Source organism: Sphingosinicellaceae bacterium (genome assembly GCA_019285715.1).
Classification (GTDB): Bacteria; Pseudomonadota; Alphaproteobacteria; order Sphingomonadales; family Sphingomonadaceae; genus Glacieibacterium.
The window spans coordinates 1059782-1290467 of record CP079108.1; the positions used below are offsets into that span (position 1 = coordinate 1059782).

General features: G+C 65.6%; 194 protein-coding genes and 3 pseudogenes (2 of these 197 cut by a window edge). 80 read left to right on the plus strand and 117 right to left on the minus strand.

Going from position 1 to position 230686, the window contains the following annotated elements:
* The 14 genes from KX816_04980 to KX816_05045 form a co-directional block, all read right to left on the minus strand.
* Window positions 1–176 carry the 5' portion of a DUF2188 domain-containing protein gene (locus tag KX816_04980; GenBank protein QXQ07383.1) on the minus strand. It extends 61 nt beyond the left edge of the window, so the window shows 176 of its 237 coding nt (coding positions 1–176); the start codon lies at window positions 174–176; its stop codon lies off the left edge, out of view.
* A gap of 13 nt (window positions 177–189) precedes the next feature.
* Window positions 190–699: a peptide-methionine (S)-S-oxide reductase MsrA gene (gene msrA, locus KX816_04985; protein QXQ07384.1), complete on the minus strand. Its 510-nt coding sequence runs from the start codon at window positions 697–699 to the stop codon at window positions 190–192.
* On the minus strand, window positions 696–1145 hold the full coding sequence (gene msrB / locus KX816_04990; GenBank protein QXQ07385.1) for a peptide-methionine (R)-S-oxide reductase MsrB: 450 nt from the start codon (window positions 1143–1145) through the stop codon (window positions 696–698). Before msrB ends, msrA begins: the two co-directional genes overlap by 4 nt.
* Before the next feature lie 40 nt (window positions 1146–1185).
* On the minus strand, window positions 1186–1425 hold the full coding sequence (locus KX816_04995) for a DUF2188 domain-containing protein (GenBank protein ID QXQ07386.1): 240 nt from the start codon (window positions 1423–1425) through the stop codon (window positions 1186–1188).
* A gap of 9 nt (window positions 1426–1434) precedes the next feature.
* Window positions 1435–2103, minus strand: a complete 669-nt coding sequence (locus KX816_05000) for a hypothetical protein (protein QXQ07387.1) — start codon at window positions 2101–2103, stop codon at window positions 1435–1437.
* A gap of 241 nt (window positions 2104–2344) precedes the next feature.
* Complete coding sequence (locus KX816_05005; GenBank protein QXQ07388.1) at window positions 2345–3322, minus strand: NADP-dependent phosphogluconate dehydrogenase; 978 nt, start codon at window positions 3320–3322, stop codon at window positions 2345–2347.
* A gap of 225 nt (window positions 3323–3547) precedes the next feature.
* Window positions 3548–4849, minus strand: a complete 1302-nt coding sequence (locus KX816_05010; GenBank protein QXQ07389.1) for a family 1 glycosylhydrolase — start codon at window positions 4847–4849, stop codon at window positions 3548–3550.
* 176 nt (window positions 4850–5025) lie between these two features.
* Window positions 5026–6681: a cation:proton antiporter gene (locus KX816_05015; GenBank protein ID QXQ07390.1), complete on the minus strand. Its 1656-nt coding sequence runs from the start codon at window positions 6679–6681 to the stop codon at window positions 5026–5028.
* Between the two features lie 140 nt (window positions 6682–6821).
* A complete protein-coding gene (locus KX816_05020; GenBank protein ID QXQ07391.1) occupies window positions 6822–7346 on the minus strand; it encodes a YkgB family protein in 525 nt (174 codons plus the stop codon).
* Window positions 7347–7688: 342 nt separating this feature from the next.
* The gene (locus tag KX816_05025; GenBank protein ID QXQ07392.1) at window positions 7689–7964 is read right to left on the minus strand and encodes a hypothetical protein; all 276 of its coding nucleotides are present in this window, start codon (window positions 7962–7964) and stop codon (window positions 7689–7691) included.
* Window positions 7961–8716, minus strand: a complete 756-nt coding sequence (locus KX816_05030; GenBank protein ID QXQ07393.1) for a ferredoxin reductase — start codon at window positions 8714–8716, stop codon at window positions 7961–7963. The genes KX816_05025 and KX816_05030 overlap by 4 nt, the downstream gene beginning before the upstream one ends.
* A complete protein-coding gene (locus KX816_05035; protein QXQ07394.1) occupies window positions 8713–9330 on the minus strand; it encodes a sulfite oxidase-like oxidoreductase in 618 nt (205 codons plus the stop codon). The genes KX816_05030 and KX816_05035 overlap by 4 nt, the downstream gene beginning before the upstream one ends.
* 169 nt (window positions 9331–9499) lie before the next feature.
* On the minus strand, window positions 9500–10393 hold the full coding sequence (locus KX816_05040; GenBank protein QXQ07395.1) for an AraC family transcriptional regulator: 894 nt from the start codon (window positions 10391–10393) through the stop codon (window positions 9500–9502).
* A 10-nt stretch (window positions 10394–10403) separates the two neighbouring features.
* Window positions 10404–11441 (minus strand): sensor histidine kinase, encoded by a 1038-nt coding sequence (locus KX816_05045; GenBank protein QXQ07396.1) that lies wholly within the window; start codon window positions 11439–11441, stop codon window positions 10404–10406.
* Window positions 11442–11834: 393 nt separating this feature from the next.
* Here KX816_05045 and KX816_05050 point away from each other — a divergent pair, with 393 nt between their 5' ends.
* Window positions 11835–12167: a hypothetical protein gene (locus KX816_05050; protein QXQ07397.1), complete on the plus strand. Its 333-nt coding sequence runs from the start codon at window positions 11835–11837 to the stop codon at window positions 12165–12167.
* Between the two features lie 180 nt (window positions 12168–12347).
* Here KX816_05050 and KX816_05055 read toward each other — a convergent pair whose 3' ends face one another.
* The 7 genes from KX816_05055 to KX816_05085 form a co-directional block, all read right to left on the minus strand.
* Window positions 12348–13346, minus strand: a complete 999-nt coding sequence (locus KX816_05055) for a carbon-nitrogen hydrolase family protein (GenBank protein ID QXQ07398.1) — start codon at window positions 13344–13346, stop codon at window positions 12348–12350.
* A gap of 120 nt (window positions 13347–13466) precedes the next feature.
* A complete protein-coding gene (locus tag KX816_05060) occupies window positions 13467–14357 on the minus strand; it encodes an AraC family transcriptional regulator (GenBank protein QXQ07399.1) in 891 nt (296 codons plus the stop codon).
* Between the two features lie 29 nt (window positions 14358–14386).
* Window positions 14387–16042 carry a GMC family oxidoreductase N-terminal domain-containing protein gene (locus KX816_05065; protein QXQ07400.1) on the minus strand — a complete coding sequence of 552 codons (1656 nt, stop codon included), beginning with the start codon at window positions 16040–16042 and terminating at the stop codon, window positions 14387–14389.
* Window positions 16039–16695 (minus strand): NAD(P)H-dependent oxidoreductase, encoded by a 657-nt coding sequence (locus tag KX816_05070; GenBank protein QXQ07401.1) that lies wholly within the window; start codon window positions 16693–16695, stop codon window positions 16039–16041. Before KX816_05070 ends, KX816_05065 begins: the two co-directional genes overlap by 4 nt.
* 239 nt (window positions 16696–16934) lie before the next feature.
* On the minus strand, window positions 16935–17903 hold the full coding sequence (locus tag KX816_05075; GenBank protein QXQ07402.1) for a magnesium and cobalt transport protein CorA: 969 nt from the start codon (window positions 17901–17903) through the stop codon (window positions 16935–16937).
* Window positions 17904–17982: 79 nt separating this feature from the next.
* Window positions 17983–18375, minus strand: coding sequence for a RidA family protein (locus KX816_05080; protein QXQ07403.1), 393 nt, complete (start codon window positions 18373–18375; stop codon window positions 17983–17985).
* A 242-nt stretch (window positions 18376–18617) separates the two neighbouring features.
* Window positions 18618–19193: a TetR/AcrR family transcriptional regulator gene (locus tag KX816_05085; protein ID QXQ07404.1), complete on the minus strand. Its 576-nt coding sequence runs from the start codon at window positions 19191–19193 to the stop codon at window positions 18618–18620.
* A gap of 113 nt (window positions 19194–19306) precedes the next feature.
* Here KX816_05085 and KX816_05090 point away from each other — a divergent pair, with 113 nt between their 5' ends.
* From KX816_05090 to KX816_05100, 3 genes are all read left to right on the plus strand, one after another.
* Window positions 19307–19678: a VOC family protein gene (locus KX816_05090; GenBank protein ID QXQ08411.1), complete on the plus strand. Its 372-nt coding sequence runs from the start codon at window positions 19307–19309 to the stop codon at window positions 19676–19678.
* Window positions 19679–20810: 1132 nt separating this feature from the next.
* A complete protein-coding gene (locus KX816_05095) occupies window positions 20811–21404 on the plus strand; it encodes a PEPxxWA-CTERM sorting domain-containing protein (protein QXQ07405.1) in 594 nt (197 codons plus the stop codon).
* A 99-nt stretch (window positions 21405–21503) separates the two neighbouring features.
* Window positions 21504–22184, plus strand: a complete 681-nt coding sequence (locus KX816_05100; protein ID QXQ07406.1) for an ATP-binding cassette domain-containing protein — start codon at window positions 21504–21506, stop codon at window positions 22182–22184.
* A gap of 762 nt (window positions 22185–22946) precedes the next feature.
* On the opposite strand, the gene KX816_05105 is transcribed toward KX816_05100, so the two are convergent.
* From KX816_05105 to KX816_05195, 19 genes and pseudogenes are all read right to left on the minus strand, one after another.
* Window positions 22947–23342, minus strand: coding sequence for a hypothetical protein (locus tag KX816_05105; GenBank protein ID QXQ07407.1), 396 nt, complete (start codon window positions 23340–23342; stop codon window positions 22947–22949).
* A gap of 458 nt (window positions 23343–23800) precedes the next feature.
* Window positions 23801–24554 (minus strand): annotated as a pseudogene (locus tag KX816_05110) (IS5 family transposase).
* A 436-nt stretch (window positions 24555–24990) separates the two neighbouring features.
* A complete protein-coding gene (locus KX816_05115; GenBank protein QXQ07408.1) occupies window positions 24991–26634 on the minus strand; it encodes an NAD-dependent malic enzyme in 1644 nt (547 codons plus the stop codon).
* 4 nt (window positions 26635–26638) lie between these two features.
* Window positions 26639–27424, minus strand: coding sequence for a succinate dehydrogenase iron-sulfur subunit (locus KX816_05120; protein ID QXQ07409.1), 786 nt, complete (start codon window positions 27422–27424; stop codon window positions 26639–26641).
* 35 nt (window positions 27425–27459) lie between these two features.
* Window positions 27460–29253: a succinate dehydrogenase flavoprotein subunit gene (gene sdhA, locus KX816_05125; GenBank protein QXQ07410.1), complete on the minus strand. Its 1794-nt coding sequence runs from the start codon at window positions 29251–29253 to the stop codon at window positions 27460–27462.
* Window positions 29250–29639 (minus strand): succinate dehydrogenase, hydrophobic membrane anchor protein, encoded by a 390-nt coding sequence (gene sdhD, locus KX816_05130; GenBank protein ID QXQ07411.1) that lies wholly within the window; start codon window positions 29637–29639, stop codon window positions 29250–29252. Before sdhD ends, sdhA begins: the two co-directional genes overlap by 4 nt.
* A 41-nt stretch (window positions 29640–29680) precedes the next feature.
* Complete coding sequence (gene sdhC, locus KX816_05135; protein QXQ07412.1) at window positions 29681–30061, minus strand: succinate dehydrogenase, cytochrome b556 subunit; 381 nt, start codon at window positions 30059–30061, stop codon at window positions 29681–29683.
* A gap of 29 nt (window positions 30062–30090) precedes the next feature.
* The gene (locus tag KX816_05140; GenBank protein QXQ08412.1) at window positions 30091–30402 is read right to left on the minus strand and encodes a multidrug efflux SMR transporter; all 312 of its coding nucleotides are present in this window, start codon (window positions 30400–30402) and stop codon (window positions 30091–30093) included.
* A 201-nt stretch (window positions 30403–30603) separates the two neighbouring features.
* On the minus strand, window positions 30604–31551 hold the full coding sequence (locus KX816_05145; protein QXQ07413.1) for a GTP-binding protein: 948 nt from the start codon (window positions 31549–31551) through the stop codon (window positions 30604–30606).
* A gap of 23 nt (window positions 31552–31574) precedes the next feature.
* A complete protein-coding gene (locus KX816_05150; GenBank protein QXQ07414.1) occupies window positions 31575–31847 on the minus strand; it encodes a hypothetical protein in 273 nt (90 codons plus the stop codon).
* A gap of 58 nt (window positions 31848–31905) precedes the next feature.
* Entirely contained in the window at window positions 31906–32787 is an 882-nt protein-coding gene (locus KX816_05155; protein QXQ07415.1) for a polysaccharide deacetylase, read from the minus strand.
* Window positions 32784–34298, minus strand: a complete 1515-nt coding sequence (locus KX816_05160) for an amidase (GenBank protein ID QXQ07416.1) — start codon at window positions 34296–34298, stop codon at window positions 32784–32786. The genes KX816_05155 and KX816_05160 overlap by 4 nt, the downstream gene beginning before the upstream one ends.
* The gene (locus KX816_05165; GenBank protein ID QXQ07417.1) at window positions 34295–34471 is read right to left on the minus strand and encodes a hypothetical protein; all 177 of its coding nucleotides are present in this window, start codon (window positions 34469–34471) and stop codon (window positions 34295–34297) included. Before KX816_05165 ends, KX816_05160 begins: the two co-directional genes overlap by 4 nt.
* Window positions 34472–34873: 402 nt before the next feature.
* The gene (locus KX816_05170) at window positions 34874–35764 is read right to left on the minus strand and encodes an alpha/beta hydrolase (GenBank protein QXQ07418.1); all 891 of its coding nucleotides are present in this window, start codon (window positions 35762–35764) and stop codon (window positions 34874–34876) included.
* A 34-nt stretch (window positions 35765–35798) separates the two neighbouring features.
* Entirely contained in the window at window positions 35799–36581 is a 783-nt protein-coding gene (locus KX816_05175; GenBank protein QXQ07419.1) for an SDR family oxidoreductase, read from the minus strand.
* A gap of 75 nt (window positions 36582–36656) precedes the next feature.
* On the minus strand, window positions 36657–37115 hold the full coding sequence (locus tag KX816_05180; protein QXQ07420.1) for an ester cyclase: 459 nt from the start codon (window positions 37113–37115) through the stop codon (window positions 36657–36659).
* A 98-nt stretch (window positions 37116–37213) separates the two neighbouring features.
* The gene (locus KX816_05185; protein ID QXQ07421.1) at window positions 37214–38113 is read right to left on the minus strand and encodes a Crp/Fnr family transcriptional regulator; all 900 of its coding nucleotides are present in this window, start codon (window positions 38111–38113) and stop codon (window positions 37214–37216) included.
* On the minus strand, window positions 38106–38636 hold the full coding sequence (locus tag KX816_05190; protein ID QXQ07422.1) for a DUF417 family protein: 531 nt from the start codon (window positions 38634–38636) through the stop codon (window positions 38106–38108). Before KX816_05190 ends, KX816_05185 begins: the two co-directional genes overlap by 8 nt.
* 212 nt (window positions 38637–38848) lie before the next feature.
* Window positions 38849–39382: a DUF417 family protein gene (locus tag KX816_05195; GenBank protein ID QXQ07423.1), complete on the minus strand. Its 534-nt coding sequence runs from the start codon at window positions 39380–39382 to the stop codon at window positions 38849–38851.
* An 841-nt stretch (window positions 39383–40223) separates the two neighbouring features.
* Between KX816_05195 and KX816_05200 the strand changes: the two genes are divergently transcribed.
* From KX816_05200 to KX816_05210, 3 genes are all read left to right on the plus strand, one after another.
* A complete protein-coding gene (locus KX816_05200; protein QXQ07424.1) occupies window positions 40224–40700 on the plus strand; it encodes a VOC family protein in 477 nt (158 codons plus the stop codon).
* 105 nt (window positions 40701–40805) lie between these two features.
* Window positions 40806–42278 (plus strand): APC family permease, encoded by a 1473-nt coding sequence (locus KX816_05205; protein ID QXQ07425.1) that lies wholly within the window; start codon window positions 40806–40808, stop codon window positions 42276–42278.
* 272 nt (window positions 42279–42550) lie between these two features.
* Entirely contained in the window at window positions 42551–43540 is a 990-nt protein-coding gene (locus KX816_05210) for a Gfo/Idh/MocA family oxidoreductase (GenBank protein QXQ07426.1), read from the plus strand.
* A 453-nt stretch (window positions 43541–43993) separates the two neighbouring features.
* Here KX816_05210 and KX816_05215 read toward each other — a convergent pair whose 3' ends face one another.
* Window positions 43994–45988: a hypothetical protein gene (locus KX816_05215; protein ID QXQ07427.1), complete on the minus strand. Its 1995-nt coding sequence runs from the start codon at window positions 45986–45988 to the stop codon at window positions 43994–43996.
* 360 nt (window positions 45989–46348) lie between these two features.
* On the opposite strand from KX816_05215, the gene KX816_05220 reads away from it, so the two are divergent.
* Together KX816_05220 and KX816_05225 are read left to right on the plus strand one after the other, a co-directional pair.
* Window positions 46349–46951 carry a hypothetical protein gene (locus KX816_05220; protein QXQ07428.1) on the plus strand — a complete coding sequence of 201 codons (603 nt, stop codon included), beginning with the start codon at window positions 46349–46351 and terminating at the stop codon, window positions 46949–46951.
* A 672-nt stretch (window positions 46952–47623) separates the two neighbouring features.
* Window positions 47624–48004, plus strand: a complete 381-nt coding sequence (locus KX816_05225) for a hypothetical protein (protein QXQ07429.1) — start codon at window positions 47624–47626, stop codon at window positions 48002–48004.
* 401 nt (window positions 48005–48405) lie between these two features.
* Here KX816_05225 and KX816_05230 read toward each other — a convergent pair whose 3' ends face one another.
* Together KX816_05230 and KX816_05235 are read right to left on the minus strand one after the other, a co-directional pair.
* Entirely contained in the window at window positions 48406–48828 is a 423-nt protein-coding gene (locus KX816_05230) for a hypothetical protein (GenBank protein ID QXQ07430.1), read from the minus strand.
* 69 nt (window positions 48829–48897) lie between these two features.
* The gene (locus KX816_05235) at window positions 48898–49623 is read right to left on the minus strand and encodes a hypothetical protein (protein QXQ07431.1); all 726 of its coding nucleotides are present in this window, start codon (window positions 49621–49623) and stop codon (window positions 48898–48900) included.
* 126 nt (window positions 49624–49749) lie between these two features.
* Here KX816_05235 and KX816_05240 point away from each other — a divergent pair, with 126 nt between their 5' ends.
* The 3 genes from KX816_05240 to KX816_05250 all read left to right on the plus strand — a co-directional run bounded on the left by KX816_05240 (window position 49750) and on the right by KX816_05250 (window position 53187).
* Window positions 49750–50010, plus strand: coding sequence for a helix-turn-helix domain-containing protein (locus KX816_05240; GenBank protein QXQ07432.1), 261 nt, complete (start codon window positions 49750–49752; stop codon window positions 50008–50010).
* Between the two features lie 639 nt (window positions 50011–50649).
* Window positions 50650–51297, plus strand: a complete 648-nt coding sequence (locus KX816_05245) for a hypothetical protein (protein ID QXQ07433.1) — start codon at window positions 50650–50652, stop codon at window positions 51295–51297.
* Window positions 51298–51807: 510 nt separating this feature from the next.
* Window positions 51808–53187, plus strand: coding sequence for a hypothetical protein (locus KX816_05250; protein QXQ07434.1), 1380 nt, complete (start codon window positions 51808–51810; stop codon window positions 53185–53187).
* A 4-nt stretch (window positions 53188–53191) separates the two neighbouring features.
* Here the strand turns inward: KX816_05250 and KX816_05255 are convergent, their stop codons facing one another.
* Both KX816_05255 and KX816_05260 read right to left on the minus strand, forming a co-directional pair.
* A complete protein-coding gene (locus KX816_05255) occupies window positions 53192–53890 on the minus strand; it encodes a hypothetical protein (protein QXQ07435.1) in 699 nt (232 codons plus the stop codon).
* A complete protein-coding gene (locus tag KX816_05260) occupies window positions 53881–55719 on the minus strand; it encodes an adenylosuccinate synthetase (protein ID QXQ07436.1) in 1839 nt (612 codons plus the stop codon). The genes KX816_05255 and KX816_05260 overlap by 10 nt, the downstream gene beginning before the upstream one ends.
* 53 nt (window positions 55720–55772) lie before the next feature.
* Between KX816_05260 and KX816_05265 the strand changes: the two genes are divergently transcribed.
* The 6 genes and pseudogenes from KX816_05265 to KX816_05290 all read left to right on the plus strand — a co-directional run bounded on the left by KX816_05265 (window position 55773) and on the right by KX816_05290 (window position 60625).
* Window positions 55773–56327 (plus strand): helix-turn-helix transcriptional regulator, encoded by a 555-nt coding sequence (locus tag KX816_05265; GenBank protein QXQ07437.1) that lies wholly within the window; start codon window positions 55773–55775, stop codon window positions 56325–56327.
* Between the two features lie 67 nt (window positions 56328–56394).
* On the plus strand, window positions 56395–56724 hold the full coding sequence (locus tag KX816_05270; GenBank protein ID QXQ07438.1) for a hypothetical protein: 330 nt from the start codon (window positions 56395–56397) through the stop codon (window positions 56722–56724).
* A gap of 139 nt (window positions 56725–56863) precedes the next feature.
* Window positions 56864–57223, plus strand: a complete 360-nt coding sequence (locus KX816_05275) for a hypothetical protein (GenBank protein ID QXQ07439.1) — start codon at window positions 56864–56866, stop codon at window positions 57221–57223.
* Between the two features lie 158 nt (window positions 57224–57381).
* Entirely contained in the window at window positions 57382–57777 is a 396-nt protein-coding gene (locus tag KX816_05280; GenBank protein ID QXQ07440.1) for a JAB domain-containing protein, read from the plus strand.
* Window positions 57778–58333: 556 nt separating this feature from the next.
* Window positions 58334–59929 carry a patatin-like phospholipase family protein gene (locus KX816_05285; protein ID QXQ07441.1) on the plus strand — a complete coding sequence of 532 codons (1596 nt, stop codon included), beginning with the start codon at window positions 58334–58336 and terminating at the stop codon, window positions 59927–59929.
* A 420-nt stretch (window positions 59930–60349) separates the two neighbouring features.
* Window positions 60350–60625: pseudogene (locus KX816_05290) on the plus strand (ImmA/IrrE family metallo-endopeptidase).
* A 148-nt stretch (window positions 60626–60773) separates the two neighbouring features.
* On the opposite strand, the gene KX816_05295 reads toward KX816_05290, so the two are convergent.
* From KX816_05295 to KX816_05330, 8 genes are all read right to left on the minus strand, one after another.
* Window positions 60774–61463: a glutathione S-transferase N-terminal domain-containing protein gene (locus KX816_05295; protein QXQ07442.1), complete on the minus strand. Its 690-nt coding sequence runs from the start codon at window positions 61461–61463 to the stop codon at window positions 60774–60776.
* Window positions 61464–61510: 47 nt separating this feature from the next.
* A complete protein-coding gene (locus tag KX816_05300; protein ID QXQ07443.1) occupies window positions 61511–62239 on the minus strand; it encodes a cytochrome c biogenesis CcdA family protein in 729 nt (242 codons plus the stop codon).
* Between the two features lie 9 nt (window positions 62240–62248).
* Window positions 62249–62662 (minus strand): thioredoxin family protein, encoded by a 414-nt coding sequence (locus KX816_05305; GenBank protein ID QXQ07444.1) that lies wholly within the window; start codon window positions 62660–62662, stop codon window positions 62249–62251.
* A gap of 762 nt (window positions 62663–63424) precedes the next feature.
* Window positions 63425–63841, minus strand: coding sequence for a hypothetical protein (locus KX816_05310; GenBank protein ID QXQ07445.1), 417 nt, complete (start codon window positions 63839–63841; stop codon window positions 63425–63427).
* Between the two features lie 146 nt (window positions 63842–63987).
* Window positions 63988–64569 (minus strand): hypothetical protein, encoded by a 582-nt coding sequence (locus tag KX816_05315; GenBank protein QXQ07446.1) that lies wholly within the window; start codon window positions 64567–64569, stop codon window positions 63988–63990.
* 209 nt (window positions 64570–64778) lie between these two features.
* The gene (locus KX816_05320) at window positions 64779–65300 is read right to left on the minus strand and encodes an IS1595 family transposase (GenBank protein ID QXQ07447.1); all 522 of its coding nucleotides are present in this window, start codon (window positions 65298–65300) and stop codon (window positions 64779–64781) included.
* A 219-nt stretch (window positions 65301–65519) separates the two neighbouring features.
* Window positions 65520–66854 (minus strand): hypothetical protein, encoded by a 1335-nt coding sequence (locus KX816_05325; GenBank protein ID QXQ07448.1) that lies wholly within the window; start codon window positions 66852–66854, stop codon window positions 65520–65522.
* Window positions 66841–67638, minus strand: a complete 798-nt coding sequence (locus KX816_05330; protein QXQ07449.1) for a hypothetical protein — start codon at window positions 67636–67638, stop codon at window positions 66841–66843. Before KX816_05330 ends, KX816_05325 begins: the two co-directional genes overlap by 14 nt.
* 147 nt (window positions 67639–67785) lie before the next feature.
* Here KX816_05330 and KX816_05335 point away from each other — a divergent pair, with 147 nt between their 5' ends.
* Window positions 67786–68178, plus strand: coding sequence for a hypothetical protein (locus KX816_05335; GenBank protein ID QXQ07450.1), 393 nt, complete (start codon window positions 67786–67788; stop codon window positions 68176–68178).
* Between the two features lie 528 nt (window positions 68179–68706).
* On the opposite strand, the gene KX816_05340 is transcribed toward KX816_05335, so the two are convergent.
* The 5 genes from KX816_05340 to KX816_05360 form a co-directional block, all read right to left on the minus strand.
* Window positions 68707–70272 (minus strand): IS66 family transposase, encoded by a 1566-nt coding sequence (locus tag KX816_05340; GenBank protein QXQ07451.1) that lies wholly within the window; start codon window positions 70270–70272, stop codon window positions 68707–68709.
* An 82-nt stretch (window positions 70273–70354) separates the two neighbouring features.
* Complete coding sequence (gene tnpB, locus KX816_05345; protein ID QXQ07452.1) at window positions 70355–70702, minus strand: IS66 family insertion sequence element accessory protein TnpB; 348 nt, start codon at window positions 70700–70702, stop codon at window positions 70355–70357.
* Window positions 70699–71139, minus strand: coding sequence for a transposase (locus tag KX816_05350; protein ID QXQ07453.1), 441 nt, complete (start codon window positions 71137–71139; stop codon window positions 70699–70701). Before KX816_05350 ends, tnpB begins: the two co-directional genes overlap by 4 nt.
* 47 nt (window positions 71140–71186) lie before the next feature.
* A complete protein-coding gene (locus tag KX816_05355) occupies window positions 71187–71351 on the minus strand; it encodes a hypothetical protein (protein ID QXQ07454.1) in 165 nt (54 codons plus the stop codon).
* A gap of 496 nt (window positions 71352–71847) precedes the next feature.
* Window positions 71848–72000, minus strand: coding sequence for a hypothetical protein (locus KX816_05360; GenBank protein QXQ07455.1), 153 nt, complete (start codon window positions 71998–72000; stop codon window positions 71848–71850).
* An 880-nt stretch (window positions 72001–72880) separates the two neighbouring features.
* Between KX816_05360 and KX816_05365 the strand changes: the two genes are divergently transcribed.
* Window positions 72881–74803: a beta-lactamase family protein gene (locus KX816_05365; protein QXQ07456.1), complete on the plus strand. Its 1923-nt coding sequence runs from the start codon at window positions 72881–72883 to the stop codon at window positions 74801–74803.
* Between the two features lie 326 nt (window positions 74804–75129).
* Window positions 75130–77013, plus strand: a complete 1884-nt coding sequence (locus KX816_05370) for a PAS domain S-box protein (GenBank protein ID QXQ07457.1) — start codon at window positions 75130–75132, stop codon at window positions 77011–77013.
* A gap of 493 nt (window positions 77014–77506) precedes the next feature.
* Here KX816_05370 and KX816_05375 read toward each other — a convergent pair whose 3' ends face one another.
* The 5 genes from KX816_05375 to KX816_05395 all read right to left on the minus strand — a co-directional run bounded on the left by KX816_05375 (window position 77507) and on the right by KX816_05395 (window position 84910).
* Complete coding sequence (locus tag KX816_05375; protein QXQ07458.1) at window positions 77507–77929, minus strand: c-type cytochrome; 423 nt, start codon at window positions 77927–77929, stop codon at window positions 77507–77509.
* Window positions 77930–77974: 45 nt separating this feature from the next.
* The gene (locus KX816_05380; GenBank protein QXQ07459.1) at window positions 77975–79705 is read right to left on the minus strand and encodes a PQQ-dependent dehydrogenase, methanol/ethanol family; all 1731 of its coding nucleotides are present in this window, start codon (window positions 79703–79705) and stop codon (window positions 77975–77977) included.
* Between the two features lie 102 nt (window positions 79706–79807).
* On the minus strand, window positions 79808–81391 hold the full coding sequence (locus tag KX816_05385) for a long-chain-fatty-acid--CoA ligase (protein ID QXQ07460.1): 1584 nt from the start codon (window positions 81389–81391) through the stop codon (window positions 79808–79810).
* Between the two features lie 81 nt (window positions 81392–81472).
* The gene (locus KX816_05390) at window positions 81473–83977 is read right to left on the minus strand and encodes a TonB-dependent receptor (GenBank protein ID QXQ07461.1); all 2505 of its coding nucleotides are present in this window, start codon (window positions 83975–83977) and stop codon (window positions 81473–81475) included.
* Between the two features lie 102 nt (window positions 83978–84079).
* Entirely contained in the window at window positions 84080–84910 is an 831-nt protein-coding gene (locus tag KX816_05395) for an alpha/beta hydrolase (protein QXQ07462.1), read from the minus strand.
* A gap of 408 nt (window positions 84911–85318) precedes the next feature.
* Here KX816_05395 and KX816_05400 point away from each other — a divergent pair, with 408 nt between their 5' ends.
* Window positions 85319–86362 (plus strand): AraC family transcriptional regulator, encoded by a 1044-nt coding sequence (locus KX816_05400; GenBank protein ID QXQ07463.1) that lies wholly within the window; start codon window positions 85319–85321, stop codon window positions 86360–86362.
* On the opposite strand, the gene KX816_05405 is transcribed toward KX816_05400, so the two are convergent.
* Complete coding sequence (locus KX816_05405; protein ID QXQ08413.1) at window positions 86359–87855, minus strand: NAD(P)/FAD-dependent oxidoreductase; 1497 nt, start codon at window positions 87853–87855, stop codon at window positions 86359–86361. The two genes, KX816_05400 and KX816_05405, sit on opposite strands and share 4 nt — an antisense overlap.
* Before the next feature lie 975 nt (window positions 87856–88830).
* On the opposite strand from KX816_05405, the gene KX816_05410 reads away from it, so the two are divergent.
* A complete protein-coding gene (locus KX816_05410; GenBank protein ID QXQ07464.1) occupies window positions 88831–89634 on the plus strand; it encodes an enoyl-CoA hydratase/isomerase family protein in 804 nt (267 codons plus the stop codon).
* A gap of 363 nt (window positions 89635–89997) precedes the next feature.
* Here KX816_05410 and KX816_05415 read toward each other — a convergent pair whose 3' ends face one another.
* Window positions 89998–91680 (minus strand): aspartyl protease family protein, encoded by a 1683-nt coding sequence (locus tag KX816_05415; protein QXQ07465.1) that lies wholly within the window; start codon window positions 91678–91680, stop codon window positions 89998–90000.
* Window positions 91681–91977: 297 nt separating this feature from the next.
* Between KX816_05415 and KX816_05420 the strand changes: the two genes are divergently transcribed.
* A complete protein-coding gene (locus tag KX816_05420; GenBank protein ID QXQ07466.1) occupies window positions 91978–92199 on the plus strand; it encodes a hypothetical protein in 222 nt (73 codons plus the stop codon).
* A gap of 145 nt (window positions 92200–92344) precedes the next feature.
* Here KX816_05420 and KX816_05425 read toward each other — a convergent pair whose 3' ends face one another.
* Window positions 92345–93340 (minus strand): AraC family transcriptional regulator, encoded by a 996-nt coding sequence (locus KX816_05425; protein ID QXQ07467.1) that lies wholly within the window; start codon window positions 93338–93340, stop codon window positions 92345–92347.
* On the opposite strand from KX816_05425, the gene KX816_05430 reads away from it, so the two are divergent.
* On the plus strand, window positions 93330–94103 hold the full coding sequence (locus tag KX816_05430) for an SDR family oxidoreductase (GenBank protein ID QXQ07468.1): 774 nt from the start codon (window positions 93330–93332) through the stop codon (window positions 94101–94103). The genes KX816_05425 and KX816_05430 overlap by 11 nt on opposite strands.
* Window positions 94104–94162: 59 nt before the next feature.
* On the opposite strand, the gene KX816_05435 is transcribed toward KX816_05430, so the two are convergent.
* Window positions 94163–94501: a hypothetical protein gene (locus KX816_05435; protein ID QXQ07469.1), complete on the minus strand. Its 339-nt coding sequence runs from the start codon at window positions 94499–94501 to the stop codon at window positions 94163–94165.
* A gap of 180 nt (window positions 94502–94681) precedes the next feature.
* Window positions 94682–95629, minus strand: a complete 948-nt coding sequence (locus KX816_05440; GenBank protein ID QXQ08414.1) for an esterase family protein — start codon at window positions 95627–95629, stop codon at window positions 94682–94684.
* Window positions 95630–95779: 150 nt separating this feature from the next.
* Here KX816_05440 and KX816_05445 point away from each other — a divergent pair, with 150 nt between their 5' ends.
* The 6 genes from KX816_05445 to KX816_05470 all read left to right on the plus strand — a co-directional run bounded on the left by KX816_05445 (window position 95780) and on the right by KX816_05470 (window position 103072).
* On the plus strand, window positions 95780–96013 hold the full coding sequence (locus KX816_05445; protein QXQ07470.1) for a hypothetical protein: 234 nt from the start codon (window positions 95780–95782) through the stop codon (window positions 96011–96013).
* A 352-nt stretch (window positions 96014–96365) separates the two neighbouring features.
* Entirely contained in the window at window positions 96366–97307 is a 942-nt protein-coding gene (locus tag KX816_05450; GenBank protein ID QXQ07471.1) for a hydroxymethylglutaryl-CoA lyase, read from the plus strand.
* A 10-nt stretch (window positions 97308–97317) separates the two neighbouring features.
* Window positions 97318–99366, plus strand: coding sequence for a hydantoinase/oxoprolinase family protein (locus tag KX816_05455; GenBank protein ID QXQ07472.1), 2049 nt, complete (start codon window positions 97318–97320; stop codon window positions 99364–99366).
* A gap of 10 nt (window positions 99367–99376) precedes the next feature.
* Window positions 99377–101254 (plus strand): hydantoinase B/oxoprolinase family protein, encoded by a 1878-nt coding sequence (locus KX816_05460; protein ID QXQ07473.1) that lies wholly within the window; start codon window positions 99377–99379, stop codon window positions 101252–101254.
* A gap of 4 nt (window positions 101255–101258) precedes the next feature.
* Window positions 101259–102455, plus strand: a complete 1197-nt coding sequence (locus KX816_05465) for a CoA transferase (GenBank protein ID QXQ07474.1) — start codon at window positions 101259–101261, stop codon at window positions 102453–102455.
* Window positions 102452–103072 carry an isochorismatase family protein gene (locus tag KX816_05470; protein QXQ07475.1) on the plus strand — a complete coding sequence of 207 codons (621 nt, stop codon included), beginning with the start codon at window positions 102452–102454 and terminating at the stop codon, window positions 103070–103072. The genes KX816_05465 and KX816_05470 overlap by 4 nt, the downstream gene beginning before the upstream one ends.
* Window positions 103073–103181: 109 nt before the next feature.
* Here KX816_05470 and KX816_05475 read toward each other — a convergent pair whose 3' ends face one another.
* Window positions 103182–103841 carry a GntR family transcriptional regulator gene (locus KX816_05475; GenBank protein QXQ07476.1) on the minus strand — a complete coding sequence of 220 codons (660 nt, stop codon included), beginning with the start codon at window positions 103839–103841 and terminating at the stop codon, window positions 103182–103184.
* A 250-nt stretch (window positions 103842–104091) separates the two neighbouring features.
* On the opposite strand from KX816_05475, the gene KX816_05480 reads away from it, so the two are divergent.
* The 4 genes from KX816_05480 (at window position 104092) to KX816_05495 (ending at window position 109558) form a co-directional block, all read left to right on the plus strand.
* Complete coding sequence (locus KX816_05480) at window positions 104092–105297, plus strand: cytochrome P450 (GenBank protein QXQ07477.1); 1206 nt, start codon at window positions 104092–104094, stop codon at window positions 105295–105297.
* Window positions 105298–105303: 6 nt separating this feature from the next.
* A complete protein-coding gene (locus KX816_05485) occupies window positions 105304–106020 on the plus strand; it encodes a TetR/AcrR family transcriptional regulator (protein QXQ07478.1) in 717 nt (238 codons plus the stop codon).
* Between the two features lie 166 nt (window positions 106021–106186).
* Window positions 106187–108631, plus strand: coding sequence for a TonB-dependent receptor (locus KX816_05490; GenBank protein QXQ07479.1), 2445 nt, complete (start codon window positions 106187–106189; stop codon window positions 108629–108631).
* Window positions 108632–108685: 54 nt separating this feature from the next.
* A complete protein-coding gene (locus KX816_05495) occupies window positions 108686–109558 on the plus strand; it encodes an SDR family oxidoreductase (protein ID QXQ07480.1) in 873 nt (290 codons plus the stop codon).
* 40 nt (window positions 109559–109598) lie between these two features.
* Here KX816_05495 and KX816_05500 read toward each other — a convergent pair whose 3' ends face one another.
* Together KX816_05500 and KX816_05505 are read right to left on the minus strand one after the other, a co-directional pair.
* Complete coding sequence (locus KX816_05500; GenBank protein QXQ07481.1) at window positions 109599–111998, minus strand: serine/threonine protein kinase; 2400 nt, start codon at window positions 111996–111998, stop codon at window positions 109599–109601.
* A gap of 3 nt (window positions 111999–112001) precedes the next feature.
* Window positions 112002–112571, minus strand: coding sequence for a sigma-70 family RNA polymerase sigma factor (locus KX816_05505; protein ID QXQ07482.1), 570 nt, complete (start codon window positions 112569–112571; stop codon window positions 112002–112004).
* Between the two features lie 202 nt (window positions 112572–112773).
* On the opposite strand from KX816_05505, the gene KX816_05510 reads away from it, so the two are divergent.
* From KX816_05510 to KX816_05520, 3 genes are read left to right on the plus strand one after another with little or no spacing between them, the layout of a single operon-like run.
* Window positions 112774–117561: a choice-of-anchor D domain-containing protein gene (locus tag KX816_05510; protein QXQ07483.1), complete on the plus strand. Its 4788-nt coding sequence runs from the start codon at window positions 112774–112776 to the stop codon at window positions 117559–117561.
* Entirely contained in the window at window positions 117558–117956 is a 399-nt protein-coding gene (locus tag KX816_05515) for a hypothetical protein (protein QXQ07484.1), read from the plus strand. The genes KX816_05510 and KX816_05515 overlap by 4 nt, the downstream gene beginning before the upstream one ends.
* A gap of 10 nt (window positions 117957–117966) precedes the next feature.
* Entirely contained in the window at window positions 117967–118239 is a 273-nt protein-coding gene (locus tag KX816_05520; GenBank protein ID QXQ07485.1) for a hypothetical protein, read from the plus strand.
* Between the two features lie 12 nt (window positions 118240–118251).
* Here KX816_05520 and KX816_05525 read toward each other — a convergent pair whose 3' ends face one another.
* From KX816_05525 to KX816_05570, 10 genes are all read right to left on the minus strand, one after another.
* On the minus strand, window positions 118252–120606 hold the full coding sequence (locus KX816_05525) for a hypothetical protein (protein QXQ07486.1): 2355 nt from the start codon (window positions 120604–120606) through the stop codon (window positions 118252–118254).
* A gap of 29 nt (window positions 120607–120635) precedes the next feature.
* The gene (locus KX816_05530) at window positions 120636–123884 is read right to left on the minus strand and encodes a CusA/CzcA family heavy metal efflux RND transporter (GenBank protein QXQ07487.1); all 3249 of its coding nucleotides are present in this window, start codon (window positions 123882–123884) and stop codon (window positions 120636–120638) included.
* Window positions 123881–125029 carry an efflux RND transporter periplasmic adaptor subunit gene (locus KX816_05535; GenBank protein ID QXQ07488.1) on the minus strand — a complete coding sequence of 383 codons (1149 nt, stop codon included), beginning with the start codon at window positions 125027–125029 and terminating at the stop codon, window positions 123881–123883. The genes KX816_05530 and KX816_05535 overlap by 4 nt, the downstream gene beginning before the upstream one ends.
* A 3-nt stretch (window positions 125030–125032) precedes the next feature.
* Complete coding sequence (locus KX816_05540) at window positions 125033–126283, minus strand: TolC family protein (GenBank protein QXQ07489.1); 1251 nt, start codon at window positions 126281–126283, stop codon at window positions 125033–125035.
* 61 nt (window positions 126284–126344) lie between these two features.
* Window positions 126345–126677 carry a hypothetical protein gene (locus KX816_05545; protein QXQ07490.1) on the minus strand — a complete coding sequence of 111 codons (333 nt, stop codon included), beginning with the start codon at window positions 126675–126677 and terminating at the stop codon, window positions 126345–126347.
* 124 nt (window positions 126678–126801) lie between these two features.
* On the minus strand, window positions 126802–128148 hold the full coding sequence (locus tag KX816_05550; protein QXQ08415.1) for an amino acid permease: 1347 nt from the start codon (window positions 128146–128148) through the stop codon (window positions 126802–126804).
* 138 nt (window positions 128149–128286) lie between these two features.
* Window positions 128287–130632, minus strand: a complete 2346-nt coding sequence (locus tag KX816_05555) for a TonB-dependent receptor (GenBank protein ID QXQ07491.1) — start codon at window positions 130630–130632, stop codon at window positions 128287–128289.
* Window positions 130633–130761: 129 nt separating this feature from the next.
* Window positions 130762–132045: a cysteine desulfurase-like protein gene (locus KX816_05560; protein ID QXQ07492.1), complete on the minus strand. Its 1284-nt coding sequence runs from the start codon at window positions 132043–132045 to the stop codon at window positions 130762–130764.
* A 118-nt stretch (window positions 132046–132163) separates the two neighbouring features.
* On the minus strand, window positions 132164–133144 hold the full coding sequence (locus tag KX816_05565; GenBank protein QXQ07493.1) for an MBL fold metallo-hydrolase: 981 nt from the start codon (window positions 133142–133144) through the stop codon (window positions 132164–132166).
* A 115-nt stretch (window positions 133145–133259) separates the two neighbouring features.
* Entirely contained in the window at window positions 133260–133724 is a 465-nt protein-coding gene (locus tag KX816_05570; protein ID QXQ07494.1) for an Lrp/AsnC family transcriptional regulator, read from the minus strand.
* Window positions 133725–133847: 123 nt separating this feature from the next.
* Between KX816_05570 and KX816_05575 the strand changes: the two genes are divergently transcribed.
* The 11 genes and pseudogenes from KX816_05575 (at window position 133848) to KX816_05625 (ending at window position 146532) form a co-directional block, all read left to right on the plus strand.
* Window positions 133848–134195 (plus strand): hypothetical protein, encoded by a 348-nt coding sequence (locus tag KX816_05575; protein QXQ07495.1) that lies wholly within the window; start codon window positions 133848–133850, stop codon window positions 134193–134195.
* Window positions 134196–134437: 242 nt separating this feature from the next.
* Window positions 134438–135445 (plus strand): annotated as a pseudogene (locus KX816_05580) (DUF1611 domain-containing protein).
* Window positions 135442–136575, plus strand: coding sequence for a hypothetical protein (locus KX816_05585; GenBank protein ID QXQ07496.1), 1134 nt, complete (start codon window positions 135442–135444; stop codon window positions 136573–136575). The pseudogene KX816_05580 and the gene KX816_05585 overlap by 4 nt, the downstream one beginning before the upstream one ends.
* Window positions 136576–136736: 161 nt before the next feature.
* Entirely contained in the window at window positions 136737–138191 is a 1455-nt protein-coding gene (locus tag KX816_05590; protein QXQ07497.1) for an amidase, read from the plus strand.
* Window positions 138192–138501: 310 nt separating this feature from the next.
* The gene (locus KX816_05595; protein ID QXQ07498.1) at window positions 138502–139422 is read left to right on the plus strand and encodes a hypothetical protein; all 921 of its coding nucleotides are present in this window, start codon (window positions 138502–138504) and stop codon (window positions 139420–139422) included.
* 80 nt (window positions 139423–139502) lie between these two features.
* The gene (locus tag KX816_05600; GenBank protein ID QXQ07499.1) at window positions 139503–141107 is read left to right on the plus strand and encodes an AMP-binding protein; all 1605 of its coding nucleotides are present in this window, start codon (window positions 139503–139505) and stop codon (window positions 141105–141107) included.
* Window positions 141107–142081 (plus strand): alpha/beta fold hydrolase, encoded by a 975-nt coding sequence (locus tag KX816_05605; GenBank protein QXQ07500.1) that lies wholly within the window; start codon window positions 141107–141109, stop codon window positions 142079–142081. Before KX816_05600 ends, KX816_05605 begins: the two co-directional genes overlap by 1 nt.
* A 152-nt stretch (window positions 142082–142233) precedes the next feature.
* Window positions 142234–142998 carry a gluconate 2-dehydrogenase subunit 3 family protein gene (locus KX816_05610; GenBank protein ID QXQ07501.1) on the plus strand — a complete coding sequence of 255 codons (765 nt, stop codon included), beginning with the start codon at window positions 142234–142236 and terminating at the stop codon, window positions 142996–142998.
* A 5-nt stretch (window positions 142999–143003) separates the two neighbouring features.
* Window positions 143004–144770: a GMC family oxidoreductase gene (locus KX816_05615; GenBank protein ID QXQ07502.1), complete on the plus strand. Its 1767-nt coding sequence runs from the start codon at window positions 143004–143006 to the stop codon at window positions 144768–144770.
* A 3-nt stretch (window positions 144771–144773) separates the two neighbouring features.
* Entirely contained in the window at window positions 144774–146138 is a 1365-nt protein-coding gene (locus KX816_05620) for a c-type cytochrome (GenBank protein QXQ07503.1), read from the plus strand.
* A 4-nt stretch (window positions 146139–146142) separates the two neighbouring features.
* Window positions 146143–146532, plus strand: coding sequence for a cupin domain-containing protein (locus KX816_05625; protein QXQ07504.1), 390 nt, complete (start codon window positions 146143–146145; stop codon window positions 146530–146532).
* A gap of 4 nt (window positions 146533–146536) precedes the next feature.
* Here KX816_05625 and cyoD read toward each other — a convergent pair whose 3' ends face one another.
* The 5 genes from cyoD to KX816_05650 all read right to left on the minus strand — a co-directional run bounded on the left by cyoD (window position 146537) and on the right by KX816_05650 (window position 150966).
* Window positions 146537–146935, minus strand: coding sequence for a cytochrome o ubiquinol oxidase subunit IV (gene cyoD, locus KX816_05630; GenBank protein ID QXQ07505.1), 399 nt, complete (start codon window positions 146933–146935; stop codon window positions 146537–146539).
* Window positions 146932–147588 (minus strand): cytochrome o ubiquinol oxidase subunit III, encoded by a 657-nt coding sequence (gene cyoC / locus KX816_05635; GenBank protein QXQ07506.1) that lies wholly within the window; start codon window positions 147586–147588, stop codon window positions 146932–146934. The genes cyoD and cyoC overlap by 4 nt, the downstream gene beginning before the upstream one ends.
* Complete coding sequence (cyoB, locus tag KX816_05640) at window positions 147588–149585, minus strand: cytochrome o ubiquinol oxidase subunit I (GenBank protein QXQ07507.1); 1998 nt, start codon at window positions 149583–149585, stop codon at window positions 147588–147590. Before cyoB ends, cyoC begins: the two co-directional genes overlap by 1 nt.
* Complete coding sequence (gene cyoA / locus KX816_05645; protein QXQ08416.1) at window positions 149582–150454, minus strand: ubiquinol oxidase subunit II; 873 nt, start codon at window positions 150452–150454, stop codon at window positions 149582–149584. Before cyoA ends, cyoB begins: the two co-directional genes overlap by 4 nt.
* Before the next feature lie 92 nt (window positions 150455–150546).
* Window positions 150547–150966, minus strand: coding sequence for an ATP-binding protein (locus tag KX816_05650; GenBank protein ID QXQ07508.1), 420 nt, complete (start codon window positions 150964–150966; stop codon window positions 150547–150549).
* A gap of 85 nt (window positions 150967–151051) precedes the next feature.
* Between KX816_05650 and KX816_05655 the strand changes: the two genes are divergently transcribed.
* The gene (locus KX816_05655; protein ID QXQ08417.1) at window positions 151052–151450 is read left to right on the plus strand and encodes a FecR domain-containing protein; all 399 of its coding nucleotides are present in this window, start codon (window positions 151052–151054) and stop codon (window positions 151448–151450) included.
* Window positions 151447–152040 carry an OmpA family protein gene (locus KX816_05660; protein QXQ07509.1) on the plus strand — a complete coding sequence of 198 codons (594 nt, stop codon included), beginning with the start codon at window positions 151447–151449 and terminating at the stop codon, window positions 152038–152040. Before KX816_05655 ends, KX816_05660 begins: the two co-directional genes overlap by 4 nt.
* A gap of 118 nt (window positions 152041–152158) precedes the next feature.
* Here the strand turns inward: KX816_05660 and KX816_05665 are convergent, their stop codons facing one another.
* Genes KX816_05665 through KX816_05675 form a run of 3 tightly spaced genes read right to left on the minus strand, consistent with a single transcriptional unit; the run spans window position 152159 to window position 155554 of the window.
* Window positions 152159–154216 (minus strand): CHASE2 domain-containing protein, encoded by a 2058-nt coding sequence (locus KX816_05665; protein QXQ07510.1) that lies wholly within the window; start codon window positions 154214–154216, stop codon window positions 152159–152161.
* A 25-nt stretch (window positions 154217–154241) separates the two neighbouring features.
* The gene (locus KX816_05670; GenBank protein QXQ07511.1) at window positions 154242–155204 is read right to left on the minus strand and encodes an MBL fold metallo-hydrolase; all 963 of its coding nucleotides are present in this window, start codon (window positions 155202–155204) and stop codon (window positions 154242–154244) included.
* Window positions 155205–155215: 11 nt separating this feature from the next.
* Complete coding sequence (locus tag KX816_05675) at window positions 155216–155554, minus strand: STAS domain-containing protein (protein ID QXQ07512.1); 339 nt, start codon at window positions 155552–155554, stop codon at window positions 155216–155218.
* 90 nt (window positions 155555–155644) lie between these two features.
* Here KX816_05675 and KX816_05680 point away from each other — a divergent pair, with 90 nt between their 5' ends.
* Window positions 155645–157300, plus strand: coding sequence for a hypothetical protein (locus KX816_05680; protein ID QXQ07513.1), 1656 nt, complete (start codon window positions 155645–155647; stop codon window positions 157298–157300).
* A gap of 169 nt (window positions 157301–157469) precedes the next feature.
* A complete protein-coding gene (locus KX816_05685; protein ID QXQ08418.1) occupies window positions 157470–158960 on the plus strand; it encodes a Ppx/GppA family phosphatase in 1491 nt (496 codons plus the stop codon).
* 9 nt (window positions 158961–158969) lie between these two features.
* Here KX816_05685 and rnd read toward each other — a convergent pair whose 3' ends face one another.
* Window positions 158970–160133, minus strand: coding sequence for a ribonuclease D (gene rnd, locus KX816_05690; GenBank protein QXQ07514.1), 1164 nt, complete (start codon window positions 160131–160133; stop codon window positions 158970–158972).
* Between the two features lie 109 nt (window positions 160134–160242).
* On the minus strand, window positions 160243–161064 hold the full coding sequence (locus KX816_05695) for an alpha/beta hydrolase (protein ID QXQ07515.1): 822 nt from the start codon (window positions 161062–161064) through the stop codon (window positions 160243–160245).
* 168 nt (window positions 161065–161232) lie between these two features.
* Between KX816_05695 and aspS the strand changes: the two genes are divergently transcribed.
* A complete protein-coding gene (aspS, locus tag KX816_05700; protein QXQ07516.1) occupies window positions 161233–163017 on the plus strand; it encodes an aspartate--tRNA ligase in 1785 nt (594 codons plus the stop codon).
* A complete protein-coding gene (locus KX816_05705) occupies window positions 163017–163808 on the plus strand; it encodes a polyphosphate kinase (protein QXQ07517.1) in 792 nt (263 codons plus the stop codon). The genes aspS and KX816_05705 overlap by 1 nt, the downstream gene beginning before the upstream one ends.
* 22 nt (window positions 163809–163830) lie before the next feature.
* On the opposite strand, the gene KX816_05710 is transcribed toward KX816_05705, so the two are convergent.
* The 3 genes from KX816_05710 to KX816_05720 all read right to left on the minus strand — a co-directional run bounded on the left by KX816_05710 (window position 163831) and on the right by KX816_05720 (window position 167612).
* Window positions 163831–164955 carry a hypothetical protein gene (locus tag KX816_05710; GenBank protein QXQ07518.1) on the minus strand — a complete coding sequence of 375 codons (1125 nt, stop codon included), beginning with the start codon at window positions 164953–164955 and terminating at the stop codon, window positions 163831–163833.
* A gap of 267 nt (window positions 164956–165222) precedes the next feature.
* Window positions 165223–165519, minus strand: a complete 297-nt coding sequence (locus KX816_05715; protein QXQ07519.1) for a hypothetical protein — start codon at window positions 165517–165519, stop codon at window positions 165223–165225.
* 59 nt (window positions 165520–165578) lie between these two features.
* Window positions 165579–167612: a lytic transglycosylase domain-containing protein gene (locus tag KX816_05720; GenBank protein ID QXQ07520.1), complete on the minus strand. Its 2034-nt coding sequence runs from the start codon at window positions 167610–167612 to the stop codon at window positions 165579–165581.
* Between the two features lie 111 nt (window positions 167613–167723).
* Here KX816_05720 and dapA point away from each other — a divergent pair, with 111 nt between their 5' ends.
* The 7 genes from dapA (at window position 167724) to KX816_05755 (ending at window position 175980) form a co-directional block, all read left to right on the plus strand.
* Entirely contained in the window at window positions 167724–168596 is an 873-nt protein-coding gene (gene dapA, locus KX816_05725) for a 4-hydroxy-tetrahydrodipicolinate synthase (GenBank protein QXQ07521.1), read from the plus strand.
* Window positions 168596–169078 carry an SsrA-binding protein SmpB gene (gene smpB, locus KX816_05730; protein QXQ07522.1) on the plus strand — a complete coding sequence of 161 codons (483 nt, stop codon included), beginning with the start codon at window positions 168596–168598 and terminating at the stop codon, window positions 169076–169078. The genes dapA and smpB overlap by 1 nt, the downstream gene beginning before the upstream one ends.
* Window positions 169079–169257: 179 nt before the next feature.
* Entirely contained in the window at window positions 169258–170763 is a 1506-nt protein-coding gene (locus KX816_05735; GenBank protein ID QXQ07523.1) for a response regulator, read from the plus strand.
* A 193-nt stretch (window positions 170764–170956) separates the two neighbouring features.
* Window positions 170957–171316: a response regulator gene (locus KX816_05740; GenBank protein ID QXQ07524.1), complete on the plus strand. Its 360-nt coding sequence runs from the start codon at window positions 170957–170959 to the stop codon at window positions 171314–171316.
* 108 nt (window positions 171317–171424) lie between these two features.
* The gene (recA, locus tag KX816_05745; protein ID QXQ07525.1) at window positions 171425–172531 is read left to right on the plus strand and encodes a recombinase RecA; all 1107 of its coding nucleotides are present in this window, start codon (window positions 171425–171427) and stop codon (window positions 172529–172531) included.
* A 105-nt stretch (window positions 172532–172636) separates the two neighbouring features.
* On the plus strand, window positions 172637–175315 hold the full coding sequence (gene alaS, locus KX816_05750; GenBank protein ID QXQ07526.1) for an alanine--tRNA ligase: 2679 nt from the start codon (window positions 172637–172639) through the stop codon (window positions 175313–175315).
* A gap of 29 nt (window positions 175316–175344) precedes the next feature.
* Complete coding sequence (locus KX816_05755; protein ID QXQ07527.1) at window positions 175345–175980, plus strand: N-acetyltransferase; 636 nt, start codon at window positions 175345–175347, stop codon at window positions 175978–175980.
* On the opposite strand, the gene KX816_05760 is transcribed toward KX816_05755, so the two are convergent.
* The 4 genes from KX816_05760 to KX816_05775 form a co-directional block, all read right to left on the minus strand.
* A complete protein-coding gene (locus KX816_05760; protein ID QXQ07528.1) occupies window positions 175953–177740 on the minus strand; it encodes a cation:proton antiporter in 1788 nt (595 codons plus the stop codon). The two genes, KX816_05755 and KX816_05760, sit on opposite strands and share 28 nt — an antisense overlap.
* A gap of 178 nt (window positions 177741–177918) precedes the next feature.
* A complete protein-coding gene (locus KX816_05765) occupies window positions 177919–179721 on the minus strand; it encodes a DUF885 family protein (protein QXQ07529.1) in 1803 nt (600 codons plus the stop codon).
* A gap of 143 nt (window positions 179722–179864) precedes the next feature.
* Window positions 179865–181079 (minus strand): NADP-dependent isocitrate dehydrogenase, encoded by a 1215-nt coding sequence (locus KX816_05770; GenBank protein QXQ07530.1) that lies wholly within the window; start codon window positions 181077–181079, stop codon window positions 179865–179867.
* Between the two features lie 27 nt (window positions 181080–181106).
* Window positions 181107–181688 carry a TIGR00730 family Rossman fold protein gene (locus tag KX816_05775; protein QXQ07531.1) on the minus strand — a complete coding sequence of 194 codons (582 nt, stop codon included), beginning with the start codon at window positions 181686–181688 and terminating at the stop codon, window positions 181107–181109.
* Window positions 181689–181787: 99 nt separating this feature from the next.
* Here KX816_05775 and KX816_05780 point away from each other — a divergent pair, with 99 nt between their 5' ends.
* The 4 genes from KX816_05780 (at window position 181788) to KX816_05795 (ending at window position 186485) form a co-directional block, all read left to right on the plus strand.
* The gene (locus KX816_05780) at window positions 181788–182750 is read left to right on the plus strand and encodes a bifunctional helix-turn-helix transcriptional regulator/GNAT family N-acetyltransferase (GenBank protein ID QXQ07532.1); all 963 of its coding nucleotides are present in this window, start codon (window positions 181788–181790) and stop codon (window positions 182748–182750) included.
* Between the two features lie 43 nt (window positions 182751–182793).
* Complete coding sequence (locus tag KX816_05785) at window positions 182794–183561, plus strand: phosphatidylserine decarboxylase (protein QXQ07533.1); 768 nt, start codon at window positions 182794–182796, stop codon at window positions 183559–183561.
* A gap of 34 nt (window positions 183562–183595) precedes the next feature.
* Complete coding sequence (locus tag KX816_05790) at window positions 183596–184408, plus strand: phosphatidylcholine/phosphatidylserine synthase (GenBank protein QXQ07534.1); 813 nt, start codon at window positions 183596–183598, stop codon at window positions 184406–184408.
* A gap of 463 nt (window positions 184409–184871) precedes the next feature.
* Window positions 184872–186485, plus strand: coding sequence for a long-chain-fatty-acid--CoA ligase (locus KX816_05795; protein ID QXQ08419.1), 1614 nt, complete (start codon window positions 184872–184874; stop codon window positions 186483–186485).
* Between the two features lie 36 nt (window positions 186486–186521).
* Here KX816_05795 and KX816_05800 read toward each other — a convergent pair whose 3' ends face one another.
* Complete coding sequence (locus tag KX816_05800; protein QXQ07535.1) at window positions 186522–187184, minus strand: choice-of-anchor C family protein; 663 nt, start codon at window positions 187182–187184, stop codon at window positions 186522–186524.
* A gap of 124 nt (window positions 187185–187308) precedes the next feature.
* The gene (locus tag KX816_05805; protein ID QXQ07536.1) at window positions 187309–188382 is read right to left on the minus strand and encodes a PA0069 family radical SAM protein; all 1074 of its coding nucleotides are present in this window, start codon (window positions 188380–188382) and stop codon (window positions 187309–187311) included.
* A gap of 128 nt (window positions 188383–188510) precedes the next feature.
* Here KX816_05805 and KX816_05810 point away from each other — a divergent pair, with 128 nt between their 5' ends.
* Complete coding sequence (locus tag KX816_05810; protein ID QXQ07537.1) at window positions 188511–188753, plus strand: hypothetical protein; 243 nt, start codon at window positions 188511–188513, stop codon at window positions 188751–188753.
* Between the two features lie 123 nt (window positions 188754–188876).
* Here the strand turns inward: KX816_05810 and KX816_05815 are convergent, their stop codons facing one another.
* From KX816_05815 to KX816_05830, 4 genes are all read right to left on the minus strand, one after another.
* On the minus strand, window positions 188877–189494 hold the full coding sequence (locus KX816_05815) for an RcnB family protein (protein QXQ07538.1): 618 nt from the start codon (window positions 189492–189494) through the stop codon (window positions 188877–188879).
* A 73-nt stretch (window positions 189495–189567) separates the two neighbouring features.
* On the minus strand, window positions 189568–190095 hold the full coding sequence (moaB, locus tag KX816_05820) for a molybdenum cofactor biosynthesis protein B (protein QXQ07539.1): 528 nt from the start codon (window positions 190093–190095) through the stop codon (window positions 189568–189570).
* A complete protein-coding gene (locus KX816_05825; GenBank protein QXQ07540.1) occupies window positions 190085–192001 on the minus strand; it encodes a lytic transglycosylase domain-containing protein in 1917 nt (638 codons plus the stop codon). Before KX816_05825 ends, moaB begins: the two co-directional genes overlap by 11 nt.
* A complete protein-coding gene (locus KX816_05830) occupies window positions 191994–192755 on the minus strand; it encodes a uracil-DNA glycosylase (GenBank protein QXQ07541.1) in 762 nt (253 codons plus the stop codon). The genes KX816_05825 and KX816_05830 overlap by 8 nt, the downstream gene beginning before the upstream one ends.
* 97 nt (window positions 192756–192852) lie before the next feature.
* Between KX816_05830 and KX816_05835 the strand changes: the two genes are divergently transcribed.
* The 5 genes from KX816_05835 to KX816_05855 all read left to right on the plus strand — a co-directional run bounded on the left by KX816_05835 (window position 192853) and on the right by KX816_05855 (window position 198587).
* Window positions 192853–194502 (plus strand): electron transfer flavoprotein-ubiquinone oxidoreductase, encoded by a 1650-nt coding sequence (locus KX816_05835; GenBank protein QXQ07542.1) that lies wholly within the window; start codon window positions 192853–192855, stop codon window positions 194500–194502.
* 234 nt (window positions 194503–194736) lie between these two features.
* Complete coding sequence (locus KX816_05840; protein QXQ07543.1) at window positions 194737–196470, plus strand: tetratricopeptide repeat protein; 1734 nt, start codon at window positions 194737–194739, stop codon at window positions 196468–196470.
* Window positions 196440–197279: a 4-(cytidine 5'-diphospho)-2-C-methyl-D-erythritol kinase gene (locus KX816_05845; protein ID QXQ07544.1), complete on the plus strand. Its 840-nt coding sequence runs from the start codon at window positions 196440–196442 to the stop codon at window positions 197277–197279. The genes KX816_05840 and KX816_05845 overlap by 31 nt, the downstream gene beginning before the upstream one ends.
* Before the next feature lie 162 nt (window positions 197280–197441).
* Window positions 197442–197738, plus strand: a complete 297-nt coding sequence (locus KX816_05850; GenBank protein ID QXQ07545.1) for a hypothetical protein — start codon at window positions 197442–197444, stop codon at window positions 197736–197738.
* Between the two features lie 180 nt (window positions 197739–197918).
* On the plus strand, window positions 197919–198587 hold the full coding sequence (locus KX816_05855; GenBank protein ID QXQ08420.1) for an N-formylglutamate amidohydrolase: 669 nt from the start codon (window positions 197919–197921) through the stop codon (window positions 198585–198587).
* Between the two features lie 376 nt (window positions 198588–198963).
* Here KX816_05855 and glmM read toward each other — a convergent pair whose 3' ends face one another.
* The gene (gene glmM, locus KX816_05860; GenBank protein QXQ07546.1) at window positions 198964–200313 is read right to left on the minus strand and encodes a phosphoglucosamine mutase; all 1350 of its coding nucleotides are present in this window, start codon (window positions 200311–200313) and stop codon (window positions 198964–198966) included.
* Between the two features lie 46 nt (window positions 200314–200359).
* On the opposite strand from glmM, the gene KX816_05865 reads away from it, so the two are divergent.
* Entirely contained in the window at window positions 200360–201358 is a 999-nt protein-coding gene (locus tag KX816_05865) for an aldo/keto reductase (protein ID QXQ07547.1), read from the plus strand.
* On the opposite strand, the gene KX816_05870 is transcribed toward KX816_05865, so the two are convergent.
* The 3 genes from KX816_05870 to KX816_05880 all read right to left on the minus strand — a co-directional run bounded on the left by KX816_05870 (window position 201355) and on the right by KX816_05880 (window position 207949).
* Complete coding sequence (locus KX816_05870; protein ID QXQ08421.1) at window positions 201355–203829, minus strand: TonB-dependent receptor; 2475 nt, start codon at window positions 203827–203829, stop codon at window positions 201355–201357. The two genes, KX816_05865 and KX816_05870, sit on opposite strands and share 4 nt — an antisense overlap.
* 607 nt (window positions 203830–204436) lie before the next feature.
* A complete protein-coding gene (gene mdoH / locus KX816_05875; GenBank protein ID QXQ07548.1) occupies window positions 204437–206377 on the minus strand; it encodes a glucans biosynthesis glucosyltransferase MdoH in 1941 nt (646 codons plus the stop codon).
* A 27-nt stretch (window positions 206378–206404) separates the two neighbouring features.
* On the minus strand, window positions 206405–207949 hold the full coding sequence (locus KX816_05880) for a glucan biosynthesis protein (GenBank protein ID QXQ07549.1): 1545 nt from the start codon (window positions 207947–207949) through the stop codon (window positions 206405–206407).
* Between the two features lie 343 nt (window positions 207950–208292).
* On the opposite strand from KX816_05880, the gene otsB reads away from it, so the two are divergent.
* The 3 genes from otsB to KX816_05895 are packed head-to-tail and all read left to right on the plus strand — an operon-like array spanning window position 208293 to window position 212280.
* The gene (gene otsB, locus KX816_05885) at window positions 208293–209075 is read left to right on the plus strand and encodes a trehalose-phosphatase (protein QXQ07550.1); all 783 of its coding nucleotides are present in this window, start codon (window positions 208293–208295) and stop codon (window positions 209073–209075) included.
* Window positions 209072–210868 carry a glycoside hydrolase family 15 protein gene (locus tag KX816_05890; protein QXQ07551.1) on the plus strand — a complete coding sequence of 599 codons (1797 nt, stop codon included), beginning with the start codon at window positions 209072–209074 and terminating at the stop codon, window positions 210866–210868. Before otsB ends, KX816_05890 begins: the two co-directional genes overlap by 4 nt.
* A complete protein-coding gene (locus tag KX816_05895; protein QXQ07552.1) occupies window positions 210865–212280 on the plus strand; it encodes a trehalose-6-phosphate synthase in 1416 nt (471 codons plus the stop codon). The genes KX816_05890 and KX816_05895 overlap by 4 nt, the downstream gene beginning before the upstream one ends.
* Before the next feature lie 180 nt (window positions 212281–212460).
* Here KX816_05895 and KX816_05900 read toward each other — a convergent pair whose 3' ends face one another.
* Complete coding sequence (locus KX816_05900; GenBank protein QXQ08422.1) at window positions 212461–214878, minus strand: DUF5110 domain-containing protein; 2418 nt, start codon at window positions 214876–214878, stop codon at window positions 212461–212463.
* A 667-nt stretch (window positions 214879–215545) separates the two neighbouring features.
* On the opposite strand from KX816_05900, the gene KX816_05905 reads away from it, so the two are divergent.
* Window positions 215546–218146, plus strand: coding sequence for an AMP-binding protein (locus tag KX816_05905; protein ID QXQ07553.1), 2601 nt, complete (start codon window positions 215546–215548; stop codon window positions 218144–218146).
* A gap of 10 nt (window positions 218147–218156) precedes the next feature.
* On the opposite strand, the gene KX816_05910 is transcribed toward KX816_05905, so the two are convergent.
* The 5 genes from KX816_05910 to KX816_05930 all read right to left on the minus strand — a co-directional run bounded on the left by KX816_05910 (window position 218157) and on the right by KX816_05930 (window position 224196).
* Window positions 218157–218963: an SDR family NAD(P)-dependent oxidoreductase gene (locus tag KX816_05910; protein QXQ07554.1), complete on the minus strand. Its 807-nt coding sequence runs from the start codon at window positions 218961–218963 to the stop codon at window positions 218157–218159.
* Window positions 218960–219625: an NnrU family protein gene (locus KX816_05915; protein QXQ07555.1), complete on the minus strand. Its 666-nt coding sequence runs from the start codon at window positions 219623–219625 to the stop codon at window positions 218960–218962. The genes KX816_05910 and KX816_05915 overlap by 4 nt, the downstream gene beginning before the upstream one ends.
* A 76-nt stretch (window positions 219626–219701) precedes the next feature.
* Complete coding sequence (locus KX816_05920) at window positions 219702–220997, minus strand: amidohydrolase family protein (protein ID QXQ07556.1); 1296 nt, start codon at window positions 220995–220997, stop codon at window positions 219702–219704.
* Entirely contained in the window at window positions 220994–222418 is a 1425-nt protein-coding gene (locus KX816_05925) for an amidohydrolase (protein QXQ07557.1), read from the minus strand. The genes KX816_05920 and KX816_05925 overlap by 4 nt, the downstream gene beginning before the upstream one ends.
* Window positions 222418–224196 carry a peptide MFS transporter gene (locus KX816_05930; GenBank protein ID QXQ07558.1) on the minus strand — a complete coding sequence of 593 codons (1779 nt, stop codon included), beginning with the start codon at window positions 224194–224196 and terminating at the stop codon, window positions 222418–222420. The genes KX816_05925 and KX816_05930 overlap by 1 nt, the downstream gene beginning before the upstream one ends.
* Before the next feature lie 100 nt (window positions 224197–224296).
* On the opposite strand from KX816_05930, the gene KX816_05935 reads away from it, so the two are divergent.
* Complete coding sequence (locus tag KX816_05935) at window positions 224297–224875, plus strand: nitroreductase (GenBank protein ID QXQ07559.1); 579 nt, start codon at window positions 224297–224299, stop codon at window positions 224873–224875.
* Window positions 224876–224906: 31 nt separating this feature from the next.
* Window positions 224907–225260, plus strand: coding sequence for a GntR family transcriptional regulator (locus tag KX816_05940; protein QXQ07560.1), 354 nt, complete (start codon window positions 224907–224909; stop codon window positions 225258–225260).
* 9 nt (window positions 225261–225269) lie between these two features.
* On the opposite strand, the gene KX816_05945 is transcribed toward KX816_05940, so the two are convergent.
* Both KX816_05945 and KX816_05950 read right to left on the minus strand, forming a co-directional pair.
* Window positions 225270–226646 carry an N-acetylmuramoyl-L-alanine amidase gene (locus KX816_05945; protein ID QXQ07561.1) on the minus strand — a complete coding sequence of 459 codons (1377 nt, stop codon included), beginning with the start codon at window positions 226644–226646 and terminating at the stop codon, window positions 225270–225272.
* A 59-nt stretch (window positions 226647–226705) separates the two neighbouring features.
* Window positions 226706–227296, minus strand: a complete 591-nt coding sequence (locus tag KX816_05950) for a DUF3011 domain-containing protein (GenBank protein QXQ07562.1) — start codon at window positions 227294–227296, stop codon at window positions 226706–226708.
* A gap of 478 nt (window positions 227297–227774) precedes the next feature.
* Between KX816_05950 and KX816_05955 the strand changes: the two genes are divergently transcribed.
* Window positions 227775–230288, plus strand: a complete 2514-nt coding sequence (locus KX816_05955) for a ribonuclease E/G (protein QXQ07563.1) — start codon at window positions 227775–227777, stop codon at window positions 230286–230288.
* Between the two features lie 133 nt (window positions 230289–230421).
* Here KX816_05955 and ruvB read toward each other — a convergent pair whose 3' ends face one another.
* On the minus strand, window positions 230422–230686 hold the 3' end of the coding sequence (ruvB, locus tag KX816_05960) for a Holliday junction branch migration DNA helicase RuvB (GenBank protein ID QXQ07564.1). The gene runs 767 nt beyond the window's last position; the window shows 265 of its 1032 coding nt (coding positions 768–1032); the start codon falls outside the window, past its right edge — the gene reads right to left on this strand; the stop codon is at window positions 230422–230424.

The following is a 230686-nucleotide window of genomic DNA, read 5'->3' on the forward strand; positions in this document are numbered from 1 at the left end:
CCGTCCATCTTCCGTATCCGGACTGACCCTCCGCCGGGGCCGACCGCGACCCGGAGGTCCTTTAGGGCTTCGTCCTTGGTGGCGAACGTACGCTTCGCCCTGTCCGACCCCTCCATCTCGAGCCGCCACTTCTCGGTCTTGGCATCCTTGTGAAGCGTGTACTTGTCCATCGCCATCACATGTCCCCTCTCAGGCCTCGACCGTTCGGCGCGGTAGCACCCAGCCGGGCCGGACGAAATGGCAGGTATAGCCGTGCGGCCTACGCTCCAGGTAATCCTGATGTTCGGGTTCGGCCTCCCAGAAGTCGCCCGCCTTGCTCACCTCGGTCACGACGGTGTCCGGCCAGAGGCCCGAGGCGTCGACGTCCGCGATCGTGCTCTCGGCGATCTCGCGCTGCTCGTCGCTGGTGTAGAAGATCGCAGATCGATAGCTGGAGCCAATGTCGCCACCCTGCCGGTCCTTCGTCGAAGGATCGTGAATCTGGAAGAAGAGCTCCAGCAAGGTTCGATACGAGGTCTTCGTAGGGTCGAAGACGATCTCGATCGCCTCGGCATGGTTGCCGTGGTTTCGATAGGTGGCATTAGGGACCTCGCCCCCGGTGTAGCCGACCCGTGTCGACACCACGCCGGGCTGGCGCCGTATCAGGTCCTGCATGCCCCAGAAGCAGCCGCCGGCGAGCAGTGCGCGTTCTTCCGTCATGACATGATCTCCACCTGATCGACGTAGGCGCCGTAGCCTTCGGCTTCCATGTCGTCGCGATGGACGAAGCGAAGTGAGGCCGAGTTGATGCAGTAGCGGAGACCGCCTGCGTCTTGCGGGCCGTCGGGGAAGACGTGCCCGAGATGGCTGTCACCGTAGGTCGAGCGCACTTCGGTGCGCATCATGCCGTGCGAGTCGTCGCGCAGTTCGTTGACGTGCGCAGGCTCGATCGGCTTGGTGAAGCTGGGCCAGCCACATCCGGAATCGTATTTGTCGGATGACGCGAACAACGGCTCCCCCGACACGATGTCGACGTAGATGCCGGGTTCCTTGTTGTCGAGGTACGCGCCCTCTCCCGGGCGCTCGGTGCCGCTCTCCTGCGTCACGCGACGCTGTTCAGGCGTCAAGGCCGCGAGTGCTTCGTCGGTTCTGCGATATTCGGGCATGCTGCACTTCCTTCCTCACTTGGTCCGGGATTAAGAGGCTCTATCCCTCCACATCGATATCGGGACGGTCATCTCCATTGGCGCGTTCGGCGACCCAGGTTCCATCCGCATTCTGGAACTCGATGTACGCGACCTCACCGGGCACTCCCTGCTCCCGGCATGCCATCGCCGCGGCCTTGCGAGCCTCGTTGTGGGTCGCGAACGTCTCCGCGAAGGTGTCGCCCTGCTTGTAGGTCCAGCCGCCGTCATGTTCGACGACGCGATAGGTGATGTGGCTCATTGCAATCCTTCAGGGCATTGTGGCTTTGAAGCGCTCGAGCGCGGCGAAATGGGCAGCCTCGACCCTCAGATGGATCCAGCCCGCGACCGCGAACGCGATGACGCCCGCGATGGTGGCGAACAGCAGGCCGGCGTGCAGTGAGCGCGCCACCGCCAAGCTGACGAGAACCGCGATCACGGCGCTGCTCACCCCGCCGACCATGCTCGCCGCGGTGAAGAGCATCTGGAATTTCGACCCGCCGGCAGTGAACAGGTCGTGGTTGGCGTGCGCATCCCCAACGGGATGATCGAACCACCGGTCCAGGCCCGGCGACACGTCGGCGTAGAAGGCCCAGATACGCGCCTCATTGTAGCTGAGGCGCAGGTCCTGCACCCCTGTCTGCACCACCCGGTTGAACGTGACGATGCCGAGCGGCACGAGGCACGACAGCAGCACGAACGCGAAGACGTAGAAGCCCGTGCCCATCTGCGTCGCGGTGCTGATGAAGCCGAGCGCGACCAGTGTCATCGACACCGAAGTGAGGTACATGCCGGAACGGCCGACCGCTTCGGTCACCGTGGTTGCGCGCGCACCTGTGATCACGAAGTGCATCGTCGTCATGATATGCACCTGGCGATCGATGTCGGACACCGGTTCGCCGGCCGAGACGTCTACTGGTCCTGCGAGAACATTCTTCATGATCCGTCCGCCGTTGGCCGCAACCTAACCGTACCGGGCTGGCGACGATAGTCGCGGCAACGGTAAAACGGAGTCGTTCGAGGGTTCGCTGCGCCCACAAGCAGGCCTATAACGCCCGAATTGATCCAGCATTGCGCAAGACGCGGCTGCCGTTGGCTGATCATCATCGCCAGGCTACGGGGTTGCACAGTCAGCGCTTCGGGGGACGAGGGCTGGGCGGCGGTCGCGCGGTTCCGCCCTTTCAAGGCTCGAGCGTCCAGTGGCCGCTGAGGCCGAACAGCGTGGCGGATAGGACCTTGTCGCCGAACGTGGCGTCGACCCGGCTGCGGTACCGTGCGAACAGGGCGGCGGACAGTACGTGCGCGGGAACGGTCTCCTCCATGGCCGCCTCGATCGTGCGGTGGCCTTCGCCGGGGTCGCTGACCCGACCGTTGAACCTGTTCAGATCACCTTGCTCCGCCAGCGCCGAAGCGGTCAGGTCGAGCAGCCGGGACGACGTCGCGCTCGCGCGCCTCCACATCTCGGCGATGTCGGCGAGGTCGAACTGGAACCGCGACTCGTCCGGCAGTTTCGCGGATCCGCGGCCTTGGAGGATGTCGAAACCTTCGGCGTATGCCTGCATGAGCCCGATCCCGACCGCGTCGTGGACCATCTTGACGAAACGGCCGGCACCGGTCGGACCGGCGTGGACGTAGCCCCGCTCCGCGCGGTCGTCGGAGCCGAGCCGACTTCGCGTGGGGGCGATGTCTCCCGCGCCGGGCGCCAGCGCGTCGAAGATCGGGTCGAGCAACTTGACGGACGCCGCGTCGCCCCCGATCGCCATGCAATAGCCGCGTCGGCTGCCGGAATGCCCGTCCATGATTCCGACGTCTAAAAGGTGGATTCCCCGCGCGCTGCAGGACGCCGCCCTCCGGATGTCGTCCTTGTAGAAGGTGTCGCTCCCGTCGACCACGACGTCGCCCGGGGAACCGAGCTCGACCAGGTCGGCGATCGCGACTTCGGTCGGCTCGCCGGGTGCTAGCATGATCCAGAGTATGCGGGGCGGTTCGAGCCACGCCAGCAGTTCGTCAAGTGACCCGGCCGCAGCGGCACCCTCGACGGCGACCGCGTCGCCCGCTTGCGCGCCTGGATCGAAGACCACGACCTCGTGCCCAGCCTCGATCAGGCGGCCGGTGACGTAGACCGCCAGCCGACCCTGACCGATCATCGCGAGACGCATCGTGCTTCCTTCGGTTGAGTGACAGAAACCTCGGTGCCGACGCCTTCACACGACGTTCGCCGGCGAGCAGCCGCGCTTCGCGCCCGGTAACGCACTCGGGTTCCATCACCGCTCATGAGTAGTGGAAGGGCGGCCCGACCGCGCTCGCGGCGACCACGTCGGTCACCGCGAGTGACCGGCCCCGTCGCCGACTCCCTACCGGCGGCGCTAGCGGCACGCGCCGTTCTAGGTGCCTGCTTCGCTGCCATCGAGCCAAGTCCCATATTCGAGCGCCTCCGCACGGCGCCGCCTTGCATGCGGCTCGTCGTACTCCTGCGGCCAGATCGTCGGAACGACCAGGCACATGCTCTGGGTCGGCAGGACGGTGCACCATTGCGACATCAGGTGCTTGTAGGCCTTGCCGACCGGTCGGATGTTGCGGTTCAGGTCGAACAGCCCGACGGGATTGACGTTGCCGTTGGTCTCGCGGAGCGCCGAATCCCAGTCGACCTGGTCTGTCAGCGAATACCATGTGAAGCCGAGGATCGGGACGCCGTCGTTCCGCACCCGCAGGACGTTCGCCCATTGCTTCCACAGCCAGTCCACCGCGCCTTCGCCGTCGGCGCCGTCGTTGAAGTTGGTTTCGGTGTGCATGACCGGCAGGCGATAGCGCTCGTAGTACTGCTTGGTTATCGCGTCGTAGCCGATCACCTCGCCCGATGCTCGGCTGTCGCCATCCATCATGACCCGGTGTTCATTGGTCCAGTAATAGTCGTTACCCATGATGCAGTGCGGTTTCAGTCGCTGGTTCATGAAAAAGTCGTACTCGTCCCGGCTCATGCCGTTGTCGGCGAGGTATTGGTACATTCCAGAATCGACACGAGTTCCGTAATTCAGATCGAGGCTCAGGAAGCGCATCGAGTTCAGCATCTCGGCCTTATCGATGGCGCTCGGACCCTCGGCATGAAAGTACTCGGAAGATTCGGACTGGATGAAGATCGCGTCCGGACGGACCTTCAAGATGGCACGCATCGCCAGAACGTTCGCCCGCACCAGATTCTTCAGGGCCGTCACGAAGGTTTGGTCCGTGACACCCTCCTCGTTCCACCAGCCGTACTTGGCGGAGAAGAGCGCGCAGATGAACATCTCGTTCACCGGCGTGTAGAACTGGATGAAGGGGTAGCGCGCCGCGAAGTCGGCTGCGTACCTTGCGAACAGCCTGGGGAAGTCGCTGTTCTGGAAATTACCCAGCCAATCGGGGAGACCGAAGTGGCACAGGTCGACGATCGCGACGATGTTGTTGCGGTATATCTCGGCAAAGGCGAGATCGGCGAACTCCCAGTCGTAGTGACCGTCGCCGAGCCATGTACGATGAAGAGGTGGTCCGTAGCGCAGGTAGCTAATGCACATCTCCCGCACGAGATCGATGTCCGTCTTCCAGTGCCGGTAGTGGCCGCAGCTCTCGAGTTCGTCGATACGGGTGCGTCCCCCATTGATGGTCGGATTGGAGTTCTCGATGCCCGTCGCGAACATGAAGGTCTTCGGCATGGTGGACGTCTCCTACTGGGGCGGATTCGACCGGAGCTGATCAGGTCAACGTCGTGAGCACGTGATGTGTTCGTTGTCACAACTCGTGAAGTTACGGGGCCACCCGAGCCGGGAGCAGCTCCCTGGAGGCGGATCGGACGGCGGTACGATCGTGCGGACCGTTCGGGCGGATGACCTCACGCTGCTTCGGCCCTGGCAGGGCGCGGCCCCAGCGAGCGCGCCACCTCGTCGACGAGCCAGCGTGTGATCCTGGCCGGTTCGACTCCGAGCTGGCGCAGCACAAGCTCCGCGACGTCGAGGCCGGCCGGCACGCTCCGGTCGATCACCGTCAACATGCCGATCGAGCTGAACCTCTGCGCCTCGACTTCGTCATGGACGATGACGATGCGGGTCAGGGCAGGGTAGAGATCCAGCATGGACGACGACAACTCGTGCGACACCTCGAACGAAGGCGTCGTCAGGACGCTGATGCGGCGACCGTGCAGCGCAATCGGACCCCAGATCCGCGGATCGGCGAAATCGCCGAACCCGACCTTGTAGCCGTCCGCGACCGCCCGACGCAGACGCCGCTCGTCACGCTCGATCGCCGCGTAGCCGATGCCGAAGGCTTGCAGAGCGTCGGCCAGCGTCCGCCCGGCGCTGCCCATGCCCGCTATGAACACCGGCTCGATCTCCGCGTGGGGCACAAGCTCGGGGTCGGCCGGCACCGGTCGTCGTAGACGCATGCGACCGGCGAGGTTGCGTCCGACTTCGGCGAGCGTCGGCGTCACGGCCAGGCTGATAGCCACCGAGGCGATCAGCACCGCGCTCGCGCGTTCGCCGACCAGTTGCCGGATCGGCGATAGGCTCAGGATGACGAACGCGAATTCGGATCCCTGGGCGAGGAGGAAGCTCAGCTGGGTCGAGCCGGGAGCCGACCACCGGAAGGAGAAGCTCGCGACGGCGTTCGCTGCGATCTTCGCAGCGATGAGGACTGCCGTCACGCCGAGCAAGGCCGGCCAGACCCGCAGCAATGCGGCGACGTCGATCGACAACCCGACGGCGATGAAGAAGAAGCTCAGGAACAGGCCTCTGAAGGGCTTGATCTCCGATTGCACGACCGCACGGTAGGGGGTCTCGGCGATGATCATCCCGCCGAGAAATGCGCCCAGGGTCAACGAAAGGCCGACGGAGCCGGTCGCCCAGCCGGCGGCAAGCGCGACGAGCAGCGCTATGCCCGTGAACACCTCTTCGTTCCGGCTCCGTGCGATCATCGCGAAGGCCGGCCTGACCACGAACCGGCCAAGCAGCAGCGCCACTCCGAAGGCCGCGGCCGCCTTGGCCAGGGCGACAATTAGGGCGGGAAGCAGGGGCGTATGCGTTTCGAGAGCACCGGCGACGATCAACAGGAAGATCGCTGCGACGTCCTGGAAGATCAGGATCGCGGTTGCGGTCAGGCCAACAGGGCAGTTCTGCTGATGCCGCTCGGCAATCAGGCGCGCGACCACCGCCGTCGAGGAGAGCGCAAGCGTAGCGCCGATGATCAGTGCGGCCGCAAGCGGAAACCCCGCGAGCAAGGCCAATCCGCAGAACACCACCGTTCCAGCGAGCACCTGCACCGGACCAAGTCCGAAGATGTCGGAAGCGTGAGACCGGATGTGCGTAAACGAGAAGTCGAGCCCGATGTCGAACAGCAGGAACACGACGCCGAGCGCCGCGAGGATCGCGATCGTTCCGCCGTCCAGTACCATGTTTAGGCCGGCCAAACGCAGCCCCAGCCCGAGCATCAGGTATCCAACGATCGGACTCAGGCCCATCGCGCGGGACCCCAGTGCCGCGGTGATCCCGAGCATGAGCAGCAGGATGACCGGGACTAGCGCGGCCAGGAGTTGAACGTCGCCCATGCGATGTCCTTGCCGGGGTTATGGTGACGGTAGCGCCACTGATGTCCCTGGTGCCTTTGGTCGCTCAGCATCCAAGATCGACGACATGCCTAGGTCCGTCGGCGCCGACGCATCTCTCTGAGCGACGTGCCCAGATGCCACCAGCAAGCAGAGAGCAGAACGACATCCTTGAGCAGGAATGCTCCCGGAAGCGCCGAAAGCGCGGGCGTACCCTCATAGCCGGACTGGATAACGCCCGGCGTCGTGAACATGCATGACAACGTCAGGAGGAACGACCAGACGCCCATGGCACTGCCGACCACGGACAAGCGGGGATCTAGGAGCCGGCCTGCGATCAGCAGCCCGGTCGCGATCTCGAAGACGCCGAGGAAGATCGCGCCCCCCGCCACCCCGAAGAGCGCATAGAGCCACGAGATCAGGGGATTGTTCGAGATCAACCCGACTAGGCCCTGCTGCTCGAAGCTGAAGAACTTCAAGCCGCCGAACCACAGGAAGACGATGGCCAGGGCCATCGTGATGGCCCAACCTCCGGATCGCTCGACGTCGGGGCCACCGCCGAGGGTCCGATCGTGTGGACCGGTCTCGTCGGGACGGGATGCGTCCATGCTCGCCATCAATCGTTTCCCTCAGGACGTTTCCGCCGTCTGTGGGAGCCTAACAGAGACGGCGAGAGGCGGTGCGCTTCCGGGACAGCGCAACACACGTCACCGCGTTTTGCAGCAGCAAAGCCATGGATTCGCAGGAAAAGCCGTGCCCGCGGTTCCATATCGCAGCACAGGCGAGTCAGGGACCGGAGGCCGCCTCTCGCCCGTTCGTCCGGAGGCAGGATCACGCCGAATGCCTGCGGAGCAAACGTCCGTGCCGCTTGGCCCGGAACGGGGGCCGGTCCGCGCCCTTCGACGCGTGCGAGACCTGCCACAGGCAAAGCTCCCGCAAACTGAAAAGCGGGGGCGCGACTAGTCCAGGGCGAGGCGTACGGACATGCGGACGGAGCCCCGCAGGTCGAGGTGGATCGTCGGTCCCGTATCCAGCACGCGGAGGTTTACCGTCCCGCAGGTCGGGCAACGGAGCACGAGACCGGTGTCCCTCCCGTACAACGCGAGCGTCGCAATCGCCCCCTCCCGACCGCACCCCCCGCACACGACGACCGCGCCGCTGACGTCCGAGGTGAACAACCTGCTCAGCGGGCCGGCGGCAGCGTTCCCATCCAGCGGGTGTACTTCGTCAGTCATCCGACAGCTCCCGTAGGTCCGAAACGCTCGGTTCGTATCCTCTCCCCGGGATACCCGAGAGCCACGAGGTCGGCCGCGACCTGCTCGACGAACGGGGTCGGACCGCAGACGAACGCGAGCGGCTCGTCGGTCGGGGGAAAGCCGACGCGCTCGAGCATCGCCCGGTCGATCCGTCCGAGCGCACCGCTCCAGACCGTCGGCCGCTCGCGTGTCAACGTGTAGAGGATTCCGGGTCCCCCGGTGGCGGTCGCCATCCGGTCGAGCTCATCACGGTAGATGATGCTTGCCTCGTCACGAGACGAATAGAGCAAGCGGGCAGCCGGCGGATCCGGTGCCTGGGCTCGTGCACGCAGTATCGACATCAAAGGGGCGACGCCCGAGCCTCCGGCGATCAGAAGCAGCGGATTCCCGGCCTCCGGGTTCCAGACGAAGTATGCACCGATGGGACCACGGAGCTCCAGATCGTCCGAAATCCGGACCTCGTCCAGCAGAAAGGGCGACACCTCCCCGTCGGCGACGCGCTCGACGGTGATGGCGACTGCGGTGCCGTCGTTCGCGGAAGCGATCGAGTAGCTGCGTTGGGCCTGGTATCCGTCCGCAGCCGTCAACCGCAGATCCACATGCTGACCCGCTCGGTGCCCCGGCCAGCCGGGGACGTCGAGGACGAGCGTCGCGACCTGCGACGTCTCGGGACGCCTCGCGATCACGGTCGCGGTCCGCCAGCGCAAGGGCAAGGGCGCAGCGCTGGTCATGTGTCGCCTGTGTAGCGCTGCTCGCGCCAGGGGTCGCCGTAGATGTGATATCCCAGCGACTCCCAGAAGCCCGGATGGTCACCGTCGCGGAAACGGAGGCTGCGGACCCACTTGGCGCTCTTCCAGAAGTACAGGTGGGGAACCAGCAGGCGCGCCGGGCCGCCGTGGGCCGGCGTCAGGGGTTCGCCGCCGAAATGCGTCGCGACCATGGCCTTTCCATCGATAAGGTCCGCCACGGGCAGGTTCGTCGTGTATCCGCCGTCGCATTCGGCCGTGGCGAACATGCCCGGCGGGTTCGTCAGACCGGCCGCCTTGAGGAGGTCGTCCACGGTCACGCCGCGCCAGTGCGTGTCCAGCTTCGTCCATTTCGTGACGCAATGGATGTCCGCGGTCATCTCGGACTGCGGCAGGGCCTCGAAGTCGGCCCAGCTCAACACGGTTAGATCGCGCTCCGCGTCGCGCAGCGACAGCGACCAGCGCTCCAAGGGCGTTCGCGGCGTCGGGCCTGCGGTCAGCACGGGAAAATCCGAGACCAGATGCTGGCCGGGCGGGATGCGTCCCGAAGAGCGACCCGCCGGCCGACCTCGTCCTGAAAAGCCGCGAGTGATGACCATCAAGCAGTTCCCGAACCAATCCGACGACAAGGCATCAACGGTCCTCGCGGGCGGAAGGACCAGATAGCGAGCCCTTAGACGACATCCCATCGAGCTATGCGCAAGATGGCGCAGACGACGGCAGGATCGGGCCCATTCTCAGGTCGACACCAGGCTGACCAGACCCTGATCAGCGTTGCCTGAACTTGAGCGGCGAGGTTCCGGTGATGAGCTTGAACATCCTCGAGAACTGGGCCGCACTGTTGAAGCCGCATTCGCGGGCGACATCCCCCATGGACCCGTCGCCGGTAGACAGGAGATGCTTCGCCCGCTGGGTCCGTCGGATCAGCAGGTACCTGTACGGCGGCATTCCCGTGGCCGTCGCGAAGGCGCGGCTGAAATGGAAGGGGCTCGCTCCGGCGGCCGCCGCCAGATCCGTCAAGGCGACATCCTCGGCAAGGTTGGCCTCCATGAAGTCCAGCACCCGGCGCAGACGGTACGGCGCAATCGAATGCCGTTGTCTAAGCGGCGCCGACGGCGCGTTGGCATACGATCTGAGCAGGCGCAGTTGAAGCGAGTGCAGCAGGGTGTCGACGTAGAGGCGCGATGCCGAGGTCGTCCCTGCGATCTCCTCCAGCAACTCGAGAAACAGCGTCTGGAGGAGCGGGTCGCGGAAGCCGAGCCGATCCTCGAGGCACAACGCAGCATTGTCGCGGTCCAGCTCCTCCAAGCAGACGCGGTTAAGCAGGCTCGGCGCCAGGTAGATGTGCGCGAACTCGATCGGACCCTCGGTGTGCCAGTCGAAAGCCGCACCGGCTGGCACAATGGACAGTGCGCCTGTGTCCGTCTCGACCGATCTCGCACCGCCCTCTCCGCGACGAATGATTCGTTTGGGACCGCCAAGATGTATTGTCAGGTAATGCTGATCCAGCGCCGGCTGAACGATGTCGGAATCGACGTCGCACCACCAGCGGATCAGCGTCCTCGTCGATCCGCTCCCCTTGCTGCTCACCAGCGGCGGCGCGGAAATCCCGTCCCAGGATAAAGGGGAAACTGGATAGGGCAGGGCGCCTGGGCCAGTCATCAAGCTGGCCTCACACGGATCTCAGCAACGGTCTGGCCTTCATGCGATCGGAACTCGATACCGAGACCCTGGTTCCCGGATTCGCGTCGGCCCGTTCGATCCGAGCCGAGAGCCGATGTGCGATCGCGCTCACGATGCTGGTGCCCAGGCCGGCATGACGGAGCAGGGGGTCGGTGGGGATCCCGACGCCGTCGTCGACGACGGAGAGCGACCAGTCCTCGTCACGGCCCTCGTAGGTGACGTTGATCGTACCACCGCGGCCATCCGGGAAAGCGTGTCTCAACGCGTTGATGACTAGTTCGGTCACCACCAGCCCAATGCTCATCGAGAAATCGGCCGTGGCCATGCTGTCGTCGACCTTCACTTGAAGTTCCAGGTCCTGGTCGCCGTTCATCATCGAGGCGCGGAGGCTCTCGCAAAGCTCGGTCAGGTAGGCGCCCATCTCTACGTCGCTGTCCGTCACGGAAGAGAGATGGCGCTGGATCGCGGCTACGGACATGACGCGGTGGTGAGCGTCGTAGAGGTGGGTCCTCGTCTCCTCGGAATGGATCCGACCTGCGCTCTGCATCAGGACGCTGGCGATGATCTGCAGGCTGTTGGCGATACGGTGCTGCAGTTCTTTGAGGAGCACCGTCTTCTCATGCAGGACCTGTTCTCTGATCTTTTCGGCCAGACGCGCATCGGTGACGTCCGCGATCGTCAAGAGCAGTCGCGTGTTGTCGGGATCGCCGTAGTCCAACCTTTCCGCCCCGAGCACCAGGCGTCGGGAGCCTCGACCACGCTGGATGTGGTCGATCTCGTGCTTCCCCACCGGCGGATGACCGGAGATCGTGGCGCTGAGCAGCGAGCGGAGTCCGGGAACTTCCCATGCACCATCCTGTATTTCGTAGAGCGAGAGACCAGACCCGCACACGGGGTCCGTCTCGTAAATCTGGCTGAAGGACCGGCTCGCGGCGACGACGGTGCAGTCGCCGTCTAACAGGACGAGCGGCACTTCTGACGCGGCAATGATCGCCATGAGCAGACTGTTGACCGCTGAGGCGGCCATGACTTGTTCCGGCATCCGCGAAGACCTCGCTTCCAGCGACTCTAACGACAGGGTGTCTGCAGTCGATCACCGCGCATCCCTCACTTTACGTGATCGACTGCCGCCGACTCATCTCGTCTACCATGGAACCTCGACGTGGCTTACCTCCAACTGTGCGGTTACGCTCGAATCACGGCGAGCATCCAGCGAAAACTAGCTTATTGCTGCGATTTTAATGCGCTTCTTGCGCCGTAGTGCTCTTCCAGAAGCACACTTGGCAAAACGTCCGTAATACTTGGACTTCCGGTGATATTAGGATCCGAGGGTTCGATCCCGGCGATATGCTGGTCGCGAGCCTTCGAGCCGGCCCGCCGCGATCCCGCGACGTGGCCTCCGAAGCGGCGGCGTTTTGCAATGAATGTCACCGTTGATGTGTCGTCGCAGGAGAGCGATCACCGTGCCGGCGCCACGACCCACAAGGAGCACAGCGAAATGCGAAAGACCCTCCTGACCCTCTCCCTTCTCCTGATCACGGCGGCCGCGCCGGCGGTCGCCCAGGATGCAATGGCGAAGCATGACGCAATGCAGGCGGACACATCGAAGATGTCCGCAGCTGACACGCGCAAGATGAAGGCGTGCAACGCGATGTCCCACGACAAGATGATGAAGAACGCCGGCTGCAAGAAGCTCGCGGCCGCCCATCCCGACATGATGAAGCACGACGATGCGATGAAGTCGGCTCATTGAGCCTGCCGGCGTGAACGAGGTGCAGTGGCGTCTCGCCGTGGCCACGTCGTTCGGCAGAAGCCGCCTAGCCGGCGCCTACGTTCGTAGGCGCCGGCTTCACGGTTGGCCGGCCGCTTTCCTGGCGGGTCAGTCGCCGCTCTTTGGTCTCAGGCGCCAGCTCCGGCCAGGTAATGGCCGGATCTAGTCCTTGAAGACTACGGTCGACTGACGCGTGCGGTCGACGGTCAGCCGCGTCACGTCCGGACGGCTGTAGTGGCCCGCGGCATCGAAATTCTGCCGCTCGCGACGTACATTCGCATGGTCGAGCTCCGCGATGATCAACACCTCCCGGCCGATCTGGGGCGGAACGACGAACCGACCGTCCGGACCGGCGATTGCCGACCCGCCGTTGGCGAATGACCTCCGCCCGGACCTCCTCATCGCGTCCCCGGCGACGAAACCCCTGGGGATGTGCTCGGGCGCCATCACCGACGACGCTGAGACGACGTAGCTCCGATTTTCGCGAGCCATGAAGCGCGTGATGTCGGTCGTGTTGTGGTCGCCGCCGGGCCAAACCGCGACGTGGAGATCCTCACCTTGCGCGTAGAGGGCGGCGCGGGGGAGCGGCATCCAGTTCTCGTAGCAATTGAGACCGCCGACCCGGAACGGAGGCAGTGGGTGAGTCCGCAGGCCGTGACCGTCTCCCGCAGCCCAGACCAGGCGTTCCTCGTAGGTGGGCTGCAGCTTGCGATGTGCGCTCGCGATGTTCCCCTCGGGGTCGATGTACACAAGCGTGCAGTAGAGGCTGTGACCCCCGCGGTCGGGCGCGGCTTCGACGATACCTAGATAGATCGCCATGCCCGCCGTACGTGCGACGTCCTGCACGGAACCGAGATCACCGCGCTCGATGACTACGCCTTGCTCGAGATACCGGGAGAACAGATCCTTCTGGTGCGGATCGTCGAAGCGGGCACCATCGCTATGCTCAAGCCAGAACGGATAACCCGGAATCAGAGCCTCCCCGAAGCAGACCAGCTCGCAGCCTGCCGCGGCCGCATGGCGTGCCGCCTCGGCGGTCTTGGTGAGCGTCGCCGCCCGGTCGAACCAGACCGGCGCAATCTGCGCAATCCCGACGCACAGCCTGTCCTCAGGAGCCGTCGCGTCGGAGAGCGGATAACGAACTACGTCCATCTGGATCACGAAGTCCTCTTCAACGGGGACGGCACCCCGATAGTGCAGCATACACGTCCGAGGCGGTCCCCTCGCAAGCCACGAAACCAGGTGGCAACTGTGGCGCCATCCTCCAGAGTGGGATCGTCACTAGCATTGCCTGAACCGTGTCGGCGTCATGCCTGTCACCTGCTTGAACATGCGGGCGAACTGACCGGAGGTCCTGAACCCGCAGAGGGCCGCGACGGCGGCGACATTCAGCTTCCCGTCGACGAGCGCCCTCTTGGCAACGGCGACCCGTCGTGAGGTCAAGTACGCGTAAGGCGTAGTCCCGGTGGCATTCTTGAAGGCCCGCGTGAAGTGGAAGGCGCTGACTCCCGCGATCTCGGCCAGTTCCGTGACGCCGACGTCGGTCGCGAGGTTGGCTTCGATGTAGTCGATCACCCGCCGGGTCCGTTCGGGAGCGAGCGCCAGCCGCCTTGGACACGCACTAGGGCCGGCATTGGCGAATAGTCGCACCAGACGCAGCACCAGTGCGTTGAACAACGTGTCCAGAAACAGCTTTGAGCCGCCATGCATGGAGCCGAGCTCGTCGAGCATTGTCGTGAACAGCGCCTCGGCGAGCGGATCGAGGACGCCGAGCGGATCCTGCAGCGAATGCCCGCGGAGGTCCTTGTCGAGCACCTCGTCGGAAACCTGGTGCAAAATTGCCGGCGAAAAGTAGAGTTCCGCGTAGTCGACCGGGCCTGTGGTCGACCAGTCGTAGGCGGCGCCCCACGGCGTGATCGAAAATGCGCCAGGACGGACGTCGGCCTCAGCGACGCCGCCTTCACCGCGGCGAACGATGCGCCGTGCATTGCCGAGGTGCAGCGTCAAGCAGTGCTGGTCGAGCGGCGGATAGCTTTCCGGCTCGACCTCGCGCCAAAGCCGCACGGTGCCGCGAGACCATCCGGTCTGGTCGCTGCTCAGCACCGGCGGGGCAGACAGCCGGGTCGCCCAATCGTCGGGTGAGATGCAATCCAGGGGGTCGACCGAAGGCATTCGTCACTCCGAGGAAGGAACGGGACCGCTCAGGAAGCGATCTCGGCAAGCATCATGTCCGTACCCTTGTGCGCCAGCGCCATCACCGCGGCGTTCGTGTTGCCACTGACGATGTTGGGCATAATGGAGGCGTCGATCACGCGGAGCCCCCGCACCCCGCGAACCCTCAGCGATGCATCGACGACGGCGCCGTCGTCGCGACCCATCCGGCAGGTTCCGACAGGATGCAACATGCAGGACATGTTCTCCCGTGCGTAAGCCGTCAGATCGGCGTCGCTCTGGACTGCTGCGCCAGGCAGCAGTTCGGGCTTGAGCACAGCCTTGAGCGCCGGCGCGTTCAGCACCTCACGTGCGTAGCGTAGTCCGAGCAGCATCGTACGCATGTCATCGGGATGCGCCAGGTAGTTCGGATCGATCAGCGCCATCGATCTGGGATCGGCATCCTTAAGCGTGAGCCGCCCACGGCTCTTCGGCTGGAGCACCACGTTCTCCAGCGTGAGCCCCGGCTCGGGATCGAGCTGACCGAGTGCTCGCCGCGCGATGACGGGTGCGTGGAAGCATTGCACCGTCGGCTCCTGATCGGGAAACTCGGGGTTGAAATGGGCGACCGTCTCGATGCCGTTGCTCGAAGCAGGGCCGCTCTTCGTGCCGATGTACCTGAGCCCGGCCTTGAACGCTCCGAACAGCGAGCTGTCCTTAAGGTAGCCCATCTCCGTGTGCGACTGCGCGATGACGGGCACCTCGGGGTGGTCGTGGAGATTGTCGCCGACCCCTTCCGAGCGAACCGCCAAGGGAATGCCGTGCCTGGCAAGCTCGGCTTCGGGCCCGATGCCCGAAAGCATCAGGAGGCGCGGTGTGCTGAGCGCACCGGCGCTGAGCACGATCTCGGCCGCGTACACGCGTTCGACGACGCCGGAGTGCATCAGTTCGACTCCGACCGCCCGGTCGCCCTCGACGATCACCCGGGTCACCAGCGCATCCGTCCGGACCGTGAGGTTTGGTCGAGTCTCGGCGGGATGCAGGTAGGCGTGCGCGGAACTGCACCGCTCGGCGTTCGCCATGTTGAGCTGGCACGGCCCGACGCCGCTCTGGCGCCCGCCGTTGTAGTCGGGATTGTAGGGCAGCCCGACCTGCTGGAAGGCCTTGAGCACGGCCCGGTTGATCGGCGCGATCGCCAACGGTTGCGATACCGTGACCGGCCCGTCGGAACCGTGCGTTGGCCCCGCAAACACCTCGTTTCCCTCCATCGCCCGAAAATGCGGCAGCATGTCCGCGAACGACCACGCGTCCCCGTCGCCGGCCGCGACCTGCCAGGCGTCGTAGTCGCGCGGCTGGCCGATCACCCAGACCATGGCGTTAATCGAGCCGCTTCCGCCGAGACCACGTCCCTGGACCAATGGGATCCGGCGACCACCCAGATGCTGCTGGGGAACGGTTTCGTACGGATACATGAACTGTCCATATTCGAGCAGCTTGGAGAAGCCTGCCGGAATGCTGATCAGAGGCGACCAGTCCCGTCCGCCATCCTCGAGCACGAGGACCCGCGCTTCGGTCTCGGCCGCGAGCCTACCGGCGACTATGCACCCCGCGGAGCCGGCACCGACGACGATGACGTCGTACGCGACCGAGCGTGCGTCCATTTCAGCTTCCATCGACTTCTCCTCTGATCTGAGCGGCAGCGTCATGCGGTCTCAAGATGGCCGGCGACGGTCGCCACCAGGGCCGGGATCGCGGCCATGGCCGTGGCGACCGAAGCGGCATGCCTTGCGTCCCCGAACTCCTGGTACTCGACACCGACATGGTAGATGTCCCGCACGCCGAGGTAGCCGCGCACGGTGGCGATGTGCGTATCGAGATGGTTCATCGCTGCACGGGGACCGCCAGGCTCGAAGCCGAACTCGCCGGTGGAGGTGAGCAGGACCAACGTCTTCCCGGAAAGCATAGCCTCGAGAGGGTAGTCGCCTCGCTCAAGGTCGAACGAGAAGGTCCGGCCGACGCGCACCACTAGGTCGACCCAGGCCTTCAGCCGCGCCGGCATGCCGTAGTTGAACATTGGCGTACCCAGCACGACGACATCGGCGGCCTCCAGTTCGTCGATCAGCTCGTCCGACTCTGCGAGTATGTCCCTCATCTCGGTCGTGCGGGAAGCCGGGTCCGTGAAGGCCGCAGCGATCCACGACTGATCGACGTATTGCGGTGGGGAGATGGAAAGATCGCGCCGGAGGACGCTGGTGTGAGGCGAGCTGGTCAACCAGGCGTCTAGGAAGGCCTTGCTCAGCCGCCGGGAAATCGAACGCTCGCCTCGTACGCTGGCGTCGATGTGGAGCAGGACCGTCATCGTTCGCAATCCTCCGTTTCGAGAAGCACCGGCCCGGCGCGTTCGCGAAGCGATCGGCGGCCCCGTGGACGAATGAGAAAGGTATAGACCGGGGCTTCCGGCGATGTCCCTGCGACCCGGCACGTCAGCCCGCTAAAGCGCAAGATGAGCCGAATGCCGCAGGTTCGGCTGGCATGCCACGGACGGGTAAGCGTGTCCGCCGTGGTCGAGACGGGCCGCGGCCGCCGCTCGAGCGGCGATCATAGCCACATCGCGCGCTTGAAACGGACGTACAAGAAAAGGCATGCGGCTAGCATGCCTGCCAGGACCACGAAGTAGGCGTACCGCATCCGCAGCTCCGGCATGTACTCGAAATTCATGCCGTAGATGCCCGCGACCGCCGTGGGGACGGCCAGTATCGCGGCCCATGCCGCGAGCTGTCGGGTGATCGACCCGGTCCGCTTCTGCTCCAGCAAGGCGCTGATCTCGAATACGGACGTGAGAACCTCGCGGAGACCCTCTACCGTCGCGGTGATGTGGCGAACGTGGTCGGAAACGTCGCGGAAGTACGGCCGGACGGTCGCGTCGAGACAAGGGAGATCGAGACCCGCGAGCTTGCCCGTCACTTCGCCCATCGCCCGAAGCACTCGGGTGAGCCGGGTCAGGTCGTGGCGCAGATCGAATATCCAGCGTACGTCATTGCGGTCCAGCGAGCTGTTGAGCGTCCGCTGCTCCATCGCGATGACCTCCTCCTCCAAGTCCGCGACCAAGGGAAGGTAGCTGGCGACGACGGTGTCCAGGATGGCATGAAGGACGTGGTCGACGCCGTGGACGAGGAGCGAGGGTGCCGCTTCCAGCTGCTCGCGAAGCGTGCCTTGACTCTTCAGCGCTCCGAGCCGGACCGTTATGACGTGGCTCCCTCCGACGAAGACCGCCGTCTCGCCGTAGACGATGCTGTCACAGGTTCGGTCCGCCGTGCAGGCGATCACGAATAGCTGGTCCGCATAGATGTCCAGCTTCGGCGACTGGTTGGATTTCAGCGCGTCGGCGACCGCGAGCGCGTGCAGGCCGTAGTGATCCGCGAGCGCGTTCATCTCGTCCGGCGTGGGGTCGGCCACGTCGATCCAGACGAAGGCCGAGCGGTCATCGGGACAGTCGAACTTCTCGCCCGGGTCCATCTGACGCCTTCGAGCGCCTTGGCTGTAGACGAAGGCGGATGCGATCGGCATGGAACCCTTCGTCCGTGAAAGCGGCGCTTACAGTTGGAACATCCGCCGTGTGACGACGGCGGGGCGCGGCGCTCGATCGCTAGGAGGGCCGACCGGATCGTGACACGGCGATCGCCTCGATCTCGAACAGGGCTTCCTGGCGGTACAAGGCCTTCACTCCGACGAGGCTGTCCGCAGGATATGGTTCCGAGAAGAACCTGCGTCGCAGGTCAATGACCGCCTGGAAGTTGCTCATGTCCGTGACGAAGATCGTCACCTTGAGGACGTCAGCGAGGCTGGAGCCCGCGGCCTTCAGCGCGCGTTCCAAGTTGGCGAATGCCTGTTCCCCTTGACGAACGAAACCGCCTTCCACAATGCGCCCGGCATCGTCGTATCCGGCCTGTCCCGATATGTAGACGACGTCACCGAAGCAGATGCCCTGTGACAACGCGAAGGGTTCATACGGATCCGGATCGGTCACGACCTGTCGCACTGCGCATCCCCCGTCATCGCATCGACGCAAAAACTGCCGATGCCTTCGTCTGGCGGCACGAACCGCGCGACGAACTCCAGGTCAGCCTACTCGGCAACGGGGCGCTCCCCTCTTAACTGGTATAGTCGCCCGTCTCGCTCGAACTATTTTTCCAAGTGGTCGTTCCGACCTTGAGTTGGATCCGCGAACCAATCCGGAGCGCAATGGAAGAGCCGTGCGACCGCCCGATCGGCACTAGAGTCTCAGGACCGAGCAGCTTCGTTGCCCAGCGCACGCGCGACCACGCCCATTGCGAAGTTCCTGTCGACCGGCTCCTTGGAGAACCAACGCCGGTAGAATAGTGGGCCCACGACCGAGGCCGTGAGCTCCGCGGGGTTCTGCCCAATCGGAAGTTCGCCACGCGAAGCTCCCCGCTCCGCCACGGTCAGAAATGGTGCCATCATGCTTGCATGAAGGCCGGCATGGAGCGCCGCGAGCTCCGGATCGCGCTCAGCCGCGTCGATGATCGATGGCAAAATCGCCGTCCATTTCGCCGAGTGGAGCTGCTCGGCAAGTGCGTTTGTAAGCAGTTCCAGATCCGCTCGCACGCATCCCGTGTCCGGTGCCTCGACCGGGGGAGTCATCGTGGAACAGGCGGCGAGCAGCAGCGCCGAACGCGAAGGCCAGTGACGGTAGATCGTCGACTTTGAAACTCCCGAGCGGCGGGACACCTCATCCACGCTGACACCTCCGATGCCGCCTTCCGACAGAAGGGCGTAGGTGGACGCGAGCACGGCCGAAATCGACCGCTGGATCCGCTTGTCGAGCTCACCCCCCACCGACACCACCCTTCTCGCTGCCGCTTGACTCATAACAGTACTGCACCGTATCGTACCATAACGTTGAACAACGTTCGTCTTCAGATGTGCATAGGAACAGATCGATGTCGCCCATGAAGCTCGCATCCACGCGAATTGTCACTCAGGACGTCCCCGGGATTGCCCGGTTCTACGAACAGGTCACCGGGGTAGCCTCGGCAGGCAATGAGGATTTCGTCGAACTCAGGACCCCCGGCAGCGTGCTCGCGATCTGCAGCGAGCGCTCTGTCTCGAAAGACAACGCTGCGGCTGCGGTGTCGGCGCGTAACCGTTCGATGATCCTCGAGTTCGAAGTGGACGACGTCGACGCCGAACACACTCGCCTTCAATCCCTCGTCGGTGACTGGGTCATGGAGCCGACCACTCAGCCCTGGGGAAATCGCTCGATGCTGCTGCGGGATCCGGACGGCAATCTAATCAACGTCTACACACCTGCCAAGCAGTAGCCTTTGGCGAACGATGCGCCGCCCTAACGCGAGCGGGACTTACGGGCCCGGCGTTTTGGTAGCAGCGGGACGAAAAACTACATAAAGCGCGAGCCCACGCATCATCGATGCCCTTGGCGGCGGTTCGCGGAGCCGCTGAAGCTCGCCATAAAAAACGGACGGCCTTTCGCCTCCACTTATTGTTGAGGCATTCGGCGCTACGCACTTTATGCAACTGCATTGTCAAGTGCGATGCGGCAGCTAATGGCGCAATCCTCGCTGCTGCCGGAAATTGTGCGTTGCAGAAGACGATGGACGAGGTGGTGGCGGACGCCATAACATGCCGTAACTTAAAAACGGCCCTCGCCAGCCCGCTGTCGAGGGCTCATGTTTTGATAGTCACGGGATATGCGCTATGGGCATGATAGTACTTTATCCGCCGTCCTTGTTCGCTCGGTTTGTTAATCCAATTGCGGTGTCTCAGAGATACTTAATGCCAGTTATGTCGGTCTATGTCGCTGGGATAACTTGCTGTATATTATCTAGTATAATGTTTCTTACCAATAAGGCTAATGACCTCACCTTACTGCTCACGCTGATATGCCTTTTAATGACGATCTTGCATAGAACTAGAACGGCGGCAGCTCGGAGACATTGCGACAGGAGCAGGGACAATAGAATAACTCTAGTCCTACCTTCTATGATAGTAGCGCTTGCTATCTTAGGACTGTCTTCGACAACCTACCTTGTTCGATCCTAGGCTCATAATTCTGATCTGTCTTTGCCAGCGTTTTGATAGATGATCTAGGGCCTCGGAGCGCACGTCTGTCTTGCAGAGCGACGAGCATCCGCAATGGGAACTGTCAAGTCAAACGACAGGTAGCGTCGACGACGGCCGGGATTGAAACGATGCGGACGCGATAACTCGCCATCCATTTGGTAGGTCGCACGAAGTGCGCAATAAAAGGACATTATCATCCATATATTGAAGTTATTCGCGCTCTGACGCCGTCTCCGTCCAAGTGACGAGAGTGATCGCTGGTCAGCGTTGAGATGGACGGCGACCCGCGACGTTGACGCCCGCACTGACGTTTACCATAACGTCCTCGCGCATCGGCGCAGATGCAGCGCGGCGCGAGTTCAGGAGTTACTAATGAAAATGTTGCAGAAGTTAATGGCGGTGGTAAGTTCTCTACTCATGGCCAGCTCTCCAGCGCTCGCCGAGACGATTAACTTTGAAAACCTGACGGTAGGCGTGCAGGCAGAAGGTTCGATTAGCTACCCAGGGGTGACGTTCAGCTCGTCGTCGGGGGTGTTCAGCGCAGTTTCCGGCAGCACGGGCCTAGCGCTCTGCGCATTCCAGGCCGATTGCAGCGGTACTCTCATAATCGACTTTTTAAAGCCGGTGTCGAATCTCACCTTCAACTATTCCGATGATGACACGACGAGCATGCTAGGATTTGAGGGCTCGTCAACAACGGCGTCCTTTAAGGGCCAAGTTTTTGCGGATGGAGACCCTCTCACCCAAGACGTGTTCAACCTGTCCATCGTGCCGAACATCACGCAGCTGATTGTCTTCTCGAACGATCCGGGTGGTATAATCTTCGACAACTTCAGCTTTACGACATCGGTCGCAGGTGACGTTCCCGAGCCGGCAACCTGGGCCATGATGATCGTCGGTTTCGGCGCAATCGGCGGCTCGCTCCGCCGCCGCAACAAGCTCGCGACGCGAATCAATTTTGCCTAAGCAGTGATCACTTGAGTGAGGTAAAGGGCCGGCTGTCGAAAGCTGGGCGGCCTTTTGCTGTGAACCGCTGATTGTCGGCAGCGCCAATGAATTGAATTCATGGCGATGCGCGCCGAACTGACGGTCGGCATGCTGTTTGCTTACCAAGCCTACAAACAGCAGTTCTCTGGGGCTGGCACGCGCCTAGTCGAGGCCGTTCTCAACTGGCAGATCAACAGCGTCCACTTAGCGCGCATCGCCGACATCGCGTTGTCACCGCCCGAAGTCGGGGCAATCGGCACTGGGGTCGAGCGCGCGCCGCTGACCGGCTGGATTGAACTGCGGGGGGTGAGGTCCCGTTACGGCACCGGCGAATCCGAGGTGCTTAAGTGCATCGACCTCGTCATCAAACCAAATGAGACGTTGATCATCACCGGCCCGAGCGGCGGCGGCAAAACGACGTCGATGAAGATTAGGCTCGGATTGCTCGACCCGATGGCGGGAGAGGTGTTGGTCGATGGCATCCCGCTTACTACCTATGGCAAGGCAGCGTTCCGTCATCAGGTCGGTGCGGTGATGCAGGACGACCTGCTTTACGCTGGTAGAATTGCCGAGAACATCGCGCTGTTCGACCCCGAAATCGATATGGACCAAGTCCGCGAAGTTGCCGCGCAGGCGGCAATCGCGGCCGAGATCGAGCTCATGCCGATGGGCTATGAGAGCCTTGTCGGTGATATGGGCAGCACCTTGTCCGGAGGGCAACGACAGCGGGTGCTGGTGGCACGCGCGCTATACCCATAGCCCAAATATGTGTTTGCGGACGAGGTGACTGCTTCGCTAGATCCCGACAACCACACGCGCATTGGCGACGCACTGGCTGCGGTGTATGCAACCAAGGTTATCGCCACTCATCGGGAGTTCGCGAATACAGAAGGGCGAACGCTACTCGTCCGGAATGGCCTCGCAGAAGAGGTGCGGCGCAAGCCTGCGGCTCAGGAGGGGTCGATTGTCGTGCAAAAGTCGCCCTTAGCGAATAAGGCTTTTTTGCGGTTCGGGCCGGATCACAACTTAGGCCTGCGACAGACATAAAGCATGAACGGAACGACGTGTAACCGACAAACGCTCCGATAGATGGGCAATAGTGATGTTAATAACGTGGATGGATCAGTGTTTCAAAGATCAGCGAGAATATGAATGCAGAAAACACTAATTGGACGGCCGGTCGAATAGAGGAAATCTTATCTACTATTGTGCCACTTTCATCGGCGCAACGTTTGCTATAACTATTCTCTCTGGTGTAGGAGACGAACAAACATAAGCCGATTAGGATGCCTGGTATTGAGATGAACCAAGGCAGTTTGTCTCTGAATAAAGAATAGCAAAGGACAGTGATGGCGGTAATTGCCATAAAAAGGTCGTTATGAAGCAAGAATTGCGACCTTTTCTCATCTCGAAAATAAAGCCTGAGCCTTAATCTTCCGACATCGAAAAACAACATCGTCACATGACCCATGCTGACCAGCCGCCACCTCTGTAAAAGTTGTTTTGTAAATGGATAGTTAATCAGCGAATATTGGCATAACCACCATGCCCGTTAAAATGACTGGTTATTGCGTTTCCAGTAACTGTGGCCGCAGCGCCAGACAAGGCAGTAGCAGCGCCGGCAACAACCAACGCAATAGCAGCAGGGCTAACCGGCGTTGGGTCCAAGGCAGCGCCAGCCGCAAGCCCTATACCGCCCACGACCACAGCAGTTCCTCCGTCGTCTTGAAGATATTGCCCAACTTGATCAAAGCTATTACTATTAAGCCAGTTCTGTAAACTATCACTAATCTGCTGAACAGGTACAACGATTTCCTGAACTTTGCTGCTTGCCCATTGTTGCCAATCGCCAAGTCCTAGTCCTCCAGAAACTTCGGTAATTTCGTTACACGGTAGTCGCGCATTTCCGCTCTCCACCCGTGACTAGGTATGATTACGTTGTCACCTCTTCTCGCTTTAGCACGGCGCTGTGTGAGCATTAAAAAGCCTAATATAACCCATTGCATCGGTCTGGACTAAAGCGACAATGATCAATTATTAACAATAATAAACATTAGCATAAGCGGCTACCTGTTACTCATAATCGTCAACCTGCCTGTATAGTCAAGGCAAAATGGTGTGCGACAGCATGCTGCACGCCATACCATCGAGAGTCTACGATATTGAAACAAATCCGACAGCTCAAATCTCATAAACAAGAGACTATACCGGGTTTTACCACAAAAAACCCGCATTGCGCGATATTATAATCTCAGATACTTGCTCATGATCAAGACCCCTCCACGAGCGGCCGATATCGAGTTTCTGTGAGTCGTGCTTTATGGGTGGCCAACACCAATCCGGTTGCGGTCGTCTTTAGGCTCAGGACTCGTTGATCACAGCCAAAAGACGACAGTTGCGGCGAGGGTTATGGCGGAGAAGAAGACCGTGGGACATCTTTCGTAGCGGGTGGCGACGCGGCACCAGTTTTTGAGCCGTCCGAACATGATCTCGATGGGGCTGCGGTTTCTGTAGCGGCGCTTGTCGTATTTGATCGGTGCGAGACGCGATATTCGGCCCGGGATGCAGGGCGTTATGCCCTTTGCCTGAAGGGCATCCCTGTACCAGTCGGCATCGTATCCACGGTCGGCCAGCATCCACTGCGCCTTGGGCAGATCGTCGAGCAGGGCTGTAGCGCCGGTATAATCGCTGACCTGGCCTGCGGTCATTTAGAAGCTGAGAGTCCGACCGTTGGCATCGGTGACGGCGTGCAGCTTGGTGTTCATGCCCTTGGTGCGGCCGATCAGCCGGCCGAGACCCCTTTTTAACCCGCAGGCTCGATGCCGTGCGGTGGGCCTTGAGATTTGTCGCGTCGATCATCACCGTCCTGGGTTCAGCGCCTGCGGCGGCCAGCCCCTCCATCATGCGGAGGAAGACACCCATCTCGCCCCACCGCTTCCACCGGTTGTAGAGCGTCTTGTGCGGACCATAAGCCTTCGGCGCATCACACCAGCGCAACCCGTTGCGGTTGACGAAAATGATCCCGCTCAACACCCGCCGAACATCGACACAGGGCCTGCCATGGCTCTTGGGAAAATACGGCTCAAGCCGAGCCATCTGCTCGTCCATTAGCCAGTACAGGTCGCTCATCCGCAGTCTCCTTGCGGAGCCTGAATCAGATCGCGACCCTCAGATCAATGGGTCCTGACCCTAAGATCAATATTCAATATCGTGCCCTTTAAAGCTCCAACGGCGGTTTCCGGCACCAGCGTCAGATTAACACCCGTTCAACCTCGTCGAGGCTTATCTCGTCGGTCCGCTGGTCGTAAAAATGGGACTGCTGGCCCTGCCATAGTCGCCGCAAGCCACTCCATTATCGCCGCTCGCCGTCTAGCTCCTCGTGGCGGACTGCCACGGCTAGCGTAGGTATTCTACTCCCTCGCCAATCAGACCGCGGCTCCCGCGCCAGGATGCCGGCCCGAAAGCTCGGGAATCCGGCTGCGGTTCCTCGTGGAGGTCTCGGCAGCCCGCGCGGTCCCAGGCCGACGAACGACCCAACTCCAGAGGCAATGGCCGCCTCGGTCGATCACGGATGCGCCTCGTAGTCCGGCTTGTACAGCATCGCCTCGATCCATGGCCCGATCTCGCGCGGACGTTCGACGGTGGCCAGGCCGGTATCGAACATGAACTCGGCAACGCGGGTGGCCGTGGCCACCTCCACCGCGAGTATGTTCACTTGGCGCGGGAACAGCATTCCCGCATCGCGAAGGTCGTCCCCGACCTGGTCGGCACAGGCCTCCGCCGCGACGATGAAGCAGGCGTCCGTCAGCCGCGTTGGGCGCACCGCATAGGTGGCCAGCCCGATCGCCGGGAAGATGTAGAAGTTGTTCGCCTGCCCGGCGTGGTATCGCCGGCCCTCGTAGTCGACGTCCGCAAACTGCACGCCTGCGGCGAACAGCGCGGTGCCCTTCGACCAGTTGTATGCCTGTTCGGCGGTGCATTCCGCCTTCTCGGTGGGATTCGACAGCGCGAAGATGATCGGCCGGGGGTTCAGCGCCGTCATCGTCTCGACGACGCGCTGATCGAAGGCGCCCCCCTGCGTGCTCAAGCCGAGCAGCGCCGTGGGCTTGAAGCTCTCGATCGTCGCGACGAAGTCGGTCGAGGGCGCTGCGTCGTGAGCGTAGCGCCGCTGTGCGGGCGTAAGGTCGCCGCGTGACGCTTCGACGAGCCCGTGCTTGTCGAACATCGCGATGCGCGCCGCCGCGTCACTCTCCGACAGTCCCTTGGCCTGCATGGCCTTCACGATCAGCCCCGCCACGCCTGTCGCGGCGGAACCGGCACCGAGGAAGAGCAGACGGAGGTCGGTGAGTTCCGCACCGGTGATCTGCAAGGCGGTGGTCAGACCCGCCAGCGCGACGCCGGCGGTGCCCTGGATGTCGTCGTTGTAGCAGAGGACCCTGTCTGTATAGCGGTCGAGCAGGCGGATGGCGTCGGTACCCTCCCAGTCCTCGAAATGGATGCAGCAGCCGGGAAACACCTCTTGGACCGCTTGCACGAACTCCTCGACGAACTCGTCGAGCTCCGCGGTGGGCGGGGGCTCCTGTCGGAGGCCGAGATACAGCGGATCCGCCCGCAACGACGCCCGGCTCGTGCCGATGTCCAGCAGCACCGGCAGCAGCTTTTCCGGCGGGACGCCCGCACAAGCGGTGTAGAGCTGCAGCTTCCCGATCGCGATCCCCATGCCGTTCGCACCAAGATCGCCCAGGCCAAGGATGCGACCGCCGGTTGAGACGCAGATGAACCGTACGTCGCGTTCGGGCCAGTTGCGCAGCACCTCCGCGACGCGGCCCTTCATGTCATGGGCGACGTACATGCCGTGCGCCCGCCGATAGATGGTACCGAATTTGAGACAGGCCTCGCCGACGGTCGGCGCGTAAATGATCGGCAGGAAGCGAACCGGATCGCTCATGATGACGCGGTAGAAGAGAGTCTCGTTGCGATCGAGAAGTCCGGTCAGGTAGATGTACCGCTCGAGGTCCGACGACTTCAGCGCGAGATGCTCCATCACCCGGTGGAGCTGATGGTCGAGCGTCTCGACGCGATGCGGCAGAAGCCCCAGCAGTCCATTCGCCTCTCGTTCGGCGAGCGTGAACGCGGTGCCCTTGTTGCGCCGCGGCTCGTTCGTCAGCGCGAGGTTCGAGACCCGGGCCTGATCATGCACGTTCGCCATTGGCTCAACCACGCTCCGACATCTGCTGCTTGATCGCGTTGATCGCGCGGGACGGGTTGAGCTTTTTGGGGCAAGTCTTCGTGCAGTTCATTATTGTGTGGCAGCGATAGAGCCGGAACGGATCGTCGAGCTGATCGAGACGCTCGCCCGTGTGGGTGTCACGCGTGTCGGCTATCCAGCGTTCCGCCTGGAGCAGGACGGCGGGACCAAGATACTTGTCTGGGTTCCACCAGTAGCTCGGGCATGCGGTCGAGCAGCAGAAGCAGAGAATGCACTCGGTCAGGCCGGCCAGCTTCGCGGCATCGGCCGGCGACTGACGTCGCTCGCGGTCCGGTGCGGGCTGGTCGTTCTTCAGCCACGGCTCGATGAGCTCGTACTGGGCATAGAGCCCGGTCAGGTCGGGGATCAGATCGCGCAGGACATGCAGGTGCGGCAGCGGAGCGATCCGACTGTTACCGGCTCGGAGGTCCTTGATCGGTGTAAGGCAGGCGAGCGTGTTCACTCCGTCGATGTTCATCGAACAGGATCCGCATACACCCTCTCGACAGGAGAACCGGAAAGCGAGCGAGGGGTCGATCTCCGCAGTGATCTTCAGAAGCGCGTCGAGGACCATCGGCCCGCATTCATCCAGGTCGATGTCGAACGTGTCGAGGTGCGGATTGCGGCCCGAATGCGATTCCCAGCGATAGATCGCGAACGATTTTACTCTCTTCGCCGCGCAGGGATCGACCAGCGGCCAGTGGCGACCCTTCTCGACCTTGGAGTTCGCGGGCAGGGTGAATTCGGCCATGAAATGTTCCGATGGAAGAGCCGCTCAGCGACGGGTCAGATGATCCGCTCGCCGGGGGGGATGCTGGGCGTCTCGTCCGACCAGGTCTTCAGACGCACCGGCCGGTAGTCGATCCGGACCTCGCCCTGGTCGTCACGCCACGCCACCGTGTGCTTGAGCCAGTTCGCGTCGTCCCGTTCAGTGAAGTCGTCCCGGATGTGCGCGCCGCGCGATTCGGTCCGGTTGAGCGCGCAGTCGATGATCACATCGGCCTGGTCGGCGAGATTGTGCGCCTCGAGCGCGGCGACGAGCGCCACGTTCCACTCCAGGCTCTGTCCATCGAAGGACATGCCGGAAATCTCGGGGCGCAGTGAACGAAGCCTGTCCCTGCCGTCCTGCATCGCCTCGCGCGTTCGGAACACGCCGAAGCTGTCCTGCATGATCTTCTGGATGCCACGCCGCACCTGTCCGGGGGTGCGACCTTCACTCTTGAAGCGGATGCCGTCGAAGCGGTCGATGATCTTGGCCTCGGACCTCTTGGGCGTATCCGCGACGAAGCGGCCGGGCGTCACGGTACGGACGGCCTGTTCAGCGGCGGCGCGACCGAACACGATCAGATCGAGCAGACTGTTGGTACCGAGCCGGTTCGCGCCGTGGACCGAGACGCAGGCGGCCTCTCCTATGGCCATGAGGCCTGGCACCGTCCGGTTGACATCACCTCCGGACGGGTTGATCGCCTCAGCCTGCAGGTTCGTCGGGATGCCGCCCATGCAGTAGTGCACCGTCGGCACCACCGGAATCGGTTCCCTGGTCGCATCCAGACCCGCGAAGATGCGCACCGTCTCGATGATGCCGGGTAGCCGTTCCAACAACTTGGTCCGCTCGATGTCCTCGAGGTGCAGGAGGATGTGATCCTTGCCCTCCCCGCAGCCGCGCCCCTCGCGGATCTCGACGCCTTCGGCATGGCTGGTTATGTCGCGGCTCGCCAAGTCCTTCTCGCGGGGGGCGTACTTCGCCATGAACCGCTCGCCGGCCGCGTTCGTCAGATAACCGCCTTCGCCCCGGGCCCCTTCGGTGATCAGCGAGCCGACGCCGTACAGGCCGGTCGGGTGGAACTGGATGAACTCCATGTCCTGCAGCGGCAATCCGGCGCGCAGGGCCATCGCGTTGCCGTCGCCGGTGCAGGTATGCGCGGACGTGCAGGCCTCGTACACCCGGCCAAACCCGCCGGTCGCGACCACCGTCCTGTGCGAGCGGAATCGGTGGATCGAGCCGTCCGCCAGGCACCATGCGATCAGCCCGCGACAGGTGCCATCGTCATCCATCAGGAAATCGAGCGCGATGTATTCCACGAAGAAGCGCGCCTTGTGCTTCAGGCACTGCGTGTAGAGGGTGTGGAGGATCGCGTGCCCGGTGCGGTCCGCTGCGGCACAGGAGCGCTGCGCGAGTTCGCCCTTGGCGAAGTGCGTCGTGTGGCCGCCGAAGCGGCGCTGGTAGATGCGACCGTCCTCCGTGCGGCTGAAGGGTACGCCTAGGTGCTCGAGCTCGACGACCGCCGGGATCGCCTGCCTGCACATGTATTCGGCCGCGTCCTGGTCGGTCAGCCAAACACCACCTGCGACCGTATCGTACATATGCCAGCGCCAGTCGTCCTCACCCATGTTGCCGAGCGCCGCGCTGATGCCGCCCTGCGCGGCCACGGTGTGGCTACGGGTCGGGAACACCTTGGATATGCACGCCGTCGTGAGCCCTCCGGCCAGCATCCCGAGGGTGGCGCGCAATCCGGCACCGCCTGCTCCCAGCACCACGACGTCGAATTCGTGATCGATGATGTCGTACGCTTGGGTCACGACGCCCCGCCGCCGACGAACGCCTTCAGGATCGCAAGGATGCCGGCAACGCAGAGCATGACCGCGAGCCCACGGACCACGATCCCGGCCAGAAACGAGTTTACCCGGCCATGTACGTAGTCGGCAAGGACGGACCGAAGCCCGACCACCGAGTGCGAAGTCACCGCCGCGACGAAGAGGAGCATCACGAAGCCGTTGAGGGGTCGCCCGAGCCACTCGGCAGCAGTGTCGCCCCGCGCCGTCGCCAGCCGCAGGACCGAAACGACGAAGAACGAGCCCAGTGGAAGCAGCGCCAAGGCCGTCAATCTCTGCAGCCGCCAGTCCCCCAATCCGTTGCGCCCACTGCCGAGGCCGGCGACGCGCCGAAAGCGGGAATCATCCTGCAAGGCGGAGACGCCTGGGGCCTCACCTCTCTCGGATCCGCCCATCAAGCGAACGTCGCCACAAGCCAGGCGGTCGCGGTCAGAAGCGCGGTCGAGACCAGAACGGCGTATCCGCTTCGATATGCCGTTCGGATCCCGAAGCCGTAGCCCGCGTCCCACGCGAGATGCCGAACGCCATTGCTTAGATGATAGAAGAACGCCACGGACCAGCCTGCCAGCGCGGCGATGCCGACGGGCGACGTCATCCATTCCTGCGTAACGCGATACGCCTCGCCTCCCGCTTCGATCGCGACGAGCCACCAGACGAGCAGGATCGATCCGAGCGAAAGCGCGATGCCCGTCGCGCGGTGCGCGATGGATAGGACCGACGTCAGCTGCGGCCGGTACCATGTCAGGTGCGGGGAGAGAGGGCGGTCGGTCATCATGTCGGGATCCTCTCCTTGCCGATGACGGCTCAAGCGAACTTCAAGGCGATGGTGGCTGCGACGATTCCCATGATCAGCCCGATGCGAAGCGCCGTCACGGGTTCACCGAACCAGATCATCCCGATCGCCACGGTCCCGATCGCACCGACGCCGGTCCATATGGCGTAGGCGGTGCCGAGGGGGATCGACCGGATTGCGAGCTGGAGGAAGAAGAGACTGGCCAGCAGGCTGATCAGGAAAGCTGCGGTCGCCGCGAAGTTCTTGAAATTGTCACTCAGCCTGAAGGTCGTCGTGAAGGCGACTTCGCACCCCGCGGCCAGCATCAGGAACGTCCAATTCATCGGAAGCGCCGCCGATGTTGCCTTCCCGGCCGCAGCCGCATGATCGTTCCTCGCGAAGCAAGCGCCATGAGTGGTCTCCACGAGCGACCAGCCGGCACCGGAGGTCACCGGATCGATATACCGGCATCGACGCTCCCTCGCGCTTAACTGGTATACTGCGCGCACGATCAGCGCCGCCGGCGTCCGCACGCCAGGGCGCCGCTAGTGAAGCAGGTTGAAGGCGCGCATCGAGCGCTCGATCAACGTCGGATCCAGCCCGCGTGTGATGAACACCAACTTTGATCGCCGATCGGCATCGGGCCATCGGGACAGGTGAGTGGGCACGTGGACGAGTTGCTGGACGCCATGAACGGCGACCGGCCCCTCCGCCCCTTCGACGTTCAACAGGCACTTGACCCGGAGAATGCGATCGCCGTGCCGATGCAGGAGCATGGTCAGCCACAAGCCGAAAACGGTCCAGTCGAGCTGATGGTCGACGAAGATCGCGAGCGACGAAACCTCAGCGGCGTGGCCGGACAAGCCCCGCATGGGTCTCGATGGGATGACCGCCGGCAGCACACGGCACTCGCTCAGCAGCATCTCCGCGTCGAAGGCTTCAGCGGATACGGTCAACGTCGCCGCCGGGTTGATCGTCCTGATGGTGCGGATCAGGTCCGACCGCGTCGAGGGATCGGCGATGTCCGTCTTCGTGAGCACGATACGATCCGCGACCGCGACCTGCGCCACGCTCTCGGACTGGGCGGCAAGCTGTTCGCGGCCGTTTACGGCGTCCACGGTGGTCACCACCGCACCCATCCTGAAGTGGTGTCTGAGCATCGGATCGGCTGCGACGGTGGTCATCACCGGCAAGGGGTCGGCAAGGCCCGTCGTCTCGATCACCAGCCGCCGGAAGGCGGCCACCTCTCCACGCGCGCGACGGGAGTGCAACGCGGCGATCGCCTCCGAAAGCTCGCCCCTTATCGTACAGCACACGCACCCGGAACGGAGAAGTACCACCGTCTCGTCGATCCGCTCAAGCAGGTGGTGATCGAGCCCGATCTCCCCAAACTCGTTAATCAGGACCGCGGTGTCCGAAAGGGCCGGATCGCGCAGAAGCCGGCCTAACAGGCTCGTCTTGCCCGAGCCCAAAAAGCCCGTCAGCAGGATCACCGGCGTGGAAGCCGGAGCTGCCGTCACCGTCGCGTTTCGAGTTGCCGCAGCACCCGCGGATCGAGGGGATCTGGGGCAGCGCCCACCAACGCTTCGGCGGCAAACCAGAGGTGGCCGAGACCGTCGACGATCTCGGTCCTGCCGGTCCGCGTCGACAACAGAAACGCCGCGCCGTTCCAGTCCGACAGTTCGAGCCCGAAGGGCCGCAGCATGTCACGGGCGTGGTGGACCCTCCGCGCGCGTTCGCGGAGCCGCTCGAGCCGCCCTGTGTTGCGGGTGAAGGTGCCAGGCCGCACATGGGCATCCGCCCAATGCTCCGACCCGCCCAAGATGCCGCACAGGGAGCACATCCAGCTAACGGACGCGCGGCGAGCGCTTGGCGAAGTCGTCCACCATCTCGTCCATCGTCACGAACCGGACGCCGGGGTGCGCTATCATGTGCGCGTAGAGGCGCTCCAACATCATGAGGACATGGGGCCGGCCCGATACGTCCGGGTGGATCGTCATCGGGAAGACGGCGTATTCGTGCTCGCGATAGACCCAGTCGAACTGGTCGCGCCACATCTGCTCGATATCGCGAGGATTGACGAAGCCATGGCTGTTGGGAGCCTTCTTGATGAAAAGCATCGGCGGCAGGTCGTCGAGGTGCCAGTTGGCGGGTATCTCGATCAGGTCGGTCTCGGTGCCGCGGATCAGCGGCTTCATCCAGTCCGCAGGCTCCTTCGAATAGTCGATCTTGGTCCAGCTGTCGCCGACCCGGACATAGTAGGGTTGGTGGTCATGGTGCATCAGTGAGTGGTCGTACTTGATGCCACGTTCGAGCAGCAGCTCATTCGTAACCGGCGAAAACTCCCACCATGGCGCCGCGTAGCCGGTCGGACGCCTTCCGCACAGCGACGTCACGAGGTCGATCGACCTGTCGAGGACGGCCGTTTCCTGCTCCCGCGTCATCGCGATTGGATTCTCGTGACTGTAACCGTGGATCCCGATCTCGTGCCCGGCGTCCGCCACAGCCTTCATCTGCTCCGGGAATGTCTCGATCGAGTGGCCTGGGATGAACCAAGTGGTCCTGATCCCGAACCGCTCGAACATCTTGAGCAGCCTGGGGCTGCCCACCTCGCCGGCGAACAGGCCACGCGAGATGTCGTCAGGCGAATCCTCGCCGCCGTAGGAGCCCAGCCAGCCGGCGACCGCGTCGACGTCGACGCCGAAGCTGCAGAGAATTTCCTTGGTCATGGTGCCTCCTTGGACGGTTCGGTCGTGCCGGCCGGCGATGAGCTTCGTCCGGCCGGGTCTGTTCCGCGGACCCATGGCTCCGCCGCGAACGCCGCGGCGAGCAGGTGATCGTCACGGCCGTGGCCGCCTGACAGCAGGAGCGCGGTCGGCAAGCCAAGTTCGTCGGTTCCGCTCGGGATCGAGACGCTGCACCAGTCCAGGAAATTGCCCAGCATGGTGTTGCGCATCGTCGCCATGTTGGTCGCCGCGAACAGCGCGTCGTCGGTTTCCAGCGCGGCGAGGCGCGGTGCGGTGTGAGTTACCGTGGGGAACGCGAGCAGCGTGTCCCCGTCGAAGACGTGATCAAGTTCGGCTATGAGCTGGTCGCGCGCCCCTCGTATCGTAGCTTCCGCAGCCGGACCGATAGCAGCGCCGGCGAGCATGCGTGCGGCGACCTGCCGGTCCATGCGCGCGGAGTCGCTCGCGAGCCGGGCCTTGTGCAATTGGTATGCTTCCAGCGCGACGAGCGTTCCGTAACGCGCGTTCAGTGCAAGCACAGCGTCGAGCGCTGGCAAGTCGCGGCGCTCGATGAGGGCGCCCGCATCGGAGAGGCGCCGGAGCGCAGCCTCGGTGTTCGCCCGGACACCCGCTTCGCAGTCCTGCCAGACCGCATTGTTCGGCACCACCAGCCGAAGGCCGGCGATGCCGGCCTCGCGAGGGGACGCCGCCTCGACGCCGCGTGCGACCGCATCGACATTGATGGCGTCCAGCAGCGTGCGGCAGAGAACGCCCGCGGTGTCGAGCGTCTTGGATAGGGGGAAGCACCCCTCGAGCGGCCAACGTCCGCCCGAAGGTTTGAAGCCTACAACCCCGTTGAACGCCGCGGGCACGCGTACCGAGCCGCTGGTATCGGTTCCGATCGCGACCGGGACCATGCCGCGTGCCACCGCGACGCCGCAGCCCGACGACGAGCCGCCGGGTACGCGCGGTTCGTCGCTCCAGGGGTTTCGAGGCGTGCCGAAGTGCGGGTTCAATCCTAGGACCGAGAAGGCGAATTCGGTCAGATTGAGCTTGCCGACCGATACGGCCCCTGCCCGGGAAAGGCGTTGCACGAGGAGTGCGTCGTCGTCGGCTGGCGCGTTCGGAAGGATGCGCGACCCAGCTCGTGTGACCTCTCCCTTCAGATCGAACAAGTCTTTCCAGGCTACCGGGATGCCGTCCAGCATTCCCAATGGTCGCCCGTCGCGATGCCTAGCTGCGGATGCGGCCGCTTCCTGCGCTGCACGATCGGGCGTCGTCAGGACGAAGATCGACGCGTCGTCGACATCCGCTATCCTCTCCAGGGCTCGATGCGCAATCAGGCGAGGGTCCGCGGAACCGTCGGCAAACATCGCGAATTGCTGGGCGGCGGACGGTGCCGTGCCGCCTTCGACGCCACTGGTGCTAACGGACGAGCCGACCGAACGATCTGCCGAAATCGCGCCGATCGGTCTCACGGCCCGCTGCGGCGCACCCGCCGCCTCCTTGATCACGAACGTTCCGATGGTAGGATTGCAGCGGCCGCGAGGCTTCTTTCAATGCCCCTGAGCAGGCCGATCGAAACCATGCTCACCACGACCCCGTCCCGCTTCACATTGACGACGTGCTCGACCGTATCACGTGCGTTTTCCCTCGTTATGACACCGTTCTCAACGAGCGTGATCATCAGACTTTCGCACAGCAGCAATGCAGCGTGGCCGTGAGGCTCTGGGTGATCGAGCATACGATCGTTTAACCTTAGCTGCGGAGACAGCAGCGGAACCAGGTTAGTTTTCACAAGCGGCGGAAAATTATGTGATGAGCGCGCATCGCCGGCCGGTCGTAGTCGAGATGAACCGCTCGCTTCCCATCGGGACGTGGATCTGCAGGGAAGAATCCATGAACGTCTAAAGTCCCGCCGCTCTCCGACGGAGCTGCCACCGCCCCGCCAGGCAGGCCTCGGTTCCCTTCGCGGAACGCGCGGCTTCCAGACCGCGGGTCGCAAAGCGGTCGAGATGTCCGTTGGTCGTCGCCTGGGTCGTCCATTACGTTGGGCGCCCGTCGGTGCTGCGGCATCTGGCCCAGAATTCTAAGCCGCGAAGAACGCCTTGATCTCGCGCGCCACTTGCGCAGTGTTCTCGTCGAGCACGAAATGGCCGGCGTCCAGCCAGACCAGCTTTGCGTCGGGGAGGTCGCGCTTGTAGGCCTCTGCTCCTGCCGCGACGAAGATCGGATCGTTCTTGCCCCAGAGGATCAGCGTTTTAGGCTGATGCTCGCGAAATGCGACATGCAGATCGTCATATCGAGCGACATTGGACTTGTAGTCTTCAAGAAGGTCAACCTGATAATCCTGTGTGCCGGGGCGGTCCAGCAGCGCCTGGTCGAGCACCCAGTTGTCGGGATTAATGTTCTCTTCGGCCCTAGCGCCAACCAGCCACTGGTACTTGGTGCTTGCCGGCCCGAGGAACTCACGGCCAGGGGCTTCCGTGGCGTCCGTGCGGCTTTCCCACAACGGGGCGAGAGCGTCCCTCAGCGGATCGCCGATACCTTCTACATAAGAGTTGGCGTTCTGGACCACCAACCCCTTCACCGCGTCAGGGCGCTCAGTGAAGATGCGGCAGCCGATCGGGCCCCCGTAATCCTGCATGTAGAGAATGTAGGATGTGAGTCCGAGCACGTCGATCAGGCCGGTCACATGCCTCGTCAGATTGTCGAAGGTGTACTCGAACTCCGTGTTCGACGGCGCATCCGAATGGCCGAAGCCGATGTAGTCGGGGGCGACGACATGGAAGCTATCCGACAGAGCCGGGATAAGTTCACGGAACATCTGGCTGCCGCTCGGCAGGCCCGGCAGCAGGATGATCGTGGGCTCGGCAGGGTCGCCTGCCTCCCGATAGAAGACCCCCCGTCCGTGCACGGACGCAAAGCGATGCTTGGTAAGACGTCCGGCGTCGGACGCGTCGGTCAGGGGCGGCGTCATGAATAGTTCCTTTCGAGGGTACCAAGTACCTGCTTCAGGCGTGCACCGCGCCGCGGTCGACCTGGATCGACTGGCCCGTGATGCTCGCCGCCCAGTCGCTCGCGAGGAAGAGATAGGCGCCTGCCACGTCGGCTGCTTCGATGAAGCCTGGAAGGGACTGCTGAGCCGTTGCGGCGGCGAGGACCGCCTCAGTCGTCTGCCCAGTAGCCTCGGCCAGATAATCCGCCGAACGCAGCGCTGCGTCGGTACGCACCCAGCCCGGCGCCACGGCATTGACGCGGATGCCTCTGGGGCCGAGCTCCCTGGCCCAGGTGCGGACCAAGCCCAAGGTGGCATGCTTGGATGCCGCGTAGGCCGAGAATCCCGATTCTGCGGTTCGTGACCAGATGGACGCGGTGCAGATGATCGAAGCGCCTCGGGTCATCGCCGGCAGGAAGGCCTGCGTGACCGACCAGGTGCCGACGATGTTGATGCGGCTGATCCGCTCGACCAGTTCGAACGTCTCGGAACGGGCATCGTCGATCCAGGTGAGAGCCTCGAGACCGGCATTGTTGACGAGAATGTCCGGCGTCGGGATCTTAGTCACCAACGCCTCGACAGCGGCGCGGTCGGCTATGTCGCAGAGATGAGCCGTCACCTTGCGGCCGTCGCCGAGGCGCAACCTCTCGGCGGCCTGATGCACGTCGCCGCTTTCGGCGACGATGTGCACGTCCGCACCGGCGTCGGCGAAGGCCTCGGCGACCGCATAGCCGATTCCGCGGCTGCCGCCCGTAACGATGGCGGTCCTTCCGGACAGATCGACGGATGGCTTGGGCATGTCACTGGTCCCTCGCGGCCCTATGCGGGCCGGATCAGATTCGAAGACGAACGAAGGCCGGGATACTCCGACCGCCTACGCTGCTTTGGTCAGGACACCTGCTATGTCGGAGTTGCCCAGCGGAAGGACGCCGAGCTGGAAGAACAAGCCGAGCGTGTCCTCATGGTACACGTACTCGACGACCTTGCCGTCTCTGAAACGGAAGATCTCCGCGCCGTATATGTCCACCGTGCGCCCGGTTCCGGGAATGCCGTAGAAGTCGCCTTGGTGGGTCCCCTGCAAGCGAAAACGACTGGCGACCTGATCGCCTTCCGAAAGGATTTCCACGACGTCTTCGCGGATATCTGGAAAAGCGTTGCGCCAGAACTGCACGAGCGCCTTGAAGCCCTCCCGCCCCTTCGGCCAGCCCGGCAGGAAGTGACCATGCTCGACATCGACCGCGAAGATGTCGTCGATGCTCGCCATGTCGCCCATGTTCCAGCAGCTCGCGTAGATGCGTCTTACGGTCTCCTTCTGGCGATCCTGGTCGGTCATGCTGGTTCTCCTGAGCCGCGGATACGGCCATTCTCGCTTGAAACCGTTCGGTTTCCGTCTGGATCGATTGCCTACGTCGATTCGACGGCTAGCATTGCTTAACTGGTTTGCGTCGCCGACCGGCCGACCGGGGCAGCCGGAGATGCCTGTCCGGTGGTCACGCGTGGAGCAGGTGGCTCGCGTCTCTCGAGTTCGTCGCAGTATCGGACCACGTCGGGGGTCGCACCGCGTAGTTGCAGATAGCTCTGATTGAAACAGGCGATGCCTTGAAGACCCTGAACATCCAAAAGATGGACGACCCGCCGCTCCATCGAGATCAGACCGCGTAGTCGATACTCCTTGAGGATGCGGTTCACGTGAACGGGAGTGATGCCGAGCGTGTCCCCGAGTTCGGTCTGGGTTAGGGGAAACAGGAACCGCCCTCCGTCCGCGAGGCCGATCGCCGCGTGGCGCCAGAGCAGTTCGCAGAACAGATAGGCGATGCGTGCCCGGGCGTCGCGGCGCCCGAGCGAGACGATGCGCTCGCGCAGCATCGCCTCCTCCTGCATCGAACTCCACCAGAGCGCTGCAGATATGCGCGGTCGGCGCGCATAGGTCTCCATCATGCCGTCTCGGGAGATCGGCGCGATCCGGACAGGGGTCAGGGTGCCGATCGAATGATCCATGGAACGCAGCAGGAACGCATGTGAGTCGCACAGATCCCCGGGAAGGAGGAACGTCATGATCTGCCGTCCTCCGTCTGGCAGCATGCGATAGCGGATTGCCATGCCCTCCTTCATCATGAACACCGATCGCGGCACGTCCCCCTCGCCTGCGATGTCGACACGGGCGGGAAAGCATTCCTCCGCACTCGTGAGTGCGTCGAGGACGTCGTGGTCGGATGGCGTGAGCTCCGCGAAGTGGGACAGCTTGCGGGTTAGTGGATTGAAGTCCTGCCGAGCGTGGCCGGCGGGCTGGGGACGCGGAGTGTCCGGCCGAGCTGTCGATGCTTCAGGCATCGGGGGACTCCGCCGACGGCCGCGGCCCGTCGATCCGAACGGCCGCGGCATGTCCGCGGACTGCGCCGCGCTCGGCCAGGCCTATCGAGAGCATTAGCAACGAGGAGGCCAGCAGGACAATGTCCTTCACTAGGAAGAGGCCGTCCGGTGTCATCACCGGGGCCGCATCGGGGGCGAACACGCCCGGAGTTGTCAGGAGGAAGCTGAGCGTCGTGACGAAGGTAAGGCAGGCCCCGGCGGCCCCGGCCAACGCGAACCTCGAGCCGGCCCGCCAGAATCCGACTGCCAGCAGGACGCCGAAGGTGAGCTCGGAGGCCCCGACCACCATACTGGCACCCTCGACGCCCAGGACGTTGAGCCATGAGGTGAGTGGGCTGTTGCTCACCAGCGGTGCGATGCCCTTGGCTTCGATAGGCGAGAACTTCTGAAGGCCGAAGACGATGAAGATCGTTACGAGCGCGCTTCGCAAAAGGCGCTCTGCCAAGCGCTTGAACGGTGACGATGGGACCACAACACTTCGCATCTTATCGTTCCTTCGTCGGCGACCGATTGACTGCGGTCCGAGGGGCCGCATCGCCTGGTCGTCAGCCTCATCCGGCAACTCTCGCTCGGATTTGCACGGCCCAGCGCGAATTCTGGTTGCCGCCGTCGCGGCCCGCCGGTCTCCCGAGGGCCCTCGAAGCTGGTTTTTCGGACCGCGCGCCGGGAGGGTGGGAGCGCGCGGTCCGGCGACCGTCAGCGCGAGCGCCGACGCACGCTAGCTTCCACGAGCGAATGGCCGAGCAGCCAGAGACACGCGGCGAAGAGGACGATGTCCTTGAGCAGAAAGGCGCCGGGCGCCGTCGAGAGTTCGAGCGTTCCTTCGTGGCCCATGGCGATGACACCTGGCGTGGTGAAGAGGCAGCTCAGGGTGAGGACGAACGACCAAGCGCCCATGGCTCCACCCAGTGCGGACGCCCGCGGATCTACTACGCGCGCAGCGATCAAGAGGGCCGTGGTGATTTCGAACACGCCCAGAAACTTCGCACCGCCTTGCACGCCGAAGAGGTCGTACAGCCAGGAAATCAGAGGATTGTTAGAGATGATCGGGGCCAGACCCTCTGCCTCGAATGGCACGAACTTCAAGGAGCCGAACCATAAGAAGACGATCGCGAGCGTGACGGTGATCGTCCACCCCCCGACCCTCGCGATCGTCGTGCCCAGTACAGGCGAGTCCATCTGACGCTTGGGGTCCTCGATCGTTGTAGGGGCGGTGCTGATCATGGTCATGGCGTTCTCCTCCAAATTGCGTCGTCCGCGCGGTGTCGGGCCCGATGATCAAGCGATCAGGAGAGGGCCTGGTAGAAGGGTGGGCGCCAACCGAGACGGGCGCGCCAACCGGAGTGACGGGGTTCCGGAGTCGGATTGAACGGACCGTGCAGTTGCGACCCCACACCGGCAGTCGGCGTCAACACCGTCGCGGCACCTCGAAGTCGATCAACGCCTGGACCAGCCAATATTCGTACCTGCTCGCGACTTCAGCGGCGCCCGGAGCCGTAGTGTGGCCCTCGAAACTTCGCCTCGGCCTAATCGTATCGACTGACATTGTCCGAGCCTTTCGACGTCGAGAATTCAGTGACCCAGTGACTTTGCCAGACATGACACACGCTGAGCGATTTCATGCGGTTGGTACCATACCGGTCGGCCCATCAGGCGAGGAAAGGGCAATGCGGATGATTACGGCGCAGGATAGGCTACAAATCGCCGACAAAGGTTGAAGTCGTGAGCGACACCGCCGACAGGGCGCGAAGAAGCGCTGCCGGGCCGCCAAAGAAGGTTAAGGTGGCGACGTGCATGCGAGTCGACGGTCGGAAGCCAGGCCCCGCAATCCGCGAAGCTGCTTAACTGGTTAAGCCTGACAGATCGCAATCGCTGATAGTGCTCTTCAGCAGGAGGAAGGCACGACCTGACTCCGGCCGGCCGGTCGTGTGATCGGCCGATCCAACGGCGGTCAAACCTGCCTTCCGCCTTCACCCGTTAGGATGCCGACCCGATGGCGCACGATCCTCGAGACCAAGAAAATCCTGTGATACCCGCAATGGCGGCGGCACCGGCGTCCTTCTTGGGCAGGATGGTTGAGACGTGCATCGTCACGCAGGACCATCGCCGTACGATGGAGGGGCTTTGCCGGCTCGGGATCGGCCCGTGGCGGGTCTTCACATTCAATCCCGGGAACACGGCCAATCAGACGTATCGTGGCAGGCCTGCCGAATTCGTCCTCACGGTATGCTTCGCCGAGGTCGGGGACATGATCTGGGAACTGATAGAGCCGGTCTCCGGCGATACGATCTTCAGGGACCACCTCGATTGGCACGGTGAGGGTGTCCATCACACCGCCCATGACTGCAACAACATGCCGTTCGAGGCCCGACTTGAGGAGTTCGCCCGGCGTGGGTTCAAGCTGATCCAGTCAGGCAGCTGGATGGGCACAAACCATTTCGCGTTCTTCGGAACCGAGGATGCGACGACGACCTGCTTCGAGACCTACGTCTTCCCGGACGACTGGACCTACCCCGAACCCGACAGCTGGTACCCGGCGAAACCCTAGCCGAACAGGCTTCCTTGAATCCGCGCTCGCGGTCCGATCGAAGGTCGAGGAGCAGAACATGGCGCATGACCCCTACCAAGTCATCATCGCGATCGGCTCGGCGCGATGACGTTCAACGACCTGACCGGGTACGACGAGGACGGGTCGATCACGGACGTCGAGACCAAACTCAAAAAGGGACGGCTGAATACGTACGACGTGACACTGGCCGCGTTCGCCTTCAACGCTCCAGGCTACATCGCGGCTTCCGCGATACCGCTCATCTACGGGGTCGTAGGGCACGCGGCGCCGCTATCGATCCTCATCGCCTTCCTGTTCCCGATGTGCGTCCTGGCGTTCTGCCTGATCCGTCTCGTCCGTGAGGCCCCGTCCGCCGGAGGCGTGTTCACATTCACCGAGCGCTTCGTGCATCCCGGAGCGGCGACCGTACTCGGTTGGACCTATACGGTCATGGCCGCCACGACCGCCCCGCTGACCGCGGTGATCGGGGCACAGTACATCCAGGCGCTCGTTCCCGCTCTACAGGGGGACTATCAGGCGAGGATCATCGGCACGGTGATGCTCGTGGTGTTCTCGGTGGTCAGTAACCGCGGCGTTGAGTTGACGGCGAAGATCGCCGGTGTCCTTCTCGCGTTCGAGATCGTGGTGGTCGCAGGACTTGGCCTCTGCGGCATCATCGCTCCACAGGTCCACGACGTGCCGATCCTGTCCCTCTACTCGGTCAGCGCCGCCGGCGGACTGATGGCCGTCGGTCAGGGCGTGTTATTCGGCGTCTTCATGCTCGCCAACTTCGACTCGGCGATCAACTTCATCGAAGAATCGAAGGTGCCGGTGCGGACGGTGCAACGCTCGCTCGTGCTCGTTCTAGGCCTCGCGCTGATCGTTTACAGCCTCGCAGCCATCGGCTGGCAGTTCGCAGTCCCCATTCCTGAACTCACCAAAGCGAGTGCCGCGCCGGGTGGAAGCCCGATCGCCACCGTGGCCGCCGTCTATCTTCCGGGCTGGCTTACCTGGATCGCCCCCCTTGTCGTCGTAACGTCCAGCTTCGCCGGCATGCAGGCATCCCTCAACTCGGGCGCGCGGACCCTGTACCGCATGGGGCAGGACGGACACCTGCCGGCCAGGGTCTGTCGAACCAACCGCCATCAAGCGCCATCGACGGCGATCTTCGGACTCGCGGCCGCGGGTATACTCGCCGTCTGGCTACGGCCCTTCGCGAACCTCGTCTGGTACATCGACACCTTCACTATCACTTTGGTTCTCTCCTACGTCGCGATGCTCGCGGCCTACATCAGGCTGGTCTGGTCGAAACATCCCGCCGGCACGGCGACCATGCTCTCCCTGCTCCCGGCCTTGGCGCTCGTCATGCTCGTGTACGTCGCGTACTCGGCGGGCATCTCCGCGTCCGATCCGAGCGCCAAGTACAACGCTTGGTACATCGGAACAGCTGTTCTGCTGACGGGATGGTTGCTGGTCTTCCTGAACCGCCGGCGACGCAGGGCGCACCAGTCCCGACGCGCCGAAGTCGGCGTCGGTGTCTCCGACCTCGCGCCGGCAGCCGTCGTTTCATCAAGCTGACTGCACTGCCGCTCACCATCCGTCGGAATCTCTCTATGCACCAGACCGCGCCCATACCGCGGACTTCGTCAACGAGTGGTTGGGAGCTGGGAGGCGGTTTCGCCCAACCGCGGTTTCAGACCCCCGATGGACAATGGATTACCGTGAACCCTGATGATCCCGCATTGCATGATTGCCTCGGCGGCTAGGAGCGGTGACGTTGTCGAGATGTCGCCGGATCGGCGGGACAGGCATCGAGACGGGATCGAAGCACACAAACGAGAGGGACCGCATTGTCCAAGTACAGGATCGGCATCATAGGTTTCGGCAAGATCGCACGCGATCAGCACCTCCCCGCGATCGCCGGCACAGGCGCGTTCGAGCTCGCGGCGGTATCCAACATCGGCGGGTCACCGCCGCCGTCGGGCGTTCCCGCCTTCCCCGGCTACGTCGAAATGCTGGAAGCCGTCGCGGACCTCGACGCGGTGGCGATCTGCACTCCTCCCGGGCCACGCCGCTCGATCGCCGCTGCATGCCTGGCGGCCGGCAAACATGTGCTGCTCGAGAAGCCGCCCGCGGCGACGGTCGCGGAGGTCGGCGACATCGCGCGGCGTGCCGCGGCGGTCGGCAAGGTCGCCTTTGCCACCTACCACGCGCAGCATAATGCCGCCGTCAAGCGCGCCGCCGATCTCCTTGCCGGCAAGACGGTGAAGTCTCTCGGCGTCATCTGGAAGGAGGATCTAAGGCAATGGCATCCCGGACAGGACTGGATCCTGGAGGCGGGCGGCTTCGGCATCTTCGATCCCGGCATCAACGCGCTGTCGATCCTGACCCGCATCCTTCCCGAACCGGTGTTCGTGAGTGCGGCTGAGCTGTTCTTTCCAGCCAACCGCCAGGCGCCTATCGCGGCCCGTCTGACATTCGGCACCGGCCTCGCCTCGGATGGGCAGCTGACCGGCGAATTCGACTGGCGTCAGACCGGCCTGCAGACATGGTCCATCTCCGTCGAAACCACCGACGGGACGCGGCTCGAGCTGACTGACGGTGGGTCGCGACTGGAGATCGAGGGCGCGCCACCGTTCGTCGGTCCGGCCGACGAGTATCTCGACATCTACAGGGAGTTCGTTGAACGCTTGGCAGACCGCCGGTCGAACATCGACGTGGCGCCCTTTCAACTTGTCGCGGACGCTTTCCTGGTCGCGATCCGGACCGAGGTCGCTTCTTTCGACTTCGCCGGACCGTCGCGGACGCCGCCCTCTTCAAATCGCCCCAACGCGGATTGACCACGCGCTTCGCATCGGACGAAGCCACGCGGGTTTTAGCTCTATCGATGCGCCGCAGACGACTCGGGCGACGGAATGCACCGACGCAAAAGGTTGGCTGCTTGGTTTCCATGGATGTCGCCGGGGATGCGAACCTGCAACGCGCCGGCTGATACCCGCAGACGGCGGTCGTCGGAGAGGTGGTGATGGGTCCAATCTTGAACGGCAAAGGCGCTGACCATTGTGGCCGGGCGGCGGCAGCCGAGACGATGGTCTCCGCAAGCGGATCGGCTGCCGTCGGAAGCGGCCTGCACCTGCGGTCGTGAATTCCCCCGTCCAGAACCATCGGCTGACGGGACAGCTCATCGCGCAGCGCCGGTCGAGGAGGTCGTTCGATCCGTAACGCGCAGGCGACTAGCCACCGGCTGACATGGTGACGTGGTTAGCCCGCCGTCGCTCCCCGAGAAGCCAGGTTCAGTCCTCTGCGAACGGTCCCAGGGCGTGATAGGTTGGTTCGTCAACAACCGGATAGGTCATCGTAAGCTCGCCAGCCTCCCCGGCAAGGGGGATAACGCTCGTCGTCCACCGGATTGCGGCGCGGTATCGGGCGACCCCGAGGTGCTGGGCGAACACCTCAGGAAGACATGCCGCCGCCTCCGCCGCCGATCCGTAGAGCTTCCTGGTGTCGAAGTTGATCGGACCTCCGGGTTCGAACCTCGCGCCGGCGTGATATTCGCCGTCGCCGAGGAATATCCTCAGGAAATGCGCGTCGATGACGTGACAGCCGCCGACCTCCATTCCCACCCCGTTACTCTGATTGACGACGATGAGCGGCACCATGCGCAATTCCCGCATGTCTGCCAGGAGTTCGTGCGCGAGTGTCTGCTCGATCCGCAACCATTCGGCTTTCCGCATCGCCTGGACGGAGGCCATTTCGAGCTTGCGCACGTAATTGTAGCACTCGCCGGGCTCGGACGGGGCGAGCAGGCACTTGATCTCGCAAACCAGAACGACGTCATCGATGCGGATCAGCAAATCGATCTGTTCGTCCGATTTGCGCCCGGGGAGATACGCGACTGCCCATGCGGACGGCTCGAGCACGGGATTGCCCTCAAGCGCTCCGCGCACGAGTGCACGTACCGACGCTTCGTAGATCTCACCGTTCGCCGTCTTCGATAGATCAACTCTTCCCTTGCCCTGCAGCCACCGCTCGGTGCGGCGGATGGGCGAACCCCACACCAGAGCCCCGACGGCGAAGAGCAGTCGTTCCCCACCGGACACGGCGACGAGCGGCTTGTGCCAGAGGCCGATGCGGAAGAGCTCGGCGATGTCCGCTACCGGATCGGTGGTAAGCGCCGTGATGCAGGCGTCGGCGGTCTCCGTGTCGATCTCGAGGCAAGTGGCCGTCGCTGCGACGACCGTCGCTCGTTTGATCGAGCAGGCCGCGCGCTCCATCGTCGACCAGTCGGGTCTGTCGGGATCAGGGTCGTTGGGAAGTAGTTCCTGCGCCAGATCCTGCAGTATCTCGATCACCCGCGACAGCAGGGCCGGCGTGACGCCCGGGCCGCCGACCTGCTGGTCGGCGAACACCCGGGTGTAAGCATCGTCGATCGCGTCCAATGACAACCGGTGGCCGATCGTCCGTCTTTCGTCCGGCGCTCCAGTCACGGGAAAGGCCTCGCCGTCAGCCCACTCCACGGCGACGACGGTCAGCGGTAGGGCGGGCTCTCGCAGGGCTCCCGGCAGCGCACGCTCGATCTGGTGGTTGAGCATCGCGCCTTGCAAATGGAGAGACTGCTCCCGTAGATCCCAGACGCGCCAACCTGCCTGCCAGTCGGGGTCGCTCGGCGTCATTGCGTAGCCGCCTTCAACCTCGTCGAGGCGCCAGCCTTGCCATAGCGCTTGCTGCCAGACGTCGCGGAAGGCTCGTTCCAGCGAAAGGATCATGCCTGCACGGTGTGCGTGAGCCGCAAGTTCCCGGCTCGGCGCAACGGACGCCACCCGGTCCGCGGTCGCGGCCGCGAACCAGTGGGGAAGGGTGTTGATGACCGACGTATTCAGATCGTCGGCGGTGGCGGGCGCAAGTCCCGGCGCCGGCTCGATCAGGATCTGGCTGATGGCGCCGAGATCCAGCGGTCGTCCGCTCGCCTGAGCGTCCGCCGTGGCCGCTTCGGCCTTGGACTTGATGATCAGAAAGCTGCGATTGGCGTCGGCGAGCGCCAGCGTCACAACCTCGTCGGAGGAATGACCGACAAAGAGGTCTTGCGTGTATATCTGGCTGAGCACTTGCCTCTGCCCACCTACGAGCAGTGCGGTTCCCAGCAGCTGCAGGTCGCGGCTGGACACGGCCGCCTCCCCGGCGGCGTCAACCATGCTCACCCAGGCGTCGGGCTCGAAGGCGCGGCTGGTGGGATGGGCGAGAGCCGGCTTCGCTCTTCCCGTCAGGTGCCTAAACAGAATGGAGTCCATAGCGGAGCTGCACGACATGGATCGGGGCATGGAAGCAACTCTGATTGCGAAGGGCTTGTCGCGTGCCGCAGCTAGCACAACGCGGTCTAGCGGTCCCTCGGTACCTTCCTGCGCCGGTTGCTATCCGCCTTGGCGATCGTTGAGCGCGATAATGGCCCTGCCAGCGGGTCGCAAACGACAGAATACGGTCATCATGAACGTGGCCAGTCGTTCGCCTCGGTGGACGGCCTTGGCCGGGTTCCGAGGCCGCTGACACAACAGGGCGAAGTCAGATCTCTTAAAGGTGGGTTTGCCGAAGGCACGAGGGAGGAAAATGGACCTTCCCCGCCAACGACATCCAGAAACCGCAAGGACGAAAAGATGATACCGAAACTGATCGACGAATCCGAAAGCCACTGCTTCGTGGTCGACGAGCGCAACGGCCTGTGGGTCCTGTTCGCAAGCCGGGACGCGATGACACGCGGCGGCGTGGTTCAGCCGCTCTGGTGCCGCGAGGCCGCGGACCGGACGACGTTGAGCGCGCTATTGCGCTGGGCGGCTATGCGGCGCGACCAGTGGGCGGCTTGGGGCAGGCTCGGAGAGGCCACCGGCAGCGAGGTGCTGAACCTCCATCTCCAGAACCTGCTGGACGCCGATCCGATCGCAGTGGTCGTGGGTACGGTCATGCAGCGCGGCGAGGATCCGTGCGTAGTCGTTCTCGGCGAAATGCTTTCCAGCGGCCACGGCTCCGGGTTTGAGGTGCTGCATCGACACACGTTCGCCTCAACGACCGCACGCAGCCGCTTTTTCGACTGGCTCAACGCCGACGACAACATGCACGCCGTCGAAGAGCTCGCGTTCCTCGCCTACAACCACGGTACGGACACGATCGACGCCACGATGGACAGGATCGCCGCCCTCCCTGTCGCGGCACCTCCTGAGCGTATCAGGGCCCGCCGCAAGCAGCCGACCGCGATGAGCTGACGCCGTCGTCCTGGCCGATCCTCCGGGGTCGGCCAGGGGCCTTCCACCGAACCGTAGCCGTCACCGCGGAGGCGACGTCCGTGCATGCCGTCTCGGGCGCGCGGCACCCGACTACGATCATCCGGACGCCTCGACCCGGCAAACCGGTGTTCCCATCTCCCCCAGCCCAACGTGCGTCTACCCACCCGACCAGCGGGCCGATGGCGCGGCATCACGATCCGGGAACACCGTCACAAGGGGGCTGGAAGGAGCTGGTCCATGCCCAGACAGTCCCGTCATGAAGAGCGACACGCGGGGCCGATACTGTCAATCCGACACAAGAACGATCATGGGTACCAAGCACGATCTGGCCGTCATCGAGGCACCGTCGCGATGAAGCGAGCCGCAGGATGGCGGACTTCGGAAAGTTCGACGGGCGCCTGACTACGCCGCCGTTAACCACACGCATCCGAACCTTGAATGAGCTTAGTCCGGTTGTAGAAGCTCGTGAAGGCGCGGTCACCGGGGGCCGTCGGATATCGGCTGATTTCATCCACAGGTCGCTGCGGTTCTCGCGCAAGCCCGTCCACCTTGGTTCACGTAGCAGGACGACATGCCATCACCCACTCTCGTCCACAGGTTTGTTCACTGCACGTTCTTGATGACGCCGAACAACCAGTTTACGCCGGTAGCATGGTCGGGCCGGTCCGCTCCCTCGACGACCTAAGTGCCAAGGGCGCTGATCTGCTCATCGTCTGCCGCGCCTGCGGCCACGACCGCAGTGTGGCCATCGAACAGGTGGCGGCGATATTCCATCAACGTCGGTGGCAGACCGATTGGCGTGCCGCACATCAGCGGTTCCGATGCCGGAGATGCGGTTCGAAGGATGTGCGCCTCGACGCCGACTTCTACGGTCAGGCACTGCGGAAGCAGCGTCGTCCGGCATCGCTCTCGGCAGTGCCCGACGCCTTGAAGCCAGGACTCAGACCACCGCCGCCGGGCGTGTCGCTGCCCGATTGGAACCGAGCTACGGAGAGGGAACGCAAGAAGCTGACCGACTTGGCGCTCAAATAGTGTGCAAATCCCGCCGCAGCATCCGATCGAACTCTGTGGGCTAAGCGTGGCCCTTTTCTAAGTGGGCTACAGCCTTCTGATGCACCGGGCACGTACGCTGCGGAAGCGAGCGTACGATTTGCGTCCATCTGACCGAGGAGGGGCTCCGCAGGCACCGCACCATGGCCCCTGCTCGCGGCGGCGAGCAGATCGGCATCGCGCTACCGTCCACTGACGCTCAGGCGGGGGGCAGCGACTTGGTCGATTTCGGCAGGCGCGCGTGGCATACATCATCGTCTCGTTCAGACCCGTGATCTCCCGAGGATCCGCCCGGCCGAGCATGGTCGGCGACTCCGGTCAGCCGACCCGATGACGATCGACGATAGAACTGGGCCAGACCCTTCGTCGGACATAGATCGTACTTAGTCAGAAACCGCCCGCTGAAGATCGCGATCAAGCCAAGTCCTGAATGCGAACAACGCGAGGCCGCAGCCAGCCGTTATGCCGAACAGGAGCCAGGTCAGCCCGGTCGATCGGGAGAAGCGCATGTCTTGGGAGATGAAGACGACCATGCCGACCGCGCCGGTGGCAAGCATGCAGAGCAGGATCAAGAGTCTGAGCGCCCGGAGGAAACCCAGCTTCGCCTCCGACTGCGTAGGGCGCCAGATCGCCCAGGCGAACAGACCGACGACGAACGCGATCTCCGACCACCTTCCGGCGGTCTGGGAGATGTTGGCGCCAACCAGTTCTCCCACGAATGCCGTCCCGAAGATCCACGTGAACAGGCCGATAACTCCCCACCGTCGGAGCGCCATTCCGAACAGGAATCCCCACAGTATCGGCATCGGTCTTACTCCAAGGTACGTTTTATTCTCGCTGCGCGATCGGCTGCGCAACACATGTCACCGCGGGCTTCAGAATGCGGGGGCCTTGCGCTCGGTCGCTGCGACCGAAGCCGCTCTGACTTCGATGCGATGATCGAGATCGGTCCTCGCCCGATTGCCCATAAGCAGGACCAGATTGACGTCGCGTGTGCCGATGGCACCGAAGGCAGGACGCGTGTCGCACAGCGCCAGTAGATCGCCTTTCGAACACCAGCGGGCATCCAGGCTTTCCGTGTTGGTGTACTTCGATGTCGGCTTCCCGAACTTCGCCTGCAGAGCCGCGAGATACTGGGCGGGACTGTTGCCGTCCCAGGAGCCTATGTAGGTGATTGACGAGAGGGTCGCTCCGGCTTCCATCGGTAGAAACTGCAGCAGGTAGTGGTGGCCGTTGGCGTCGGTCATCGACGTGCGCTCCAGTACTCGGGGGACCGAGCCAGCATTTCGTCCGAGCAGAGACGCCGCCTGCATCTTCACACGACCGTCGAACGATGGATTGGTCAGATTGCCGCCGTTGAAATGCAGCCCCAGGCGCTTGGCGTTGCGGTCGGCCTCGCGCACCGACATCCCGAGCTTGAAGCCGAACAGCTCGAACGTGGCAGGATCACCCTCTAATATTGGCCTGCCGGCGATCGCCGTATCGTAAATTTCCAACCCGTAGGGTTCGGGCGTCATGCCGATCGGCCGAGGGTCGGGGTGTCCCGTCGGAGAGCCGATCCGCTGGGCGACGGCTGGATAAGTCCCCGACAGCGCAACCATGACCAACGCGATCGACGCAAACGTCCACGAACCTGAACCATGCAACGATCTATCCTTCCAGACCTAGGCTAATATCTTAGGCCATAGCCCGTGGTTTAACTGCCGTCCAGACGGTCGCTGTTGTGCATGGACGCTCGCTCACTGCTCGGCTGGAACATGAGGAAGCTGCGGTCCGAGGCGGGCCTCTCGCAGGAGCGCCTTGCCGCCGACTCCGGAATCGACCGGGCCTACGTCAGCGAACTCGAGCGCGGCGTCGTCGCGGCCTCCGTCGACATGCTGGACCGGCTCGCGACGATCCTGGACGTGCCGGTAGCCGCGCTGCTCGAAGAGCCACCTGCAGGTGCAGCAGCGCCTGCGAATCTGACCAGGGGTCGGAAGCCGGCCTGAGGATCTACTGGCCGGCGCTCGCGGATCGTCAACGGCGACCGTACGGTCGCGCCTCGAAAGGCAAACGCCAGCTGCTCGTCGGCTGCTGGCGGATCGTCCGTGTCAACGATGCAGATCGTTTACGGCCGCTGCGTCGCTGTCGCGTGGGCATCGCAAGGTATGAAACCGACAGCTGCTTCATTGGATGAGAACGTCGAACTCGTCGAGCGCGTCTCGGAGCCTGCCGCGACGATGCCCCGCCGCTGCTCCAATCTGGGATAACGGCCGACCATCCGCGCGGCGTCTCCTGAAGTACGACGGCGCAGGCTTCGCACTCGGCTGGCCGCACGCCAAATGGATCCGAGGGCACGGACCTATGTTCGCGCGTCGCGGTGGTGCAACGATTGGATCCGGCTGTCTGCCGGAATCCGGCCACCGGTCCGTGTTTCACAAGCAGCGGCTCCTCGAATGTCTTGCTCGTACGTTTCGCCGCCCGCGTCAACGACCGCTCGGTCTGCGGCCCCGTGACGCGATCAGCGCCGCTTCCACCGTCCGCACCGAGGCCGAAGATCTCCTGGAAAGCCGCGACCGGCATGCGCATCGAAAAAAGTCATCGCGGGAATCGCGGTTTTGCAGCTACACTTTCAGAGGATGAAAAACATGACGATCGCAGTGAACATGGCCGTCGGGCCGACCATCATGCTCCAGAGCGGTGAGTGGTTCGACATCCTCGACCCGAGGGGGAGCACATTCACGATCGAGGATATCGCCCACGGTCTCGCCAACACCTGTCGGTACGCGGGTCAGTGCAAGGAATTCTATTCAGTCGCGGAACACAGCCTCCACGTGAGCGCGACGTGCACGACTGCTCCGTTCGAAGCGCTCATGCACGACGCCGCGGAAGCCTTCATCGGAGACGTGACCCGACCGCTGAAGCAATTGCTGCCCGAGTACAAAGCCATTGAGCACGACATAGAACAGGCTGTCTTCGAACGCTTCAGCCTTCCGCCGATCCTCTCCCCCGAGGTGAAGCAAGCGGACCTGCGCGTGCTCGCCGCCGAGCAGGCCCAGATCATGGCGCCCAGCACTAGCGACTGGGCCAAGACCAGCAACATCTACCCAGCGACGATCCGCGTGGAGTTCATGCCGCCGAAGGCCGCCAAGAAGGCGTTCCTGAAACGGTTCGCCGAGCTGTCCGCGCTGCGCGAAGCCGTCGCTCCATTCTCTCGGATGCAGGGCATTCTCGCTCTCGAAGTCGTGACCGCATCGTATGCCAAGCGGTCTGAACGGGAAGCCAGCCACGAGTGATCTCAAGCAGCCGTGGCTCCCAGCCGTTCGCGCACGTAGCCGATCTCAGCACCTGCTCGTAAGCGTCTTGCGCTGACATTCTGGGGCGATCGGCTCCGCGCGCGCACTAGACTCAGGACGACGGCTCATTCCACCGGCCGGACTGAATTTCGCGTCGGTTCGGATACGGGCGAACCGAGCCGAACTCGATGACCACGAACCACAGGAGACCGCACCCGGACCTTCGCACCCGTATTGCCGGGATGCAGTCGGGCGGATCTCGCCGAAGCGCACCCGTGCCGGCTGCAATGTGAGATCCGTGGACGAACGGGTCGTCGCAATCGCCTCATCGGCCGTCTGAAGCGTCAGTTAGCTCGAACGGCGAGAAGTACCCCTTCGACGTCGTGCTGCTCGAGTGGTCGAACATACATCGGGACGGCCATCTTTTCTGCCCGCGCCAATGCGCATCCCCGCCATTGGGGGATTTCGCGGATGGTCAGGGAGGTCAATCCTAGGATAGGGGAAAACCACATGGCAGGCTTGGAACATCAGAAGGACGAAATCCTCGACCGGCTCGCGCGTATCGGGAACGTGGCGCAATTCTTCGCGCTCCGCCCCAGTTCAAGCGGCCCCGTTGAAACGTTCAGCCGCATCAAGGGACGCGAGCCGAACCAGCGCCACAGCGATATAGACGAGGCGATTTCCGGAATCCTGAACGCCAGCGCAGACCGCATGGTGAACGTTCGGAGCTATACCCCAGACAGCCCCAGAAGCCGCGAATTCGTCTATGGTCTGAACAGTCTTGAGGCGGTTGCGAACACGATCGCGCGCCTGACTGCCGAAGGTCTGCACCTGATCATCAACGAGACGATCGACGTATCGGACGGTGGCGTGTCCGGCGTCGTGCAGGGCGGGACGATCGAGTTCGCACCGGACGACACCCCCCGCTGCGTCGAGAAGCCCGGCGTCGCGTCGCTTCCTTTCGAAGACGGCGTGGCGATGCTCCGGACCGTTTACGGGTTCGCGCCGGACCTGCACGCCGCCGACGGCGAACGGACCGAATTCAGCATCCACCCGCGGCCCAGTGGCTGGCGCGGGACCCACACCCTGCTGTGGGAGCACGAGACGGGCACCCGGCCGGCCAGGCCGACGGAGCCGAGCTGGCCGAACCGCTTCAGCCGGTTGATCGGCGACAAGGCATTCGGGTTGCTGGTCGCTGACCGTCTGGGACTACCGGTGCCCCGCACCCTGGTTATCGGGCGGAGAGTCGCGCCGTTCTCCTTCGGTCGGCCGACCGGATCCGCTGAGGTCTGGACGAGGACCTGCCCGACGGAGCCGCAGCCCGGCCTCTACACCACCGTCAAGGGATGGACCGACCCGTTCGCCTTGCTCGCCGCCGAGGACGCGGACGCGGACGTGATCGCGTCAGTGCTGCGCCAGGACGCAGTGCAGGCGGCGCATTCGGGAGCGGCGATAGTCGGTCCGGACGGCCAGTTGCTCGTCGAGGGACGTTCCGGTGAGGGCGACCTGCTCATGCTGGGAACGCAGGGACCGCAACCGCTTCCGGTTTCCGTCACCAGTTCGGTGCGCGATGCGCACGTCGCGCTCGCCGCGCACCTCGGCCCGGTGCGCTTCGAATGGGTGCACGACGGCCTGACTGTGTGGGTCGTGCAGCTGCACCGCGGAGCTACGCAGAGCACAGGTAGGTCGATCGTCCCCGGCGACGCGCGGGAATGGCGGGAATTCAAGGTGGGGGACGGCCTCGAGCGCCTGCGCGCAATGCTGGTCGAACTACCCGCAGGCGACGGGGTCGTTGTGCATGGAGACGTGGGCATGACCAGCCATGTCGCCGATCTTCTTCGCCGGGCTGGCGCTCCCGCCCGCCTAGGCCCCCCCCCAGCACACAACTAGCGTCTCAAGGACTGTCGCCCGGCTGCGCGCCCGGCCGTTGCCATACCGTCCCGATCACGGCGTCGTTCCGGACGGAGTGCACCGCGATCACGTGGTCCGCCAAGTCCGCAACCGAGTGATCGACAACCAGCTCGACAACGTTGTCGGCGACCGCACGCGTCTGTGCCCGGGAGGTGAAGGGAAAGGCGTCGACGCGTCGGAAGGTGTCGTGACCACGTGGCACCGCATTCATCATGGAAAAGCCGCTGTTGATCGGACTGAGCCAGATCCGATCGCGATGGGCCGCGACCAAGCTCGCGGTATCGATCGTCATCACGGTCTGGGGCACGTCGCGGTAGGCCCTCGCCTTCAAGAGCCGCCACACGCGCTGTTTCGACAGCCAGAAGAACGAACGCGAATTGAGAAGTTCGTACCAGTCCTGGGGCGTCAAGCCGTCCTGCAGGCACTTCGCCAAGGTGGCGTCGGTCATCGGCTTCTGGTCGCGCAGCACCGCGATCGGCAGGCCGTCGGCCTCGAGCCGCACCGAGTCCGGACGTCGGCAGGACCCCAGTTGGTGCCGGCGCTGGCCGTGGACACCGTATGCATCCAGCAGTGCGGACGCACTCATCAATCCGTGATCCCGTATCGCCGGCCAGGCGCCGTCGTGCGCCATGTGCCAAAGCCGAGGATAGGTCCCGATCAGTTCCTCCTCGGTCAATTCCATTTCCTCCTGTCGATCACGCCATCCTTCGCGAACGCCTTCGATATCAGCGACACCGGGGCACCCGCCACCCCCGCAACACGCTCGGCGAAGGTTCGGGTCTCGTCGTTCAGCTGCTCGAAGCTGGTCGCCAGGCGATTGTCGATGCCGAGATAGTCCGCGAACGTCAGCGCGATGTCTGTCGCGCCGTTCAGGACCGCGGAGCGTCGCAACTGCCCCCAGTCGAACTCCCCGATCCGCCGCTGGGTGTTGGAAATCGTGCCCTTCTCGACCCTGAGCAGTTCCTCGAGCGGTATGCCGGAACGCCGGGCGAGTTCCTCGTATTCGACCTTGCGGCCCATCCAGCCCGACGTGCCGCCGACGCGGATGGGATAGGTCCGCACCACCATGATCACCTTCCTGACACGCGCCGGGGCGATGCCCGCGTCCGACAGGCAGCCCGCAACTGAGGTCTCGCGCGAGGTCACGTGCGGATAATGGCCGTGATGGATGCTGAGCGTCGTGCCCTGCGTCCCCTCCAGCATCACCCGGGTCCCGTCGGCGAAATGCCGGTCGAGTTCCGCACGCACGTCGCGGACGTAGTCGGCGAGCTGTTTGACGTCGCGGGCGAGGGTCACCCGCGGACCGAACGTCTGGCCACCACGGTTCAGTATCTTCCGTGCACTGGCCGCGCCGACGCCCTGCGCCGTCGTCGCGATGGAAGCGAGTGCGCCGCTCTCCGTCCTGCGGTCCTCGTCGTCGATCACCATCGCCTGGGGATCGATCGAGAGGCGGTCCGGCTGCAGCCCGTGCTTGAGCATCTCGTGCATTAGCTGCGGAAGCCAGATCGTGGATCCGGCGGCGATCAGGATCTTCGCGTCCGGATTGGATCCCGTGCCCGACGGGAGCTGGACGTACTTGCAGTAGGGGTCGGCGACGAGATGTCCCGCGTTCGGCCCCCCGACGCGCACCAGGACGCCGTAGCCCTTCGCGAGGTGCGCGACCACATTCCCCTTGCCCTCGCTCCCGTATTGACCGCCGACGATGACATCCACCAGCGGCGTCACCTCCGCGACCGGTTCGCCACGCCAACCCATCGCCGCCACCGCGAGCGTCGCGGGATCGGCGTGATCGGCGTCGAGCACGAGGTCGGCGACGGCCGCAAGATCGCCGATCGCGGCCTCGGTGCCGTTCAGCTTCACCTCCGCATAGGTGGCGAATTCCTTCAGCTCCGCGGGACGATGCGCGTAGCGCGACTCCAGCGTGTCGTCATCCGCGGTCAGATGGACATGCAGCACGCGGTCGCCGAAGCGCTCACGCAGCGCGTCGACCTGGCCGGCGATGCGTGCGGAATCCAACAGCAGCACGGCGGTAGGCAAGTCGGCGTGCGGGTGGGCGGCCACGGCATCGGCGACCCAGCCCCCGCCGGTCTGCTCATCCAACAGGTCGCCGGCCGCCTGGAGCGCCCCGCGCTCGTTCGCGCAGCCGGTCTTGTCGATGATCCACTTCCTGGTCGATACGCGCTCGGCCCCATGGAGCTTCGCCAGCGCGTCGGCGAAAGAGGACTTTCCGACCCCCACCGGGCCGGACATGGCTATCAGAAGTCGCATTGCATTCCCCAAATCCGGCCCCGGGCGGGCATGGACGTCGGCAAATGAACTACCGGTCGGGCCGACACCAGACAACGGAACCGATCCGGATGCTTTGTGAAGCGCCACCCTGCGCAAGCATCGGACCCGGCGCAGCCGGTGGCGGCGATCCACCATCGTGGCTATGACGTGAAACATCTCCTGAAACGAGTCACCACCCTGCACATGGTCGCCGGTCACGTCTCCACTCTGGCCGAAGTTCACGTGTTCGGCTCTTCGAACCCACAATGGAGCACGTGCCCCATCGAGCGCATGGCATGACCAGCGATCGGCTTGTCGATGCCGACGCAACCCGCAGATTGCGCGAACGTCAGAGCGAGTGCCTGCGTCTGATGGCGCGCTGTCGGACGCCAAAGGAGATCGCGACCGACCTGGAACTGTCGGTCGAAACCGTACACGCGCATCTCAAAGCCGCGCGGCGTACGCTCGCGGTGGGATCAAGCCGACAGGCCGCGCGAATACTAGCCGACGCCGAACTATTCGTCGGTCAAAGCATGGGTACCCACGCTTTGGGCATCGCCTCACGCCTTTCCAACGCCGAAGTCAGCGGCGAGGAGCGGGGAAATACCTCGGACCGGACGCAGGACGAGTTGGCGACCTTCAGCGACAGTTGGACGGCCATTTCGCACCAGCCGATCGAAAGCCGAGAATCCCCACGCTCTTTGAGAGGCCGCCTTGACGACCTGAGCCCGCTGCAGCGCATCGTCCTCATGGGCATCGCGCTGGCCACGGTGGTCATCGTCATAGCCGGCCTCTCCGCCACCGCGACCAGCCTGCAGTCGATGCTCTGGTCGATCTACTACCGGCGCTGAGCTCCGACCCTTCCGGTCGGCGGTGCCGACACAGGGGGAACGCATGCTAAATCAACGCCTTACCGCATTGCGAACGGTCAAGTCCGAGTTTTTAGCGGCCGAGGCCGCCCAGGACGAGGCAGCCATCCGAACCGTCCGCGCTGTCGTCGCCATGCTTGAGGCACGGCGAGACGCCAACGTTCCGATGGGCGTCGGCGTTGACGAGATCGCCAAAGCGACGCGAGCCGCGGTGCTGTCGATCGAAGCACGCCAGATCCTGATCGAGACGCACCCGGAGCTAGCCAAGCTGCCGGCCATGATCGGCCTAGGCGCATGGGCATACGGCGACGACGGGGTCTGCCCGCCTGTTGATGCACCGCGCGCCGCCGATCAGGACCATCTCAAAGTGGTTGCCTAGCCCGCTTGACGGCGGCGAGCCGAACTGGTGACCTTGATGAGTGGCGATACACTCGGCGATCTTCTTCGCGGCTTTGCTAGGCGCGTGCTCCTTCGCGATCGCGCGTGGGGGCGCGCCAGAGAGAGCGGTGGCCTGCATAATGCTGTGCGGCGTCCTCGCCACGCGGATGACGAACTCGGCGCTGCCGGTGCGATACAGATCGCTCGAATGGCCGACGCTCATCGTGGACGCTGTGGTGCTGATCGCCTTCCTGGCGATCTCGGTGAAGGCGGATCGCCGGTGGCCCATGGCGGTGACGAGTATACACGCGCTGACCGTGGGCGCGCACGCGGTGAAGGTCGTGAGCCCCGAGCTGATCCGGACGGTCTACTGGATGATGACCAATCTCTGGGTCTATCCGCAACTGGCGCTGCTGGCAGCGGGCACATTGCGCCACCGCGCTCGCCTGGCCGGGAGCGGTGCCGATCGATCCTGGTCGAGATTCTCGACCCGATCGTAGGCGACGTCGCCGAGCACCAGGCGACCGTCTTGATCCAGGCCCACGGTGCCCTCCCCACCGTTTTAGAAGCCCCTCGGCACGTCAATGTCCGGATTCTCGGCGGCGACGCCAGGGCTGCGGCCCACATCGCTGTGTTCCGGAAGGCAATGAGACGCTGCATGAAGCTGCGCGCGTCGGGCCAGCCCGTCGGCGGCGGGCCCGCCTTGGAGGACTACCTCGAGACGGTCATGGCGGATGAGCGCGTCGAGCGGATGCGCGTAATATTCGTCAACTCGCGTCAACGCATCCTCGCCGACGAGACGATGTGGACAGGCACTATCGATAGCGTGCCGATGTATGCCCGCGAGATCGTGCGAAGGGCGCTGATCGTCGATGCCGCGGGCATGGTCGTGGTGCACAATCATCCGTCGGGCGACCCCATGCCGTCTGCGCGAGACATCGAGGCCACCGGCGAACTGATGCGCGCGGCCATGGCCGTCGGCGTGGTACTGCATGACCACCTCATCGTGGGATCGGACGGTCGGTTCAGCCTGCGACGTGCGGGGTTGATGTGAAGTCGAGTCCGATCGTCCCGCGTGGCGAATCTTCGAATGGCCTCCCGACCTGGAGTGGCCCAACTGCCGCGGCGGTAGCGCAGAGACTGTACGACTGGCGACGACGTCGGGACGCGCTTCTCGAGGGACCGGTCAAGATCTTCGGCGAGCCCGCCTGGGACCTGCTGCTGGACCTATTCCTCATGCAGGCCGAGGGCCGGCAGGTGTCGGTAACGGATGGTTGCATCGGCTCTGCGAACCCGACGACGACCGCCATCCGACACATCGGTAGGCTCGAACTCGCCGGCTTAGTCGTCAGAGAGCGCGACGACGAGGATCGACGCCGTTCTTGGCTCCGTCTGACGGACACCGCAGATTGTGTGCTGCGGCGGTTCTTCGCATCAGTAGCGGACGACATGGACAACCCGCGTTGCTAACCGAGATCGGACAGGCCTTGAACTTCCTCTGCCGTTTCTGGCGTTTCGTATGGCCTCATGAATACCCGGTCTCCGAGCTCATGCTCGTCCCACCTTCAGATACGCAGATCGAAACCCCGGTCCCGACGGATCCCCCTCGCGTGTTCGTGGCGCTGGCGGGCGGCGGCGCAAAGGGAGTGGTCCATGTCGGTGCACTGAAGGCCTTGGAGCGCCAGCATGTGAAGTTCCAAGGGCTGTCTGGCACGTCGGCAGGCGCCATCGCCGCGACACTGAAGGCGGCGGGTTTCAACGCCGACGACATCGCCGATCCTCGTACGGGACGTACCATCTTCGACGATTTGGCCAGGATTGATCCTGGGATGACTCGCGCGACCGATCTCTTCGGACGCGCGGGTTGGATCCGCATCAGAATTCTACGTCGACTGACGAGTGGCTGGGGACTTGGACTCCTAATTTTCGGAACCATCGTTTCGGTTTTCGGCCCCGTGTCGGTACTTGTCTTCTGGCACGGCGCGCCGAGATCGGCCGAATATATCGCAGGGGGCGTTCTACTCGGTTTTGTCGTCATTGCGGCCATCGTGTGCCGGACACTCCTCGGCGGTCTCGCCGACCTGTCGCGCTTCCGGTCGGCGTTGGCTCAACTGTTGCAACGGAAGCTGTTTCCGACGGACCCCGAGCGACCGGTCTTGATGGGTGATTTCGACGGGGTCGCCAGACCCCTTCTGAAGATCGTCGCCGCGAACTTAGCGACACGTAGATTGACGCTGTTCTCCGCCGAACGCAGCCCCAAGGTGGAAGCCGCCGACGCCGTCGTCGCTTCGATCGCGATACCGGTCTTGTTCCGCCTGCCTAGGGTAAACGGCGAGATGCATGCTGACGGAGGAATCGTCTCAAACTTACCTGCTTGGCCATTCGACGAAGAGCGCGAGCTCGACCCCGACGCCTACACGATCGCCATTGAGATAGGTGAGCCAATGGAGTCGCCTCGCGTCGAATTGCGGGGCTGGATCGCGTCGTTGGTAAGGACCGCCCTGTTCGGGTCAAGCGAGCTGAACCTCCGTGCCGTTTCCCGGAGCAATATGATCACACTGGAGACGGACATCGGTCTCCTCGACTTCGACCGTAGCCGGCGCGAACTGCTGGCGACGGTGGCTTCGGCAACCCGGGCTGCGGAGGCGACGGTGGTGACCGAACTGTTCAAGCGCCCCGCGATCCTGCGCCAAGCCTGCGTCGTCACGCGCAAGCTATTCGACGAGACCTTCGCGGCGCAGCCGGCACTGCTGAGGGCAGGGCGTCGGACGGGACGTGTGCGCGTCGCCGTGGCAATTCCCGATGGCGGCCACACGAGATCGCTACGTTTGCGCTACGCCGACGGTTATGAAGACTGCTCCGACGAGCGCATCCTCCTCCCGATCGTGGGCACGGTGGCCGGAACGGCATGGACCGAGAACCTGCCGAGATTCGAGGTCGCGCCGCTGCCCGCCTCGCTTTCCCTTCCTGATCCATGCGACACGCTGCGCCGGGCGATGGTTTGGAAGGACTTGGCGTGGACCATCTGCATTCCCATCTCCACCAATGACGCAATCGGTGCTAAGAAGCTCTTTTTGGTGACGGTCGATGGCGACGAGGCTCTTTCCGACGCCGAGGATCTGGAAGAGACGATCGGCGAACTGGTTGATGCGACCGAGACGTTCTTCGTGGATGTCGTGAACGAACTGCAGACTTTGGGAGAATGAAGATGGCCACGAAATTCCGGAGTTCGACGTTCCATAGTTCGTCAGAACGCGTGTCCGATCGTTCGACGGCGGTCAAACAGGCGAGGGAACGGGTCGGAAGTCTCATGAACTCCGTCGTGAACGATGCGCGTGCGGCCGGGATGTCCAGGCAGCATGCGATCGATGGAATCACCGATCGGGCGCTCAAGCGAAGCGTCACGGAGCGATCCGGGGATTAGCCGCAGTCGGGAAGAATCGGGATGTTTACGGCCGGTCGGGGAGTGGCATCGTAGGCGGATGCTCGAATAGCGGTCATGAAGGTTTCGCACGATTGCCAGCAGGACGATGTTGCCGGAGATATCTTCGGAGGTCCGGCGAACCGGACGACCTCTCCGGTCTTCCGTTTCGCGACGGTGACCGTCGCATCGTAGTCGTGAACGCCACACATCGAATGTCCGCCAGCGGTTCGCCGTCGCGCACGAACTAGGCCACTTGGAACTCCATCGTGTCGCAAAGTTCACGTTGACGACGAGTTTCGGATCAACCTCAGAGACCGGCGTTCCGCTACCGCCGAGAGCAATGAGGAGATGGAAGCCAAATGCTTTCGCCGCAAACCTCCTCATGGCCGCCGAATGGATATGGCGGCAATTGGAAGCGAACCCTATCGACCCTGGCGACGACGGGCAGGGCGTCGAACTGCCGGGCGCTTCGAAGTGAGCCAGCAGGCGATCTTCTTCCGCATCGCGAGCCTCGCTGAGCCGCGGGCCGACCCTCACCGGACGAGATCGCAGACGAAACTGTCCGATGAGCGGGTCCAGGGTCTAAAAACCGGTCGATAAAACTGCCTCAAATCAGCGTAAGCTCGTCAGGTTGCGGCGAGGCGGTCATTCTGCGGAAACATGACGCGGCGAGACGCGTCGTCCATCTCCTGCTTGAAAGCATATTTGGTCGCCAGCGCCGACGCATTTACGGCAGCGGGCCTCGCACTCACCTCGTCAAGCAGGCGTCTGACATTCGGATAGCGATCCCAGGCATCCTGCCCGAGAATGAAGGGTATCGCACGTGCCCATCCCCAGACCGACATATCGACGATCGAGTAGACTGAACCAATCATATACTGGCTATTGCCGAGCCTCGCCTCGATCAAATCCCAGTGCCGTTCCGCCTCGTACGTATAGCGGTTGACCGCATATTCTTTCGGGTCTGGTGCGAAATGCTTGAAATGAACGGCTTGGCCGCAATACGGACCTATACCGGTCGCAACCAGCATCAGCCAGGACAGCGTTTGCGCCTTTTCTGCCGCAGTTGTTTCGGGCAGGAATTTGCCGGTCTTCTCGGCGAGGTAGAGCAGGATCGCCGTGCTGTCGAAGAGTGTGACATCGCCATCGGTCAGCGCCGGCGTCTTGCCGTTGGGATTGATCGCGAGAAACGCGGGATCGTGCTGCTCGCCCTTTCGGGTGTCGACGGGCACGATCTCATATTCGAGGCCGGCTTCTTCGAGGAACAGCGCGACCTTCGCGGGATTGGGCGAGGGGTGGTAGTAAAATTTGATCATGCTTTCTCTCCATCGAATTAGAAGTGAACTCGTTCAGGCAAAGCGCATCATGCGATCGTCGACCAACGGGTTATTGAATCTGGGAGGTGATCGAGCGCGAATGCCTCGATCTGCCTGTCAAAACCGGTCAGGATGAACACGCCGACCATCAGCAGGAGCACGCCAAGCACGATCTTGCCCCGGCCTCCGGTCGCCATCATCCTCCCGCGCCATTTTACAAGCGCACCGCGCGCGGCGAACGCGATGACAAGCAGTACTGACGAAATGCCGAACCCGAACGCGGTCATAACCAGCGCCACCTCCGCCAGATTCTTGCCCTCCGCCGCCAAGGCGATTGCGGCACCTAGCGTCGGACCGACGCAAGGAGCCCAGACGACGCCCAGCAAAGCGCCTACGGCTGCCTGACCCCAAAGTCCGGCACGTGCGCCGAGCGCAGACTGGCGACTGCTTGCCCAGGCCGCAAGCGGAGTGGCGATGCGGGCAAGAAGGTCCTGGAGCGCTGGAACCAGCAGGACGATGCCCGCGACGCAAAGCACTACAGCGCCCGCCGCGCGCACCACTAGCGTATCGAGCCCGAGGGCCTGACCGAACGCAGCGACGGCGAAGCCGGTGATCGTGAATGAGACCACGAGCCCCGCCGCCAGCGCCAATGGCGCGAAGCGATGTCGCTGTGCTGCCGATGCCAGCACGATCGGAACCAGCGGCAGGACACACGGCGAGAGTATGGTGAGCGCGCCCGCCGCAAAAGCGAGCGCAGGATTGAGTGCCGAAGCCATTGCAACGGTTCAGGCGATGGCGCTGCTGATGACGGCTGAGACCTTGATGTCGTCAGTGTCGTGGGCAATGCGGCCGGTTTCGCGCTTGCCGTGGAAGGCAATCAACGTCGACTGCATGGTCGCGCCAAACTTCTGCCACAGGGGCTTCTGCGTGTCATAATCAATGCGAAAGACTTGCATGTTGCGGTAAGCCGGTTCTGCCGTCACGCGCGCGATCGTCTTGGCCTGTTCTCGACACACCGGGCACCACGGTGCATGCACCCACACCAAAATTGGCTTTCCAGCCTTTTGCGCGGCGTCGAACGCGGCCTGATCATACGGCTGAACCACCGGGGCGGCAGCGGCTGCCGGCGTCGCGATGGCGGCGGGAACCGCCGTGCCGAACGCGGCGAGCACGGCAAAAACGGATGGGGCGTAGCGCATGGAGGTCTCCTAGTTCAAAGCCTTTGTCCTACGCGGGGAGACTGGGTGTGGTTACAAAAGGGCGATTATGCACTTGACATACCACGCGCCCGGAGGGGTTGGCGGCGCGTTAGAAAGCCAACACGTGTGGAGGTGTGAATGCGCTCGGTTGCGGTAGCAGTTTTCGCGGGGCTGGCTCTGGTTTCGGCGGCGATCTACCTTAAACCGCAGCCGCGTTTTGCAGCGCTGCCCATCCCTTCAGCGGTAGGGAGACTGGACACGATTACGGGAGAGATGATTGTGTGTAGCGGTGGAGGGTGCGCTACGATCCGAAGCGCGACCGTGAACCCGCTCGACGTTTTGGACGCTCCAGCCAGAGGCGGTGACTAAGGTCCACCAATACGCTACGAGGTAGCCATGCCAGACACCGACGAACTGCCACCTGAGGAAGCCGCAAAGCGGCGTGACGAGGTTGTGAGGCGCATGCTTGCCACGCCGCCACAGCCGCGGAAAAATTCGCATCCGGACGCAAAACGCGTTTTAGCGAGTTAGGCCGCTAACGTTATCATTCACTGCTAACGCCGCCATTATGGTTTTTGTCGGTGTCAACCGTCTTAAGCGCGTTGGGCGAAAAACGGGTGATTAAGTGAGCGCTGGCGTTTCTGCCGCGTTATATACCCCGTGCTGAGAGCGATGAAAAACAGCGCACCTGCCCGCAAGGGTCCCTGGAGGGAGAAATAGGTTTTCGTGAGGACCTCGGTCCGGAAATAGCCCCTACCGGGGCTATTTCTTTTTCCAGTCAATAACTTGGCCTTCTGCAGTGCATCGTATGACATCGCAGAACGAAGCCTTGGGCATGAAAACTGCACTAGGTCGAACGTGGGCACTCAGCACTTGGAGCTTGACGTCGTACTTAGGGCTGTTGCTCTTTCTGGCGATAAACGCGACGTGGTAGACGCCCGGTCCGTTTGGTTCCGCCAGCTTCAAAACGAGGTTCACGCCTTTTTTGTATATGTCGCCTCCGGACGCGTCATTGATGGATTTTGGCAACTCTTGAGAGTGTGAGTATCTGATAGGGCAAAACGTGCGTGGCGTTTTGCCGTCCATAAATCTTAGGTCAGCCGGATCGCCGATCTTGCACTCCATAGCAAAAACGTGCGCGCCAAAGGCAACGCGCACTCTCATGCCATCCACGATCATCGTGAACGCGGAAAGGTGGTGAAAGGTGTATTCGACACCTCGGTAGGTCCGCTTTTCCCAAGACACGAGATGCTCGACTTTCTTCGTAAAACCGCATAACCAAGTTGGCCGGGGAGAATGGTGTTCTCCCCGGCCCGTTTGGTGCCCTACTCGGCACCTGCGAACATAGAAGGTGTTGTCGCACTCTCTATGCCCGGTTGAACTAAGGTGGTTCGTTCATTCGTGCCTCCATCGCTTAAAGAAGGGGTGGCCTGTTGGCTTGTCGGCTTCGGTGCCGCCCCTTCGTCTTCAGAAACAATCCATCCGCCCCCTCGCTTGCCAACGGATGAAGTGCGCGGGTCGCGGCTCAAATAGCCTGCAAGGTTCGATTTTTGATCGGCCCCGCCAACCGTCAGTCCCGCCGCCATAACCCCGTCAAGAAGATCCCCGATCTGCACCGGGTGTCCCGCGCGATGGATAATCGCGATGCACTCATCAACGAGCGTGCGCGCCATCGTGCCGGGCTGAGAGGACCATTTTCTCTTCTTCTTCCCGACTTGTTCTACTTCGTTCTGGGCAACGGGTTGCACAGCGCTCCCGCCGGCGTAACGGGCAAACGTTGCGAGAAACGAAGCTAGCTCCATAGCCTCCCTCTCCGCCTGTTCCATGCGTGATCGAGCATTCGAGGCTGCCAGTTGGGCAGCGCTAAGATCGCTTTGAGCACGGGCAATAATATCGTCTGCGTTCATGTCCATCTCCCAACACGTGTTGGGAGGTGCATACGTCAATGCTGGCGTAAATCCAAGCTCGCCCAACGTCAATATAATCAAGACGAGCAAAACGAATGGCTTAGCAGTCATTAAAGAACAAAACCGGACATCAAGTCCGGCACGTCTCGTTACAATGTTGCCATTACGTTCGCCACCGTTGGTTGCGAGGGCGCTTAGCCGGACGCGCTTTAAGCTGCGAGTCGGTCAGGTCGCTGATATGTAATCCGCTTGCCGACGACGCCCCGGATAGCGATGACGGCGCGCGTTGCATCGTCGGTGCCGAGCGCGATGCGGTTGCTGTAGCGGAAGTCGAACTCGGCGAGGTAGCGGTGCAGGTGCTGCTCGCCGCAATGCTGGTAGATGCCGCGCATCCCGCGCTTGAAGATGCTGAAATAGCCTTCAACGGTGTTGGTGAATACGTCGCCGCGGACATACTCGTCGGCACCGTGCATGACCGTCTCGTGGCTGGCGAACGAAGCGCCGATGCCGGTGTAGAGGTTGCTCTCGTCTGTCATCAAGCGGGCTTCGCGGCTGATGTTGGCGTGGATGATCGGGAATATCTGGGTAGCGGTCAGCGATACGTCGGTGAACGAGCGCACGGTGCCGGTGTTGCGGTCAACGAGGCTTAGCACCTTCATCTTGTGGCCCGCGCCGCGCTTCGTCGGCTTGCCCTTGATGCGGCCGATGTAAGCCTCGTCAGCCTCAACCACGCCGTCACTGCGCGGCTCAAGCGGGAAATGCTCCTCTATTGCAGTTGCACGCGATCATCATTGCAGGCCGCTGCAGCTAGGCGCTCGAGCCCGGTCATCGTCGATCCATCGGAGGAGGGCCGCGCGACTTGCACGTTTTCTCCGCACCTTCAGCCGCTGCCCGCCTCGCAACGTTCGGTTTGGGCGATCGGGCCGGCCTACCGACAGTGCCGCTGCGGCTCAATCCCGTCGGTCACGGAGCGCATCGCGGGCCGTACTCAATCGGATGGTGGTGCGCATCACCTCGCCCCGGAGCGCCGTAGCGGCCGCGGACCGTCGGTCCGCTGCGCCACGCGAATTTCCATAGGGCTCCGCGACGAGTTCCTCCACTTTCCGCCAACCTCCGGTAGCAGCGATTGCGCAGTCGGCGAGCCTTCTGGCGTCCGATTTGCCCAATTCGGCCCTTATGACAGTGGCGAGCTCGAAGAACTCCACGACGTCGTCGTCGCCCAACTGGAGGTGGTCTTCCGCCGGCCGGGCCAGCAGCGCGGTGCCGATCGCGACGCAGCCCTCGATCGAACGCTCGACATGCCCCACCCGGGCGAACCCAAGTGTCGCTTCGTGCGTGCTGACGAACTCCTGAAGCGATGTCCGGGTGGCTACGATGTCACGGGCCAGTACCGCAGTGGCGATGGCCTCGCCGCCGTCGCGATCGGTGCTGGCGAGCCTGAGCGCACGGATGATGCCGGAGCCGTCCGCGACCGCCGCCACGACGTCCTGGACCGTTCCGGGTGTCGCGCCGCGTTGCGCATCGACGAACTTCTGGGTCAGGCCGCCGGGCGGCGGCCTGGAGTAACGTGGCAGTTCGACCACCGGCCTGACCGTGAAACCAGGATGACGGACAATGGCCTCGTCCGAACTCCGGCACGCCCGGGCCAGCTGCAGGTTCCAGACGAGGATCCTATCGAACTCCGCCTCGCCCATGGCGCCGGTACCTGAGAACGCATTCATCGTCGCGACATGGATCACGAGTAGCAGGCGCAGGCGGTCGTTCCCAACGAAAGGACTGAATTCGCCGTCGAGCTGCATGACGTAATCGAAAGCGGCAACGTCGGCTTGGAAGTCGATCGCCCCGACGACCTTCATGTAATCGTCGCTGTCTCGGTATTGGTCGGACCCGAGCTGTTGATCCATGTGGTAGAACTCATGGGCGAGGAACATGACGATCAGGAGGTCGAGGACCTGCGCCACGCGTCCGGTGTCGAGCTGCCCGACGACCCTAGTCATCTCCGCGTCCCGCGGATCGCCGATCTGGGTCACCACATATGCCAGTAGGCCACCGAACGATGAAGCATCGACGACCAGCGTCTGCTCGACACGGCGCAGTTCGAAGGCTTGGACACCCGACCTGAAGTCGATTGTCCAGGGGGAAAGGGCCTGCCCCCTTATGGCATTGGTGATGGCAGAACGGGCATCACCGCCCCTTGCCCGCGGCACTGCCGCCAACGCCGCTACGCAGCGTGGAAAACGTGCCTTGGCGATGGCGAGCAGGTCGACCTGGTCAATTGGGGTCATCGCCACCCCGCTGGTCGTCCATCCTGAGGCGCTGGCCGATGGAGCGTCTCGCAAGCAGATTCGACGCAGACCATCCGAGCTGCAGTTCGCCGAGTGCCATGGCGATAATATCAGGCGCCATGTGCCTCAGCCACGGCAGTTCCAACTCGACATGGAGCCTCGCACCGCCCCTATGCGTGCGGCTGGCACGTCGCGCCGCATTTCGACTGTGGAAACCGCTGACGAGTTCCGCCGACCGCTTGACCGACCGGTCCTCCAAAGAGAGGAAGGTCTTTCCGGACGTCGTTCCCGGCAGTCTCCAATCCGGGTGCGGGGGCGGCACGACGACCGCGCCGAGACCGGCCAGTTCGAACCGGAGTCCTTCGGCGCTCGACGGTATCCGTGCGATGACCGCCGTCGGCCTGCCCTGGTCGAAGTCGCAGCAGGCGATCTGGCAGACGGCCAGCGCGATCATGTCACGGGACAGCGACGGCCGGTATCCACGGAAGTCGGCATCGCATGCCACTCCATCGATCATGATCAGTTGGTGTGAGGCACGCGGCGATCCGTCCTGCGGTGCATCGAAGCAGTTCGCGAACACCGAAGCCGCGACGCCCCGCGAACTTCCGCCGCCCTTCGAGTAGCGAGCCGAGAGGAGCAACTCGGGCACCTTACTCGAAGTCTGCGGATGCTGCAGTCGGTCTATCTCCACGCACGGGGAGACGGAGCCCTTCAGAAATGCCAGCGTCTGCGGCCAGTCGTCGACCGTCCCTGAAATCTTCACCTGTCTAACCAGCTCGAGCATGTTCAATGGCTCCGTGTTCTGCAATAACAATTGCACAACGGGAATCTTCGTGCAATAGGATCATTAACGCACTTTATGCATTGAGCCTTCCGCGATGCGTGTTAGTCTGCGAAAGAGGTTTCCGTTCGACCCAGGCGGAGATTTCGCTTGCCGGTATCCGCCGGCACCCAGGAGATTGGAGAATCTATGTCGAACCACGCCCATGCTCTGGCGACCACGCTGCGGGATTCCGGTCTGGTCGGTGATCTCGAGGTTCGGTTGAAGGTGATCGAGTCCAGCAAGTTGCGTATCATCGAAGCGGTGATCGACGTCATCAAGTCGCTCGATGAGGGAAAGCGCGAGAGTTGGCGTTCGATTATACTCGCCGCCGGCGAAGGTGGGGTCACCGACGACCAGCTACATCGAGAACTCGGTGCCTCGATGTCGACGATACACCGTTGGCGAAACGACGACGTGGCTCCCCGGGAAGGCACGCGACGGCTCATGAAGCGTGCCATCGTCGAACTCGCGGAAGCGCGGATCAAGGAATTCGCCGATTGACGCTGTCTCGACGAGGATGACCGGGTCGATCGGGACCTGGTCATCCCGAGAGCAAAGCCGGGACGTAAGGCCAAGCCTGCGCGGTCGCTACGTGCCGTTCCGAGGTGCCGTGCGAATACGGCGGTTCCGACGGGCGGATTGGTGCACTTCGAGCCGGTGTCTTCTTCGTGTGCGGCCCGGCTGGGCGATTTTCGCGGCTTCTTTCCGAGGTCTGCCGGCGCTCTTCCCAAGCAGGTATCATGAGAGCGTCAGCGGGCTGCTGGAATGCGTCGAAGAAGCTGGTGTCCGCGACCTCTTCGACCAGCGGTCACTGCTCAACGACCTAATACTGCGGCATGGCCGTGCAGACTAATGCGGTTCAGGAGCTCGGTCGCGAAACGAGTTCTACAGCGGTCAAATCCTGTCCCCGCAACCAAACATCGATTTTCGAGTCCGTGCAGGAAGTCCCTTTAGGGGGCTTTTTTTGTTTATTTGTCTCGCTTTGTCCAGCTTCCGAATTGTGTCGCCGGATTGTAAGCGTCAGCCGATCTACGCAGCGATCGCGAGAGTGGCGGGCTTCCGCCAGTTCCAGGGCATCAACGGGTCGAGGTCAAGCTGGCTGCGGCCGCGTGCGAGCTGGTCGAGAACGTCGGCGAGCCAGGCTTCCGTGTCGATGCCGTTGAGCCGGGCGGTTTCGAGTGCGGTGTAGACGATGGCAGCGCGTTCGCCGCCCTTGTCGGAGCCGAGGAACAGGAAGTTTTTGCGCGTGACGGCGATGCCGCGGAGGGCGCGCTCGGCGGCATTGTTGTCGATGGCGAGGCGGCCGTCGACTGTGAACCGGGCAAGCGCGGCCCAGCGGCCGAGGGCATACTGCAGTGCCTTGGCCAGCTCGTTCTTTCCCGACAGGCGCCGACGCTCGGTCTCCATCCAGGTGCGCAGATCGGCGAGTAACGGCGCGGAGCGCTCGACACGGACGGCTCCGCGTCGCTCGGGCGGCAGGCCGTTGATGTCGCGCTCGATGTCATAGAGCGCGCCGATGCGGCGCAGTCCCTCGGCGGCGATCGGCGAGCTGGTCTTCTGGTGGACGTCGTAGAGCTTGCGCCGGGCATGCGCCCAGCACGCGGCATGAACGATGCGCTGTCCTTGTTGTCCCGGAGGTGCCTTCGAGCGGGTCAGCGCCTCGTAGCCGGCGTAGCCGTCGGCGTGGATATAGCCGGCAAAGTTGGTCAGGTGCTCGGCTGGCCGCTCGCCCTTGCGGTCCTGGCTGTACCGGTAGAGCGCCATGGGTGGCCGATCGCCCGCCCAGGGTCGTTCGTCGACGACATAGGTCCAGATGCGCCCGGTCTTTGTTCGCCGGTTCCCGGGTGCCAGCACGCCGATCGGGGTGTCATCGGTAAAGATCACCGGTGCGGCCATGACGTGGCGGCCGATGGCCTCCGCGACCGGAGCCAGCCACCAGGCGGCGCGCCCGACCCAGTCGCACAGCGTCGCCCGGTCGATATCGACGCCGCCGCGCGCGATGATCCCGGCCTGGCGGTAGAGCGGCAGGCCGTCGATGTATTTACCCACGACGACATTGGCGATCAGCGCCGGACCCGGGCGGCCCTTGTCGATCGGCAGGTCGGGGGCCGGTGCCTGGATGATCGTCTCGCACGACCGGCAGCTCAGCCGCGGGCGGATATGGCGGATGACCTTCAACTGCGCCGGGATGCGTTCGAGGACCTCGGTGACGTCCTCGCCGAGCTTCGACAGGCTGGTGCCGCCGCAGCCTGGGCAGGCGTCGCCGGGATGGTGCAGGACCTCCTCGCGCGGCAGATGCGTCGGCAACGGCCGGCGCACCGGATGCCGGCGGGTCGGCTCGCCCGACGCCGGTACAGCGACCGTGGCGACGCGTTCGGCTTCGCCCTCCTCGAGGTCCTCGAGAAGCAGCTCGAGCTGGGTGATCTCGGCGTTGAGCTTCTCCGACGACCGCCCGAAGCTCATCCGCCGCAGGACGGCCAGCTGGGCCTTGAGCTGTTCGATAATCAGCTTGGCGCCGGTCAACTCGGCGCGAGCGACCGCCAGCTCGGCCTTCAACCGGGCGACCTCGTCAGGGTCGGATACGGCGCTCGTCACGGGTGGATATTACACCGTGACCAGCCCTGCTGCGACGACGATCAATGCCGATCACGCATCCGAGTCACTATGTCGCGCCGTGTCAGGCGGCGACTTCGGGCCGCCAGCTCCGTTCGACATTGCGCCAGTCGATGCCCTCCAGCAGCATCGACAGCTCCGCCGCCGACAGCCGCACCGAGCCGTCCTTCGCTGCCGGCCACAGGAAGCGGCCGCGCTCGAGGCGCTTGGCGAACAGGCACATGCCCTGGCCGTCCCACCAGATCGCCTTGACCAGATCACCGCGCTTGCCCCGGAAGACGAACAGCGCACCGTCGTGTGGATCGCGGCTGAGGACGGTCTGCACCTGCGCTGCCAGTCCGTCGAAGCCGCGCCGCATATCGGTTCGCCCGCACGCCAGATAGACGCGCATACCCGCCGGCAGCGCGATCACCGGCGAAGCGCCTCGAGCACCCGTGCCAGTGCACCGGGGTCAACGTCGCCAGCGAGGCGCAGCTTCGTGCCACCGGGCAGCTCGACCTCGATCGTACTTGCTGCGGGATGATCGGGAACCGGCAACGCCGCCGGAAGTGATCTCACGTCCGGAACCGGCAACGCCACCGCTGCAGGCTCGGCAACAACCTCGCAGCGGATAAACCCGTCGGTCGCCGCGGTCAGCAGCTGCTTGCGCCACGTGTACAGCAAGCCGGTCGAGATGCCGTAGCGACGGGCCACCGCCGTCGGCCCGGCACCCGGGGCGCGGCTCGCCTGGACGATCGCCATCTTCTGCTGAGGGTGCCAGCTGCGTCGCCGCTCCGAGCGGGGCGCCAGCGCCAAATCCTCGCTAAGAGACGTCTTAAGCGTCTCGTACGACGTCTCATCTTCACCCACGCCCGCCTCCGCCAATCACAGCAGCGACGACTCTCGCAACAGCGCGATCAGGACAAGGCGGGGATCGGCTGACGCTTACGCCGGATTGTCGGATATGCATCGAGGATTCGTAGATTGGCGATCGTCACGACAGCATAAATGACAAGACCGACTAGCCAACCGTCGCTGCGTGCGACGTTGTAGCGGGCGTTGGGCGTGACGATCGGTTTCATCACCAGAATAGGCTTCCGGGGACGCCTTTGAACGGCCGGCGGCCGTCGAGGTAATCCAGTCGCCCTGTAAGTTGCTCGTCGACAGCGCAGGCACCCATGGTACTCGCAGAGAAGGCAACCTGGTCTCGCAGCATCGCCAAGGGTGGCGTCTGGTAAGGCCAAGCTTCACTCCCGGTGCTCGCCTCCGATTCTTACGTCGGAGTTGCTGCCGAGTCACTTCCCGCCATAGAGGCTCGATCCCCCGGCCGGCACCAAGGCAGCTGGAGCGATTGATCCCCGCCGCCTCGGTGCCCAGGATACGATCGGAATTGCGTTCGATATTCGCTGCACCGATGAAGCGCTGTCGGTGGTCTCGTTGAACGTGCGAGTTCGGTACTGTAGCCGAACCCATTGGTCTTGAATTGACGCTATTCCCCAGCGACCGCAAACACACGGCTGGCCGCTGAGCGCCTGCGGTGCGTACAGAGAACTGGCCAACAGCCGGTAATCGTTATTATCAAAGGTCCCAGCGGCGCCGGTACCGACGCTGATCCATTTGCCAAAAGCCAGGCATTGTCACGGAAATCGTCGGTGACAAACCGACGCCGACGCCGACGCCGACGCCGACGCCGACACCGAGACGCCGACCTTCGCCGAACGCGTCGGTCATCTAGAAGCTCGATAAACGAGATAAGGCGGCTCGACGTCAGGTTCTCGGGCGTGGTGTAACGGTAGAGGTAGACGGTGGTAACGGTCCAAGGCTTTCCCCTCGGCTCGTACGACATGGCGATATCGCGTATGGGACGATCACTTGCTCGATGTTGAACTGGAACGCGTTGTTGAAATCGCTCGACAGCTCGGCAGAAGCGCCAGCGCCGAGACGGCGGGCAACTTCACTTAAGCCGAGACTCGACACAGTGATGTGGTTGCCGGGGTTCGAGATGTAGCCGGCGTTGTACTGGATTATGCTGCTCGGGTTGAAAACCGAACTCTTGAACTGGGCGCTACCATTCCATGTCGCAGCGTTCGGATCAGAGCATGCGTCGGCTTAGTGCGACATCGTGGCTGGCTTGGTTACGGCCTTGCGATGATGTTTGGCGGTTACTGCATTTACCGTAGGGGCGACGATAACGGCAACCGCCGTTGCCGCCAACTGCGTCGCACCAAACTCAAGCGCACGGCAGATCCTACGATACCAATCGGGACGAGCGAATCTATCACTCAGGCCCCCGATCGCGCCGTCGCATAAACTTCACATTCCTATGGTGGCACTACACCGTAGCTTGCAGGGCAAGGGGCATCCGATAACAGCGTTTATACAAGGCGGAGTAAACAGCCCAGAAACCGCATCTGTGAAAGTTGCCCGGTTCGCGCGTTTCGAGATGAACCCAAGGCTGCTTTTTCTAACGAACAATGTGTCGACACGGAATCACGATCAGATAGGGTATCGCGCTGAAGGTCGAAGCTAGGACAGAGCATTGCGGGCAACTCTGGGTACGGTCCCACTTATCCTGTCTGGTGTGCCCGGTTTGACGCAAGCCCAAACGCCCGTGGCGGTCTCAGTCGACGCAGCCGCCGATCGTCCTGAAACCACGGTGTCGGGTTCTACGTTCATGGCGCCCGCCGGGTGGGCAATCAAAAAGGCAGCCAAGGCCGTCGATCTCACCGCACCTGAGGGTGACCTTCATATCGCCTTGGTCGATGTCGGGCAGGTTTCTGACGCCGCGACCGCGGTCGCTGGCGCGTGGGAGTTGTGGGCTCCGACGCACGCGCGACCGCCCAAGCTGATGACGGTGCGGCCCGCTCGCAACGGCTGGGACGAACGACAAGTAGTCGACTACGAGACCAGCCCGAACGAAAAACGCGTCATGCAAGCAGTCGCTTTCCGCACCGCAAAGACGTGGACGGTGATAATTCTCGATGGTTCCGAAGGTACCGCCGAGAAGCGGGGCGCGGCCGCCGGCCTGATTTTGCAAAGCCTTCGTCCCGCCGGCTATTCGCGCGAAAATTTCGCGGGTCGACCCCCTCATCCGATGGACGCGGCGCGCATCGCCGAGCTCAAGGCGTTCGTTGCGCAATCGATGCAGGAGCTCGGCGTGCCGGGTGCGGCGTTCGCGCTCACGACCCGCGCAAAGACGATCTACGCGACAGGGCTCGGAGTCCGTCAGCTCGGCAAGCCCACCCCGGTCGATGCAGACAGCGAATTTGCCATCGCCTCTAACACCAAGGGGTTGGCAACGCTGATGATCGCCAAGCTTGTCGATGAAGGCAAGTTGCGTTGGGATGAGCCGGTCACCGAAGCTTATCCAAGCTTCCGGCTCGGGAGCGCTGCGACGACGAGCAAGGTCCTTATCCGCCATCTCGTCTGTGCCTGCACGGGCCTGCCGCGCAAGGATATGCAGGTGCTGCTGAACAGCGATCCCAACGCCGCCGCCAAGGATACGTTCGCCCAGCTTGCCGCCACCGAGCCGACCAGCGGCTTTGGTGAGGTGTTCCAGTATAACAACCTCATGGCGGCGGCGGCCGGCTATATCGGCGGGCATCTCGTCCGCCCTGAAATGCAGCTTGACCAGGCCTTCTACCGATCAATCAACGAAAAAGTCTTGAAGCCACTGGGGATGACCGCCACGACCTTCGACTATCCGCGTGCGATGGCAAAGGACTGGGCCGTCCCGCACGCCGATGCCCTCAGCGGCGATCCCGAACCGATCCTCGGCGCGGGTATGAAGCTGAATTACGCCTTTTCACGCTACGCGGCCGCCGGCGGTGCATGGTCGACGGCGAATGACCTCATAAAATACGTCCGATTCGAGCTCAACGAGGGCAAGCTCGACAGCGGTGTCCAATATGTCTCGGCGAGGAACCTGCTCCAGCGCCGCGTTCCGAATGTGCCGGTCGGCGAGGATCAGACTTACGGCATGGGGCTCGAAAACGACAAGACCTGGGGCGTTACCGTCGTTCATCACGGCGGCAGCCTCGGGGGCTACAAGACCGACATCATGATGATCCCCGAAGCCGACCTCGGCGCGGTAATCCTGACGAATTCCGACAATGGCCAGATGCTGTTGCGGCCCTTCATGCGGCGGCTGCTTGAGTTGCTATATGATGGCAGGCCCGAAGCTGCCGGCGACGTTGCGGCGTCCGGCAAGCGGCTCAAGGCGGAGCTTGCCACTGAGCGCGCGCGCGTGTCGCCTATTCCCGACAAGGTGGAGGTGGCAAAACTGGCCTCGCATTATTCGAGTCCCGATCTGGGCGAACTGACTGTCACGCGCGGCGGTACAGGTGCCAGCTTTGCCTTCCGCACATTCTCGAGCCCCGTCGGCACCCGCAAGAACGACGATGGGACGACCAGCTTCGTGCTGCTCGATCCGACCTTCCTGTTTTTCCCGCTGGTGGTCGGTACGGATCAGGGAAAGCCAGCGTTAATCGTTCGCGACAGCCAACATGAGTTCAAATACGTCGCTACAAAATAAGATCACCGGGTCCTCGAGCTAAACGATGCAGAATGGCGTGATTGAAAGCGTTGTGTTCGGCTTGCGCATGCGCAAGGGAGATAGGCCAAGCGTTCGAAGGCTTGCGGCAATCTCGCGCCGTGCGTCTGCCTATCGCCTGGATCGAGACCTTCGGCCATGTCTCGGCGATCCAGACGCCCTCACGGTGACTATGGAAATGGCCGCAGCCACGACGATCGCGTTCTCGACGGACCCGCTCGCTATTTGCCGCGATCGCTGCGCCGCACATTTGCACGCGGTCTCCAAAATGCCTGTAACCGCGGGCCGATGCTGCTAGGAGCTTTCGTGTGATCGAAGCCTCACAACAGCGACAGAATGTCGAGGACGCCCGTCTCGCGGCGCTCGAGCGCTATTCGGTCCTCGACACGCCGCGAGAACGGGAACTCGATGATATTGTTGCGATCGCCGCGCAAATCTGCGGCGTGCCTACGGCTCTCATCTCGCTGATCGACGACAAGCGGCAATGGTTCAAGGCCGCACTCGGTCTCGAGCTGGCCGAGACCCCCCGTGAGATCGCGTTCTGCGCTCGCGCTATCGAAGAAGAGACCACCATGGTCATCGAGGATGCGAGCCAGGACGATCGCTTCGCCGCTAATCCGCTGGTGACGGGAGACACGCATCTGCGCTTCTATGCCGGCGCACAGCTCCGGACCCCCGACGGCATGAACCTCGGGACGCTCTGTGTTCTCGACACTGTTCCGCGGGTCCTGACCGCCGATCAGCGGGTTGCGCTGGAGGCGCTCGCTCGCCAGGTGATGACGCATTTCGAACTGCGACGCCTGCTCAAGCAGAAGCATCTCGACGAGGCGCGGCATCGCTTGGTCATCGACACGGCGCTCGACTACGCGATCATCACGACCGATCTCAAGGGCGTTATCGACAGCTGGAGCGAGGGAGCCGCGCGCATGTTCAACCGCTCCGCGCGTGAGGTTTGCGGGCAGCCAATGGCGATCCTGTTCACGCCAAACGATGTTGCGGCAGACATTCCGGTGGCGGACCTCGCGGATGCCCTTGAGCAAAGCCGTGTGTTTGATGAACGCTGGCATCCGCGTGCCGACGGCTCATTGTTCTGGGCACGCTGCGAACTCATGCCGCTGCGCAATGCCGATCAGCGCGCCCATGGCTTTCTCAAGATCATGCAGGACCGGACAATCCATCGCGCCGCCGAGAAGGACCTGCGCGAGAGCGAAACCCGCGTCCGGTTGGCGCTCGAGGCGGCCGAACTCGGCGCATGGGAGGCGCATCCGGGAACCGGCGAAGTCTTTGGTGACACGCGGACTCGCGAATTGCTGGGACACGCATCGGATGGCGTAATTCCATTCGAGACGTTTCTGGACCGGGTCCATGCAGTGGACCGAGCAGGTCTCGTGGCGTCGGTCGAAGCAAGCTTCGAATCCGGTGGCCAAGGCAAGCTCGATGCCGAATTCCGCGTTGACTTGCCGGCCGACGAGCCTGTTCGCTGGCTCCGGTCCCGGGCGCAGGTCATAAAGCGTCCAGGTGAGCGGCACCGACTTGTCGGCACCGTGCGGGATATTTCTGCTGAGAAGGCAGCTGAAGAGCACCGGCAGCTTCTGACCAACGAATTGCAACACCGAGTCAAGAACACGCTTGGTGTTGTCCAAGGCATCGTCAGTCAATCGCTACGAACTGTCGCAACGCCCGCTGAGGCGCGTGACGCTATCACCAGCCGGCTGTCGACTCTAGCACACGCGCACGACCTGTTGACGCAGACAAGCTGGACCGCAGCGCCGATCAGCGCAGTAATCGAGGGTGCGGTGCTGGCGCATTGTTCGGAGGTCGGTCGGGTCGTTATCTCCGGACCCGAGGTCAAGTTGAACGCGCGTGCGGCGTTGGCACTGTCGATGGCACTCCACGAGCTGTTCACCAACGCTGTCAAATATGGCTCGATGTCGAACGAGACTGGCATCATAAATTTGAGCTGGACGATCGTTGACGGGGAAGGCGGCGAGACATTCGAACTGCGTTGGCAGGAGCGGGGCGGTCCTTCCGTCGAGCCGCCGACGCGGGCCGGCTTCGGCACGCGTCTCACCGGCAGCAGCCTGGCCGGTGACCTCGGGGGGAAGGGCGTCGTCGAATATCACCCGGACGGCGTTCGCTGGTCTTTGTCGACAAACCTTATGGCCATCAGCGACACCGGCGCTTCTTTATAGCCGACCACGGAGCGCGGAAGCGCGGAACCTGTTGTTCGCTACTCAACCTGTCGCACACGCTCAACGTCCGTCGCGCCGGGGTGACCACGACCCTCTGCAAACTTGGCGACGTGGGTCTGGTCTCGGCGCGCCGAGACCAGATCAGTGTCCTTGACTGCGATGGGCTGGAGGCGGTGGCGGCCTAGGCTTGCGGCGTGGCCGAAACCGAGTGCTGCCGGTTGCTCGGTGCCGATTTCCGTCGTCGCGCCTACCTAAACGGCGCGAGCGCAGCGACGGACCTCAGATCTGAAGCGAGTGACGGATGAGCGCCAATCGCCCCGATGAACGAGCCGGCTGGTCTCGATCTCGCAAGTATCGATGGTCGTTATCCAGACTTCGCTATCACATTCTATGATCGGATAACCCATCATCTGCTAGACGACGGGCGACCATATAATCGCCTAAGCAGAAAATCACCATGGCACGACGGATAGACCAGTTAGCCAGCCTACACCTAGTGTTGGGCTTTGCACTGAGAAGCGGACCTCAGATAGGCAATGATATGCCAGATGTCCTCGTCTGGAATCGCACCGCCGAAAGCCACCATGCGTGTGCCTTCGACACCGTGACTGATGGTGTGGAAGATCTGCGCATCGGTCCCACCGTGGATCCAGTCGCAATCGAACAGGGACGGTGCGTCCGAGACCGCCTCGCTAGGCCCCGACGCGCTGGGATGGTGGCAGTAGGCACCACAAGTGCCTGTGAACAGGGCCTTGCCGCGCGCGATGTCCGCCGGCGATTGCACCGGGGAAACTCCCGGCGTGCTGATCCCCGCGGGCGCAGGCGCGGGGTCTGCATGGCCGGTCGTGACGGTCGCTGCGCCGAGCGCGGCTACCGTCAAGATCGCGATGCCAAGCCGACCAAAGTTATCAAGCATTGCCGAACTCATCCCGGAAAGTGCGTCATCGCGGGTACGCGGTGATCAGTTTAGGGCAAACACGAAAAGTTGCCCGCCTTCCGGCAGATTCGAGCCGGCACCGGCAAAGCCGTCGAGAGCAAAACCGCCTCCCGACGGTATTGCCACATACGGCTTGCCGTCGACTTCATAGACGATCGGCTGGCCACGACCGCCGCCGCCCATACGGAACGACCAGAGTTTCTTGCCTGTCGCCTGGTCGAAGGCGAGCGCCTGGCCTTGCTGGTTCGAGGTAAAGAGCACACCACCGGCGGTCGCGACCACGCCCGCCATCATCGGCTTGGCATCCCGGTAGCGCCATTTGATCTTGCCCGTCTTGACGTCGATCGCGCTTAACAGGCCGTAGGACTTGCCGGCATTGGCATCGGTGGTGTTGGGCATGCCGCCCATGAACGGAATGCCCTTCACGTAAACCGCGATGCCCTTCTCGAATTGCTGGCATGACTCAATCGAGGGCGCGTAAACCAGTCCGTTCGCCGGGTCATAGGCACCGGTCCAAGCGCCGTTCATGCCGCCAAGATTGGAGGGGCAAACCCGGGCTGTCGCATTGTCCTGCGGCGTTGCAGCGGGATCGACGATCGGGCGGCCCCTGCCATCGATGCCCTTTGCCCAGGTCAGTTGTTCAACGTACTGTGTGGCCCGCAGGAATTTGCCGTTGGCGCGGTCCAGCAGATAAAAATAGCCGTTTCGATTTGCCTGCGCGATCGCCTTGAGCGGCTTGCCGTTGAACACGGTGTCGATCAGGAAAATCTGGGTGTTGCCGTCATAATCCCAGACATCGTGCGGCGTGAACTGGAAGTGCCACTTCATCTTGCCGGTCTTCGGATCGAGCGCCAGCAGCGAATTCGAATATAGATTGTCGCCCGCTCGCTTGTCACCGTTCCAGTCGGGAGAAGGGTTGCCGACGGTCCAGAGCAGGGTGTCGGTTTCCGGGTCATAGGTTCCCGTGGTCCAGCTCGGCGCACCGCCCGATTTCCAGGAATCGCCTGCCCAGGTCTCGACGCCCGGCTCACCAGCGGTAGGTACGGTATTGATCCGCCAAACGCGCTTGCCGGTCTTCAGGTCATAGGCGTCGATGAAGCCGAGGGCGCCAAACTCCCCGCCGGCGACGCCTGAATAGACAAGATTGCCCACGACCAGCGGTGCCGCCGTGATGGAATATCCGTCCTTGTAATCGGCAACCACCACGTTCCACGCGACCTTGCCGGTGGTACGATCGAACGCGATCAGGTGGCCATCGAGTGTTGCCATGAAAACCAGGTCGCCGCCGATCGCAACGCCGCGGTTCCCCGGCCCACAGCATAATCTCAGGTCGCCCGGCAGCTGGACATCGTAGCGCCAGAGAATCTGGCCCGTCCTCGCGTCGAGGGCCATGAGCCGGTTGTAGGAACTGGTGATGTACATGATGCCGCCGTAGACGACTGGCGATGTTTCGAACTGCCCAAGCGTACCGGTGGGCGCCGCCCAGGCGACGTGCAGGCCCTTCACCGACGCCGGCGTCAGGCCAGACACCGGACTGTGGCGGAAGTTGCGATAATCGCCGCCATACAGCAGCCAGTTTTTCCGGTCCGCGCCCTTGGCCAGCTGCGCCGCGGTAACCGGCCCAACTGACGTGCCGACCGGCTTTGCAGCATACCACGCCGTCGGCGGTGGCGGCAGTTTGACCTCGGCATCGCCGACGCCGGCCGCCGGTGCCCCGGCCCGCGATGCCGTCGCTGAAGCTAGCCCCAGCGCCAATCCTGCGAGGACTCCAAGCACCCGCTCGTTACGATGAACCATGTTTCGCTCCCCAGCCGTCCCGCGCTTTTGTTGTTTTCGACAGTGCCGGCCACGCCGTCGTCATGACACGTCCGCGAGCATTGACAGGCGCAAGTCGCGCTTGAGAATTTTGCCGCTGGCGTTGCGTGGTAAGTTATCGAGAAAGACCACTCTTTTCGGCACCTTGAAGCTCGAAAGATGGGTGCTGCAGTGATCGAGCACTTCGCCAGTGGTGATTTGCTGACCGTCCCGAAGCACGATTATGGCCGTGACGGCCTCGATCCACTTCGGGTCGGGCAGCCCAATCACGGCAACCTCGCTGATAGCAGCGTGGCGATACAGCACTTCTTCAACCTCGCGAGAGGCGACATTCTCGCCACCAGACTTGATCATGTCCTTCTTCCGGTCGACGACGGTGATATAGCCTTCATTATCGACCGTTCCGAGGTCGCCGCTGTGGAACCACCCACCGGCAAACGCTTCGGCGGTGCGCTCGGGGTCGTTCCAATAGCCGCTGAGCAGTTGTGGCGAACGATGGACGATTTCACCGATTTCGCCCGGAGCAACGCGGTTCATGGCATCGTCGACGATCTGCGTCTCGACGTGCAGGGCCGGGCGCCCGGCCGAGCCTAGCCGCAGGGCGTGCTCCTCCGGAAACAGGATCGTCGCGACGGGGGCGATTTCGGTCTGGCCGTAGAGGTTCCACAGTCGCAGCTGCGGCAACCGTTCGCGCATCTCGCGCAGTACTTCGACGGGCATGATCGACGCCCCGTAATACCCTTTTTCAAGCGCCGAAAGATCGCATTCGGCAATCGCCGGAGCGCGCAGTAACGAGATCCACACCGTCGGCGGCGCGAAGAACGAAGTGATGCGATGACGCGACAACAAGTGCAGGACATTGTCCGCGGCAGGCGATCCAGTGATGACGTTCCGGGCGCCGACATGCAGCGCGGGCCCGATCATGCAATCGAGCTGGGCGCAGTGGAACAGCGGCATGGCATGCAAGGCAACCGTGCCGCGGGTCCACTCGCAATCAATGATGCAGGTCTGATATTCCCAGAGAACGCTGTTGTGCGACAGCATGGCCCCCTTGGGGCGTGACTCCGTGCCGCTGGTATAGACGATCTGTAGGAGGTCCTCGCCGCCGCGCGCTTCTTGAGGGAGCGGCTCGTCGCGCAACAGCGTCGTCCAGGACGGCGCCCCGGCAGACGGACCCGCAAATTCCCCATCGATGCCGAACACATGCTCGACCTGCTCGCCACGCGCGCTCAACGCAGTCGCTATCGTGTGGGCGTCGGCAAACAATATTCGCGCGCCGGAATGGTCGAGAATGTAGCGCACGTCATCGGTGTTAAGCATGAAGTTGATCGGGACAAGCACCGCATCCGCGCGAGCGATCGCAAAACGTAACGCGATAAAGGCGTGGCTGTTGCGCGCCAGAATCGCGATCCTGTCGCCCGGTGTCAGGCCGAGATGGTATAAGCCTGCTGCCAGGCGTTCGACCTCACGGTGGAATTCGGCATAGCTCCACGTCACGTCGCCGCAGATGATCGCGATGTTGTCGCCGTGGCGCTGCGCCGCGCGGAGCAGCATGGCGGAAAGCGACTGCGACCTCGCACGGGCGATAAAGGTGTCGGATCGGCTATCGCCGTGGTCGGATAACATGATCGGCTTTCAACTGGCTGTTACGCGGTGGCGAGCAGAGAAGGGGCAACGCGACACGCTGCCCCTTCTCCATAGGTGAGGCTAGTTCCAGCGCACCCTGAGCGACAACCCGTATGTTGCTGGCTGGCCAGTCGCCTGGGTGATGATGTTATTGTACGAAATGACGTTCTGGACATTGAAGGTATTGAAAACGTTCTTGCCCCAGGCCGACACGGTCAGCCGATCGCCGGGAAAGTCATAGCCAATTCTCGCGTCGACCAGTGCATACCCATCGATCCTGAAGGGAATGCGATTGAGCCAGCGGTTGACGCCATTGTCGGGAATCTGCAGTTCGCTGCCACCGATGTAGGCATCAACGTCGGTGCGATAGTTTACACCGCCACCGACGAAGAGTGCGCCGCCCGAGTGGGTCGGGATGCGGTACTCGATATCGCCGACCAACGACCACGACGGGGCAAAGGGTAGCCGATCCCCGGCAAAGTCTTTTTCCGCCCCGAAGACCGTCGTTCCCGAGTATTTGTCGACCTTGGTCTTCAAGTAGCTCGCCGATCCGGTAAACGTCAGGGCGGCCACCGGGCGCACGGTCACGTCGGCCTCGACCCCGAAGATGTGCGATTTCGGCACATTGTCGAGCCGCTGCAGCAGCCCGAAGAGGGCGGTGTTGACCGTCCCCTGGATCTGCTTGTCACGATAGTCCTGGTAGAAAATCGCGCTGCTCAACGTGATGGCATTGTCCGCCAGTCTCGTCTTGACGCCGGCCTCGTAGGAGGTGACCGACTCCTGCTTGGCCGGAAGGAACACCGATTGCGTCGAGCCGGTGATGACCGGGAATGCGCCAGCCTTGTAGCCGCGCGAGACGTTGGCGTAGAGCAGTGTAGCGGACGACGCCTTGAAGTCGATGCCGGCCCGCCATGACACATTGTCTTCCGACAGAGTATACCTAAACAGGTCGCCAGGCAGGTTCTGGGCGTTCAGGGAATAGCAGTCGCCGGAAGCAAGGGGCACCGTCTTCCCGCCGACAAGCTGGCCCAGGATCGTGAACAGCGTCGACAGGTTCTGATCCTGCGTCGTGTCGGAGTTGCACATCGTGTTCTTGTTGATCGACTTGGTGTAGCGGACGCCCGCCTTCAATGTGATCTGGTCGTTCACGTCATAATCGCCGTTGGCGAAAGCGGCGTAGGTGTTGATGCGCCCCCGGTTGTCGACCGTGGAGATATGGATAAAGTTGGTGCCGGCGTTGCTCAGCGAGTTGTCGCCATAGGTAATCAGCTGAAGCTCATCGACCTCGCTGTGGTTGTAGTTGGCGCCGAGTGTCCAACGAAAGCGCGCCCCGGACGCAGAGGCGTTGGACAGCCGCAATTCCTGGTTGAAGTCCGATATCCGGCCGTTGTCGAGCGGATTGTCGACCAGTTCATATTGCGAGCCGTCGAGGTCGAAGGACATGTTCTGCTTCAGGTGGTTGTAGGTCGTGATCGATGTCAGGGCGATCTTGTCCGTCACGTCGAGGTCGGTGCGCAGGAAGGCCTGGAACAGCTTGCGGTTGCCTCGCGGACGCGGTGAATCGCTAGGTGACTGAAACGCGTTGCCCGGCCGGCCGGTGTTCGACCAGTTTGCCGCCCGCAACTTGTGCGGGGTCAGCGGTGCGTTCAGTTCCTCGGCCGTGGGGGCCGCCGGGTTCGAGGGCAGCGAGGCGATGATCTGCAGCGCCTGCGGGTCCGATCTGTCGACTGAACCATTGAGGTTGAGTTCGAATCTGAGGTGGTCGGTCGGAGCCCAGTCGGTGATCAGCCGCCCCGCGACATAATTCTGCTCGCCGTTCTTATCGGGGCGAGTGAAATTATACTGCCAGTCGTCGCGGTGTGCCGCGTCGATGGCCAGACGGATGCCGATCGTGTCACTGATCGGGCCGCTGATGAACGCGGTGGTGTGAACCTCGTTGAAGCGGCCATAGTCGAGGTTGATCCCGGCCTGCAGCTCCTTGGTCGGCTTGTTGGCGACGAAGTTGATGGCGCCACCGGTCGAGTTCTGGCCAAACAGGGTCCCCTGCGGACCCTTCAGAACCTCGACGCGCTCGAGATCGTAGAGCGAATGTCCGGATAGCACCGGAAACGGCATCGGCGCCTGGTCGAGCGACAGGCTGACCGCGGGATAAACGCCCAAGGAGTCGGCATTGAATCCGATGCCGCGAAGGGTGAAGACTGGCGTGCCATGGGTCGACGGCGACAGCGCCAGGCTGGGGACCGCCCGGGCCAACTCGTCCAGCTGCACGATGTTGCGCTTTTGGAGCATGGACGTATCGAATGCCGCGACGCTGGAACCGACCTTGCTCAGGCTCTCGTTGCGCTTGTTGGCGGTGACGATGATCTCGCCGTCGGTGCCCGCATCGTTATCGACCGCGGCGGCGGCGGCAAAAACAGGCTGCGCGATGCCGACGGCACTCAGCGCAGTGGAGGCGGCCAGGACGGCGCGCAAGACGATTTTCATTTTCCCTCTCCCTTTAAATGTTTTTTTATTGTTTTGGACTTTGGGGGCGATCCCGGTCGGCGGCCGGTTATCGGGCGATGATGGAGACGACGCCGGTCGCAATTTGAGTGAACCCCATCCGCTGGCGGCCGCGCGATTTCGGTGCCGTTGATGTCGATGTCTGGATTGTAATGCATGCCTCTGTTCCCCCCACTCTGGCTGCGGTCAGGTTCGGATCGCGTCGCCGAACACCCGGATCGCGCGCCGCATGAAGGCATCGGCGGTGGGAAACGACGCGCGCATGGTCGCCATCCCGTGGATCAGGCCCTTCGCCTCCATGAAGTGCGTTTCAACCCCCAGCTGCGCGAGGCCGGCGGCCAGCGCCCGGCCTTGATCGCGGAGCGGGTCGAGCCCGGCGGTAATGACCAGGGTTGGTGGCGAGCTCGCCGGGAGCGGATGAAGTACGGGTGAGGCCGCCACGCCCGCGGTTTCGCTCGCGTGGGGCAGGTAGTCAGCGATGAAGCGATCCATCAGCTTGCGGTCGAGGATAAACCCCTCCGCGAAGTCCTTGTACGATCCGCTATCCGGACTCGTGCAGTCAGCCAACGGATAGATGAGCAACTGGGCCAGGATTACGCTCGGACCGATCGCGGCTGCCACATGCAACGCGAGGGTGCCGCCGGCACTGTCGCCGGCCACTGCGACGCCGGTTACGGGCGCTTCGAGTTCCGACGGGCTGCCCGCCACGAAGCGGGTCGCGGCAAGGCAGTCCTCGTGTGCAGCAGGGAAGCGATGCTCCGGCGCCAGACGATAGTCGACAGCGACCACACGCAGGCCAGTCACGGTTGCGATCAGCGTACAGAGCGGGTGGTGGGTCTCGAGATCGCCGATCACCCAGCCGCCGCCGTGCATGTAGACGATGACCGGACCCGGCTTGGCCGAGCTTGGAAAATAAGCGCGCAGCCGACAGCCGGCACCAACAAAATCGGTAAATCGTATCCCTGCTTCCGGCGGAGCGTCAAACAGCGCACCGAGCTGCGCGTAGGTGGCGCGCATGTCGGCGGCTGACATGTCAGCGAGGTGCGGGCCTCCTGCCTCGGCAAGCGCGGTAAGCACTGCGGTGGTTTCCGGGAGCACGAAAGGCTCTGGCATCACTTGCCTCCCTCTAGCTGTCGCGTGTGCTGCGCTGCCTCCGCGCATTGGTCACGCGGTTCAGCGTTGAATTGCTGCAGCACAGCAAGTGTTGGTACGCTGGACGCTGCGTGCGCGCGCGTTACGGTGGGCATCTGTGATATCAACGACTTCCCCAAGTCTTTTTTGTCCATTCTTCGAGGAAGACTGATTGCCTTTCACTCAATACGCCATGGCGCTGCCCGCCAAACTATTGACGTATATGGCCATGGCTCGTTACGGTTGACGGAATACGATATAACAAAAATAAAATACTTGGGGAGACACTGGGTCATGGACTCCAACGCACTCTACACAGCGCTACCTGATCTCAGCGCACGCATCATGCGGAATTGTTTAGTCAACGATTTCAGAATTAATTGGGACTCATTCTGTCGAGAAAGCCATATTCGTCCGGTTAATCTCGACGAACACGCATATGAGTTGTTTGCTAGAGAAGAAATATTGCTTCAGCAAGGTTTTGCCGGCTGCACGGCGAACATGCCAAATGTCTGGTTTAATGTAGGGTTGTCTTATCGTTCAATTAAATACGGCGCTCTTGGTATTGCCATGATGACCGCGCGAACGCTAGGCGACGCTCTTGAAATTGCCTGCCGCTATCAATCTTTGACCTACTCCCTGATCAACTATCGCTTTGCTTCTGCTCCAAATGGTGCGTGTGCACTTGTCGGAAGCTTTGGTGATAAGCTGCCACAACTACATGAATTCACGCAGCATCGTGACCTCGGTGCAATCCGGACGTTGGTGGCCGACTTGATGGGAGGCGAGCTTCCACTTGAGCGCGTGACGGTGGCCGCACCGCCGCCGCCAAACTGGTCCGACCTCCGCCGACATTTTCCGTGCCCGGTCGACTTCGATGCCGAGCGGACGCAATGGATGTTCCTGCCGGGATCTATCGACCTGCCGCTACCTCTTGCCGACGGCGAACTGCTGACCCTGTACAGTTCACGTTGCGATGCGGTGCTCGGGCGAGCCAATGCCGACAGCACGATCACCGGCCGGCTTGCGGCGCGGCTAAGCCAAAGCGACGGTGCATTTCTCAGCGCGGGCGAGGCGGCGCACCAGTTGGCGTTGTCCGAACGAACCCTGCACCGCCGGCTCGCTGAGGACGGTACGCGCTTCTCGACGATGGTCGATGAAGCGCGCTACGCCCGTGCCAAGGAACTGCTTTTGGATCGGAGGATGACGGTCGAACGCGTTGCCTTTGCGGTCGGCTTTGCCGAACCGTCGAGCTTTTCGCGCGCCTTCAAGCGCTGGTCAGGGATGGGTGCACTGCAGTACCGACGGCAGAGGCAGACCCGGGAAATCGAACTCTAGCGATAGACGAATTCCGGGCCGTCGAGATCGATTGCGGGAATGTCCTTCGCCTCGAGCCAATAGTCTTGGGAGTGGCGCCATTCAGGTCGGTCGCCCAAACGCTTCGGCATCTTGTCCATGCCGCGCACAAGATAGCCCGGGTTGAAGTTGTCGTCTTCGATCCACGGCATCAACGCCTCGCCCGCGAACCTTTCGGGCATGGCGATATCGACCTGTGCAACACCCTTTTCGTCCATATGACGCAGTAGGCCGCAAACGAAATCCCCGAGCAGGTCGACCCGCAGCGTCCACGCCGCGCGGAAATAGCCGAACACCCACGCAAGGTTGGGTACGCCAGGAAACATCATGCCACGGTAAGTCGGCGTCTGGGACCAGTCGACCGGAACACCATCGACCTCAAACGCGATCCCGCCCATCACCAGCAGATTGAAGCCAGTCGCTGCAACCACGACGTCGGCCTTGATTTCCTGCCCCGAGGACAGACGGATTCCATCCGGGGTGAAATGATCGATGATGTCGGTAACGGTCGAAACCTTGCCCTCACGGATGCGCGCGAACATGTCGCCATCCGGAACGAAGGCCAGACGCTGCTGCCACGGGCGATAGCTCGGGGTAAAGTGCGGCTCGAACTCGAAGTCGGGTCCGGCATATTGCCGGATCAGTTCCTTCAGTTCCTCGAACACCATCTCCGGCTCCTCGCGGGCGCGGCGATCGAGCGTCTTGAGGGTGTTCAAATAATCGAGCCGGGTGACGCGGTGCACCGTGTCCTCGTCGACGCCGATTTCCCGCAGGCGATCGGCAAGTTCGCTACGGTTGGGGTAGCAGAAGAAATAGGTCGGCGAGCGCTGCAGCATGGTGACGTGCGCGGCCTTGTCCGCCATCGCCGGGATCACGGTCGCGGCCGTGGCGCCGGATCCGATCACGACGACCTGCTTGCCGCTGTAGTCGAAGGTTTCGTCCCACTTCTGCGCATGGATGAGTAGGCCCTTGTAGTCTTCCCTGCCGGGCCAGTCGGGCAGGTACGGAGTCTCGTGGTCGTAGTAGCCCTGGCACATCCACAGGAAGTTGGCGCGGTAGGTAATGCCGGGCGTGCCGTCGCGGCCCCGCGTCTCGACCGTCCAGCGCTTGTCCGCGCTCGACCATGAGCAGCGTGTGATAACTGTGCTGAAGCGCATCGCTTCGTTGAGGCCGTTTTCAGCCACGACCTCCCGGAGGTACCTTCGGATTTCTTCGGCGACTGCGATCGGCGGACCCACCCAGGGCTTGAAACGGTAGCCGAAGGTATAGAGGTCGGAATCGGACCTGACCCCCGGGTATCGGTGGGTATGCCAAGTCCCGCCGATGTCTTCCTTCGCCTCCAGGATGGCAAAGCTCTTGCCGGCACATTGGGTCTTGAGGTGATAAGCGCTGCCGATGCCGGATATACCGGCGCCGACGATCAGCACGTCGAACTCCTCGACCTGGCTCGTGCTATCCTGTCTCGGGCGTTCCAACACTTCGGTCACTGGTGGCTCCTGTCCGATCCCTGTCCGCTGACGACGTTTGTGCAGCAGCAGAGCGTGACCGACCTTGGCGAGGCCATTGGCTCCAGGCAACGTCGCTACCTGCCAACAATCTGGCCGGTTTCGCCATTTAAGATTTCCGTACGTGCGGCGTCGTTATTCGGCGCGTCAGTTCAGCCATTTATCCGGCAATACCGTCTAGGTAGCCAATAAGAGCCGCCGCTGGCGAACACGAACTGGCCCTGGGCGATTGCCCTCGCCCCCTGGTGGACTTCATGCGTCGCGGACCATCAGACGATAGTATGTCTACCGTCGAGGACGAGGAACCGCCGTTAACATGGCGCGCGTCGTCGCTGTCGAGAAAGGCGACAGCGGGGTCGATCTACTCGGCGCTGCTGTCGCGACTTGAGGGCGCGCCGGCCAGCCATCGCTTCGCCATCCCGAGGGGCAAAGCCCTCGGTGAGCGCCGCCATCATCCGCTCTTCGGCCGGACCCGGGTTGAAGCTGTTGATCCGCACCTTGCTCGACGGCCGCTCGACCGCGGCGCTAGGCGTCAAGACGACGACCGCATTCTTGCTCGGGACATAGGATCGCCCGCGTCTGGTAACAGGTTGAGCAACCGAGCAAGGCTGTCCCCATCGCGATCGACTCCGACGGTGCCCGCGCCGCGGGCCGCAAGTAGCTAAGCTGTCGTCAGTCCGATCTCGCCGCCGGTCCCCGTGATCAGCGCGATCTTGCCATCGAGCCGATTACTATCCAGCATGACGCGTCTTTCCGGTAAGTAGCGCGGCTTCGGAAGTTGTCTTGCAATGCGAGGCAATTGCCAATGATAATCTTGCAACCGCGATATGCTGCAATACAGCATTTATCATCGAGGATCGCCGCATTAATTTCGAAGGTCTTCACGAGCGCAAGATCCTGACTTAATGCCGATTTGTCGATCAGCCGCTGCTAAGGGTGCTTTCTATGGAATTCTGGAACACGACAACGGACGAGCGCGGGATTGTCCTTGCACGTTACCGCAATCCGCCAATGAATTATTTCTGCGCGGGCGGTGCTGCAGAATTGCTGGAGCTGATCGACGGGTGGAAAAGCCCGCAGGTCCGGGCCGTCATACTGACCGGCACCGGCGACAAGTTTCTCACCCATTATTCGGTCGAGGAACTTGCCGCGCTGAGTGCCGACACCGCTGAACTGACGCGTATCGGAACAGCGTTGAGCGACGGCCACCATGACATGCTCAGGGCGATGCAATCTCTCCCCAAGCCCATCATCGCGGCAATCAGTGGCGATTGTATGGGTGGTGGCCTGGAACTGGCGCTGTGGTGTGACCTACGTGTCGCACAAGCCGGAGACTACCGGATCGGACTACCAGAGGTCCTTATGGGAATTTTGCCGGGAGGCAGCGGGACCCAGATGGTCTCGCGCATGCTTGGCGCGGCGGCGGCGATCCGCCTGGTCTTGCTGGGCGAGCTCTTCACGCCGGAACAAGCAGTCGCCGCCGGGCTCGTTCATTTCGTCGCCGACGACTGCGTTGAAAAGGCGATGGATATTGCTGAATTTCTTTGTAGCAAGAACCCTGCGGCGATCGCACAGATCAAGGACGCGATCCACATCGGTGCCCACTTGCCGTTGAAAGACGGCTTGGCTCGTGAAGCGACTGCTTTCGTTGCTGTGATGAAGTCTCCGCAGGCTTCGCAGATCATGAACACGTACCTTGCGGTAGAGTTCGATAAACGCCGCGGCTGGCTTGATGAGCAGAAATTGTGACGCAAGTCTCCCCTCGGTGCTTCACCTTTGCCTGAACTGTGATTGTAAATTGAGAGGCGTGCCGACCCTACGCAAAGCGGGATCACCACAATTGCCAACCTCTAAGCCAAGCTATGTTCGCGACAGCGATACGAAAAAATGGCAGCCCGATGCGCTTCTCGATAGTCTGAGGCAAGTGAGCGCGTAGGGAAAATGCGCACGGTTGGCACGAGGCGACCTACGCTTGAGGGCATCGGTGGGTCGAGGTTTCGAGCTAGAATTCTGCATATCGCGCAGACTCATCACGGACCAACATTGTTCAGGCACTTGAAGAACGCAAATCGCCGGCGCGACCGAATCCGACCGCGCCGCCTACGTGCCGGCTTACGGCTCAAAGCCGCATCTTTTTGCATACTCGGCAATATCCGGACGTATTGCGACCGCGGCAGCGATGTCCGCTGACCCGCCTACCATGTTCCCTGCCCGCCGCTTGGCGATACCGCGACCATAGAGCGACCAAGACAGGTTGGGACTGAGCGCGAGAGCGGCATCGTAGTCCGAGATTGCCTTGGCCAATTCACCCCGACGGAGTTGCACCGTACCCCGGCTGTCGAGATACGCGGCGGTGTGGGGCTGCAGGTGAAGTGCCGCATCGCAGTCATGCAGAGCCGCATCGAGATCCTTGCCGGAGAGTGCTCGTGCCCAGCACCGGCCGTTCAGCGCCGCCGGGCGCCTGACATCGACCGGGTGTAGTTTGATCCACGGGTCGAATGCAGCAACGGCGCGCTGAGGCTCGCCGGCTTCGACAAACAGGCCGCCGAGCGGGAGACGTTCCATAGCAGAAGCCTCGGCGGCCTGGTCGGCTGCATCGAGATCGGCAAGTGCGCCACTCCGGTCGTGATCGCGCAGCTTGAACGCCGCGCGGGCGAGCAACGCCTGTAGGTCGGTCGGCTTGAGTTCGATAACCCGATCCAGGTCGGCCCGACCGGATGCGATCTTGTTCTGCCGGAAATAAGCCTCGGAACGTTGGTCCAGGTAGTGCGGCTCGGTCGGGGCCAGGGCAATGGCCTTGCTGAAATCAGCGATCGCCGTGTCGAGGTCATTGCGGGCCATCGCCACGGCTCCCTCTCGGGCATAACTCTCGGCCGGCAGCGGTGCCGACACAACGGCGGTCCCCGGCAACGGCGTCCCGGGTGGTGGAGCAGGCCCGTCTGAATGAGCCTTGATGTTGAAGATCGGGCCGCCTTCGTAGGTCAGGAACAGGCGGTGCTCCCGGTTGTCGACATAGACGCGGTGGGCAATGAAGAAGTCAGCTCCGATCAGCATGTCGATATCCCCCTCGATCGCGCCGAAGCGGATGCGGGCATGTTCGATCTTTTCGCCGTCGCCGACGGTGAAGCTTCCGATGGGCGCGATCCAGGTACGGACTTGTTTGCGGCCAAATCCCCAAACGATGCCCCCGTCGGCAACGCCGGGATTGTCCGGCTTGATGCCAGCGCGCGCCGCAGCGGCAAGCGACAGCATCGATGTCGCAGCACCGGTATCAAAGGTTGCCCGGATAGCGGTGCCGTTGACATACACCGTACCGATGGTGTGCGGCAGTTGGGCGCTTCGCGCGCTGATCGGGATTAACGAGTAGGATCGACCGTTCGCCCAGTAGGCAAGGTTCACTTTCCCGCAGCCTGATGACTTCATGAGGCGGATCGCGCCGTGGGGCAGGTCGTACTCGACGTCGCCGATGCCGAAGACGTTTTGACCGATGACGCCGGCACCGTGGACCTCGCTCCCCCCGACGATGAACTGGACGTGCGGAATATCGACGCCGGCAAGGGTAAACGTCTTTACGACCGCGACACTGATCGATGCGGTGCCGCTGATGCTGCGCATGGAAAGGCCTTGCGGTCCAGCGCTGGTGGACAGGTGTAACGCCTGGGCGCTGCCCGGTGAAATCACGCTGAAAAAGGCACCGCTGTCGGCTATCATGCGGGCCGGCGTCCCCTCGATCTTGACGTCAACCATCGGGCCCATCTGGTCCATCGTCACCGGTAATTCGGCGATCTTGTTCACTGAGCACGCGGCCTCGGCGCGGTTCGGACTGGACATCACAACCAGCAGCGCAGTCGCACCAGCCAAGTGCCCAACCCCCATTTTCATCCCCCCAAACGTTGCTGCAATGGTAGCCACGGAGACTCGCAACGCCAAACGTTAACCATGCACGGTGCCGCCTGATTGCCGGAGCCGGGCCGCTGCACCGGGCATCCGGCTACCTATGCCGTCGACACGCCCGACCCCTGCTTCCGTAGATCGCGATCCGGCGGCGTAGCAAGGAACGGCCGTGGCGATACGGCGAAGCCGGCAGTCCGCTTGTCGGCCTCGATCCGGATCCGGCGGCGGCCTTCCGTCGAAAGCGCCGGGTATTATTCGCTCGAGCGCCGCTGCGATCTCGCGCCTGACAGTCCGCTGCAGGGCATATCCCATGAACCAGCCGACAAGCGCGCCAATCAGCAGGCCGAGCTGATCGAAGTTGCCGGCGCACCAGCCGACCAACGCCCCGCGGACGATACCCCACAAGATCATGCTACGTGACGGGCCCCGACCGGAAGCCGGTCGCGCCGAATCTAGCCGCTGCGGAGTCGCACGTGAAGCGGCGGGGAAACCGCTGCGGACTGCGCGCGAAGACTTGCGTTAGTGGCGGCGCAGCACGCCGGAGGGCGCGGCCGGTTGTGGGCTGCTATCCCCGAAGCGCGCCCGGAGTCAGGCCGTCTTCCCGGCGCATAACAGCCGTGAGGTGACTCTGGCTTGAGAAGCCACATGCAAGCGCGATCTCGGCCAGAGCCAGCGGGCCTTCGACGATCATCCCGCGGGCATGATCAAGGCGCAGGCGAGTGAAGTATTGGTGTGGGCTCGTGCCGGAACGCCGTCGGAATGATCGCATCAACTGGCTCGACGAGAGTCCGATCAAACCGGCGACGTTTTCGAGCTTCACGCCATCGGTGAGGTTCGCGATCATATAGTCTCGCACCTGCCGGAACTGCCGGTCCGAGAGGCCGCCGAGTTCCTTTTGGGGGCGCGCGACGCCGTACTGCCTGAGGAGGTGGATGCCGAGCAGGTTGAGCAGCGAGTCAAGTTCGAGGCTGGCCATAGTCGCACGGGAGCCCGTGCGAAGCTCGTCGCGGAGCATATTGCCAAGCAGCGTCACGCGGCGGTCGACGATCGGCAAGGCGTCCGCGATGACAATGGCGGCCGGCAAATCGAGATCGGACTGCGCGAGGCGGTCGAGCCAGGACTGGGAGAGCGAAAACGCTGCAACCTCCTTGGATTCATGCCAGCGCGACCAGAAGTCTGCTCCCGCCGGGATGATCTCACACGCACCGCTTGCCGCCGATGCGGTGCGGATCCGGGTTCCGCCTAGCCGTGACTCGCGGTTGCTGAACGGTTTGAACGACAGCAGCACGATATGGTGAGGGATCGTCTGACTGATCTCGTCGGCGTCACGCCGGTTCCAAGCCGCTGTGCCGAAATCGGAGATGACCTGTCGCCCCCAGTTTGGAACGGGCATGTCCGCAGTGGCGACATGCGGCGTTCCGGCCGGGCTGGGGTCTGACACGGTCGGTTCTCGATGTTGCCTGCGGATTTTCTGCCAACGATGCGCGTATCCTGAAAGCCGCGCCCACCCCCTGTCGCCTACTTCTTGGTCATCAACAAGGAGAACGGCGATGACCACCAACGACTTCAGCAAGAACCTCGACGGGAAGGTCGCCGTAGTGATGGGCGCAACACGCAACCAGGGCCGCGCCTACGCCGTCATGCTGGCGCGCAATGGCTGTCGCGGGGTGGCGGTCCATTACCATGGCGAGGGATCCCGGGGCGAGGCGGAGGAGACCGCCGCCGAGGTCGCGCATTTCGGTGCCGAGCCCTTACTGATAAGCGCGGACTTGACACAGGTCCCCGATGTCGTGGCGCTTTTTGACGCGGTGGACAGGCGGTTCGGCCGGCTCGACATCCTGATTAACACCGTCGGCAAGGTGGTGAAGAAGCCCTTCGTCGAGATCACCGAGGCCGACTTCGACCAGAGCTTCGCGATCAACGGCAAGGCGGCGTTCTTCTGCATGCAGGAGGCGGCCAAGCGGATCGAAGACAATGGTCGGATCATCAGCATCGGCACGACGCTGCAAGCGGCGACGACGGGGCTTTATTCCATCTATGCAGGGTCCAAGGCGCCACTCGAACACTTCACGCGCGCCCTGGCCAAGGAGATCGGTGACCGCGGCATTACGGTGAACACTGTCGCCCCCGGCCCGTTGAACACATCCTTTTTCTACCCGGTTGAGACGACCGAATCGAAGGCATTTCTCTCCGGCATGAGCCCACAGAACCGACTGGGCGAGATCGACGAGATCACGCCGCTGATCGAGTTCCTGGTCGGCCCGGGTGGCAGCTGGGTGACAGCGCAGACCCTCTTCATCAACGGCGGCTTCATTGCCCGCTGAGCCGTGTGTCGTTTGGCATGAGGTTTCCAAGCGCCTCTGAACGTCCAGGTGGACCCCGATCAGCGCTGCTTCTTCGTCATGGTGGCCGTGAAGTCGGGGTCCTTCTTCGCTACCCAATCGACGAATTTGCGTATGGCGGGGCTGGCCAGCAGACCTTCCGCATCCATCCCGTGCCGCTCGAGTTCGGAGTTCGTAAAGTTCGCTGTCACCGTCTGCTGGCAAATCGGGTGCATGGGCACCACGTCGCGACCGCCCCGACTTTTCGGCACGGGATGGTGCCAGACGATCGTTTTGCCGGTGGGCCGTCCGCAGAGCCAACAGGGCGCCGTCGCTACTGCAGCCTCATCGTCGGAATGCGGGTCTTCATACGCGCCACGTTTCGAGTGCTTGCGGGCCATACGTCTATCCGAAGTCCGTACTCGCGCTGCCCACCGTAGGCGACGCGGCAGGCATCCCTACACCCGCAACGGGTCGATACCGAGCAGGAACGAGCGCCCAAACGTGGCAAGCAGGCTGAACAGTGCGAACGCCCACGGGCGGGTGTCGCGGATTCAGGCCGTCGGCAGGGCTCGATCCGGTCACCTGGCCGGCTGCTGATCGCGCCAGATCCAGCGAAGCACGTCGGGGAGGATCGCACCACCATCGGCATCCGAATGCGCGCCTTCGGTCCAGACATGGTTCACGTCGTAGCGGGGGCCTTTGCCTCCGTCCGCATCAGCATGAGCGTTCGCCCAGTCCAATGCCTTGAGCATCTGCTGGTTAGCGAGGAACCAGTTGCCGTGCTCGTTGTCCAGATCGCTACTTCCGTCCTGAAGGAAAATGCGCAACGGGCGGATCGGGCTTTTGCGGATGAGGCCGGGATAAGTGTCGCCGCCATAGGCGAGAGGCTTGCCGTTGGGCCCGAGCTTCAGGCCGATCGAAGTGTAGCTGCCGATAAAGCTGATGACGTTTCCGAAAGCCTCCGGATGCTGCCACGCTACCGTCCATGACGCGATTGCGCCGCTTGAGGTGCCGCCGATCGCCCGCCGCCTCGGGTCGGCTGCGAACCGCCATTTCTGCGCAACCGCCGGCAGCAACTCCTCCAACGTCATGCGGGAATAGTCTTGAGAGAGCGCGTCATATTCTTCTGACCGATGGTTCGGGTTCTGCATGCCGAGATCGTCGGGATAGCGCGCCGACAGGTTGCCCGGCGTCACGAACACGCCAAGAGTCGAGGGAATGGCGCGCTGCTCGATGAGCTTGTCGAGCAGCGCCGGGACCCCCAGTGAGCCGCCCGGATTGGTTGCACGCTGACCGTCTTGAAACACCAACAAGTTGGGCGGCTGCGACGGGTCGTAGTTCGCCGGCACGTATACCCAGTAACGGCGCACAGTGCCTGGATAGATCTGCGAATTCAGTTCAAACGGTCCCTCGAGCCGCCCCCGGAGCGCCGCGGGCTGAGGCAGAACGGTGGACGGTGGCGTCGCTCGAGGCCCCTCGGCACCGGCCCCCGTCGCCAGCAGAACCGCCAGAATCAATGCCCACATCACTGCTTCTCTCCTTCCGAGCACGCGGCCGCAGCCATCGACAACCCGCAACCGGCACCGAGGCTGGTCGTCGACCCACCGCTGCCTGGTCCGCTGTCGTTCGGCCGAGTTGTCATCCAGTACCGCGCCGAGAACCTCTGCATTGTACCCGTGTTCGGAGCAAACGCGCTCGATCTCAGCCCGCGCATCGGTCACATCCACGTCACCGTTGATGACCTGCCATGGCACTGGGCCGACGCTAGTGGCGAGCCGCTGAGCCTCAACGGCTTTCCGCCAAGGCCGCACAAGGTGCTGATCGAGCTCGACGACGCCAACCACAAGCCGTTTACCAGCGCCGTGACCGAGTTCGTCATTCCAGCACCCGTGGCTGGCGACCATCCCTGAGCGAGGCAGATCGTGCAGAGCGAAGCCATCGATTAACGCGCGGACGGCTCCAGTTCGAGAACCCGCCCTCGTTTAGCGGTCGCTTTGTAACTCCGGGGCTACAATATCGCGAGCTGAGGGTGAACCCCGACGTCGCTACACCACGCATGATTTTCCGGCACATGTTTGTATACATAGACAATCGCCTCTTAGGCCTTGGCTCAGAGGGAGATTGCGACCGAGCTCAATCCAGCCGGCAGTAAGCTTTTGTCGCTTTTCAACATCAGGGAGGACGCATCGCTTTTTTGATTGCTTCCCGGCAACGCTGTGATTATCCCTCAGAAATGTATCCAATATGTCAAACCCGTAGCCGATGAGCTTGCAAACGGTCGAGATCGTCGAGGTTGCTGCACGCGATGGGCTGCAGAACGAGAAGGTCGCTTTCTCAACGGCGCAGAAAATCGAGCTCATCCACCGGATGGTCGCGGCGGGAGCCCGGCGTCTCGAGGTCGCCAGCTTCGTGCGGGCCGACCGTGTGCCGCAGATGGCCGATGCCGAGGCGGTTATCTCCGGGGTGTCGCTGCTCAAGGGTGTGACGACGATCGGCCTGGTCATGAACAAGAAGGGTGCCTTCCGCGCGCTCGAGACCGATATCGGTGAAATCGGTGCGGTGTGCGTCGCGACCGATACGTTCGCGCAGCGCAACCAGGGCCAGACGTCGCGGGAATCGGCCGAAAGTGCGGCGGAGATCATCCGTTTCGCACGCGCCGAGGGGCGACGCGCCCAAGTGACCATCGGCGCGGCCTTCGGCTGCCCGTTCGAGGGCGAAGTCGCGATCGAGCGCGTGGTCGAGATCGCGCACCTGGTCGCCGACGCCGATCCCGTCGAGATCGCGATCGCCGACACGATTGGGGTTGCCGTGCCCACGCAGGTTTTCGAGACGGTCGCCCGCCTGCGCGCGGTACTGGGGACGATCCCGATCCGGGTCCACCTCCACAACACGCGCGGGACCGGCATCGCCAACGCCTGGGCTGCGGTCGAGGCGGGAGCGACGACGCTCGATGCCTCGGTCGGCGGTATCGGTGGTTGCCCGTTCGCGCCCAACGCGACGGGCAATATCGCGACCGAGGACCTGCTGTATATGCTCCGACGCTCCGGGATCGAGACCGGCTATGACCTCGACCGGACTCTCGACGCCTCGCGTTGGCTGGCGGGCGAGATGGGCCGCGACTTGCCGGCGCTGGTCGGTCGCGCCGGCGTATTTCCGCACGGGCTTGCCGAGCAACCCGCCCCACACCATGCAATCGCTTCGTGAAGGACCGACGATGAGCTACCGCCTGGGCGTCGATGTCGGCGGTACGTTTACCGATCTGCTGCTGTTGAACGAGGCGAACGGCGCGTTCTGGCGGCAGAAGACGCCGTCGACGCCGCACGACAGTTCGGAGGGTATCCTGATCGGCGTGCACAAGATCTGTGCCGACGCCGGGATCGCGGTCAGCGATGTCGAGGTTTTCCTGCACGGCACCACCGTCGCCACCAATGCGGTGCTGGAAGGGAAGGGCGCGCGCGTCGGCCTGATCGTCACGACCGGCTACCGGCAAGTCATGCAGATCGCCCGCTCGTTCGTGCCGGGGGGCCTGGCGGGCTGGATCGTCTGGCCGAAGCCGCAACCGATGGCGGCACTCGAGGACACCTTCGAGATCGCCGGGCGGGTCGACGCGCAGGGCAACGAGATCCGCGCGCTCGACGAGACCGAAATCCGTGCCCAACTGGTGAAACTCAAGGCGCAGGGCGTCGAGGCGCTGACCGTCAGCCTGATGAACGCCTATCTCAACGGTACGCACGAACGCCGCGTCGCTGAATTGGCCGCCGAGATCATGCCCGATGTGCCGATCTCGCTGAGCCACGTCGTGCTGCCCGAGATGCAGGAGTACGAGCGCACGCTGACCACGGTCGCCAATGCCGCGGTGCGCCCGATCGTCGGGCGTTATGTCCGCAGCCTGCGCGGCAAGCTGCGTGACGCGGGCATGTCCGGCAAGCTGTCGCTGCTGCGCTCCGATGGCGGGCTGATGACCTCGGAGAAGTCGGAGGAGCACCCGGTCTCGCTGCTGATGTCGGGTCCGGCGGGCGGTGTTACCGGCGCGATCTGGGTCGGCAAGAACAGCGGCATCCGCAATATCCTGACGCTCGACGTCGGCGGCACCTCGACCGATGTCGCGCTGATCGAGAACCTCGAGGCGCGCCGCGTCCGCACCACCGAGGTCGGCCACCTGTCAGTGCGCGCCTCTGCCCTCGACGTGAAGACGATCGGCGCTGGCGGCGGCTCGATCGCCTACGTGCCCGAGCTCACCGGCGCGCTGCGGGTCGGACCGCAGTCGGCTGGTGCGGTTCCCGGCCCCGTCGCCTACGGCAAGGGCGGCACCCTGCCGACCGTGACCGACGCCAACGTCGTGCTCGGCTATCTGCCGGAGGCGCTGCTCGGCGGCACTTTCAAGCTCGACCGGCCAGGTGCGACCAGGGCGGTCCAGACCATCGCCGACGCGCTGGGTATCGACCTGTACGCTGCCGCCCGCGGCATCATCGACATCGTCAACGAGAACATGTTCGGCGCGCTGCGCATGATCTCGGTGCAGCAGGGCTACGATCCGCGCGACTTCGCGCTGATGGGCTTCGGCGGCGCCGGCCCGCTTCACGTCAACGCGGTCGCCCGGCTGATGGGCAGCTGGCCAGCGGTCTCGCCGGTATCGCCCGGCGTGCTGTGTGCGCTCGGCGACGCGACGACGCGGATGCGGACCGAGACCGCACGCTCGTTCTCGAAGCTGGTGCCGAACACCGACCTCGCCGAACTGGAGGCGATCCTCGACGAGATGGCGGCGCAAACCCGCAAGGAACTCGAGGGCGAAGGCATCGCTCCAGCGGACGTCTCCATCACCTTCGAGATCGACCTGCGCTATTCGGGGCAGGCGTTCGAGGTGCCGATGGAAGTCACCCGCACGCAGCTTTCCGAGAACGGCATCGCGGGGCTGGTCGAGCGGTTCGACGAGGAACACCGCCGGCTGTTCACCTTTAACATGGCGAGCGCACACGAGATCGTGAATTTGCGCGCGGTCGCGATGGGCCTGGCGCTCGACCTGCCCGCCGCGAGGCTGCCGGAAGGCAATGGCGATCCCGCCGCCGCCAAGCTGCGCGACCATCAGCTGTGGATGAACGGTGCCATGCAGCCTGCGGTGATCTACGACCGCGCGAAGCTGATGGCCAAGGACGCAATCGTCGGTCCGGCAATCGTCATCGAGATGGATTCGACGACGCTGATCGAGAGTGGCTGCGTTGCCACTGTCGACCATGTCGGCAACATCCTGATCAACCAGGCTTGAGGGAAGACCGATGCCCGCACAGATCATCGAGACCAACGCGACGCCGTTCGAGAAGCTCGCGATCGACCCGGTCACCCTCGACATCATCGAGAATGCGCTGCGCAATTCGCGGGTCGAGATGGACGCAACGCTGGTGCGCACCGCGATGTCACCCGGCATTCGGGAGCAGGGCGACGCCTTCCCGCTCATCGCCGACTGCAAGGGCCGGATGATCGTCGGCCAGTTCGGTTCGTACATCGGGCCGTTCCTCGAGCGCTATTCGGGCACGCTGGAGGAGGGCGACATGATTCTGTTGTCCGACCCTTATTCGGTCGGCGGTGCGGTCAGCCACTGCAACGACTGGATGGTGCTGCTGCCAGTCTTCAAGGACGGCCGCGTCATCGCCTACACCTCGATGTTCGGGCACATGTCCGACATCGGCGGCAAGGTCGCGGGATCGATGCCGATCGACGCCACGTCGATCTTCCAGGAAGGCGTCCGCATCCCGCCGGTGAAGATCTACAAGAAGGGTGTCTACAACGAGGACGTAATCAGCCTGATCATGCACCAGACGCGGACGCCCGAGTGGTGCGCTGCCGACCTGAATGCCCTGATCGCGTCGTGCCGCGTCGCCTCGCGGCGCGTCATCGAGATGGCCGAGCGCTTCGGCGACGACGTCTTCACCTCGGCCTGCGACGAGCTGCTCGCCCGCAATCACAAGGCGATGAAGCACCTGATCGCGAACGCCATCGGCGAGACCCCGGTCAGCTTCGAAGACTACCTCTGCGACGACGGCATGGGTTACGGCCCGTACAAGATCAAATGCACGATGTGGCGCGAGAACGGGCGCGTCGTGCTCGACTTCGACGGTACCGATCCGCAGAGCCGCGCTTCGATCAATTTCCTGCTCAACGAGAACATGTTCCGGATGTTCTTCGGGATCTACATGATCATGATCTTCGATCCGCAGATCCTGTTCAACGACGGTTTCTACGACCTGATCGACGTCCGCATCCCGGAGGGCTCGCTGCTCAAGCCGAAGTTTCCGGCGGCCCTGTCCGGTCGGACCCACGCCCTGGGGCGCATCTTCGACATCCTCGGCGGGCTGCTCGGCCAGAAGACCCCCGAATTCCTGTGTGCCGCCGGTTTCTCGTCGTCGCCGCACCTGTTTTATTCGGGCACCGACCGAAAGGGCGAGTATTTCCAGCTGTTCCAGATCGCGTTCGGCGGCATCCCCGGCCGGCCGATGGGCGATGGCCCCGACGGCCACTCGCTGTGGCCGGGCTTCACCAACGTGCCCAACGAGTTCCTCGAACGCTATTTCCCGCTGGTCATCGAGCGTTACGAGACGGTCGCGGATTCGGGCGGCGCGGGGCTGCACCGTGGCGGTAATGGCATCCTGATGTCGTACCGCTTCCTCGAGCCCGGCGTCATCGCGATCCACGACGACCGCTGGTTCGTCCCGCCCTGGGGCGTCAACGGCGGCAAGCCGGGGGCGCGGGCGCGGAAGGTCCTTGAGAAAGCCGACGGCACCCAGACCATCGTCGGCAACAAGGTCGAGAATATCGAGGTCCACGCGAACGACGTGCTGCACTTCATCACCTGGGGCGGCGGCGGCTGGGGCGATCCCCTGCTGCGCGATCCGGCACTTGTCGCGAAGGAGATCGTCCAGGGCCTCGTCACGGTCGAGGGCGCTCGGTCCTACGGTGTCGTGATGGGAGCGGACGGCGCGGCCGACGCGGCCGCCACCACCGCCCTCCGCGCTGCGATGAGCGCCGCGCGCGGCCCCGCCGACCTGTTCGACTTCGGGCCGCCGATCGAGCAGTTGCGCGCCAACTGCCTCGCCGAGACCGGCCTTCCCGCCCCGATCCAGCCGTACTGGGCCGACTACGCAATGGCGGCGGAGTGATCCGATGATGGCAGAGAACACCGGCGCGCTGAAAGACATCCGCGTCATCGAAATGGGCCAGCTCATCGCCGGTCCGTTCTGCGGACAGCTGCTCGGCGACATGGGGGCCGAGGTCATCAAGGTCGAGCCTCCGAAGCAGGGCGACCCGATGCGCAACTGGGGCCACGGCGACGAGAAACTGTGGTGGGAGGTCGTCGCCCGCAACAAGAAGTCGGTTTCGGTCAACCTGCGCATTCCCGAAGGCCAGGAGATCATCCGCAAGCTGGTCGCGACCGCCGATATCCTGATCGAGAATTTCAAGCCCGGCACGCTCGAGAAATGGGGTCTCGCGCCCGACCTTCTACTCGAGATCAATCCGCGGCTGATCATCGTCCGCGTCTCCGGCTACGGCCAGTCGGGGCCGTACAGCGGGCGCGCCGGCTTCGGCGGCATCGGCGAGGCGATGGGCGGCTGGCGCTACATCGTCGGCGATCCCGACCGCGCGCCGAGCCGGATGGGCGTTTCGATCGGCGACAGCCTCGCGGCGACCTACGGCTGCATGGGGGCATTGGCCGCGCTTCATGCCCGCGAGACCACGGGCAAGGGTCAGGTCGTCGACAGCGCGCTCTACGAAGCCGTGCTGCAGGTCATGGAGAGCCTGGTGCCCGAGTATGTCGTGGCGGGCCACGTTCGCCACCGCACCGGATCGGTGCTCGAGGGTATCGCCCCGTCCAACGTCTATGCGTGTTCGGACGGCGAGTATCTGATCGGGGCGAACCAGGACGCCGTCTTCGCCCGCCTGTGCGCGGCGATGGGCCGCCCCGAGCTTTCCGCCGATCCGCGCTATGTCGACCATGTCTCGCGCGGCCGGAACCAGAAGCAACTCGACGATCTGATCGAGGCGTGGACGCGCACGCACACGATCGCGGAGGTCGAAGCGCTGATGATCGAGCACAGCGTACCCGCCGGCAAGATCTTCCGTGCCGCCGAGATGCTGGAGGACCCGCACTTCGCGGCGCGCGACTCACTGGTCGAGGTCGATTCGCCACGCTGGGGGAAGTTCAAGATGCAGAACGCGTTCCCTCGGCTATCCGACACCCCCGGCGGCATCCGCAGCCTAGCTCCAAGCGAGATCGGGCAAGACAACGAGGCGGTCTACAAGGGACTGCTCGGCATGCACGAAACCGAGATCGCGACGCTGAAGGCTGCCGGTGCGATATGAGCGACGACCGCCACGACAGCTACGCGGGCATCTTCGACGGCCACCTGCAGCCCGGCAATAAGGTCGCGTTGCTGATCGTCGATGTGGTGGTCGCCTATCTCGATCCGGCATCGCCGCTGTACGCGCATGCCGAGCCGGCCCTCGCCTCGAACGAGCGGCTGGTCGCTGCCGCGCGCGCGGGCGGCGTGGCGGTTATCTATACTAACGTCGAATACCAGGCCGGCGGCGTCGACGGCGGCTATTTTTACCGCAAGGTTCCGGCGCTGAAGGCCTTTCTCAAGGGCTCGCCACTCGGCGCCTTTCCGGCGACGCTGCAGCCGCGCGCTGACGAGATCGTCGTCACCAAGCAATATGCGTCCGCGTTCTTCGGCACCTCGCTGGCGGCGACGCTGCATGCCATCGGCGTCGATACGCTGCTGATCACCGGTTTCTCGACCTCGGGCTGCGTGCGGGCGACCACCCTCGACGCGTTGCAGAACGGCTTCGCGCCGTTCGTCGTCGCCGATGCCTGCGCCGACCGTCATCCTGGCCCGCACGAGGCGAACCTGTTCGATCTCCAGGCCAAGTACGCCGAAGTGATCGACGAAGCCCGCGCGCTCGCGATGCTGGGCGCGTAGCGGCTGGGGACCAGGATCGGACTGTCCGGCCCGGGCATTTGCCGTCAAGTTCGGCTGGCGACGGTGACATCCGCCGACCCGGCCTGAGGCCGCAGTCCGGTCACTCGCCCTATAGATACGGTGCCGGAGGGTGGGTCGCCGTGCCGAAATAGGCGTTCCGCGCGCGCCGGATGTGCGAGGTCATGATGGCCCCCGCCCAGGTCGGATCGTGCGCCTCGAAGGCTGCGATGATTTCCTCGTGATCGGTCTGGCTCTGCTCGAGCTGCTGGCGGGAATAGCGTTGCGCCGTCTGGTGGATCACGGGGACGAGGACGAGCCGGCTCATCATCGTGACCAGCAGCTCCGATCCGGTCGCCTCCAGGATGAGCCGATGGAAGACGAAATTCTCGTGGAGGAAGACATCGACGTCGGGTACCGGCAGGTCGATGCCCTTGCGGCTGGCGGCACTCGACGTCTTCAGCCGCGCGATCGTGTCATCGGTCATGACGCGGGCGGCGCGCTCGGCGACGTGCGCCTCCAGCATCGTCCGCAGCATGAACAAATCCTCGATTGCATTCGCCGACCAGTTGCTGACGAAGGTCCGGTTGCTGTCGCTGCGTGCGAGGAACATCTCGGCCTCGAGCCGCTGCATGGCGACGCGCACCGGCGTTCGCGAGACACCGCACAGCGCGGCGATGTCCTCCTCGGTCAGCTGACTGCCCGGCGCGAGCGAGCCGTCGAGAATACCGGCGCGCACGATCCGGTAGGCATGTTCACTGGATTTCGACATCCGCTTCCAGCTATCCGATCTGCGCACCGGATGCACGACCCCATCGCGCGTCGAGCCGAACCCACCTGACGCCCCATTGCGTGGTCGTCACCTGCGACCATTACCAAGGACTAAGGCAAGCGCGGGCGATCCAAATTGCTTGACAGCGCTGCGGCATTAAATAAATGTACGTCAGTTAATTCACAGGTCGGGCCTTGGGGAGGGCAGGAACGTGGGCGTCCAGATCGATGATTTTAGCTTGCTGGACCCGATGGTTCAGAGCAATCCACGCCCGTTCTATGCGCTGCTGCACGAGCAGCGCCCGGTCTATCGAATGCCCGAAACCGGAATGTTCGTCGTCTCGCGCTACGAGGATGTCCGCGCGGTGCTACGCGATACCGTCAGCTTCTCGAGCAACACCGACGTGAGCACCGGCATCAATGGCGCGTCCTATCACGTGCACGAGGCGGTGCTGGCGGAGCGCGGCTGGTCGCATGTCCAGACCCTGCAGCGCACCGACCCGCCCGAGCATGGCCGCTACCGGCGCCTGCTCGATCAGGTCTTCAACATCCACCTGGTGCGAAACCTCGAGCCGCACATCGCCGAGGTGGCCAACAGTCTGATCGACTCGTTCATCGCCCGTGGCACAGGCGAGTTCGTCTCGGAATTCGCGTTGCCGTTGCCGGGCATCATCATCGCCGAGCAGCTTGGGCTGGACCGCGACCGCGTGCCGACTTTCAAGAGCTGGGCCGACGCCATCCTAGCACCCGCTATGGTGCCGATGAACGAGGCCGAGCTGCGCGCAACCGCCGAGATCGAGCTCGAGATGCAGCATTTCCTCGCGGACATGTTCGAGAGCCGGCGCCGCGAGCCGAAGCCCGACATCATCTCGGCACTCGTCAACGCCCGCATCGAGGGCGAGGCGCCGCTGTCGATGCACGAGCTCCAGAACCTGATGCACCAGCTCATCTCGGGCGGCTACGATACGACGATCAGTGCGTTGGCGAACGGCCTCTGGCTGCTGCTGCGGTTTCCCGAACAGCTGGAGAAGCTGCGAGCCCGGCCGGAATTGATCAAGGGTTTCGTCGAGGAGGCGTTGCGCTACGAGAGCCCGGTCCAGGGCCTCGTCCGCCGGGCAACGCGCGATGTCGAGCTGCATGGCTGCGTGATCCCGCGGGAATCGGTCGTGATCGTCCGCTACGGCGCGGCAAACCACGATCCGGCCAAGTTTCCCTGCCCGCATCAGTTCGATATCGAGCGCAAGAACGCCAGTGCGCACATGGCGTTCGGCAACGGCGTGCATTTCTGCGTCGGGCAACTGCTGGCCAAGCAGGAGCTCGTCACCGGCTTCGGTATCCTGCTCGACCGGCTCGCCGATATCGAGCTGGCCGCGCCGCTGCCCGATCCGCCACATCATCCGAGCCTGCTGCTGCACCCGATGAAGGAACTGCAGATCCGGTTCCGGGCGGCGCGGTAGCCGCTGGTGGCAAAACGTACAGCGTCCGAACACCGGACCATCCTCAAGCGCAAGTCGCCGGGCCGACCGGTAGGCACCACGGGTGCGGCGACCCGCGAGCGCATCCTGCAGACCTCGGCGTCGATGTTCGCGCTGCATGGCCTGCAGAACGTCAGCCTCGCGGAGATCGCGGGCGCGTGCGGGATGACGGCGCCGGCGATCTACAATCACTTTGCGTCGAAGGACGTCATCTTCATCGAAGTCGTGCGCACGATGTACGACGAGATCCTGCTGGCCTTCGTCGAGGCACTCGACAACGACCTCGGGCTGAACGCCTCGCTCGACCGCGTGCTCGATACCTGCCTCGAGATCTACCGCGAGGACCAGGTGCTGGCGCGCCTGGGGCAGGAGGCAACGCTGCTGGCGGCACGTTCGCCGGGGCATTATCCCGAGTTCCAGGAGCTGAAGAGCAAGTTGCAGGCGCTGTTCACGGCGGCGGTGGCGCGCGGCGTCAAGTGGGGCGAACTTTGCGCTTATACCGACATTGAGGAAACCGGTGCGATCCTACACCACCTCATCCTCGGGGGTATCAGCAGCCGCTCGCTGGCGGCACCATCGGAGGCCCAGTTCCGCCGGACCATCGAGGCGTTCCGTCGCCTGATGATACGGCGGCCAGCCCAAGACGCCAGGTTGAAGGACGGACCGGCCGCGCTTTCGGTCGTCCCCCGGTCCAACATCTCGTGATCGGCATCGTGTCAAGCAAGAAGGGTAATGCGTACTGACCTAGCAATAGTGCCATGTTGACACTGACAGGCAGCGCAGCCCAACATCGGCAGCAACGCTGTATAAAACAGTTCAAGCAGCAAGCAGACTGCTGAATAAAAACGCGGCCAATTGGGGAGGAACCGACATGAACGAGCGGGTCTCAAAGTGCGTTCGTGCGACGTTACTGGCAGGAACGACCGCTGTTCTATGGGCGACAGCCGGTTATGCGCAAGATGCGCCGGCATCCAGCCAAAGTAGTGGCGCGGCCACGCCCCTCGGCCCGACAGCACCCGCCCCGGCGCTCCGCGATACGCCGTCCGACGCCCAGCCCGACATCATCGTCACCGCCCGTAACCGCCGTGAGCGCCTGATCGACGTGCCCGTCGCGGCGACGGTGCTGACCGCGCAGGCGCTGAGCCGCGCCTCGGCCGTCCAGATCGCGGAGATCGCGAAGCAGGTTCCCCAGCTCGAGATCAACATCGCGGGCGCCGGCACCGGTGCCAACGTCTCGATCCGCGGCGTCGGCTCGTCTTCGATCGATGCGGGCGTCGACCAGCCGGTGTCGCTGGTCATCGACGGCGTCGGCACCAGCCGCGGCCGCCTGATCTTCCTCGGGCTGTTCGACGTCCAGTCGGTCGAGGCGCTCAAGGGCCCGCAAGCCCTGTTCTTCGGCAAGAACAGCCCCGCCGGCGTGCTGTCGCTGACCACCACCAGCCCGGGCACGGAGTTCGGCGGCTATGCCAAGGCGAGCTACAACTTCGACGACCACTCCCGGTATCTGGAAGGTGCGGTGTCGATCCCGCTGAGCGAGACCTTCGCAGTCCGCGTCGCCGGCCGGGTGCTCGACTCGCGCGGCTACCTGCTCAACACGGCGGTTTCCCAGCCCGATCCACTGACCCGGGCCCCCGATGGTTCGGCAGTGGTGACGCGCCCGGCGAGCCGCTATCAGGGCCAGGCCTCCGGCGAGATTGGCCGCCTTACCGCCAACTGGCACCCGACCGAGCAGTTCGATGCGACGCTGAAGTTCACCGGCGCGCACCAGCACGGCAGCGGCGCCGCCGGACAGTCGACCATCGTCGCCTGCGCGCCGGGAGCGACGCGGCCCTCGCTCGTCCTCGGCCCACTGGTGCTGACCGATCCGACCGGCACCTGCAAACCCGACTTCAAGGTCTCGATCGCCGACTTGCCGCTGCCGAACATGATTCCGCTGAGCAAGACCGGGCGGGCCTTCGACGATTCGACCACGTACATCACATCGCTGAACATGAACTACCGTCTCGACGACATCACGCTGACGTCGATCACTGGCTACATCAACTTCAACTATGCCAACGCCGGCAACTTCGATTACCAGTCGTATGGCGTACTCTGGGGCGCACTGACCGACAGCCTGAAGAGCTATTCGCAGGAGCTGCGTGCGTCATCCAGCTTCCACGGTCCGTTCAACTTTACCGGCGGGCTCCTGTACGAGCACACCGACCGGGTGTTCAGCCAGGACATCAAGGTTCCGGGGTTCACCGCGATCGACGGCCGCTACGACAATGCCTTCTCGGTCGACCCGACCAAGGGCAACACCTACTCCGCCTATCTGCAGCTGCGCTATAATATCCTGTCCAACCTCGAGCTGGCGGGCGGCGCGCGCTATACCCACGAGGTCAAGACGGGGTCGCTCCAGGACATTTACCTGCGCCCGGGCAACGTCAACAACCTGCCAGTCGGCAAGATCATCCACGCCCGCGTCTCGAACGACAATGTCTCACCCGAAGTCACGCTGAGTTGGCACCCAGTCCCGAATTCGACGCTTTACGGAGCTTACAAGACGGGCTTCCTGTCGGGCGGCATCTCGAACCCCGGCCAGATCAACAAGACCGCGACCCCCGACCTGCTCACCTTCCGGCCGGTCAAGGTCAAGGGCGGCGAGATCGGCGCCAAGGGCTCCTTCCTCGGCAGCAAGCTGACGGTCAGCAGCGCTGCCTACATCTACGACTACACCGACCTGCAAGTGATCTCGTTCGAACCGACGACCTTCAGCTACACGACCAAGAATGCCGCCAGCGCCCGGGTCAAGGGCATCGAGGTGCAGGCGAACTACCGCATGGACAGCAATTTCTCGCTGCGCGGCGCGATCAGCTACAATCACGGTCGCTACACCAAGTTTCCGAACGGCCAGTGCTACGCCGGCCAGACCGTGGCGCTTGGCTGCTCGGGCGGCGTACAGGACCTGTCGGGTACGCCGATCGGAGTGTCGCCCGACTGGGCCGGCAATCTCGGCCTGACCTACGACCGGGCGTTGTTCGGCGAGGTCCACGGGATGTTCTCGATCGACGGCTACTACCGGGGCAAATACGACTTTACGGCGGCCAATACCTATCGGCCGACGGCGATCCAGGACGGGCAGGTGCGCGTCGACGCGTCGGTCCGGCTGTATCAGCCGAACAAGGGCTTCGAGCTGGCCCTGCTGGCGCGCAACCTGACCAACCGGCTCACGATCCTGTCCGGAAGCGATACCCCGGCGGGGGCGCCCGGCCAGCTGAGCGGCACGCTGGCCCGCGGCCGCGAGGTGCTGGTCGAGGCATCCTACCGCTTCTGAGTTGTCGTACGCGACCCTGCAGCCGTGGCGGCTGGCTTTTTACCGGAGATTTTCATGCCCAATTCCACCGACACTTCGACTGTTCCCAACGGCGCCGGGGGAGGGCGGGCGGGTCGCCTTGCCGGCAAGGTCGCGATCGTCACCGGCGGCTCGAAGGGCCTCGGCGCCGCCGATGCGCGACTGTTCGTTGCCGAGGGTGCGACGGTCGTCATCGCCGACGTCGATGTCGGCATGGGGGAGGCGCTCGCCGCCGAACTCGGGTCGGCCGCGACCTTCATGCGCCTCGACGTTCGCAACGAAGCCGAATGGCAGGTGCTGGTCGCCGCCGTCGTCGAGAAGCACGGCCGCCTCGACGTGCTGGTCAACAACGCCGGCGTCGTCGAGATGCACTCGCCCGAGACGATCGAGGAGGTCGACCTGCGCTTCGTCATGGCGGTCAGCGTCGATGGCACGGTCTGGGGCTGCAAGTATGCGATCCCGGCGATGAAAGCGTCCGGCGGTGGCTCGATCGTCAACATGGCGTCGATCGCCTCGGTCCAGGGCGAGCCCTATGTCGCCGCGTATTGCGCCGCCAAGGGCGCGGTCGAGGCGTATACCCGCGCCGTCGCGGTCCACTGCGCGCAGGGGCGCTACAACATCCGCTGCAATTCGGTCCACCCATCGGGGATCGACACGCCGATGGTGCGCTCGGTGCCCGGCAAGATGGCGGCGAGCAACCTGCCGACACTGGTCGAACAGGCGTCGGGGGCCGGCCTCAATCCGCTCGGCGAGCCGGTCGACATCGCCAACCTCGTGCTGTTCCTCGCCTCGGACGAATCCCGGTTCATCAGCGGGCAGGCGATGGTCGTCGACAACACCGCCTCGATCACCGAGGGGATCGTTCCCGGCGGCCGGGCCAGCACGATGGCCGCGCCAAGCGGGGGCTGATGAAGACCGGTTGAAGGACCTTGAGCCGCGTTCCAGCGTCCTAGACCGGCTTGTTACCGAACCCGGCACGCCGACAGACATCGAGCCGACTCTTGACGATCTTCAGCTCGTCGGCGGTGTCGAAACCGAGCACGCCGTGTCGCCGCGCTAGCTGCCCCCAGAGCATCGAGGCCTGGGTAAAGATCGCGCACGCCCGGGCGCGCTGTCCGTCGGCATAGTAGATTTCCCCGAGCGGGCGCATGCTGACCGGGATCGACCGGGCCGCTTCGAAATCATCGGGGGCAGCGGCCGCCACCTGGCGATACGATTGCGATGCCGCCTCGGCTTCGGCGATCGCTTCGGGATAGCGGTGCAGCGAGGCCAGCGTTGCGGCCCGCTGCATGTGAAGAATGTTGTCGATGTGCCGGGCCCGCGGGCTTTTCTCGAAGGCCAGCATCAGGTCCGCAGCGACGATGCCGCGCTCGATCGCCGGCAACCCTTCGACGGGACGGTTCAGGTCGTCGAGCAGGCTGCCGATGCTATAGTCAGCCCAGGCGAGCCGCTCGAGCAGGCGGACGTCGGGGTTGGCGTTGGCGGGCTGCCGCAGCGCCAGGTCTGCGGCGCGGTATTCGGGCAGCGAGGCGAGTTTCGCTCCGAGGTAATATTTGGCGTCGCCGCGCAGTATGTAGGCGTTGCCCAGCGCCAGCGCGGTTTCGACCGGGTCGGCGCCGGACGGCATGGTGCGCAGGTCGGCAAACGACACCGCAAGCGGACGCTCCATGTCGGCGAAGCGCGCTTGGTAGTCGTAGAGATTGGCGAGCCCGCTCGAACACCGGATCCGTGCCAGCCGGGCGGCCGGGTCACGGGGCAGGCGGGCGACGGCCCGTCCGGCCAGCACGCAGGCCTGTTTGAACAATTGCTCGCCGAGCGCAGGATTATTGTCGGTGACGTGGACGATCGCGGCGTGCGTCGACAACGCCTGCGACAGCGCCAGCATGATGTCGGGGCGGTCGCCGGTTTCGGCCAGCATGGTGCGCATACCCGTCTCGGCGCGGATCAGGTCGCGCTTGGCGGCGCGGGGATTGCCGAGGTTCTGGACGCTTGGCTGGCCGAGGATCTGCGCCGTCGTCGCATAGCCGCGCGCGACCTCGAGGCGCATGTCGAGTGGTGCCCCCTTCACCCGGCTCAGCGTCTCCAGGTACGTTCGGCCGCGCCTGGCGAGATCGTTGCGAAGCTGCGAGGTGCCGGGAAAGTGCTGAAGCTGTCCGGTGACATCGGTGAGCAGGTACGACGCGAGCTGCCGCACCTCGGCGAAACGCTGCTCGGCCAGCCGCCGCTCATGCTCGGCGCGAACGTACAAGGTGGTCGTCACCGCGACCGCGGCAATCAGCGACAGCAGCGCCAGCGCCGCGATGCCGACCCCGAGCCAGTTACGGCGGACGAACATCGCAGCGGTCCGCGACGGAGTCGACCGCAACGCCGACACCGGGCGGCCGTTCAACCAGCGCTCGAGGTCCCCAGAGAGCGCGCTCGCGGTCCCGTAGCGCTCCGCCGGATCGACGGCGGTGGCGCGCGCGACCACGGCGGCAAGCTCGGCGGGAAGCGGCGTGCCGTCATCGAGCAGTGTCGCCGCCATCCGGCCCAGCGAGAACACGTCGTCGGCCGGTGTCGCCTGCAACCCGGCCGCCTGCTGCGGACTTGCGAACGCCGGAGTCTGTGCCCGCGCGGTGGTCGGCAACGGCTCGTCGCGGCTCTCGGTCAGGCTGAGGTCGATCATCCGGGCAATGCCGAAATCGAGCAGCTTGACCCCGTAGCGGTCGTCGATGACGACGTTGTTCGGCTTGATGTCGGCGTGGACGATCAGGTGCTGGTGGGCGAACTGCATGGCATCGCAGACATCGCGGAGCAGGGTCATCCGCTGCCGCGCATCGAGGTTCAGGGCATCGCAATGGGCGGTGATCGAGCGGCCCTCGATCAACTCCATGACGATGTAGGACTCGCCGCTCGTGGTGACGCCGCCGTCGAACAGTTGCGCGATATGGGGATGACGGAGGCGCGCGAGGATCTGCCGTTCGCTCGCGAACTGGGCCGCGGCAGTGCCGCTGAACAGGCTGCGGCGGATGAGCTTTATGGCGACCGTCTGGGTGAAGACGCCGTCGTCGCGCTCACCGCGAAACACCAGCCCCATGCCGCCGTGGCCGATCGGCTCGGTCAGGCGGTAGACGCCGACACGATCGGGCGGTGGCTGCGCAAAGACCTTGTCAACCGGTGCGGGCGGTTCGGTCGGCAGCATCGGCCGGTGCGCCTCGGTGCCGATCAGCCGGCGGACCGTAGCCAGGAGTGTCGGGCGGTCAACCAGTTGCCGCTCGAGGTCGGCGTCACGCGTTGTCGGTGGCAGGTCGAGCCATTCCGAAAACAGGTCGAGTGCCTCGCGCTGGACGGCGTCCTGCTCAGCGGACACCGATCAGTCGTCGCCGTCGAGCGCTGCAATCAGCCAGGCGCGCGCCGTTCGCCAGCGCCGCTCGGTGGTGCTCACCGAATTGTTCATCGCGACCGCGATCTCGGTCATCGTCAGTCCGGCATAGAAGCGCAGTTCGACGACACGTGCCCGGTCGGGGTCAAAGGCGAACAGGCGCTCCAGTGCATCATCGAACACGTCGAGCGGAAAGCTGCGGTGCTGGCCCTTGTCGATCCACTCGGTCATGATTTCAGGGGTCGACCGTTTCGCCGCGCGAAAATGCCTGACCTCGTCGATCAGCGCCTGCCGCATCACGCGCGCCGACATCGCGAGGAAATGCGCACGGTCCTTCCAGACGATCTGGTCGAGGCTCATCATGCGCAGCGCCGCCTCGTGGGCCAGGTCGGTCGGCTGGATCTGCAGCTGGGCACCGTCGCTGCGCAGGACCCGCTGCGCGATCGTCCGGATTTCACCGTAGCACACCGCGAGCAACGCCTCATGGGGTGCGCCGATGCGCGGCACGCCTGGCCTGCCTGGCGCGGCGGCGATATCGGTCATCAACATACGAATACTCAACCCCCACTCATCGACCTGCCACCTGGCCGACACGAACCGGACTCGAAGACCTGGGGACGTGTTTATCCGACCCGCCTCCGACCGCAAATTAATTTCTCGGGCGTGAAGGGTTAATCGGCGGGATTACGCCTTTGTTATTGAAGCAGTCGTGAAATTGAGTTGGGGGCACTCCGACCAGTGCGGCGGCAACAGGAGTATCGCCGTGTATATCGACCTGAAAAGCCTGCGCTTCGGAGCGTCCGCACTTGTCATTGGAGTGCTCCTGACCCCGGTCACCGCCCAGGCTGGCGTCTGCGACTGGGCCGGCGGCAGCGGCCTGTGGAGCGATATCGTCAACTGGAGTTGCGGCAACCAGCCCGGCAGCGGCGATGCTGCTGTTGTTAGCGCGCCCGGTTCGAACGTCACCCTGCTCAGCCTGAACGCAAGCGCCGGCACGCTCGCGGTCGGGGCCGGCAACTCGGTGGCCATCAACAACACGTTCCTGACGATCTACAACAATGCGATCACCAACAACGGCGTCGTGACGCTGACGAACAATTCGCAGCTCCGCTCGGGGGCGGGGATCGTCACTATCTCAGGCGGCGGCAGCGTGGTGCTCGACAGCAGCGCCGGTTACGCACGGATCGGCGACGGCGGCGGCGGTTTCATCTTCGGTGCCGGCCAGGCAATCCGTGGTTCGGGCAATATCGGCGTCAACCAGGCGTCGTTCACCAATAATGGGCTGGTCTCGGCCGATGTCGCGAACGGCGTCATCGATATCGACGCGGTCGCCGGCAGCGCGGGGCTGGGCGGCGCGGGTGTCGGGACCGGCGGCAATGCCGGCCTCTACAACACCGGTACCTTGCAAGCGGCAAACGGCAGCACGCTGGCGCTCGAGGGTGGTCTTTACGAGAACGCCGCGACCGGCGTCATCCAGGCGTTGGCCGGCTCGTTCGTATCGCTCGCCAGCGATTCCCGGGTAGTCGGGGGGACGCTGAAATCGGTCGGCACCGGGGTCGTCAACGCGCACGACACCATCCAGTATCTGAATTCGGTGACGCTCGCCTCGGGCAGCAAGCTCGATGTCAGCAACGACTTTGTCTACCTGAACACCGCGCTGACCAACAACGGCACCGTCACGCTGACCAACAATTCACAGCTGCGCAGCGAGGCGGCAACGCTGGCGATCGGCGGCACCGGTACGATCGTTCTCAACGACACCGCCGGCTATGCCCGCATTGGCGACGGCGGCGGCATCTGGACGCTGGGCACCGGGCAGACGGTGCGCGGCTCGGGCCAGATCGGCGTCAACCAGGCGTCGTTCACCAACAACGGCATTATCGCCGCCGATGTTTCGGGCCGGACGATCGACATCGATGCGGCAGGCGGCAACGGCGGCATCAGCGGCGGTCTCGGAGCCGACGGCGCCGCGGGCTTCCTGAATGCGAGCGTCATCCGCGCAACCGGCGGCGGTATCGTCTTCTTCGAAAGCGGCCAGTACGACAACCGCCCGGGTACGATCTCGGCGACCGGCGGTTCGGTGATCGGACTCGGTTCGGACTCGCGCATCGTCGGCGGCACGATCGCGGCGGACACGACCAGCGTCGTCAACGCGCACGATACCATCCAGTATCTGAATTCGGTGACGCTTGCCTCGGGCAGCAAGCTCGATGTCAGCAACGACTTCCTCTATTTGAACACCGCGCTGACCAACAACGGCACCGTCACGCTGACCAACAATTCACAGCTGCGCAGCGAGACCGGGACACTGGCCATCGCCGGTACCGGCACGATCGCCCTCGACGACATCGCCGGCTATGCGCATCTCGGCGATGGCGGCGGGATCTGGACACTCGGTACCGGCCAGACCGTACGCGGCTCGGGCAGTATCGGTGTCAACCAGGCGTCGTTCACCAGCAACGGGCTGATATCCGCCGATGTCGCAACGCGCGGGATCGACATCGACGCAGCCGGCGGCAACGGCGGGCTGAGCGGCGCGGGCGTCGGCACCGGCGGCAACGCGGGCTTCTACAATGCCGCGACCCTGCAGGCGACGAACGGCAGCACCTTGTCGTTCGAGAGCGGTCTTTACGAGAATGCCGTGGCGGGCCTGATCCAGGCTCTAGCCGGCTCGACCGTGTCGCTGAACGCCGACTCGCGGATCGTCGGAGGGACACTCAAGTCCGTCGGCACCGGCGTTATCACGGCGCACGGCACCACCCAGTATCTGAGCTCGGTAACACTTGCGTCGGGCAGCAAGCTCGATGTCAACAACGACTTCCTCTACGTGAACGCCGCCCTGACCAACGGCGGCACGGTCACGCTGGCTAATAATTCGCAGCTTCGAAACGAGACCGGTACGCTGGCGATCGGTGGTACCGGAACCATCGTCCTCGACAACAGCGCCGGCTATGCACGGTTTGGCGATGGCGGCGGGACGTGGACATTCGGCGCTGGCCAGACGGTGCGCGGCTCGGGGCAGATCGGCATCAATCAAGCGGTGTTCGTCAACAACGGCGTGATCTCGGCGGACGTCGCGGCGGGGGGCATCGACATCGATGTCGCTGGTGGCAACGCCGGCCTCAACGGCGCGGGCGTCGGCACCGGCAGCAACGCAGGCTTCTACAACAATGGCACCGTGCAGGCCGCGGGCGGCAGCGCACTGGCGCTCGAAAGCGGCCTCTACGAGAACAGCGTCATCGGCACGTTCAAGGCCGTCGGCGCGGGCAGCAGTTTCATCATGAACGCCGACGCCAGCCTGGCCAACCTGCAGGCCGGCGGCGTCCTCGACAAGGGCAGCTACACCTCGTCGACAAGCGGCGCGGCGAGCGTCCTCAACCTGCGCAGCAATGCCTCCGACACCGTCGCGGTGATCGGCAGCGGCGCCGGCTCGACCGATACGGTCGTCACCCTCGACGGCGTCAACTCGACGTTCAGCGTCGTCGGCTTCAGCACTGGCGTCGTGACTTCCATCGACGCCAGCCTGAGCAAGGTCGCGGCTTCGGGGCAGCTCAACCTAAGCGGTGGCCGGGTGCTCAACATCGTCGCGAACGGCGGGGCCTTCACCAACGACGGCGTCGTCCAGCTTGGCGGGGGCACCATCGGCGCAGGCAGCTACACCAACACCGGCATCACCCGCGGCAACGGCGCGGTGACGGTCGCGATGACCAACAGCGGCACGGTAACGGCGGTCGGTGGCGTACTGGAAACCCGTGCAATCAACGGCCCAGGCGCCATCGGCTCGACCGCGGGCGCGACCCTCGACCTGTCGGCGGCAACCGCGAGTTCGACCGCCGGCACACTGAGCAACGCCGGCAACCTCGCGATCGGGACCCACAACGTCACGGTCACCAGCGACTACACCAACGCTTCGTTCGGCTCGGGCAATGCGTTCGACAATCACGCGAATGTCAGCGGCTCGGGCCTGATCCTCGCCGCCAGCGCGACGATGGACCTGTCGGGTTCGGGCCTGAGCGGCAACACGCTGAATGTCGGCAGCGTCCGCACCGGCGGCTCCAGCTCGACCAACCTGACGATCACCAACAACGGTGTCTCGACCAATCTGATCGGCGCGGTGCAGAACGGCAATGCCCCCAGCGTCGCGCTGAGCGTCACCGACTTCACCGCGGCACATGGCGGTGGCACGGCGGTCATCGGGATCAGCTACACCGGCCTGCTGGCGGGTTCGCTGGCCGGGCAGACGATCAAGGTCGTCAACAACTTCGACAACGTCGCGAGCAAGACGTTGAACCTCGCAGGCAATGTCTACCAGGTCGCGCAGGCGGGCGCATTGCCGGCCTCGGTAGCGCTCGGCGCACGTCGCGTCGGTGACGCCGCGGCGACCAGCACGCTGACCATCGCCAACACCGCGCCGGTGACGCCGGGCTTCAACGAGAAGCTCGCGACTTCGGCCAGTGTCGGCGGCGGGTTCAAGCTCGACGGCGGGTCGGCGGTCAATGTCCCGGGCATCGCCGCAGGCTCGACGGCGGCGGTAGCGCTGTCCCACGGCACCACGGTGGCGGGTAGCTTTACCGGCAACGTCGCGGTCGGCAACACCTCGCTGGCGGTTGCGGGCAGCGGCCTGTCCGATCTCGCGCTCGCCGGCCAGTCGGTCGCGGTGTCGAGCAACGTCTATGCCGCGGCCGTCGCGCAGGTCGGCAGCACCACGGTCAACTTCGGCACGGTCCGCCAGAACGGCACCGCCGCGCCGGTCCTGGTCTCGGTCGGCAACGGCGCGACCGGCGCCTTGACCGACACGCTGGTCACGACCTTGAGCGGGCTGCCGAGCAACGTCTCGGCGAGCGCGCCGGCACCGCTCGCCGCCGGAGCCTCGACCAACGTCGCCTTCACCCTGAACACCGCTACGGCCGGCATCGTCGGGGGCAGCGGCGCGCTCGGTTTCGCGTCGCACGACAGCGAGCTCGCCGACCTCGCCCTCGGCTCGCAGAGCGTCGCCTTCTCCGGCACGGTCACCCAGCTGGCGCAGGCAGCGCTGTTCAAGAGTTCCGGGGTCGGGACGTTCGCCGGGACCGGGACCAGCTACACCCTGAACCTAGGTTCGCTGGCCAGCGGCTCGGGGAGCTACACGACCGACCTCGGCGTCACCAACACCAATGCCGGGCTGGCGTTCTCCGAGCTTCTCGGCGGTGCGTTTACGCTGAGCGCCTCGAACGGCTTCGGCTTCACCGGGGTCAGCTTCAGCGGGCTGGCGGGTGGCATGTCGCTCGCCGGGGACGTGCTCGACTTCGACACCGCCGGGCTGGCGGCGGGCAGCTACAGCCAGAGCATCACGCTTAACGCCTTCAGTCAGTTCGCCGGCCTCGGCGACTATCTTCTCGGGCCGATCACCATCAACATCTCCGCGCTGGTGACCGGCGGCGGCGGTGGCGGAGGGGGCGGGGGCACGGTCCCCGAGCCGGCGGCGTGGGCGATGATGCTGGTCGGCTTCGGTGTCATCGGCAGCGGCATGCGACGTCGCCGCAACAGCGCTATCCTCAAGGGTGCAGCATGATCAAGCCACTCACCATGGTCGCGCCGGCGTTGATGCCCGACACCGAGACGACCGGCAGCACCAGGATGGACCGGAAGAGGCCTGATCGGATCGGCCAGCTCGGCGCGGTGCTGGGTGCCCTCGCGTTGGCACTTTCGGTCGCCACGGTGTTGCAGGCGAGCAGCAACGGCGATCTGCAGGCCGCGGCAGTGCAGGGCCAGGCGCAGGTCGCCAAGGGCCGTGCCCTCGCCAGTGTCGACAACGAACTCGTCGGGCTCCTCGCCAAGGCCGCCGCTGAAAACCATGACGATTCGATCCGGGCCCTGCTGGCGCAGAACGGCGTGACCTTCCGAGCCGGTCCGGCACCCACGACACCGCTGCCGCCCGCCGCGCCGACCTCCAGCGCCACGAACTGAGGACCCGACAATGATCCAGTTGTCCCGCCTGGGAACGCCGCTGACCGCGACCGCGGTCCTGCTCATCCTTGCCTCGAACCTCGTCCAGCTCCGGCACGGTCATGTCGAACTCCAAGCCGAACTCGCCAATCAGGGAACCGCCCTCGCCAGCAGCGCGCGGGTCGAACGGCAGCTCGATGCGCTGGCCAAGGGTACGCAGCAGCTGGCCCGAGCCGGCAATCCGAACGCTCAGCGGATCGTTGCCATCCTCCGTGAGAAGGGCGTCAGCATAAACGGCGGCTAGCCCGGCGCAGGCTCAGCCGGAGATCCGGCCGACTGCGGCGGGGTTGTCGCGCAACTTGAGATAGAGCTGGCCGCGGACGGGATGCGGCACGGTCAGGCTGTCACCGGGGTAGCCCTCCGGAACCTCGACGGGCTTTTCGAACCCCGGGGTTGCCGACAATGCCGCGATCAGGAACATGTCGTTGCCGGTCAGTTCGCAGGCGCCGCGTTCAGCGGGGCAGCGGAGCTGGTGGAGATTGGGGACCCGGACGAGGGTCCCGAGCGGCTGCCAGTCGCTGGCGACCCCGTTGTGCACGGCGCGGAAGCGCAGTGGGCCGAACACCGATGGCCCGAACGCCTTGGCGTTGTCGAGTGTCGCCACCGCGACCTGCGCATCCTGTAGCGTCAGGCCGCTCGATGACGTCAGGGTCGTCGAGCCGCTGCCCGACTTCGTCGCGACCTCGACCGTATCGCCCGCGGTGAAGCTCGCACCCGCGCCGATCCGCAGCGAGAATGTCAGCCGGGCATCGTGCGGCAGTTGCTCGGCGTCGGCCAGCTTGACCGAGACCGGCGTCGTCGCGGTCGGCACCGACAGGCTCTTGCCGATCAGCGTCACGCTTGGTCGCGGTGCGCCGACGGTGAGGCGCACCGTCGTCGTGCGACCGTCGTTGAACGATACTTTCCCGGTCGTCGACTGGCCGGACTTCAAGGCCGTCGCCACGCCGTCGGTCGCCATGCGCAACGCGTCGCCGTCCTTGGCGCGAGCGAGGCCGCCGGGCGTGAACGTTACCCCGTCGACGACAAGGCTCGCGACTTCGTCCAGGCGACTGCCGCCGAGTGTGCCGAAGGCATCGCCGGCGTGGAGGTCGAAGCCGGCGACCCGCGTGCGCCGCGCATAACTCGTCACGGCGACGGCGTCGTCGGGCACGCCGTCGTGGGCGACCAGCAACGTCATCTTGCCCGCATCGGCGTTCGCCAGCGGCAGCGTCAGCGCAATCGTGTCGGGACCGGTCACTTTCCATGCCACCGGCTGCACCGCCCCCGCCGCGGGCCGCAGCGATACACCGGTGACGCATCCCGCTGCGCCGCCGGCAAGCGTGATCGGCTCGTCGCGGCCGACCACCGGCACGGTGTCGCTGTCGGCGATCTGCCACTGCCCGGGCTGCGGCGTCTGCAGGGAGAACGTCGGGCCGTCGAAGAGCTCGAAGCCCCAGCGACCGTGGAGGACCGCATCGACTGAGCCGGACAGGGGGACTGCGGCGATGGCGCCGGTGGCAACGACGAACCCGCCCTTCTCGGCGACCGGCGTTGCCGGCAGCTCGATCGTGCGGCCATTGCTCGTCACGACCCGGAGCATCATGTCGTGCGCATAAGCGGTGGCGTAGACGAGGGGGGCACCGCTGACCGGCAGGACCAGTTCCGTGCTGCGGGCACACAGCGGCGCGGTCAGCTTCGCCGTCTGCAGCGGCGGTAGCCGCGGCGGGATGATTGCCGGCAGCGCCGCGACCAGCACCGACTTCGGGTTGTGGAACGACGGCGCGGCGTTGAGGATCAGGTTGAGCCGGTCGTCCGCCTGCGTCGCCAGTGCCGGGATGTACTGGTATTTCGCGGTGTGAAACGAGTTGAGCACGCCGATGATGTCGCGGACCGCCGCGATGTACGGGCTGTAATAGCCGAGGCCGCCTTGCGGTGTCGCGGCAATCTGCAGGGCGAGGTCCGATCCGGGGCCAGCCAGGGTCTCGGTGACGCCATTGCTGTGGCCGTCGTTGAGCACCAGCGAGTCCTGGTTCTGCATCAGGCACGCGGCCTGAAGCTCGGGGACCTTCTCGAGGCAGTCCGGATTGATCTTCACCGCGAGGCTGCGCGCCAGCAGCGGCGTGATCGTCTCCAGGCGCTCCGGATCGACGGGGTCGCGCTTGCCGACCGCCTTGAGGAAGGCGGCAAGCCGGCCGTGATCGAGCGATGCCTGGTTGAGCCCTTGCGAGGCGCGCACGAAGGCACCCGGCCGGCCGCGCACGGCATTGACCAGTGTCGAGAAGTCGCCGCCGGTCGAAGGCGCAAGGAACAGGATGACCTGCTGGGCGCCAGCGGGCACGGTCAGCTTCAGCTCGGGGGCACCCTTGCGCGTCCAGGTCTCCGACTGGAAAAACCACTTCTTGGGCGGCGGGTTGGTCGCACCGCGCAGGAAGGCGGCGACCAGCAGGTAGCGCGCCGACTGGTCAGCCGGCAGGTCGGCGCGGATCGCCAACTGGTCGCCCTCGGCGAGTTGCGGGACCTCGGCGATCGGCAAAGTCACGCCGTTGCGCCCAACCGTCACCTGCAGCGACGGCCCCGACAGGTCGAAGGGTGCCGGATCGGCCGCCGCCGCGACGGCCCACAACACTGCCATGAGCATTGCGGCGATTTGAGTTGCGCGCATCATCGTCCATCGCTGCGAAGACGGTCGGTCTCGACCATCGAGGCGGAGGGCGCAAGTGTGCGCTCGCCCGACGCCGCTGCTTCGCGACGTCCGAACCGCGCGTAGAGCGTCGGCAGGACGAACAGCGTCAACAGGGTGGCCGAGATCAGGCCGCCGATGACCACCGTTGCCAACGGCTTCTGGACTTCGGCACCCGCCCCGGTACCGAGCGCCATCGGCACGAAGCCGAGCGAGGCGACCACCGCAGTCATTATAACTGGCCGCAGCCGGGCCAGCGCACCCGCCGTGCTCGCGGTCGCGCGGTCCATGCCGCCGCGCACCAGGTCCTGGATCGCGGTGACCATGACCAGCCCGTTGAGGACGGCGATACCCGACAGCGCGATGAACCCGACCGCCGCCGAGATCGAGAACGGCATGCCGCGTGCAACCAGCGCAAGGACCCCACCGACGAGCGCCAGCGGCACGCCGGTGAACACGATCGCGGCGTCCCGAACACTGCCGAGCGCCCCGTACAGCAGTAGCATGATCACGGCGAAACAGATCGGCACGATGATCGCGAGACGATCCCGCGCCGCTGCCAGGTTTTCGAACTGGCCGCCCCATTCGAGATAGACGCCGGGCGGCAGGACGACCTCGCGGTCGATCGCGGCCCGCGCATCACCGACGACGCCGGCGACATCGCGGCCGCGAACATTGGCCTGGACGACGACCCGGCGCTTGCCGTTCTCGCGGCTGATCTGGTTCGGCCCGTCCTCGACGACGATATCGGCGACGCTGGCCAGCGGCACGAACGCGCCGCTCGACGTCGGGATCGGCACCTGCTCGAGGGCCTGGAGATCCGCACGCGCGCTGTCGGCCAGGCGGATCACCACCGGAAAGCGTCGATCGCCCTCGAAGATCATGCCCGCCCGGCGACCACCGATGGCCGCGGCGATCGTGTCCTGGACGTCGCCCGCCGTGACGCCGACGCGCGCCATGGCGTCCCGCTTGACCCGGATGTCGAGCATCGGCAGTCCTGCGGTCTGCTCGACCTTGACGTCGGCAGCGCCGTTCGTCTTGCCGAGAATGTCGGCGATCCGCGCGGCCGTGGCATTCATCGCGCCGAAGTCGTCGCCGAACACCTTGATGGCGATATCGCCGCGGACGCCGGCCACCAGTTCGTTGAACCGCATCTGGATCGGCTGCGTGATTTCGTAGGCATTTCCCGGCAGCGCCGAGACTGCCTTTTCGATGCGCTCGACCAGCTCGGCCTTGGCAAGCGACGGGTCGGGCCAGTCCTTGCGGGGCTTGAGCATGACAAACGTGTCGGTGGCATTCGTCGGCATCGGGTCGGATGCGACTTCGGAGGTGCCGGTCTTGGAGAAGGCAAACCGCACCTCCGGCTGTTTCGAGATCGCTTTTTCGACCTGGAATTGCATCAGCTGGCTCTGTTCGACAGACGTGCCGGGGATGCGCAGCGCCTGGACGAGCACGTCGCCCTCGTCGAGTTGCGGCAGGAACTCCTGCCCCAGCGTGGTGAACGCGGCCCCGGCGATACCGAGCGCACCGAGTGCCAGCCCGAGTGTCAGGGTTGGCCGACGCACGGCCTTGGCCAGGCCCGGCTTGTAGCGTGCCTTGAGCGCCCCGATGATCCGGCTCTCCTTCTCGTCGACGCGCTTGCTCAGCCAGACGGCGATGGCCGCGGGAACGAAGGTCAGCGACAGGACGAACGCGAAGGCGAGCGCGATGATCACTGTCAACGCCATCGGCTGGAACATCTTGCCCTCGACGCCGGTGAAAGTCAGCAGCGGCGCGTAGACGAGGATGATGATCGCCTGCCCGTACACCGACGGCCGGATCATCTCGCGCGCCGAGGCGGTGACCACGGCCAGGCGTTCGTCGGTGGTGAGCCGCCGGCCCAGATGGTGCTGGCGCTCCGCCATCCGGCGCAGCGCGTTCTCGACGATGATCACCGCGCCGTCGACGATCAGCCCGAAATCGAGCGCGCCGAGGCTCATCAGGTTCGCCGAGACCCCGCCTTGCAACATGCCGGCGGCGGTCAGCAGCATGGTCACCGGGATGACCACCGCCGCAATCAGCGCCGCGCGGAAATTGCCGAGCAGGACGAACAGCACGACGATGACCAGCACCGCGCCTTCGCCGAGGTTCTTGGCCACCGTTGTGATCGTCGAATTGACCAGCTCGGTGCGGTCGAGCACCGGCTTGGCGATGACGTCGACGGGCAGGGACTTGTTGATCTCGGCAAGCCGCGCCGCGACCCCGGTCGACACGGTGCGGCTGTTCTCGCCGATGCGCATGACGGCGGTCCCGACGACGACCTCGTGGCCGTTTTCCGATGCCGACCCCATGCGCAAGGCCTGCCCGGTGCGGACCACGGCGACCTGTTCGAGCAGGATCGGCACGCCCTCGCGGGTGGCGACGACCGTCTTGGCGAGTTCGTCGCCGGTGCGGATCCTCGCGTCGGCACGGACCGCCAGTCCATCGCCGTTGCGGTTGATGATGCCGGCCCCGACGCTGATGTTGTTGCGCTCGAGCGCGGTCGCCAATTGGGGCAGGCTCAGGCGCAGCGCCTCCAGGCGCTGCAGGTTCGGGACGACCAGATACTCCTTCTGGTAGCCGCCGATGGTGTCGATGCCCGCGAGCCCGGCCGTGCCTTTCAGCTGCGGCGTTACGATCCAGTCCTGCGCCGTGCGCAGATAGGTCGCCTGGTCGGCCTCGCTGACCAGATGTTCGCCTTCGGGCGTGATGTAGCTGGCGTCGCGCTGCAGGCCGGGCTCGCCGTCGCGGTGGCGGATCTGATCGAGCTCGCGCAGCTCGACGGTCCACATATAGACCTCGCCGAGCCCGGTCGCGATCGGCCCCATCTCGGGGTTTACCCCCTCGGGCAGCGTCTCCTGTGCGGTGCGCAGCCGCTCGGTGACCTGTGACCGCGCAAAATAGATGTCGGTCTTTTCGGCGAACACCGCCGTGACCTGGGCAAAGCCATTGCGGCTGAGCGAGCGCGTGTAGTCGAGGCCGGGAATCCCGGCGAGCGCGGTTTCGATCGGCCACGCGACCTGTTTCTCGATCTGCTCGGGCGACAGCGCCGGCGCGACGATGTTGATCTGGACCTGGTTGTTGGTGATGTCCGGCACCGCATCGATCGGCAGCCGCGTCAGCGCGGCCGCACCGATCAGCGCGGCAAATAGAGTCAGCAGCAGCACGAACCAGCGCCGTTTGACCGCAAACGTGACGATACGATCGATCAATGATCGTCTCCCGTCGCGCCCTTGCCGAGTTCGGCCTTCAGCGTGAAGCTGTTGGCCGCAGCGATTTCCTCGCGACCGGCAAGGCCGGAGGCGACCGTTACGCGGTTGCCGTTGGTGCGGCCGAGCGTCACCGGCACGGCACGAAACCCGGTCGGCGTCCGCACGAACACCACCGGCTTGTCGTCGACGGTCTGGACCGCGACCGCGGGCACGGTGATGCCGCCGTCCCCGCTGCCGGGGAGCTGGATCGAGGCGGTCACCGCCTCACCGACGCGCCATTGCCCGGCGCGGTTATCGAGCGCGGCGATCAGCGGCACCTGTCGCGTCATTTCGTCGAGCACCGGCGAGACGAAGGTCACGCGCGCCTGCCCCGTGCGACCGGGCGCGGAGACTTCGACACGGGCACCGGCGCGGACATGGCCGGCGTCGGCGGCCGATAGCGACAGCGATAGCGAGACTACCGACAAGTCCGCGACGCGGAAGAGCTCGGCGTCCGCGGCGACAGTCTGACCCAGTGTTGCCGAACGCGCGATGACCTGCCCGCTGATCGGCGCGCGTGTGGTGAGCCGGTTGAGCGCGCCACCACCACCGCCGGCTGCGGCGACCTGCTGTCGGGCGAGGCGCAGGGCGATGCCCGCCTCGGTCGCGGCCGTACGAGCCGCGATCAGGTCCTGCTCGGGCGAGACCCGCTCGGCGAACAGGCGCTGTTCCCGCGCCAGATTGGACCGCGCGAGTGCGGCCCGAGCGGCGGCGGCTTCGACCTCGGCATTGAGCTGCGCGGCTTCGCGGCTTTCGATGACCGCGAGCGTATCGCCGCGGCGGACGGACTGGCCGAGGTTGCGGGTAAGGCTGACCAGCCGCCCGTCGATCGCCGCCGAAACAATCTGGGTGCCCTGCGGATCGCCCGCGATGGTGCCCGGCAACTCGATCGCGCCGCCACCACCGCCGATCGCCGGCCGTACCAGCGCAATGCCGGCAGCGGTGATCTGCTGCGGCGTCAGGCGTACGACGTCCGGTGCTGACGCCGGCGCGACGTCGGCGTCCGCCGCTTTCGCCTCCGGCTTCGGTGCGTTGCCATCGCCGCAGCCGGTGGCACCGACGACGAGGGCCAGCGGCAAGACCACGCGGATGAACCTGTTGGTCATGATCTAGTCCTTCAGGGTCGTGACGTCGGCGGTCAGTCGTGACAAGCGCGCCCCCGCGTCGTGGAAAGCGGTCAGCGCGTCGATCACGGCAACGCGGGTTTCGGACAGGGTGCGTTCGGCATCGAGCAGATCGAGCTGGCCGAACTTGCCTTCGCGGTAGCCGATGCGGGCGATGCGTGCCGTCTCGGTTGCCGCCGCCAGCGCCGGGCCCATCGCGGTGCGCGCCGTGTCGGCGGCGTTGGCGACCTCGGCCTGGGCGTCGGCGATGTCTGCCTCGGTATTTTGCCGGACCAGGCGGCGCTGGGCATCAACCTGATCGCGTTCGGCGCGCGCCTGGACAATCGCCGCCGTGCCGTTGCTGAACAGCGGGAACGGGATCGAGACCCCAAAGACGGCCGCGGTATCGTTGGTCGCCGCGAGCCGCCGCGCGCTGGCTGTGAGCGTCACGTCGGGGATGCGTTGGGAGCGGGCGAGTGCGACCTGGGCGCTGGCGGTGGTGACATCGGCGGTCGCGGTTGCCAGCGCCAGCGTGTTCTCGACGACAATGGGCCGCGGCGGGCCGTAACCGGCCACCGAGGTGAACCACGCGGTATCGAGACCGGCGATCGGCTGGCCGATGAGGCGCGCCAGGTTGTCGCGCGCGACGTCGAGCAGCCGCTTCGCCCGGTCCGCTGCCGTGGCGGCATTGATGCGCAGGACGTCGGCGCGCTGCTGCTCGATCGGTGAGGCCCGACCGGCGGCCACCCTGACTTTGGCGGCGCGGAGCACTTTTTCGGCGATGGCGACCTGTTCGCGCGCCGTCGTCAGCCGGCGTTCGGTCGAGGCGGCCTCGAGGTAGGCGCGCGTCACCCTGAGCGTCAGGTCGTTCTCGGCGACCGCTGCACTGAGACGTGCGCTGGTCCGCCGCGCGTTGGCGACGCCGAGGCGTGCGGTGCGCTTGCCGCCGAGCTCGAGCGGAAGTGCAAGGCCAACCGTGGTCTCGGCGCTGTCGAAGCGGCGATAGGCACCGCTGCCGCCGACATTCTCGGTCTCCGCGACGATCGTCGGGTTGGGCCGGAGACCGGCAACTGTCCGAGCGGCTGCGGCCGCACGCTGCCCGGCCTCCGCCGCCTGCAGCGACGGCGAGACCGTCGAGGCCAGTGCGATCGCCTGTGCGAGGGTCAGCACGGGGCTGGCCGTTGGAATATTGGTCTGCGCCTGTGCGAGCGACGCACACGACGCCACCGCCAGACAGGCGGCGAGAAGCCGGATCATGAAATTAGCCTTTGACGAACCGAAGGGAGCCGCGCGGCGGTGGCCGGCGGGATCGGATGCGTCAGGCTCTCGGCGGTCGCCGGGCTGGGTCGGGCTCGGAAATGGTCAGGATGTCTGCCGGCGCGGGGTTCAGGCGACCGGCCGGATCGAGGCGATCCGCGAACGCGAACCCGATGGCAGGCGTGCCGACGTGATGACCGTGACAGCTATTATGGTGATGGGGAAAAGCGTTGTCCGCATCTGCCGGCACCTGATCACCGTCACCGTCGACATGCTGTGCTCCGTCGCTGGACGTGACCTCGACGCAGCCGGAAATTTCGGTCGCGTGACCGATGCTCGCCCACGTCGTCACGAGGAGCATCAGGCAGGCCAGTAGGGGCATCAGCTTGCGCACTGCTTGGCAACTAGCAGGTTTCGTCCGAAATGTAACGCGGCCGACACCTGTCACGGGCAGTGCCTGCTGCCATGCGCGCCCCGCATCGGCGGCTCGAACCAGTGCGCGCCATTGGCTCCCGCGTCTAAGCCTCGTTTGCAAGCGGCAGCGTTGCGCCCCGACCCGCGGCGCCGTCTGCACCGCGACGTTTGCGCCAAATGAAATAGGCGGCGGTCAGCAGGATCAGCCACGGCACGCCGCAAATCCACGAGATGTTCCAATCATCGTCGAACGCCATGGTAACGAGCAGCGCTGCCAGCAATGTCAGGCCGAGGATCTGGACGTACGGGAAAAACGGCATGCGCAGCGGCAACGTCGACGGGTCGTGTCGTCGCCGAAAACCGAAGTGACTGGCCAGCACCAGCATCCAGACGATCATCGCGCCGAACAATGCGACGCCGAACAGGTAGTTGTAGGCCTTGGGGGTTATCACCGACACCGCGGCGGTCGCGAGGATACCGGCACCCGACAGCAGGATCGCGGCGAGTGGCGTGCCGCTGGCGGTCAGGCGGCCGAGCCGCTTCGGCGCATAGCCGCCGCGCGACAGCGAGAACAGCATGCGCGAGCACAGGTAGACGTTGGTGTTCATGCTCGACAGGGCCGCGGTCAGCACGACGAAGTTCATGATCCCCGCCGCCTGACGGATGCCGCTGTCGCGGAATACCGTGACGAAGGGGCTTTCCTTGACGAGGTGTGCGCCGGTCACGGTCCACGGCACCATCGTCACCACGACGCCGAGCGCCAGGATATAGAACAGGAACAGGCGCAGCATCATCGTCCGCAGCGCCGCCGGGATGGTGTGCAGCGGATCGGCGGTTTCCCCCGAGGTCACGGCGATGACCTCGATGCCGTTGAACGCCAGTACGCCCAGCAGCACCGCCATCCACACGCCGCGCAGGCCGTGCGGCATGAAGCCCCCCGGCAGCCCGACGAGGTTGTGCAGCCCGACCGGTGTGAAGCCGATGCCGAAGACGTGCATCAGGCCGATCATGATGAAGGCGACGATTGCCACGACCTTGATCAGCGAGAACCAGTACTCGATCGAGCCGAAGTTCTTCACGGACAGCGCGTTGACGTAAAGCAGCACGAACGCGAAGCCGACCGACCACACCCAGACCGGGCTGTCGGGAAACCAGAAGTTCATATAGGCGCCGACCGCGACCGCCTCGCCGCCGACGGCGATAACCTGCGCTGCCCAATAGGTGTAGCGGATGACGAACCCGGCCCAGGGATTGATGTAGAGTTCGGCGTATACCCCGAACGAGCCTGCCGCCGGATGCATCACCGCCATTTCCGACAGGCTGAGCACCATCACGACGGCGATCAGCGCGGCAATCGCGAAACTGACGAGAACGGCGGGCCCGGCGTAACCGATCGCCAGCGCGCTGCCGGCGAACAGCCCGGTTCCGATTGCGCCGCCCAGGCCAATCATCACGACCTGAGCCTTGCTCAGGCTCTTGTGGAGCCCGGCTTCATTCGCGGTGACGGCTGCCTCATCCACGCGAGGCAGCGATTTGGCTGTGAGTGCGCTCCCCGGCCGCGAATTGGGAAGCCGGGGAGCGCATCATGGTCAGAACGAGCGTGTCACGGTCGCCCCGATGGTGCGTGGCCGCACGGTCAGCAGGCCGGTCGGATCCTGCGAGGAGTTGATCGCGTCGATCTGCGCACGCTTGTTGGTCAGGTTGCGGACGAAGAACGTGCCGGCCCAGTCCTTGTTCGAGACGCCGAGGCGCAGGTTGAACATGGTGTAGGCTTCGAGATGCACGTTGTACGGGTTCGCCGCGTGCAACTGGTTGTCGGCCGAGCCCCGGTACGAGATATCGATCGCCGCGATTCCCTTCAGGTTCTCGTTGATCGGCCGGGTGTAGTCGAGGCCGACGAAGCCCTGCCATTTCGGCACGTTCTGGATGTGGTCACCCTTGACGCCGAGGGCGAGGTCGGGGTTCGCCGGATCGATCTGAACCTGGCCCTTGGTCAGCCTGGCGTCCTGGTACGATCCCGAGACGGTGGCGCTGAGGTAGTCGAACAGCCGGGCGTTGAGTTCCAGCTCGACACCCTTTACCTCGGCCTTGCCGGCGTTGCCGGTGTAGCGGAAGGCACCGTCCGTGGTCGTGTTGGCGACCTGGATGTTGGTCCAGACGATGTAATAAGCGTCGGCGTTGTAGGTGACGCGTCCGTCGAACAGGCGGCCCTTGGCACCGCCTTCGTAGTTGGTCAGCGAGTCCGGGCCGTAGGACAGCGGGATCGGCTCGAACGGCTGATCCTGCGAGTTGACACCACCACTCCGGAAACCGGTCGACACGGTGGCATACAGCAAGGCAGCCGGATCCAGCTTGTAGCTGGCGTTGACCTTGTAGGTGAGCTTGTGGAACGAGCCCTTTTCCGGTGTCTCGACCAGGACCGGGGATGCAGGGAAACCGCCGAACGGGTGAGTCTGAACCTGCACGCCGTTGGTGTCCTCGGCGAAGTAGCGAAGACCACCGACGACTTGGAACTTGGACGTGATGTCGAAGGTGACCTCGCCGAAACCGGCGTATTGGTCGCTGCCACGATGGTCGGTGCGCCCGAAGAATGTGCTGCCGGTGCCAGGATGAGCGAGTGCATCGGCCGAGTTCTCCGAACTGAACGGGCCGATCGGCAGGCCGCTGGCATCGGTCGCCAGCACCGCAACCGAAAGGTCGAAGTCGGTGCGCTCATAAAAGCCGCCGACGACGAAGTTGATCGGGCCGTCGAACTTGGAGGCGTAGCGCAACTCGGACGAGGTCACCTGGCGCTTCTGCGGCTGTTGGGTCACCGCGGCGACCGGGACGCCGAACGACACCAGGATCGGCGTGGAGTCGAAGTTGAAGTCGAACTTGCGGTTGAACTGGTTGACCGTCGCGGTGAACGTGCCGCCGAGCGCCTGGTAATTGCCGGTGAGGCTGTAGATCTCGAGATGCTCGTTATACGGGCTGCGGACGACGTCGGTGTTGATCAGGTCGCCGCCCGCGATTGGCGACAAGATCGGATCGCCGGGGACGCCGAAGGATGTGATCCCCGCGGGCGTGTAGCGCGACGATCCGTTCGAGTGGCTGTTCTGCGCGGTGACCGACGCCAGGAAGTCGAGGTTCTCGGTCGGGGCCCAACGGACGTGGAGGCGGCCGCCCTTCGTCACTTCGTTGTTGATGCCCTTGAGGGCACCCGAAGGGATCCGCGGCTGGTCGATGAAACCGCTGTCGTTGTCGTACCAGCCGACGACGCGTGCCGCGAGTGTGTCGTTGACGATCGGGATATTGAGCGCGCCGTTGACGTGATAGTTGCCGCTGCCGTGCTGGGTGCCCGAACCTTCTGCGGTGACGTAGCCGTCGACGGTGTTGAAATTCGGCTTCTTGGTGATGAAGCGGATCGTGCCGCTCTCGGAGCTGGCTCCGTAAAGCGTTCCCTGCGGGCCACGCAGGACTTCGACGCGGTCGAGATCGTACAAGCGAATGTCGGGCTCGAGACCACCGCCGTCGTTGGGGTTCGAGCCGCTGATGACAGCTTCGTCGTAATAGACGCCGGTAGTCGAATCGCCCGTCGAATTGATGCCGCGGATGACGTACTTCTTGTCGCCCGGCCCGAGGTCCTGAATTTGCAGGCCCGGAATCTTGGCGGCGATGTCGATGAACTGAACGTTGCCGGCTTTCTGCAGGCTATCGCCGGTCAACGCCTGGATCGACTGAGGAGCATCGATCAACGACTGGCCGCCGCGCTTGTTAGCGGTGACGACGATGTCGGAAACACTCGAGTCGGATACCGAGGGGGAGGTCACCGGCGTGGTTTGCGCCGTCGCGGCAGAGCCGATTGTCAGCATGGTCACCGCCAGCACGCTGGCCGTGCCGAACAGGGCGCGTCGCGTCTCGCTACCGGAGCGCGCCGAAATGATCAGATATGGCATCGGTGACATCCCCCTATGGCGTCCGATGACCAGTAGGAGTGATAGAGTATAACCTGTCAACGAGAAGTTTAGACCTAAAGCAAAATAGTCCGACGTGTTATTATTAAGACACGGTGTCGTTCGATTTGGCTAGGACGGACGCAAGCTACGCAGCGCCTCGGCGAACCGATCAACTTCGCTAGTCGTGTTGTAGTGTACCAGCGAAGCCCGCACCGCGCCGCTGTCCATCGCCAGCCCCAATCGGGCCATCAGCCGCGGCGCGTACATGTGGCCGTCGCGGATGCCGATAGTGAACCGGTCGGCCATCTGCTGCGCGACGTCGGCCGGGTGCATGCCGGGCAGGTTGAAGCACACTGTCGGCACCCGCAGCGCAGCATCGGCGGGGTCGGCGACGCCGTAGATGATCGCGCCGACATCGGCGAGCGCCCGCAGGACGCCCTCCGACAGGGTTTGCTCGTAGGCCTGGATCGCCGTCATCGCCGTGACGATGCGCCCGCGGATACTGTTCGAGGTGCCGAGCTCGCCGCCGAGATCGGCGAGATAGTCGACGGCGGCGCTCATGCCGGCGACGTTCTCGTAGGTGAAGGTGCCCGCCTCGATCTTGTACGGGGCACGGTCGGGGATGAAGTCTTCCCGGAAGGTCGGCAGCGCGTCGAGCTTTTCCTGCTTGCCCCACAGGAAGCCCATGTGTGGCGCGAACGCCTTGTAGCCGGAGCAGACCAGATAGTCGCAGTCCCAGGCCTGGACGTCGATCAGGGCGTGCGGGCCATAATGCACGCAGTCGAGGAAGACCTCCGCGCCGACGGCGTGGGCGGCCGTCGCCACCGCCGTCACGTCGACGAGCGAGCCCAGCGCGTGCGAAACCACGGTGCAGGCGACCAGTCGCGTGCGCTCCGACAACAGGGGGATGAGGTCCTCGACGTGCAGCCGCTGGTCGTCGCGCATCCGCCACCAGACGATCTTCGCGCCCCGCGGCTGGAGAGCCAGCCAGGTCGCGACGTTGGCGTCGTGGTCGAGGTCGGTGACGATGATCTCGTCGCGTGGGCTGCTCAGCAGCTCGCCGATCGCGAGGCTGACGATCCGGATGAACGACGTCGCATTCAACCCGAACGCGATCTCCGTCGGGGCGCGAGCATTGACGAACGCCGCCACGCGCTCGCGGGCCTCGGCGACGACGCGGTCGACCTCGACGCTCTGGGGATAGCGGCCGCCGCGCTGGACGTTGCAGTCCATCAGGTGAGCAGCGACCCGGTCGAGCACGATCCGCGGAGCCTGCGCACCGGCGGCGTTGTCGAAGAAGACGAACGGCGCCGCCTTCGCCAGCGCCGGGAAACGGCCGCGAGCGCGTTCGACCGGAAAGCTTTCGGCGACGCGACCGAGGACTGGCGCGACGGCATCGACAACATCGGACATGGGCGCTGATCCTGCGGATTGGCACGTCGCTCCGGGCGCAACGAACACTTTAGAGTTGAAGCATAGGAGCCCACCATGCCGCGTCAAGCAGCATGGCGCCTCGGGATGGCGACCCGCGCTACCGAGCGCGGGGTCGCTTGAGATCCTCGTACACGATCGCCAGCAGATACGGCTGCTTCATCAGGTTGCCGCCCCAGGCGACGTCGAGGTCGTCGAGCGGATGCGCGGCGATCAATTGCTCCTCGGTCAGTCCTTTCGCGATGGCGGCAGCGACGCGCGAGCGGACCGTCTTCAGCATGGCCTGGTAGGTTTTCACGTCGTCGCGGGTAGCGACACTGCCGTGCCCCGGGATGATCTTCGTCCGCGCGTCGCACATCGCGTACAGCGTGTCGTACCAGGCGATCATGCCGTCGATCGTGCCGCCGTGGTCGATGTCGATGTCCGGGTAGAAGCCGTGGAAGAAGGTGTCGCCGGTCTGGATGACGTTCGCCTCGACATAGCGGATCGCCAGATCGCCGTCGGTGTGAGCCGGGGGAACCTTGATGATCTCGATCGTCTGGCCGCCGACGTGGAGCTGGTCGCCGTTGCCGACCGTGATGACCGGAACAGCGCGCGTGTCCCTGGCGTACGGCTGCCCTGCGGGTGCGGTACTGGCGCGCTGCGCCTCGACGATATGGCGGCGTGTCTGCGGGCTCGACAGGATCACGGCACCGGTCCGGGCCCACAGGCCGTTGCCGCCGACATGGTCCCAGTGCCAGTGCGTATCGACCAGGTAGCGCACCGGCAGCGGCGACAACGCCGCAATCCGGGCCCGCAGCTTGGCGTTGAGTTGCGGCCATTCGGCATCGACCAGCAGCACGCCGTCCTCGCCGACGACGACGCCGTTGTTGCCGCCGTAGCTCTCCATCATGTGGACGCCGCCGCCCAGGTCACGGTCGGCGACCTCGGTCGTGCTCCAATCCGGCAGCGTGAAATGCTCGATGGGGCGAGCGGTCGCGGGCAGGGCGGCTAGCGTGAAGGCCGCGAGCAGCAGGTTTGTCAGGTGACGGTGAACGACGGCGTATTTCGATCGGCAAGCCGGGGAAGACTGATTGTTCACGTTGATCTCCTGGTGGCCGATCTTCGTCCCGAAGAGGCGCATCCCGACCCTGCTTGCGCCGAGCCGCTCGCGGAAGCGAGTACCGTCATCCGCCGGGGTTGCAATCCGTGGATGGTCAGACCGGCAACGCCGTCGTCGCCTTGATCTCGGACAAGGCGACGGTCGAATTCACCTCCTGGATGCCCGGAAGCTGCGACAGGGTATCGAAGAAGAAGCGCTCATAGGCCTTGATGTCCCGCGCGACGATCCGCAGCATGAAGTCGACCGGACCCATCAGCACGTAGCATTCGAGCACCTCGGGCAGCCCGCGGATGGCGGCGGTGAACTCGTCGAGGTTGGCGCGCCCGTGGGCATTGAGCTTGACCTGCGCGAAGACGTGGGCGTCGAGCCCGACCTTCTCGCGGTCCAGCAGGGCGACCCGCCGCTTGATGATGCCGGCGCGCTCGAGCCGGTCGATGCGGCGGTAGCATGGGGTCTGCGACAGCCCGACCCGCTCGGCAATCGCCGCCATGCTTAGACTCGCGTCCTCCTGCAACAGCGCGAGGATGCGACGCTCGTGGAGGTCGAGAGGTTCGGACACGATTTTACTCGATTGCTGCTGATTGTGAGATAGATACGCTCAATATCACCAATGTAGCGGCATTATAAGGTGAGATATACCGCGCTGGTCTTGGCATTCTACCTCGATGCACGAGAGCCGATCATGACCGCCCGCATCGCTCCGCCTGCCGGCACCCCGGGCGGCAACGCCACCCTCTGCGCTGCCCCCTCACTGCCTGCTGCGGACCCGCCGGGCAGGAGCGAGTACCGCGTCCTGGCTGCGAAGACCCCTCAGTACATGCTCCGCATTCTCGGGCTGTTCGCACAGCAGGACCAACTGCCGGACCGCCTTCGCATGGACGTCGTCGAGGACATGATCTGGGTCGCGTTGACCATCGACGGCCTGACCCGCCACCGGGCGGACGTCATCGCCCAGAAGCTGCGTGCGCTGGTCGACACCGAGGCGGTCGACCTCAGCTGGACCGGCGACGTCAGGCGGTGCAAGGCTTGACGCCCCGCAGTGTCTGAACCGCGGTTCGCCGCTCTTGCCGCGGATCTTGGTGATGACGGGGATGATGCGCTTCCGGCGGAGCTCGGTGCAAAGGTAATAATAGTCGTAGTTCGGGGTCTCGACCCGCACCGAGGTGTCCATTTCGCCCAGGCTGCGCCGCGCGGTGACCAGCTGCACGGCATCTTCGACGGGCTCGGCGAATAGCTCGGACATCCGCAGCCCTAGCCGCTGGCTGAGCTGGAATAACTTGTCGTAGGCCAGCGTCAGCCGGTCGTGCTCGACCTTCGTCGTCCGGCTACGCCAAGACCGCGTACGGCCTGCGCGACTGGGCCGGGGATCGCTGCATCGGCGAGTTCGTGCTGCCCGGCGCGCGCGTTACAACGGAGCTGCGGCCGCTGAGCCCGCGAAAGGCCCTGGCGAAGGGCGCCCGTGCACTGGTCATCGGGGTCGCCAACTCGGGCGGCGTCATTCCCGACACCTGGCTGGCGGCGCTGGTCGAGGCGCTTGAGAGTGGCCTCGACATCATTTCCGGCTTGCACGCGAAGCTCGTCGACATCCCGGTGCTGCGCGATGCCGCAGACCGGACCGGTCGCCGGCTTATCGACATCCGCACGCCACCTGCGGGGATCGAGGTCACGAGCGGTGCACCACGCTACGGGCGCCGCACCCTCACCGTCGGCACCGACCGCGCGCTCGGCAAGAATTATACCGCGCAGGCGGTCGTGCGGAGATTGCGCGCACGCGGTATCGACGCCGACTTCCGCGCTACCGGGCAGACCGGCCTCATGATCGCCGGTGCGTGCATTCCCATCAACGCAGTAGTCGCGGATTTTGTCGCGGGCGCGGCGGAAATGCTAGGCCCGGCGGCCGACCCGGCACACGTCGACGTCATCGAGGGACAGGCTCGCTGTTCCACCCGGCCTATGCCGGCGTCTCACTCGGGCTTCTCCACGGTAGCCAGCCCGACCTGTTCATGGTCTGCCATGCCCCCCGGCCGAACCGCGATTCTCGGACACCCGGGCTACCACGTCCCTTCGATCGCCGACGTCATCGCGCAGACTATTGCGCTCGGACGGTTGACCAACCCTGCCATTAAGTGCGCTGGTATCAGCTTGAACACCGCCGAACTCAGCGACGCCGCCGCCGCGGTCGAGATTGCCGCCACCGCGCAGCGCTTCGGGCTCCCGGCGGCCGACCCGATCCGCGGTGGCGACAGCTTCGAGCGGCTGCTCGACGCCTGCATGCCATGAGCGGGACAGCTCCGGATGGCAGCAGGTCGACCTGGTTCCAGCGCTTCCTGCTACCCGGATTCGCCTTCAAGGCAGTGGTCATCGGCGGAGGCTATGCGACCGGCCGCGAGCTCGCCGAGTTCTTTCTGCCGAGCGGGCCATGGGGCGGGCTGGCGGGCATCGCGCTCGCAACCGTGCTCTGGAGCGTCATCGCCGCGCTGACCTTCGCGCTCGCCCGCACCTTGAACGCGTACGACTACCGCAGCTTCTTCGCCGGGCTGCTCGGTCCCGGCTGGATCGTCTTCGAGGGCGCATATGTGCTGTTCGTGGTGCTGGTGCTTGCGGTCTTCGGAGCGGCAGCGGGCGCGATCGGAGCCGCGGTGCTCGGCGCGCCGCCGTTGCTCGGCACGCTGGCACTGGCGGTTTGCATCGCGGGTGTCGCGGCGTTCGGAAACGCCTCGGTCGAGCGGCTGTTCAAGTACGTCTCGATCCTGCTCTACGCGGTCTATGCACTGTTCCTGGTACTGGCGCTCGGCAGTTTCGGCGACCGCATCGCCAGCCATTTCGCGATCCCCGCCTCGACCGACGGCTGGGCGAGCGGCGGCATCACCTACGCGGCGTACAACGTCGTCGGCGCGGTGATCATCCTGCCGATGCTGCGCCACCTGACCAGCCGCCGCGACGCGATCGTCGCGGGGCTCGTCGCCGGTCCGCTGGCGATGGCACCGGCGTTCCTGTTCTTCGTCTGCATGGTCGCCTTCTACCCCGGCATCGAGACCGAGGTGCTGCCGTCGGACTTCCTCCTCCGGCAGATGAACCTGCCGCTGTTCCACCTGCTGTTCCAGTTCATGATCTTCGCGGCATTGCTCGAGAGCGGCACCGGCTCGGTCCACGCCATCAACGAGCGCATCGCCGCGGTCTGGCGGACCCGGCGCGGCATTGACCTGAGCCGCCGCGCGCGCGGGTTGATCGCCGCGGTCCTGCTCATCGCCTGCATGTTCGTCGCCGACCGCTTCGGCCTCGTCGCGCTGATCGCCAGCGGCTACCGGCTGCTTGGCTACACCGTCCTCGCCACGTTTGTGCTGCCGCTGCTCACAATCGGGATCTACCGGCTACTGCAGCGACGGCCAGCGCTTGCGACGATCGCATAGCGGTTCGGCCGGACCCAATTCACGCCCCAACTCGGATAAATCCGGGAATGATCCCGAGCATTCAGTGTTGGCTGCCTCGGGACGTTCCTGAAACGACCTCTCCTTGACGCACTTAAACCCGACTGTAGTCTGCTTCCACGCCGACGCCGGAGGGGAACTCGATGCAGCTGTCCGACTATGTATCGTACGATGCGCTCGGTCTGGCGGAGCTCGTGCGCGCCCGGGCCGTCACCCCGTCGGAGCTGGTCGAAGCGGCCATCGAGGCCTGCAAGGCGGTCAATCCCGCAATCGGCGCCGTCGTCGAAACATGGCAGGCGGACATGCCCGAGGCGATCGCCTCCTTGGCACCGGAGGCCCCGTTTCGCGGCGTTCCCTTCCTCATCAAGGATCTCGTCCTGCACATGGCGGGCCGCAAGATCGAGATGGGCAGCCGCCTGGCGGCAGGGCTCGTGGCGCCCGAGGACTCGCATCTCATGGCGCGTTTCCGCGCGGCCGGGCTGCTGACCTTCGGGCGTACCGCCGCCCCGGAGATGGGGTATAGTTGCACGACGGAATCCACGCTCCACGGCCTGACGCGCAACCCCTGGAACCTCGTCCATAATTCTGGCGGCTCCAGCGGCGGGGCGGCGGCGGCAACCGCGGCGGGGATCGTGCCGCTCGCCCATGCCAACGACGGCGGCGGCTCGACGCGCATCCCGGCCGCGTGCTGCGGACTGTTCGGCATGAAACCCTCGCGCGGTCGCGTGCCGATCGGTCCGGACGTGGACGAGGGGCTCAGCGGCCTCGGCGTCGAGCTGGCCGTCAGTCGGACCGTCCGCGACAGCGCCGCCCTGCTCGATTGCGTCCAGGGCGCGGTCGACGGCGACGCCTACATCATCGCGCCACCGACCGGGCCCTATCTAAAGGAGGTCGGCGCAGACCCCGGAGTGCTGCGTATCGGCCTGATGATCGACGCTTTCGGGGGATCGCGCACGTCTGCGGTCGTCTCCCGGGCGGTGCAGGCGGGCGCGCGCCAATGCACCGACCTCGGCCATCGGGTCGAGATTGCGGAGGTAGGTCTCGGCGTCAGCTGGGACGAGTTTCTGGTCGCCAACGCGCGGATCTGGACGGCCAACCTGGCGGGCGGGATCGGTGCCGTGAGCACCATGACCGGGAGGCCGATCGACCTCTCGACGCTCGAGGAGCAGACTCTTGCCTGCTACGAATACGGGGCGAAGCTGAGCGCCGTCGACCTGCTCCAGGCCTTCGAGGTGCGCAACCGGGTGACGCGAAGCCTCGGGGACTGGTTTACGCGCAACAATGTTCTGATGTCGCCGACATTGCCCGACCTGCCGGCCCCCGTCGGCTGGTTCTCGGATCGCGCGGCCGGTCTCGACGGGCTCGGCTGGACCGAGCTGGTCTTCGGCTACACCCCGTTCACGCCCGCGTTCAACATCGCGGGCCTGCCCGCAATGTCGATGCCGTTGGCGTTCGATCCCGACAGCAACCTGCCGATCGGCATCCAGTTCGCCGCCGGCACCGGCCGCGAGGACGTACTGTTTCGCCTTGCCGGCCAGCTGGAGCGGGCCATGCCCTGGGCATCCCGTCATCCTACCGTCTGGGCCGGAACTGCCTGACGCGGACGCGCTGAGGGCACATTGTCGATTCCGTCCAATACTCGCGGCGCTGGATCGCTAGGTTCGTCTTGCTGCCGAGGGCATTCGGCGGCCTAGCAGGCGGAGACCCAAGCGTGGTGCTGGGCCTACAACGCACCCACAGTGCCGGCCTGCTCCTGGGTAGTTCCGGGCGCGCGGTACACGCCGCACACCCCCTCTGCGACCGCAGACTGCGCTGGTCCTGCTGGACGGCGCTGTCCGCGCAGACCGCTAACCGGCGCTTCGCCCGGCCGGCGGCGATGAGCATCGAAACGCGTGTCGAGCTGTCGATGTGACACCGGGCCGGGCCCTCGAGCGCGTGCTCGATACAATCTCGGCGGAGGCCCCCGAAGCGGTGCAGCGCGGACGGTTCGCGCTCGTCGAGGCGCTCGGCTGGACGAAGACGACGACCTGGCCCGTCGTGCGGCAGTTCAGCGGGCTCGCCGAAGGCGCTCCGTTCGAGCTGATCTGGCGTCCGGGCCGGCCGGGCCTGTACTGGACTGCGGAGCCGGCGGCGTCCGAGCTGGCGCGCGACCGGCGTATCGAGCGGTCGGTCGAACTTGTCGAGACGATCGGGGGCAGGCTCGACGCGCCGACCCGGCAGCTCGCGCTCGCGACGGCCAACGCCTCGTCGGCAAACTGGCCTGTGTGGGTCGCGGGCCGCCACACCAAGCGGAGCGACGCGGCGAAGCTGTACGTGCTGGTCAACGCGGTACCGCCGGCGTTCGAAGCGGTGACACCGCTGCTGCGCGGTGCCGACCAGCCGACGATGATCGGCCTGACCCCGCAAGGTGAGCGCGAGTTCTACTGGACGCGCCCGACCCGTGACGCCGGCGACCTGCGGCAGTTGCGCGCCGACCGTGCGACTGCGCCGCTGGCGGAGATGCTGAACGCGGCGCTGATCGACTGGACAGGATCGGGGTTCGAGGACAAGGCCGGCGGCCGCCTCCGCTTGAGCCTGCGCTACGGCGTCTCCGGGCAGCCCGAAACCCTCGCCGCCTTCGTCCGCGTCGACGCGGCGGGAGGCGGTCCCCGGGTGCGGATACGGCTCCTGGCGCGCGGCGGCAACGACAATCCGGCGCTGGCGCGGTGCTGGGCCGATGGCCAGCTGCGCCCGATGCTGCTGTCGTTGGCGGCGAGCACCGACGGCCTGAACCTTGCCCTCGGGCTGAGGGACAACGGCTCGCTGACGCCGCCGGATGTGCGGGTGTAAACACCATCAGATCGTTACGGGCCGACCGCGAAGCTTGACAGGAGGTACCCGCCGGATTTTAAGCACGACCGGGGGACAGTTTGGACAGTTTTGCGGCAACACCGCGTCGCCGGTGGCTTGCGACGCCCGAAATCGCGGCGGACTTTCGCGGTCCCGTTGCGCGCGCGTTCGAGCCGATGCCGGGTCCGGAGGCGATTGGGCCGGCTGTTCCCGCGCTCGCTCTCGTCGCCGCCCGCCAGCCCGACGCCGTCGCCGTCGCCGAACCGGGGGGAACGACCAGCTTTGCCGGGCTGATCGCCGCTGCCTCGCGTATTGCCGACGCCGTCGCAGGCCATGGCCGGGGCCATGTCGCGATCCTGCTGCCGACGGGCGCGTCTTATGTCGCCGCGGTGTTCGGCTGCCTGGAGGCGCACCGGCTGTCGGTCCTGCTCGACGCGGCCCACCCGGTCGTACGCAACGCTGCAATTGCCACCGCGGGGAGCGTCGACGTCGTGCTGACCACCGCGGCCATCGCCGCCAGCATCGACTGGCCCGGCGTCACGGTCATTGCCGTCGACGACCTGCTGCAAGGTCCCGCGAAGCTTATCGTGAAGCCGCCGCTGGCGCTCGACGTGCCCGCCTTCATCCTGTGCACGTCGGGCAGCACCGGACTGCCGAAGCTGATCGTCCACAGCCAGGCGACAATGCTCCACTGGGCGCGAACCACTCATAACGCGCTGCACGTCACATCCGCGGACCGTGCGCTGTCGTTGTCGTCGATGGCGTCGCTGGGGGGCTTCACGGCGCTGCTCAGCTATCCGCTGGCGGGCGCGGCGACGGAGATCGTCGATATAGCGACGGGTGGCATCGGCGGCTTGCTGGAAGCCCTCGGGCGCGGCGAGGTGACGATCGTCCGCGCCGCTCCGTCTCTCCTCCGCGGTGTCGCCAGGCTGCCGGATGTCGCCTCCGTTCTCGGCGGCTTGCGTGCCGTCCAGAGCTACGGTGAGCCGCTGCTCAAATCCGACGTCGAGGCGCTCCGGCAGGTGCTGCCCGCCGACTGCCTGATCCGCACGACTTATGGCTCGACCGAGGCGAGCGGTCTCAGCTGGTTCGCGCGCGCCGACGACACGCACGACCCGCTCCGCGTCCCCGCCGGCGTGCTGATGCCCGACACCGAAGCCGCGATCGTCGACGATGACGGTGTCGACGCTCCGCGCGGCGAGCCGGGAGAGCTCGTCATTCGCAGCCGGTACAACGGCCTGGGCGAGTGGCAGGACGGCGGCATCGCGGCGGGACGGCTGGTGCCCGACCCGGCGACTCCCGGCACCCGCATCTATGCGACTGGCGATGTCGCACGCTGCGACACGGACGGCGTCTTCACCATCCTCGGGCGGCGCGACCGGATGCTCAACATCAACGGCGTCCGCATCGAGCTGGCCGAGGTCGAGCGTGCCCTCAATGACCTGCCCGGGATTGCGCGCGCCGAAGTCGTCGTCCGGACGCGCGGCACGACGCAGGCACTGCTCGGTTTCCTGATACCGGTGTCCGGCACCGTGCCCGACCTCGCCGACTGCAAGGCCCGCCTGCGGGCGACGCTGCCCAGGGCGATGGTGCCGTCCCAGCTGATCGTCATCGCCGAAATGCCGCTGCTGCCGGGCGGCAAGGTCGACGGGCAGGCGCTGCTCGCGCTCGCGGACGCCGCCTGATGAGTTCGGCCGCCGCAGTGCGCCAAGCCTGGGGCGAGCTGCTCGCCGATGCGCCGCCGGGCCTGCCGTGGGACGTCGCGGGCGGGGATTCGCTGGCGACGCTGCACCTCATCTACCGGCTCGAGCAACTGCTCGGGCGTACGCTGTCGTTCGAGGTCATGCAGCCCGACATGACGCAGGTCGCGCTGATCGCCGCGCTCGATGCCGAAGCTGACGCCGATGCCGCCGTCGCTGGCCCGGTCGGGGTGCGTGTCTTCCTGCTCCCGGGCCTCTACGGCGACGAGCCGGGGTTGGCGGCCTTCCGCCGGGGCCTCAGTGGACGCGTTGCGTTCGAACTTGTCGACCCGCCGGGGATCGAGACCCCGGCTACCGTCCTTGCCGACCTTCGGGCGACGGCGGCACTGGCGGCCCGCGACATCGACAGGCGGCAACCCGGCGGGCCGCTGATCGTCGCCGGCTACAGCTTCGGCGGTAGCGTCGCGCTCGAGGCCGCCGCGCAACTGATGGCTGCGGGCCGCGAGGTGGCGCTGGTGGTCATCCTCGACAGCGCGTTCGGCGATGCGGTGCTGGGGCCGCGCGCGCTCCGCTGGCAACGCCGCTGGCGGCGACCGGTCGAAGATGCGTTGGACTGGATCATCGCGCGCGACAGGCTCCGGTCGCTGGCACTCGCCTTGACCGGACGCGTGGCGGCGCGCCGTGTGGTCCGGCTTCGCCGTAAGATGATGCATCGGCTGCGGACCGGCGCGCGGATGGCGTGGCTGCCGTCGCCGCTGACCGCGCCGATGCTGATCGTCATCAGCAGCGAGTTCGCGCCGGTCACCGCCGCGATCTGGGCCGGCTATTATCCCCAGGCGGACGTCCGCCGCATCGCCGCCACACACCACGGCCTGATCCGCGGGGAGGGGCTGCCGGGCCTCATCGACGCCGTCGGCGCGGCGGTCGAACGGCACGCTCGCCACCCGGTCCCGGCCTGACTTCAACCGGTAACCGTCGCCCCTCACCACAGCTCGGCACGCGCCCGGGAGAGCAGCGAGAAAGCCGTTTCGCGGATCGGCTCCTGAAGCGTACACATGGCGTGATCCACGCCTCAGGGCGCTGGGTAGCCGGTGGTGAGAGGACCTGCTCGATGGCCGTTCGCGAATTCGACAGGCGCAAGTTCCTGCTGGCCGGAGCCGCAGCCGGCACGACCGCCGCCGCCGTCGTATTCCACGACGGCGAGCTAGGCGCTCCGCCCGAGACCATCACCGGCGGCATGCCATGGGCCGAGGGCGCCGCGGACTCGCCCCCCGGCGCGGATACCGGCACCGGCTATGTCTACCTGACCGCCGCGGAAGCCGCCTTCGTCGAGGCCGCCGTCGACCGCCTGATCCCCGCGGACCCGGTCGGTCCCGGCGCGGTCGAGGCCGGCGTCCCGACCTTCATCGACCGGCAGCTCGCGGGCACCTACGGCCGCGGCGACCATTATTTCCTCGGCGGTCCATGGCCGGCGGGTGTTCAGGAGCAGGGCTATCAGAGCCGCTTCAGCCCGGCACAGTTGTATCGGGCCGCAGTTCCCGCGGTCGATCGCTACGTCGCGGGCAAATTCAAGTCTGCAACCTTTGCCGCTCTATCGGCAGCCGACCGCGACACCGTGCTCAAGGGCATGGAGAGCGGCGACGTCCACCTCGACGGCGGCGTCAACGCCAAGAGCTTCTTCGCGATGCTGCTGCAGAACACCAAGGAGGGCTATTTCTCTGACCCGATGTACGGCGGCAACCGCGACATGGCGGCGTGGAAGATGATCGGCTTCCCCGGCGCGCGCTACAATTACAAGGAATGGGTGACCCGTCATGGCGAGCGCTTCCCCAATCCCCCCGTCGGCTTCAAGGGCCGTCCGGCCTGGAAGGCCTGACCGTGGTGACGACGCTCAAATCCGTCGACGTGGTGCTGGTCGGGTTCGGCTGGACCGGCGCGATCATGGGACAGCAGTTCGTCGACCAGGGCCTCAGCGTGCTGGCGCTGGAGCGCGGGCCGTGGCGGGACACCTCGACCGACTTCGCGACGACCTTCGCGCAGGACGAGCTGCGCTACATGTGGCGGCATCACCTGTTCCAGAACGTCGCCGACGACACGCTGACGATCCGCAATAATACCCGCCAGCAGGCGCTGCCGATGCGTCGCCTCGGTTCGTTCCTGCTCGGCACCGGGGTCGGCAGCGGCGGCGTCCACTGGAACGGCCAGATCTGGCGCTTCCTGCCGACCGACTTCCAGACCAAGAGCCACAACCAGGCGCGCTACGGCAAGCAGGCGGTCACCGACTACGACCTGACCGTGCAGGACTGGGGCATCACCTACGACGAGCTCGAGCCGCATTATGATACCTTCGACCGGCTGTGTGGTACTTCGGGCAAGGCCGGCAATTTGCGCGGCAAGATCCAGCCCGGCGGCAACCCGTTCGAGGGCGCGCGCTCCAACGAATATCCGACTCCGCCGATGGTCCAGACCTATGGCCCGACGCTGTTCGGCGAGGCGGCCGCCAGCCTCGGCCACAAGCCTTTCCCGCACCCGACCGGCAACTTGTCGCAGCCCTATACCAACCCGCTGGGTGCTCAGCTCGGCGAGTGCACCTACTGCGGCTTCTGCGAGAAGTTCGGCTGTGGCAACTATTCCAAGGCGAGCCCGCAGACGACGGTGCTGCCGTACCTGATGTCCAAGCCGAACTTCATGCTCAAGACCGAGTGCGAAGTGTTGCGCGTCGAGCTCGCGCCCGACAAGAAGATCGCGACCGGCGTGACCTACGTCAACAGCGCCGGCGAGGAGTTTTTCCAGCCCGCCAAGATCGTCATTCTGTCGGCCTACATCTTGCAGAACGTCCGGCTGCTGCTGCTGTCGGGTATCGGCAAGCCCTACGATCCGGCCACCGGCGAGGGCGTCGTCGGGCGCAACTATGCCTACCAGACGATGTCCTCGGTCAACGTCTTCTTCGACGACAAGATCATCAACCCCTTCATTGGTGCCGGCGCGATGGCAACCGTCATCGACGAGTATAACGGCGACAATTTCGACCACGGCGGGCTCGGCTTCATCGGCGGCGCATACATCGCCGGCATGGTCACCGGCGGCCGCCCGATCGAGATGATCTACACCCCTAAGGGTACGCCGGCCTGGGGCCTCGAGTGGAAGCACGCGGCAGCGAAGAACTATCTGAAATCATTCTCGATCAGCGTCCACGGCTCGAACATGAGCAACCGCGGTAACTACCTCGACCTCGACCCGACCTACCGCGACGTCCATGGCCGCCCGATGCTGCGGATGACGTTCGATTTCACCGACAACGACTTCAAGATGTCGAACTACCTGACCGACCGCGCATCCGAAGTGGCGCGGGCGATGGGGCCGCGCGAGATCAAGGAGAATCGCCGCAAGGGCAGCTGGAACGTCACGCCGTACCAGACCACCCATAACACCGGCGGCGCGATCATGGGGGACGACCCGAATACCAGCGTCGTCAACAAATACCTTCAGACCTGGGACGTCCACAACGTCTTCTCGATGGGAGCGGGGGCGTTTCCGCAGAACGCCGGGTACAACCCGACCGCGACGCTGGCGGCGCTGGCCTTCCACTCCGCATCGGCGATCATCAGCCAGTATCTGAAGGCCCCCGGCCCGATGGTTCAGGCCTGACCGATGGCCACTTTATCCCGCCGTAGCTCCCGCACCTGGCTCTGGATCCTGCTCGCGATCATCGTCGTGGCGGCGTTCATGGCGTGGAACCTGACCCGCGACCGCGCACTGCCCGCCCAGCGCATGACCTCGGTCGCCGCCGCGCGCATTCTGACGCAACCGATCACCGATACCGTTCCCAACGCCGCGCAACTCCGGCGCGGGCAGTATCTGGTGCGCGTCGGCGACTGCCTGTCGTGCCACTTGCGCGCCGGTGGCGAAGCCTTCGCCGGTGGTCTCGGCCTCAACACGCCGTTCGGGGTTATCTACACGTCGAACATCACCTCCGACCGCGAGACTGGGATCGGCAACTGGACCGGCGACCAGTTCTACGGCGCGATGCGCCACGGCGTCGACGACACCGGTGCAAACCTCTACCCGGCGTTTCCCTACCCGTGGTTCACCAAGGTCAGCCGCGCCGACGACGACGCCATCCTCGCGTACCTGAAGTCGACCGCACCAGTGCGCTACACGCCGCCGACGAACGACCTGCCGTTCCCGCTCAACATCCGGCTGGCCGTCAGCGGCTGGAACCTGCTGTTCTTCAAGGAGGCGGCGTTCAAGCCGGAGCCGGCACGCTCGCCCGAGTGGAACCGCGGCGCTGAGATCGTCGGCGGCCTCGGCCATTGCGGCGGCTGCCACACGCCCAAGAACCTGCTCGGGGCCGACAAGTCGGGGCAGGAGTTCCACGGCGGCGCGCTGGAGAACACCTTCGCCCCCGACCTGACCAGTAACCCGCGCACCGGCCTCGCCAACTGGAGCGTCGACGACATCGCCGAGTATCTCCACACCGGCCGCAACGCGCGGGCGGCGGCCGGCAGCACGATGGCCGAAGTCATCACCTACTCGACCTCGGTGATGAGCGAGCCCGACTTGCGCGCCATCGCGACGTATCTGAAAGCGTTGCCGCCAAGCCCGTCGACGACGGCCACGGCCCCCGATGCCGGCGCGATGCAGCGCGGCGCGGCGATCTACTCGGACGCCTGCTCGGCCTGCCACCTCGAGAACGGCGTGGGCCAGCCGCGCTACTTCCCGCCGCTGGGGCAGAACGCCATGCTCCAGCAGCGCGACCCGGTCGGGCTGGTCCGCCTGATCCTCGCGGGCGCCCGCGTCGGCCCGAGCCCCTCGCGCCCCTCGCCGATGGCGATGCCGAGCTTCGCTTGGAAGCTGACCGACGCCGAAGTCGCCGACGTCGCGACCTTCATCCGCAACAGTTGGGGCAACCAGGCGGACCCGATCGCGGCTACCGCAGTTAAATCCCTGCGCGGCAAACTCGGGCTCGACACGCTCCGCCTGACCGACAATTCCGGCGATCATCTGCAAAGGTAACGACATGCGCTACGGATCGACCGCTGCACTCGCCGCCACCCTGTTGATTGCCACGGCTGCCGTTGCCCAAAGCACTGCAGTCCATCGGACGACGCTGCAGGATCTGCCATTCCCGGCACCCGAGTATCACACCGTGACAGTGCGCGTCGTCGTCGATCCGGGGGGCACGGTCGCGCTGCATACCCACCCGGGTGCCGAGATGGGCTACGTCCTGTCGGGCACCGCGCTCGTCGACGTGAAGAACCAGGCCGCACGCAACCTGCAGGCCGGGGATAGCTTCAGCGTGCCGGTCGACGTCGTCCACAGCGTCCACAATACCGGGCAGGGGCCGCTGACTTTGCTCTCGACCTACGTCGTCAAGGTCGACCAGCCGATCGCCATACCGGTCAAGTAGCGTCTCAGCGCTGCATCTGAATGACCTTGTCCATCGGCATCATGTTGGCGTCGAGATTGGCCATGATCCACAGCGACCCGGCGATGATAAGGAAGACGATCAGCACGCCGAACGCCAGCGCGAGGACGTTGTTGGTGTTGTCCGGGCCGGTGGTGATGTGCAGGAAGAAGACCAGGTGGACCCCCATCTGGGCGATGGCGAAGACGATCAGCGCGACCGGCACCGCGGGAGCCCAGACCAGTCCGCTCGGGACCAGCAGGAACGAGATCGCGGTCAGGCCGCCGGCCAGCGCCAGCCCGATCAGGTAGTTGCGGATCGCGGAGCCGGCATCGGCATCGTCGTCGGGCTTGTCGCCGGGCGCGAGGTCGGAGGCGTGGCGCTGGCCTTCGGGAATGTTGGTCATGGCATCGTTCCCAGCAGGTAGACGACGGTGAGCAGCGCCACCCAGATGATGTCGAGGGCGTGCCAAAACAGGCTGAAGCACAGGATGCGGCGGCCGATGTCCTCGCGGAAGCCCTTCGCCTGGACCTGCGCCATCATCGTCAGCAGCCACAGCAGCCCGACGAAGATATGCAGCCCGTGGCAGCCGACGAGCGCGAAGAACGCCGACAGGAAGGCGCTGCGGTCAGGCCCGGCACCGCGCTCGATCAGGCCGGCGAACTCGACCAGCTCGAGCCCGAGGAAGGTCGCGCCGAGCACGAAGGTTACCGCCATCGTGACGTGGAACAGCAGCAGGCGCTTGCTCGCCGCTGCCACCGTCGCCATGCCGCAGCTGAAGCTCGACAGCAGCAGGCAGGCGGTCTCGATGCCGACGTTCTTGAGGTCGAACAGCTCGCGCCCGGTCGGTCCGCCGGCGACCTGCTTCGACAGCACCGCGTAGGCGGCGAAGAACGCCGAGAACATGATGATGTCGCTGAGCAGGAAGATCCAGAAGCCGTAGCCGACGACGATGCGGGTCGACGCAGGCCCGCCGTCTCCGTGGCTGCCGGCGTTGCCTTCGACGGCTTCGTCGCTACGGCCGAGGTGGTGCGGATCGCTTGCGGCTGCGGCGGCCATCAGGCGGGTGCTCCTGCGGCGCGGACTTGGTCGCGGTGGGCGCGGTCGATGCGCGCGACCTCGTCGGCACCGATCTCATCCTCGCCGTGGTCGCGCCAGGCGAAAAAGACGAAGGTCGCGAACGCACCGACCAGGCCGGCGATCGCCAGCCACCAGATGTGCCAGATGAGCGCGAAGCCGGTTGCACTGGAGAAGAAGGCGCAGACCACCCCGGTTGGTGAGTTCCGCGGCACCTCGATCGGCTGGTAGTCGGGCTCGTCGTCGGACCCATGGCCCTCGCGCACCTTGTTCTTGATACCCCAATAGGCGTCCTCGCCCTCGACGTTGGGCAGGACCGCGAAGTTAAATGCTGGCGGCGGCGACGCAGTCGACCACTCGAGGCTGCGGCCGTCCCACGGATCGCCGGTGGTGTCGCGAAGCTCGTCGCGGTGGCGGATGCTGACCACCAGCTGCGCGATCTGGCATCCGATGCCGCACGCGATCAGGAGCGCGCCGCCACCGGCGACGAGCAGCCACGGGTGCCACGCCGCGACGTCGTAGTGTTGCATCCGCCGCGTCATGCCAATCAGCCCGAGCCAGTATAGCGGCATGAAGGCGACGTAGAAACCGACGATCCAGAACCAGAACGCCGCCTTGCCGAGGCCCTCGTGAAGCTTGAAGCCGAATGCTTTGGGGAACCAGTAGGTGTAGCCCGCGAACGCCCCGAACAGCACGCCGCCGATGATGACGTTATGGAAGTGCGCGACCAGGAACAGGCTGTTGTGGAGGACGAAGTCGGCGGGCGGCACCGCCAGCAACACGCCGGTCATGCCGCCGATGACGAAGGTCGTCATGAATCCGACGCCCCACAGCAACGGCGCGTCGAAGCGCAGGCGGCCGCCGTACATCGTGAACAGCCAGTTGAAGACCTTGACCCCGGTCGGCACGGCGATGATCGTCGTAGCGATGCCGAACACCGCGTTGACGTTGGCACCCGCGCCCATCGTGAAGAAGTGATGGAGCCAGACCATGAAGGCCAGGATGCAGATCACCATCGTCGCGATCACCATCGACCGGTAGCCGAACAACGGCTTGCTGGAGAAGGTCGAGATCACCTCCGAGAAGACCCCGAATGCGGGCAGCACCAGGATGTAGACCTCGGGGTGACCCCAGGCCCAGATCAGGTTCATGAACATCATGACGTTGCCGCCGAGTTCGTTGGTGAAGAAGTGGAAGCCGAGGTAGCGGTCGAGCAGCAGCATCGCGAGCGTCGCGGTCAGCACCGGGAACGCCGCGACGATCAGCAGGTTCGACGCCAGCGCCGTCCAGCAGAACATCGGCATGCGGGTGTAGCGCATGCCCGGCGCGCGCAACTTCAGGATCGTCGTGGTCAGGTTGATGCCCGAGATCAGCGTCCCGACCCCCGATATCTGGAGCGCCCACAGGTAGTAATCGACACCGACGCCGGGCGAGAAGCGCAGCTCCGACAGAGGCGGATAGGGCAGCCAGCCGGTCCGCGCGAACTCGCCGACGACCAAGCTGACGTTGACCAGCAACGCACCGCTCGCGGTCAGCCAGAAGCCGACCGAGTTGAAGGTCGGGAAGGCGACGTCGCGGACCCCAAGCTGGAGCGGCAGCACGAAGTTCATGAGCCCGATCATGAACGGCATCGCGACGAAGAAGATCATCATCGTGCCGTGCGCCGAGAACACCTGGTTATAATGCTCGGGCGGCAGGAAGCCGGGCGCGTGGAAGGCCAGCGCCTGCTGGCTCCGCATCAGCAGCGCATCGGAGAACCCGCGCAGCAGCATGACCAATGCAAGGATGCAGTACATTATGCCGATGCGCTTGTGGTCGACGCTGGTGATCCACTCGCGCCACAGATACGGCACATAGCCCTTGCGGATCACCCAGATCGCGACGCCGCCTAGGACCAGCGTCACCACAACCGACGCCGCCATCTGGATCGGCTGGTCGAACGGGATGGCAGACCACGTCAGCTTGCCGAGAAGGTTCATTGGGCATTCCGTGGTGAGATTTCGGCAGGTTTCTCGGCCTTGCCGACGGGCCCGGGGCCCTGAGTGTGCAGGACAACGGTGTCGAACAGCCTCGGCGCCGCTGCGCTGTAGGTGAACGGCCGCGCCGTGCCTTGCCGGGTTAGCGCCAGGTAGCTGGCGGTATCGAGCACCGGACCACCGCGCCGGACACGCGCGATCCACGCCTCGAAGGCAGCGGGCGGGACGGCGCGAACGTTGAACGCCATGTCGGAGAAATTGTCGCCGCTATAGTGGCTCGACAGGCCCGCAAACACGCCAGGCTTGTCGGCCTGCAGGCTCAACTGCGTCGCCATGCCGTTCATCGTGTAGATCATGCTGCCCATGCGCGGCACGAAGAACGCGTTCATGACGCTGGCGGACGTCAGGCGGAAATGCACCGGGCGACCGGCCGGGATGACCAGCTGGTTAACTGCGGCGATGCCCTGCCCGGGGTAAATGAACAGCCATTTCCAGTCGAGTGAGACAACTTCGACGTACAGCGGCGGCTGCGTGCCCGCCAGCGGCCGATAGGGGTCGAGCTGGTGCGCGCCGATCCAGATGACCCCGCCAAGGAAGGTGATGGTCAGCAGCGGGATTGACCAAACGACGAGCTCGATCCGCCCCGAGAACGCCCAGTCGGGCAGGCGCCTGGCGCGGGTGTTGGAACTGCGGAACCACCACGCCACGCCCCACGTCGCGAGGATGGTCGGAACGACTATCGCCAGCATGATCGCCAGCGCATTGAACAGGATCGTCTTCTCTGCGCTACCGACTGGCCCGACCGGATCGAGCACACCCGGCGTGCAGCCGGTCAGGAACCAGGACGCGGCGACGCCAAGCGCAGCGCGCACGTACCGCGTCGTCGTCGGGTTGGGAGCGTCGGACGGCACGCAACCTGAATGGCACGCGCCCGTTGAAGTTCCACTCAGTCACAGCGTCGCGGCTAATCTCGCAGGGTCAGGGCCAGCCGGTTGTGCTCGCCGTCGCGCCGGTAGTCGTCGATCGTGGCCCACGCGCGGATCATCGCGAGGCCGGCCCCGCCGCCGCGGTCGGGCGGCAGGTCGCCGACCGCCGGTGCGTCACGCGGGTCGAAGGGCTCCCCCAGGTCGGTCAGCACGAGGGTCACGGTGCCCTCGGTGTGGCGCAGCTCCAGCCCGATCAGCTGCCCGCCGACACCGCTGTCGTGATCGACCAGATTGAGCACCAGTTCTTCGACGATGATCGCCAAGCGGGCCGTGGCATCCTCGGAGAGTCCGACGCTTTCGGCAAAGGCGTTGGCGCAGGTGATCGCCTCGCCCGCCGCGGCCGGACCGGCGACGATCGAGGCCGTTCGACCCGGCGGCAAGGCGTTGCGCGAAACCATCAGTGAGGCTATCCTAAACGCCTGCGCCAAGGGGGCAACCATGGGCCGCTCGTTCACTGCCGCGAAGGCTGCCGCCGTCGGGTTCATGCTTGCTGTAGCGATCCCCGCACTGGCCGACGTCGGGACGGTCAAGCGCGTGGTCGGAACCGCCAGCGTGTCACGCGACAAGGTCCTGATTCCGGCCCAGCCGGGTACCCGCCTGGAGGCCGGCGACGTGCTCGTGACCGGCAAGGACGGGCGGATCGCGGTCACCTTCGTCGACGACTCGCGCTTCTCGGTTGGGCCCAACAGCCGGGTCGCAGTCTCTAAATTCGAGTTCGACAGCACCACTCACAAGGGCAGCTTCGTTACTCACGTCGAGCGCGGCACACTGGCCATCGTCTCCGGCCAGATTGCGCACGAGAACCCCAAGGGCATGACCGTCCAGACCCCGACCTCGATCCTCGGCGTGCGCGGCACGCGATTTGTGGTCACGGTCAAGTGAAGCCGCTCGCGGCGATCGCGGTCTTCGCGCTCGCGGGCTGCGCCTCGTCGACGGTTGTGCTGCTCGACAACGAGGGCGGTCGGCCACCGGGGGCGCTGGCGCTGATCGACCCGAAGACCGGCGAGGACGTGCGGCTGGTGGACACCACCGGCAACCGCGTCGTTATCGCCGGAGCGCGGTCGCATATCCGGGCCCTCAAGCCCGGCGTGTCCGAAAACCGCTATAAACCGCTGCTTGGTTATCTGCCCGAGCCGCCGGTCCGCTTCATCCTGTATTTCGCGATCGACAGCGTCGACCCGACACCTGAATCGATCCCGACGCGGGATGCGCTGTTCGCCGAGATCAAGCGCCGCGGGAATGGTGTCGACGTGCAGATCGAGGGTCACACCGACAGCCTCGGCGACCCGTCCGACAACGACCGGCTGTCGCTCGATCGCGCCGTCGCGGCGCGGGACATGCTGATCCGCTACGGGCTGAGCCAGAATGTCACGCGGATCGTCGGCCGCGGCGAACGCGATCCGGTCCCTGGCCATGCGTCGGATAACTTTGGCGACCCGGTCAACCGGCGAGTTGAGGTCGTCGTACGTTGAGGCTGGGATTGTACAGACGCCGCGAAGGCGGTGCAGCTTTAGCCCATGGTCATCCCGGGCTTAACCCGGGACCCAGTTAAACTCCGAACTCGGACCATTCGGTTAGCTGGGTCCCGGGTCAATCCCGGGATGATAATACGGCGACGGGTCCCCGGTATCGCAGCGCCATCACCGTCAGGTCGTCGGTCGCGGGCGTGCCTGCCTCGAACTCGCGAACCGCGCTCGCCAGCCTTTTGGTCAGGCCCTGCGCCGAGCCCGTCCAGCCGGCGAGGACGGCGTGGGTGCGATCGCTGCCGAAGAAGCCACCCTTGTCGTCCTGCGCCTCGCGGACGCCGTCGGTGATGACCACCAGCCCCTCGCCGGGCGCCAGCGTCAGGATTTCGAGCGGGTAGGCGTAGTCGGGGACGGTGCACAGCGGCAGGCCGCCCTCCATGACGTGCTCGACGGCGCTGCCGTCGGCGCGGACGATCCAGGGGTTCTCATGCCCGGCATTGACCAACTCGATGCGGCCGGTTGCGGGGTCGAGGATGCCGCACAGCATGGTCACCTCGACGACGCTGTCGATCGCCAGTTCGCAGTTGAGTTCGCCGACGATCTCGTTCAGCGGCGGTGCGTCGGCGGCGCCTAGGAGGCTGTGCGCCAGCGCCTTGGTCACCGCCATGAAGAGCGCGGCTGGTGTGCCCTTGCCGGTGACGTCGCCGACCAGGAACACGATGCGCCCGTCGTCGAGCGCGAAGGCGTCGTACAGGTCACCGCCAATCAGCTGGGCCGGCTCGATCAGCGCGGCGATGTCGAGGCGCGGGTCGAGCGTGGCGACGGAGCGGGCGTCGGGGAGCATGGCGCGCTGGATGTCGCGTGCACCCTTCATCTCGCCTTCCCGGGCCAGCGTCGCCTCGCGCATCGCGCGCGCATTGTGCCCAGTCTGGATGAAAGCCGTCGCCGCGACCGCGAGCGCTGCGCCGCCGCCGATCAGCAGCGGCCGGGTCGGGTCGAGCAGCAGCCGCCACAGCACGAACGCCCCCCAGCTCGACGCGACCACGATCGCCGCGACCACCAGCGGCACCACCGCGACGGCACGGCCGCGCAGGCGGGGAAAGACCAGGCAGGCGAACAGCGCGAGTAGCGCCCCGAGCGTCCACTCGGCGGGGAGGGCCCAGCGCGGGCGCGACAGCCACGCGCCGGACAGCAAGGCGTCGACCGCCTGCGCGTGGATGCGGACCCCGAACTCGGTCTCACCGAGCGGGGTGGTGCGAATGTCACCCAGGCCGATGCTGGTCGGGCCGACGATGACGATCTTGCCCTTGAGGTAGGCGAGCGATTTCTTCGGGTCGATGACGTCCGCAGCGGCGCTCTCGTCGTCGTCGAGCATCCTTCCGAAATACAGCCGGGCGCGGCCCTCGGGATCGACGGGCACACGGTAGCTGCCGGCGACGAGCGCCGTCAGGCGACCGGCGACGACGCCGACCCCGATGTCATCGGCGTGCTCCGCGACTCGCACGATTTCGAGCGCAAAGCCTGGCATCGGTCGCCCGCCGACATTCGCTGCGAGGATCATCCGCCGCGTTACGCCGTCGCGGTCCGGCTCGCCGTTGATCAATCCCTGGCCATGGGCGTTGAATTCGATTGGCGCGACGTTGGCGAGCGCGAGGTCGAAACTCGATGCGCCCGGCAATGATCGGTCGAACCGGGCAGAGATCGTGAGCGCCGCTGTCCCCCTCGCATTCAGTGCGTTCGATTCCAGGCTACGCTGCCTTACCCCGGCGCGGGCGACGACGGTTGGAGCCTCCCATAAGGCGCGGCCGAAATCCTCGTCCGGCGCGGGTAGCGCGGTGATCTCCTTCCGGGTCGCTTCGCTGAGCTCGGGAAAGACCTTGATGAAGCGCGTCGGGTCGCTCGGGTCGTTCTCGGCGAACAGGACGTCGAAGGCGACGACACTCGCCCCTGCTTGGTTGAGCCGCTGCGTCATCTGGGTGAAGTAGGCGCGTGGCCACGGCCACGGTCCGACCCGCTTCAGGCTGTCGTTATCGATGCGAACGACATGGACCCGGGGGTTGGTGATGGTCCGCGGTGCCCAGCGCTGGTAGCGGTCGAACAGCGGCTCCGCGAACAGCGGCCCGGCGAGCCACGCCAGCAACGCTGCAACGATGACGGCGCCGGTGACTCCCGCGAGGCGCACCCGGGTCCGCCTTGCGGCGGCAAGCTCAGACGGTGATTTCGAGACCGTCATAGGCACACACGACCTCGACCTCGTCCCCGTCCCCCCGGGTCAATTGCTCGTAGGCGATTGCATCGCGGTGCATGCCGAGGATCTGTGCGTCGCTGTAGGTCGGCTCGTGGTGGAACAGCGCGAGGCGCTTGGCCTGTGCGACGCGGCACAGGTCGACCGCGACGAGGCTGCTCGAATGGCCCCAGTCGGCCTTCAGCGAGACGGTGTCGGCAAGCGAATACATGGTGTCGCAGACGACGAGGTCGGCCCCCCCGAAGAACGCCTCGAAGCGCGCCTCCGCGTCCATGTTCTCGGCCTTATGCTCGCTGTCGGTCGAATAGACGACCGCGCTGCCGGCCACCTCGAAGCGGTAGCCGTACGACACGTGTGAGTGGAATTGCTCGATCAGCGTCACGTCGAGGCCGCCGATGCGGGTGGTCTCCCCGGGAACCAGGGTCACGAAGCTGATCGAGGCGCGGAGCCAGTCGAAGGCGACCGGGAACGAGATTTCCTCCTGCTGGCGGCGCAGCGCGGTCTCGGCGTCGGGGTGACCGCTGTAGATGACGATCGTCGCCTCGGGGTCGAAGGCGGGCGCAAAGAACGGGAACCCCATGATGTGGTCCCAGTGCAGGTGCGACAGGAAGATGTGATAGTGCTTGGGGTGCCCGGCGGCGCTGCGCCTGGCTGCGTCGACGCCGAACTCGCGCAGGCCCGAGCCCATGTCGCAGACCGCGAACACGCCGTCCCCGGCATCGATCTCGACGCACGAGGTCGCGCCGCCATAGCCACCGCGGCCAGCAAAATCCTGGGTCCGGTCGAGATATTCTCCCGCTTCCTCGGCATCGGCGAAGTGCCGGCCCGAAGCCCCGACCAGCGCCGCGACGAGCTTGCCGCGGATCTGGTCGGCGCGCGCGGCGACCGGCAGCGAGCCGCGGGTTCCCCAGAAGTGGACGCGCATCGGATGGTCTCTCAGGCCGGGGCCACGGCGTCGACGCTGTCGTGGACGGTGAACAGCTTGTCGTAACGGCTGATCGCGAGAATCTGGCGCATCGCGCTGCCCGGCGCGGCGAGTGACATCGGGACGTTGGCAGCCTTGGCAGCGGCGAGCGCGGTGCTCAGCGCGCGCAGGCCCCGCGACGACATGTAGTCGATGCCCGACAGGTCGACGATGAAGCTCGCTGCGGTGGCCTGCGCCGACGTTATCGCGGCCACGAGATGCCCGGAGAATGCTTCCCAATTGCTCTCGTCGACGCGGCCGTGCGGCTCGCCGACGACCGCGCCGCCCCGTGTCGATTGCCGCCAATCCATGGTTCACCCCTCTGTTCACAGATTGCGGCCCAGCCGCCGGGTTGGCAAGGCGATCTGGCGTCGCGCGGGCGTAGCCGCTAAGCGCTCGGCATGACCGCAGGCAAGCACATCTTCCTCGACCTGTTACGCTCCGAGGGGGTCGAGTTCGTGTTCGGCAACCCCGGCACCACCGAACTGCCGCTGATGGACGCGTTCGTCGTCGAAACCGGTATCCGCTACATCCTCGGCCTGAACGAAGTGGTCGTACTCGGCATGGCGGACGGTTACGCGCAGGCGACCGGCAAGCTCGCAGTCGCCAACCTCCACGCCGCGCCCGGCCTCGGCAACGCGATGGGCATGCTATACAACGCCAAGAAGGCCGGCGCGCCGATCCTGGTTACCGCGGGCCAGCAGGACACTACCTTTGCGCTGACCGAGCCGCTGTTGTGGGACGATCTTGCGACGATGGCGCGGCCGCTGGTCAAGTGGAGCCATGAGGTCGGGCGGCTGGCCGACCTGCCGCGCGCCGTCCACCGTGCCGCCAAGGTCGCGTTGACCGCCCCGACCGGCCCGGTGTTCCTGTCGATCCCGGGCGACGTGCTGGCCGACGAGGCTGACATCAACCTGATGGCTCCGACCCGGATCGGGCCACGGATCATTGCCGACGCGGACGCCATCGCCGCTGCCGCCGACCTCATCGCGGCGAGCGTCACGCCGGTGATCTTCGCCGGTGATGCGGTCGCGAAGTCCGACGCCCACGGTGAACTCGCCGCGCTGGCAGAGGCGATCGGCGCGCCGGTTTACCTCGAGGGCATGGCCAACACCGCCGCCTTCCCGTCGAACCACCCGCTCTACGCCGGCAGCGTGTCGCGCATGGCCCCGGCGTTGCGCGCGGTGATGGAGCACCACGACCTGCTGGTCTCGATCGGCGCGGACCTGCTGACCCAGAGCCAGGCGTCGGGTATCGAGGCACTGGCTCCCGCTACGAAAGTCGTTCATCTCGACAACGACCCGTGGGAGATCGGCAAGAACCACCCGGTCGCGGCCGCTCTGCTCGGCGACCCCAAGGCGACGCTGCCGCTGCTGACCGCCGCGGTGCTGGCGCGCATGGCTCCTGCCACCGAACGACGCGGCGGGGTCGAGGCGGGTATCGCGCTGAAGCAGGCGGCACTGGTCGCCCGCGCCGAAGCCGAAGCCGACGCGGGCGCGGTGCCGCTGAGCCCGCTCGCGGTCTGCCACCTGCTCGGGCAACTGATCCCGGACGATGCGATCGTGGTTGAGGAGCTCTTGTCATCGGGCATGAACACCGTCCGCCAACTCATTCCAGCGACACGTCCCGACAGCTGGTTCGGCATGCGCGGCGGCGGCATCGGCGTGTGCCTGCCGCAGGCCGCCGGTATTGCGCTCGGCAAGCCCGGCTGCCCGGTGGTGGCGCTCAGCGGCGACGGCAGCGCGATGTACTCGCTGGCCGCATTGTGGACTCTCGCTCACTACCGACTGCCGGTTGTCGCTGTGATCTTCAACAACCGCAGCTACCGAATTCTCAAGCAGCGGACCCGTGCCATCGGCGGCCACAGCGCTGAAGCCGGCACTTATGTGGCGATGGACATCGACACGCCCGCTCTCGATTTCGTCAAGCTGAGCGAGGGCCACGGCGTCGCCGCGGTACGTGTAGAGACGCTCGATGCATTGCGCGAAGCCTTTGTGCGGGGGTTAGCAGGCGACGCACCGCTGCTGATCGAGGTCGTCGTCGACCGTACGGTATGATACAAAGTCGGGCAGAGACTAGAGCGCGCCGTTTCGCTTCCTAACCGCACCGCAGCACGGTAAGGATACGGCACGGCGACCTTCAGGAACGCGAGTGGCGACGAGACTCTTCCGCTTCCGGAACGGCGACGAACCGCTGCGCGTCGCGGCTGCCGAGTCGTCTGCCGAAGTGGCGGTGCTGCCGGGTCCGAACGATCTCATCGGCATCATCGATATCGGCTCGAACTCGGTCCGCCTGGTGGTTTATCGCGGTCTGACAAGGACTCCGCCGGCTATCTTCAACGAGAAGGTGATGGCGGGCCTGGGGCGTGGCCTCGCCGCAAACGGCCGTCTCAGCGAGTCGTCGATGGTCTCGGCGGTGGTGGCGCTTGGGCGCTTCGCGATGCTGGCGCGTGACATGGATCTCGCGTCGCTGCGGGTCGTGGCGACTGCGGCCGTGCGGGAAGCGTCGAATGCGCAGGTCTTCATCGACCGCGTCCGCGATGCGTGCGGGCTCGAGATCGAGACAATCAGCGGCGAGGTCGAGGCGCGCGGCTCGGCGCTCGGGGTTATTGCCGGTATCCCCGATGCCGACGGCGTCGTCGGCGACCTCGGCGGCGGCAGTCTCGAGTTGATCCGCGTCTCCGGCGGCGAGGCGCATGAGCGCATCTCGCTGCCGATCGGCTCGCTCCGCCTCGACGCGGTCCGCAAGCGCAGCCCGCGCGCGCTCGGCGGATTCATCAAGAAGGCGCTCGACACCGTCGACTGGGTCGCGGCTGGCCGCGGCAAGCCCTTCTACACGGTCGGCGGCTCGTGGCGGGCGCTGGCGCAGCTGCACATGCACCTGACCGACTGCCCGCTGCGGGTCGTCCACCAGTATCGAATGGACGCCGACGTGCCGGCGCGGCTGGTTCGCACCCTGGCCCGGCTCGACCCCAAGACCCTGAAGGGCGTGCCCCATTTCAGCAGTTCGCGCGCGCCGTCTCTGCCCGGCGCAGCGATGCTGCTCAGTGCCGCAGTCAAGCGCCTCGGCAGCTCCGAAGTCGTCGCCAGCGCCAACGGCCTGCGCGAGGGCCTGTTGTTCGCCCAGCTATCACCCGAGATGCAGCGCGAGGATCCGTTGCTTGCCGCGACCCGCGCCGAGGGCGAACGCCAGGGCCGTTTCCCCGAGCATGGCGACCTGTTGTTCACCTGGATGGATGGCCTGTTCCGCGGCCGCGGCGAGCCCGTCGGCGATGCCCGCATCCGCCTCGCGACCTGCCTGCTCAGCGACGTCGCCTGGCGCGCCCACCCCGATTTCCGCGCCGAGCGCGGCTTCGACTTCGCGCTCCACGGCAACTGGGTGGCGATCACAGCGGCCGAGCGCGCGATGATGGCGGCGGCGCTGTATGCCTGCTTCGGCGGCGATTTTGCCAGCCGCGACGTCAAGGTCATGAACGAGCTCGCCGACCCCGCCGCACTGGCACGCGCGCGGACCTGGGGCACCGCGCTCCGCCTCGGCCAGCGCCTGACCGGCGGCACCGCGGCTCCTCTGACCGCGAGCCGGCTCTGGCGCGAGGGGACATCTCTGGTGCTGACGCTCGATCCGGCGCACGCGGCGCTGTACGGGGAAGCGGTGGCGCGGCGGTTGAAGACTCTGGCCGGCGCGCTCGGATTGGAGCCGGTGTTCAGGGCGGCGTAAAGCGCGGGCTTAAAGCTCGCTCATCACCATCTTGCCGCCCTTGACTGCAAAACCGAGCCGCCCGTCGATCAGCGCCAGCGCATCCTTGCCGAACACGTCGAGCCGCCACCCCGTCAGCACCGGCAACCCTTCGCGGACACCGCCGGCGATCGCGTCGAGCTCGTCGCCGCGCGCGATCAGCTTGGGGGCGACATTTGCTTCCTTGGCACGGACCTTGAGCAGCAGCTTGAGCAGGTCGGCAATCAGCGCGCCCTCGTTGGTCAGGCCGGGGCGAGCGACTTCGCGGGCCGGCATCTCGGCGGCGGGGAGCGGCTGGGCGGTCTCGATCGCGGTCATCAGGCGGCGGCCGATGTCGTTCGAGGCCCAGTTCGCCGAAAGGCCGCGGACCTTGCCGAGGTCCTGCTGGGTGCGTGGCGGCGAGCCGGCGAGGTCGCCGAGCGTCTCATCCTTGACGATGCGACCGCGCGGCACGTCCTTGCCCCGCGCCTCGTGCTCGCGCCATGCCGCCAGCGCCTTGAGGCGGCCCAGCACCTCCGGTTTGCGGTTCGGCAGGCGGAGCCGCAGCCACGCCTGGTCGGGGTCCTGCGCATAGGTCGCGGGGTCGCCGGCGCGCGCCATCTCCTCGTCGAGCCAGACGCCGCGCCCGGTCGAGCGCAACTTGTCGAGCATCATTGGGAACAGCGTCGCGAGATGCGTCACGTCGCCGATCGCGTAGTCGAGCTGCGTCGTCGACAGCGGCCGCCGCGCCCAGTCGGTAAAGCGCGCGCCCTTGTCGATGGCGACGTTCAAGTAGGATTGGACGAGGTTGGTGTAACTGACCTGCTCGCCCTGCCCGAGCGCCATCGCGGCGATCTGCGTGTCGAACAGCGGGTAGGGGGTCTTGCCGGTCAAATTATAGACGATCTCGAGGTCCTGCCCGCCGGCGTGGAAGACCTTCAGCACGTCATGGTTCTCGACCATCAGGTCGAGCAGCGGCTTGAGGTCCATGCCGGGCGCCTTGGGGTCGACCGCGGCGGCCTCGTCGTTGCCGGCGATCTGCACCAGGCACAGGTCGGGGTAGAAGGTGTTCTCGCGCATGAACTCGGTGTCGATGGTGACGAAGTCGGCCGTGGCGAGGCGGGTGCAAAGTGCGGCGAGGGTGGCGGTGTCGCTGATCAGCGGGTGGATGTGCATGGCGCCTCATACCGAACGCTGTGGGCATCGGCTAGAGCGCGGGGGCGGGCGGCGTATCAATCAAGCTCGTCATCCCGGCGTGCACCGGGATGACGCGCGTGGGGCCGCCTCAGCTCTTGATGAACTCGAGCAGGTCCGCGTTGAACTTCTCGGTATGCGTCGCCATCAGGCCGTGCGGCGCGCCCGGATAGACCTTGAGCGTCGCGTGCGGCGCAAGCTTGGCGGACTTGAGCGCGGCGTCGGCGATCGGCACGATCTGGTCGTCGTCGCCGTGGACGATGAGCAGCGGGATATCGATCTTCTTGAGGTCCTCGGTGAAGTCGGTTTCCGAGAACGCCTTGATGCAGTCGTAGTGCGACTTCAAATCGCCCATCATGCCCTGCCGCCACCAGTTGAGGCGCAGCCCCTCCGACACCGTCGCGCCGGGGCGGTTCATCCCGTAGAATGGCATCGGAATGTCGAGATACAGCTGCGAGCGGTTGGCCAGGATGTCCTTCCGGAAGCCGTCGAACACCGACATCGGCGTGCCTTCGGGGTTGGTCTCGCTCTGCACCATGATCGGCGGCACGGCGTCGAGCAACACTGCCTTTTTGACGCGCGAAGTGCCGTGGCGGCCGAGGTAGCGCGCGACTTCGCCGCCGCCGGTCGAGTGGCCGACCATGACGATGTCCTTCAGGTCGAGCGCGTCGAACAGCGTCGCGACGTCGTCGGCGTAGGTGTCCATCTCATTGTGGTCCCACGTCGCGTCGGAGCGTCCGTGGCCGCGGCGGTCGTGGGCGACGACGCGGTAGCCGTTCATGCCGAGGAAGACGATCTGGCGCTCCCAGTCGTCGCTGCTCAGCGGCCAGCCGTGCGAGAAAGTAACCACCGGACCTGTGCCGATGTCCTTGTAGAAGATTCGGGTGCCGTCGTTGGCGCTGACGAAGGGCATTGGGCTTCTCCTGTATCGAATGATGGAGGATTGAAACGCCTCCGTTAAGCGCTTGGCAAGTGAATTTGGTGCGACAGCGTACGCGGTCGAGAAGGCCCTTAACCTTGACAAAAGCGCCCCCGGCGTGTGTCACCCGCACCGTTCCCGGACCCAGCCAGATCGGCCCCAATGCACGCATATCGCTCCCACACCTGCGCCCAGCTGCGCGGCCCCGACGCCGGTACGACCGCTCGCCTGTCGGGCTGGGTGCATAGGAAGCGGGATCACGGCGGCGTGCTGTTCGTCGACCTGCGCGACCATTATGGCCTGACCCAGGTGGTGGCCAACGTCGGCTCGCCCGCATTCGACATCCTCGACAAGCTGCGCGTCGAGAGCGTCGTTACCGTCACCGGGCCGGTCGTGGCGCGTGACCCGGCCGCCGTGAACCCCAAGATGGCGACCGGCGAGATCGAGCTGAAGGCCGCCGAGGTCGTCGTCCAGTCCGCGGCGAACGAGCTGCCGCTGCCGGTCGCGGGCGAGGCCGAGTACCCGGAGGATATTCGCCTCAAGTACCGTTTCCTCGACCTGCGTCGCGAGCGCCTGCACAAGAACATCCTGCTGCGCTCGGGCGTCATCGCGAGCCTGCGCCGCCGGATGATCGAGCAGGGCTTCACCGAGTTCCAGACCCCGATCCTGACCGCCAGCAGCCCCGAGGGCGCGCGCGACTTCCTGGTCCCGAGCCGCGTCCACCCGGGCAAGTTCTACGCGCTCCCGCAGGCGCCGCAGATGTTCAAGCAGCTGCTGATGGTCGCCGGCTTCGACCGCTATTTCCAGATCGCGCCGTGCTTCCGCGACGAGGATGCCCGCGCCGACCGCTCCCCCGGCGAGTTCTACCAGCTCGACTTCGAAATGAGCTTCGTCACGCAGGACGATGTCTTTGCAGCGATCGAGCCGGTGCTGGCGGGCGTGTTCGACGAGTTTACCGGCTTCGTCGACGGCAAGCCCAAGGCGGTCACCAAGCCGCCGTTCCCGCGCATCGGCTATGCGGACTCGATGCTCAAGTACGGCAACGACAAGCCCGACCTCCGCAATCCGATCGAGATCGTCGATGTCAGCGAGCACTTCCGCGGCTCCGGCTTCGGGCGCTTTGCGTCCATCGTGGCGGAGGGCGGGGTCGTCCGTGCCGTCGCCGCGCCGGGCAGCGGCACCTCCAAGAGCCGCAAGTTCTTCGACGACATGAACGCCTGGGCGCAGACCGAGGGCTTTGCCGGCCTCGGCTATGCGACCCGCAAAAGCGGTGACTTTGGCGGGCCAATCGCCAGCAACCACGGCGCCGACGGCATGACCGCGCTGAGCGCGGCGCTCGGCCTCGGCCCCGACGACGGCGTGTTCTTCGCCGCCGGTCCCGCCGCGACCGCCGCCAAGCTCGCGGGCCTGGCGCGCACCCGCGTCGGCACGGAGCTCGGCATCATCGAGCAAGGCACCTACAAATTCTGCTGGATCGTCGACTTCCCGATGTTCGAATACGACGAGGACGCCAAGAAGATCGACTTCAGCCACAACCCGTTCTCGATGCCGCAGGGCGAACTGGAGGCGCTGGAGACGCAGGACCCGCTGACCATCCTCGCGTACCAGTACGACATCGTCTGCAACGGCATCGAGCTGTCGTCGGGCGCGATCCGGAACCACCGGCCCGACATCATGTACAAGGCGTTCGAGATCGCCGGCTACACCCAGGCCGACGTCGACCGCGACTTCTCGGGCATGATCAGCGCCTTCAAGTTCGGCGCGCCGCCGCACGGTGGCTCGGCGCCGGGTGTCGACCGCATCGTCATGCTGCTCGCCGACGAGCCCAACATCCGCGAGGTCGTGGTCTTCCCGATGACCCAGAAAGCCGAGGACCTGATGATGAACGCGCCGTCGTTCGCGACGCCGCGCCAGTTGAAGGAACTCAACATCAAGGTCGTCGAATAATGGCCAAGCTCCGCCTCAAGAACTTCGAGAACGTCCCCGAAATCTCGCATCACGACTATGACGAGCGGCTCAAGGCGCTGCAGTTCAAGCTCCAGCTGATCCAGGCGGCGTACATCACGCAAGGTTTGCGCGGCATCGTCGCGGTCGAGGGCTGGGATGCGTCGGGTAAGGGCGGCCTGATCAAGCGCCTGACCGGCGAACTCGACCCGCGCTTTACCGATGTCTGGTCGATCGGCGCACCGACCAAGGAGGAACTCGCACACCACTTCCTGTGGCGCTTCTGGAGCCGGCTGCCCGCCGCCCGCGAGATCGCCGTGTTCGACCGCACCTGGTACGGCCGCGTCCTCGTCGAGCGGGTCGACAAGCTGACCCCCAAGAAGGACTGGAAGGCCGGCTACGACATCATCAACGCCTTCGAGGCCGAGCACGTCGCGGCAGGCACCCGCATCTGCAAATTGTTCCTCCACGTCACCCAGCCCGAGCAGGACCGCCGCCTGCGCGAGCGCCTCGAGGTCCCCTACAAGCGCTGGAAGACCGGCCCCGAGGACTATCACAACCGCGCCAACCGCGACGCCTACACCGAGGCCTACGAGGACATGTTCGACCTCACCTCGACCGACGACGCGCCGTGGCACGTCCTCGCCGCCGATGACAAGAAGACCGCGCGCATCGCGGGGATGGAGGCGGCGGTCGCGGTTCTCGGCGAGGACGTCGACCTGAGCTACCCGGACGTGTCGCCGGAGTTGCGGACGACGGCCGAGGCGGCGCTGGGGGTTACGCTGAAGTTGTAGGGCGGTGAACGGCCAAGTACGGTTACTCGGAAGTCGTTTTCAGGAAAATCTCTGCAGGTGTTGGGACAAATCGGGTCACTGGTTTTGTGTTGCTGGCCAAGACATGCCCATCCTGCCCACTGGATCGACTTACCTGACCATAGGAATTTGGCCGAAGAAACGGTCCGAATGGAATGCTTTCGCCCGTCACTGCAAGCATCAATGTTCCAGCGGGCAGGTAGGCGCTGGTGCCAGTCACGAAATAGCCAACGGGCAGTGTAACGCCGACTGCGCCACCGATGTTCTTATCTCCTGCCGCGTGTAAGGGGCCGCTGATTGGAACAACCAGCCCGTTGATACGCATCGAAACCACATGCGCCGATAATTTCCCGCGTTGTCCAAATGAGCTTTTCGATTTGACCCGATCGACTTGGCCGACCGCAGGGCTACCGCGCGGGATTACAACTTCGCCATTCAGCACCACATCATCGACGACTTCCAACTCGAATAAGTCGCCGACGTCATTAACCTTCGAACTCAGTCCCGACATCAATCTGAAATGTACGGCAGTGCCGCGGTCAAGTACCAGATCATGCGGTCCACGGTAGGCTGCTTGCTGAACGGTCGGACGCTGCTGAGCTAGTCCCGATATCTCGGTATCCGAGAATTCGCGGGCACCCACCAGCATGTCGAAGCCGGTCTCACCCTTAAGGGCGGTGTTGATCGGCAATATAGCGCTGCTGCCGGTAATTCCGAACCCAAGCGGCAAAGATAACGTGAAAAACGCTGATATGACTGAGCCTGCCAGATTGGTGCCGCCCCGCGCGCTCTGGGCGCCAGTTATAGGAATTTGTAGACCCTCAATGGTCAAGCTGATCAAGCGGATTTCGAGTTTTCCGCGCGACCCCCAACTCCCTTTAGGCTTTGCCAGCCAAACCTCGCCCGTCGCTTGCGTACCACGCGGTATCACAATCGCCCCATTCAAGAGGACGTTCTTGCTGACGACGAGATCCACCCGATCGGCCACCTGAGCCGTTCGTGAGTTGATCGAAGAACGCGTCAGGAACTCCAGTTCGGCACCCCGCGGTAGAACGTCGCCGCCCCGCGAGTAGGATGCGATCTGAGACGGAACTTGGGCCGAAGCAATAGAAGATGACACCAGCGCCATAGCGCAGATGCCCGCGGCCCTAAATTTGCCCACCGTAATCCCCAGAAATAGACGCAGCCGTAACGACTAAACAAATCTTGAGGGCTTACAAGGCTTATCTGGATGCAACACTGCATCTGAGTTGGGCCACCAACCACCGCCACCGATTTACCGAAAAATTTTGAGAGCTGCTTGATCGCCGGCTTATGCGCCACGTTGCGTGGAGCAGATCGTATTTCCTGATATTTTTGGGCGCTTTTCAGTGCGGCGTTATCGATCGGCCCTCGCTCACTCCACCAGCTGGTTGAAGGCCAGGAACACCCCCGGCAGCGCCAGCGCGAGAAACACCGGCACCCGCAGGTACGCCGTCCGGAAAAACCAGCACAACGCGGCCAACGCGGCGACCACCAGCAACAGGATGATCCCGAAGCCGGACTGCATGCCGCGCCCCGCCGCGTCCTGGGTGCCTTCGCTGGCGAAGATCAGTGTCAGCGCGCCGAGGCCGTCGAGGATGACGACCACCCAGAACAGCCCGTCCCATAGCTTGCGCCCGGTGCTTGCCGGCTCGATTTTCGCCGCCATCATCGTGCCCCCCGACCGATCAAGGTGCCTCGATACACCTTTCGATCGTCCGCCGCACCCCCTCAGCCCGGCGTCGACTTGCCCAGGTACCACGAGATTCGCTTGCTCGCCGGGCTTAGCGCGGTGGTCGGGTGGAGGAGGTCGTACATCACGGCGTTCTCCAGCACGCGCTGCACGTAGGTGCGCGTCTCGAGGAAGGGGATCGTCTCGATCCAGTCGACGACGTCGACGCCGGGCACGCGCGGGTCGCCCTGCCTGGTGACGAACTTGCGGGCGTTGCCGGGGCCGGCGTTGTAGGCGGCGACGGCGAGCACGTAGCTGCCGCCGAAGTTGGCGCGCAGCCGCTCGAAATACGCGCCGCCGAGCGTGACGTTGTAGACCGGGTCCTCGGTCAGGCGCTCGACGCTGAACCGCAGCCCCGCCTTGGTCGCCTGCTCGGCGGCGGTGGCGGGAACCAGCTGCATCAGGCCGCGGGCGTTGGCGGCGCTGACCGCGGCACGGTCGAACTGGCTCTCCTGCCGGGCGACGGCGTGGACCATCGTGAAGTTCGAGGCGACTTCGGGGGGCAGGGTGAGCTGGGGGTAGGCGTAGCTGAGCAGGGTCAGCTCGCCGTCGGAACGCGCCGCCTTGCCCATCAGCACGCCGAGGTCGGGGCGGCCGATCACCGCGGCGAGCTCGGCCGTCAGTTGCGCTGCCTCGCCGGTGTCGCTGCGCTCGACGAGGGCGCGCATCAGGAGCGTCTGACGGTTGCGGTCGCCGAGGTCGCCGAGCGCCTGCGTCGCGCGGACCAGCTCGTCGGTAGCGAACTTGGCGCGCGACTGGGGCAGGACGAAGGGAGCCGGGGCGGGGTTCAGCGTAACCGGTCGGTCGAGGCGCTCGCTCGCCAGCTGGCCATAGAAGTAATCGGGGTGGCGGGCGGCAGAGTCGTAGTAGCGCTGCGCGTCGGCCTTGAGGTTGGCGGCCTCGGCGGCGCGGCCCGCCCAGTAGTCGCCGCGCGCCTGGCTGACCGGGGTCAGCGCCGCGGCACGCACCGCCGCGAAGTGGTTGAGCGCATCGGATGGCCGGTTGAGATTGCGCAGCGCGATCCACCCGGCGACCCATTCCGCATCGATGAACGCGGCGCGCTCGCCCAGCGACCGTTCGGCCAGCGGGCGTCCGAGCGGGAAGGCGGCGTGGTTGGCGGCGAGGCTGTAGGCCTGCGCGGCGTTGCCGTCGCGGAGCGTCTCGCGCGCCATCTGGACGCGCAGCTTGAGCCATGCCTCCGGGTCGACGATCAGCCCGGGCGAGTAGTTGGTCGCCGCCATCACGCTGCGCGCGACGTCCTGCTGGTTGGTCCGCCGCAGCCAGTTGATCCGGTCGAAGGTGATGCCGGGCTCGTTGGCCAGCGCCGTGGGCAGGGCGGTGCGCAGGCTGTCGGCATTGGCACCGCCGCCCTGCAGCACGACCCGCGCCGACACCCACGCCTGCCGGTCCGGAGTGAGGCGCGCCAGCAGGCGGGTCGCGGCGCTGGTCTGCCCGCTCCACAGCAGCCGGTCGGCGCGCGACAGGTTATCGGCGGGGGTCAGCTGGCTGCCGAAGGTGGCGAGCAGCTCGGCCTCGGTCTGCGGGTCGAGGCCCGACGAATCCCACGCGTCGCGCGCCATTGCGTTCGCCTCGGGCACCTTGCGCGCGACCAACAGGGTCTCGGCGAGGCGGAACTTGGCGGCCGCGGTGACCGGGGGCAGCGCGTTGAAATACAGCGTGCGGTCGCGAAACGGCACGCTCGCGTCGATCGCCTTCTCGGCGCGGCGGCGGAGCACGCTCTCCTGCGGCCAGCCCCGGTGATAGCGCAGGAAGGCGCTGAGCTCGGCAAAGCTGGCACGGTAGTTGTCGCGCCGCAGCCGGTCCCACTGCACCACGGTATCGAGCAGGGGATCGCTCGGCACGTTGGCGAGCGGCGCCAGGGCCAGCGTGTTGAACCGCCCACTCGCATTTTCCGCGAGACGCGCCACGTAATAAGCGCGCGTCGCCTCCGAAATCGCGGCCCCGGCGGGCGCGGCGATGGGGGCGACGAGTGCTGCGATCAGCAGGCACGGCAGTACGGCGATTGCCTTCATACGTCCTTCGACACTAGAACCGCCCGCCCACGCGCTCTCGTCTATTGACCTGAGCTCTCCGGGCCAAGGACTAATGACGGCGCGCTCCCGCGCCAGGGACAAACGACCAAGATGTTTTCAGGATCGATCCCGGCGCTGGTGACGCCCTTCAAGGACGGCGCAGTCGACGCCGAGGCTTTCCAGCGCCTCGTCGACTGGCAGATCGCCGAGGGCTCGACCGGCCTCGTGCCGTGCGGGACCACCGGCGAGTCCGCGACGCTGAGCCATGACGAGCACCACGAAGTCATCCGGCTGTGCGTCGAGGCCACCGACGGGCGCGTGCCGGTCATCGCCGGCTGCGGCTCCAACGACACCGCGACCGCGCTCATGCACCTCGCGCGCGCCGCGAAGAATGGTGCCGACGCGGCGCTGGTGGTCTGCCCTTATTACAACAAGCCGTCGCAGGCCGGTCTGCTGGCGCACTTCCGCGCGCTCGCCGCCAGCACCGACCTACCGATCGTCATCTACAACATCCCGGGACGCTCGATCGTCGACATGAGCGTCGAGACGATGGCCGAGCTGTCGAGCTTGCCCAACATCGTCGGGGTCAAGGATGCGACCGGCAACCTCGCGCGCGTGCCAGCGCTGCGCGCCGCCTGTGGGCTCGACTTCGTCCAGCTGTCGGGCAACGACGAACTGGCGCTCGGCTACATGGCGACTGGCGGTCACGGCTGCATCTCGGTCACCGCCAACGTCGCGCCGCGGTTGTGTGCCGACTTCCAGGCCGCCTGTGCGGCGGGGAACTACACGGCCGCGCTGGCGCTTCACGACCGGCTGTTCCCGCTCCACCTCGCGATGTTCACCGACGCGAGCCCGGGCCCGGCCAAGTACGCGCTGGCCAGGGCCGGCCGCCTGACCGAGGAACTCCGCCTGCCAATTCTCGCCGCCAGCCCCGCCGCCCGCGCCGCTGTCGATGCTGCGCTCGACCATGCCGGAATAAGCTGATGCCGAGGCCCAAGGGCGAGACCGGGATCAAGATCAAGACCGTCGCCGAGAACCGGCGCGCCCGCTATGAATTCTTCATCGAGGACGTCGTCGAGGCCGGCATCGCGCTGGCCGGCACCGAGGTGAAGGGCCTGCGCTCCGGACAAGCGTCGATCGCCGAGGCCTATGCCGAGGTCAAGGACGGCCAGCTGTGGCTGGTCAACGCCAACATTCCCGAATACAAGCAGGGCAACCGCTTCAACCACGAGCCCAAGCGCCCGCGGAAGCTGCTGCTCCACGCCCGCCAGATTGAGAAATTCCACGGCCTTGTGACGCGGCAGGGCATGACGCTGGTGCCGCTGTCGGTATACTTCAACGACCGTGGCCGCGCCAAGGTCGAGCTTGCGCTCGCGAAGGGCAAGCAGCTCCACGACAAGCGCGAGACCGAGAAGACCCGCGACTGGAAGCGCGAGGCGGCGCGGGTCATGCGCGAGCGCGGCTAACGCGGCTGACGCGCCTGACGGGCTAATCAGGCGACCATACGAACGGGCTGGCGGAGTTATCCACGGTAACCGTACAGGACCCTCTAGGGTTCGCCGCGACCGCCGTTATAGTCGGCGTACCGCAGCGGAGAACGACCACGTCGACCCAGTCTGACACGCGCTACCCAGCGCCGTTCGCGGTGCCCGGCGCCGACTGGCGCTTCGTCCAGCTGCTCGACGTGCTGCCGCTCGGGCTTGCGTTGCTCGATACCGAGGGCCGGATGCTGGCCTGCAACGACGCCTTCCGCCGGACGATCGACGATCCATGCCAGCCCGGCGCGCCGCTTCCCGCGGGGATCACCGTTGCCGATGACCGGCCGATGCTGGCGCGGGCGATCCGCGATGCGCTCGACAAGGGCAAACTGCCCGCCGAGCTCCGCCTGCGGTTGACCGCCCGCCCCGAGGAGCCGCTGGTCATGACGATCGCGCGGGTGCCAGCCGGGATCGACGCAACGCTGCTGATCGCCGTCCGCGATATCCGCGAGCAACTGCTGCTCGAGCGGCAGGTCGCGCAGGTGACGCGGATGCAGGCGATCGGCCAGCTCGCGGGCGGTGTCGCGCACGATTTCAACAACATCCTGACCGCCAACCTCGGGCTGGTCGAGCAGCTGCTGGCGCGCCACGTCCCGGGCGACGGCGACTATAGCGACCTCGAGGAGCTGAAGACCAACGACTCGCGCGGTGCGACGCTGATCCGCCAGCTCCTCGCCTTTGCCCGTCAGCAGACCCTGCGGCAGCAGCTCGTCGACGCCCGCGCCGCGGTCGCCGCGCTCGCTGCCCTGCTCAGCCGCCTGCTCGGCGACGAGGTCACGCTGGCGCTCGAACTCGACGAGGTCGGGCCGATCCGGGTCGATCCGGGCCAGCTCGAACAGGTCATCGTCAACCTCGCCGTCAATGCCCGCGACGCGATGCCCGGCGGCGGCCGGCTGGTGATCGCGACCCGCAGCGTCCCCGCCGCGGCCGTCGACCGGCTCGGCCACAGCGTCATGCCGGCGGGCGATTACGTCGAGATCGCCGTCTGCGACAGCGGGATCGGCATCGACAAGGACCTCGGTGCCAAGATCTACGAACCGTTCTTCACCACCAAAAGCGGCGCGCAGGGCACCGGGCTCGGGCTGTCGACGGTCTACGGCATCGTCAAGCAGTCCGGCGGCTTCGTCTTCAATGCACCCGCGCCCAGCGGCGGCACGATCTTCAGCCTGTTCTTCCCGCGCGCCGAGGGCAAGGTCGACGTCGCCGCGCCGATCCCCGTGCCGAAGCCCGTGTTCATCGTCGACGGCCGCAGCCTCGCGGTCCTGCTCGTCGAGGACGACCGCGCCGTGCGGCTGGTCCTCCAGCGCGCGCTCGCCAACGCCGGCTTCGTCGTCACCGCCGCTGCCGATGCGCTCGCGGCGCTGCCGTTGATCGACGATCCCGCGACGGTCATCGACGTGCTCGTCTCCGACGTGATGATGCCGGGCATGGACGGCGGCCAGCTTGCCGCGCACGCCCGCCGCCGCCGCCCCGAACTGCCGGTGCTGCTGATGTCGGGCTATGCCGAACCACCCCAGCGCTCCGCCACCGCCGACGCCGGGGTCGCCTTCCTCGCCAAGCCGTTCACGGGCTCGGCACTGGCCGACGCGATCCGCGCGGCGGCGCGCTACTAGTCGCTATTGGTAGGGTTCTACCAAGCTCCGGTACCGACGCGCTATTAGGTCGCGGTAACCCGGGGTGAACCCGGTACGGTGCCGTGTTGAGTGCCGATGCGTGGTTTGGTATAGGCGTCTTGGGGGGCATGCGCCGGTACAGGCGTAGTCCAAGCGTGATGCCCGGTCCCGGGCGATGGGAGTACGCACTAGCATGCAGCGGGTGCTGATTGTTGAAGATGAAGTCCTGATCGGCCTGGTTCTCGAGGATATGCTCGATATGATCGGCTGCCGGGTTGCGGCGAACGCCGAGTCCATCGTGGCGGGTTTCGATGCCCTCGAACGGCTGGGTGCGGAGGGTTTCGACGTCGCGATCCTCGACGTCCACCTCGGGACGGAATCGGTGTTCCCGCTTGCCGACCGCCTGGCCGCGCTCGGCAAGCGCATCGTGTTCGCCACCGGGTCGCATCCGGACACGCTGCCGGAGCGCTATGGAGACAGCGGTGTGCTTGAAAAGCCCTATGCCTTCGCGGCTGTCGAAGCCTTGATGAAACCGGTGTCCGCCGCCGCTTGAGATTACGCAACGCTGAAGTTGGTTCGCGTTCGCTGCTTGTTCCTCTAGAACAGACGTGGTACGGAAGCCGCCTTGTAGGGGCGTCAACCGACCGCTAGGGAGTTCAAGATGGCTGCAAATCTTAAGGTGGTGAACGGGGTGGCTGCAATTTCCAAGGCGGACGAGAAGGCCAGCGGCGACAAGGCGCGCGCGCTAGAGGCCGCACTGGCGCAAATCGACCGCGCCTTCGGCAAGGGCTCGGCGATGCGCCTCGGCTCGCGTGAGACGATGGAGGTCGAATCGATCTCCAGCGGTTCGCTCGGCCTCGACATCGCACTCGGTATCGGCGGCCTGCCGCGCGGCCGGGTCATCGAGATCTACGGCCCCGAAAGCTCGGGCAAGACGACGCTGGCGCTGCACGCCATCGCCGAAGCGCAGAAGATGGGCGGCACCGCGGCCTTCGTCGATGCGGAACACGCTCTCGACCCGGCCTATGCCAAGAAGCTCGGCGTCAACATCGACGAGCTGATCGTTTCGCAGCCCGACACCGGCGAACAGGCGCTCGAGATCGTCGACACGCTGGTTCGCTCCAACGCCGTCGACGTGCTGGTCATCGACTCGGTCGCAGCTCTGGTGCCGCGCGCTGAAATCGAGGGCGAAATGGGCGACAGCCACGTCGGCCTGCAGGCCCGCCTGATGTCGCAGTCACTCCGCAAGCTCACCGGCTCGATCAGCCGCTCGCGCTGCATGGTCATATTTATCAACCAGTTACGCATGAAGATCGGCGTAATGTACGGCAACCCGGAAACCACCACCGGCGGCAACGCACTCAAGTTCTACGCCAGCGTCCGCCTCGACATCCGCCGCACCGGACAGATCAAGGATGGTGACGACGTTGTTGGCAACACCACCCGGGTCAAGGTCGTCAAGAACAAGGTCGCGCCGCCGTTCAAGCAGGTCGAGTTCGACATCATGTACGGCGAAGGCGTCAGCCGCATCGGCGAAATCCTCGACCTCGGCGTCAAGGCCGGCGTCGTCGAGAAGTCCGGTGCCTGGTTCAGCTACGACTCGATCCGCATCGGCCAGGGCCGCGAGAACTCGAAGAAGTACCTGAAAGCCAATCCGGACGTCGCGGCTCGCATCGAGAAGACCATCCGCGACAATGCGGCCGGCATCTCCGAAGCGCTGATGACCGGCAGCCCCGAGCCATCGACCGGCGAAGACGCCGAGATGTAGTCGGTGAGCACGACCCCCGCCCGATCGCGGGGGTCGTGGTGCTCGGTCGCTGCGTCGAGACACCGCCGTCTTGAGATACGACTGCCCGTGGCTTAAGTCCGTCCGATGACCAGCACCAACGATATCCGCCGCGCCTTCCTCGAGTATTTCGGGAACGCCGGGCATGCTGTGGTCCCGTCCGCACCACTAGTGCCGCAGAACGATCCGACCTTGATGTTCGTCAACGCCGGCATGGTGCCGTTCAAGAACGTCTTCACGGGCCTCGAGACCCGCCCCTACAAGACCGCGGTTTCGTCGCAGAAATGCGTCCGCGCCGGCGGCAAGCACAACGACCTCGACAACGTCGGCTACACCGCGCGCCATCACACATTCTTCGAGATGCTCGGCAACTTCAGCTTCGGCGACTATTTCAAGGAGCAGGCGATCACCCACGCGTGGACGCTCCTGACTCGCGAATTCGGCATCGATCCCGACCGCCTGACCGTCACCGTCTACCATACCGACGATGAGGCCTTCGCGCTCTGGCAGAAGATCGCCGGGCTGCCCGCCGACCGCATCATTCGCATCGCTACCAACGATAATTTCTGGTCGATGGGCGACACCGGCCCCTGCGGCCCGTGCAGCGAGATCTTCTACGACCACGGCGACCACATCCCCGGTGGCCCGCCCGGCAGTCCCGACGAGGACGGCGACCGCTTCGTCGAGATTTGGAACCTGGTGTTCATGCAGTACGAGCAGATCGACGCCGCGACCCGCCTCGACCTGCCGCGTCCGTCGATCGACACCGGCATGGGCCTCGAGCGCGTCGCTGCCGTCCTCCAGGGTGTCCATGACAACTACGACACCGACACCTTCAAGGCGCTGATCGCGGCGTCCGGCGAACTGACCGGCACTGCCACCGACGGTGCCAACACCGCCTCGCACCGCGTTATCGCCGACCACCTTCGCGCCAGCGGCTTCCTGATCGCCGACGGTGTACTGCCCTCCGCCGAAGGCCGTGGCTACGTACTCCGCCGGATCATGCGCCGCGCCATGCGCCACGCCCAGATCCTGGGAGCCGCCGAGCCGCTGATGCACCGGCTTGTTCCCGCGCTCGTCGCGGCGATGGGCGGCGCATTCCCCGAACTCGTCCGCGCCCAGCCGCTGATCGAGGCGACGCTCCATCAAGAGGAGGTCCGCTTCCGCGTTACCCTCGCCAACGGCCTGCGCCTGCTCGATGAGGCGACCGCGACGATGGCCCCGGGCGACACGCTGCCCGGTGCCACCGCGTTCAAACTCTACGACACCTTCGGTTTCCCCTACGACCTAACCGAAGACGCGTTGCGGGCGCAGGGCTTCACGGTCGAGCGCGCCGGCTTCGATGCCGCGATGGCCGAGCAGAAGCGCGCGGCCCGCGCCGCCTGGGCGGGTTCGGGGCAAGCCGCGTCCGAAGCCGTCTGGTTCGACATCGTCGAGGCCGAGGGCGCGAGCGAGTTCGTCGGTTACGCCACCGACACCGCGCAAGCCAACGTCGTCGCGTTGGTCAAGGACGGCGTCCGCGTCGACCATGCGGATGCGGGCGACAAGGTCATCGTGGTCACGAACCAAACGCCTTTCTACGGCGAATCGGGTGGCCAGCAGGGCGATGCCGGCATGGTCACCGGCGACAGCGGGTTACGGCTTGCCGTCGCCGACACTGCCAAGCCGCTCGGCAAGCTCCACGTCCATGTTGGCGAGGTCGAGGCCGGCAGCATCCGCGTCGGCGACACCGTCACGCTGGCGATCGACACCGAGCGTCGCGCACAGCTCCGCGCCAACCACTCGGCGACCCACCTGCTTCACGCGGCACTGCGCCGTCGGCTCGGCGACCATGTCACCCAGAAGGGCTCGCTCGTCGCGCCCGACCGCCTACGCTTCGACTTCAGCCAGCCGCGCGCCCTGACCCCCGCCGACATCGCCGCGGTCGAGACCGAGGTGAACTGGCACATTCGCCACAACCAAGCCGTCACTACTCGCCTGATGACACCCGACGCCGCCATCCAAGCGGGCGCGATGGCGCTGTTCGGCGAGAAATATGGCGACGAGGTCCGCGTTCTCAGCATGGGCTTGGACGAGGATGCGACCTACTCGACCGAGCTCTGCGGCGGCACCCACGTAAACGCGCTCGGTGATATCGGCGTCTTCAAGATCACATCGGAGAGCGCCGTCGCTGGCGGTATCCGGCGCATCGAGGCGCTGACCGGCGAAGCCGCACGGGTCTATCTCAACGATCAGGAAGCGCGGCTCAAGGAGGCCGCGACAGCGCTCAAGGCCCAGCCCGGCGAAGTCCCTGCCCGCGTCGCGGCCCTGATCGAGGACCGCCGCCGCCTCGAGCGCGAACTCGCCGATGCCAAGCGTACGCTCGCGCTTTCGGGCGGCACCGCCGGCAATGGAGCCATGGCTAGCGGCCCGGCTGCCCCCGAGATGGTCGGCGGCATGGGCTTCGTTGGACAGGTGATCGCCGGGCTCGACGCCAAAAACCTGCGCGGCCTCGTCGACGACGCCAAGAAGCAGATGGGCAGTGGCGTCGCTGTGCTGGTCGCGGTCAACGACGGTCGCGCCTCGGTCGCGGTCGGGGTCACCGACGACCTGACCGACCGCCACAGCGCCGTCGACCTTGTGCGGCTAGCTGCCGCCGCGGTTGGCGGGCAGGGCGGCGGCGGCCGTCCCGACATGGCACAGGCCGGTGGCCCCGACGGCGCCAGGGCCACGGACGCGGTCGCGGCGGTCAAGGCGGCGCTCGGCGAGGTCGCGGTCGCCGCTTGAGCGAACTCGACCGCGCGCCGGGGCGCCCTATGAGCGGTCGCCAGCCCGTCGACCGGCGGCGGTTCGAGGCCTGGGTTTACGGCCGCGCCATTTCGCGCGGCATGCCGCCGCCAGTGCCCCAAGGCGGTAGTTTTCGGATCGAGACCGGCCTGCCGCACGAGACGCGACGCCATGTCTTCCCGGCCGTGTCTCCCGAACTCGTCGCAGTCGCCAAGGCAATCAGCGAGCCGCGGGTCTTCGTCAAAGCGTTCGTCACCGCCGCAGATCTGGCGCGCGCCCTGCCGCCGGGATGGGAGATCCAGCCACCGGGCTACATGATGATTCGCGATGGAGCCGCAGCCGGTGATGCGCCACTGTTCCCCCCAGGCTATTCGCTGGCGGTCGGCCTCGACGGCAGCACGACCGTCGCGACGATTACTGCCCTCGACGGCAACTGCGCCGCCAGCGGCCGCGCAGCGGATTACGATGGCTACCGAGTCTACGACCAGATCGTCACCGAGCCTGAACACCTCCGGCGCGGCCTCGGTCGTGCCGTGATGGCGGCACTGGAGCCAAGCCGAGATGAGGTCCCGCTGCTGGTCGCGACCGAGACCGGTCGGAGCCTCTATATGGCGCTGGGCTGGCGGGTCGTCGCGCCCTACACCTCGGCGGTGCTGCCCGGCTGAGGCTCCTTCAGGTCCCGCAACCGCCGCCGCCGCAGCCGCGGCTCGCGCACCATGCCCGGGGCCGCGCCCTGGATCGCGGCGCGGAGTTCGGCGCGTTTCTCGTGGATCGAGGCGATCACCGGGCCCATCGGGACGCCGAGATCGACCAGCAACGCCTCCGCGAGTTGCAGGCTTGACTCGACGGTCTCGGGAACCGCGTCGGTGACGCCGAGCCGGTACAGGTGGCTGGCGTGGTCCGCATCGCGCGCGCGGGCGACGAGGCACAGATCGGGGTGGCGTTCGCGGATGACGCGGACCAAAGTGTCCAGCCCGGTGCTGCCGTCGACGGTCAGCACGACGGCGCCGGCGCTGCCGAGCGCTAGGCCGTCGAGAAGTTCAGGGCGGCGGGCGTCGCCGTAGACCACGGGTTTGCCGGCGCGCCGCAGTCGCGCAACCGAATCAGGGTCGCTGTCCACCGCCAGATAGGGGCGGCCGTGGGCCTCCAGCATCGAGGCAACCAGCCGCCCGACGCGGCCGAAGCCGATGATGACCGTGCGTCCGGGGACGGTCGGGATCACGGGGACTTCGGGGACAGGTGTGCCGGCGCTGAGGCGGCGTTCGAGGGCCTGCCCGGCGAGCCCGAGCAGCGGCGCGATTGCGAGGCCGAGGCCGGTGATGAGCAGCGCGAGACCGGCGGTCGGCCCGGCGACCAGCCCGCTAGCAGTAACCGTGCCGACGACGACGAGACTGGTCTCGGAAGGCGCTGCGAGCAGTGCTGCGACGTTCGCTGTGACGCCCGTCGCGCGGCCACTGAAGCGCAGGATCGCCGCCACAACCAGTGCCTTGACCACCACTACCGCAGCAACGCCGCCGAGCACCAGCAGCGGCGAGTCCGCGATCGCGGCGAGGTCGAGGCGCATGCCGACCCAGATCAGGAAGACGCCGAGCAGCAAGCCCTCGAAGGGCGCGACGGTCGCCTCGATCTGGCGACGGTACTCGGTGTCCGCCAGCATCGCGCCCGCCAGCAGCGCGCCGACGGCCGGTGACAGCCCGGCGACGGTGGCGACCGCGGCACTGCCGATCAGCACAACCAGCGAGGCTGCGAGGAACAGCTCAGGCCGCCGCGTCCGCGCCGCCTGGAGGAACAGCGGGCGCATGACCAGCTTGCCGGCCAGCACGATGCCGCCGACGGCGAGCAGCCCGGTGGCGAGCGCGCCGCCGAAGCCCGACGCCGCCGATCCGGCCCCGAGCAGCAGCAACACCGGCGCGATGGCGATGTCCTGGAACAGGAACATGGCGAAAGCGGTGCGCCCGGCCTGGCTGCCGATGCGGCCGCTGCTGCTGAGCATCTGCAGCCCGACCGCGGTCGACGACAGCGCCAGCGCAAAGCCGAGCGCCAGCGTCGCCGCGAGGCCGAGCCCGAACGGCCAGATCAACAGCGCGAGTGCCGCGGTGGAGCCGAGCACCTGAGCCGGCCCGAGGCCGAAGATCAGCTTGCGGAGCGTTTTCAGCCGCTCGACCGACAGTTCCAGCCCGAGCGCGAACAGCAGCATCGCAATGCCGATCTCGGCGGCGGGGGCCAGTACCTCGGCGTTCGAAATGGTCAGTGGCGCCAGAGCGGGGACGGCCCCGAGCGCATGCGGGCCGACGGCGACTCCGACGAGGATAAAGCCGACGACCGGCGAGATGCGCAGCGCGGTGAAGGCCGGAATGACCAGCCCCGCAGCGCCGAGAACAACGATCAGGTCCTTGAAACCCTCGGATTCGATGGGGAGTGACATGCCCGGCAGGGTGGCACACGCGGCGGCGTGTCCCTAGCGCGGAGGGTAATCTAACCAGAAAGGAACAAATCCCGTTTCACGTGAAACAGATTGGCCGTAGCGTCGAGATTTGCACTGGCGCAGCCGGCTCGTAGCAGCGGACGGACAAAGCGATATCAGCTCGCCAGTCAGTCCACGCTTACGCCCGCGCCATCGCCACGCGCTCAAGAATGACCAGCGGCATCGCGCCCTGCCGGAGCACGTCGTGGAAAGCCTTCGGGTCCCATCTCGCGCCCTGCTTCGCCTTGACCGCATCCCGCAGCTTGACCCACTGGGTATGCCCGACCTTGTAGCTGAGCGCCTGCGCCGGCCCGACGGCGTAGCGGTCGACCTCGCGCTCGGAGCGCCCGTGGGCAAAGCCGGTGGCGGCAACCATGTAGTCGGTCGACTTCTCGCGGCTCCAGCGCTTGTAGTGCATGCCGGTGTCGACCACGAGCCGCGCCGCGCGGAACAGGAAGCTCTGCAAATAGCCGATGCGGCCGAGCGGATCGCCCTCGTACAGGCCAAGCTCGTCCGCGACCTGCTCGGCGTAGAGTGCCCAGCCCTCGGTGTAGGCCGAATAGCCGCCGCGCCGCCGGATCAGCGGGATGTCCGTCGACTCCTGCGCGATGCTGATCTGCAGGTGATGGCCGGGGATCGCCTCGTGATAGGTCAGCGTCGCGAGGCCGAACTTCGGCCACTCGTGGGTGTCCTTGAGGTTGATGTAGAACGCAGCCGGGCGTGAGCCGTCCGGGGCTGCGCCTTGGTAATAGCCATTCGCCGCACCGTCCTGGATGAACGCGGGCACGCGCCGCACCTCGATCGGCGCCTTGGGTAGCGTCCGGAACAGTGATGGCAGCTTGGGGTAGGCTTCCTTGATCTGCTCGTTGAGCTTGATCAGCAGTGCCGCGCGACCGGGATTGTCGTTGGCGTAGAGCTGGTCTGGCCGGTCGCCGAGCGCGGCCAGGCGCTGCCCGACGCTGCCCTGCGTCAGGCCCTGCGCCTTGAGCATGGTGTCGAGCCGCCCGGTGATCTCGGCAACCTGCGCGAGGCCGAGGCGGTGGACTTCGTCGGGGCTCAGCTCGGTCGTCGTCGAGCTTTTGACCGCAGCCGCGTAATAGGCGTCGCCGTCAGGCAGTCGCCAGACCCCGGCCTCATGGGTCGCCTTGGCGCGGAGCGCGGTGATCGCGGCGATGTGCCGGTCGAAGGCCGGGAAGATGGCGGTCTCGACGATTGTCGTCGCCTGCGGGCCGTAGTCCTTGGTCAGCCCGGCGGCCTTGCAACGGCGGACGAGCGATTCGACCAGAACCGTCGATCCGGCCGGTTGCGTCCGGAGCGCATTGAGCTGCTGGAGCGTAACATCGAGGGCGAAATCGGGCGCAAAGACGCCGCGCTCGGCATCGCTCATCTGCCGTGCCAAACTGTCGTCGAGAGCCTTGGGGAAGGCGCTCAGCCGCGCCAGATAGGCGTCGGCGTCGGCGGCGTTGACGATCTTGTGGGTGGTGTCGAGGAAGTCGGGGATGCCGCGGTACGGGCCCTGCTGTTGGGTGATGACGTAGGGCTGGAAGTTGCCGCGCGCCGACCCGAAGGTAAAGCGCGTCTCCGCCGCGATACCGCGCGCCAGGTCGTAGTCGATGACGTCGTAATCGAGCTTGGGGGCCTCCGACAGCGCGTTTCGGTCGATCACATGGAGCCGCGCCAGCCGGTCCTTCTGCCGCACCAGGCGCTTCGATTTGCCGTCGGCGGAATAGTCGTTGAGCTGCGATTTCAGCGCTGCCCGGGGACCCTTGTCGAGCCCGAGCGACGACGCCTGCTCCGGCGATTCGTCGACGCCCTCATAGTAGAACGCATCGAGCAGGGCCGCGAGCCTCGCGTCCTCGGAGGTCGCAGCAATGACGGCGGCGGGGAGGGCGGTCGCGGCGGCGGCAAGGGCGGAGGTGGTGAGAAACTGGCGACGGTGCATGGGGGTGAGGCCCTGTCTGCTGGCCCCCCTCCCGGCACGGGAGGGGTCGGGGGTGAATCTTCCAACTGCTCGGAGATTCGCGTTGGGGCAAGGCCCATCCCCAACCCTTCCCATACCGGGAAGGGGCCGTTCGGCGCCGACCCTTACGCCATGATCGCCTTGTCGAGGTTGGCCCGCACGGCCTCGAAGAACTGCTCCGTGGTCATCCACGCCTGGTCGGGGCCGATCAGGATGGCGAGGTCCTTGGTCATGTGGCCCTGCTCGACGGTCTCGACGCAGACCCGCTCCAGCGTCTCGGCGAAAGCGGTGACCTCCGGCGTGTTGTCGAGCTTGCCGCGATGCTTGAGGCCGCCGGTCCAGGCGAAGATGCTGGCGATCGGGTTGGTTGACGTCGGCTGGCCGCGCTCGTGCATACGGTAGTGGCGGGTCACGGTGCCGTGCGCGGCCTCGGCCTCGACGGTCTCGCCGTCCGGGGTCAGCAGGATCGAGGTCATCAGGCCGAGCGAGCCGAAGCCTTGCGCGACCATGTCCGACTGGACGTCGCCGTCGTAGTTCTTGCAGGCCCAGATGAACTTGCCCGACCATTTCAGCGCCGACGCGACGAGGTCGTCGATCAGCCGGTGCTCATAGACGATGCCAAGCTTCAGATATTGGGCTTTGAACTCGTCGACGTAGATCTGCTCGAACAGGTCCTTGAACCGGCCGTCATAGGCCTTGAGGATCGTGTTCTTGGTGCTCAGGTAGACCGGCCATTCGCGCTGGATGCCGTAGTTGAGACAGGCGCGGGCGAAATCTCGGATCGAATCGTCGAGGTTGTACATCCCCATCGCGACGCCGGCGGAGGGGAACTGGAAGACCTCGTGCTCGATCTCCTGACCGTCGTCGCCGGTCCATTTCATCATCAGCTTGCCCGGGCCGGGGATCAGGAAGTCGGTGGCCTTATACTGGTCGCCGAACGCGTGGCGGCCGATGACGATCGGGTCGGTCCAGCCGGGGATCAGGCGCGGCACATTGGAAATCACGATCGGCTCGCGGAAGACGACGCCGCCGAGGATGTTGCGGATCGTGCCGTTCGGCGACTTCCACATGCGCTTGAGGCCGAACTCCTTCACCCGCGCCTCGTCCGGGGTGATCGTCGCGCACTTTACGCCGACGCCGTGTTCCTTGATGGCGTTCGCCGCTTGGACGGTGACCTTGTCGTCGGTGGCGTCGCGGTGCTCGATACCGAGGTCGAAATAGAGCAATTCGATGTCGAGGTAGGGCAGGATCAACTGCTCGCGGATCCACTGCCAGATGATCCGGGTCATCTCGTCGCCGTCGAGTTCGACGACGGGCTTGGCTACCTTGATCTTGGCCATGTATTCCTCGGTTTTATCGGCTTGCCCTCAGGGGACAATGTCGCGGGCAGCCTTACGGGGCGAGGGCTCGGCAAGCAACCGGGTGGCGAGCGCATCGAGGCTGTCGACCGGTTCGGCGAGGCGCATCAGGTCGGGCGGGGCAAAGCCCTCCTGGTCGAGATGCGCGAGCAGCGCCATGAACGGGGCCCAGTAGTCGCTCGCGCCGAGCAGATAGATCGGCTTGTCGTGGATGCCGAGTTCGCGCCACGTCATCGCCTCGAACAGCTCGTCGAGGGTGCCAATGCTGCCGGGCAGGGCGATGACGGCATCGGCCAGGTCGTGCATCAGCATCTTGCGCTCGTGGAGGCTCTCGACAACATGCATCTCGGTCAGGCCGACCTGCGCGACCTCCTCGCGCATCAGCAGGCGGGGGATGACGCCGACGACCTCGCCGCCGCCCGCGAGGCAAGCCCGCGCCGTTTCGCCCATCAGCCCGATGCCGCCGCCGCCGTAGACCAGGCGGATATTGTTCGCCGCGCACCACGCTCCAAGGTCGCGGGCGGTCGCGGCGTGGGCGGGGTCGGTGCCCGAGCGCGAGCCGCAGAACAGGCAAAGTGAGGTGATCGGCATGCCGAGGGCTTTGCCACAAATCGCCGCGCCGGCAACGCAGGAAGTGTTGACAGGTCCAACAATATAGCCTTGCATATATCAAGTTATGGAGTGAGGCGAATGGTTGGCGATCTGATCCGCGAGAACGAGGCGCTGTTCCTCGGCAGCCGGCTGAAACGGCTTGCGGAAACCATGCAGGGGCAGGTCATTTACGTTGCCGAGCGCGCTGGGTTGGCGATCCAGCCGAGCCAATATCCGCTGCTCGCGACACTCGACGTCTACGGCCCGCAGACGATCAGCGAACTGGCGCAGGCGATGCAGACCAGCCAGCCGAATGTAACGCGGACGGTGTCGCGGCTCGTCGAGCTAGGGCTCGTCAATGTCAGCCGCATCCGCCGCGACCAGCGCCACAAGACAATCACACTCACGAAGGCCGGCGCAGCGGCGATGCTCAGGTCGAAGCTCGCGGTATGGCCCGGCATCGAAGCCGCGGTGACGGACATGGTCGGGACGCTGAAGGGGTCGCTGTTCGAGCAGATCGCGGCACTCGAAGCTCTGCTGGCCGAAAGCCCGCTCGACCAGCGTGCGGCCGCGCTGCCCCCGCCGCGCCTGTCGATTCGCGAGTTCAGCGACGACCTTGCGCCTGCCTTCCGTGACATCAACGCCGAGTGGATCGCCGACATGTATCGGCTCGAGGACACCGACCGCGAGGTCCTCGACAACCCCCGCTCGCGCATCGTCGACCCCGGCGGTGCGATCCTGTTCGTCGAGGCGGAAGGGGCTGGTATCGTCGGTACATGCGCGCTCCAGAAGACCGGCGAGCGGCAATTCGAGCTGACCAAGATGGGCGTGCTTGCGGCGGCGCGGGGCTGCAAGGCGGGCGAGTTTCTACTGGCAGCGGTGATCGAGCGCGGTCTCGCGATGGGGGCGGATTGGCTTTACCTGCTGAGCAACCGCAAGTCCGCGGCGGCGATCCACCTGTATGAGAAGCTTGGGTTCGTCCACGACGCCGAGACGATGGCGCGGTTTGGGGCGCGCTACGAGCGCTGCGACGTCGCGATGCGCTATGTTGCGGCCCAGTAGCGCATTGTTTGCCCCCGCCGTCCTATCCCGCTAAAGCACTCGCATGACTGAAATCCCGACCGAGATTGAGGCGGTGTCGCCGCGGACAACGCCGGTCGTCGTGACCGAGAGCGCGCAATACGCGCTGCCGCCCGTCCACCGCGAGGGGCACAAGTTCGTCGCCATCGCGGCGATCACGACGTTGCTGGTCGGTTTCGCGCTGCACTGGACGACGCTGGCGTGGCTGCTGGCCGGCCTGACCTTGTGGATCGCGGCGTTCTTCCGCGACCCGGTGCGAGTGACGCCGTCGGAGCCCGGGCTGATCGTCTCGCCCGCCGACGGCATGGTCAGCCTGATCACCGAAGTCGAGGTGCCGCGCCAGCTCGGCGGGATCGGCGGCCTGGGCATGGTTGCGATGACCCGGGTGTCGGTGTTCATGTCGGTGTTCGACGTCCACATCAACCGGGCGCCGGTCGCCGGCACCGTTCGCCGCGTCGTCTATGTCCCGGGCAAGTTCCTCAACGCCGACCTCGACAAGGCCAGCGACGACAACGAGCGCCAGTATTTCATCATCGAGGGCGACAGCGGTGTCGCCGTCGGCTTTACCCAGATCGCGGGCCTCGTGGCGCGGCGCATCATGCGCTTCGTGCAAGAGGGCGATGTCGTCCGCATCGGCCAGCGCATCGGGCTGATCCGCTTCGGCAGCCGTCTCGACATCTACGTTCCCGCCGGTCACGCCGTGCAGGTCGCGGTCGGGCAGCGCGCCGTCGCCGGCGAAACCGTGATCGCGCGCGCCGGCGCGTTGCCGTTGCTCGCCGCCACCAAGCAGTGAGCCGCACGACGGCTCAAGTCGCAAGCGACGGGGCATGAAGCTCGATACCGAGCTCGACGAGCCGACCCGGTTCCAGCGCGTCCTGCCGATGCGCGCGCTGATCCCTAATGCGGTGACCGTGCTGGCCCTGTGCTTCGGACTGACCGCGGTGCGGTTCGCGATCGCCGGCGAGTGGGAGAAGGCGGTCGGCGCGATCATCATCGCCGGTGTGCTCGACGGCATCGACGGACGCATCGCGCGGCTGCTCAAAGGCACCAGCCGCTTCGGCGCCGAGCTCGACTCGCTGTCCGACTTAACTGCGTTCGGGGTTGCCCCGGCGCTGGTCCTGTACTTGTGGTCGCTTCAGTACATGCCCGGCGTCGGCTGGGTGTTCGCGCTCGGTCATGCAGTGGCCTGCGCGCTGCGGCTGGCGCGGTTCAACTCGCGCCTCGACATCGACGAGCAGCCGCACAAGCGTGCCGGCTTCCTGACCGGTATTCCCGCTCCGGTCGGCGCGGGTCTCGCGCTGAGTCCGTTGTTCTTGTCGTTCTGGATCGGCCCCGAGTGGCTCGCCGATCCACGCCTGCGCTTCGCCGTCAGCGCGGTCGTGATCGCTTCTACTGCGGCGATGATGGCGTCGAGTTTGCCGACCTACGCCTGGTCCTCGATCCGCTTGCGCCCGTCGTGGCGGCTGGTCGCGCTGCTCGGTGTAGGTCTGTTTGCGGGAGCTTTGTTCTCCGCGCCGTGGATGACGCTGTCGCTACTCAGCATCGTCTATGCGGCATCGATCCCGCTGGCGATCCGCAGCTACGGTCGGGTCAAGCGGCGTAGTGCAGTCGCGGCGCTTCCGTCCGGACCACGCCTCTAGAAGCTCCTTCGGCGAGCACGTCGATTATTTGCGGCAAATGACGACCGATCAGCGTGGTGATTAAACTCAGCAGACCGAGCAGCAACGTCGTGCTCACCACTGCAATCGCGAAAACTTCAGTCATATCAACCTCCACCGCAGGTCCGGTGCGTACCGGTAACGAATGAACCGATTCGCATCTTGTTCCGACCGTTCCCACTTTGTTCCTGGTTTGTCAAATCGACGCAGCGGCGGTGTTCATCTTGGCGACATCGCTGCCGCCCGATGCTATCGAGATTGCATTGCGCAAGCGGTCGGGGGACTGCCCATGGATATCGTCGATCTGGACTACGCGCCCGCACCGGAAATGCCGGTGCTGGAAGCCGCCAACGACAGCGCACCGCCCGGCCCGGCTGACACGAGCCGTCGCGCCGGGTAAGGCTCACCCGAAATCGGGGAGAGTTTCGTGATCAACGACGGACACATGCAGGACTGGCCGTTGCTGGTGTCGCGGCTGATCGATCATGCCGGCGTCAATCACGGTGACCGCGAGATCGTCAGCCTGGCGGTCGAGGGCGGCGTCCACCGCACCAACTGGCGCGAGGTCCGTGCGCGCGCGCTGAAGGTGGCACAAAGCCTCGACCGGCTCGGCATTCGCACCGGAGACCGCGTCGCGACGCTGGCGTGGAACACGTGGCGGCATGTCGAGAGCTGGTACGGCATCTCGGGAATGGGCGCGGTCGCGCACACCATCAACCCGCGGCTGTTTGCCGACCAGATCGTCTACATCGCCAACCACGCCGAGGACCGCGTACTGTTCTTCGACCTCAGCTTCATGGCGCTGGTCGAGGAGATCGCGCCGCGGCTGGAGACGATCGAGCATTATGTCGTGCTCACCGATGCTGCGCATTTGCCCGAGTCGTCGCTGAAGCTGACCGCTTACGAGGACATGCTCGCCGGCGTCGACGGTGACTACGAATGGGCCGTGCTCGACGAGAACGCGCCTGCAGGGCTGTGCTACACCAGCGGCACCACCGGCAATCCCAAGGGCGTCCAGTACAGCCACCGCTCGAACGTCCTGCACGCGATGGCGGCGGCGATGACCGACACCTATGGCATGTCGCAGCGCACCGTGGTGCTGCCGATCGCGCCGATGTTTCACGCCAACGCCTGGGCGATTCCGTACACCGCCGCCGCAACTGGTGCTAAATTGGTGCTTAATGGCCAGAACTTCGATGCGGCGACGCTCAGCACGCTGATCCGCGACGAGGGCGTGACGCTGTCGTTGGCGGTGCCGACGGTGTGGCTGACGGTACTCCAATACCTTGAGCGCACCGGCGAGGGGCTCGGCCAGCTTGAGCGCGTCGCCATCGGCGGGTCGGCGGTACCGCGCTCGATGATCGAGGCCTTTCGTGACCGCCACGGCGTCACCGTCGGGCATCTGTGGGGCATGACCGAGATGTCGCCGCTCGGCACGCTCGGCGTCCTGTGCTCGAACGTGCTGGCGCTGCCGCCCGAGGCCCAGGTCGACATGCAGTGCAAGCAGGGCCGCGCCGCCTTCGGGGTCGAGATGAAGATCGTCGGCGGCGACGGCGCGGAGCTACCCCGCGACGGTCGCAGCTTCGGCCGACTGCTAGTCCGCGGGCCATGGATCGTCGGCCGCTACTTCAAGGGCGAGGGCGGCGACGCGGTCGACGACGGCGGCTGGTTCGACACCGGCGACGTCGCCACCCTCGATCCCCTCGGTTACATGCAGATCGTCGACCGGTCGAAGGACGTCATCAAGTCGGGTGGCGAGTGGATCAGCTCGATCGACCTCGAGAACGCCGCGGTCGGCGCGCCCGGGGTCGCCGAGGCCGCGGTGATCGGCATCCACCACCCGAAGTGGGACGAGCGCCCGCTGCTGCTGGTCCGCGCCCGCGACGGCGAGACCGTGACCAAGCAGGGCGTGCTCGACTATCTGCAGCCCCGCATCGCCAAGTGGTGGACCCCCGACGAGGTGCTGATCGTCGACGACCTGCCCCACACGGCGACCGGCAAGTTGCTCAAGACCGAGCTGCGGGCACGCTACAAGGACTATGTATTGCCGACGGCATGAGCCCGGGTGTGATCACCTCATCCCGGGCATCAAGGCCTAAGCAGCGCGCGCTGCAACGCGCACGCCCGACCGGCGGATCGCGGTACCGAGCAGGCCGAATCCAATACCCATCAACGACCAGGTCACCGGTTCCGGAATCGGCGACGGCATCGAATCGATGCCAAGCAGGATGACGTTATCGAGCGCCGGGCCAACGCCTTCCCCCATGCTCGAAAAGCTCAGCGTCGTCGTCTCGGACAACGCCGTAAATTCGAAGAAATAGCTCTGCCACAACATGTTGGTGAGACTGTTGTCCGCCGTCACGTCATAGACCTGGAGCAGCGGCTGCACACTGCCGACGGCGACCATCAACTGCTTGCTACCTGCGCCACTTGCAGGATCACCCGACATATCGAACAGAATCGCATACGATCCGCCGACGTCGGTTGCGAACGTCTGCGAGATCGTGCTCGCCGTCTCCGACAGGTCGAGTGAGCGCGATCCATTGGCGGCCTGCCAGTAGTCACCGACGTAGCCAAGGCCACCGCCGCTCACTGTCCAGCCGACGATGTCGCTGCTGTTCGCCGCGACATAGCTTTCGCCGACGCCCGGGTTGCTCCCATCCTCGAAACTGCCGTTCACCAGATCGACTGCGAGTGCCGGCGCTGCGGCGCTGCTGCACACCAACGCAGCGGTTAATACGAAAGGATACAGCCTCATCAACAAACTCCCCGTTAAGCCCGACCGGCTCTGTCCACGACCCCAGAACCGGATAACGTTTCTGCGTTAGCAATGACTTAACATACGGTACGAGTTCGTACATTGTTTCCCAAGCGGTCCAAATTCAGAACAGGCTGCCTTGCGCACTTGGGACTTTAAAAAGGTTGGTGCGCAGTTCGACACGGGCGTTGGCCAGCCCGAGCTTGGCGCACGCCAGCTTGAACCGCGTCCGCAGCATCTCGACGTAGGGGCCCGACCCGCGCATCCGGGTGTGGAAGTCGGGATCGTTGTCGCGCCCGCCGCGCATCGACTGGATCAGCGTCATGACCTTGCCGGCGCGGTCGGGGTGGTGAGTGTCGAGCCAGGCGCGGAACAGCGGCGCGACTTCGTGCGGCAGGCGCACCGGCAGCGCGAAGGCCCCGTGTGCTCCCGCGTCCTTCGCCGCCGCGAGGATCGCCTCGATCTCATGATCGGTGACCGCCGGCACGATCGGCGCGACCGAGACGAACACCGGCACGCCTGCGTCCGCCAGCGCGCGGATCGCCGCGATCCGCCGCATCGGAGTCGGGGCGCGCGGCTCCAGCGTTCGCGCCGTGACCCGGTCGAGACTGGTTACCGAGACCGCGACCGCCGCCAGCCCGCGTTCCGCCATCGGCGCGAGGATGTCGATGTCGCGCGTGACCCGATCAGACTTGGTTGTGATCGTCACCGGATGCCCGAATTCCGCCAGGACCTCGAGGCATGCGCGCGTGATGTGGTGGGTCGCCTCGATCGGCTGGTAGGGGTCGGTATTGGTCCCCATCGCGATCGGCCGGCAGGCGTAGCCGCGCTTCGACAGCTCGGCGCGGAGCAGGGCGGGGGCGCTTGGCTTGGCGGTCAGGCGGGATTCAAAGTCCAGCCCCGGCGACAGGCCGAGATAGGCGTGCGTCGGCCGCGCGAAACAATAGATGCAGCCGTGCTCGCAGCCCCGATAGGCGTTGATCGAGCGGTCGAAGCCGATGTCGGGCGAAGCGTTGCGCGTGATGATCGTGCGCGGCGTCTCGAGGCTGACCTCGGTACGGAGCGGCGGGACACCGTCGTCGATCTGCTCGCGGTCATCCAGCCAGTCGCCGTCGCTGACACGCGCGGGGTCGTCGAAGCGGGTACTGCGCGCGTTGAGCGGTGCGCCGCGGCCCGACCGGAACTCGGAGTTGAGCATCGCGCGAGATTAGGCGCATTTCGAGAACAAGACAAGAACACAGCGCTGATCGGGCGGACCGTCAGCGGCACTGGCTTGGTCCCTCAGGCCCGGTTTGCTATACCGGCTACCGGTGCAGGAGACATGCGATGTTGTTCGTGTCGATGATCGTCGCCGCGACCTTGGCGACCAGCGCGAGTCCCGGGCAGCGGCACGATTGCAAGCCGATCGAACCGGAACCGGCGACTGCGGCGTTGCGGGCCGGCTTCCACAAGCTCGGCGAATTGCCGCCGGCAAACCATGTCCTGGCACTGTTCCGGACTATCGATAGCTGCCCGGCACCGGTGGTCGTCCGCTACGGTATCGGCACCGTGGATCGACCCGTCCGCTAGCGATCCGGGCGGCATGGTTTCGGTCCACACCGCCCGGTCGCCAACCTGTTTGCCCGGGCGCGTTATGCCGCCGGGCAGGCGTCTCACATTGTACGAATACGACAAATCGCTCTTCGCGAGCGTTCAGCCGAAGACGTTGTAATAGACCTCCTTGATGTGCCCGTTCTTGCGGCGGACGAGCAGCAGGTCGGGACCATAGCGCACCCAGCGGTAACCGCTCGGCGGCGAGCCAAAGCCCAGCGCCGCGTAATTATTGTAGTAATAGCCGCTGCTCAGGAAGATCGACGGCAGGATCAGGCCCGGGTTCCAGCGCCGATAGCCGTAGCCGCGCGGGTAGCGATAATGCGGAGCCGAGACCGGCGGGCGCTGCCAGTTGCCGCCGCCATGGGGTGGCCGCGGCGGTCGCACGCCGATTGGCGGACGCCCGCCGTTACCGGGCCGAGGCGGCTGGATCTGCGGGCCGCCAGTGCCGGGACGCGGCGGCTGGATCTGCGGGCCGCCAGTGCCGGGACGCGGCGGCTGGATCTGCGGCCCCCCGTTACCGGGGCGCGGCGGGCGAACTTGTGGGCCACCGTTGCCTGGACCTACGGGCCGATTCATGCCGGGCGGACGCCGGTCGGTCGGCCGGGCCTGGTCGCCGCCGCCCGGACGGGCGGGCCGCTGACGGTCGGCGTCCTGTGCGTCCGCGACGGTCGCGCCCATCATCAGGGCGATCGTGGCGATCAAGGTTGTCCGTGACATCGGTGTCTCCCCTTGGCTTTGGCTGGTTCGACTCAGGCTATGTCCGACCCTGTTACGACGCAAGCGGGGTACGCTAGCGCTCGGTCAGCCGCGGCATCAACTCGACGAAATTGCAGGGTTGGTGTCGGCTATCGAGTTGCGACGCCAGAATGCCGTCCCAACCGTCCTTCACCGCGCCGGTCGAGCCGGGCAGCGCGAACAGGTACGTGCCCCGAGCCACCCCGGCGGTAGCGCGCGACTGGACGGTGGAGGTGCCGATGCTCTGGTAGCTGAGCCAGCGGAACAGTTCGCCGAAGCCGGGGATCTCCTTGTCCCAGACCTGCGCGAACGCTTCCGGCGTGACGTCGCGGCCGGTGACCCCGGTGCCACCCGTCGAGATGATGCAGTCGATGCGCGGATCATTGATCCAGGTGTTGAGCTGTTCAACCAGCTTCGGCACGTCGTCGGTGACGATCGCGCGGGCGGCGAGGACATGGCCCGCCCCGGTCAGCCGCTCGACCAGTGTATCGCCGGAGCGGTCGTCCGCGGCGGTGCGGGTGTCGGAGACGGTCAGGACGGCGATGTGGACGGGGATGAAGGTCCGGCTGTCGTCAACCGGCACTCGCGACCACCATGTCGTCGATCGGCAGCGTCGGATTGAGGTAGCCCGGGACCGGCGGCGCGACGAACGTTGGGACGATCTTGACGCCGTCCTGTCCGACCATCCCGGGGAATTTGGGCCACAGGTCCTTCGACAGCGCATCGAGGCTTGGCGTCCGCGCACCGTCGCGGAGCTGGTACATCCAGTAGTTGCGCAGCACGACCTCGACGTAGTGCCGGGTCTCCTTGAACGGGATCGACTCGATGAACAGCAGCGGGTCGGCGTTGTCGCGCAGCGTCGTGTTCCACTTCTGCACGCTGCCCGGGCCGGCATTATAGGCGGCGATCACCTTGGGCAGCAGCCCGCCTGTGTAGCTCATGTCGCGCAGGCTCTGCAGGTAGCTCTGCCCGCACTCGATGTTGAACTCGGGGTCGCTGAGGTCGCGGACCGCGGCGACCGCTACCACCGTGCCGTCGGCCATGCGCGCGGTCATTTCGCGGGCCGCGGCGGGCATCAGCTGCATGATGCCCTTGGCGCCGGTGCGCGAGGTCGCTGTGGTCTGGAAGTTCGATTCCTGGAGGGCGTGCGCATAAACCAGGCTGCGGTCGACGCGCCAGCCACCGGCGGGGCGCCAGTCGGGAGCGGGGAAGCGCGCGCTCATCGGCGTGTCCTGCCCGACCGGGGGATGCTGGGCGAGCCAGTATTGCGTCGCCGGCAGGTTGAGGCGTGCCGACAGGCGCAGCAGCGGCGCATAGGCCTGCGGGCTGGCGGTCGCGGCGAGATACTTGAGCTCGCGGTCGGCGAGACCGAGCTGCCCGACCTCGACCAGCGCGGCGGCGCGCTTCGCACCCGGCAGTGCCGACAGCATGTTCCAGTCGGCGGTGATGAAGTCGGGCTCGACCCAGTCCTGGCCCATGTCCTGCCCGAGGACCCGGCGCGCCAGCAGCCCGTAGAAGCGGTCCTTGTACTGTGCCGCGCGGGCAAGCCGTGCATTGGCTTCGGCGGGGTGATTGCACTTGGCGTAAGCGCGGTAGGCCCAATAGGCACCGCCCGCGCTCAGGTCCTCGCCCGCGAGCTTGGTGCCGACCATGTCGAAGGCCTTGGCGGCGGTCTCGCAGTCGTTCTCGCGGTAGGCGGCGAGGCCGACGACCCAGGCCCCGAGCGCGGCCCATTCGCCTGAGCCCTGCGCTGCGTACGACGCCATCCGCATCGCCGCCGCATCGTCGCCGCCGGTGTAGTAGCTCCACGCGGTGCGCTGCGCCCACTCGGTCGCCACGGGCTCCGACGCAGTGGCGCTGAGCAGCTGCCAAGCACTCTCGGCATCCCAGTTGCGGTCGGATGCGAGCAGCGGTCTTAGGCGGTTGGCCAGCGCGTTGTCGCCGGGGATGCCGAAGCCGAGCGCCGCCTTGGGGGCCATCGGGGTCGAGAAGCTGACGGTGCGGAAGGCGCGCTGAACCGGCAGCGGCAGCGCCGAGGCGGCACCGACGCGCTGGGCAAGTTGCACCAGCTTCGGCGTTTGCGGCAGGTCGGCATTCGCGGTCAGCCAGTTGCTCAGCTCATCGGCGGTGGCGCGCCCAAGGCCCTTGGCGAGCATCAGCTGCGCCTTGGCGGTGCTGGTCAGGAGGCCGGCCTCGGGCATGTTCGCGAGCGCCGCCTCTGCGACCTTCGTCCGTCCGGCGTCGATGTCGAGGAAGATCTGGCGGTAGGCGACGCGCTCGCCGCCGTTGAGCTGCTGCGGCACCTTGCGCTGGGACTGGGTGATGCCGGTGCTCTCGCCGGTGACGGTAATATCGGCGGAGGTCGAAGGCGGTGCGACGGCCTGAGGCGCGGCGGCGGCTTGAACCGCCCAGGCCGGAGCCAGAGCGGCCTGCGCGGCGACCGGTAGCAGCGTGGTCGCGAGCAGGACGGACAGGGACTGCTTAATCATCAAGCTTGGCCTTGAGTGCCTGCAGGTCGCGCCATGCCAGTGCCTTGAGGCTGGGCTGGGCGAGCAACTGCGTCGGGTGGAAGCTGGGCATCACCGGAACGTCGGTGCCGCTCATCGTCTGCCACTTGCCGCGCAGGCGGTTGATGCCGCCGCTGGTGCCGGTCAGCGCTGCGGCAGCGGCGCCGCCCAGCGCGAGGATTGCCCGTGGCTTGGCAAGCTCGATCTGGCGGCGGAGGAACGGCGCGCAGGCCGCGATCTCGGCGGCGGCGGGGGACCGGCCACCGGGGGTCGGCCAGTAGACGAGGTTCGCGAGGTAGGCGCTGTCGCGGCCGAGACCGATCGCCGCGAGCATGCGGTCGAGTAGCAGCCCGGCGTCGCCACCGAGCACCGCGTCCGCGCTCGGCATGTCGCCGACCAGCATCAGCGCCGAACCGGGGGTGCCATCGGCGAACAGCGGCGGGTTGCCGTGCGTCGCGAGCGCGCAGCCGTCGAACTCCGAAAGGGCCGCCTGCAGCGCCGACAGGCTGTCGACGCCGATGACAGTAGCGATCGCCTCGATGACCGCATCCGCTTCGCAGGGAGCGATGAGCTCGGCGACGGGGGGAGGCGGTGCCTGGACCGGTTCGGGCGGCGCGAGCCATCGGAACGGAGTGTCGTCGACGAGCGTATCAACCCCGGCGTCGACAAGCCACGCCAGCGCCGAAAGCGCTTCGCGTGAGGACAGCTGGTTGAGACCCCCGTTCACAGCTGCCACTCTGCGACGGTTGACGCTATGGTCAACAGTGGCAGGCGACGGTATCTGACGAACCATTGCAAAGTCGCGACAGATTGAATCAATTCCGGGAGATCGAATGTCCGAACGTGAATCGATGCCCTACGACCTGGTCATCGTCGGCGGTGGCCCGGCGGGCCTGTCGGCGGCGATCCGGGCGAAGCAAGCGGCTGCAAAGGCCGGCATCGAGCTGGCGGTCTGTGTCTTGGAGAAGGGCTCCGAGATCGGTGCGCACATCCTGTCGGGCGCGGTCGTCGACCCCAAGGCGCTCGACGAGCTGCTGCCCGACTGGAAGGACCTTGACAGCCCGCTGACCGTACCGGTGACCTCGAACCATCACTGGATCCTGTCGGCCAAGGGCAAGACCGAATTTCCGCACGCGCTGATGCCGCCCTTCATGAACAACGCCGGCTGCTACACCGTCAGCCTCGGCAATTTCTGCCGCTGGCTGGCCACCCAGGCGGAGGGTCTCGGCGTCGAGATCTTCCCGGGCTTCGCGGCTGCCGAAGTGCTGTGGAACGACGACGGCTCGGTCAAGGGCGTCGCCACCGGCGACATGGGCGTGGCCAAGGATGGCACGCGCAAGGACAGCTACCAGCCCGGCCTCGAGCTCCACGCCAAGTACACGTTTTTCGCCGAAGGCGTGCGCGGCCACCTGTCGAAGCAGCTGATCCGCCACTTCGACCTCGCCAAGGACAGCCAGCCGCAGGTCTACGGCCTCGGCGTCAAGGAATTGTGGGACATCGAGCCCGGCAAGCACGTCCCCGGCACCGTCATCCACACCCAGGGTTTTCCGCTGACCGATGCCAACGGCGGCGGCTGGATCTATCACCAGGCGAACGGGCAGGTGTCGCTCGGCTTCGTGACGTGGCTCAACTACTCGAACCCGTATCTGTCGCCGTTCGAGGAGATGCAGCGCTGGAAGACGCATCCCGCGATCACCGCACTGCTGACCGGCGGCCGCCGCGTCAGCTACGGCGCGCGCGCGATCAACGACGGCGGCTGGCAGTCGGTGCCGAAGCTGACCTTCCCCGGCGGCGCACTGATCGGCTGCAGCGCCGGCTTCGTCAACGTGCCCCGGATCAAGGGCAGCCACACCGCGATGAAGACCGGTATGATGGCGGCCGAAGCTGCTGTTGCGGCAATCGTCTCGCAGCGTACGGGCGACGAACTGGCCGAGTATCAGACCGCCTATGAGGGCAGCTGGGTCTATGACGAGCTGCGCGGCGTCCGCAACACGCTGCCTGCGGTCGAGAAGTTCGGCAACACCGTCGGCACTGTCGTCGCGGGCATAACCATGTGGGCCGAGCACCTCGGCGTCCGGATGCCGTTCACGCTCGGACACCACAAGGACAACGAGCAGCTCCGGCGCAAGGACGCGGTCCACCCGATCAAGTATCCGAAGCCCGACGGCGTCATCACCTTCGACCGGCTGTCGAGCGTCTTCCTGTCGAACACCAACCACGAGGAGGACCAGCCGGTCCACCTGACGCTGCGCGATCCGGACATCCCGATCCAGTACAACCTGCCGACCTACGACGAGCCGGCACAGCGCTATTGCCCGGCGGGTGTCTACGAGGTCGTCGGCCTGGAGGAGGGCGCGCCGCGCTTCCAGATCAACGCGCAGAACTGCGTCCACTGCAAGACTTGCGACATCAAGGACCCGACCCAGAACATCAACTGGGTGGTCCCCGAAGGCGGCGGCGGGCCAAATTACCCGAACATGTGAGCGGCGTGCCTGGCCCCGGCACCGGGTTCGAGAGCGACGACCACACTATCGCCGCCGCGGTCCCCGAGCCGGCGACCGGGGCGACCGGTCCCTGAGCCGGCGACCGGGACGACGCTGTCGGCCGGCTTCCGCACCATGGGCCTTGGCCTGCGTTGGGGTCGCCGCCGCGGGCTCCGGAGCGTTTCCCACTAGTACCGCTTCCCTTTGGTGCCGCGTGAGGGCAGGGTCGGCGGCATGAAGTCTGCCTCCGCCCTCGCCCTGGTGCTCGTCCTGCTGAGCACCGCCTCGACGGCGCTTGCCGTGCCGCAGTCCGACCCCGACAGCGGCGCGCGCGACTATGTGCTCGGTCGGTTTGCGGCCGACAACGACAAGCTGCTCGACGCCGCGCGCTTTGCCGATGCGGCGCGGCAGCGCGACCCTTCCGATCCGGCCGTTGCGCAGCGCGCCTTCGACCTTGCCATCGTGGCGGGCGACGAGCGGCTGGCAGTGACCCTCGCCAACGGTCTGGCGGCTACTGGCAAGGGCGACTCGACGGTGGCCTTGGTCCGTCTCGCCGACGCGCTCGACCGCCGCGACTGGAAGGCCGCGGACGCGGCCCGTGCGGGCATCGCCGACGTTGGCTATGCCGCGGTGATCGCGCCGATCGTCGAGGGCTGGATCCTGTTCGGGCGCGGTGACACCGACTTGGCACTGGCCAAGCTCGATCCCACGGCGATGACCGGCTTCGCCAAGTCCTATGTCGCGGAAGCGCGCGCCCACATGCTCGCCGCGGCGCGCAAGTACGCGCCCGCCGCCGCTGCCTATCACGAGCTCCGCGCCGGTACCGGGCCGGGCATCAGCTTCCTCGTCGTCGGCGAGGCGGACGCGCTCCAGCAATCGGGCGACAAGGCGGGTGCAGCGACGCTGCTCGCGGGTGCGAACGACGATGCGGTGGTGACGCAGGCGCGGGCGCGACTTGCGGCGGGCAAGCGCATCGGCGGGCTGGCCAGCGACCCCCGTACCGGCGTCGCCTGGGTCTGCGCCCGGCTCGCGACCGACCTGTCGCGGGACAAGCCGGTGGCCCTGGCGCTGGTCTTCGCCCGCGTCGCGACCTTCCTCGCGCCGGACAACGCGGCGTCGTGGCTGGTCGCGGGCGACGTGCTGGCGCGCAGCAGCTACGATGATGCGGCCTTGGCGGCCTACGGCAAGATCGGCGCGAATGAAGCCCTGGCAACAGCGGCGCGAGCCCGGCGCGCCGATGTGCTCGGCGACGCGGGGCGTGGGGCCGAGGCGGAGGCGGCGCTGGTCGCGGCGACCAAGGCTGCCGATGCCGACAGCGAGGCCTGGGCCCGGCTCGGCGACTGGCAGCGCAAGGCCGAACGCTATGCCGATGCCGCCAAGTCCTATGGCCGCGCGGTCGATCTCGCGCCGGGCGGCAAGCCCGCGTGGATCCTGTATTTCCTGCGCGGCTCGACCCTCGAGCAGGCCGGCAACTGGTCGCTGGCCGAGCCCGACCTGCGTACCGCGCTGGCGATGGCGCCCGACGAGCCGACAGTGCTCAACTATCTCGGCTACGCGATGCTCGACCGGGGGCAGGACGTACCCGCCGCGAAGGCGCTGGTCGAGCGCGCCTCGCAGTTGAAGCCCGATGACGGCTTCATCGCCGATTCGCTCGGCTGGGCGCAATACCGGCTCGGCGACATGGCGGCCGCGGTGAAGACGCTCGAGCGCGCCGCTGCTGCCGAGCCCGGCGACCCGACGATCAACGAGCATCTCGGCGACGCCTACTGGCGCTCGGGCCGCCGCATCGAGGCGCGCTTTCGCTGGCGTGCGGCGATCGACCTCGACCCGACCCCGAAAGCGCGGGCGACGCTGGCGTCAAAGCTCGACTACGGCCTCGACGTGGCCCAAAGGCTCGCGGCGAACACGGTGGCGGTCGCCCCGAAGGAGACCGGCGCTTGGACAGCGAACACGCCCCCGCGAAACTGAACCTCGCGCTCCACGTCCGCCGCCGGCGGCCCGACGGCTACCACGACCTAGAAACCCTGTTCGCCTTCACTGACTTCGGTGACACACTGACGGTTGAGGTGGCGGACACGCTGTCGCTCCGCGTCGAAGGCGAGTTCGCGGGGCCGGCCGGGGCAGGGGCCGACAACCTCGTGCTCCGGGCCGCACACGCGCTCGCTGCAGCGGCGGGAGTAGAGCCGAAGGCGGCGCTGACCCTGACCAAGCGCATCCCCGTCGCGGCGGGCCTCGGCGGCGGCTCGGCGGACGGCGCGGCGGCGCTGCGGCTGCTCAACCGGGCCTGGGGCCTGCACCGTCCGCTGGACTGGCTGACCGAACTCGCTGCCGACCTCGGGGCCGATGTGCCGGCCTGCGTGTCCAGCGCGACCAGCTTCGGGACCGGCAAGGGCGAGGCGCTGGTGCCGGTCGACGCGGGCGTGGCGGGCATGCCGGTGCTGATCCTCAATCCGCGCATCGCGGTCTCGACCGGCCCGGTGTTCGCGGGCTGGGACGGCATCGACCGGGGGCCGCTCGACCCTGCAGCGGGCCTCGATGCGTCGCGCAACGACCTGACCGCGCCGGCGCTGGAGCTGGTTCCGGAGATCGCGACGCTGCTCGAGTGGCTCGACTCGCGGCCGGGTCTGACACTGGCGCGCATGACCGGTTCGGGCGGCAGCGTCTTCGGACTGTTCGCCGACCAGAGTAGCGCCGCCGCGGCCGCCCGGGACGTTCCAGCACACTGGTGGTCGGCCTGCACGACCATGCGCACCGCGGGCTGCGACACCCGCGCCTGATTTTTCTTGCTGCAGCGCAGCAAAACCATGCTAAAGAAAAGCTTCTGACCAGCGCTCAAATTCCGCTTGACGGAGTTCTGAGTGTCACTTAAAGCTTCACTCAGTTGTTCTGAGTAGCACTCAACCAGGGCCTCCAGCCGGTCCGCCAGTAGGAGAGACGACATGACCAACCGCTTTTTCGCCGCACCGATCGCCGTTGCCATCGGCGCTTTCCTCACCATCGCTGCTCCGGTTTCGGCCGCGACGATCGACTGCGCGACCGCCTCGGGCAACCTCCGCGCCGCTGCTGCAACTGCTCAGCCCGATGTCGCCCGCAAGGCGCTGCAGTCGATCCGCACCGGCGAAGCGCTGTGCAAGGACGATGCCCGCGCCGAGGCCGGCAAGAAGTTCGCGATTGCCGCGAAGACCCTGGGCGTCGACTTCGCCCAGCTCAACGGGACGGCCACCGCCGCCAACTAATCGCCTTCGGTGGGGCCCTCCCCGCTGGACTAAGGGCCGCCCCGCGCAACCGGGCGGCCCTTTTCTTTTGGTCGCTGCTGCGGGCATAGGCGGGACGTGATCGATACCCCGAATCCCCCCGCCACCCCTACCGCCGCCATCGCGACCGTCGCAGGCCACTGGCTGCACGGCACTGCGTCGATCCTGCTCGTTGCCGACCACGCCTCCGACCACGTGCCCGCCGGCATCGAGCTCGGCGTCGCACCAGCCGTCATGCGAAGCCACGTCGCGGTCGACCTAGGTGTCGACGCGCTGACCCGGCGACTCGCGACCCTGCTCGGCGCCTCCGCGTTGCTGGGCCACGTCTCGCGCCTCGTCATCGACCTCAACCGCGAGCCCGAGTCGCCCGGCCTTATCCCCGCCTCCAGCGACGGCGTCGTCGTCCCGGGCAACACCGACCTCCCCGATCACGAGCGCGGACGGCGCATCGCGGTCTACCATCGCCCCTATCACGACGGCCTCGCCGCGCGCCTCGACGCCGACCCGCCCCGGCTGATCGTCAGTGTCCACAGCTTCACCCCGGCGCTCGCCTCGCGCGACGAAGCCCGGCCCTGGCCGATCGGCATCCTGTACAACCGCGACGAGCGCGCCGCCCGCATCGCCATCGAGCGGCTATGTGGGCAGGGCATCGATGCCGGCGACAACGAGCCGTACTCGGGCCGCCACCTCAACTACACGATGGACCGCCACGCCGAGGCGCGCGGGCTGCCCTATCTCGGGATCGAGGTCCGGCAGGACGGGTTGGCGGACGAGGCTGGCGTCGAGCGCTGGGCGGTGGTGTTGGCGGACATAATCCGAGCGTGCGTGTAGGCGGGCCGCTCCCGCGAAGATGGGCGCATGCAGCGGCTTGCCGCTGTCCTACAATACGCCGATCTGGTACATTAGTGTCGTGCCGACGTCATGGCCTACGATCTTTCTCAATGCTGGAATGCCAAACCGGAAGGCCAGGACCGTGATCACGCACCCCCCTGTCATCCCGGGCTTGACCCGGGACCCAGCTAATCCCGCGCCCGGACGCCGTGGTTAGCTGGGTCCGGCTCAAGCCCGGGATGACGGTTTCAACCGGGATGACAGCTTCAATTCGTTGTTTTTGGCCCGTTCCTGGACAGCGGCGCGCCGCGCGGTGGCCAGATCGCAGAGTCGCCAGGGTGCAAACTCTGACAACTCTCGTTCATATTCGCAGCGTTCACCCCGCCGCGACGACCGCCGCGCAGACCTCGTCGACGACTGCCGCGACGAGGTTCAGGTCCTCGCCCTCGGCCATGACGCGGATCAGCGGCTCGGTCCCCGACTTGCGGATCAGCAACCGCCCGGTGCCGTTGAGCCGCGCCTCGGCATCAGCGATCACTGCCTTGACGCGGGCGTCGTCGAGCGGCGCGCCACCGGCGAAGCGGACGTTCTTGAGGAGCTGGGGCAGGGCGTCGAAGCGCTTCAGCACCTGGCTCGCGGGCCGTCCGTCGGCGACCAGCACCGCGAGGATCTGGAGTGCTGCAACGAGCCCGTCGCCGGTCGTCGCATAGTCGGCCATGATGATGTGCCCGGACTGCTCGCCGCCGACGTTGAAGCCGCGGGTCCGCATTCGCTCGAGGACGTGGCGGTCGCCGACCGCGGTGCGCTCCAGCGTCAGGCCGATGCCGCCGAGATAGCGCTCGAGCCCGAGGTTCGACATCACCGTCGCGACCAGGCCGCCGCCCTTCAGCATGCCGGTCGCCTGCCAGCTCGCGGCGATCACCGCCATCAACTGGTCGCCGTCGACCAGCGCGCCGGTCTCGTCGACGACGATCAGCCGGTCGGCGTCGCCGTCGAGAGCGATGCCGATGTCGGCACCGTGCCGCAGGACCTCGGCCTGAAGCAGTTGCGGGTGGGTCGAGCCGACGCCGTCGTTGACGTTGAAGCCGTTGGGCGCGACGCCGATCGCCTCGACGTCGGCCCCCAGTTCCCACAACGCCGCGGGCGCGACCGAGTACGCCGCACCGTGCGCGCAGTCGACGACGATCTTGAGGCCGTCGAGGCGCAGGGCATCGGGAAAGGTCGACTTGGCGAAGTGGATGTAGCGACCGCGCGCGTCGTCGATCCGGCGGGCCCGGCCGATCAGCGCGGGCTCGGCGAGCGGCAGCTCGGTGTCGATCAGTGCCTCGATCGCCGCCTCGTCGGCGTCCGACAATTTGTGGCCGTCGGGGCCGAACAGCTTGATCCCGTTGTCGTCGTACGGATTGTGGCTGGCAGAGATCATCACGCCGAGGTCGGCCCGCAGCGAGCGCGTCAGCATGGCGACCGCTGGTGTCGGCATCGGGCCGATCTGGATGACGTCCATGCCCACGCTGGTGAAGCCCGCAGTCATCGCGGTCTCCATCATGTAGCCCGACAGCCGCGTGTCCTTGCCGATGACGACCCGGTGCTTGTGGGTCCCGCGCAGGAAGTGCGCGCCGGCCGCCTGCCCGACCTTCATGGCAATACCCGGTGTCAGCGGCGGGGTGTTGGTACGGCCACGAATGCCGTCGGTGCCGAAATACTTGCGGGGCGTTGGAGTTGTCATGGCGCGGCTTCTATACCCAGCCGCGAACCCGTGGAAGGACACCTTTATGCAGCAGCGCAACCTCGGCGACGGACTGACCGTATCGGCGCTCGGCCTCGGCTGCATGGGGATGACCGGGGTTGCCGGGCTACCCGCGATGTACGGCGTCACCGACGAGGCGGAGGCGATCGCCACCGTCCACCGCGCCATCGATATCGGCGTCACCTTCTTCGATACCGCCGAGGTCTACGGCCCGTTCGCCAACGAGGAATTGCTCGGCCGCGCCATCGCCGGACGGCGCGACGGCCTGATCATCGCGACCAAGTTCGGCTTCAAGTTCGAGGGCGGCGCGCGCGGCCTCGACTCGAGCCCGGCGCATGTCCGCGACGTCTGCGAGGCGAGCCTGAAGCGACTCGGCGTCGAGCAGATCGACCTGTTCTACCAGCACCGCGTCGACACCGCCGTGCCGATCGAGGACACCGTCGGGGCACTCGCCGAGCTGGTTGCAGAGGGCAAGATCGCTCACATCGGGCTCAGCGAAGCGGCACCCGAGACGTTGCGACGGGCCGCCGCGGTGCACGCGATCGCCGCGCTCCAGTCCGAATACTCGCTGTGGGAGCGCGGCGTCGAGGACGACATTCTGCCGACGTGCCGCGAGTTCGGCATCGGCTTCGTACCCTATTCGCCGCTGGGCCGCGGCTTCCTGGCGGGGACCGCAAAGCGCGCGGAGGAGTATCCCAAGGGCGACTACCGCGCCAACGACCCGCGCTACCAGGGCGCGAACTACGACGCCAACCTGCGCGCGCTGGAGGCGGTGAAGACCGTCGCCGACCGGCACGAGGTCAGCGCCGCCCGGGTCGCGCTGGCGTGGCTGCTGGCCCAGGGCCCCGACATCGTGCCGATCCCGGGTGCCAAGCGGCGCGTGACGCTCGAGGACTCGATGGCAGCGGCGGACGTGGTGTTGACGGCGGCGGACCTCGCCGAACTCGACGCCGCATCGCCGGCGGGCGGCACGTCCGGCGAGCGCTACGGTAACCCTGCGATGCTGGCGATGGTGCGCCGCTAGAACTTGTAGGCCAGCTCGAGCCCGTAAAGGCGGCGCGCGCCCGGCGAGATGAAGGAGCCGCCGAACTCGATCGCCGGGATGACCTCGTTCAGGTAGCGGCGGTCGAGGGCGTTGTTGGCGAAGACACTGGCCTTCCAGCTGTTGCCCTCGATACCGAAGCGCAGGTCGAGCACGCCGAACGCATCACGCCTGGCTCGGACATAGTTCGCGTCGCCGAACGAGGCGGGCAGGAAGCTCAGTTGCGAGATCGGGATCAGGCCGCTGAACAGCGTCGGGCGGGTCTGGTCCTGCACCGTGCTGAACCACGTCGGCCCGGTGATCCTGTAGTCGGCGCGGAACAGCAGGTTCAGGCTCTCGCGCACCGGAACGACCATCTGGCTGCCGAGGTTGATCGTATACTTGGCGGTGTAGGGTGACTCGTTGCCGACCGTATAGGGCCGCGAGGCGTTCCGCTTGATCTCCGAGTCCGTGTAGTTGAACGCGCCGAATACGGTCCAGCCGTCGACCAGCTTGGCATCGACGTTAAGCTCGCCGCCCTTGAGGTCGACACGGTCGATGTTCGAGACGACGCGCAGCAGGCCAAAGCTGCCGACGAAGAACTCGAAGAACTGCATGTCGTGGACCTGGGTGTAATAGCCGGCGAGGTTGTAGGTGACCGGGCCGATCTTGCCCTTGACGCCGGCTTCGAAGGCGCTCGAGCGCTCCTTCCGGAACTGGTCGCTGATCAGCACGTCCGCGTCGATCCCGGGGATGACCGGGTTGTTGAAATTGGCGTTGACGATGGCGGCCGAGCCCTGGTTGTTGAAGCCACCCGACTTGAAGCCGACGCCCCAGTCGGCGAACAGGTTGGTCTGCGGCGCGACTTCCCAGCGCAGGCTGATCTTGGGCTCGAGTTGCTTGAAGGTGCGGCTCTTGTCGGTGATCGGACCAAAGGCCTGGCCGGGATTGATCGGGCCGCCGGTGAACGGGTCGGTGGCGATCGGCACCAGGCTGTGGGCGCGGCGCTGCTCGATGTCATAGCGCAGGGCGACGCTGGCATCGAACGACGAGGTCGGCTTCCACTCGGCCGAGCCGAACGCCGCGTAGACATTGGTACGGAAGCGGTCGGCGAACAACTGCGAGGTCGGGTTGAGCGAGGCCGGATCGTTGTAGAGTTGCTTGATGACACCGTTGCCGGTGTCGCCGCCGAGGCTGACGCCAACGGTGCGGTCGATGTGCAGGTAATAGCCGCCCGCCTGCCACGACAGCGGGCCATCGGTCTGCGAGATCAGCCGTGCCTCGGCGCTGATGTCCTTCTGGTTGCGGACTTGATACTGGGTGCCGTCGCAGGTGGTCGGCGAATAGGCCCCAAAGGTCGAGCCGGTCGCGGGCGCGAACAGGAACGGCACCGGGATCTGGCCGATCGAAGCGGGCGGATTGACCGGATAGCCGGTCAGCGCGGCGGTGGTGGCGAAGCACGAGTTGACGGTGCGCTGCCCGCGCGGGTCGACTGTGGAGATGTAGCGGGCGAAGTCGGCCGAGGTGCCGTCTGCCGTCAGGTTGTTCTTGATATTGCTGTACAACGTGTAGGCGGTGAGCTTCACCGGGCCGAAGTCGTGGTCGAGCTTGACTGAGCCCTCGATGGTCCGCTGGTTGTTGGTCGGCTTGATGTTCGAATAATAGTTGAACTTGTGGTCGTTGACGTCCTCGTTGAAGGCCGGGTTGACGGTACCGAAGTTCGGCAACTGGAACGCCGAATTGAAGTTGATCGATGCGCCGTGCAGTTCGCCGTAGCGCGCCTTGATATCGATCGTCGTGTCGGGGCCGGCCTCGGCGATGACCCGGCCGTCGATGTTCCAGCTTTCCTGGTTGTCGACCGACTTATCGTCCAGGAAGGTGTTGCGGTAGAAGCCGTCGGTGCGGCGGTAATTGCCCGACAGGACGAAGCCGATGCCGGGCGCGATCGGGCCTGACAGATAGGCGCTGCCGTTGACCGATTTCTCGTTGGCGTAGCTGATCTTACCGCCGCCCGAGAGGGTATCGGTCGGCTTGAGGGTCTGCAGGACGATCGCGCCGGCGGCGGCGTTGCGGCCGTACAAGGCGCCCTGCGGTCCCTTGAGCACCTCGATCTGCCGGACGGTGCCCTGGTCCTGGTTGAGCGACGAGGTGTTGGTCATCAGGATGCCATCGACGACCAGCGCCACCGAGCTTTCGGCGTCGCGCGCGCCGTTGATGCCACGGATGTTGATCTGGGTGTCGCCCGCCTCGGCGGTGCTCGTGACGATGGTCACACCCGGGGTGAGCTTGATAAAGTCCTCGGCGCGCTGGATCCCGGCCTTGTCGATCGTGTCGGCGGAAAAGGCGGTGATCGACGCCGGGACCTGCAGCAGGCTCTCGTTGACGCGCCGTGCTGTGACGACGATGTCGCCCGGATCCGTCGGTACAACACCGGTAGCGGAAGCCTGTGCGGCGACACTTGTCTGGATCAGCATGAACGGGGCGACCACGGCGACGCCTGCAAGCCAGCGGCCTAGTGATTTGTATCCCGTCATGGTGCCCGCCCTCGTGCTGGCAGAACGACGCTTGGCGGCGCGGCCTGCATTCGTCACGCCTGTCGTGACCCAAGCACTCTATTATCCCGGTATTTGTATACAAGCGGCGTCACAGGCTATGGTTGATGAAAGATCGTAAAAGTGGCCGTTTTGCCACAACCGCGTACGCGATAGGTGTTGCCCACATGACCACGGTTGTTGGTATTGCATGCTGTAATAAGCATCGACCAGCGCGATACGCCTACACCGACCTTCGGCTACAAATTGACCCGCAGCCAGACCGGAACTCTACAATTCGCCGACGATCAGTGCGGTTGGTATGCAATCCACGGGCACGAGATTTGAGATGTACGGACCCCGTGATGGGGCCACAGCTGGCATTGCGCCTATGAACTGATAACCGCGCTGGTCCTTCGACCTGAGATGGCCCCCCAGCAGGTCAATTCAGGTCGATAGCACGACTGTAGCAATATAGCTGATTGCCGAAGCCGAACCGCCCGCCGGACGCCTGGCGCAGTTCACATCCAGCGCTGATCACCAATGCTCCCTAAGGGCAACCAGCTGCAACCGCGGTGTTGCGGCGACGTTGCGGGCTATTCACGCTGGCCTCTGGCCGGCTGACGAACAAGCCACGGTCGCTCAGATAGGCCCCGACGTCGCGCCTCGACAGCAGCATCGCCGTCATCGGTGCCGCGAGCAGGCTTATCGTGACCGGCATGGTCCAGGCCGCGCCAGCCAGCCCAGCGAGCGCGGCAATCGCGAAGCCGAGGCCGAGCACTATGTGCCAACGGTAGAGCGACAGTGCATCGCGCGGTGCGAGGCCGTCCGCCTCGCGCCGCTGCGTCAGCCAGCCACTTGGACGACCGCGCAGGATATCGACGATCGCCATCGTCTGGCCGAGCATGATGATCGGCGCGACCAGCGTCGACAGCGGGATTTCGAGCGCGATGGTCGCCGTCGCGCGGCGGCCGCCACCGAGACTGGAGCGCAGGTCGCGGTCGATAACGAGCCACATCCACGCGATCAGCTTGGGGCCAAACAGCAGCAGCAGCGTCAGGCCGAGCAGCCACGGCTGTGCCAGCACCGCGACGTCCCCGCCGGGGGACCGCGCCTGTTCGGCGAGACCGACGAGCAGTAGCAACAACCACAACGGCGAGGTGATGTACGACGAAGCGCCCATCAGGAGCTGCAAGCGGCTGACCCAGTGCAGCCCGTCGACGCCGAGCAGGCGAAGATGCTGCAAATTGCCTTGGCACCAGCGCCGGTCCCGGACAGCATGGTCGGCGAGCGTCGGCGGAAACTCCTCGTGGCTGCCGCTTGGCAGGGTCACCATCTGCACGGCCCAGCCACGGCGGCGGAGCAGCGTCGCCTCGACCATGTCGTGGCTCATGATGCTGCCGCCGAACGGCTCCATTCCGGACAATGCCGGCAGGCCGCAGCTCTGCGCGAACGCCCGCACCCTGATGATGGCGTTGTGGCCCCAGAACGTCGCCTCATTGCCGGACCACCATTGCAGGCCGGCCGAAGCGAGATGGCCGTAGGCGGCCGCGGCGAACTGCTGCCAAAGGGCGAAGAACGTTTGGCCGTTGATAATCGTCGGGATGGTCTGCAACAGGCCTAGGTCGGGCTGGTCCTCCATCATGACCGCCATCCCCGCCATTGCCTCGCCAGTCATCAGGCTGTCGGCATCGAGGACGATCATCGACTCGTATGCGCCGCCGAAGCGCTTCACCCAATCCGCAATATTGCCGGGCTTGCGCGCTTCGTTGCGAATCCGGCGGCGGTAGAAGATCTGGACCGCGGTGCCGCTCCGGACGCGCTGGAAGGCTTCCGCCTCGGCGTCCTCGGCAAGCGCGGCGGAGTCGCTAAGCACGAATATATCGAACAGTTGCGACGCTCCGACCGAGGCGATCGAGCGCGCCATCACCGTCAGACGGGTCTGTACGGCGCCGAGGTCCTCGTTGCAGATCGTCAGCAGGACAGCGGTGCGTTGCCGGGGCAGCCGTGACGGCGCTCGACCATCGGGGCCGGTTTCCCGGGTGGCCAAGGCGATGACGCCGGCAATTGCACCGAGGAAGCCGAAGGCGATCCAGGTAAACAGGCTGAAGAACAACGCCAGGAAGACGGCGTCGAGGACGTCGACGCCGTCCTTGGCGAGCGCGCCGCCCATCTGCAGGGTGCCGAAGATACCGAGCAGCAAGCTGCCCAACACCATGAAGGCGCGGCGTCCGGCGATGTCCGCAGCCCCGCCGCGCAACGGTGCCGGCCCCGCCTGTCCCGGCGAACTCGCCCAGTCGAGCGGCTGCGCGGGCATGTCGAGCAGGGCCTCAGGTGGCAGGAAGCTGCCGGGGCCCTGCGTCCACGTGCTGGATGCCGCCGGGTCCGGCCGGACATTGCCGACAGGCGGACGGTCCGCCGACGGCCGCGCCCGACCCGACCGCTCGGGAAATTCGGCCAGCGTCGTCAACGCATCGCGCGTAAGAGGCATCGCACTCCTGCCGGCGACCATCATGGCTCAATACAAATCATAGAGCAGAGTCTCGCTCAACGCATCAGGACCATTCTTCAGATAAGCGCGCAAACTACCCGGCCTATGGTTTCCCTCGGCCAGTTCGACGATCAGCCGCCAGCGCGAGGCAATCCCGACGACCGGATAGGCGTGGCTTGTCAGAAGCTGCCCGGTGCCCGCCGTTACCACCGCCTGCACGCCGCTGTCGCGCGTCAGCCCGGCCAGGTTAGGGCCGGCGAAGTCGGCGACCAAGCGCCGCGCGCCGGCCGTCGGCTCGTGCCCCGGCGATCCCGCCGTGCCGGTCCAGCAGTCGACGACGCGAGCCAGCGACTGGGGACCGGGGTTGGTGGCATTCCAGTTGAGCCGGTAGCCGAGATCATAGCTGTTCCCGGCTTTTGCGGGCTCTGCCGGAACCCAGAAGGCGACGATATTGTCCTCGATCTCCTTGCGGGTCGGGATCTCGTACAGCATTACCGACCCCGCCTGCCAGTCGCCGAGCGGATCGACCCACAGGTTCGGTCGCTTCTCGTAGAAGGCGCCGTCATCCTGATAATCCGCGAAGCGCCGGTCGCGCTGGAGCAGGCCGAAGCCGCGCGGGGTCGTGTCGGCGAAGCTGTTGGTCGTCGGCTGGGGCGGGTTGACCAGCGGCCGCCAGATCATCTCGTTCGCCCCCGTCAGCAGCGCCAGACCGTCGGAATCATGGATTTCGGGCCGCCAGTCGACCCCAGCGGTGCGGTTGCCCTCGCCATACCAGAACATGCTGGTCAGCGGCGCGAAGCCGAGGCGCGCGATGTCAGAACGAAGGTGAACCGACAGGGTGACATCCTGCACAGGCCCCGCCGGGGTCTTGCGCGACACGATCCGATAAGCGCCGGTGACGCTGCGTCCTTCGAGGAGGGCATAGACCGTCATCGCCGCGCCAGGCCCACGCTCGAGCCAGAACCGCGTAAAGACCGGGAACTCCTCCTGTCCGTCGATGCCGGTGTTGACCGCCAGCCCGCGCGCCGAGATGCCATACTGATCCAGCGCGCCTGCGGCACGGAAGTACGACGAACCCTGGAATGCCAGCCAGTCACCCCGGCCACCGGCGTTCATCAGGCGGAACCCGGCGAGCCCGGGCGCGAGGATGGGCTTGACGCCCTTCGCGTCCGCCCTAACCGCGAACAGCTCGGGCGAGAACGCGAATGGGCGCGCGACATTGTTCTGGACGACGGCAATCTCGACCGGCGTATCGGCGTACATCTGAAGGGGGAAAAAACGCGCCTCGGCATCGGTGCCCGGCCATAGCGCTTTGTCGCGGCGATAATCGATGCGGCCGACCGAATCGAAATCGAGGCGCTTGGCGGCGGCGACCGGGCGCGGCGGCTGCCACGGCTGGCCGGCGACGCGCAGCGCCAGTGCCTTGAGAAGGTCCCACGAGAACGGCGTGCCACCTATCTGCGCCCGTGGCACCGCGGCGAAGCTCGTGCCCGACGCGACGGCCGCCGCCGCCAGGGCGACCAGGGTGTCGCGGCGGCTCAGCATTCGGGATGTGGGTGAAGCGCTGACCATCGTCGTCCCTTATCGGCATCTAGATGAACCTGCCCGATACGACCATGTCGGCGACACGGTCCGGACATGCGAGCGCCGCATTTTGCGATTTATCCTGCAGCATCGCCGACTATTGCGCGGGATTGCCCTCAATCCGTGACTAGCCGATTCGCGATTAGTCCATTGAAAAGGTAGGTTCAGCACGAGAAACCGTTCCTAGTGGCATATCTGCTGGGGTCGACAAGCGCGCTACTGCGTAATTTCGAGTCAATTTAGTCGGGAGCCAGTGATACCATCATAGTTCGTGCCGAAATTATCGTTCGCCGTACCGCCCCCGGAAACCAGGGCAGCACGTTATCGTACCATGAGTAGAACCAAAGCTTTGATCGCGAGCCAAATTTCAGCGGATCGCAACTTGCCGACCCCCGAGATCGAACTGCTCGACGACGCGAGCCTGTTCCTCGACTTCGACGGCACGCTGGTCGAGATCGCCGCTCATCCCAACGCGGTGGTGGTCGGCGATCGCCTGCGCCTGCTGCTTGCCCGGCTTTCTGCCAGGCTGCCCGGGCGGTTGGCGATCATCAGCGGGCGGCCGATCATCCAGCTCCAGCAATTGCTCGGCGCGACGACGCTGGCCTTTGCGGGCAGTCACGGCGTCGAGATTCGCTGGCCCGATGGCACCGTTTCCGAACCGGAGCGGCCCGACGCTCTGGGACCCGTCATCCAGGAGATCACCCGCCTCCAGAAGGCCCATTCCGGCATCGTGATCGAACGCAAGCCGTTCGGCGTTGCGATACACTACCGGGGTGAGCCGCAAGCCGAGGGTGCGTGCCGCCGCTTGGCGACCGCGCTCGCCGCGTCGAGCGGCCTGGTGTTGCAGTCCGGCAAGATGGTCTTCGAGCTCCGCGCGCCCGGCGCCGACAAGGGCGGCGCGCTCAAGAACCTGGCAAGCAGCCCCGGCATGAGCGGGACGAGGCCGGTCTTCATCGGCGACGACGACACCGACGAGGCCGCCTTTATCGCTGCTGCCGATCTTGGCGGCGCAGGGATTCTCGTCGGTCCGCCGCGTCCGACCGCGGCACAGTACCGGCTCGACGACGTGCCGGCGACGCTGGCGTGGCTGGCGGCGTGGGGTGATGCGTCATGACGACGACGCTCAACCTCTGGCCGATCGGCAACTGCCAGGTCAGCGCGCTGGTCGACACCGCCGGGCGGTTCGTCTGGGGCTGCGTGCCGCGCGTCGACGGCGATCCGTTGTTCTCGGCGCTGCTCGCGGGCGAGGCCGAAGCGCCGGACGCTGGTGCCGGGTTCTGGGCGATCGATCTCGAAGGCTGTGTCACGGTTGAGCAGAGCTACCTGCGCAACACCCCGATCCTCGTCAGCCGGCATACCGATGCCAGCGGCAACGCGGTCGAGATCATCGACTTCTGCCCACGCTTTCGCCGCCTCGCCCGGACCTATCGCCCGGTGGCGTTCGTGCGCATCGTCCGGCCGGTCAGCGGCAGTCCGCGCATCCGGGTCCGGCTGCGCCCGACGCGCGACTGGGGCAAGGCCGGTGTCGCGACGACAAGTGGCTCCAACCATATCCGCTACCTGCTCGATGAATTGACACTGCGCATGACCACGACCGCGCCTATCGGCATGGTCGAGAGCGAGCGAGCCTTCCGGGTCGAGGACACGCTGCACTTCTTCCTCGGGCCCGACGAGTCCTTCGATCGCGGCATCGCGGCGACCATCGAGCAGATGCTGGCCGACACCACCGCCGAATGGCGAAGCTGGGTGCGCGGCCTGGCGACGCCAGCCGAGTGGCAGGATGTCGTCATCCGCTCGGCGATCACCCTCAAGCTGTGCCAGCATGAGGAGAGCGGGGCGATCGTCGCGGCGCTGACCACGTCGATACCGGAACACGCCGGGTCGGAGCGCAACTGGGACTATCGCTACTGCTGGATCCGCGACGGCTATTACACCGTGCAGGCGCTCAACCGGCTCGGGGCACTCGACGTGCTGGAGGCGTATCTCGGCTACCTCCGCAACATCGTCGACAGCGCGCAGGGCGGTCACATCCAGCCCTTGTACGGCGTCTTCGGCGAGACCGTGCTCGAGGAGCGTATCGCCCCCGACCTCGCCGGCTACCGCGGCATGGGCCCGGTCCGCGTCGGCAACCAGGCCTATGAGCAAATCCAGCACGACGCTTATGGCCAGATCGTGCTGTCCAACGCCCAGGCTTTCTTCGACGAGCGCCTGTACCGCGTCGCTGGCGTCGAGGACTTCACCTCGCTGGAGCGTGTCGGCGAGCGGGCGTGGCAGTTCCACGACCAGCCCGATGCCGGACTGTGGGAGTTGCGCACCCGCCAGAACGTCCACACTTATTCGGCGGCGATGTGCTGGGCGGCCTGCGACCGGCTCGCCGGTGCTGCGGCAGCACTGAAGCTCGAGGACCGGCGAGCGTTCTGGGCGGAGCGGGCTCAGCATATCCGCACGACGATCGAGGCGGCGGCGTGGCGCGAGGACACCCAGCGCATGTCGGCGACGTTCTCCGGCGACGACCTCGACGCCAGCCTGATCCAGCTGCTCGACCTGCGCTTCCTGTCGCCCGACGACCCGCGCTTCGTCACGACGTTGGAAGCAGTCGAGGTCGGCCTGCGGCGCGGCTCGACGATGCTGCGTTATGCGACCGAGGATGATTTCGGCCTGCCCGAGACCGCGTTCAACGTCTGCACCTTCTGGCTGATCGAGGCGCTCCACCTGACCGGGCGCAGTGGCGATGCCCGCGTGCTGTTCGAGGAAATGCTGTCGCGGCGGACGTCCGCCGGCCTGCTGTCGGAGGACATCGACCCAACGACCGGCGAGCTGTGGGGCAACTACCCGCAGACTTATTCGCTGGTTGGCATGATCAATTGCGCCGTCCTGCTTAGTCATCCGTGGAGCACCCTTCGTTGAGCCGACTGATCGTCATCTCGAACCGCGTCCAGTCCCCGGGCAAGTCGGCACCCGGCTCGCAGGGCGGGCTGGCGGTCGCGCTGGCGGCGGCGCTGCGCGAGTATTCCGGGTTCTGGTTCGGCTGGTCGGGCGAGCGCACCGACCAGTTCACCGGGCACATCAACTTCGAGCGCGAGGGCGGCGTGACCACGGCGACGATCGACCTCGAAGACCAGGACATCGAGGAATATTACAACGGCTACGCCAACCGGACGCTGTGGCCGCTGTTCCACGACCGCGTCGACCTCGCCGAATACGAGCGTGGCTATGCCGGCGGCTACCAGCGCGTCAACGAGCGCTTCGCCGAGACCGTCCGCCCGCTGATCGAGCCTGACGATGCGATCTGGGTGCAGGACTATCACCTGTTTCCGCTCGGCTCCGAGTTGCGTAAGCGCGGCTGCGAGAACCGCATCGGGCTGTTCCTGCACATTCCGTGGCCGCCGCGGCGGCTACTCTCCAGCCTGCCGATGGCGGAGGAACTGGTGCGGACACTGTTCGCGTACGACCTCATCGGCTTTCACACCGACGAGTGGCGTGAATCCTTCACCGAATACGTCGTTCAGCAGCTCGGCGCGGTGCTCGAGGATGACCAGCGGATCAGCCTCGACGGCCGCACGATCCAGGTCATCACCTGCCCGATCGGGATCGACACCAAGGAGTTCGTCGCGATGTCGCGCAGCACCGCGGCGCGGCTGTCGCACCGGCAGATGCGCGACAGCGCCAATGGTCGCGACATGATCGTCGGGGTCGACCGGCTCGATTACTCCAAGGGGCTGGAGGAGCGTTTCCTCGGCTATGAGCGGTTCCTCGTCGAGCACCCGGAGCAGCGCAAGGAAGTCTTCCTGCTCCAGATCGCGCCACCGTCGCGGGAGTCGGTGGCAACCTATCAGGACATCCGCACGGCGCTCGAAGGCCTGTCGGGCCGGATCAACGGCGAATACGCCGACGTCGACTGGGTGCCGATCCGGTACGTCAACCAGGGCTATCCCCGCGATGTGCTCGCCGGCATTTACCGCGCTTCGAAGATCGGGCTGGTGACGCCGCTGCGTGACGGCATGAACCTTGTCGCCAAGGAGTATGTCGCGGCACAGGATCCGGAGGACCCCGGCGTGCTGATCCTGTCGCGCTTCGCCGGCGCCGCCGTCCAGCTTAAGGACGCGGTGCTGATCAACCCCTACAGCGCCGAGGAGATGTCCGACGCGATCGTCTTCGCCCTGGCGATGGACAGGGCCGAACGCGTACGCCGGTGGCGTAAATTGATGGACTCGGTCGAGACCGAGGACGTGGTGTGGTGGCGTCAGCGCTTCGTCGACGCGCTGATGGTGGACGATTCGGTTGCCGACGATCCACGGCTCGTGGACGATCCAGTCTGAGCGAGAGTTGTCAGAGTTGTCACCCTCGCAGTTTTCACGATCTTGGCACCGCGAAGAGCCGAACCGTTGAAATTCAATAACCTGCAATGAGAAAGAGCACGCGTCCGTGAATCCGGCGTGATAACATTGTACCAGGCAGGTGAAGTGTAGGACAGCCCAGGTCGCTGGTACCGGTCGGGTCTAGCGTCGGGCGATAGCGATCGTCGAAGCGCGTGGCTGGTCGGGTACGATCAGCGTCAGGGTCTGCGCGGCATCGTCGACCCGGCCTTCGGTCCGTCGTCCCTGGACCCTCGCCCGGGCAGCGCCCTGCCAGCCGTGGACGACGACCTGAAATTGTTTCCACCAAGGCGAGAAACTGCCCGCGCGGGTGGCGAACCTGACGCTAAAACCGTCGCTCGACACCGTGCAGGTCATTTCCTGCCGGAGGAACGCGCCGCGCTGGAACACCATGCTGTGGCCATCGTCGGCGTAAAGTTCGCCGCGGCAGTCCGCGCCCGGATAGACGTCGAGCCGCAGCGGCCCGACCGGTATCTCGGCGGTGCTCTGGACCAGCGGCTGGCGCGGCAGGATCGTGCCCGCCCGCACGAACACCGGCAGGTGATCGTGCCGCGGCGTCTCGCGGACGATGTCGCCGAGCGGGTTCGTTCCGGATCGGGGGACGGCCTTGCCCGTCCAGTAATCGAACCAGCCGCCGCCCGGCAGGCAGACGTCATAGGCGCGCGGTGATTCCGGGTCGGGCGGCGGCGCGACCAGCAGCGAGCGCCCGACGGTGAAGGCGAAAGACTGGTCGCACGGCATCTGCAGCGCTGTCGGGTAATCATAGAACACCGGTCGCAGCACCGGGTCGCCGAGGCGGGAGTTGCGGTCCGCCAGTGCGTATAGATAGGGCATCAACCGGTAGCGCTCCTCGACGAAGCGGCGGCGAATCGCGAGATGCCCGGGGCCGTCGACCCACGGCTCGACGCGGGGGCTGTCCTTGGTCGAGTGGTCGCGGAACACCGGGTAGAAGGCACCGATCTCGAACCAGCGGGTCAACAGGTCTGGGCTCGGGCCGCCGGCGAAGCCGCTGACGTCGGCACCGCTCCAGGCAAAGCCCGACAGGCCGAGGTTGATGATCTGCTGGACCGACAGCTTGAGGTGATCCCAGGTCGCGCGGTTGTCGCCGGTCCATGTGACGGCATAGCGCTGCCCGCCGGCATAGCTGGCGCGGGTCATCACGAAGGCGCGTTCGTCGGGCGCGATCGTGCGCAGGCCCTCGTAGGTGGCACGGCTGTTCTCCATGCCGAAGACGTTGTGGATCTCGGCATGGGTCGCGGTGCGCAGTGCGAAGCCGTCGCCGGCGATGCGGTGGCGGACGTCGGCGGGCATGGTCTTGGTCGGGGTCTCGAAGATCGCCGGCTCGTTCATGTCGTTCCACGACCCGGCGATGCCGTCCGCGACTTGCTTGCGAAACAGGCCGCCCCACCACTCCCGCGTCGCGCCTTGCGTGAAATCCGGGAACACCGACGGCCCCGGCCAGACGGCGCCGACGTAGAGCGACCCGTCGGCGCGGTGGACGAAATGGTCGCCCGCCGTGCCGCTGTCGTATGGCGCGTAACCCTCGCCGGGGGCATGCGCGACGTGCAGGTCGGTGATGGTGATGAGCTTGAAGCCGTCCTTGCCCATGTCGCCGGCGAGTCGCTTCAGGTCGGGGAAGGTTGCAGTATTGACCGTGAACGGGCGGTTGCGGTCCTGGTAGTCGATGTCGAGCCACAACACGTCGGCGGGCACGCGGTCGGAGCGCAGCCGCGCGGCGATCCCGCGGACCTCGGCGTCGGACATGTAGCTGTAGCGCGACTGCTGGTAGCCGAGCGCCCACAAGGGTGGCAGCGGTGCCTTGCCGGTCAGGTCGGTGTAGCGGCGCACGACCTCGGCGGTGGTTGGCCCTGCGATGAAATAATAGTCGATCGGCCCATCGGGGCCACCGAACGCCAGCACGTCGTCCTCGCGGTGGCCGAAGTCGAACCACGTCCGCCACGTGTTATCGAGGAACACGCCGTAGCTGCCGCCGTCGCCGCCGACCGCAACGAAGAAGGGTATGCTCTTGTAGATCGGGTCGGTGCTGCCGGTGAAACCGTAGGCGTCGGTGTTCCAGTCGACGAAGCTTTGCCCGCGGCGGTCGAGGCCGCCGGTCTTGTCGCCGAGGCCGAAATAGTGCTCGGCGGCCGGCAGTGTCTTGCGGAGGGTGAAGCCGGTGCCGTCGAGCTTCACCGGGTCGACCGCGTCGGACGAGATCGTCTTGCCGGCGCGGTCCTCGATGCGCATCCGTCCGCCGACGATCCGCACCCTGAGCGCGGCCGTGGCGAAGCCGTCCGGTGCCGCCGTGACACGGACATGACGGGCGCGCACGTCGGCTGGGACCGCCCAGCTCGCGTCCTCCGGCATGGTGCAGTCGCGGCCCAGCCGGACTCGCAGGATTGCATCGGTGAGCGCGGTGATGCGAAGCACGCCGCCGGCAAGCGGCACGTCGACGCCATCAGCGCGGGCGACGATCTCGGGCATCGTTCGCGCCACAGCGGCCGGAGCCGCGAGGGCCGGGCCGCAGCTCGCCGCGACCATGAGCAGGCCCGCCAGCACCGCCCTACGCGCTGTCATGGAAACTCCTGGCCGTTGCCGATCGCGTCGGTGATGGTGTGTTCCCCTGCAGGCTCGGTTGCTGCGGCTGATCCTATACGCGAACCCGGCGCCGTCGCCCATGCGAACGCCGCCGCTGCTGCCAGCTTGTCGCCGACCCGGTGGCCAACTGCATCTGTCCGGGCGCCCGGTGGTCGCGTGGCAGAAATCGGAACAACCGACGTGGATGCCGACAGATTTAATGTTGCAAGGAGTTTCGTTTCGGTTAAGGAACCGTTTCGGGGAGTGATTGCTTTATGTTAACTGCAGTTTCGCGTCTTACGTGGCGACGGGCGACCAATGGATCGCTGTACGCGCTGGGCATCGGGTTGGTTTGGGCGTCGCTGATCCTGGGCGTAACGCTCGTCTACAGGGCGTACAGCCTGTAGCCGCACGATAATTTTTCGAATTATCTCTCGGCTCGTTATCCGTAACAGCGCCGAGACCAGGCAATTGGCGTGATTTTGTATCGCGACCCTGGCGCAAAATTCCGTCAAGAAACCTTGCCGATTAATAAATAAGCCGTTGCAACAACGAAACAAACGACTACCGTACAAATGCGTCGGCGGCCGCCGGCACGCGGGGGGTACGTGTAGTGTCGTTGTCGCTGGCTGTGCCAGATCTGCGTAGCCGTTGCGACGCCGGGCCGCGCTTTATCCAATCGATTCCGGCGTTCGGTCAGCGGCTTGCCGCGATCGACGACACCGGCGACAGCCTTTCCTACTCAACGCTGGCGACCCGAGCGGATGCCGTCGCCGAGAGCCTCGGGCCGATCCGTCGACTCGTTCTGATCGAGCCCCGCAACTCGGTCGAATCACTGGTCGCCTATGTCGGTGCGCTGGCCGGCAACCACGTCGTGCTCCTCGGCAGCGAGGGCGGTGGAGCGCGACTCGCCGAGGCGTGGCAACCCGATGCCGTGTTCTCGGGCCAGGACGACAGCTGGAGCATCGCGGCAGTCCATCCGCGGCGTAACCTGCACGCCGATCTCGCCGTATTGCTGTCGACCTCGGGGACCACCGGGGCGACGAAGCTCGTCAGGCTGGCGACGACGGCGCTCGATGCCAACGCCACGTCGATCTGCGCCTTCCTGGACATCGAGGCCGACGACCGCGCGCTGGTCACGCTGCCGTTCCACTACAGCTACGGGCTGTCGCTGGTCCATTCCCACCTCGCCGCCGGGGCGGCGCTGCTGCTGACCAAGGGCTCGCTGCTCGATCCCGAAACGCTGGCGTTTGCCGAGGAGTTCGGGGTGACGTCGCTGGCCGGCGTGCCGCACAGCTACGAACTGCTCGACCGCATCGACTTCATGCGCCGGGCCCCGGCGTCGCTGCGCTGCCTGACGCAGGCAGGGGGACGCATGAGCCCCGACGCGGTTGCCCGCTACGCTGCCTGGGCGGCGGAAACCGGCCGGCGGTTCTACGTCATGTACGGGCAGACCGAGGCGACGGCGCGCATGGCGTACCTCCCGCCCGCGGCGCTCGCGGACCACCCGGACTGCATCGGCGTCGCGATACCGGGCGGGGCGTTCACGCTGGTCGACGACGCGGGCCTGGTCGTCGACGCGCCCGAGACGCCCGGCGAACTCGTCTATCGCGGCGACAACATCATGATGGGATACGCGGAAGTGCCCGCGGACCTCGCCCTGCCGGCCGGCCTGGACCGGCTCGCGACGGGGGACATCGCGGTTCGCAACAGCGCCGGCTACTACCGGATCGTCGGGCGCAGCAGCCGCTTCGTGAAGCCGATGGGATTGCGTATCGCGCTCGACGAGGTCGAGGCGGCACTGCAGCGCCACGGCTGGCGCGGGGCCGCAACGGGCAATGATAGTTTCATCGCGGTCGAGGTTCTCGACGGCGCCGCGCCGGCGACAGTCACTGCGGCCCTGGCCGCCGAGTTCAAGCTTGCGGCGACGCTGTTCCACGTCACGGCGGTGCACGAGCAGTCGCGACTGCCGTCCGGCAAGATCGACTACCGCAGCATCCTGCTGGCGGCTCAGGCTGAGCGCGACACGACACCCAGCGACGCCGTCGCGGCGGCGTTCGCCCGTGCGTTCCCCAGCCGGACGCTCCGGCCAACCGACAGCTTCGTCATGCTCGGCGGCGACTCGCTCGGCTACGTCGCGATGTCGATCGCGCTCGAGGACGCCATGGGGACGGCGCCCGACGGCTGGGAGGCGATGACGCTCGCCGAGCTCGAGCTGTTCGAGCGCAACGCGAAGCCGCGGCAGGGGTGGTCCAACCGCATCGGCACCGACATTGTGCTGCGTGCGCTTGCGATCGTCGCGGTCATCGTCAACCACAGCAGCAGCTTCGTCGTCGGTGGCGGCGCAAGTGTCTTGCTGTTGCTGGTCGGCTACAACCTCGCCCGCTTCCAGCGCGCTCGCCTCATCGAGGGCCACGGCATGGCGGTCGTGAAGGGCTTCGCGACAAGGATCATAGCGCCTTATTACGCGATCCTGGTGATCTACATGGCCTACAAGGGCCACGTCACCTGGCCCGCACTGCTGCTGTGCGGAAACCTTTTCGGCGAGTTCGAAAGCTTCATCGAGCCATATTGGTTCATCGAGGCGATGCTGCAGATCTATCTGGTCGTCGCGGGCGTATTCGTGTTCGCGCGGGTTCGCCGGGCCGCAATGCTCCAGCCCTGGCGCTTCGGCCTGTTGCTGCTGGCGGCGGCGGTCGCCATCCGGGAAGTGGGCGCGCTGGTCTTCGACGAGCGCGGACTGGCGGACCGCACGCCCGACGCGCTGCTGTACCTGGTGGTGCTGGGCTGGTGCATCCACCATGCCGACACGCCATCACGGAGGTTCACGCTCGGCGCTGTGTTGCTGCTCCTGGTCGGATTCTCGGCCTCGGTACTGCCGGGCGGCTGGTCCGTCCCCGAGACACCGTCCGGGATCGCCCACGCATTGTGGCTGTCGGTGGCGGTATGTCTGCTGCTCTGGCTGCCGCGCCTGCCGATGCCGCCGCTCGGGCGACGCGTCTTCGGCGCGGTCGCCGGCGCCAGCTTTTACATCTACCTCGTCCACGGTGTGCCCGCCCATTACCTGCACACCGAGACCGACGTCGCGCGCGTCATGATTGCCATTGTCGGCTCGGTCGCCGTCGGCATCGCCGTGCACCATATTTCGCAGTTCGTGGAAGCGTTTCCGGTTGCGAAATGGCTGCCGTTCCTGACACCCTGGTCTTCGGTCCGGCTGCGCAGCGAGCCGTAAGGATTTGAACTCAGGCGGCGCGTCCCGCCAGCGCGGCACCGTGCGCTGCCATCAGATCGAACAGGCGTTCGGGGTCGCCAGCGCGGAGCTTCAGCATCTCCGCCGTGCCGCCGCGGACGACCGACAACTCCCTCTTGCCGGCAGCGATCCCGGCCAGGATCTCGATGGCGGCATCCTCGGGGGAAATGCCGGCCTCGATGTCGTCGTCGCTCTTGCCGCGGATCGAGCCGTCGCCGGCCAGCGCGTTACGAGCGACGCCGGTGCGGACGAAGCCCGGCGTGACTACGGTGACTTCGATCCCGGCGTGGGCGTTCTCGGCGCGGAGCGCGTCGGAGTAGCCGATCAGCGCATGCTTGGCGGCCGAGTAGCCGGTACGGAGCACGCTGCCGACCTTGCCGGCGACCGAGGAGATGTTGATGAAGTGGCCGGAGCCGCGCGCCAGCATCGCCGGCAGCACGAGCTGCGTCAGCCTCACGGGCGCGAAGAAGTCGACCTCCATCAGCTGCCGGTAGACGTCGAACCCGGTGTCCTTGGCGAGGCTGCGTTGCGAGATGCCGGCGTTGTTGACCAGGATGTCGACCTTGCCGCGCCAGCCCTCGGCCTGCGCGACCATCGCCGGCAACACGTCATAGTCGGTGGTATCGAACGCGAGTTCGAGCGTGTCGCCCTTGCAGGCCTTGCGGACCGCCTCGAGTGCATCGGTCCGCCGCCCCGACAGGATGGCGTCCGCCCCGTGCGCGGAGAACGCGAGAGCCAGCGCTTGGCCGATGCCCGATGATGCGCCGGTCACCCAGACCGTCTTGCCGGTGTAGCTCAAGCGATCATGCTCCACAGTGCGGGGCCTCCGAGATAGGGGTGGGCCCAGGTCGCCAGCGCGAACACCGCGACGCCGCCGACGAGCGCGATGATGCCGGGATTGAGCGCGCCGACCGACGGCCTGCCGAACGGCACGAAGCTCGTTGCGGCCTCGTGGGCGCCCCAGCCGGCACCGAGCTGCTCGCGCTTTTTGCCGTCCTGGAACCACGCCCCGACCAGCGCCAGGAACCCGATCGCAAAGCACAAGGCCACGGTGCGCGCATCGCCCGACACGAAGGCGTGGACGACCGCCCACAGGGCAAACGACCACATCATCGGGTGGCGGGTGATGCGCTGGACGCCGCGCGGGCCATTGGCGGTGGCTTTGCCGCCCATCAGCGCCGGGTTGGGCGCGGTCATCGAGCCGACGAACAGGATGCTCGCGAACAGCATCACCGGGACAGCAGCGTACCACGCCCACTGCGGGGGTAGCCACAGGTACAGGCCCACCGGTGCCTGCTTGAACGCCCAAACCGACAAGCCGAGCGTGCCGAGCGCGACCAGCGAATAGACTCCGCTGAAGCCGCGCTCGCCAAGCGCACCCACCAATGGCGCGCGGAGCGGGTGCGACAGCAGAAGGTGGCTGCCGACGAAGGCGACCAGCGCGATCAGCAGGACGATCATATCAGGCTCCCCTCGCCATTCTCCACGTCATCCCCGCGAAGGCGGGGATGACGTGGGGAGGGTGCAGCCCTCACGACTACCGCCGATACTGCAGCGGCGCGTCCTGCACTTTCAGCCCGAGGTAGCGGTCGCGGAGCTCGGTCTGGCGGCTGGTCAGGGGCTGGCGGACGCCGTCGATCAGCATCGCCGTCGGGGCCGAGGTCAGCTCGAGCGGGTCGCCGTCCCAAACGACGACATCGCCGCGCTCGCCCGCCGCCAGCGTGCCGGTGTCGGTCATTCCGAAGATTTCAGCCGGTGCTGCGGTGACGGTGCGCAGCGCTTCGGCCCAGGTCAGGCCGACGCCGCCGGGGACGCGCGCCTGCGCCACCATGTTGCCGGCGTAGTTGGGCAGGTCGCGCGCCTGGAAGCTGGCGTCCTGCTCGAGGATGCCGAGCCCGACGACGACCCCCGCCTTGACCAGCCGCCCGACGTTGGACTTGGTCGACGCCAGCGCCTCGAACGAATTCGGGTTGTCGAGCATCGGCTGGGTGATGACGGGCACCCGCGCCGCGGCGATGCGGTCGGCAACTAGCCAGCCTTCACGGGCACCGAACAGCACGAGCTTCAGCCGCGGGAATTCGGTGCGGAGCGCGAGCACGTTGAGGATGTCCTGCGCGCGCTCGACGTGGACGAGCAGCCGCTGCGAGCCCTGCACGACCGGGACCAGCGCGGCGGCATCGAGGCGGGTGACGAAGGCATCGCGCCCGCGACCATCCTCGAAGCGCACCGGGTTGGCGGCGTATCGCTCGGCCTCATGCAGGGCGTTGCGGAAATTGAGGAACGCGACCGGCCGCGAACCGCCGGCGGCGCGCGCGCCTTCCTCGCCCATCTCGACGAACTGGAAGGCGCGGGGTCGGGTGACGATGTCACCGCTGGCGGCAAGGCTGATCACGGCCCCCTGGCCGCCGAAGATTTCGTGGCTGGCGTTCGGGCCGATCGCCGAGCGGGTGACGCCGCCCTGGCGCTCGACGGCGATGTTGGTCGCGGCCGGGTTGATGCCGGGCGCGAGGTCGATGGCGGCCGAGAACGGTGACTTCGACGCGCCGCTGTCGTTCGTCTGGTCGACACCGCTGACTTCGGAGATGCCCATGTAGGCCATCGCCGAGAAGATGCCGGGGGTCACCCACTTGCCGGTCGCGTCGATGACGGTGGCCCCAGCGGGAACGGGCACGTTGCGTCCGACCGCGATGATGCGGCCGTTCTGAACGACGACCGTGCCGCCCTCGATCGGGGTACCGCCCGCGGTTCCGGCGACGGTGCCACCGGTGATCGCGATGGTTTCCGCGGCGACCGGCGCAGCGGTGAGCAGCAGCAGTGCGAGGAGCGCCTTCACTTCGTGTCTCCCCGTCCGGGCTGGCCGAGTTCGAAGTCGGTAACCGGGCGCTTGGCCGGGTCGGCCCAGTCGTACATCACGGCACCGTCGATCCAGATCTTCTCCGGCCGCGAATAGACCGAGAACGGTTCGCCGTTCCACAGCACGACGTCGGCGCGCTTGCCGGGCTCGAGGCTGCCGGTCTGGTCGGCGATGCCGAGACCCTTGGCGGGGTTCAGCGACAGCCACTCCCACGCATGCTCTGGCGTGATCGTCATGCCCGCACGCCGCCCGGCACCGATCGCCTTGGCGGCTTCCTGGTTGAGACGCTGGATGCCGTCGGCGTCGTCGGAGTGGACGATGGCGCAGGCTCCGGCGGCATCGACCATCGCGATGTTCTCGCGGATGCCGTCGTAGCTCTCCATCTTGAAGCCCCACCAGTCCGCCCACATCGCGGCGCAGATGTTGTTGGCCTTGAGCAGGTCGGCGATCTTGTAGGCCTCGACGGCGTGGTGGAAAGCGGTGACGTGGTAGCCGAACTCGTTCGACATCGCGATCACGTTGGCCATCTCGTCGGCGCGGTAGCAGTGGTTCTCGACGAGGATCTCGCCGTTGAGGACGCCCATCAGCGTGTCGTTGGCCAGTTCGCGGCGCGGCGCGTCGGACGGCTTGGCGGTGCCCGCCTTTGCCTTGCGGGTGTAGTCATCCCATTTGCGCTTGTAGATCACCGCGTCGGACCAGACCTGGCGGTCGACGGCGATGTTGCCCATGCGCGTTTGTGGCGACTGGCCCTTGCTGCCGTAGACGCGCTTCGGGTTCTCGCCGCAGGCCATCTTCAGGCTCGGCTTGGCGCCGGGGAACTTCATGTCCTGCGCGGTGCGGCCGAGCACGTTGCGGATGGTGACGCCGCGCCCGCCGAACAGGTTCGCGGAGCCCGGCAGGATGTGCATCGTGGTGACGCCGCCTGCCAGCGCCCGGGTGAATTGCGGGTCCTGCGGCCAGATCGAGTGCTCGGCCCAGACCTCGGAGCGGTTCGGGCCGGTCGCCTCGTTGCCGTCGCTGTTCGCCTCGACACCGGGCGATGGGTAGTCGCCGAGGTGGCTGTGGATGTCGATGATGCCGGGGGTCACCCACAGGCCGCGGGCATCGATGACCTGCGCTCCGGCGGGGATGGCGACGGTCTGCCCGATTTCCGCGATCATGCCGTTCTCCAGCCGCACCGCGCCGCCGATCAGCTTGCGCCCTGCGCCGTCATAGATGGTGGCGTTCTGAATGACGGTCGTCACTGACGGGTAGGGCTTGTAGGTCGACGGATACGGGTCGAGCGGGATCGACACGATCTCCGGCGCTGCGCCCGTGGGCTTGGCGGAGACCGACTGGGGCGGCGGCTTGGTGGCGCAGGCGGCCGTGACGAGCAGGGCTGCGAGAACGAGTTTACGCATCAATTGACCCCGTGCATCCAGCGTTTGATCGGCACCGACAGCACCAGCAGCACTACCCCGAAACCGATCGCGATCTCGCCGATGGTGGTGAACACCCCGGCGTAGGTGTCGAGGCTGACCTTGAGGTTGGTGACCTGCCCGCCGACGGTCTCGACGCTGGCGACCTGCGCGACGACGCCGGCGACGTACTGCGCGCAGCTGATCGACAGGAACCAGACGCCCATCATCATGCCGACGATGCGCGCGATCGACAGCTTGGTGATCATGCTGAGGCCGACCGGCGAGATGCAAAGCTCGGCCGCCGAGTGGATGAAGTACAGTCCGGCCAGCCACCAGATGCCGACCTTGAAGGTGGGGCCGACGAACTGCGTTCCCCAGACCAGGAACAGGAAGCCCGCGCCGACACCGATCAGCGCGATGCCGAACTTGACCGGGATGCCCGGCTCGCGGCCGCGCCGGGCGAGCGTGATCCACAGCTTGGCCATGACCGGCGCCAGCACCACGATGAAGAAGGCGTTGAAGAACTGGGTCTGCCCGGCGGTGATCGAGAACAGGCCGAAGATGCTGAGGTCGGTATTGCGGTCGGCGAACAGGGTCAGCGAACTGCCCGCCTGCTCGAACAGCGTCCAGAACACGACGTTGAAGATGATCAGCACGATCGCCGCCAGCATCATCTCGAACTCGGCGCGGGTGCCGACCCTGAGCGACCAGATCGGGATGCCGATGATCGAGGCCAGGAAGGTGCCGAACAACACTTTGCCGAGGATCGGGAGGCCGAGGATGTAGCCGCCGATACCCTGCCCGGCGACCGGCGGTGGCGCGTTCATCAGGTTGGAGAACAGGAACCACACGACGGGGATCGCGACGATTGCCGCGACGTAGATCGACAGCGCCTTGTCCTTGCCGGGCTGAGCGGGCGGGTCGCCGACGCCGCCGAGCCTCGGCCCGGCGAACTGGATCAGCGCCCACGAGATCGCCATGCCGATCGCGGCCAGGCCGAACCCCGCCCACCAGCCGAGCCCGTCCCAGACGCCGGGGATACCGACCGCGAGCAGCGGGCACATCAGCTGCGAGAACAACGACCCGAGGTTGATGCCCATGTAGAAGATCGTAAAGCCGGCGTCGCGGCGGCGGTCCTCGGGGGCGTAGAGCGAGCCGACCATCGTCGAGATGTTGGGCTTGAAAAAGCCGTTGCCGACGGTCACCGCCGACAGGCCGATCAGCAGGATCATCGTGTAAAGCGGGTTGCGCTCGCCACCGGGAACGAGTCCGCCCTTGGCCACCGTGCGCGCGACGCTGCCGTCAGCACGGTGGAGTTGGACCGAGCCGTCCTCCTGCCCCTTGATCGCGAGACGCTGCCCGGCATCGACGATGTACTGCTGCTTCTGAGCGGTCGAGCGGTCGACCGCGACTTCGTAGCGCTGGCCGTCGATGGTCGCGTAGGGCTTTGCCGCGTCGCCGCCGAAGCACAGGATCAGGTAGCCGCACGACATCACGATCGCGCCGAATTTCACCGCGCGTTTCGAGCCGAGATAGCGGTCGGCGAGCAAGCCACCGACCAGCGGGGTCAGGTAGACCAATGCGGTGAAGCCGCCATACAGGCTGGTGGTGGTGCTGTCGCTGAACAGGAAGTGGTCGGCGAGGTAGAGCGTCAGTAGCGCCCGCATGCCGTAGTAGCCGAAGCGCTCCATGGCCTCGGTGGTGAACAGTCGCGCCAATTGTCGCGGGTGGCCGAACCACAAGGCCTCGCCGGCACCGGCTGCGGGTATGCTTGCCATCGAAATCCCTGAACACCGCCGCTCTGTGGCGACGCTTGAAGCCGCGCACAGTAGCGGCTCGAACTTGCGGGGCAAGGGGGCAGGGGTGTAGCTCCCGCGCATGCTGAATGATCGTTCGACACCGCTATCGCTGCTCGCGACGCGCCGCTCCGCCAAACCACGCGACATGCGCGGACCCGGGCCGACCGCGGGCCAGCTCGAGCGCCTGCTGACGGTTGCCGCCCGGGTTCCGGACCATGGCAAGCTCGCACCGTGGCGCTTCGTGGTGGTCGACCCCGACCAGCGTGCCAGCTTCAACGACATGCTGGAGGCGGCCTATCGCGCGGAGGTGCCCGAGCCGAACCCCGCCGAGGTCGAGAAGCTGCGCAGCTTCGGCGGCGAGGCGCCGTGCCTGGTGGTCGTGCTTAGCCGGGTCATCGAGCTCAACGCGATCCCGGTCTACGAGCAGCAGCTGTCGGCTGGTGGTGCTGCGACCATGCTGTGCGCCGCGGCGTCGGCGATGGGCTTCGTGGCAGGCTGGATCACCGGCTGGGCCTCGCGCTCGCCTACCGTTATCGCGTCGCTCGGACAGGCAGGCGACCGCATCGCGGGCTTTGTTTTCATCGGCACAGCGGCGGTTCCGCTCGATGACCGGCCCCGCCCCGACCTCGACACTGTGGTGCGCCACTGGGACGGTTGACTCGTCGGTGTTCTAGCGCGATACGACAGTGGTGTTCCACGGTGACCGCCCCATCTACCTCCAGATCCGCGACATCATCGTTGCGCGCATCATCGATACCGGCGGCAGCGCAAGCGGCGGCGACGGCGACCAGTTGCCGTCGGTGCGCGCACTTGCGGCAGAGCTCGAGGTCAATCCGCTGACCGTCGCCAAGGCCTACCAGGAACTCCAGACCGCCGGCCTCGTCGCGGCGCGCAAGGGTGTTGGGCTGTACGTCGAGACCGGCGCGCGGCTGGCCCTGATGCGGACCGAGCGTGCCGCCTTCCTGCAGGACGAATGGCCCCGGACCCGCGCGCGGATCGAGCGGCTGGGGCTGACCCCCGAGGACCTGTTCGCCGACGCCTGACGTGCCGGACTACCGCCCCGTCAACTGCTTCTCGATCGCCTTCGCCACACCCTCGCCGACGATCTTCTGGCCCTTTTTCGAGAACAGGAAGTCGGCGTCGTCGGCGTTCGAGACATAGCCGGTCTCGAGCAGCACCGACGGCACATCGGCGGCCTTGAGCACCAGAAAGCCGGCGAAGTGGTGGAATTCGCCACGAAACACGACCCGGTCGCCGAGAGCGTCCTGCAGCGCTTCGGCGAAGGCGATTGCGGAGTTGAGGGTCGACCGTCGCATCAGCGCGATCATGATGTCACCGACCTCCGGTGCCTCGACCCCCAGGTTCACGCCGCCGATGATGTCGGCCTTGTTCTCGCGCGCCGCCAGCCGCGCCGCGACCGCGTCCGAGGCGGTGTCCGACAATGTGTAGGCGCTGGCACCGCGCGCGAGCGGGTTCGGCGCGCTGTCGGCATGGATCGAAATGAACAGATCGGCGCGGGCCGTGCGGGCGATGGCGACGCGGCCGCCGAGGGGGATGAAGCGGTCGTCCTCGCGGGTCAGCTTCGCGCGGACCTTGCCCGAGGCATTGAGCGACTTGGCGACGACCCGTGCGATGGCGAGCGTCACGTCCTTCTCGTAGCGCCCGTCGAGGGCGATCGCGCCGACGTCCTTGCCGCCATGCCCGGCGTCGATGACGACGAGGGGCTTCTTGCCGCCCGAGCGCGGAGCGGTCGGCGGCAGCACGGCACCGGCAATGATCGGCCGCGAGGTTGCAGGCGGCTTCACCTTGGGGCCGAAGGTGCCGTCGGGCAGGTCGAAGTCGGGATCGGCAGCGGGCTTGCCGAACGCGCCGGTGTCGGCGGGAGGTGCCGGGTCGGCAGACGCGTTGGCTGCAGGCTTGGTCGCAAGCGGTGAACTTGTCGCGGGCTTGGCCGCGGCGGTGGGTTTCGTTGGCTTGGCGGGAGTAGGCTTGGACAGATCTGGCACCGGCGGAACGGAGCGGGCCCCTACCACGAGCGAAACCCGGCCACGCTTCGTCGCCGTGGCGAATTCCGTCGCGCTGGCGGGGGCGAGCTTGATGGTCAGCCGACCATCGTCGCCGACATCGGCCGCGACAACGCGCATCGGCTTGGCGAGATCGACCACGATGCGCGCCGTCTTCACGTCGAACTGGCCGATCCGCGCAGCCTTAACGGCACCGCTGCCGGTCACTTCCTGCCGCGCCGCATCGACCCCGCCGAGGTCGATGACCAGCCGCAGCGGCGTCGCGAGCGCGAGAACGCGAGCCGTCACTGGCCCGTCGACGCCGACCTCGATGCGCGTCGGCAGCGCGGTCAAGTTGGTGGCGCGGGTCAGCGCCGCGGCCGGGAGCGCCCACAGCAGCAGCACGGCAAAGGCGGCAACTCGCATCGTCGTAACGGTTACCGGGCGACCGGAGCAGCGACAAGCCGCTCCGGCGCGCTACAGGCTCAGTAGACCCGGAAAGTGCCGCGGCAGCCGTTGTTCACCCACACCCCGCCGCGGTCCCAACCCCAGTTGCGGCGCTGGCACCTGCCGCTGATGTCCTGCACCAGGTCCGCACCGCGGTAGACATCGCCGGCGCAGCGCGCCGGCTGATACTGCATCGAGTTGCAGGCGATGATGCGGCCGTTACCACCGCCGGGCAGGTTGGCCGGCGGAAAGCCGCCGGGGCCGCCCGGACGGACGGCATTGACCGAGAAGACCGCGCGGCAGCTGTCGTTGACCCAGATGCCGCCACGATCGAAGCCCCAGCTGCGGCCCTGGATGCAGTTGCCATGCGTCTGCTGAACGAGGCGGACGCCGCCGCGGGTGTCGACATCGCAGCGCGCCGACTTGTGCTTGTAGGACTCGCAGACGATCGTGCGCTGGCCGCCACCGACGTAGCCGCCGCCGGGACCGCGCCGGTCGTCGTCGCGGTTGCCGCGCTGGTAGCCGTCGTCGCTGCCCTGGCCGCCACCCTGGTAACCGTTCTGCGCGAGCGCCGGCAGGGGTGCCAGGCTCGCCAGTGCGAACGCTGCGATTAGTGTCAGTCTGAGCATCGTGTTTCCCCACAGCGTTTCGGCTCCGCAAGGTCTAGCCGACGAGCTCACGCGTCGCCAGCCGCTTGTCGGGCCTTCGCGACCCTGCTACCCATCTCGTAACGGCGGGATAAGCGGCGATACAGCCGGATCCATTCAGCGTCGTCGCCCGCGCATCCGGCGCGGAACGCTCCGGCCGCCCGCAACTGTAAAGCGGGCTCATGCCAGGGTTTTCTGCCCGGTGCACAAGGTTCTCGTTACCGTCCGGCCGGCATACAGGCCCGCCGGACAAAAGGTCAGGGTCGCATGACGTCGACGCGTTTAGTTCGAGCGGAGGTTGCCGGGTCGGGCAGCCCTGCCGGACGGTCGCCGTCACCTCTCCAAATCGCCACAACAACCCCGGGCCGGCTGGCGCGCATTCGCGCCGCCGCCCCACTTTCGCCTGTCGCCCGTTTCCTGGCTAGGTCCGGAAACGCGCGGCGCGCCATGGAGCACATCAATGTCACAGCGCATGCTGATCGACGCCCGCCACCCGGAAGAAACCCGCGTCGCGGTCGTCAACGGCCAACGGATTGAGGAATTCGACTTCGAAGCTGCCGATCGTAAGCAGCTTAAGGGCAACATCTATCTCGCCAAGGTAACCCGCGTCGAGCCGTCGCTGCAGGCGGCGTTCGTCGAGTACGGCGGCAACCGCCACGGCTTCCTCGCCTTCTCCGAGATCCACCCGGACTATTACCAGATCCCGCGCGAGGACCGCGAAGCGCTGCTTCGCGAGGAGCAGGAACTCCACGCCGAGGATCACCACGACGACGAGGACCACGAGGGCGAGCACACCGGCGAGGAGGGCGACGAGGTCGCGACCACCGGCGGCAGCGACGACAGCTCGGACTCGCTGCGCCGCCAGCGCCAGTCGCTGCGCCGCCGCTACAAGATCCAGGAGGTCATCCGCCGTCGCCAGGTGCTGCTGATCCAGGTCGTCAAGGAGGAGCGCGGCAACAAGGGCGCGGCGCTCACCACCTACCTCAGCCTCGCGGGTCGCTACTGCGTGCTGATGCCCAACACCGCCAATGGCGGCGGCATCAGCCGCAAGATCTCGAACATCGGCGACCGCAAGCGCCTGAAGTCGATCATGTCCGACCTCAAGCTGCCGACCGGCATGGGTGCCATCGTTCGCACTGCCGGCCTCAAGCGCGGTCGCGCCGAGATCAAGCGCGACTTCGATTACCTGACCCGCCTGTGGGACGAGATCCGCGAGACCACGCTGGCGTCGTCGGCGCCGTGCCTGGTCCACGAGGATTCGAGCCTGATCAAGCGGGCCGTCCGCGACATCTACAACAAGGACGTCGAGCAGATCCTCGTCGACGGCCCCGGCGGCTACGAAGCCGCCCACAAGTTCATGCAGATGCTGATGCCGGCGCATGCGCCTCGCGTCGTCGAGTACACCGACGCGGTGCCGCTGTTCCAGCGCTTCGGCGTCGAGGCGCAGCTTGCGGCGATGTACAACCCGGTGGTCCAGCTCAAGTCGGGCGGCTATCTGGTCATCAACCCGACCGAGGCCCTGGTCTCGATCGACATCAACTCGGGCCGCTCGACGCGCGAGCACGGCATCGAGGAAACTGCCTTCAAGACCAACATGGAAGCCGCGGAGGAAATCGGCCGGCAGCTGCGCCTGCGCGACATGGCCGGGCTGGTCGTGATCGACTTCATCGACATGGAGGTCAACGGCAACAACCGCCGGGTCGAGCGCGCCATGAAGGACGCGCTGCGCCACGACCGCGCCCGCATCCAGCTTGGCCGAATCAGTTCGTTCGGGCTGATGGAGATGAGCCGCCAGCGCCTGCGCACCGGCATCCTCGAAGCCTCGACCCACGTCTGTCCGATGTGCGACGGCACCGGCTATGTCCGCACGATCTCGTCGGCGGCGCTGGCGGGCCTGCGCGACCTCGAGGCCGAAGCGATCAAGGGCAAGAACAGCGAGTTCCGCCTGCGCGCCGAGCACGACGTCGCGGTCTACATCCTCAATCGCAAGCGCGGCCAGCTCGAGGAGCTCGAGGAGCGCTACGGCGTCGGCATCGAGTGCGTTCCCGACGAGAGCCTGACCGGGCCGAACTATGTCATCGACACCGCCGGGCCACCGCCGGCGCACCAGATCGTCATGTCGCCGATCCCGGCGCCGGTCGCGATTGTCGAGGATGAGGACGAGTACGACGCCAGCCATGAAGGCGAGGACGACGACGGCGTCGAGGGCGAGGAGGGTGCCGAGCGCCAGCCCCGCGAGCGCTCCGAGCGCGGTGAGCGTGGCGGCGAGCGTGGCCGCGGTCGCGGTCGTGGCCGTCGTCGCGGCGGCCAGTCCGATCGTCCCGAGGGCGAGGATGCACCTGCAATCGAAACCGGTATCGACTCCGGCGAGGAAGCTGCCGTGCTCGAGGCCGTGCCCGACAGCGAGGAGCCCGAGCGCACCCCGGCAGCCGATGACGGCGAGGCTCCGCGCCGCCGCCGCCGTGGTCGCCGTGGTGGTGGTCGCCGTCGTGAAGGCGGTCCGGGCGAGCCCCAGGCGGAGACGACCGGTGAAGCCGAGACTGACGGCGAACTGCCGCTCGAGAGCGAGCCGGCTGCCATCGAAGCCCTCGCCACCCCCAGCGTGGAGGACGCACCCGCTCCGAAGGCCCGCCGCTCGCGGTCCCGCAAGGCTCCGGCTGCAGAAGTCGAGGCCGAGCCGGTGATTGCCGAGGCTATCGACGCTGCGGTCCCACCCGCTGCGCCGCCCGCTGCCGATCCGGTGCCCGTTGCCGAGGAGGCTAAGGCGAAGGCTCCGCGCAAGCGCAGCCCGCGCAAGAAGGCGGTCGACAGTGGCGAGGCTCCTGAGGCACCGCCGGCGGCGTCTGCTGCAACCGTCCCTGTAGCGGCTCCGGAAGCCGAGGCCGAAGCTGCCACCGCAACTCCTGCGAACGACGCTAGTGGCACCGGTGAGGCCCCCCGCAAGGGCTGGTGGTCGCGGACGTTCGGGACCTGATCGAATACTGTCATCCCCGCGTAGGCGGGGACCCATGAACACCGCATCCCGGAGTGATGCGCGACCTTCCGACCATCACTTTGAAGGTCGGTATTCATGGGCCCCCCCTGCGCGGGGATGACACCCAGATTCGCTATTCCTCCAGCACGTCCAGCAAGGGCAATTGCGGCGAACTCGCCGGCGGTACGATCCCCAGGTGCTTCCAGGCACTCGGGTTGAGCATCCGGCCCCGCGCCGTCCGCGCTACCAGTCCCGACTGGATCAGATACGGCTCGACGACCTCCTCGACGGTATCCCGCGCTTCGCTGAGCCCCGCCGCCAGCGTCTCGATCCCGACCGGTCCGCCGCGGTAGATGTCGGCGATCATCATCAGATAGCGCCGGTCCATCGCGTCAAGG

Excerpts from the sequence above, each read along its gene's own strand:
- msrA (QXQ07384.1), bottom strand. The coding sequence starts at position 699 with ATGACGGAAGAACGCGCACTGCTCGCCGGCGGCTGCTTCTGGGGCATG.
- msrB (QXQ07385.1), bottom strand. The coding sequence starts at position 1,145 with ATGCCCGAATATCGCAGAACCGACGAAGCACTCGCGGCCTTGACGCCT.
- KX816_04995 (QXQ07386.1), bottom strand. The coding sequence starts at position 1,425 with ATGAGCCACATCACCTATCGCGTCGTCGAACATGACGGCGGCTGGACC.
- KX816_05000 (QXQ07387.1), bottom strand. The coding sequence starts at position 2,103 with ATGAAGAATGTTCTCGCAGGACCAGTAGACGTCTCGGCCGGCGAACCG.
- KX816_05005 (QXQ07388.1), bottom strand. The coding sequence starts at position 3,322 with ATGCGTCTCGCGATGATCGGTCAGGGTCGGCTGGCGGTCTACGTCACC.
- KX816_05010 (QXQ07389.1), bottom strand. The coding sequence starts at position 4,849 with ATGCCGAAGACCTTCATGTTCGCGACGGGCATCGAGAACTCCAATCCG.
- KX816_05015 (QXQ07390.1), bottom strand. The coding sequence starts at position 6,681 with ATGCTCGGGATCACCGCGGCACTGGGGTCCCGCGCGATGGGCCTGAGT.
- KX816_05020 (QXQ07391.1), bottom strand. The coding sequence starts at position 7,346 with ATGGCGAGCATGGACGCATCCCGTCCCGACGAGACCGGTCCACACGAT.
- KX816_05025 (QXQ07392.1), bottom strand. The coding sequence starts at position 7,964 with ATGACTGACGAAGTACACCCGCTGGATGGGAACGCTGCCGCCGGCCCG.
- KX816_05030 (QXQ07393.1), bottom strand. The coding sequence starts at position 8,716 with ATGACCAGCGCTGCGCCCTTGCCCTTGCGCTGGCGGACCGCGACCGTG.
- KX816_05035 (QXQ07394.1), bottom strand. The coding sequence starts at position 9,330 with ATGGTCATCACTCGCGGCTTTTCAGGACGAGGTCGGCCGGCGGGTCGC.
- KX816_05040 (QXQ07395.1), bottom strand. The coding sequence starts at position 10,393 with ATGACTGGCCCAGGCGCCCTGCCCTATCCAGTTTCCCCTTTATCCTGG.
- KX816_05045 (QXQ07396.1), bottom strand. The coding sequence starts at position 11,441 with ATGGCCGCCTCAGCGGTCAACAGTCTGCTCATGGCGATCATTGCCGCG.
- KX816_05050 (QXQ07397.1), top strand. The coding sequence starts at position 11,835 with ATGAATGTCACCGTTGATGTGTCGTCGCAGGAGAGCGATCACCGTGCC.
- KX816_05060 (QXQ07399.1), bottom strand. The coding sequence starts at position 14,357 with ATGCCTTCGGTCGACCCCCTGGATTGCATCTCACCCGACGATTGGGCG.
- KX816_05065 (QXQ07400.1), bottom strand. The coding sequence starts at position 16,042 with ATGACGCTGCCGCTCAGATCAGAGGAGAAGTCGATGGAAGCTGAAATG.
- KX816_05070 (QXQ07401.1), bottom strand. The coding sequence starts at position 16,695 with ATGACGGTCCTGCTCCACATCGACGCCAGCGTACGAGGCGAGCGTTCG.
- KX816_05075 (QXQ07402.1), bottom strand. The coding sequence starts at position 17,903 with ATGCCGATCGCATCCGCCTTCGTCTACAGCCAAGGCGCTCGAAGGCGT.
- KX816_05090 (QXQ08411.1), top strand. The coding sequence starts at position 19,307 with ATGAAGCTCGCATCCACGCGAATTGTCACTCAGGACGTCCCCGGGATT.
- KX816_05095 (QXQ07405.1), top strand. The coding sequence starts at position 20,811 with ATGAAAATGTTGCAGAAGTTAATGGCGGTGGTAAGTTCTCTACTCATG.
- KX816_05100 (QXQ07406.1), top strand. The coding sequence starts at position 21,504 with ATGGCGATGCGCGCCGAACTGACGGTCGGCATGCTGTTTGCTTACCAA.
- KX816_05115 (QXQ07408.1), bottom strand. The coding sequence starts at position 26,634 with ATGGCGAACGTGCATGATCAGGCCCGGGTCTCGAACCTCGCGCTGACG.
- KX816_05120 (QXQ07409.1), bottom strand. The coding sequence starts at position 27,424 with ATGGCCGAATTCACCCTGCCCGCGAACTCCAAGGTCGAGAAGGGTCGC.
- sdhC (QXQ07412.1), bottom strand. The coding sequence starts at position 30,061 with ATGATGACCGACCGCCCTCTCTCCCCGCACCTGACATGGTACCGGCCG.
- KX816_05140 (QXQ08412.1), bottom strand. The coding sequence starts at position 30,402 with ATGAATTGGACGTTCCTGATGCTGGCCGCGGGGTGCGAAGTCGCCTTC.
- KX816_05155 (QXQ07415.1), bottom strand. The coding sequence starts at position 32,787 with ATGACCAAGGAAATTCTCTGCAGCTTCGGCGTCGACGTCGACGCGGTC.
- KX816_05165 (QXQ07417.1), bottom strand. The coding sequence starts at position 34,471 with ATGATCACGCTCGTTGAGAACGGTGTCATAACGAGGGAAAACGCACGT.
- KX816_05170 (QXQ07418.1), bottom strand. The coding sequence starts at position 35,764 with ATGACGCCGCCCCTGACCGACGCGTCCGACGCCGGACGTCTTACCAAG.
- KX816_05175 (QXQ07419.1), bottom strand. The coding sequence starts at position 36,581 with ATGCCCAAGCCATCCGTCGATCTGTCCGGAAGGACCGCCATCGTTACG.
- KX816_05180 (QXQ07420.1), bottom strand. The coding sequence starts at position 37,115 with ATGACCGACCAGGATCGCCAGAAGGAGACCGTAAGACGCATCTACGCG.
- KX816_05185 (QXQ07421.1), bottom strand. The coding sequence starts at position 38,113 with ATGCCTGAAGCATCGACAGCTCGGCCGGACACTCCGCGTCCCCAGCCC.
- KX816_05190 (QXQ07422.1), bottom strand. The coding sequence starts at position 38,636 with ATGCGAAGTGTTGTGGTCCCATCGTCACCGTTCAAGCGCTTGGCAGAG.
- KX816_05195 (QXQ07423.1), bottom strand. The coding sequence starts at position 39,382 with ATGACCATGATCAGCACCGCCCCTACAACGATCGAGGACCCCAAGCGT.
- KX816_05200 (QXQ07424.1), top strand. The coding sequence starts at position 40,224 with ATGGTTGAGACGTGCATCGTCACGCAGGACCATCGCCGTACGATGGAG.
- KX816_05205 (QXQ07425.1), top strand. The coding sequence starts at position 40,806 with ATGACGTTCAACGACCTGACCGGGTACGACGAGGACGGGTCGATCACG.
- KX816_05215 (QXQ07427.1), bottom strand. The coding sequence starts at position 45,988 with ATGGACTCCATTCTGTTTAGGCACCTGACGGGAAGAGCGAAGCCGGCT.
- KX816_05220 (QXQ07428.1), top strand. The coding sequence starts at position 46,349 with ATGATACCGAAACTGATCGACGAATCCGAAAGCCACTGCTTCGTGGTC.
- KX816_05225 (QXQ07429.1), top strand. The coding sequence starts at position 47,624 with ATGGTCGGGCCGGTCCGCTCCCTCGACGACCTAAGTGCCAAGGGCGCT.
- KX816_05230 (QXQ07430.1), bottom strand. The coding sequence starts at position 48,828 with ATGCCGATACTGTGGGGATTCCTGTTCGGAATGGCGCTCCGACGGTGG.
- KX816_05235 (QXQ07431.1), bottom strand. The coding sequence starts at position 49,623 with ATGGTTGCGCTGTCGGGGACTTATCCAGCCGTCGCCCAGCGGATCGGC.
- KX816_05240 (QXQ07432.1), top strand. The coding sequence starts at position 49,750 with ATGGACGCTCGCTCACTGCTCGGCTGGAACATGAGGAAGCTGCGGTCC.
- KX816_05245 (QXQ07433.1), top strand. The coding sequence starts at position 50,650 with ATGACGATCGCAGTGAACATGGCCGTCGGGCCGACCATCATGCTCCAG.
- KX816_05250 (QXQ07434.1), top strand. The coding sequence starts at position 51,808 with ATGGCAGGCTTGGAACATCAGAAGGACGAAATCCTCGACCGGCTCGCG.
- KX816_05255 (QXQ07435.1), bottom strand. The coding sequence starts at position 53,890 with ATGGAATTGACCGAGGAGGAACTGATCGGGACCTATCCTCGGCTTTGG.
- KX816_05265 (QXQ07437.1), top strand. The coding sequence starts at position 55,773 with ATGACCAGCGATCGGCTTGTCGATGCCGACGCAACCCGCAGATTGCGC.
- KX816_05275 (QXQ07439.1), top strand. The coding sequence starts at position 56,864 with ATGCTGTGCGGCGTCCTCGCCACGCGGATGACGAACTCGGCGCTGCCG.
- KX816_05280 (QXQ07440.1), top strand. The coding sequence starts at position 57,382 with ATGAAGCTGCGCGCGTCGGGCCAGCCCGTCGGCGGCGGGCCCGCCTTG.
- KX816_05295 (QXQ07442.1), bottom strand. The coding sequence starts at position 61,463 with ATGATCAAATTTTACTACCACCCCTCGCCCAATCCCGCGAAGGTCGCG.
- KX816_05300 (QXQ07443.1), bottom strand. The coding sequence starts at position 62,239 with ATGGCTTCGGCACTCAATCCTGCGCTCGCTTTTGCGGCGGGCGCGCTC.
- KX816_05305 (QXQ07444.1), bottom strand. The coding sequence starts at position 62,662 with ATGCGCTACGCCCCATCCGTTTTTGCCGTGCTCGCCGCGTTCGGCACG.
- KX816_05310 (QXQ07445.1), bottom strand. The coding sequence starts at position 63,841 with ATGATCGTGGATGGCATGAGAGTGCGCGTTGCCTTTGGCGCGCACGTT.
- KX816_05315 (QXQ07446.1), bottom strand. The coding sequence starts at position 64,569 with ATGAACGCAGACGATATTATTGCCCGTGCTCAAAGCGATCTTAGCGCT.
- KX816_05325 (QXQ07448.1), bottom strand. The coding sequence starts at position 66,854 with ATGACCCCAATTGACCAGGTCGACCTGCTCGCCATCGCCAAGGCACGT.
- KX816_05330 (QXQ07449.1), bottom strand. The coding sequence starts at position 67,638 with ATGCTCGAGCTGGTTAGACAGGTGAAGATTTCAGGGACGGTCGACGAC.
- KX816_05355 (QXQ07454.1), bottom strand. The coding sequence starts at position 71,351 with ATGAAACCGATCGTCACGCCCAACGCCCGCTACAACGTCGCACGCAGC.
- KX816_05360 (QXQ07455.1), bottom strand. The coding sequence starts at position 72,000 with ATGACCGACGCGTTCGGCGAAGGTCGGCGTCTCGGTGTCGGCGTCGGC.
- KX816_05375 (QXQ07458.1), bottom strand. The coding sequence starts at position 77,929 with ATGCTTGATAACTTTGGTCGGCTTGGCATCGCGATCTTGACGGTAGCC.
- KX816_05385 (QXQ07460.1), bottom strand. The coding sequence starts at position 81,391 with ATGTTATCCGACCACGGCGATAGCCGATCCGACACCTTTATCGCCCGT.
- KX816_05395 (QXQ07462.1), bottom strand. The coding sequence starts at position 84,910 with ATGCGCGCCACCTACGCGCAGCTCGGTGCGCTGTTTGACGCTCCGCCG.
- KX816_05400 (QXQ07463.1), top strand. The coding sequence starts at position 85,319 with ATGGACTCCAACGCACTCTACACAGCGCTACCTGATCTCAGCGCACGC.
- KX816_05410 (QXQ07464.1), top strand. The coding sequence starts at position 88,831 with ATGGAATTCTGGAACACGACAACGGACGAGCGCGGGATTGTCCTTGCA.
- KX816_05430 (QXQ07468.1), top strand. The coding sequence starts at position 93,330 with ATGACCACCAACGACTTCAGCAAGAACCTCGACGGGAAGGTCGCCGTA.
- KX816_05435 (QXQ07469.1), bottom strand. The coding sequence starts at position 94,501 with ATGGCCCGCAAGCACTCGAAACGTGGCGCGTATGAAGACCCGCATTCC.
- KX816_05440 (QXQ08414.1), bottom strand. The coding sequence starts at position 95,629 with ATGTGGGCATTGATTCTGGCGGTTCTGCTGGCGACGGGGGCCGGTGCC.
- KX816_05450 (QXQ07471.1), top strand. The coding sequence starts at position 96,366 with ATGAGCTTGCAAACGGTCGAGATCGTCGAGGTTGCTGCACGCGATGGG.
- KX816_05455 (QXQ07472.1), top strand. The coding sequence starts at position 97,318 with ATGAGCTACCGCCTGGGCGTCGATGTCGGCGGTACGTTTACCGATCTG.
- KX816_05460 (QXQ07473.1), top strand. The coding sequence starts at position 99,377 with ATGCCCGCACAGATCATCGAGACCAACGCGACGCCGTTCGAGAAGCTC.
- KX816_05465 (QXQ07474.1), top strand. The coding sequence starts at position 101,259 with ATGATGGCAGAGAACACCGGCGCGCTGAAAGACATCCGCGTCATCGAA.
- KX816_05470 (QXQ07475.1), top strand. The coding sequence starts at position 102,452 with ATGAGCGACGACCGCCACGACAGCTACGCGGGCATCTTCGACGGCCAC.
- KX816_05475 (QXQ07476.1), bottom strand. The coding sequence starts at position 103,841 with ATGTCGAAATCCAGTGAACATGCCTACCGGATCGTGCGCGCCGGTATT.
- KX816_05480 (QXQ07477.1), top strand. The coding sequence starts at position 104,092 with ATGGTTCAGAGCAATCCACGCCCGTTCTATGCGCTGCTGCACGAGCAG.
- KX816_05490 (QXQ07479.1), top strand. The coding sequence starts at position 106,187 with ATGAACGAGCGGGTCTCAAAGTGCGTTCGTGCGACGTTACTGGCAGGA.
- KX816_05495 (QXQ07480.1), top strand. The coding sequence starts at position 108,686 with ATGCCCAATTCCACCGACACTTCGACTGTTCCCAACGGCGCCGGGGGA.
- KX816_05515 (QXQ07484.1), top strand. The coding sequence starts at position 117,558 with ATGATCAAGCCACTCACCATGGTCGCGCCGGCGTTGATGCCCGACACC.
- KX816_05520 (QXQ07485.1), top strand. The coding sequence starts at position 117,967 with ATGATCCAGTTGTCCCGCCTGGGAACGCCGCTGACCGCGACCGCGGTC.
- KX816_05525 (QXQ07486.1), bottom strand. The coding sequence starts at position 120,606 with ATGGCAGTGTTGTGGGCCGTCGCGGCGGCGGCCGATCCGGCACCCTTC.
- KX816_05535 (QXQ07488.1), bottom strand. The coding sequence starts at position 125,029 with ATGACCAACAGGTTCATCCGCGTGGTCTTGCCGCTGGCCCTCGTCGTC.
- KX816_05540 (QXQ07489.1), bottom strand. The coding sequence starts at position 126,283 with ATGATCCGGCTTCTCGCCGCCTGTCTGGCGGTGGCGTCGTGTGCGTCG.
- KX816_05550 (QXQ08415.1), bottom strand. The coding sequence starts at position 128,148 with ATGATTGGCCTGGGCGGCGCAATCGGAACCGGGCTGTTCGCCGGCAGC.
- KX816_05555 (QXQ07491.1), bottom strand. The coding sequence starts at position 130,632 with ATGCCATATCTGATCATTTCGGCGCGCTCCGGTAGCGAGACGCGACGC.
- KX816_05560 (QXQ07492.1), bottom strand. The coding sequence starts at position 132,045 with ATGTCCGATGTTGTCGATGCCGTCGCGCCAGTCCTCGGTCGCGTCGCC.
- KX816_05575 (QXQ07495.1), top strand. The coding sequence starts at position 133,848 with ATGACCGCCCGCATCGCTCCGCCTGCCGGCACCCCGGGCGGCAACGCC.
- KX816_05585 (QXQ07496.1), top strand. The coding sequence starts at position 135,442 with ATGAGCGGGACAGCTCCGGATGGCAGCAGGTCGACCTGGTTCCAGCGC.
- KX816_05590 (QXQ07497.1), top strand. The coding sequence starts at position 136,737 with ATGCAGCTGTCCGACTATGTATCGTACGATGCGCTCGGTCTGGCGGAG.
- KX816_05605 (QXQ07500.1), top strand. The coding sequence starts at position 141,107 with ATGAGTTCGGCCGCCGCAGTGCGCCAAGCCTGGGGCGAGCTGCTCGCC.
- KX816_05610 (QXQ07501.1), top strand. The coding sequence starts at position 142,234 with ATGGCCGTTCGCGAATTCGACAGGCGCAAGTTCCTGCTGGCCGGAGCC.
- KX816_05620 (QXQ07503.1), top strand. The coding sequence starts at position 144,774 with ATGGCCACTTTATCCCGCCGTAGCTCCCGCACCTGGCTCTGGATCCTG.
- KX816_05625 (QXQ07504.1), top strand. The coding sequence starts at position 146,143 with ATGCGCTACGGATCGACCGCTGCACTCGCCGCCACCCTGTTGATTGCC.
- cyoD (QXQ07505.1), bottom strand. The coding sequence starts at position 146,935 with ATGACCAACATTCCCGAAGGCCAGCGCCACGCCTCCGACCTCGCGCCC.
- cyoC (QXQ07506.1), bottom strand. The coding sequence starts at position 147,588 with ATGGCCGCCGCAGCCGCAAGCGATCCGCACCACCTCGGCCGTAGCGAC.
- cyoB (QXQ07507.1), bottom strand. The coding sequence starts at position 149,585 with ATGAACCTTCTCGGCAAGCTGACGTGGTCTGCCATCCCGTTCGACCAG.
- KX816_05650 (QXQ07508.1), bottom strand. The coding sequence starts at position 150,966 with ATGGTTTCGCGCAACGCCTTGCCGCCGGGTCGAACGGCCTCGATCGTC.
- KX816_05655 (QXQ08417.1), top strand. The coding sequence starts at position 151,052 with ATGCTTGCTGTAGCGATCCCCGCACTGGCCGACGTCGGGACGGTCAAG.
- KX816_05670 (QXQ07511.1), bottom strand. The coding sequence starts at position 155,204 with ATGCGCGTCCACTTCTGGGGAACCCGCGGCTCGCTGCCGGTCGCCGCG.
- KX816_05675 (QXQ07512.1), bottom strand. The coding sequence starts at position 155,554 with ATGGATTGGCGGCAATCGACACGGGGCGGCGCGGTCGTCGGCGAGCCG.
- KX816_05680 (QXQ07513.1), top strand. The coding sequence starts at position 155,645 with ATGACCGCAGGCAAGCACATCTTCCTCGACCTGTTACGCTCCGAGGGG.
- rnd (QXQ07514.1), bottom strand. The coding sequence starts at position 160,133 with ATGCACATCCACCCGCTGATCAGCGACACCGCCACCCTCGCCGCACTT.
- KX816_05695 (QXQ07515.1), bottom strand. The coding sequence starts at position 161,064 with ATGCCCTTCGTCAGCGCCAACGACGGCACCCGAATCTTCTACAAGGAC.
- aspS (QXQ07516.1), top strand. The coding sequence starts at position 161,233 with ATGCACGCATATCGCTCCCACACCTGCGCCCAGCTGCGCGGCCCCGAC.
- KX816_05705 (QXQ07517.1), top strand. The coding sequence starts at position 163,017 with ATGGCCAAGCTCCGCCTCAAGAACTTCGAGAACGTCCCCGAAATCTCG.
- KX816_05710 (QXQ07518.1), bottom strand. The coding sequence starts at position 164,955 with ATGGCGCTGGTGTCATCTTCTATTGCTTCGGCCCAAGTTCCGTCTCAG.
- KX816_05715 (QXQ07519.1), bottom strand. The coding sequence starts at position 165,519 with ATGATGGCGGCGAAAATCGAGCCGGCAAGCACCGGGCGCAAGCTATGG.
- KX816_05720 (QXQ07520.1), bottom strand. The coding sequence starts at position 167,612 with ATGAAGGCAATCGCCGTACTGCCGTGCCTGCTGATCGCAGCACTCGTC.
- dapA (QXQ07521.1), top strand. The coding sequence starts at position 167,724 with ATGTTTTCAGGATCGATCCCGGCGCTGGTGACGCCCTTCAAGGACGGC.
- smpB (QXQ07522.1), top strand. The coding sequence starts at position 168,596 with ATGCCGAGGCCCAAGGGCGAGACCGGGATCAAGATCAAGACCGTCGCC.
- KX816_05740 (QXQ07524.1), top strand. The coding sequence starts at position 170,957 with ATGCAGCGGGTGCTGATTGTTGAAGATGAAGTCCTGATCGGCCTGGTT.
- recA (QXQ07525.1), top strand. The coding sequence starts at position 171,425 with ATGGCTGCAAATCTTAAGGTGGTGAACGGGGTGGCTGCAATTTCCAAG.
- alaS (QXQ07526.1), top strand. The coding sequence starts at position 172,637 with ATGACCAGCACCAACGATATCCGCCGCGCCTTCCTCGAGTATTTCGGG.
- KX816_05755 (QXQ07527.1), top strand. The coding sequence starts at position 175,345 with ATGAGCGGTCGCCAGCCCGTCGACCGGCGGCGGTTCGAGGCCTGGGTT.
- KX816_05760 (QXQ07528.1), bottom strand. The coding sequence starts at position 177,740 with ATGTCACTCCCCATCGAATCCGAGGGTTTCAAGGACCTGATCGTTGTT.
- KX816_05765 (QXQ07529.1), bottom strand. The coding sequence starts at position 179,721 with ATGCACCGTCGCCAGTTTCTCACCACCTCCGCCCTTGCCGCCGCCGCG.
- KX816_05770 (QXQ07530.1), bottom strand. The coding sequence starts at position 181,079 with ATGGCCAAGATCAAGGTAGCCAAGCCCGTCGTCGAACTCGACGGCGAC.
- KX816_05775 (QXQ07531.1), bottom strand. The coding sequence starts at position 181,688 with ATGCCGATCACCTCACTTTGCCTGTTCTGCGGCTCGCGCTCGGGCACC.
- KX816_05780 (QXQ07532.1), top strand. The coding sequence starts at position 181,788 with ATGGTTGGCGATCTGATCCGCGAGAACGAGGCGCTGTTCCTCGGCAGC.
- KX816_05785 (QXQ07533.1), top strand. The coding sequence starts at position 182,794 with ATGACTGAAATCCCGACCGAGATTGAGGCGGTGTCGCCGCGGACAACG.
- KX816_05790 (QXQ07534.1), top strand. The coding sequence starts at position 183,596 with ATGAAGCTCGATACCGAGCTCGACGAGCCGACCCGGTTCCAGCGCGTC.
- KX816_05795 (QXQ08419.1), top strand. The coding sequence starts at position 184,872 with ATGCAGGACTGGCCGTTGCTGGTGTCGCGGCTGATCGATCATGCCGGC.
- KX816_05800 (QXQ07535.1), bottom strand. The coding sequence starts at position 187,184 with ATGAGGCTGTATCCTTTCGTATTAACCGCTGCGTTGGTGTGCAGCAGC.
- KX816_05805 (QXQ07536.1), bottom strand. The coding sequence starts at position 188,382 with ATGCTCAACTCCGAGTTCCGGTCGGGCCGCGGCGCACCGCTCAACGCG.
- KX816_05810 (QXQ07537.1), top strand. The coding sequence starts at position 188,511 with ATGTTGTTCGTGTCGATGATCGTCGCCGCGACCTTGGCGACCAGCGCG.
- KX816_05815 (QXQ07538.1), bottom strand. The coding sequence starts at position 189,494 with ATGTCACGGACAACCTTGATCGCCACGATCGCCCTGATGATGGGCGCG.
- KX816_05825 (QXQ07540.1), bottom strand. The coding sequence starts at position 192,001 with ATGATTAAGCAGTCCCTGTCCGTCCTGCTCGCGACCACGCTGCTACCG.
- KX816_05835 (QXQ07542.1), top strand. The coding sequence starts at position 192,853 with ATGTCCGAACGTGAATCGATGCCCTACGACCTGGTCATCGTCGGCGGT.
- KX816_05840 (QXQ07543.1), top strand. The coding sequence starts at position 194,737 with ATGAAGTCTGCCTCCGCCCTCGCCCTGGTGCTCGTCCTGCTGAGCACC.
- KX816_05850 (QXQ07545.1), top strand. The coding sequence starts at position 197,442 with ATGACCAACCGCTTTTTCGCCGCACCGATCGCCGTTGCCATCGGCGCT.
- glmM (QXQ07546.1), bottom strand. The coding sequence starts at position 200,313 with ATGACAACTCCAACGCCCCGCAAGTATTTCGGCACCGACGGCATTCGT.
- KX816_05865 (QXQ07547.1), top strand. The coding sequence starts at position 200,360 with ATGCAGCAGCGCAACCTCGGCGACGGACTGACCGTATCGGCGCTCGGC.
- KX816_05870 (QXQ08421.1), bottom strand. The coding sequence starts at position 203,829 with ATGCTGATCCAGACAAGTGTCGCCGCACAGGCTTCCGCTACCGGTGTT.
- mdoH (QXQ07548.1), bottom strand. The coding sequence starts at position 206,377 with ATGCCTCTTACGCGCGATGCGTTGACGACGCTGGCCGAATTTCCCGAG.
- KX816_05880 (QXQ07549.1), bottom strand. The coding sequence starts at position 207,949 with ATGGTCAGCGCTTCACCCACATCCCGAATGCTGAGCCGCCGCGACACC.
- otsB (QXQ07550.1), top strand. The coding sequence starts at position 208,293 with ATGAGTAGAACCAAAGCTTTGATCGCGAGCCAAATTTCAGCGGATCGC.
- KX816_05890 (QXQ07551.1), top strand. The coding sequence starts at position 209,072 with ATGACGACGACGCTCAACCTCTGGCCGATCGGCAACTGCCAGGTCAGC.
- KX816_05900 (QXQ08422.1), bottom strand. The coding sequence starts at position 214,878 with ATGGTCGCGGCGAGCTGCGGCCCGGCCCTCGCGGCTCCGGCCGCTGTG.
- KX816_05915 (QXQ07555.1), bottom strand. The coding sequence starts at position 219,625 with ATGATCGTCCTGCTGATCGCGCTGGTCGCCTTCGTCGGCAGCCACCTT.
- KX816_05925 (QXQ07557.1), bottom strand. The coding sequence starts at position 222,418 with ATGCGTAAACTCGTTCTCGCAGCCCTGCTCGTCACGGCCGCCTGCGCC.
- KX816_05930 (QXQ07558.1), bottom strand. The coding sequence starts at position 224,196 with ATGGCAAGCATACCCGCAGCCGGTGCCGGCGAGGCCTTGTGGTTCGGC.
- KX816_05935 (QXQ07559.1), top strand. The coding sequence starts at position 224,297 with ATGCTGAATGATCGTTCGACACCGCTATCGCTGCTCGCGACGCGCCGC.
- KX816_05945 (QXQ07561.1), bottom strand. The coding sequence starts at position 226,646 with ATGCGAGTTGCCGCCTTTGCCGTGCTGCTGCTGTGGGCGCTCCCGGCC.
- KX816_05950 (QXQ07562.1), bottom strand. The coding sequence starts at position 227,296 with ATGCTCAGACTGACACTAATCGCAGCGTTCGCACTGGCGAGCCTGGCA.
- KX816_05955 (QXQ07563.1), top strand. The coding sequence starts at position 227,775 with ATGTCACAGCGCATGCTGATCGACGCCCGCCACCCGGAAGAAACCCGC.